This window comes from Streptomyces sp. NPDC094448 (genome assembly GCF_044763775.1).
Lineage (GTDB): Bacteria > Actinomycetota > Actinomycetes > Streptomycetales > Streptomycetaceae > Streptomyces.
The window spans coordinates 59,719-290,404 of the sequence record NZ_JBIWGU010000001.1 but is presented as its reverse complement, the minus strand read 5'-3'; the positions used below and the strand labels follow the sequence as shown (position 1 = coordinate 290,404).

Here is a 230,686-nt window from a genome sequence, read left to right as displayed (position 1 = left end):
AACTGGAGGTCGCCGTTGAGGAAGAGGCGCAGATCGGGCGAGCCGGTGAACGCGGTGGACCGGGTGATGACGATGTCCTGGTACGGGGTGGTCTCGGCGTGCACGATGGGATCGCGGTAGAGCTGCTGCCGGGCGGTGACCTCGATCTCGTCGGCGAGGACGTAGACGGTGCCCAGCACGGCGAGTACGGCCGCCATCCCGGCGATCAGGCCCGCTCTGACGATCCGCCGGGTCTCCCGCCGGAAGATCCACAGGACCACGATCACCCCGGCGACCGCGTTGACGGCCCCCACCACCAGGGCGCCCTTCAGCTGGCCGAAGGCCGGGAGCAGGAGGAGGGGGAAGGCGAGTCCGCCGACCAGGGCGCCGATGTAGTCGACGGCGAACATATCGGCGACCGCGCTGCCGGCTTCCTGGCGGCGGATGCGCTGGAGGAGCGTCATCAGCAGCGGGATCTCGGCACCGATCAGCAGGCCCACCACGAACGACACCACGATCATGGCGGGCATGTAGATGCGCAGCCAGGCGAAGCAGACGTACAGGATCAGTACCGACAGTCCGCCGACGAGCGCCAAGGCGCCCTCGACGAGGGCGAAGCCGCCGACCGCCCGCTTCTGGAGCGGTTTGGCGGCGAGGGAGCCGATGCCCATGGCGAAGACCATGACGGACAGGACCACGGAGGTCTGCATCACGGAGTTGCCGATGAGGTAACTGCCGAGCGCGGTGAGCGCGAGTTCGTAGATCAGTCCGCAGGCCGCGCAGATGAATACGGCGAGCATCAGCAGGAACCGCGCACCCCGGGAGGTGGGGATGCGCATCGGCTCCTCCGTGGCGGTCGGGGCGGCGCGCTCCTCCGTGGTGGTGCTCATCGTGGACCCGGTCCCGGCGTCAGGAGACGGCGGCGCCGACCATGAAGGCCGCGCCGAGGTAGGTGGCAGCCATCACCCAGGCGGCGGGATGGGGGCGGTCGCCGTTGTCCTCCAGGGCGGCGGCGCCGAGCCGGCCGGGCGTCAGCAGGCCGACGATCAGGGAGATCAGGGTCATCACGATCACCCCGGCCAATCCGTACAGCAGGGTGCTGAGCAGGCCGTAGCCCAGGCCCTGCTCGGATTCGCTGGCCCGGATGGACTCCTCGATGACCAGGCCGATCGCCAGGGTCTGACCGGCCAGCAGCACGGCGGCGCCCCGGTTGCGCTCCGACCACACGACGTGGAAGAGCTTGCCGGGGGTGACCAGGTCGAGGGCGATGAAACCGGCCGCCATCACGACGAAGCCGACGAGTCCGTAGAGCAGTGCGGTGCCTGCCGACTCGAAAATCTCTGCCACGGGGGTGCCTTTCGGGTGACGTTTGTTACGGACTCGGGGGGAACGGTCGTGGTGACGGGCTCGGCGGCACGGTCGCGGTCGGTTGCGCGCGGGCGGCTGCGGTCACGCGCGCGTGGGCACGGTCGCGCGGCCGGGGCTCATTTGCCGGAGCCGGGGCCCCCGCCGCGGAAGCTCTGGGCCGCCGGGTCGGGCCAGGAGGAGGTACGGAGGTGGTGCTGCCAGCGGGAGTAGCCGGAGCGGTAGTCCTGGATCTCGATGAGGCTGCCGCGCGGCTGCTTGGTGACGGCGACGATGTCGTCGTCGTAGCGGAGGTAGACCGTGCTCTCGGCGGAGAGGCGGTCGCGCGAAGCGGTGTTGGTGTGGATCTCGTCGGCGACCGTGTTCGGTACGTCGACGGGGTCGACGTAGCCACCGGTGTTCGGGGTGTACTCGCTGCGGATCCAGTGGATCGGTACGTCGTTGACGTGCGTGGCGCTGCCGTTGCTGTCGTCGTCGCTGGAGCAGGCGGTGAGCGCTGCCGCGGAGAGGAGTATCACGCTGATGCGTAGGGCGGTCTTCATCGGGCCTCCAGCCGGGAGTGCGTCGCCACGATCCGGCGGCTCTGCGGGTAGGTGTGCCAAGTACGCCAGTTGAGCCCGCTGCCGCGGAAGACGTCGGCGCGGTCGCCGCCGGGTCCAGGCTCTGAGACGATTGCGGGGCCGGGCCCGGTTTCAGCTCCGGGGCCGGGAGGACCGGAGCCCGTTCCGGCGTCGACGGTCAGGGCCGTGACCGCCTCCGGCTCGCCGGGGAAGACCCCGTACAGGGCATGGGGATGGCCTTCGGCGCGCTGCACGATCCGGGCCACCCGCCGGGTGAACTCCTCGGGCGGGTAGCGGTGCACCTGGGCGCGGAAACGATACTGCCAGCCGTCGGTCTCCCGGGTGGTGTCCGGCAGACCTCCCGCGCCGCCGGGCAGGCATGCCACGGTCTCGGCAACGGGTCCGGCAAAGACCTGGTGCGAGGCGCCCAGCAGTCGGAGCTGGACGGCGAGCCCGCCGACGGTGAGTTCCCGGACGGCGAGGGCCGCCATCGGGGGATGGCCGAGGGCGAAGGAGAGCTGGTCGGCGTCGGTGTCCTGGTACGGGGTGGCGAGGGTGCGTGCGCTCATGCGCTGCCGTCCGTACGGTGGCCCCGGGCCGGGGTGCTGCCGCACGGCGGGGCGTTCCCCTCTGCCGTACCCATGAGAACGGCAGCTCTGTCCCCCATCGTCACGCCCCCCGTGTTCACTACTGCGCAAGCTTGCCGCGGAGCATGCTACAACTCGCCGGCACGGCCTCTTGAGGTCGGGGGCCGACCCCGGCTCCCGACCTGGTCGGGGGGTACGTCACGGGGTCCGGGCCCTGAGATGCCGCGCGTCGGCCGGAGCCTCAGCCCCGGCCGGAGCCGGGATCGGGGCCCGGGTCCGGACCCGGCCCGGAGCCGGGAGCAGGGCCGGAGCCGGGATCGGGCCCGGGATCGGGGGCGGTACCGGGATCCGGGGCGGTACCGGAGCCGGGGCCGCTGCCTTGGAGGCGTTCGAGGTCGGCGGCGCGGATCCGGAGGACGACCAGGGCGATCACCGCGGCGGTCACGGCGAAGACGGTCGCGGTCACGAACGCCATGGCGATCCCGTGGGTGAGGACCTCCGCTCCCCACGGCTGCGGCAGTTGGCCGGTCCGCCGGAAGGCGAGCTGCTCGGCCGGGGTCGCCTGCCGCAGGAAGGCGGGGAGCAGCCTGCGGGCCTCGTCCGCGCCGGCCGTCCCGAAGACGGTGACCAGGATGGAGAGGCCGAGTGAACCGCCGACCTGCTGGGAGGCGTTCAGCAGTCCGGAGGCCGCGCCGGTCTCGCGCCGCGGTACCCCGGAGACCGCGGTCAGGGTGAGGCTGACGAACTGCATGCCCATCCCGGCGCTGAAGACCAGCATCGGCCCGAGCACGCTTCCCGCGTAGGTCGAATCGGTGTCGATCCGGGTCAGCCAGCTCAGCCCGCCCGCGGCCAGCAGCGCGCCGCAGACGATGAACGGTTTCGGGCCGTAGCGGGGCAGCAGCCGCGAGGTGACGGTGGCGCCGACCGCGATCAGGACGCTCACGGGCAGGAACGACAGGCCCGCGGTGAGGGGGCTGAAGCCGAGGACGTCCTGGACGTAGAGCGTGAGGAAGAAGAACATGCCGAAGATCGCGGCGGACAGGCAGAGCATGATGGCGTACGACCCGGCGCGATTGCGCTCGGCGAACATGTGCAGCGGGGTGATCGGCTGCCGGGAGCGCCGCTCCACCAGCAGGAACACCGTGAGCAGTACGACCGCGGCACCGAACGAGGCCAGAGTGAACCGGTCGCTCCAGCCGTGCTGGGAGGCTCTGATGAAGCCGTACACCAGGGCGACCATGCCGAGGGTCGAGGTGAGTGCTCCGGTGATATCGAAATGCCCGGGATGCCGTCCGGACTCGGGGATTTGGCGCCGGGTGGACAGCAGGATCAGTGCGGCGATCGGAACATTGACGAAGAACACCCAGCGCCAGTCGAGCCACTCGACGAGGATGCCGCCCGCCAGCAGCCCGATCGCCCCGCCGCCCGCCGATACGGCGGCGAACACTCCGAACGCCCGGTTCCGCTCGGGCCCCTCGCGGAAGGTGGTGGTGATCAGGGCGAGAGCGGTCGGGGAGGCGATGGCCCCGCCGACACCCTGGAGGGAACGGGCGGCGAGGAGCTGGCCGGAGTGCTGCGCGAGTCCGCCGAGCAGGGAGGCGACGGCGAAGAGCGCGACACCGGCCATGAACATCCGGCGGCGGCCGAGGATATCGCCGGTCCGCCCGCCGAGCAGCAGCAGACCACCGAAGGTGAGCGTATAGGCGCTGACCACCCACGAGAGATTGGTGGTGGAGAAGTGGAGTGCGCTCTGGATATGCGGCAGGGCGATGTTCACGATGGTGATGTCGAGGACCACCATCAACTGACAGGAGGCGATGATGAGCAGGGCGATGCCCTTGCCGTCGCCGCCGGTCCGGCCCGGCGCGGCGGTCGTGGCCCGCGGCGCTCGGGAGTGGGAGCTGCTCATGACGTGCCGTGCCCTCCCCGGAAGGGGTCGGCCGAGGGTACGGCCGGGCGGCCCGCGGCGCGCGCTCGGTGCGCCGTGTCCACCCATTGACCCTAAGCCCGGCCGTGGGGCACCACCAGTCGATCACCTCCCGGCCGACTCGGGGCCGGTTCTCCGCGCTCAGGGGAGGACCGCCGTTCCATCCAGCTCGACGAGGGCCTGTTCGTCCCAGAGGCGTACGACCCCGATCAGCGCCATCGCCGGATAGTCACGGCCCGCCAGCCGTCGCCAGATCCGGCCGAGCTGGGCGGCATGGGACCGGTAGGCGCCGACGTCCGTGGTGTAGACGGTCACCCGGCAGAGATCGGCGGGGCCGCCTCCGGCTGCGGCGAGTGCACCCAGCAGATTCGCCAGGGCGGTCTCGAACTGCTCGGGCAGGGCCGTTCCCACCAGCACGCCCCGGGCGTCGAGCGCGGTCTGCCCGGCGAGGAACACCAGACGGGAGCCGGTGGCGGTGACGGCGTGCGAGAACCCGGAGGCGGGGGCGAGGCCGTCGGGGTTGGTCCGGTGCACGGTCATGTTCCGCTCCCCCGCCGCCGGGCCGCCGAGTGCCGGGCGTACAGCTCCTTGGCGACGAGGGAGCGCTGGATCTCGCTGGCGCCCTCGTAGATCCGCGGGGCGCGCACCTCGCGGTAGAGATGTTCCAGCAGATGCCCCCGCTGCAAGGCCCGTGCACCATGCAACTGGACGGCGATGTCCACCACGTACTGCGCGGTCTCGGTGGCGAACAGTTTGGCCATCGCGGAGCGCCGGGGCACCTCGGGATCCCCCGCGTCATGGGCGGCGGCGGCACTCAGCACCAGCAGCCGGGCGGCCTCGGTGCGGGTGGCCATCTCGGCGACCTGATGGGCAACGGACTGGAGGTCCTTCAACGGGCCGCCGAAGGCGGTACGGGCGGCGGTGTGGGCGAGGGTCGCGTCCAGTGCGGCCTGCGCCATGCCGACGGCGAAGGCACCGACGCTGGGGCGGAAGAGGTTGAGGGTGTCCATCGCGACCCGGAATCCCGCCCCCGGCTGCCCGACCACATCGGCCGGAGTGACCGGGGTGCCGTCGAAGACGAGGCGGCCGACGGGGTGCGGCGACAGCATCTCCAGGGCGCTCCCGGAGAGTCCGGGCCGGTCGGCGGGTACCAGGAAGGCCGTGATCCCCCGAGAGCCGGTGCCCTCGTCCGTCCGGGCGAAGACGGTGTAGAAGTCGGCCTCGGGCGCATTGGAGATCCACTGCTTCTCGCCGGTCAGCAGCCGGACGCCCCGGCCGGTCCGGGCATCCGGAACGGCCCGCAGCGTCAAGGCCGCCGCATCCGATCCGGCCCCGGGCTCGCTGAGCGCGAAGGCCGCCACGGCCCGGCCCGCCACCACCTCCGGCAGCCAGCGGTGCCGTTGGGCCGGGGTACCCGCACGGGCGATCGGCCAGGCCCCCAGGCCCTGGAGCGCGAGCGCGGTCTCCGCCTCGGTACAGCCGTAGGCCAGGGACTCCCGCATCAGACACAGCTCCAGCGCCCGCCCGGTATCCCCCGGGGCCGCGGACCCGGCCCCGGGCACGGAGCCGGCACCCGCTCCGGGGATGCCTCCGGGCGGCGCGCCCGGCGGCCCGGTGAACATCCTGTTCAGCAGTCCCCGTTCGCCGAGGGCGGCCAGCAAGGGGCGGTTGACCCTGCCGGGTTCACCGCGGGCCGCCAGTGGCCGCAGCTTCCCGACGGCCAGCTCCCGCAGTTCGGCACACCAGGCGATCTGTACCGGGTCAAGGGAGAATACGGGCATCCGTCCCCCATACATCTCAGCTATCGCGGACAGTTGACTGTCGTCATCACAACGATACGCTCCCTGCACGACCCCACCACGAGAAGGGGGCGCACCATGGAGCTGACACCCTCGGCCCATCTCGACACCTTCGCGCGCGATCGGCTGCCGCCCGCCGAGCACTGGCCCGACCTCCTCTTCGAGCTGCCCGAGCTGGCCTACCCCGACCGGCTCAACTGCGGCCATGAACTCCTCGACCGCACCATCGAGCGGTTCGGCCCCGACCGCCCGGCCTTCCGCACGGCCACCGGCGAGACCTGGTCGTACGGAGAGCTGCGCGACCGCGTCGACCGGATCGCCCGGGTCCTCGGCAGCCGTCTCGGCGTGGTCCCCGGTCACCGTGTCCTGCTGCGCGGCCCGACCACCCCCTGGCTGGCCGCCTGCTGGCTGGCCGTGATGAAGGCGGGCGCGATCGCGGTGACCGTACTGGCCCAGCACCGGGCCGAGGAGCTTGCCACCATCGGCGAACTGGCCCGTGTCAGCCATGCCCTGTGCGATGTCCGCTCCCTCGCCGAATTGCGCGCCGCACGGCTGCCGGACCTGCGGATCACCCCCTTCGGCGGCGACGACTCCGGCGATCTGCTCGGGCTCGCGGCCCGGTCCCCCGCCGGGCCCGCCCCCGCGGTCCCGACCGCGGCGGACGACGTCGCCCTGATCGCCTTCACCTCGGGCACCACCGGCAGACCCAAGGGCTGTCTGCACTTCCACCGCGATGTGCTGGCCGTCGCGGACACCTTCTCGGCCCGGATACTCCGGCCCTCCCCGGACGACCTCTTCGCCGGCAGCCCTCCGCTCGGCTTCACCTTCGGCCTCGGCGGACTCGTCGTCTTCCCGCTGCGCGCGGGGGCCTGTGCCCTGCTGCTGGAGCGGTCGGGACCCGAGCAGCTGCTGCCCGCGATCGGCGAGCACGGAGTCACCGTGCTGTTCACCGCGCCGACCGCGTACCGCCTGATGCTGGCCGACCCCCGGCGCTGCGACCTCCGCTCCCTGCGTCGCTGCGTCTCCGCCGGCGAGAACCTGCCCGCCGCCACCTGGCAGGCCTGGTACGAGCGGACGGGCCTGCGCATCATCAACGGCATCGGCGCCACCGAACTGCTCCATATCTTCCTGTCGGCGGCCGACGAAGCCGTCCGGCCGGGCACCACTGGCCTCCCCGTCCCAGGCTGGCAGGCTCGTGTGGTCGACACGGCCGGCCGGTCCGTCCCCGACGGCAGCCCCGGGCTGCTCGCCGTCCGCGGTCCCGTCGGCTGCCGCTATCTCGCCGACCCTCGTCAGGAGGAGTACGTCCGGGACGGCTGGAACCTCACCGGCGACACCTACGTTCGGGAGCCCGACGGCTGGTTCCGCTATGTCGCCCGCGCCGACGACATGATCATCTCGGCGGGCTACAACATCGCCGGGCCCGAGGTGGAGGAGGCACTGCTCCACCATCCCGACGTCATGGAAGCGGCCGTCGTCGGCCGGGACGACGAGCTGCGCGGCCAGATCGTGGTCGCCTATGTCGTCCTGCGCGGTGGTGTCCCGCCGGGCGACGCCACCGCCGAGGCGCTCGGCGCCGCCGTCCGCTCCAGGCTCTCCCCGTACAAATGCCCCCGCGCCTTTGTCTTCCTCGATGCGCTCCCCCGCACGCCCACCGGCAAGCTTCAGCGCTTCCGGCTGCGGGCCGGGAACTGAGCCTAGAGTGATCACGTGGCCGACCAGCACACCCCCCGCTCGCTCATCGTCACCCTCTACGGCGCCTACGGGCGCGAACGCCCGGGGCCGCTCCCGGTGGCCGAGCTCATCCGGCTGATGGGTGCGCTCGGTGTCGACGCGCCTTCCGTGCGCTCCTCCGTCTCGCGGCTCAAACGGCGCGGTCTGCTGCTGTCCGCGCGCACTCCCGACGGCTCGGCGGCCTACGCACTGTCGCAGGACGCCCACCAGCTTCTCGACGACGGCGACCGCCGCATCTACGACCATCGCACCCCCCTTCTCTCCGACGGCTGGGTCCTGGCCGTCTTCTCCGTGCCCGAGGCCGAACGCCACAAGCGCCATCTGCTCCGCTCCCGCCTCCACCGGCTCGGCTTCGGCTCGGCGGCACCGGGTGTGTGGGTCGCCCCCGCCCGGCTGTACGAGGAGACCCGGCACACCCTGCGCCGGCTCCAGCTCGACCCGTACGTCGAGCTGTTCCGCGGTACCCACCTCGGCTTCGCCGCGACCTCCGAGGCCGTGGCGAGCTGGTGGGACCTCGGCGCCGTCGCCAAGGCGCACGAGGAGTTCCTCGACTCCCACGAGCCCGTACTCCGCCGGTGGTCGTCGGGGCGGACCGGTTCGGCCGAGGACGCCTACCGGGACTATCTGTTCGCCCTGGACTCCTGGCGGCGACTGCCCTACACCGATCCGGGCCTTCCGATCGAACTCCTGCCGGAAGGCTGGCCCGGCGGCCGCTCCGCCGGGGTGTTCCGTCAGGTGCACGATCTGCTGCGGGAGGCCGGCGCCTCGTTCGTCCACCGGGAGTGACGGAAGCCCCGCCACTCGCTACGGAGAGTGTCCCTCGCTCAGGCGGTCTTCGAACCCTTCTGGCGAGTTGTCGCCAACATGTTCGACCGATGGTTCCCGATCGTTGTCGCCGACAGCGCCGCCCGGGTTCACCGTTCGGCGGAACCGCCCGACCGCGGGCGGGGCACCTCCTTGCGCCCGGTCGGCGGTCTGCGGCTGCCCGCCCGGTACTGCGGGGGCCAGGGCGCTCCCGGGCCGGTGTACCCCTGTTCGGCCGCCGCGTGCAGCGTCCAGTGCGGGTCGTACAGATGGGGCCTGGCCAGTGCGCACAGATCCGCCCGGCCCGCCAGCAGCAGCGAGTTGACGTCGTCCCAGGAGGAGATCGCCCCCACGGCGATCACGGGCACCCCCAGGGCGTTGCGGATCCGGTCCGCGTACGGAGCCTGGTACGACCGCCCGAACTCGGGCCGCTCCTCCGCGACGACCTGTCCGGTGGAGACGTCGATCGCATCGGCGCCGTGAGCGGCGAAGGCCGCGGCGATCGCCACGGCCTCCGTGTCCGACGTGCCTCCGGGCGCCCAGTCGGTCGCCGAGATCCGGACGGTCATGGGCCGCTCCTCGGGCCAGACGTCCCTGACCGCGTCGAAGACCTCCAGCGGAAAGCGGAGCCGCCCGGCGAGATCGCCTCCGTAGCCGTCGGTGCGCCGGTTGGTGAGCGGCGAGAGGAATCCGGAGAGGAGATAGCCGTGCGCGCAGTGCAGTTCGAGCAGGTCGAATCCGGCGTCGGCGGCCCGGCGCGCGGCGGCGGTGAACGCGTCCCGTACGGCGGTCATACCGGACCGGTCCAGCGCCGTGGGCACCCGCCCGTCCGGCCGGTAGGGCAGGGCGGACGCGGCGACCAGGGACCAGTTGCCGTCGGGGAGGGGTTCGTCGGCCCCTTCCCACATCCGCCGGGTGGAGCCTTTCCGTCCGCTGTGGCCGAGCTGGATGCCGATGGCCGTACCGGGAGCCGCGGCATGCACGAAGCCGGTGATCCGCCGCCAGGCCGCCGTCTGCTCTTCGCTGTAGAGCCCGGCGCAGCCGGGGGTGATCCTGCCCCGGGCGGTCACACAGACCATCTCGGTCATCACGAGCCCGGCGCCGCCCAGGGCCCGCGCCCCCAGATGGACCAGGTGGAAGTCGCCGGGGACACCGTCCACCGCCGTATACAGGTCCATCGGCGAGACGACGATCCGGTTGCGCAGGGTGAGTCCGCGCAGCCGGAACGGGGTGAACATCGGGGGTGTGCCCGGAGGGCAGCCGAAGTCGCGGTCGACGGCTGTGGTGAACACCGGGTCCCGGAGTCCCAGGTTGTCGTGGGTGATGCGGCGGCTGCGGGTCAGCAGGTTGAAGGCGAACTGCCGCGGGGGCTGTCCCGTATACATCTCCAGTTGTTCGAACCAGCGCAGGCTGGCCAGCGCGGCGCGCTGCGTCGACTCGACGACCGGGCGGCGCTCCGCCTCGTACCCGGCGAGCGCATCGTCGAGCAGGGGGTGCTCCTCGACGGCGGTGGCCAGCGCGAGGGCGTCTTCGACGGCGAGTTTGGTGCCGGAGCCGATGGAGAAGTGGGCCGTATGGGCCGCGTCGCCGAGGAGGACGGTACGGCCGTGGGTCCAGCGTTCGCTGACGATGGTACGGAAGGCGGTCCAGGTGGAGTCGCCGTGCCGGAGCCCCCGTCCGCCGAGGGTTCCGGCGAAGATCTCGGCACAGCGGTCCACGGTCCAGTCCGGTCCCCGATCCGCCGGTGCGGTGTGGAATCCTGCCGCCCGCCACACCTCTTCCCGCATTTCGACGATCACGGTGGAAGCGTCGGGAGCGTAGGGGTAGCCGTGGAGCTGCATCACTCCGAAATCGGTCTCGGCGATATCGAAGCGGAAGGCGTCGAAGGCGAAGTCGGCGGCCAGCCAGCGGTAGCGGCAGTCATGGGTGGTGACGGTGGGCCGGTACGCCTCAGGGGCAGCCTCCCTGGTGCCGCTGCCCGCTCCGTCGGCCGCGACGACGAGGTCGTGGCCGGCGGCGAGTTCGGCGGCGGGCGGTGCAGGGGTACGGAAGCGGAGCCGTACGCCCAGCTCCGTGCAGCGCCGGTGGAGGAGGGCCAGCAGTCTCTGCCGTCCGAGGGCGGCGAAGGCGTGTCCGCCGGAGGTGAGGGTCCGGCCGCGGTGGACGATGTCGATGGCGTCCCAGCGTACGAACTCCCGGCGGAGGGACCGGTGGACAACGGGGTCGGCGTGTTCGATCGCACCGAGCGTCTCGTCGGAGAGGACGACTCCGAAGCCGAAGGTGTCCCGGGGTGTGCGGCGTTCCCAGACGGTGATGGTCCGGCGCGGGTCGTGGCGTTTCAGCAGGGCGGCGGCGTAGAGCCCGCCGGGGCCGCCACCGATGACGGCGATCCGCAGCGGCCGCATCCGGTGACCGGTCATGGCCGGTGCCCGGTCATCGCCCGTGCCCTTGCGGTGGGCGTTGCGCGGTGAAAGCAGCGTGGAATTCCGCATAGTCGGCGCCGGTCATCAGTAGTGACTGGGTGGCGGCGTCCAACTCCACCGAGGCGGCCAGCGGCATGTCGAGTTCGGCCGTGAGCAGTGCTTTGGTCTGGGCCTGGGCCAGGGCCGGACCGGCGGCCAGGCGGGCCGCCAAGGCGGCGGCGCGCTCTCCGGCGGCGCCTTCGGGGACCAGTTCGCTGATCAGGCCGATCCGTTCCGCTTCGGCTGCGGTCACGGGCTCTCCGAGCATCAGGAGCCTGGTGGCGTGGCCGAGGCCGACGGTCCGGGGCAGCAGATAGGCGGCGCCCATGTCGCCACCGGAGAGGCCCACCCGGGTGAAGAGGAAGGAGAATCGGGCGGTCGGGTCGGCGATCCGGAAGTCCGCGGCGAGCGCGAGGACGGCACCCGCTCCTGCGGCCACTCCGTGCACGGCGGCGATCACCGGGAACGGGCACTCCCGGATGGCCCGTACGGTCGCACCGGTCATCCGATTGAAGTCGAGGAGTTCCGCGGTGTCCAGGGCGAGGGTGGCGCCGATGATCTCGTCGATGTCGCCGCCCGAGCAGAAGCCCCGCCCCTCGCCGGCGATCACCAGTGCCCGCACGGATCGTTCCCGTGTCAACTGGGCGAGGAGATCGCGCAGATCGGCATAGGCGCCGAAAGTGAGGGCGTTGAGCTTCTGCGGGCGGGCCAGGGTCACCGTGGCAACTCCGTCGGCGACCGAAAGCCTCAGATGGCGCCATTCCTCGGTGGGTTGGACGGATCCGGTAAAGGGGCTCATGGAAGGGGCCTCCTCCGGCGGCGGGTACCGCTGCCCCGCGTCTGCCTCCTCCGAAGCTATCACCATGTTCTGACTTCCGTCACGAGTGCGCGATACCCGGCGCCTCCGTCACCTCCCGGCGGGGACCGTCAGCCATAGACACCCGATCCCAGGGTCGCCACCATCACCGCCTTGATGGTGTGCAGCCGGTTCTCCGCCTCGTCGAAGACGACGGAGTGCATGGATTCGAAGACCTCGTCCGTCACTTCCAGCTCCGTCAGACCGTGCGACTCATGGATGTCCCGGGCCACCGCCGTCCCGAGGTCGTGGAACGCAGGCAGGCAGTGCAGGAATTTCACATCCGGATTGCCGGTGGCGCGGAGGACGTCCATGGTGACCGTGTACGGCCCGAGGGCCTTGATCCGCTCGTCCCAGACCTCCTTGGGCTCACCCATCGACACCCAGACGTCGGTGGCGACGAAGTCCGCGCCTCGGACCCCCTCGGCGACCTCCTCGGTGAGGGTGATCCGGGCTCCGCTGTCCGCGGCGATCTCCCGGGCCCGGAGCTGGATCTCCTCGGCGGGCCAGTACGCCCGGGGGCCGACGATCCGGACGTCCATGCCCAGCAGGGCACCGGTGATCAGATAGGAGTTGCCCATATTGAAACGGGCGTCGCCGAGATAGGCGAAGGCGATCTCCTCCAGCGGCTTGTCACTGTGCTCGGTCATGGTGAGCACATCGGCGAGCATCTGGGTGGGGTGCCAGTCGTCGGTGAGGCCGTTGTAGACGGGGACGCCGGAGTGGTCCGCCAGTTCTTCGACGGTCGACTGGGCGTCGCCGCGGAACTCGATGGCATCGAACATGCGACCGAGCACCCGGGCGGTGTCCTTCGCGGTCTCCTTACGCCCGATATGCGATCCGGCCGGGTCGATATAGGTCGTCGCGGCACCCTGGTCTGCGGCGGCGACCTCGAAGGCGCAGCGGGTACGCGTCGAAGGCTTCTCGAAGATCAGGGCGATGTTCTTCCCGCGCAGAAACTGCTGCTCGCTGCCGGACCGCTTGGCCGCCTTCAGCCGTGCCGCCAGGTCGACGAGTCCACGGAACTCCCCGGCGGAGAAGTCCAGCTCCTTGAGGAAGTGGCGGCCTTCGAGGTGTATCGCCATCGCGTGCTCCTGGGTCGGTCGCGGCAGTGGTCATGGAAGTATATGCGATTACCCGCATCACTATACAGAATGTCCGCCGGCTCGCACGGACAAACCCCGGGCACGGATTCCGCCACCGGGCTGACGAGGGGAGGAGGGGAAGGACACGGAGAAGAAAGGGAGAGAAGACAAGGGGGAGGAAGGGGAGGGAAACGGAGGAGGACGGGGTTCCGGGCCCGGCCTCAGACGGCATCGCGTTCGACGGGACAGCTCATGCACCGGGGCCCTCCCCGCCCCCGCCCCAGTTCGCTGCCCGGGATCTCGATCACCTCGATGCCCTGTTTCCGCAGATGTGTGTTGGTGGTCGCGTTGCGTTCGTAGGCGACCACCACCCCGGGTTCGACGGCCAGCACGTTGCATCCGTCGTCCCACTGTTCGCGCGCGGCGGCGTGGACGTCCTGGGTGGGGGTCAGGACCCTGATCTCCTTCAGCCCGAGGGCGGCGGCGATGGCGCTGTGCATCTGCTCGGGCGGATGGTCGCTGACGCGCAGGGCCTGCGGGCCGTCCGCGGGTTCGATCGTGTACGAGCGGAGCATGCCGAGTCCCGCGTACTGGGTGAAGGTGTCGCCGTCGACCATGGTCATGACGGTGTCGAGATGCATGAAGGCCCGGCGTTTCGGCATGTCCAGGGCCACGATGGTCCGCGCCGAGCCGGCCGCGAACAGCCCCTTGGCCAGCATTTCCACCGCCTGAGGGGTGGTCCGCTCACTCATGCCGATGAGGACCGCGCCGTTCCCGATGACGAGGACGTCCCCGCCCTCGATGGTGGAGGGGTAGTCGGCCTGCCCGCGTGACCAGTGGTGGAAGGGCCCGGCCTGCGGCCCGGTGAAGAGCGGATGATGGGTGTAGATCGCCTCGAAGTGGACGGTCTCGCGCTGCCGGGCGGGCCAGCGCATGGCGTTGATGGAGACGCCGTCGTAGATCCAGGCCGAGGTGTCGCGGGTGAAGATGTGGTTGGGCAGCGGGTCCAGCAGGAAGTCGTCCAGTTCCATCGCGTGGAACCTTACGGAGATGGGCTCGGGGTGCCCGGCGAGGAATTCCCGTTTGGTCATCCCGCCGACCAGGGCCGCCACCAGGTCCGTGGTGGTCATCTCGTCGAAGGCGGCGCGCAGATGGCCGGTGGCGAGCGGCCCGTACTCCTTCTCGTCGAAGACCCGGTCGAGGACGAGCGCCCGCGCCTCGGGGATCTCCAGCGACTCGCGCAGCAGATCCCCGAAGAGATGGACTTCGACGCCGCGGTCGCGCAGGACGTCCGCGAAGCCGTCGTGTTCGGCGCGGGCCCGGCGGACCCAGAGCACGTCGTCGAAGAGCAGTGCGTCCTTGTTGCCGGGTGTGAGCCTTTTCAGCTCCAGATCGGGCCGGTGCAGTACGACCCGGCGCAGCCGCCCGGTCTCGGAGTCGACTTGGAATCCCATGCCCCTATCCTCACCGGCCGCGCGGCCGTTCACCCGGTGGACACCGGCACCGTCGTACGGCCGTCCGGGCCCGGCAGCCCGGGGCCCGGGGCGGTGCGCACCTCGCGGCACCGCCCCGGGCTCCGGCGGCGGTGGGATCAGAGCCTCGGGTCGACGGGCTCCGACTCCAGGGCCAGCACGGCGAAGACCGCCTCGTGGATCCGCCACAGCGGCTCCCCCGCGGCGAGCCGGTCCAGCGCCTCCAGGCCGAGGGCGTATTCGCGCAGGGCGAGCGACCGCTTGTGGTTGAGGAAGCGCTTCCGCAACTGTTCGAGGTGGACCGGACGGGTGTACTCCGGTCCATAGATGATCCGGAGGTACTCCCGGCCCCGGACCTTGATCCCGGGCTGGACCAGGGCGCCCTTCGGAGTGCGTGCCAGCGGCCGGAGCGGTTTGACCACCATGCCCTCGCCGCCCTCCTCGGTCATCGCCAGCCACCAGTCGGTTCCGGCGCGGACGGACTCCTCGTCGCCGGTGTCGACGATCAGCCGCCGGGTGGTCCGGACGAGCCCGGTCGGGTCGTGGGCCACCAGCCGGTCGAGCAGGGTGAGCTGTTCGTCGTGGGGTACGTCCGCCAGGGAGCGGCCTTGGACAGCGAGGATCTGGAACGGCGCGAACCGCACCCCTTCCAGACCGTCCGTCGTCCAGCAGTAGCGGCGGTAGGCCTCGGTGAATGCGGCCGCGTCGACGGCTCGTTCCCGCTGGGCCGCGAGCAGCCCGCCCACATCGACGCCCCGGGCCACGGCTGCCTCCAGCGCGGCCGTGGCCTGCGGAAAGACCGCTCCCGCCGCCGCGCCCACGGCCGCGTACTGCCCGCGCAGCAGCCCGGACGCCTTGAGTGACCAGGGCATCAGCTCGGCGTCCAGCAGCAGCCAGTCGGTGTTCAGTTCGTCCCAGAGGCCGGCCGCCGTCGCGGCTTCGCGCAGTCGGCCGATGATCTGCTCGGTGAAGGCTTCGTCGGCGAAGAAGGGCCGTCCGGTACGGGTGTAGAGCGCACCGGTCGGGCCGCCGGTACCGTCCGGGGTGCCGACGCCGAAGCGGTCGTGCGCGGTCGCCGGGTACCGGCAGACCAGGGCGACGGCCCGGGAGCCCATGTGCTTCTCCTCGCAGACGACCCGGGTGACGCCGTCGTCGCGGTACTGGGCGAATGCCTCGGCAGGGTGCTCCAGATAGCCGTCCTCCTTCGAGGTCGCGGTCGGCGCCATGGTCGGCGGGAGATAGGTGAGCAGCCGGGGGTCGACGGCGAACCGGCTCATCACTTCCAGGGCGGCTGCCGCGTTCTCCTCGCGGACGCCGATCCGGGCGAGATGGGTGGTCTCGACGACTCTCCGTCCCTGGACGTCGGCGAGGTCGAGCGGCCGCCCTTCGCGAGCGCCGGGCGCCTCGGTCAGCAGCGGTTTGACCGGTTCGTACCAGATCTGTTCGGCGGGTACGTCGACGAGTTCGCGCTCGGGCCAGCGCAGCGCGGTCATCTTTCCGCCGAAGACCACTCCGGTGTCGAGGCAGATGGTGTTGTTGATCCACGAGGTGTTGGGTACGGGGGTGTGTCCGTAGACGACGGCGGCCCGGCCGCGATAGTCCTCCGCCCAGGGGTAGCGGACGGGCAGGCCGAATTCGTCGGTCTCGCCCGTGGTGTCCCCGTAGAGAGCGTGCGAGCGGACCCGGCCGGAGGTGCGGCCGTGGTACTTCTCCGGCAGTCCGGCGTGGCAGACGACGAGGGCACCGCCGTCGAGTACGTAATGGCTGATCAGCCCTTCGATGAAGACCCGCACCTGCTCGCGGAAGGCGGGGTCCTTCCGGTCCTCCTGTTCCAGCTGGGCAATGGTTTCGGCGAGTCCGTGGGTGTGCTGGACATTCCGTCCCTTGAGGTAACGGCCGAGCTTGTTCTCATGGTTCCCGGGGACGCAGAGCGCGTTGCCGGAGCCGACCATGGACATCACCCGCCGCAGGACGCCGGGGCTGTCCGGTCCGCGGTCGACCAGGTCTCCGACGAAGACGGCGGTCCGGCCGTCCGGGTGGGCGCCGTTCTCGTATCCGAGCTTCGCGAGCAGGGTGTCCAGCTCGGAGCTGCATCCGTGGATGTCACCGATGATGTCGAAGGGACCGGTGAGGTGCCGGAGGTCGTTGAAGCGGCGCTCAATGACGATTTCGGCCGCGTCGGCCTCGGCGGTGCTGCGCAGGATGTGCACCTTGCGGAAGCCTTCGCGTTCCAGACCGCGCAGGGAGCGGCGCAGTTCGGCACGGTGGCGTTTGATGACCCGGCGGGGCATTGCGGCCCGGTCGGGGCGGAGGGCGTTCCGCTCGGCGCAGACTTCCTCGGGCAGGTCGAGCACGATGGCGATGGGCAGCACGTCGTGTTCGCGCGCCAGTCTCACCAGCTGCTTGCGGCTCTCGGTCTGCACGTTGGTGGCGTCGACGACGGTGAGCCGTCCGGCGGCGAGCCGCTTGCCCGCGATGCAGTGGAGGACGTCGAAGGCGTCGCCGCTGGCCGACTGGTCGTTCTCGTCGTCGGCGACAAGGCCCCGGCAGAAGTCCGAGGAGACGATCTCGGTCGGCTTGAAGTGGCGGCGGGCGAAGGTGGACTTGCCGGAGCCGCTGGCGCCGATGAGGACGACGAGGGAGAGGTCGGTGACCGGGAGACGGCGTGTCTGCGGCGCACCGGGCACGGTGTCCCCGGGGGCCGTTCCATCCGTGGTGCTGATGGTGCCGGTGGTACCGGTCTTGTGCGGGGTGGTCATGCGGCCTTCGCCTCCTTCTCGCTGCCGTCGTCTCCGGTGCGGCCGGTGTCGCGGGGGTCGTGGGTGTTTTCGACAGGAGTGTTCCCGGTACGGGTGTTCCCGGTCGGGGCATTCCCGGTGCGGCCGTTGCCGCGGCCAGGGCTGCCGTCTTCGTCGTTACGGGTGAAGACCGCCATCTGGGTCGGCGGGCCCACCTCGGGGTCCTCGGGTCCCACGGGCAGGTACGCCACGGTGTAGCCGTGCCGTACGGCGACCTCGTCCGCCCAGCTCCGGAACTCCTCCCGGGTCCATTCGAAGCGGTGGTCCCCATGGCGTACGTGTCCGGCGGGCAGGGTCTCCCAGCGGACGTTGTACTCGACGTTCGGCGTGGTCACGACGACGGTGGCGGGCCGGGCCGAGCGGAAGACCGCGTACACCAGCGCGGGCAGCCGCGGCAGGTCGAGATGCTCGATGACCTCGCTGAGCACGGCGGCGTCGTAGCCCTTCAGCCGGGTGTCGGTGTAGGTGAGCGCCCCCTGGAGGAGGGTCACCCGGCCGGCCTGCCGTTCTCCCATCCGGTCCAGCTTGAGGCGGCGGGCCGCGACCGTCAGCGCCCGTACGGAGACGTCGACGCCGACGATCTCGGTGAAGCGGACGTCCTTGAGGAGAGTCTGCACCAGCTGGCCCTGTCCGCAGCCCAGGTCGAGGACCCGGCTCGCGCCCGCGGCTCGCAGTGCCCCCATGATCGCCTCCCGCCGCTGCTCGGCGAGCGGAACAGGCCGCTCCGCGGTGTCGGTGGTCTCGTCCACGGCGTTGTCGACGTCCTCGACGTCGAGGTGCTCGGCCTCGGCCAGGCGGACGAGTTCCAGCCGTTCCGCGGCCCGCCGGGTCAGGCTCCAGCGGCGGGAGAGATAGCGGCTGGTGATGAGCCCGCGTTCGGGGTGACCGGCCAGCCAGCCCTCACCGGCCCGGATCAGCTTGTCCACCTCGTCCGGTGCGACCCAGTAGTGCTTGGCGTCGTCGAGGACCGGGAGCAGGACGTACAACTGCCGCAGCGCGTCGGAGAGCCGCAGCTCGCCCTCCAGGACGAGCTGTACGTAGCGCGAGTCGCCCCAGTCGGGGAACTGTTCGTCCAGCGCCACCGGACGGGCCTCGACCCGGTCCCAGCCCAGCGGGCCGAAGAGCTTGGCGACCAGTTCGGGGCCGCCGCGGGCCGGGAGGGCCGGTACCTCGATACGGAGCGGCATCGGGGTCTCGGCCCGCTCCGGGAGGGCGGTGCACTGTCCGCGCAGGGCGCTCTTGAAGACCGTGCTCATCGCCACGGCCAGCAAGGAGGAGGCCGCGTAGGGACGGTCGTTGACGTACTGCGCGAGGGCGGCATCGGGCGTGCCGCCGCGCCCCTTCTCCTTGCCGCGCCGGACCAGTGCCACCGGATCGACTTCCAGGAGCAGTGCGGCCGTGCAGCACTCGGCGGACGCCTCGGGGTAGAAGACGTGTGCCCGCCCGTGCGAGGTGGAGAACGACTGCGCCTTGCCGGGGTGCTTGTGCAGCAGAAAGCCCAGGTCGGTGGCGGGTCGTTCGGTGGTACCGGTCGTTCGGATCGTCAAGAACACCTGACCGATTATGGAGGGTTCGGGAGTACGGATGCCGGGAATATTGGCCCGCTCCGGGGAGGGACGGCGCCTGCCGCCCCTTCCCATCCCCTCCGGCCGCCGGGTGCGGGGACGGAGTTCAGCCCCGGGGGCCGGAGGAGCCCGCTCCCGGCCCGTACGCCGCGACGGCGCCGGCGACATCGGCGATCGCGCCCGGTCCGATCCGGCAGCAGCCGCCGACCAGCCGGGCACCCGCGCCCAGCCAGTCGGCCACCCGATGGGCGTTATAGGTGACGGGGCCGGTCCAGACCCGGCGCCGGGCGTCCCATACCTCACCGCTGTTCGGATAGGCCACGACGGGCTTGCCCGTCAGCCGGGCGGCCCGGGTGACGGCCACCGCGGTGTCCTGCGGTTCGCAGCAGTTGGCCCCGGCAGCGATCACCTGGTCCAGGCCCCGGACCAGTCCGAAGGCCGTGTCCAGGGACTGTCCGGCGCGGGTCCGCGTACCGCTGACGGTATACGAGAGCCAGACGGGCACGCCGCAGCCTTCGACGGCCCGCAGCAGCGCCTCGGCCTCGTCCGTGTCCGGCACGGTCTCCAGCGCCAGGACATCGGGGCCCGCGGCTGCCAGTGCCTCGACCCTCGGCCGGTGGAACCGCTCCAGTTCCCGGACGGTGAGCCCGTAGCGGCCGCGGTACTCGCTGCCGTCCGCGAGCACCGCTCCGTACGGCCCTACGGAAGCGGCGACCCACACCTCGTCGGCGGTCTCCTCGGCCGCGGCCCGGGCGAGCCGCACACTGCGGGCGAACAGCCGCCCGGCCTCCGTCCTCGTCAGTCCCCGGCGAGCAAACCCCTCGTACGAGGCCTGGTAGCTCGCGGTGATCAGCACCCGCGCACCCGCCCGGACATAGGCCCGGTGCGCGGCTTCGATCCGGCCCGGATCGTCTGCCAGGAGGCGGGCCGACCAGAGTTCGCCGGAGAGGTCGCTCCCCTGCTCCTCCAGTCGGCTCGCGAGGCCCCCGTCGAGGACGAGGGCTCCTTCGGCGAGGGCCTCGGCGAGCGGGCGGGCGGGGCGCACGGGCTCAGCCCAGCCGGGACTGGACCTCGGCCGAGATCAGTTCCAGATGGTCGAGGTCGGACAGGTCCAGGATCTGAAGGTAGATCCGGGAGGAGCCGACGGCGGCGTACTGTCCGATCTTGTCGACGACCTCGGCGGGCGAACCGGCCAGCCCGTTGGTCTTCAGCTCGTCCACTTCCCGGCCGATCGCCGCGGCCCGTCGCGCCACCTCGGCATCGTTCCGGCCGACGCAGACCACCAGGGCATTCGAGTACACAAGCTCGTCCGGACCGCGCCCCTGGGTCTCGGCGGCCGCCCTGACCCGCCCGAACTGCCGCTCGGTGTCCTCCACGGAGGCGAAGGGGATATTGAACTCGTCCGCGTACCGCGCGGCCAGGCGGGGGGTGCGGGTGGCCCCGTGACCGCCGATCAGTACCGGCACCCGGCCGTTCACGGGCTTGGGGAGCGCGGGCGAATCCGTGAGCCGGTAATGCGTTCCGTCGTACGAGAAGGTGTCGCCCACCGGCGTGTCCCACAGCCCGGTGACGATGGCCAGCTGCTCCTCCAGCCGGGCGAACTTCTCCTTGGGGAAGGGGATGCCGTACGCCTTGTGCTCCTCCTCGAACCAGCCTGCCCCCAGTCCCAGTTCGACCCGGCCGCCCGACATCCGGTCCACCTGGGCGACCTGGATGGCGAGGACTCCGGGGAGCCGGAACGTCCCGGCCGTCATCAGCGTCCCGAGCCGGATCCTGCTGGTCTCCCGGGCCAGCCCGGCCAGGGTGATCCAGGCGTCGGTCGGACCGGGCAGCCCGTCGGCGGATCCCATCGCGAGGTAGTGGTCCGAGCGGAAGAAGGCGTCGAAGCCGAGGTCCTCGGTGGCCTTGGCGACGGTCAGCAGTGTGTCGTAGCTCGCGCCCTGCTGGGGTTCGGTGAAGATGCGGAGTTCCATACCCTCCATCCTGCACCCCGTCGGGTGCCCGCAGCCCGCCGCCCTCACCCGCGGCCCGCCCGTGCGGCGGGATGAAACCCACCGGTCGGGTGGGCCCCGGCAGCGTTGTCGGTACGTCGGTGCGTTCGGTGCGCCGGTACGGACCGGCCCGGTCGGCGCCGCTCGCACGGCGAGCCTGCGCCCCTCGACGCCCGGAGCCGCGCCCCGGCACGGCGGACCGCACCGCTCCGCGCTCCGCCGTGACCGCCCTGCTCCGTGACCGGCCGCCGGACTCGCACCGGGTCCCACAGCCGGTCAGGAGGAACCCGCCGCCGAGTCGGCCGTATCCGGGACGGCCGGCACGCCACCGTGGTCCGGCACTCCCTCGGACAGCCCGTCCGGATATCCGGCCGTCCTCGGGCGCGGTGCCTGGGACCCGCCACGTCGACCGGCCCGGGGCGGCAACGGAACATGGCACGAAACCGGCCCGTCCGTCCGGGACGGAGCGACGGACGGGGGTACGGGCGCGGGACGGACAGCGGGGCGCAGCACCGGTTCGGCTCCGGGTGCGGACGGGGAAACGGGCGCGGGCGCGGATCGGGCTGGGGTCTGACCGATGGCTCCCGAGGGATGCCCGCAACCGTCCCGCGCAACCGTGCCGTTCAGCCGCTCGGGCTCCCCCGGCGGCGCACCGTTCCTCGGTATCCCTCCGGCTTCCCGCTCGGCGCTCCGCTCCCGGATCCTGCCGTCACCCGACGGTTTCGCGGAGCCATTCGCTCCGGTGAGCGGCCCGCCGCCCCATGGGCCCGCCCTCTCCCCGACCACGCCGGGAGGTCTGCGCAGATCCCGTCCGGCGAGATCCGCTGCCGAGAGTCTGCGCAGCATGGACCGGACCCGGTCACCGGCTTCGTCGGCGGCGTCCATCGCCTCGACGCAGTGCCAGTACAACCCCTCCTCGCCGGTGGCGCAGGCCACGCCGACGAGAGCGATGCCCACATCGGCGAGGAGTGCTCCCAGCGCGATCAGCGCCTCACGGGGGTCGTCGATCCCCGTGAGGCGGGCGGCTCTGCTCCCGGACCTCATCACCTCCGCGCGGCCTGTACCGTCCCGGTCTCCGGGGCCGCAGGTCTCGGCGAGGCCACGTGCATCCCGGCTCAGCTCGGCTGGGCCGAAGGCCACCAACTGTCCACCGACGGCCTGCGCAAGCAGTTGCGCCTGCCCTGCCTCGGCCACCACCTCCGCAAGCGCCCTGCTCCGCGCAAGGGCGTGTCGGCTCAGGTCGATGAGTGGTTCCGCGTCCATGTACGCCGCCCCCGATCGTACGACTGTCTGCTCACTGTTCCATTACCCAGCGTGAAGGTCTTTGAGTCAAAAAGCCAGAGGAAATCGGAAATCTATGGACAGGAAGTCGGATGTTAATAACTCGACAACTCCGGAGAGTGACAAAATCATGATCCAAACGAGTCGGCATCAGGGCCCTCACCACTCTCAACACCCCCCGAAAACTCCCAAAACCCCGGCAATACCGGACAGTCGAGCACCGGAGGAACCGCACCCGGAACGGCGCCCGGGGGGCCTGGGCGCCGGCCCGCCGCACCAGGCCCCAGGCGAGGCCCACCGACTCAACTCCGGGGAAAACGCGACTCGTTGCGGTCGATCTTGTCGGAGAGCGCCGTCAGCGGATCGACGCCGACCACCGCACAGAACTGGAGGAGATACGCCAGCACATCGGCCACCTCGTCCCGCACCCGGTGGGCCGTCCCGTCGTCCTCCATCACCGCCGCCGACTGCTCCGGCGTCAGCCACTGGAAGATCTCGACCAGTTCGGCCGCCTCCACGCTCAGCGCCACGGCGAGGTTCTTCGGCGTGTGGTACGGGCCCCAGTCCCGCGCCTCGGCGAACTCCACCAGACGGCGCTGGAGCCCCGTGACATCGAGCCCACCGGCCCGCTCCCCACCCTCCGTACCCCCGACGCCCTCCGGGCCCCCGCCGCCGCCATCACCGTCATCCGCACCGCTGCTCCATGTCGTCACAGCACCAGATCTACCACCGACACGCCCTCGACCCCACGCGCGAACGAGGCGTCGCCGACCGACCCCACCAGGCGCACATGCCCGCGCGCCGCCGTCACGGCACCCAGCGACACCAGCTCCCGGGCCTGCGCCGCATCCAGCGCACGGTCGAACCCGTCCGCGAGGACCGTCAGGGACTGATACGCGTCGGGAATCTCCGCGGCCCGGTCCACGGCCAGCACCCCGGGCCCCGTGAGCAGCACCAGCGCCAGGGCGATAAAACGCAGTTCACCGTCGCCGAGCCGCTCCACCGGCGTCGCGGCCCGCCCCGGTCCCCGGTCCAGCAGCGCCCGCAGCATCCCGTCGGGCAGATGCTCCACCGTCAGTTCGGCGACGTCCCCCCGGCAGCCGGCCCGTGCCGCGGCGGTCAGCCTGGCGTACCGCCTCGCGCACTGATCACGGGTGCGGTGGAGCACCCCGGCCAGATTCTCGCAGTTCCGCCGGAGCCGGCCGTCGTCAGCGGCCACCGGACGCCGCATTACCCCCGGCCGCGGATCGCAGGCGAAGACCGACCGCAGCGCCACCACGGCCTGCTCCGCCGCGGCGAGCACCAGCAACTGCCCCTCGGTCTTGCCCGCGACCCGCAGCGGCAGCAGCGCGGTGCCCAACCGGTCGTCGGGCAGCGGCGCACGAGTCACGGGCACGGACCCCGCGGTCAGCCACTCGGCCTGGACCGACGACCGCTCGGGATCCCGCAGCGCCGTCCTGAGCAGCACCTTCCCACCGCAGGTCAGCCGTTCACCGACGATCCTCAGCCGGGGTTCGGCCTGGACGGCGAGATCCAGTCGGACGGCACCGGCCGGGCCGTCGACCGTACAGCCGATACGGAAACCGCGGCGGCCTTGCGCATCCGCCTCCGCCGACTCCGGAACACAGGACTCCGGATCGGCGAAGACCTCACCGAGCACGGCGCCACCGGCCAGACCGCCCAGGGCTTCGTACGCCTGTAAGACAGTCGACTTCCCGCTGCCGCTGGCCCCGGCGAACAACGTCAGCGGGGCCAGCCGGAAGACCGCACTGCGATGGGTTCGGAAGGCGGAGAGCCGTACCTCGGTGACGGTCGGGCGGACCGCGGTGGCCACCGGCGGGGACGGGGCCGCCACGGCGGCAGGCGCCGCGTGACCCCCGCCGGGCGCGGATCCGGTACGGGCGGATCGGGTGAGGGCCTTTTCGGGGCCGGAAGCTGAGCGCGGCTCGGTGACGAGCGGACCGTTGTCGTTCATGCGCCGGACGGTACGCAGCATCCCGCGCGCCGAACCGTTCCGCCGCCGTGGCCTTCCTACGAACGGGCGACCCGCGCCCGCCGGCCCCGGCCTCGCAGCCGTCCCGGACACCGAAACGGACCGTCCCAGGACCACCCCGGACCGCCCGCACCGGAAGCCGGTGCCGCACGGGCCCGGGAGGGCCGGAGGGCAGGGCCGGTGGTCAGGCGCGGGGCCGGTTGGTCGTGAACGTACCGGTCGCGGCCTCGGTGATGCCGTCGACCTCGGTACCGGCCGGGGCCAGGAGGAACACATTCCGGTCGACCCGGTGCATCCCGCATTCGAGTCCGAAGACGACACCACTGCTGAAGTCGAGAATCCGCTTCGCCACGTCCGTGTCCGCGCCCGTGAGGTCGAGGAGCACCGGAATCCCCCCGACCAGATACTCCGCGACCTCCCGCGCGTCCGCGAAAATCTGCACCCGCAGCACGATGAACCGGCGCTGCCGCGCGGCCGCATAGTCCTGGGGGACGGTCCGGTGATCGACCCGTGACGGCCATTCGTCACGGCCGCGCAAGGGCACGACCTGCGCGAGGCCCTCCCACTGCTCGTCCGTGACGTCATACCTTTCGTACCTGCTCATGACCCCATCCTCCCGCCCCTCACCCGTTCGGCCCAAACAGCGACACGGATGGGCCACGCACCTTTCACCGTCGGCCGAACGGCTCGGGCTCCGCCGTCCGCCCCCGGCGCAACCCCGCGCCGCCCCACCGGATCCGCCCGGCAACAGAACCGTATCCAACGGCACTGACAACGACACCGTCACCGACACCGGCGTCGGTAGCGGTGCCGGTGCCGGTGCCGGTGCCGACAGCAGCGCCCACGACGGCAGGGACCAGGACACCGCCCGAGAATGCGGCAGCCGCGCCCACCCCGGGCCGCACCGGAACCTCCCGAAGCGCGCGGACCACAAGGGTGGCGCGGTCCGGGCTCGCGCGCTCAGCTCGGCAGGCACAGCTCCGGGAACTCGTCCTCCGAAGGAAGCCCTTCCATCGGGCGCCCGAACGGCGAATGCAGGGGCCGGTAGCCCGTCGCAGCGTAGATGTCCTCGGCCAGCCGACCCGCCCGCGCCGCCGAAACGGGATCCCCGCACGCGGACTGCGAAAGGGCGATCACCGCCTGCGCCTGCCCCTCCTGGAGCCGGAGCTGGGACTCCTTGGCGAGGCTGAGGGCCGACGCCGCGTACCCGAGGGCCTGCAGCGGCCGGTGGATGCGCGCCGCACAAACCCCCAGTCCGAGCAGGGCCATTGTGCGCCCCTTGAGGTAGCCGATGTCCTCGGCGGTCTCCCGGGCGATCCGGAAATGCTCGAAGGCCCGGTCGTACTGTCCGAGCTGGTAACGGGCGTGCCCCATCGCGATCATCGCGTCGAGCCGCAGCCGCGGCCGCCCCGAACGCCTGCTGAGCCGGCACGCCGTCAGCGCGGCCCGCAGCGCGCCCTGTCCGTCGCCCGCCTCCGCACCGATCATCGCGAGCACACTGAGCACCTCGGCCTCGCCCGGGAGGTTCCCGATCGCCTGGAAGCCCCTGCGGGAGGTCATGGCCAGTTCCTGCGCCGTCACCAGCAGCCCCAGGTCGAGGGAGATCGTCGCCAGGGTGCAGCTGATCCGGGAGGGGCTGTCAGGCGCCCCGATCTTGTGGGAGAGCGCCAGGGCGCGGCGGCACAGCCGCTCCGCCTCCCGCAACCGTCCCATGCTGTGGAGTACTTCGCCGAGCCCGAGAAACGGCTGTGAGGGGCTGCGGCGGAGCTTGCGGTCGATCGCGATCGACTGGCCGTAGTACTCGGCGGCCTGACTGAGCAGTCCGAGATCACCGGAGACCCCCGCGAGGTTGGACAGCGCGACGGACTCGGCCACCCCCCAGCCGGCCCGCCGTGCCAACTCGATGGCCTGTTCGAAGTGGTTACGGCTCAGCTCCAGATCCCCGCGGGTGAAGCTGACCAGCCCCAGGCTCTGATGGGCCGCGGCCTGACCGCGGAAGTCTCCTGCCTCGTGCGCGGTCCGCAGGGCGACCGCGGCGACCGCGGCCCAGGAATCCGTGTGCCTGCGGAGCCAGAAGTAGCCGCGGAGGATGTCGGCGATGATCCACACGCTGGAGTCCGGCCCGGAACCGGCAGCACCGCTTCCGCCGCCCCTTGTTGTCGTACCGCCGTCCCCCGGCACGCTCCTTGTTGCCGTACCGCCGTCCCCCGGCGCGCCCCTTGTTGCCGTACCGCCGTCCCCCGGCGCCTCGGCTTCGATCAGCCGCACCAGGTCCGCGTGCTCCGCGTCGAACCAGTCGGCGGCGCGCTGCGGGTCGTCGAAGGTCGCGGTACGGGCGTCCGCCCCCACCGGGGTCACCTCCAGGCGCAGTATCTGCGGATACAGGCAGCGGGCCGCGGAGTCCGCGGACACCGCGTACCAGCGCAGCAGCCGGCGGCGGGCCTCCCGCTGAACAGGAATCGGATCCCCCGCTTCCACCAGGAGCCGTGCGTACCACCAGATCAGATCGTGCAGCCGCAGCCGGTCCCGGCCGATCCGCTCGACCAGATGTTCCGCGAACAGCCGGTCGAGAAGTCCGCTCGCGGCCGGCACGGAGCGGCCGAGGAGCGCCGCGACGGCCGGAACCGTCGTCACCGGCCCCGGCAGGATCCCCAGCAGGCGGAATGCGTCCCGTGCGTCCGGGTCGAGCCGCCGGTACGACAGCTCGAAGGTCCGGCGCACCGCCGCATCCGGATCGCCCGCCACCGCCAGCGTCTCCAGGGGATTGCCGGACCGCAGCTCCCGTACGTGGTGGGCGATCAGACTGTCGGGGTGCAGGGCCAGATTGGCTGCGGCGATCCGCAGTGCGAGGGGACTGCGCCCGCAGATCGCGACCAGGTCGCCGAGTGCCTCGGGCTCCGCCTCGGCCCTGCGCGCCCCGACCACACTGCGCACCAGCGCCTTGGCCTCGTCGGACGCCAGGGGCTGGAGCGGCAGCATCGACGCGCCGTGCGTCACGATCAGCGAACCCAGCCGGTTGCGGCTGGTGACCAGCGCGAGGCATCCGGTGTCGTACGGCAGCAGCTGCCGTACCTGATCCGCCGATTCCGCGTTGTCGAGAACGATCAGAACGCGCCGGTCGGCAAGGGTGCTCTGGTACAGCTCCGCCATCTCGGCGAGTTCGTGTGGAATGTTCTGGTACGGGATGCCCAGGGCGCGGAGCAGGCCGGACAGCGCCTCCTTGGGCCGCATCGGGCTCTCGTCGCTGTGGCCGCGCAGGTCGAGGAAGAGCTGTCCGTCGGGGAAGGTCTCCCGGGAGCTGCGGCACCAGTGGAGCGCGAGCGCGGTTTTGCCACTGCCCGCGGGGCCCACGATCATCAGCACTCCGGAGCCCCCGCTCGCCTCCTCGACCAGCCGTCCCATCTGGGCCAGTTCCTTGGCGCGGCCGATGAACGCCCCGGTCCGGGACTGGCGCTGGACCGATTCGGCCTCGGGGCGTACCCGCCCCGAGGCATAGTCGTCGTGGGAGCGTGCGTGGTCACGGCCATGGTCCGGAGCCGGCCCCTGGCCGGCGGCGAGGCCGTGACCGTGGCCGGACGTACGGAGGGAGGCGTGCCCGTGGTCGGGCCCGGCACCGCTCTCACGGCCGGTGGGACGGCCGCCGGCTCCCTCGGCCTCGGAGCGGGCGCCCTCGTCCGCGCCCTCGCGCCCGCCGGTGTCTCCGCCACCGCCCGTACGCAGTCCGCGCTCCCGCCATGCGCCCGCGGGCAGTTCCGCTTCCCTGCGCGCCCCCGTACCACCGCCGGACCGGGGCTGCGGGCTCCCCGGCCTGTCGCCGGGCACGCTGTCACCGGCGGCACCGGCGCGCGGGGTGGGCACCGCGCCCAGGAACCACCCCGTACGGCCGGAGGCATCACCCCGGGCGCGTTCGGTACGGGGCACGACCGCATCGTCCAGCAGCAGGGGGTCGGCCCGCAGGATCATGTTCTGTACGTGCCGGAGGTCGGCGCCCGGGTCCAGACCGAGGTCCTCCGCGAGCCGGGTGCGGGTCTCGTTGTAGACCTCCAGTGCCTCGCCGCGGTGGTCCGCGCGGTACAGCGCGATCATCCTCAGCATGGCAAGGCGTTCATGGTGCGGATGCTCAGCCGTGGCCCGCGCCAATTCCTCCAGCACCAGTTCCCGGCGGCCCAGCAGCAGCCGGGTCTCCGCACGCTGGGTGACCGCGGAGATGTACGAATCCTCGAATCCGGCGCCCAGTCGGCGCACCAGCCCCTCGGGCGCGGTACCGGCCAGCACCGGCCCGCCCCAGTCGGCCAGGGCCGCGTCCAGCAGTTTCAACCGCTCTTCGAGGTTGTCGGCGCGTTCGGCGCGGAGCAACAAGGAGCGGAAGCGGTGCAGGTCGACGGCGCTGGGATCGCCTTCGATCAGATAGCCGTCGCCCGATTTCACCAGCGCGAAGCCGTAGTGTTCGGCGTCCTCGGCCGTGAACCGGCCGCGGAGGCGTGAGACATGCACCTGAAGGCTGCCGCGGGCGCTCGACGGGGACTGCCCGTCGTCCCAGAGCAGACTGATCAGCCGGTTCGCCGGAACGACGCGTCCGACGTCGAGCAGCAACAGGCCGAGCAGCAGCCGTTCACGGCGCCGCCCGATGCGCAACGATGCGCCGTCGACGGTCCATTCGAGGCCGCCGAGGATCCGGAACCGCATTCCCCCATCGGTCATGTCGTGAATCCTCCGCAATCACCCCGTGCCGTGGCAAGCGTTTGGCAATCAGTTGGCCAAGCTCTGGCCGGTGGGGCCTGGCACATTGGGCGTCTGCTCGGGCTTGAACACGGGGAACCCGGGCGGCACGTAAGAGGAAAGGGCTCACCTGCATGTCTTCCGATATGTTCATCGAGACCGACAGGACGCACCAGACACGATCCCAGAGTGCCACGGACCAGGACATCGAAGACGGGCAGCCGTCGGAGCTGACCCTCGGCTCCATCGGCCGGAATCCCGACAACCCTCGGGAGGCCCTGCGCGACCTCGAACCGCTGACCACCAGCATCCGGGAGATCGGCCTCGTCAACGCCATCACGGTGGCCTCGGTCGAGGCGTACGTCCGCGAGCGGCCGTCCCGTGCCGCCGAACTGGATCCGGGCGCCCGCTACATCGTCGTCGACGGCCACCGCCGGCTGGAGGCCGCGCGCAAGGCGGGACTGGCCAGCGTCCGCGTCAGTGTGGACGATGCCCTCGTCTCGACCGACCGCTCGCTTCTGGAGGCCGCGTTCGTCGCCAACGTCCACCGGGACGATATGAACCCGCTGGAGCAGGCGTACGCCCTGAAGAAGCTGGTGGAGTTCTACGGCTCCCAGAACAAGGCCGCCAAGCGGCTGGGCATCGCCCAGTCGACGATCTCCTCCAAGCTCTCCGTCCTCGAACTCGGCCCGGAACTCCAGGCGGACCTGCTGGCGGGCCGGCGCAAGGTCGTCCATGTGCGCAATCTCTCCCGGCTGAGCCCGCAGCAGCAGAAGCAGCGGGCGGATGCCAGGGCGGCTGCCTCGGCTTCGCGGAACACCGAGACGCGGGGCACGAGGACGTCCGACCACCGGCATCCGGCCCGGGTGCACGCCGCACCGGGGACGATGGCCGGAATTCCGCGCCAGCGCGGGATCGTGACGATGCCCTGGGCCGACGGTGTGGCCTGCGCGGAGATCGCGATCGCCCGGATGCGCCCCTCGGAGCGGCGGCGCATGCTCCAGCGGCTGTGGCAGGAAGCGGAGAAGGAAGCCAGGGCGGCACGGCGGCTGGCCGCGCCCCGTCAGGTCTGACCCTTTTGGAGTACTCGCAGCGACCCCGTACCGACCGCGGTGACGGCACAAGGGACCGTCGAGTCGAACAGAGCCGCACAGCATCGGTCGGACCCGATCGCCCCGGATCCGATTCGATCCGACGACACCCCACTGATGCCCCACTCGTGTGAACTGATTCGATGATCCGAGCAGATGTGAGCCGATCTGCACTCGACTGAACAGACCCGACAGCGTTGTGATGCGCCGACCGGAACCGGCGGACCACGAACCCGCCGCCGTCGGAGGCCGTGCGGAAAGGAGCGTCTCCCGCGCGGCCGCCGACGTCGGTCTCCCGACCGTATGCGTTCCGGTCCGGGCCGGGCCCCTTCCCGCCCACCAGCCCGCCCGGACCCGGCGTGCGGCCTCCGTACGGCCGCCTCCGGCGGTACACAGTGCGGAAGGCAGCGGGACGGCGCTCCGGCCGGGGAGCGCCGTCCGGGCCCCTGTCCGGCCTCACCCGGTACGTACGACACCGCTCCGTACGGCCCGTCTCCGAGCCGGGTGCTCCCCGGCGTCCACATGTCTTCACGTCTTCTCCCCGACCGGCGCCCCGGACCGGCTGCGCACCATCGGCGCGTCCTCTTCAGGTTCCGTACGCCGCGTACTCCCGGTCGCCCACAGCATCTGCCGAACTGCCGTCGGGCACCGGGCACCGGGCACCGCCAGTGGCCTGCCCGGCACTCCGGACTCCACGCTCCGGCGGAACCCGGCCGACCCGGAACGGGTGACTGCCCCTTCCGCGCAGGAGTCCGGAATCATTCCGCCCCCCGGGCGCAACCACGGCCCCCTCAGACCGGTCGTTCACCACAGCCCTTCCCGTCGAGGGCCGGCGCGGTCGTCCGGAGACGGCCCGGCCCCGTACCAACCCCTGGACCCGCCCGTGACCCTGCCCAGACCCCTCATCACCGTCCCCGCCCGCTTCTCCCCGTCGGCTCCGGGCCTTCCGGGCACCGCCGTGGTCAGTTCCCGCCCGCTCGTGGACGCGGTGTGGCGGGCGGGCGGTGAACCTGTCGCCCTTCATCCGTACGCACCGGGCGGAATCGCCTACGCGGACGATGTGGCCGCCCGGCTCGCCCGTTTCGACGGGGTCCTGCTGCCGGGCGGCAGGGACTTCGCATCACACCGGTACGCCGGGAACGGCACGCTCCACGGCGATTCCCAAAGCTGCGAAGCGGCGGATGACACCGGAGACGACGCCGAGCAGGACGGTTTCGATCTCGAACTGGCCCGTCAGGCGCTGCGCACCGGGCTGCCGATCCTGGCGGTCTGCCGGGGGCTCCACATCGTGAACACCGTGCTCGGCGGCACCCTTCAAGAGGACGCGCCCGGTACGGAGACCGGCCACCGGCATCTGCTGCACCCGGTCACCCTGCGCCCCGGTTCCCGGATAGCGCGGATCGCCGGAAACGAAACCGTGCGGGCTTCCTGCCACCATCGGCGGCGGGTCGACCTGCTCGGTGACGGGCTGCGGGTCACGGCCCGGGCCGCGGACGGTACGGCGGAGGCGCTGGAACTCGTCGGCGCGCAGGACTGGCTGACGGCGGTTCAGTGGCATCCGGAGGACACGGCGCACGACGACCCGGCCCAGCAGCGGATCTTCGATGCCTTCGTCCGGGCGGCGGCGGGCGCGCCGGGTTCCTGACCGCCCCGGCGGCGGCCCGGGGAGGGCCGCCGCCGGTCATCAGTCCTGTTTCTTGCGGCGTGTACCGAAGACGATCTCGTCCCAGCTCGGGACGGCGGCGCGCCGTCCCGGACGGACGCCGTCCGCTTCGGCCTGCCGGTCGGTGGTCCCGATCAGCCGGTCCCGGTGGCCGGCGACCGAACGCGACGGCATCAGGACATCGGCGTACGCGGATCCGGCGCCCGCCGAGGCCGCGGGCGCGACGGTCTCCTCCGCCTCGGGCTCCACGGCGCTCTCTTCGGCCTCGGCGGGCACGGACCGCTCCGGAACCACCATGTCGCCCCGGAAGCTCGGCACGGCCTCCAGAAGGCTCGTCAGCGAGTCGCGCTCGCCGTCATCGGCCACCGGGGCGCCACTCCCCGCGGCCCCGCCGGGCCGGTCCGGCGCCCGGTCGAGGTTCCGGTCCAGCGGGCGGTCCCGGGGCAGCCGGGCGATCCTCGGCACGAACGGAACGCTCGCCTCGTGCGCGGTGATGGTGTCGTCCGTCTCGCCGATCAGCGCGCGCGCTTCGTCGTCGACGGCCTGCACCAGCCTGCGCGGCGGGTCGTACGTCCAGATCGCGGAGTGCGGTTCGCCCGCGACCCGGTAGACGAGCAGCACCTCCCAGGTTCCGTCGTCACGCCGCCAGGAGTCCCAGAGGGTGGTCTCCTTCTCCGCACCGCGCAGCACCAGCCGTTCCTGTACGGCCTCGCCGAGCGGGGGCCCGGAGTTCTCACCGGGGCGCCGTACAGGGGTCTTACGGGCACGCTCGGCCATGAAGGCACGCTCGGCGAGCACAGGGCCCTCGAAGCGGCGCACCCGTTCGACCGGGATGCCCGCCATCTGGGCGACTTCCTCCGCCGAGGCTCCCGCGCGTATCCGGGCCTGGATGTCCCGGGGGCGGAGGTGGCTCTCGACCTCGATTTCGATCTGGCCGAGGCGGGCACGGTCGTTGCGTACGGCGGCTCGCAGCCGCTCGTCGATCGGAAGGGTGTACTCCGTGCTGTCCGCAGCCTTGAGCACCAGTCGTGTGCCGTCGTTGGAGACGGCCACGACACGCAGTTCGGGCATGGGGACCTCCCGGGTGGTGCCTGCCGACGTCACCTGTGCGTCGCTGCTTCCGCTAGTCGAGTGTGGCCTGCCCGGGTGCAGCCTGCCACAACCTTGCCGAGTTGCTCCGGCGTGTCGGGCACAGGCCCGTGATCGCCACTGTGGCACGGTTACCTGTTTGCCACTCAGCGTGATCACAGAATCACTCTGCGTGCAGATTTCCGTGCGGTAGTGCGGCGCCGCCGGATCGAGCGCCGCTTTCGGCCCCCATTTCCCGGGATCCGGGCACCCATGAGGGAGTCCGGGCCCAAGGCTGGCCACAGTACTCCATTCGGGCCATCAGGGTGGACTGCCTCGCCACCGAAGTTCACGGCGGACTGCGCGACCGTCCGCCGAACGAGTGGGACAGGTGTCTTGGTTCACAGAATCTCCCCAAAGGGAACTATTCACTTCGCCCCATCTGTCCCTCATGTGTACGGACTCCACAGAAAGGCGAGCAGGGACAGACGATGCATCAGAGGCCGGAAACCGGTGGCAGCCGATTCGATCCGGGCCGTCCGCACCCCTCCCGGGAGCCCCGGGAACGGTCGGAGCGACGGCTCGACCTGAGCGTGCCCCAAGTGGTCGCGAGCGTGCTGGCCGCGGTCGCCGCCGCCGTACTCGCCTCCAGACTCGGGGTGTACGGCACGATCGTCGGCGCGGGCGTGGTCAGCGCCGTGGCCACCTGCGGCGGCCCGCTCATCCAGCACCTCTTCAGCCGTACCGGTGACCAGCTCCGTGACGTACGGACCCCCGTACGGGGGAGGCGGCTTCCCCCGGCGGAGCCCGTACCGCTGTCCCTGCCGCCGTCGGAGGAGCCCGCGGGCGGGTTCGGTGCCGCCACCACCCACGGCACCCGGATGCGGGGGTGGAAGCGCCCCGCCGCCGCGGCAGCCGTGGTCTTCGGCGTCGCCATGGCCGGGATCACCGGATACGAACTGCTCTCCGGCTCCGGGCTGGACGGCGCCCCGGGGACCACGGTCGGTTCGGTCGTCCGGGGCGGCCCGGGAGGAGGCGGCGGCTCCGGTGGCGGCAGCGACACCTCCCCGCGGCCCGGTGCTCCCTCCTCCGGGCCGGAGGACGGAACCGGCGACCGTACGGAGCGGGAGGGCTCCCCCGGTGACGATCCGGCCGCTCCGACGCCGGGCGAGGACGGGAACGGCGGCTCCGGAGAGCCGGATCCGCCCGGCGGAAAGCCCTCTCCCGGCCCGTCCGCCACACCGGACCCGTCGGCACCCGAACCGACTCCTCCGGCCACGGAAGCCCCCGGGACGGCTGCCGGAACCGAAGGCGGTTCCCGGGCCCCGGGAGCGGACTCCGGTTCGCGTACGGGCACAGGCGCCGGTACGGCGGGCAGCACGGCCGGCGGCGGATGAACCGCCCCCGCGGCCCGTTCAGTCGCCCAGCACGCGCCGCAGATGGTCGTTCCCGAACAGCCGCTCCGGGTCGAGCCGGTCCCGGAGCGCCGTGAACTCGCCGAACCGGGGGTAGGCGCCGGCCAGGTACTCCGCGTCACGAGTGTGCAGCTTGCCCCAGTGCGGGCGGCCCCCGTACGCGGTCATGATGCGTTCCACCGCCGTGAAGTAGGCCCGGTGGGGCGTCCCCCGGTACAGATGGACGGCGAGGTAGGCGCTGTCCCGCCCGGATGCGGTGGAGAGGGTGATGTCGTCGGCGGGGGCGGTCCGTACCTCGACCGGGAAGCTGATCTTCAGCGGCGAGCGTTCGATCATCGCCCGGACCTCGCGCAGCGCCGCCGTACAGGCCTCCCGCGGCAGGGCGTACTCCATCTCCACGAAGCGCACCCGGCGCGGCGAGGTGAAGACCTTGTAGGGAATGTCGGTGTAGGTACGGGCGGACAGCGCCCGGCTGGCGAACTTGGCGATCGGCGGTATCGCGGCGGGGACGGCCCGGCCGACCGAGTTCGCCACCTGGAACAGGCCGTTGGAGAGGAGTTCGTCGTCTATCCACCCGAGGAGTGCACCCGGTGAGATCAGGGGACCCGCGCTGCGGTTGTTGCGCTTGGTGTTGCAGTTGTCCGTGTGGGGGAACCAGTAGAACTCGAAGTGTTCGTTCTCCGCGTGCAGTTCGTCGAACTCGGCAACCACCCGGCCGAAGGGCATCGGCTCCTCCCGTGCGGTCAGCAGGAAGAGCGGTTCCACAGCGAGAGTGACCGCCGTGATCACTCCGAGGGCGCCCAGACCGATCCTGGCGGCGGCGAAGACATCCGGACGGGTCTCGGCGTCGCAGGTCAGCAGGGAGCCGTCGGCGGTGACCAGCTCCAGTCCGCGGATCTGGGCGGCCAGCGAACCGGAGTCCCGGCCCGTGCCGTGCGTGCCGGTGCTCACCGCACCGGCGACGGTCTGCGCCATGATGTCGCCCATATTGGCGAGCGACAGGCCCTCGCGTGCGAGGGCCTGGTTGAGCCGCCTCAGCGGGGTGCCGGAGGCCACGGTCACCGTCATCGCCTCGCGGTCGATCCGCCGGATGCCCGTGAGCAGATCGGGACGGATGAGCAGCCCGTCGGTGGCTGCGACGGCCGTGAAGGAATGGCCCGTGCCGACCGTCTTGACCCGGAGGCCGTCCTCGGCGGCCCGCCGTACCGCTTCGGCGACCTCGTCCGCCGACGCGGGGATCGCCTCCCGTACGGGGCGGGCGGTCACGGTCCCCGCCCAGTTACGCCAGGTTCGCGTCCCTCTCTGCGTGCTGATCGTGCTCATCGACCCGCTGCCCCTCCCGCGTCGTCGCCGGCCGGCTCAGCCGGCGGTACCCGACGAACGCCACCACGGCCGCCAGCAGTCCGGCAACCCCCGGGACGCCGTATGCGGTCTGCGCACCCCATTCGTCGACGGCGACGCCCGCCGCGCCGGAGCCCAGCGCCACGCCGACCGCGAGTCCCGTACTGACCCAGGTCATCCCCTCGGTCAGCTTGGCGGACGGCACGTGCGAACCGACCAGCCCCATGGTGGTCACCATCGTCGGGGCGATGGCCAGGCCCGCGACGAACAGCGCCAGGCTCAGGGCGACCAGGTTCCCGACGAACAGCAGGGGGATGGTGCTCACGGCCATCGCGCAGACGCCGATCAGCCACCGGCGCCCGGGGGAACCCTTGAGGCGGAGCAGTCCGAAGACCAGTCCCGCCAGACAGGACCCGGCGGCATAGACCGCCAGCGCGATACTGGAGGCGGCCTTGTTGCCCTGCTCCTCGGCGAAGGCGACGGAGACCACCTCGACCGAGCCGAAGATGGCGCCCGTGGCGACGAAGGTGACCACCAGGACCTGGAGGCCGCGCGAGGCCATCGCCGAGCCGGGCGTGTGGTGCTCCCGGGGGGCCGGGACGGGCTCGGTGGCCTTCTGTGCGGTCAGCCAGAAGACGCCGGCCATCAGGAAGAGACCGGAGAGTAGCGGACCGGCCGCCGGGAACCAGGCGGTGGAGAGACCGATCGCCAGCGGGGGTCCGGCGATGAAGCAGAGTTCGTCGACGATGGACTCCCAGGAGTACGCGGTGTGCAGCTCCCCGCGGCCCCGGTAGATCGCCGCCCAGCGGGCGCGGACCATCGAGCCGACGCTCGGCACGCAACCGACGCCGGCGGCGAAGACGAACAGCGTCCACACCGGAGCGCCCGCGGTGGCGCAGAGGATGAGGCCCGTCCCCGAAGCCACCGACACCAGGGTGGCCGGGCGGAGCACCTTCGTCTGGCCGTGCCGGTCGACCAGGCGGGAAATCTGGGGGCCGAGGGCCGCGGCCGCGAGGGCGATGGTCGCCGCGACCAGACCGGCGAGACGGTAGCGACCGGTCAGCTCGGAGATCATCGCCAGCACTCCGACGCCGGTCATCGCCAGCGGCAGCCGTCCGACGAGTCCGGCGGCGGAGAACGCCTTGGCGCCGGGGGCGGCGAAGATGGCGCGGTAGGGACTGGGCAACACGGGCTCCGGTGGGACAGGTCCGGTAAGGCGTATCAGTGGCGATGACAGATTACGCGCCGGGATCGGCCACGCGCATCGGGGTTTCCCGGAAATCGGTCCGTGAGCTGGAACGACCTCCGCGGATGCGGGCACCCCCGCGGGCAGGGGTGCCTCGAACGGGGGTCGCGGCGGCGGGTGGGTGCGGCGTTGTCGGTGCCGGGTGGGAGGATCGGTTCATGTCCGACCTGCATGACCCCGCCCCGTACGACGCCCTGCTCCTGCTCTCCTTCGGTGGTCCCGAGGGACCGGACGATGTGGTCCCGTTCCTGGAGAACGTGACGCGTGGCCGGGGTATCCCCAGAGAGCGCCTGAAGGAGGTCGGAGAGCACTACTTCCTGTTCGGCGGCGTCAGTCCGATCAACGACCAGAACCGTGCGCTGCTGGACGCGCTCCGCAAGGACTTCGCGGACCACGGCCTGCACCTGCCGGTGTACTGGGGGAACAGAAACTGGGCCCCGTATCTGACTGACACCCTGCGGGACATGGTCCATGACGGCCGCCGCCGGATCGCCGTGCTCGCCACCAGCGCGTACGCCTCGTACTCGGGCTGCCGCCAGTACCGGGAGAACCTCGCGGACGCCCTCGGCGCACTGCGGGCGGAGGGGCTGGAGCCGCCGCGGGTCGACAAGCTCCGGCACTACTTCAACCATCCCGGGTTCGTGCGGCCGATGGTGGACGGGGTGCTGACGGCCATCGCGGACCTGCCCGAGGAGCTGCGCGCGGACGCGCACCTCGTGTTCACGACCCACTCCATCCCCACGGCCTCGGCGGACGCTTCCGGTCCGGTGGAGGAGCACGGCGACGGCGGAGCGTATCTGCGGGAGCACCGGGACGTGGCCCGGGTGATCGCGGAGGCCGTCCGCGAGGAGACCGGTGCGGACCGCCCCTGGGAGCTGGTCTACCAGTCCCGCAGCGGCGCCCCGCACATCCCCTGGCTGGAGCCCGACGTCTGCGACCACTTGGAGCAGTTGCACGGCGCGGGGGCCCCGGCTGCCGTGCTGGTGCCCATCGGGTTCGTCTCGGACCATATGGAGGTGCTGTACGACCTCGATACGGAAGCGGCGGCGAAGGCGGCCGAGCTGGGCCTTCCGGTGCGCCGCTCGGCGACCGTCGGCGCGGACCCGCGGTTCGCGGCGGCCGTGCGGGAACTGGTCCTGGAGCGGGCGGCGACGGAGCGCGGCGAGCCGGTGCGGCCGTGTGCGCTGGGGGCCCTCGGGGCTTCGCACGACATCTGCCCGGTGGGCTGCTGCCCGGCGCGGATCGCACGGCCCGCGGCGGCCGGTGCGGACGATCCGTACGCATAGGGCCGCTCCCCGTGCTGCCCCGTCCCGTCTCCGTCCCGTTTCCTTCCCGTGCCGACCGTGAGGAATGGCCGTGACCACCACGAGTGACCCGCTCCTGTCCGAACTGCTCGCCTTGGCCCTGGAGGCCGCCGACCGGGCGGGCAGGCTGCTGCGCGACGGCCGTCCGGACGATCTGGGAGTGGCGGCGACCAAGTCCAGCCCGATCGACGTGGTCACCGAGATGGACATCGCGGCCGAGAAGCTGATCACCGGTTTCCTGGCGGAGCGCAGGCCCGACGACGGATTCCTGGGCGAGGAGGGTGCCTCCAGCACGGGGACCAGCGGCATCCGCTGGGTGGTGGATCCGCTGGACGGCACGGTGAACTACCTCTACGGACTGCCGACCTGGGCGGTGTCGATCGCGGCACAGCGCGACGGCGAGACGGTCGTCGGGGTGGTGACGGCTCCGATGCGCGGCGAGACGAGCCGCGCCGTGCTGGGCGGGGGTGCCTTTCTGAACGACCGGCCGGTGCGCTGCCGTCCGGCGCCGCCGCTGGACCAGGCGCTGGTCGCGACGGGCTTCAACTACGTCGCAGAGGTCCGCAGCCATCAGGCGGCGGTGGCGGAGAGGCTGATCCCGAAGCTGCGGGACATCCGGCGCGGCGGCTCGGCCGCCGTGGATCTGTGCGATGTGGCGGCGGGCCGGCTGGACGGCTACTACGAGCGGGGGCTCCATCCCTGGGATCTGGCGGCGGGCGATCTGATCGCCAGGGAGGCCGGTGCACAGACCGGCGGCCGCCCGGGGAGTCCTCCCTCGTACGAGCTGGCCGTCGCGGCCGTTCCCGGGGTCTTCGGCCCGCTCCAGGGCCTGTTGGAGGAGTTCGGCGGCTGGCACGACTGATCCGGCCGGGCGCCGTCGGGCGAATCACGGCCATCGGCAGGTGTCCGCGCCGGACGGTGCGGCGCCGTGCCGGGCCGGTGGATCCGGGCGGCGGCGCCCGGCGCGGGCCGGGGAAGCCCCGGAGTTGTCGGTACGCCGGTGGGTCCGGCACCTGTCGGGTGCCGGACCCACCGGCGTCTACGGTTCGCGCACAGTCGGGCGTAGTCGTAGGCGTGAGTGTCGTGGGTACGGGTGCGGTGCGGACGTGCGCCGGGCCGGACGGGTCAGGCCGCTTCGACCCGCACGCCGTGCTCGGCGGCCAGCCGCCGGAGGTCTTCCAGCTCGGCCAGCTCGACGTCCGCGAGGAAGTCGTCGCCGGTCTCGCGAGCCAGGGTGAGGTCGGTTTCCGTGGCCTTTATGCGCTGTAGCAGTCCTGCGGTGAATGCGTCCATATGCGCCCCCTCGTCGTGGGTGGTGGCACGGGGGTGTGCCTGGGTGCCCTCCGCCGCGGGCAGCCGCGGACGGGAGCGGGTCGATCACGGCCGGCGCCGTCCTGCGTCGCTTCCGGCGGCGGACGGGCGCATACGGGGGGTGCGCCCTCCAGGGCGTGATCTCGGGTGTCTTCTCGTCCTCCCCCGGCCTTCCCTCCGAGAAACCTCAACTCCGCCGGAAATCCGTTGATTCCCCTGCCGCCGGGCACGCCGTTCCGGCTCCGAAGGCGGGAGCATCCCGCCTTACAGCCGGTTTACGCGCGTAACGGGCAGGATGGAAGCGCACAGACAGTGCACGGACATGCCCCGATCGGGTCGACGGGGCCAAGGGAAGGATCGCGACGTGCGCGTACTCGTCGTCGAGGACGAGCAGCTGCTCGCCGATGCGGTGGCCACCGGGCTGCGCCGGGAGGCCATGGCGGTCGACGTGGTGTACGACGGCGCCGCCGCGCTGGAGCGGATCGGTGTGAACGACTACGACGTGGTGGTACTCGACCGCGATCTGCCACTGGTCCACGGCGACGACGTGTGCCGCAAGGTCGTGGAGCTGGGCGTGCCGACCCGGGTGCTGATGCTGACCGCATCGGGGGACGTATCGGACCGGGTCGAGGGGCTGGAGCTGGGCGCCGACGACTATCTGCCCAAGCCGTTCGCGTTCACCGAGCTGACCGCCCGGGTGCGGGCGCTGGGGCGGCGGACGACGGTGCCGCTGCCGCCCGTGCTGGAGCGCGCCGGGATCAAGCTGGACCCGAACCGCCGGGAAGTGTTCCGGGACGGCCGGGAGATCCAGCTCGCGCCGAAGGAGTTCGCGGTGCTGGAGGTGCTGATGCGCAGCGAGGGCGCGGTGGTCTCGGCCGAGCAGCTGCTGGAGAAGGCCTGGGACGAGAACACCGACCCGTTCACGAACGTGGTGCGGGTGACCGTGATGACCCTGCGCCGCAAGCTCGGGGAGCCGCCGGTGATCGTCACCGTGCCGGGTTCCGGATACCGGATCTGATCCGTGCCGGCCGCCCCCGCGCCTCCGAAGGTGCCCCCGAAACCGTCCTGGGACCCGCGTACTCCGGTCCGCCCGCTGCTGCGGCCCACGATCCGGATAAGGCTCACCCTGCTGTACGGCGGGATGTTCCTGATCGCGGGCATCCTGCTGCTGTCGATCATCTATCTGCTGGCCGCCCAGGCACTGCACGACGGCAGCAACAGCAATCTGCCGTTCAAGATCATCTCCGGGAAGTTCCAGGAGACCACGAGCGGCTGCAATCTCCCCGCCGACGGCACGAGCGAGGAGTTCACCGCCGCCCTCACGCAGTGCTTCGCGCACCAGCGCGAGGTGGCGCTCAACGACCTGCTGCGCCGCTCCCTCTTCGCCCTGCTGGGGCTGAGCATCATCGCCTTCGCGTTCGGTTACGCCATGGCGGGCCGGGTGCTGTCGCCGCTGGGCCGGATCACCCGTACCGCCCGCCAGGTCGCCGGTTCGGATCTGTCGCGCCGGATCAAGCTCGACGGGCCGGAGGACGAGCTGAAGGAGCTGGCGGACACCTTCGACGAGATGCTGGCCCGGCTGGAGCGCGCCTTCACCTCCCAGCAGCGGTTCGTCGCCAACGCCTCCCACGAGCTGCGGACCCCGCTGGCGATCAACCGCACCCTGCTGGAGGTGCATCTCTCCGATCCCGGCGCCCCGGTGGAGCTCCAGCAGCTCGGCAAGACGCTGCTGGCCACGAACGAGCGGAGCGAGCAGCTCGTGGAGGGACTGCTGCTGCTCGCCCGGAGCGAGAACCAGATCGTCGAGCACAAGCCCGTCGATCTGGCGGAGGTCGCGACCCGGGCGGTCGACCAGACCCGCGGCGAGGCGGCCGAGCGGGGTGTGGAGATCCGCGGGGAGCGTGAGCCCGCGGTCGTCTCGGGCAATGGCGTACTGCTGGAGCGGGTGGCCCTGAACCTGGTCCAGAACGCCGTCCGGTACAACGTGCCGGACGACGGCTGGGTCGAGGTGACCACCCGGACCGGAACGGGCCGTGCGGAGCTGGTGGTGGAGAACACCGGACCCGTGGTCCCGGCGTACGAGACCGACAACATCTTCGAGCCCTTCCGCCGGCTGCGACAGGAGCGGACGGGGAGCGACAAGGGCGTCGGACTCGGCCTGTCGATCGTGCGGTCGGTGGTCCGGGCCCACGGGGGCCGTATCATCGCGGAGCCCCGTGAGGGCGGTGGGCTCGTGATGCGCGTCACCCTGCCGCTCTGAAATCCGGCGGGGACCGGTCCTCGGGACGAGAAAATCCGTTCGCTTTGGGCGGAATTTTCGGGACCTGTTCCAGGGTTGTCCGTGTGTGATCAATCACAAGGGCGATTTTCGGACCATCCACTCTCCGTGATCACGCTCCTTCCGGAAAGCCGGTAAAAGTCCGGGTTTCCGGGGGTCCGGATCACGGGAAGTACACGGGGTGGCGCCCGTGAGCTGCAATCTTCGGATCGTGTACGGTCCCCATCGCCATCCAACCCGATCACTCCCGGGGGATCCGGTTGGGTGTCGATTGAGTAACAGACCTTGATGTGAGGCAAAATCTCCGCCTCAGGTCGGGCACAAGTCCGGCCTCTCACGCGTTACGTGCGCTGGAGACACCGCAATCACACCCAGAGGGGGAGAGCGACACATGGCAACGGACTACGACACCCCACGCAAGACCGACGACGACGTCGATTCGGACAGCCTTGAGGAACTGAAGGCCCGGCGGAACGACAAGTCGACCTCGACCGTCGACGTCGACGAGTTCGAGGCCGCAGAGGGCATGGAGCTGCCCGGCGCGGACCTCTCCAACGAGGAACTGGCCGTCCGGGTGCTGCCCAAGCAGGCCGACGAGTTCACCTGCATGAGCTGCTTCCTGGTCCACCACCGCAGCCAGCTGGCCCGTGAGAAGAACGGTCAGCCGATCTGCCGCGACTGCGAGTAAGGTCCGGTCGGCCGTGGCAGGCGAGACACCGTCGAGGAAGCGGCGCTTCGGGCGGCTGAAGCCGTCGGAGACGCATCAGGGCGGTACGGGACCGTCCGGGGCTCCTGAGCCCCTGGGCGAGCACTCGGCCGCCCTCCTGCCCCATTCCGTGGGAGAGGGCGGGCGAGGTCCCTCGGCCTCGTCCGACGCACTCCCCGTGCCGTCGCAGCCCTCGGCTGCGGACGCGGCGGTGGAGCAGGTTCCGGAGAAGGCCGGCCGACTGGCCGGTATGCGCCGGGGCGTCCGCAGAAGCGGGCAGAGCGCCCGGGCGACCGTCGGCTATCTCGCCGACCGGATCATCGAGAACGCCCCGCGCATCCCGGTGCGCGATCTGGCGACCCTCCGGTCACAGTTCCCGGGCCTGGACCCCGAACAGCTTGCCGACAAGCTGGTCGCGGGCGCGGCCAACGGGACCGCGACCGTAGGCGCGGGCGTGGGAGCCGCGGCGATGCTGCCCGTACCCCCCGCGATGCCCGCGGAGCTGGCCACCGAGATCACCGGTGTGGCCGCGATAGAACTCAAACTGATCGCCGAGCTGTACGAGGTCTACGGCCAGCGTCCGCCGGGCACGCTCAAGGAGCGCAGCGCCGTCTATCTGACCACCTGGTCGGAAGAGCGCGGCATCGACGTGACCAAGCCGTCGACGTACAAGAACGCGGCGTTGGTGAGCAGCGGGCTGAAGCGCGAGCTGCGTCAGCAGATCATGAAGCGGATGATCCGGAATCTGCCGAATCTGCTGCCGTTCATGATCGGTGCGGCCGTGGGCGCCGTGATCAACCGCCGGGACACCCGGCAGCTCGCCGAGCGCATCCGTAAGGACCTGCGGGCCCGTCGGGTGTCGTGGGACGCGCTGGAGCTACCGCCCCTGGAGCAGCCGCAGCAGCCTCTGGAGCTGTCTCCGGAGCCCGGTCACCGGGCCCGTGAGCTGGAGCGCTGAGCCCCTCTTACCGTTTCCCGTCAGAATCTGTGCCGGGGGCCCGCAGCGGCCCCCGCTCCCTCTCGGTGCGCCAGGGGTACCGCTGCCGTGCCCGTGGACCCGATACCCGGCCGGGACGGGCTCCGGCCACTCATCCGTCACTCACGGGCACTCACGGCCGGAACCCGGAGCGCTTCGCGGTCACTCCCCCGCGGACCGTCCGGACAGCGCGGCGGCCAGGGCCTCGGGATCGCGCGTGGACAGATAGACGTACGGAGTGGGGTCGGCCGGGTCGGTGACCATGACCTTCACCGCGGTCGGCACATAGCTGCGCAGCAGCATGAAGGCCCTGGGATCCGCCTTGTACGAGCGCCAGGCACGGGCCTCCTCCGGGTCGAGCACCTCGGGCTCGCCGAGGGCCGTCAGCGGAATCCGGGCGTCCCCCGCGACCAGGGAGCCGGCCACCACCCGGATACGGGCGCTGCCGTACGAACTCACCAGCGCGCCGGAGAGCAGCGTCACCGCGACCACGGCGACGATCGTCGGCAGCAGGCCGACCGGGAAGACCGTGAGCCCGCCCGTGAGGCCCAGCAGGCCGCAGATCACCCACCACAGTGCCGGGGCGGTCAGTCGTTCTTCGTAGCGCGGCGCGGCGGCCGGGGCGGGGGGCTGCATACGGCCAAGCTTGGCACGGCCTGCCGGGCGTTTCTCGTGGGGGTACGGCGGCGCCGTGGCACCGGCGACGGCCCCCGGGGATCCACCGGACCGTGGGCACATGCGTACGAGATGCCACCCCGCTGTCGGCGGTGTGCTGCCGGTGCGAGCCGGGCGTACGCGGGCGGACGACGGTGCTCACGTGAGGCAGGGGGCAGACCGCGGGTAAGGTCTGCGCCTGTGAGCACTGCAAATCCACCGGGGCCGGACCCCGTGCCGGGCCCGGGCCCGGCGGCCGTCCGCCCTTCGGCCGTGACACCTCCGGCCGATGCCGTACCACCGGTACGCCATCCGGACGCCCCCGCGCCCGGCGAGCTGGTCGGTACCCACTACGAACAGTGCTTCGGCTGCGGAGGGGACCAGGAACACGGACTGCACCTGGCGGCGCGGGCCGGGGAGGGCGTGAGCATCACGGCCGAGTTCACGGTGAAGCCGGCCCACCAGGGCGCCCCGGGGCTCGCCCACGGCGGGGTGCTGGCGGGCGCGCTCGACGAAGCGCTGGGCTCCGTGACCTGGCTGCTGCGGACGATCGCGGTCACCGGCCGGCTGGAGACCGATTTCGTCCGCCCCGTGCCCGTCGGGGCCGTGCTGTTCCTCCGGGCCGAGGTGACCGCGGTGGCCGGACGCAAGCTCTACGCTCGTGCCGAGGGCCGGATCGGCGGTCCCGACGGGCCGCTCGCCGCCCGCGCGAACGCCCTTTTCGTCGAGGTCGGAGTCGATCACTTCATCGACAACGGCCGCGCCCAGGAGATCGAGGCCGCCATGGCCGACCCCGACCAGATCCGCCGCGCACGCGCTTTCGAGGTGAACCCCTGATGTCCAGCCCCCTCAGCCCTCTCGATGTGCTGATCCGCCGGGTCGACCCCGAGGTGCCGCTGCCCTCGTACGCGCATCCGGGCGATGCCGGTGCCGACCTGGTGACCTGCGAGGCCGCGGTTCTGGCGCCCGGGGAGCGGACGGTGCTGCCGACCGGGATCTCCGTGGCGCTCCCCGACGGGTACGCCGCCTTCGTCCATCCGCGCTCGGGCCTCGCGGCCCGCTGCGGAGTAGCCTTTGTGAATGCCCCTGGGACGATTGACGCCGGGTACCGTGGGGAAATCAAGGTGATCGTGGTCAATCTCGACCCGCGGGAGAGCGTGCGGTTCGAGCGTTTCGACCGTATCGCCCAGCTTGTCGTCCAGAAGGTCGAGAAGGTGCGCTTCCACGAGGTGGCGGAGCTTCCCGGCTCGGCACGGGCCGAGGGGGGCTTCGGGTCCACCGGCGGCCATGCCGCCGTGGGCGGCACAACGGATGGCTCAACGGGTGGGAACAGATACGCTTCCGTCGTATCCGACCGGGAAGGACAGTGACGTGTTCGGACGTCGCAAGAAGAGTGGTTCCGCGAAGGACGCGGACGCAGCGGGCGAGACCGAGCAGGTCGACGCGGCCCTCGACGGGCCGGACGAAGCCGGCGCTGACGCCGACGACGTCGCACCCCAGCGGGTGAACCTTCCTCCGGCCCCGCGGCCCGACGGCCCCTGGGACCTTTCCGAGGTGTCCAAGCCCGCCGAGGGGCGGGTCGACCTGGGCGGACTGTTCGTGCCCGGGGTCGAGGGCATGGAGCTGCGGGTGGAGGTCGCCGGTGACGCGATCGTCGCCGCGACGGTCGTCCTGCGGGACAGCGCCGTTCAGCTCCAGGCCTTCGCCGCGCCGAAGAAGGAAGGCATCTGGGGAGAGGTCCGCGACGAGATCGCCGGCGGTATCACCCAGCAGGGCGGTGTGATCGACGAGGTCGAGGGTCCGCTCGGCTGGGAGCTGCGGGCCCAGGTGCCGGTGCAGCTTCCGGACGGCACGGGCGGGGTGCAGTTGGTGCGTTTCGTCGGCGTCGACGGGCCGCGCTGGTTCCTGCGCGGGGTGATCTCCGGCCAGGGTGCGGTTCAGCCCGAGGCCGCAGGTCTGCTGGAGCAGATCTTCCGCGACACGGTCGTGGTCCGCGGTGACGGACCGATGGCGCCCCGTGATCCGATCGTCCTCAAGCTTCCCGAGGACGCGCAGATGGTGCCCGAGGGCGTCCAGCAGGAGGAGCAGGCCGGTTCCCGCTTCTCCGGCGGCATGGGACAGCTCCAGCGGGGCCCGGAGATCACCGAAGTCCGCTGACCTGGCCGGACGGCCTCCGTGGCGAAACGTCCGACGGGCCGCACCCCGAGTTATCCACAGGGGGTGCGGCCCGTCGCCGTTTCCCCGTACTGTGCCGAAAACACCGGATGAGCGGTGGGGACGGACAGGCCGGGCGCGGGTGCGGAGCCCGTACGGCCCGTACCCGCGGCGCTCGATCCGGGACGGACGACGGGAACCACCGGGGGGCAAGGATGAGCAGCGACGGGCGGAGCGGTACGGCGGCCGTGGTGGACGGGCCGGGCGGCGCGGCCGCCGAGGGGCCGATGGTGCGAGTGGAGAATCTGCACCGGACGTACGGCTCGGGAGCCGGCGCGGTGCATGCGCTCCGGGGGGTCTCCTTCGAGGTGCCCCGGGGTGAGCTGGTGGCGCTGAAGGGCCGGTCGGGATCGGGGAAGACGACGCTGCTGAATCTCGTCGGCGGTCTCGACGAACCCGACGAGGGGCGCATCTTCCTCGACGGTACGGATCCGGCCGGGCTGGACGAGGACGGTCTGCTGGCGCTGCGGCGCGACCGGATCGGCTTTGTCTTCCAGTCCTTCGGACTGATCCCGATCCTGACGGCCGCGGAGAACGTGGGGGTGCCGCTGCGGCTGCGGAGGGCGCCGGTGAAGGAGCGGGACGAGCGCGTGGAGCTGCTGCTCGCGCTGGTCGGTCTCGCGGATCACGCCGCCCAGCGGCCCACGGAACTCTCCGGCGGCCAGCAGCAGCGGGTGGCCATCGCACGGGCCCTCGCCAACCGTCCCGCCCTGCTGATCGCCGACGAGCCGACGGGCCAGCTCGACGCGGAGACCGGGCTCTCGGTGATGGAGCTGCTCCGGGCGGTCGTCCGGGCCGAAGGGGTCACCGCGCTCGTCGCCACCCACGACAACCAGCTCCTCGGGCTGGCGGACCGGGTGCTGGAGCTGCACGACGGGGAGATAACCGAGCACTGACCACGGGCCGGGCCGGCGGGCTCTGCCGCAGGTGGGCGGAGGGGCCGGCCCCGGGGAGGCGCGCATCAGAATCGCGTCAATACCTTCTCCGGCCCCACCACCCCGCCCGATTTGCCCGCTTCCCGCGCCGTATCGTCATCGCAGCGCACGAGCGTGACGGCCGGAACGCCTGAACGCCTTCCTGAAAGACAATGGGGCCATGGGACGCGGCAAGCTTCGGATCTACCTCGGCGCAGCGCCGGGTGTGGGCAAGACGTACGCGATGCTCTCCGAGGCCCACCGCCGGGTGGAGCGGGGCACCGACTGCGTGGTGGCCTTCGTGGAGCACCATGACCGGCCGCGGACCGAGGTGATGCTCCACGGTCTGGAGCAGATCCACCGCCGCGAGCTGGAGTACCGCGGTGGGGTGTTCACCGAGATGGACGTGGACGCCGTCCTGGAGCGGCGCCCCGCCGTGGCCCTGGTGGACGAGCTGGCGCATACGAACGTGCCCGGCTCGCGCAACGCCAAGCGCTGGCAGGATGTGGAGGAGCTGCTGGCGGCCGGGATCGACGTGATATCGACCGTCAACATCCAGCACTTCGAGTCACTCGGCGACGTCGTGGAGTCGATCACGGGGGTACGGCAGCGGGAGACCGTCCCGGACGAGGTGGTGCGGCGGGCCGACCAGATCGAACTGGTCGACATGGCACCGCAGGCGCTGCGCCGCCGGATGGCCCACGGCAATATCTACAAGTCGGACAAGGTCGACGCGGCCCTGTCGAACTACTTCCGGCCCGGGAATCTGACCGCGCTGCGGGAGCTGGCGCTGCTGTGGGTGGCGGACCGGGTCGACGAGTACCTCCAGCAGTACCGGGGCGAGCACAACATCCGCTCGACCTGGCAGGCCCGTGAGCGGATCGTGGTCGGGCTGACCGGCGGGCCCGAGGGGCGGACCCTCATCCGCCGGGCGGCCCGGATGGCGGCCAAGGGTTCGGGCAGTGAGATCCTCGCGGTCTACATCGCCCGCAGCGACGGTCTGACCTCGGCGTCGCCGAAGGAGCTGGCGGTCCAGCGGACCCTGGTGGAGGATCTCGGGGGGACGTTCCACCATGTCATCGGCGACGACATCCCCTCCTCGCTGCTGGAGTTCGCGCGCGGGGTGAACGCCACCCAGATCGTGCTGGGCTCCAGCCGCCGCAAGACCTGGCAGTACATTTTCGGCCCGGGGGTGGGCGCGACGGTGGCCCGGGATTCCGGGCCCGATCTGGACGTCCATATCGTCACCCACGACGAGGCGGGCAAGGGCCGGGGGCTTCCGGTGGCGCGCGGCGCCCGGCTCGGACGGTCGCGGATCGTCTCGGGCTGGCTGGTCGGCGTCGCCGCCCCGGTCCTGCTGGCGCTGCTGCTGAGGGCCCTCGACGATTCCCTCGGGCTCGCCAACGACGTCCTGCTCTTCCTCTTCGCCACGGTCATGGCGGCGCTGCTGGGCGGGCTGCTGCCGGCCCTGGCGTCCGCGGCCGTGGGGTCCCTGCTGCTGAACTACTACTTCACCCCGCCCGTGCACACCCTCACCGTGTACGACCCGAAGAACATCGTCGCGATCGTGATCTTCTTCGCCGTCGCCGTGGCGGTGGCCTCCGTGGTGGACTTGGCGGCGCGCCGCACCCACCAGGCGGCCCGGCTGCGGGCGGAGTCGGAGATCCTGTCCTTCCTCGCCGGGAGTGTGCTGCGCGGGGAGACCTCGCTGGACGCACTGCTCCAGCGGGTCCGGGAGACCTTCGGCATGGAGTCGGTGGCCCTGCTGGAGCGGAAGAGCGACGTGGACCCGTGGACCACGGCGGGCAGCGTCGGCCCCCGGTCGGTCGTCCGGCCGGAGGACGCCGATGTCGACATGCCCGTCGGGGACCATATGGCGCTGGCACTGTCGGGCCGGGTGCTGCCCGCGGAGGACCGCCGGGTGCTGGCCGCCTTCGCGGCCCAGGCGGCCGTGGTCCTCGACCGTCAGCGGCTGGTCGGGGAGGCGGAGGAGGCCCGCAGGCTCGCGGAGGGCAACCGTATCCGTACCGCGCTGCTGGCCGCCGTCAGCCATGATCTGCGGACTCCTCTCGCGGCGATCAAGGCGGCCGTCACCTCGCTGAGATCGGACGATGTGGCCTGGTCCGACGAGGACGAGGCCGAACTGCTGGAGGGCATCGAGGACGGTGCCGACAGACTTGACCAGCTGGTGGGGAACCTTCTCGACATGTCCCGTCTCCAGACGGGTACGGTCACCCCGTTGATGCGGGTGACCGATCTCGACGAGGTGGTTCCCATGGCCCTGGTCGGAGTGCCGGACGAGAGCGTCGAGCTGGACATTCCCGAGACGCTGCCGATGGTCACCGTCGACCGGGGGCTGCTGGAGCGGGCCGTGGCGAACATCGTGGAGAACGCCGTCAAGTACAGCCCGGACGCGACGCCGGTGGCGGTGGCCGCGAGCACCCTGGGCGAGCGGGTGGAGGTCCGGGTCGCGGACCGGGGTCCGGGGGTGCCGGACGACGAGAAGGAGCGGATCTTCGAGCCGTTCCAGCGGTACGGGGACGCGCCGCGCGGCGCGGGGGTGGGGCTGGGGCTCGCCGTGGCCCGCGGTTTCGTGGAGGCCATGGGCGGCACGCTCACGGCCGAGGACACCCCGGGCGGTGGGATGACCATGGTGCTGACCCTGATGGTGGCGCCGGGGACGGAGCCCGCGGCCCCCGATCTCCCCGCGCAGGTCACCTCGTGATGCGCAGCGCCGGGGGTGCTGCTCCGGTGTCGGCGTCCGGCTCGGGGGCCGGTCCGGACCCGGCTCGCGGATCCCGCCGGGCCCCGGGCGGCGGCGGTGGGCCGTGAGCCCCGCGGCCACAGGGCTCTCCGCGGGCGCCCGGAACGAAGCGAACCACGCGAACAAGGCAACAGCTGAAGGACAGAAAGGCAGGCCGCGCATGACCAGGGTGCTGGTGGTCGACGACGAGCCGCAGATCGTACGCGCCCTCGTGATCAACCTGAAGGCGCGCAAGTACGAGGTGGACGCGGCACCCGACGGGGCGACCGCGCTCCAGCTGGCCGCCGCCCGTCACCCCGATGTCGTCGTACTCGACCTGGGCCTGCCCGATATGGACGGGGTGGAGGTCATCAGGGGTCTGCGCGGCTGGACCCGGGTCCCGATCCTGGTGCTCTCCGCCCGTCAGACCTCGGACGAGAAGGTCGAGGCGCTCGACGCGGGCGCCGACGACTATGTGACCAAGCCCTTCGGGATGGACGAGTTGCTGGCCCGGCTGCGGGCCGCGGTCCGCCGGGCCGAGCCGGTGGGCGGCGGCGAGGACGATGTCGTCGTCGAGACCGACGGCTTCACGGTCGATCTGGCCGCGAAGAAGGTCAACCGTGACGGCCGGGACGTCCGGCTGACCCCGACCGAGTGGCATCTGCTGGAGGTGCTGGTCCGGAACACCGGCCGGCTGGTCAGCCAGAAGCAGCTCCTCCAGGAGGTCTGGGGACCTTCCTACGGGACCGAGACCAACTACCTCCGTGTCTACATGGCCCAGCTGCGGCGGAAGCTGGAGGCCGATCCGTCGCACCCGAGACACTTCGTCACCGAGCCGGGCATGGGCTACCGCTTCGAGCGGTAGTGCGCCGGTAGCCGCCGGTGACGGCCCCGGGCCGGGCTCCCCCGGGCCGTCCCGGGTTGTCCACAGGCGCTTGCCGCACCGGGTGGCGTTCCGGCCGGGGCCGGTACGCTTGCGGCATGAGCGCACCTCCATCCGGGACGTCCGGAAGCGGTTCCGGACCCGGGTCCGGGCCGGTCGGTCCGGACCCGAAACCGGTCGGCCGTCTCCGCCGTATGTTCGACCGCCTGTCCAGTTCGCGGCAGGACCTGGAGTCGGAGGAACTGCGGGTGGACGCACAGGTGTCCGGGTGCACCCGGATCGCCGAATGCACGGATCGCCAGATCGTCCGCGTCACTGGTACGTTGCGGACGGTGACCCTGCGTCCCCGGGCCGGGGTGCCCGCCCTGGAGGCCGAGTTGTTCGACGGCACGGCCCCGCTGGACATCGTGTGGCTCGGCCGCCGCTCCATCGTGGGCATCGAGCCGGGCCGCAGGCTCATAGCTTCGGGCCGGATCTCCATGAGCCACGGCCGTCGTGTGCTGTTCAACCCCAAATACGAACTCCGACCGCTCGGACAGGAGTAGCCGGTGACGTCTTTCGACAAGCCGACCACCACCCCCTCCCCCTCGTCCTCCCCGGCGACCTCTGCACCGGACCTGCCCTCCGCGGGCTCACCGGTGCCGGGCGCGCAGGGGCCGGACGGGGCCCCGGCGGGCGCCGTCGCCCCCGACGAGGCCGATGTCAGGGCGGTCACCGAGGCCGCCCTCTTCGACGCCTTCGGCGGCATCCGCGGCATGGTGGAGACGGTCGTCCCCGGTCTGCTGTTCGTCACCATCTACACGATCAACCAGAACCTCCACGCCTCCGCGATCGCCGCACTGGCGGTCGCGCTGGTGCTGGTCGCCGCCCGGCTGGTGCTCAAGGGCACGGTCAAGCACGCATTCAGCGGGGTCTTCGGCGTCGCCTTCGGCGTGGTCTTCGCGATGATGACCGGCAATGCGAAGGACTTCTATCTGCCGGGCATGCTCTACACCCTGGGGCTCGGCGTGGCGTACGTCGCGACCGCGGTGGCAGGTGTGCCGCTGATCGGGCTGATGCTGGGCCCGGTCTTCAAGGAGAACATGTCCTGGCGGACCCGTAACCCCGGCCGCAAGAAGGCGTATACGAAGGCCAGCTACGCCTGGGGCGCGATCCTGCTCGCCAAGTGCGCGATCCTCTTCCCGCTCTACTGGTGGGCCGATACGACCGAGCTGGGCTGGGTGCTGGTGGCGCTCAAGATCCCGCCGTTCCTGCTGGCCGTCTATCTGACCTGGGTCTTCCTGGCCAAGGCGCCGCCGCCGATCGACGTGTTCGCGGAGATGGAGGCGGAGGAGCGGGCCGAGGCGGAGCGCAAGGCCGCCCGGGCCGCCGAACAGCCCGGGAACTGAGCGGGAAGCGCTTCGCGCCGAACGCTGAAAACGCTTTCCCCCACGGTCACGATCTGATCAACTCCGGGGCCCGAGCGTGCTTCCCCCGGGTGCCCTCTGCAACGATCCCAGCTCGAAAGTTTTTTCGGGGGCGGCTCGTACAGGGCTACAGGGGGATGAACGGTGACGGCGTTTCTGTTCCACCGTGCGCGCGGGCACCGGCTGCTGCTGTCCGCCGCGCTGCTCGCCGTGCTGCTCACCGCTTCGGTGCTGGCCGCTCTCGCCGCCTTCGCCGGTTCCGTCGGGGACGCCGGACTGCGCCATGCGCTGCAGTCCCGGGACGCGGCCGCCGCCTCGCTGATCATCACCTCCGAGGACTCGTCCGCGGACCGGGCCGCCGCCGGACGAGGCGCGCAGCGCGGTGCCGAGCGGGCCTTCGACGGGCTGCCCGTCACCCTGCGGCCGTTCGAGCGTTCGGCGCCCTACTCCCTCCCCCGGGCGCTCCAGCCGCCCGCTGCCCGCCAGGGGGAACCGGATCTGACCATGCTGGCGGTCGTGGACCGCTCCCGGGTCCGGCTGGTGTCGGGGGCCTGGCCCTCGTCCTCGGCGGTGGGCCCGGTGGTAGAGGTCGCACTGCCGGAGGCGGCCGCGCGGGCCCTGAAGCTGACCGCGGGACCGCGGGTGCTGACCCTCGCCAGCCGCCTCGGCGGACCCGCGGTGCAGATCCGGGTGGCCGGCGTCTACCGGGTCCACGACCGTGGTGATCCGTACTGGCAACTGGACGAACTCCGCGGGCGCAGTGTCCGCACGGACGTGTTCACCACCTACGGGCCGCTGCTCACGGACCCCCGTGCCTTCACCTCCGAGCGGATCGCCAAGAGTGGTCCTTCCTGGCTGGCGACCGCGGACTTCTCCGTCCTGGAAGCGGACCGGATCGACACGCTCCGCTCGTCCGTGCGCCAGAGTCAGAAGCAGCTGTCCGCGGAGCCCGCCCTCAAGGGCGGTGTGGTGGCGAAGACGTCCCTGCCGGAGGTCCTCGACCGGATGGAGCGGGCCCTGCTGGTGGCCCGCGCGACGCTGCTGATCGTCTCGTTGCAGCTGGTTCTGCTCGCGGGGTACGCGCTGCTGATGGTGGCCCGGCTGTTGAGTACGGAGCGGGAGGCCGAGACCCGGGTCCTGCTGGCGCGCGGTGCGTCGAGGCGCCGGATCGCCGCCCTGTCGGCGCTGGAGGCCCTGTTCCTGGCGCTCCCTGCCGTCGTCGGTGCGCCGCTGCTCGCCGGTCCGCTGACCGCGCTGCTCGCGGGTCAGGGGCTGCCGGCCAGGATCGGGCTGCGGGTGGACACGGCGCCGACCGCCTCGGTCTGGCTGGTGGGCGCGCTGGTGGCGCTGGCCTGCGCGGCGGCGGTGGTGGCGCCGGCGATCGGTGCGGCCCGCCGGTCCCGGGGGCGGGCCGGTACGCTGCCCGCGCCGGTGCGGGCGGGCGCCGATATCGCGCTGGTCGCGGTCGCCGGGGTGGCGTACTGGCAGCTGGAGCGGCGGACATCGGGCAGCGGGGCGCTGAGCGGTGACCGCGCCGGTGCTCTGGGGATCGACCCGCTGCTGGTGGTGGCCCCGTCGCTGGCGCTGCTGGCCGGGACCGTACTGACGCTGCGGCTGCTGCCGCCCGCGGCCCGGCTCGCCGAGCGGCGGGCGGTGCGTGGCCGGGGTCTGACGTCGGCGCTCGCGGGCTGGCAGCTCAGCCGTCGTCCGGCGCGCGGCGCGGGCCCCGCGCTGCTGCTGGTGCTGGCGGTCGCGCTGGGCATGCTGGCGATCGGTCAGAGTGCTTCGTGGGACCGTTCGCAGGACGATCAGGCGGACTTCCGGGCGGGTGCCCCGGTGCGGGTGCTCGGCGGGAGCACGGTCCAGTTCGGGCAGGGCGGGGTGTTCGACGGGATGCCGGGGCTGCGGATCGCCGCCCCCGCCGCCCGGCAGACGATGCCGCTGACCGGCGGGCGCCAGGCGACCGTGCTGGCCCTGGACACCCGGTCGGCGCTGTCGGCGAGCCGGGCGGCGGTGCGCGACGACGGCGCGGCCGGTGGTGGATTCCGGCTGCGGCGCGATCTCGCGGAGAGCGGGGATCCGCACCGTTCCGTGGCAGCGCTTCAGCCGCGCGACGAACCGCGCGCCGGGGTGGTGCTGCCCGACGGGACCCGGCGGCTGGAGCTGGACATCACCCTGGGCGGTGCCTATGACGGGCCGCACGGCACCGCCGCCCTGGACGCCAACACCTTCGGGGAGCGCGGGCTGTCCGCCACGGTCACCGTGGAGGACCGGTACGGCGTCCCGTACCGCCTCCCCCTGAGCAATCTGCTCCCCGACGGGAAGCGGCACCGGGTGGCGCTGGACCTCGCGAAGGCCGCCGATGCGCCCGTCGGGCGTCCCGCGGGGCCGCTGGCGCTGACCGCGGTCGAGTTCGACGAGGAGGGCTTCCCGGACCGGGTGGCGCCCAAGAGGCTGACCGTCGGCACGATCCGGGCGGCGGGTCCTGACGGGACCGCGCGGCCGGTGGCCGTGCCCGAGGGGCTGTCCTGGCGGGCCACGGCCGCCGCCGCTACGGCCGACGCGGACCCCGCCGCCGTACGGCCCGCCGTCAGCAGGGTGACCGCGTCGCCGGATGCCCCGGTCGACCTCCGCTACCACACGGGTACCGCGGAGTACACGGACGGCTGGGGCCCGGCGCATTCCGTCACGGTCCGGGTCGCGGCGGTACGCCCGCCGGCGCCGGAGCCGCTCGCGCTGGCCACCAAGTCCTTCCTGGCCGCCGGTGACGCGAAGGTCGGTTCGCGGATCCAGGTGCCGATGCAGGGCGGTGACATCACCGTCCGGATCGCGGGGGTGCTGGAGGCCGTACCGACGACCGGGCCCGGCTCGGCCGACCCCGCGGCCGTACGGCCCGAACTCGACGGCGGTGCCCTGCTGCTCGACCTGCGGGCGGTCAATCGGGTCCTCGCCGAGCGGCCCGCCGCGTCCTTCGCTCCCGGTGAGTGGTGGCTGTTCGCCCTGCCGCGGCACGCGGAACAGCTCGCGGCGGCGCTGCGGGAGCGGGCCGAGATCGATCCGTCGCAGATTCTGGTACGGGACGAGATAGCACGTGAGCTGCACGAGGACCCGCTCGGCGCGGGCCCGCAGTCGGCGCTGCTCGCGACGGCGGCGGTGGCCGCGCTGCTGGCCGCGGTCGGTTTCGCGGTGGGCACGGTGGGAGCGCTGCGGGAGCGTACGGCGGAGTTCGCGGTGCTGCGGGCGCTGGGCGCGCCCCGGCGGCTGCCCGCCCGGTTGCTGGCCGTGGAGCAGTCGGTGCTGATCGGTATGGGGCTGCTGATCGGGGCTGCCCTCGGGACGGTGCTCACCCGTGCCGTCGTACCGCTGATCGTCCTGACGGGCGGGGCGACTCGGCCGGTCCCCGAGGTGCTGGTGGAACTTCCCCCGGGCCGGGTGGCCCTGCTGCTGGTGGGTGTCGCGGCGGCCCCCGTGCTGATCGTGGCGGCGCTGATGCTGCGAAGGACCGAACCGGCGGCGGCGCTGCGGGTGCAAGGAGGCGAGTGAGGGTGACTGCGACGGTGACGGAACGGCGGTCCCCGGGCGCGGGCCCGGAACGGAGGAGCGGGCGTACGCCGGCGGGGTCGTGCGGGACCCCGGGCGCCGGGGCGTCCGTGGTGGCGCCCGCGCGCCGGAGCGCCGGGGCGCCCGCGGCGGTGTCCGGTGCGGCCTGCCGGCCGGTACCGGTACCGGTTCCAGTATCGGTATCGGTGCCGGTATCGGGGCGGTGGGTGCGATGAGGGCCGTCGCGCCCTGGGTACGGACCCGGCTGCGGACCGCCCCGCTGCCCGCCGTCGCGCTGTTCGTACTCGTCGGCCTGACCGCTTTCCTCTGTGCTGCCTTCCCCCGCGCGGTCGACGCGTACGAAGGCGAGGGGCTGCGCCACGGTCTGGCCGTGGCCGCCGCGGACCAGAGCACGCTCCAGTTCACAGCCCCGCCGCAGTCCCCGTACGATCCGGCGGACCCGGCGCTGCGGAAGGCCGTAGGCCCGCAGGAGATGTCCGAGCGGCAGCGCCGGATCGCCGGGAACCTTCCCGGGCCCCTGCGCGCGGACGCCGGGGAGTCGGCGCACGGGGTGCGGACCCAGCGCCCGATGCGGGGCCACGCGCCCGGACTCGTCGGACTGGACGGTGGCGTTCCGGCGTTCACCCTCGCCGCGCAGGCCGGACTGGCCGAGCATGCGACCGTACGCTCCGGGCGGCTGCCGGCGCCCCGTACCGCCGGTCCGTTCGACCCGGCCACCGAGGCCGTGGTGACGGCGGCGACCGCGAAGGCGCTCGGCATCCGGGTCGGGACGGTCGTCCGGATACCCCGGGGCAGCGCCGAGCCGCTGGCCGTCGCCGTGACGGGGATTGTGGAACCGGTACGTCCCGCCGGGGCCTACTGGTCGGTCCGACCGGTCCTGCGGACCCCCTCGTACCTCTACACCCCCGACATGCCGCCGCAGCCGTACTGGCACGGGGCGCTGCTGCTGGCGCCCGAATCCGCCGGGGCGCTGCTGGCGCTGGAGGAGGAAGCGGAGCCGTACTGGCAGATCGCCGTGGACCCGGGTGGTCTCGGTGCGCACGATCTCGACGCGGCGCGGGGGGCGGTGGCCGCGGTGGAGAACGGTCCGGTGCTGTCCGAGCTGCGGGCGGCGGTCGGGCCCGAACTCCAGGTGGCGACCGGCCTGTCCGGGATCTTCGAGGAGTACGCGAAGGTACGGGGCGCCATCGGTCCGGTGGTGTCGGTGGCCGCCTTCGGGGTCGGCGGCGTGATCGGTGTGGTGCTGCTGACGGCCGGTGGCCTGGCGGCCTCCCGTCGCCGCTCCGAGCTGGCACTGCTGCGGGCGCGCGGTGGTTCGATGCCGGGGATGGTGGGCCGGCTGCTCGCGGAGGCCGCGGTTCCGGCGGTGCCCGCCGCGGTGGCCGGAGGGGCACTCGCCGTACTGCTGCTTCCCGAGGGGCGGTTGTGGCCCTCGGTGGCCGCCACGGTGCTGGTGGTGGTCGTGGCCTGTGGCGCGCTGCCGCTGCGGGCCGTACTGGCGCACCGCAGACCGCGGCCGTCCGGGGCGCGCGAGGACGTGGTCCGGGCCCGGCCCTCCCGCCGCCGTACGGTCGCCGAACTGACCCTCCTTGCACTGGCCGTCGCCGCGGTGGTGACCCTGCGCAGACGGGGTACCGCCGACGGTGCGGAGCAGGGCGTGGACCCGTTGGTCAGCGCCGCTCCGGTGCTGCTGGGCGTGGTGGCCGCGCTCGTTCTCGTACGGTTGTATCCGCTGCCGCTGCGGCTCGCGGCGCTGCCCGTGGCCCGCCGGCGGGGCGCGATCGGTTTTCTGGCCCTGACCCGGGCCGGGCGGGCCCCGGCGACCACCGTGCTGCCGCTGCTGGCACTGCTCCTGGCACTGGTGACAACGGCGTTCGGCGGTTCGGTGCTCGCGGGGGTCGAGGACGCCCGGGACCGGGCGGCGGTGCTGTCGGTCGGGGCCGATGCCCGGGTGGAGTCCGCGGGTGCGCTGCCGAAGGGAGTCGCGGAGGCGGTACGGAAGGTACCGGGCGTGACGGGTGTGGTGGAGGTGTACCGGGAGACGGATCTGAGCCTGCGGGACGGGGACGATGCCCGGGGCGTGACGCTGCTGGCGGCCGAGCCGGGGGCGTACGCCCGGCTGGCGCGCTCCACGGGGCTCGGCGGCTTCCCGGCCGACGCGCTGCGCAAACCCGAGTCGGGACCGCTGCCCGTGGTCGTGTCGCCCGGTGCGGCGGAGCGGCTCGGCAGCGGACCGAGGACCATCGGCCCGCTGAGCGCCGCGCTCACGGTCCGGGTCGCCGCGGTGCGGGAGCTGACCCCGGGTCTGTCGGACGGTGATTTCGTCCTGGTCGACGCGGCCGCGCTGACCGGCCCGAAGGCGGCGACGACCCTGCTGGTCAGCGGTGGTTCGGTGGCCGGTGGACCACTGCGGGCCGCGGTCTCGGGCGCGGACGGGTCCGGGGAGGCGCGGGTGGCGCTGCGGTCCGAGGAGCGGGCGGCGTTCGCGGAGTCCCCGGTGCAGACCGGGGCCGAGCGGGTCTACGCGGTCGCGGTGGCCGCGGCGGCCGGATACGCGGTACTGGCGCTGCTGCTGTCGCTGCTCCAGGCCGCGCCGGAGCGGATCGCGCTGCTGGCCCGGCTGCGCACGATGGGCCTGACCCGGCGTCAGGGCCGGAGACTGCTGGTGCTGGAGAATCTGCCGGGATCGGTACTGGCGGGCGCCGGGGGCGTCCTGGTGGGGTGGGCTGTGGTGCTGGTGCTCTCCCCCGGAGTGGACCTGCGCAGACTGGCACATGCCTCGGGCGGTACGACGCTGTCCCGGGTGCCGGTGGAGCTGACCGTCGACGCCTGGAGCCTGCTGCTGCCGGGGGCGGGTGTGGTGGTGCTCGCGGCGGGGGTGGCCGCGGTCCAGGCCTGGCTGACCACCCGGCGTAGCTCGACGACCGAACTGAGGGTGGGAGATTCACGATGACGGACCCGACGAGTCCGAGTACGACCACAAGTGCGCGTACGCGTTCGGCCGCGTCCTCCGCGGCCACGCTGGAGCAACTGGAGGAGCGGGTCACGGCCCGGCGGAAGGGCCCCGAGTACGGGCACGGCTCGCTGATCACCTGTGACCGGCTGGTCCGGATCTTCTCCGCCGACGGTGTCGAGGTACAGGCGCTCCAGGGGCTCGACCTGCTCGTCCGCGAGGGCGAACTGATGGCCCTGGTGGGTGCGTCGGGCAGCGGGAAGTCGACCCTGATGAACATTCTGGCGGGCCTCGACGTGCCGACCGCGGGCGCGGCTTCCGTGGCGGGCTACGACCTGCTGACCATGGGCGCGAAGGAGCGGCTGAGCTACCGCCGGGATGTGGTCGGTTTCGTCTGGCAGCAGACGGCGCGGAATCTGCTGCCGTATCTCACGGCGGCGCAGAACGTGGCGCTTCCGCTTCAGTTGCGGGGCCGGGACGGGCCGCGGGAGATGCGCGGCCGGGCGGCGAAGACGGCCCGGGTGGAGCTGCTGCTGGGCCTGATGGGCGTGGCGGAGTGCCGCGACCGGCGGCCGCACCAGATGTCGGGCGGTCAGCAGCAGCGGGTGGCGATCGCGGTGGCGCTGGCGAACGAGCCGTCGGTGCTGCTGGCGGACGAGCCGACCGGGGAGCTGGACTCGCATACGGCGGAGCAGATCTTCGCGGCTTTCCGGCGGGCCAACGAGGAGTTGGGGACCACGGTCGTGATCGTCACCCACGACCAGACGGTGGCGTCGGAGGTCCGCCGTACCGTCGCGATCCGGGACGGCCGTACGTCGACGGAGATCCTGCGGCGGACGGAGGTCGACTCGGCGACCGGTCAGGAGTCGCTGGTCGCACGCGAGTACGCGATGCTCGACCGGGCCGGACGGCTCCAGCTGCCCGCGGAGTACACGGAGGCGCTGGGGATGCGGGACCGGGTGATGCTGGAGCTGGAGCGGGACCATATCGGGGTGTGGCCGGACGACGCGTAGCCCCTCCGGGGAGGACGGGGTGCCGGGCCTCCCGGACCGGTGCCGGGACCCTGTCCGCGGCCCCGCCCGGCGACGTCCGGCCGCGTCCATTCACCGGAACCGGACGCGGAACCGGACCGCGCGGCTGCCGGTGGCCGGGCTTCGGGGGCAACCCGGGGCTGCCGCCGGGCGGCGGGTGTGCCGGGGCGGCGCCGTAAGGACTGCCCGGCGGTCCGGCCCGTACCGGCAACCGGAAGCGCAGAGCACCGTCCGGTGGCCGCAGCCGGACCACCGGCTCGTGGCCCGCGGGGGTACGGCCCCCGGCCCGCGGGATCCGGCGCCTCGGAGCCCGGACGGGCGGGCGCGGGGCAGCCGGTCCCCGTGGGTGGTGCCCCGGCCCGCAGGGACCGGCACCGGATCGCCCGCCCGCCTACGGCGCGTTCGTCAGACCTCGTTGCGCGGGGAGAGCAGATCCTCCAGCTGCTCCTCGCGCGCGGGAGCGGCGACGAAGAGGAGTTCGTCGCCCGCCTCCAGGGTCTCCTCCGGGCTCGGGGTCAGCACCCGCGAACCGCGGATGATGGTGACGAGGGAGGTGTCCTCGGGCCAGGCGACATCGCCGATCCTGGTGCCCGCGAGCGTGGACTCCGGCGGCAGGGTCAGCTCGACCAGGTTGGCGTCGCCGTGGCTGAAGCGGAGCAGCCGGACCAGGTCTCCGACGCTGACCGCCTCCTCCACCAGGGCCGACATCAGCCGCGGGGTGGAGACGGCGACGTCGACGCCCCAGGACTCGTTGAAGAGCCACTCGTTCTTGGGGTTGTTCACCCGGGCGACGACCCGCGGAACCGCGTACTCCGTCTTCGCCAGGAGCGACACCACCAGATTGACCTTGTCGTCTCCGGTGGCCGCGATGACCACATTGCACCGCTGGAGCGCCGCTTCGTCGAGGGAGGTGATCTCGCAGGCGTCGGCCAGCAGCCACTCCGCCTGCGGCACCCGCTCCACGGAGATCGCGGTCGGCGCCTTGTCGACGAGGAGTACCTCGTGTCCGTTCTCCAGCAGCTCACCCGCGATGGAACGGCCCACCGCGCCGGCTCCGGCGATTGCGACCCGCATCAGTGACCGCCCTCCTCGGGGCCTTCGGCGAAGGCCGCCTCGACCTTCTCGATCTCGTCCGTACGCATCATCACGTGGACGAGGTCGCCCTCCTGGAGCACGGTCTGCGAGGTCGGCAGGACCGCCTCGCCCAGCCGGGTGAGGAACGCGACACGCACCCCGGTCTCGTCCTGGAGCCGGCTGATCTTGTGGCCGATCCAGGCGGACGAGGTGTGCACCTCGGCCATCTGCACTCCCCCGCTGGGATCGCGCCACAGCGGTTCGGCGCCGGACGGCAGCAGCCGCCGCAGCATCTGGTCGGCCGTCCAGCGGACGGTGGCGACCGTCGGGATGCCGAGCCGCTGGTAGACCTCGGCGCGCCGGGGGTCGTAGATCCGGGCCGCGACGTTCTCGATGCCGAACATCTCCCGGGCGACCCGGGCGGCGATGATGTTGGAGTTGTCACCGCTGCTGACGGCGGCGAAGGCACCGGCCTCCTCGATGCCCGCCTCGCGCAGGGTGTCCTGGTCGAACCCGACACCGGTGACCCGGCGGCCGCCGAAACCGGAGCCCAGGCGGCGGAAGGCCGTGGGATCCCGGTCGATCACGGCGACCGTGTGCCCCTGATGCTCCAGGGTCTGCGCGAGAGCGGCTCCCACTCGCCCACAACCCATGATGACGATGTGCACGACCGTCCTTCCACCGTCCATATTCTTTACTCGTTTTTTGGACTTTATGTGCTTTCCCGCACATTCACCCGGAGTGCCCTTCCAGTTTTTACCGAGACTTAAAGGTCTCCGGGATTAAAGGGTCTCAGACCGCGGCCAAAGCTACACACGCGCGGTGCCCCAAGGGACCCCCGGCGCCGGAGGAACCACGGATTCCGGCCCACTCCCCGGGCGGCGGGTGGGTCAGGCCCATTCGAACGCTTACGATCCTCTCCGTGTCCAAACTGACCGACCTGCCCAAACGGATCCTCATCGGCAGGGCCCTGCGCAGCGACCGACTGGGAGAAACGCTCCTCCCGAAACGCATCGCGCTGCCCGTCTTCGCCTCCGACCCGTTGTCCTCCGTGGCGTACGCGCCGGGCGAAGTGCTGCTGGTGCTCTCCATCGCGGGCGTTTCGGCCTACAGCTACAGCCCGTGGATCGCGGCGGCGGTCGTGGTGCTGATGTTCACGGTGGTGGCGTCGTACCGGCAGAACGTGCACGCCTATCCGAGCGGTGGCGGCGACTACGAGGTCGCGAACACCAATCTGGGCCCCAAGGCCGGTCTGACCGTCGCCAGCGCGCTGCTGGTGGACTACGTGCTGACCGTGGCGGTGTCGATCTCCTCCGGGGTGGAGAACCTCGGTTCGGCGATCCCGTTCGTCGTGGAGAACAAGGTTCTCTGCGCGGTCACGATCATCGTGCTGCTGACCCTGATGAATCTGCGCGGCGTCCGGGAATCGGGGAAGCTCTTCGCGATCCCGACCTATGTCTTCGTTGTCGGGGTGTTCGGGATGATCGCCTGGGGCGCGTACCGGGGGCTCGTACTCGACGAGACGATGAAGGCGCCGACAGCCGGTCTGGAGCTGAAGGCCGAGGAGGCGGGGCTCGCCGGATTCGCGCTGGTCTTTCTGCTGCTCCGGGCGTTCTCCTCCGGCTGTGCGGCACTGACCGGGGTGGAGGCGATCAGCAATGGCGTACCGGCATTCCGCAAGCCGAAGTCCAAGAACGCGGCGACGACCCTGGCACTGATGGGGGCGCTGGCCGTGACGATGTTCTGCGGGATCATCGGGCTGGCGATGGCCTCCGACGTACGGATGGCGGAGGATCCGGCGCACGAGCTGCTGCGCGACGGGGTCCCGGTCGGCGGCGACTATGTACAGAACCCGGTGATCTCGCAGGTCGCGGCCGCGGTCTTCGGGGACGGGACGTTCTTCTTCGTACTGCTGGCCGCGGCCACCGCGCTGGTGCTCTTCCTGGCCGCGAACACCGCGTACAACGGCTTCCCGCTGCTCGGTTCGATACTGGCCCAGGACCGGTATCTGCCGCGCCAGCTCCACACCCGCGGCGACCGGCTCGCCTTCTCGAACGGCATCGTCGTGCTGGCGGGCGCGGCGGCACTGCTGGTGTGGGCGTACGGGGCGGACTCGACGAAGCTCATCCAGCTCTACATCGTCGGGGTGTTCGTCTCCTTCACCCTCAGCCAGACGGGCATGGTCCGGCACTGGAACCGGCATCTGAGGACGGAGAAGAACCCGGCCCGCCGCCGCCGGATGATCCGCTCGCGGGCGATCAACGCCTTCGGGGCGTTCTTCACCGGACTGGTGCTGGTCGTCGTCCTGGCGACCAAGTTCACGCACGGAGCGTGGGTGGCGCTGCTGGGGATGGTGTTCTTCTACGGGGTGATGAGCGCGATCCGGCGGCACTACGACCGGGTGGCGGCGGAGATCGCGGCGGCCGAGGGGCCGAGCGACGACAGCGTGCGGCCCTCGCGGGTGCACGCCATCGTGCTGGTGTCGAAGGTGCACCGGCCGACGCTGCGGGCCCTGGCGTACGCGAAACTGATGCGGGTCGACAAGCTGGAGGCACTCAGCATCAACGTCGACCCGCCGGACACCAAGGCGCTGCGCGAGGAGTGGGAGCGGCGGAACATCAACGTCCCGCTGAAGATCCTCGACTCCCCGTACCGGGAGATCACCCGGCCCGTCATCGAGTACGTGAAGGGGCTGCGGCGGGAGAGCCCTCGGGATGTGGTCAGTGTGATCATCCCGGAGTACGTGGTGGGGCACTGGTACGAGCATCTGCTGCACAACCAGAGCGCGCTGCGGCTGAAGGGCCGGCTGCTGTTCACCCCGGGGGTCATGGTGACCTCGGTGCCGTACCAGCTCGTATCGTCGGAGGCGGCGAAGGAGCGGGCGCGCAAACGGCAGGACTGGAGCGCGCCGGGTTCGGTACGGCGGGGGCCGGTGGACCGGGAGCCGAGTACGCGCAAGTAGTACGGGCCGGGGGCGCTGTTCTGCCCCTGCCCGGCCGGGCGGGGGCACGGCTCCTCACGGACCGACCGGGCAGGGCCACCGCTGCCCACGGCCGACCGGAACGGGGGCACTGCTGCCGCGGACCGGCCGGGCGGGGGCACTGCTGCCACGGACCGACCGGAACGGGGGTGCGCCGGCCCCTCTCCGCCCGCGTAGACTGGTGGGCTGCCCCGCCGTGAAGCGCGTGAAACCCCTGGAGCCAACCGCATGCCGCACGACACGTCCGACACCCCGTCCGTCTCCCCCGCCTCCCTGGTGGGTGAGGAGTACGAGGTCGAGGTCGGACCCGTCGCCCACGGCGGCCACTGCATCGCCCGCACGGACGAGGGCCGCGTGCTCTTCGTCCGGCACTCGCTGCCCGGCGAGAAGGTGATCGCGAAGGTCACGGAAGGTGACGAGACCTCGCGTTTCCTGCGGGCGGACGCGGTACGGATCCTGGCACCCGCCAAGGACCGGGTCGAGGCGCCGTGCCCGTTCTCCGGCCCCGGCCGGTGCGGTGGCTGCGACTGGCAGCATGTGAAGCCGGGCGCACAGCGGCGGTTCAAGGGCGAGGTGATCGCCGAGCAGCTGGAGCGGCTCGCGGGGCTGACGCCGGAGGAGGCCGGCTGGGACGGCACGGTGATGCCCGCGGAGGGCGACAAGCTCCCGGCCGGGCAGGTGCCCGCCTGGCGTACCCGGGTCCAGTACGCGATCGACGCCGACGGCCGTGCCGGACTGCGCCGCCACCGCTCCCACGAGGTCGAGCGGATCGACCACTGCATGATCGCGGCGCCCGGGGTCGACGAACTGGGCGTGGAGAAGCGGGAGTGGCCGGGAATGGCTTCCGTGGAGGCGATCGCGGCGACCGGCTCCCACGACCGCCAGGTGGTCCTCACGCCCCGCCCGGGCGGCCGGCTGCCGCTGGTGGAGCTGGACCGGCCCGTCTCGGTGCTCCGCGTCGACGAGCGCGACGGGGCTGTCCACCGCGTCCACGGCCGCGCGTTCGTCCGCGAGCGCGCCGACGGCCGGACGTACCGCGTCGGCAACGGCGGCTTCTGGCAGGTCCACCCGCAGGCCGCGGACACCCTGGTGAAGGCGGTCATGCAGGGCCTGATGCCGCGCAAGGGCGAGACGGCGCTCGACCTCTACTGCGGGGTCGGCCTCTTCGCGGGCGCCATCGCCGAACGCGTCGGCGAGCAGGGCGCGGTGCTGGGCGTCGAGTCCTCGAAGCGCGCGGTGGAGGACGCCCGCCACAATCTGGGCGACCTGCCGCGGGTCCGGATCGAACACGGCCGCGTGGACCGGATCCTCCCGCGCACCGGCATCACGGAGACGGACCTGATCGTCCTCGACCCGCCGCGCGCGGGCGCGGGCAAGCAGACGGTCCGCCACCTCGCGTCCCTCGCCCCCCGCCGTATCGCCTACGTCGCCTGCGACCCGGCGGCGCTCGCGCGCGATCTGGCGTACTTCCGCGAGGAGGGCTACCGGACGCGGACGCTGCGCGCCTTCGACCTGTTTCCGATGACGCACCACGTGGAGTGCGTGGCGATCCTGGAGCCGGTGAAGAAGGACGCCTGACCTGCGGTTTTACCGATGCGCATGATGCGCGTTGCGGGCGTTACGGGCGATATCTTGACGCTGAAATGACGCTCGTTGATCATGGTCAGACGCCGCGCTGACCAGCGTATTTCCGCTACTGAGTGTTCATGCTGACGCTCGGATACATGATCTGCGGGCACCCCCGCCGCGGCGGCGGACAGCAAACCGGCCCCTTCTTCCCCTCTTGAACGGAATCCGCGGCGCACGGCAGGACGTCTCACGAGCCCTCGACCGCTGGTGTGCGCCCCCGGTACGCCGTGGACGGTACGTGAGGGCGGGCGGAACGATCAGCCGTACGGCGAGGCAATGCCTATCGCGGCACCGCCTCCGCCCGAAGCCCCCCATCATGTACGCGCCGTTGGAGAACCGGAGTGCCGTGGACCTCGATCTCGCTTCGAAAACTGCGGTAGTCACCGGTGCCGGACGGGGTATCGGGCTCGCCACCGTCCGGGCCCTGACCGCCGAGGGCGTCCGTGTCGTCGGTGCCGCCCGCACCCCCACCGCCGAGCTGAAGGCCACCGGCGCGCACACCGTGGCGGCCGATCTGAGCACGGCCGAAGGCGTCGCCGTCCTGATCGGCGAGGCTCTGGGCACACTGGGCGGCATCGACCTGCTGGTGAACAACGTCGGCGGTGTGGACGACCTGGACCCCTGCGGATTCCTCGACACCGACGACGCGCACTGGTTCCGGGCCTTCGACCTCAACCTCCTCAGCACCGTGCGCGCCACCCGTGCCGCCCTGCCCAGCCTGATCGAGCGGCGTGGGTCGATCGTCAACGTCTCGTCCATCAGCGCCCGGCAGCCCGCCACCGGCCCGGTCGCCTACAGCGCGGCCAAGGCGGCCCTCACCGCGCTGGGCAAGAGCCTGGCGGAGGAGTTCGGGCCGCTGGGTGTGCGGGTGAACACCGTCTCCCCCGGCGCGGTCCGCACCCCCGTCTGGGCGGACCCCGACGACTACGGCGGCAAGGTCGCGGCCGGAGCCGGAATGGACCACGCCACCTTCCTGGAGCAGATGCCACCGGCCTTCGGCATCACCTCGGGCCGCATCACCGAACCGGAAGAAGTCGCGGCCCTGATCACCTTCCTGCTCTCGGACGCCGCCCGCAACATCACCGGCGCCGACCACATCATCGACGGCGGCGCGATCAAGTCCACCTGACCGAAATCCGGTTGCACACCGGACCCAGGACATCCCCTCGGACTCTCCGGGGTCTACCGGTCAGGCGAAAGACCTGGGCCCTGGGAGTCGCCCTCGGCACCATCAGCCTCACACCGGTACAGGCATGGAGAGCAGCGCACTGCCAGAACGCCCGGTGGGAGGCGGGAGCCCCGCCCTTTTCATCCTCGCCCACGTGCCGGCCAGCGGCGGCGCGGAGACCGATGCGGGAACCAGGTGGTCGACCGGCGGATTCCCCGCGCCCCGAGAAGACCGGGACGGCGGTCTCCCCGGCCAGGACCCGGACCCCGGCGGCCGATCAGTGACCGCCGGATACCGGTCCACCGGTGCAGGCCCGGACTCCCCATGCCGACATCGGCCCCGGTACCAGCCCTGCCGGGAGACGAGGCAGCCGCAGCCATCGCGGTGGCCTCTCCCTCCACAAGCCCGTCGGCGCCTTCCGGAAGCATGACGGCCACCATCAGCACCTCGTACCCGGTCCCGAGCGGGTCGGGAGCCGCCGGCATCCCGGCCGACGGGCGGGCGGTGCCGAAGTCCGGCGCGGCCCGGCGGGCCTCCACGCAAGCTGCGGCGCCCGGCGAGATGACGGGGCGGAACCGGGCGGTGTCGTACTGGACGACTGCCCCGCCCTTCCCGGTACGGCATGCCGAGGCAGTCCGGTCGCCCCCGGAAGCCCGGCTCGGACACCGGACAACCCACCGCCCGGCACATGGCTAGACGGTGGTCGGTTCCCAGGCCGGCAGCCAGAGGTCGTTGTTCCAGCCCTGGCTGGAACACGGCCACTGGACCAGCCGGTTACCCTCTCCCACGCCGGACTGCACGTTGAGGCACTTGCCACTGTGCCGGGCCACCAGCTGATAGCCGATGCCCTTGGCGACGAACCGCCACTGCTGGTGCTGGCCGGTGTAGCAGGTCCACTGGTTGACCAGGGCGTCGTCCTCGGTGTTCGCGTCCCTGACCTCCAGACACTTCCCGCTCCTCACATTGGAGAGCCGAACGTAGCCGCCACCGACGTCCTCGGCGGTCCAGCGCGCGCTGCGGCTGAAGGAGACGCCTGTCTGGATGATCTCGGCACCGTTGTCGACGGAGCCCCCCTGCACTTCGGCGAGCTGGCCGGCATTGTGGGCCAGCCGGAGGGTCAGCTGCTGGAGCTGTGGAGGTGCCGCCTGCTCGCCCATCGCGGCCCCGGCCGGTGAGGCGGCCGGAACGGCCACCAGCGCGGCCACCGCCGCGGACATCCCTAAACCGACCAGCCAGGTATTACGAACGGACATGTCTGTCTCCTTTGGAGTGAAGGACCGCGTACGGCGTCGAGTTCTCACCGGCCAGTGGGACGATAGGACGCCCTTACCATCACAGGGATCCCCCGGGCGAGGGACCCGGCGTACGCGCCATTGACGCCTCTGTGGGTCCCAGCGGAGATCGGCTCACCGCATCCCCGGCAGCAGCACCGGCAGTACCGGCAGCCGATGCCACCCCGGTTCGAACCAGCCGTACCTCGCTTCAGCCACCGGGATCGCCGAGGGCCATCGCATCCGCGCAGGAGCGTTTGAGGACGGTGGACGGCGGGTGGCTGGAGGGAGAGCCGGACCCGGGCCGGGTGACCATAACGGACCGCCTGCCCGGTTACCCGGTTTTTCCGATAGTCGGCAACGCCTGGAGGTCGGCCGACTACGCTCGGGCGCTGGATGCCTGGGACGGCCAGGCGGGGACAAGGGAGTTCAGGACATGCACACAGCCACGTCGACCGCCCACTGGCAGGACTTCGTCATGCTTCCGCCCGCGCCCAACGCCGGCGGGCTCGGCACGGGACAGCTGACCTGGGGGTTACCGCCGGAGGGCGGCGCGCTGAACTCCTTCACCTTCCAGGGTGCCACCGGTGAGATCCCCACCGACGGCACGGAGTTCGTCGTGGGAACCCTGACCCACGCGAACCGCCCCACCGGCGCCGGCGCCGGCTTCATCGCGCGGCTGGCGATAACCCTCACATTCCCCGACGGCCGTTCGCTGCACAACGCCTACGCGATCCGCCACCAGGAGACCCCGGACCTGGGCGGTCCCGTCGACGACGTGGTCGACTTCCTCGGCGGCTGGGGCGACGGAATCGACCTGGACGGCACCACCTACGTGGCACACGTCACCAGATTCGCTCCCCCGGGCGGGGAAACCGCGCCGAGCCCGCTGGTGAACCCCTCCTTCGCGAGCCCGGAGAATACGGACACCACGGTCTCGGTGATAGCCGTCATGGTCCGCACCGACGCCCCCGGCCTGCGGATCACCACCGTGCGCCAGGGCAACGTCGCACGCACCCAGTCGGACGAGTACGTGGAGATCCTCAACAGCAGCGTCTACCACGTCAACCTCAACGGCTGGACCGTGGACGCGGGAGACGACGGCCAGAACCTCGCCCTGCCGTCCGCGATCCTCTGGCCCGGCCGGCGCATCCGCATTCACACCAACGAGATCCACCCCGAATGGGGCGGCTTCTCCTTCCACAGCAAGCGCGCGATCTGGAACGACAAGGGCGACACCGCCACCCTGCGCACCCCCGCAGGCACCGTCGCCTCCGAATACCGCTACGGCAAGGCCTGACGGCATGACCGACCACTGACCACCGGCCCCGGGGCCGGGGCCGGGGCCGGTGAAAGCCCTCCGCGGAGGCCCGGCACCGTTGCGATAGGACACGCGCGCAGCAGGATCCGGCAGGCAGGAGCCCGACTCCACTCCGGCGGCTGATGAAGCCGATACGGGCCGAGAGGACGTACAACAGAGGGCAGGGCGCGCCGGGATTTGATCCCGATGGGCCCTGCCCCACAGCCGAACCTGAGGTCACGGTAGGCCCGGTCGCGGCAGGCCTCGGCAGTCTTCTCCGTTACTGTCCGGCTTCTGTCAGGTCTTCCCGGCAGGTGACAACTGAGCGGCCCTCAGCCGGGACAGACCACGACCAGCGTCCCGTCCATTGGCAACCCGCCTCGTACACAGCGACTCCCGCGACCATGGACCGTGACCGCGGGGCTCCACTGTGATTGTCGAGGGAAAGCGCAGGCGCCGTCGTCGCAATCGAGCTCGGCAGTGCCGTGCCGAACACCGCGACCACCTGCTGGGGCGTGTTGTACGCCGCCGAGACCATGCCCGGGTCGGACGGGAGAGGCGGGTTGTGCCAGGACCGATGTGGCACGTGCGGCCGGACCGAGTGCCGACGGGCGGCACGGGCCGCTGGTTCGGGGCACCGCGCACCGTCCCGGCCGGGGCTGCTCAGATCATGGTGACGATCATCTTGCCGATGTTCTCGCCGCGGAACAGCCCGCTGATCGCTCCGGGCAGTGCTTCGAGCCCGTGTCGCTGAGTCTCCAGCGGGATCAGTCTGCCGCTTTCGACCCAGTCGACGAGGTGGTCCAGCGCCGCGGGCAGGGCGTCGGGGAACTGCAGCGGCGTGTAGCCCTGCAGGGTCAGTCCGTTGCTGTAGACGGGCGTGATATCGACCGTCCAGGCCGCGTCGTCGTTGTACGTGGAGATCAGGCCGCACACGACGACCCGGGCCGGGCGGCGCATCGTTGTCATGACGGTCCGGCTGACTTCCCCTCCGACGGAGTCGAAGTACAGGTCCGGCCCTTGCGGCGCCCATGCCCTGATCCGCTGGTCGAGATCGGCGGCGCGGTAGTCGAGCGCGGCGTCGAACCCGAGATCCTCGATGAGGATCCGGCGTTTGCGCTCGGAACCCGCGAGACCGAGCACGCGTGCGCCCCGGATCGTGGCGATCTGTCCGGCCAGTGACCCGACGTTGCCGGCGGCAGCGGAGATCACCACGGCTTCCCCGGCCGAGACCCGGCCGGCCTCGATGACGCCGGTGTGGGCCGTCAGCCCGCCGAGTAGGCCGAACACCCCGAGTGCGTGGGACGGCTTGCGAATACGAGGATCGAGGGGAGCCGGTTCGAGCCGGGTGCCGCGGGGAGGCCAGATGGAGAGGTCGGCCCACTCCGCCTCGCTGACCACCCGGTCTCCCGGCCGGTGGTCGGGGTGGCGTGAAGCGGCCACCTCGGAGACGGCGAGCCCGGTCACCGCCGCGCCGACGGGGATCTGCGGGAGGAAGTAGCCATCGATACCGGTCAGCCGGCCGCGCAGGGTGGCGTCGACGGAGAACGCCAGTGGCCGCAAGAGGAGCTGGCCGTCGCGCAGGCCGGGCAGTTCTTTCGTGGTGAGAGTGAAGAGGTCGGGTTCGATCCGCCCGGTGGGCAGGTGGCGGCTGAGGGAGACGAATCGGGTGCGTGTCACGGGAGCGAGCCTCTCGGGGAGATGCTTCGACGGCCCGCGGGGCGTGCACTTTCGGGGCTGCGCAGGCTGCTGATCGCCGGGGCGGGGCGTGGCGCCGGCTCACCGGCCGGGGCGTCGGTCCAGGTGTGGGGCCGACGGTTCAGCCGGCCTCTGCGAGCAGTTGCTCCGAGAGGGTCCACAGGCGTCGGGCGTTGTCAGGGTCGAGGGCGTACGGGGCCACGCCTTGCAGGGGTGCGCCTCGGCGGTCCAGGACCTCGGTCTCGTTGCAGTCGGTGAAGTAGCGTCCGCCGATGCCTTCCAGCAGGGGTGAGGTGGCGAGGAGGACGGATGTGGCGGCTCCTTGTCCGACCGTCTTGATGAGTTCGCTCGGGACGCTGCCGCTGCCACGGCCGCCTTCGGTGTGGCGCTGGAGGTTGGTGTAGACGGCTCCGGGCATCGCGGCGTTGGCGGTCAGGCCGTCCTGGGTCCAGCGGCGGGTGGCTTCCACGGCGAAGAGGATGTTGGCGGTCTTGGACTGGCCGTAGGCGAGCCAGGGGTCGTAGGGGCGGAAGGCGAAGTGGATGTCGTCCCAGACGACGGGGGACAGTTGGTGCCCGCTGGAGCTGACGGAGACGATGCGGGCGGCGCCGTCAGCGGCGAGCGCATCGTGCAGGCCGGTGGCGAGGGCGAAGTGGCCCAGGTGGTTGGTGGCGAACTGCCGCTCCCAGCCCTGCGGCGTGTACTGCTCGGGGCAGGCCATGACACCGGCGTTGTTCACAAGGAGGTGCAGCGGGCCGGTCCAGGCCGCGGTGAAGGCGGTGACGGACGCCAGGTCGGCGAGGTCGAGACGGGCGACGTGCAGGTCCTGGTTCCCGGTGGTGTCGGCGATGCCCTGGGCGACGCGTTCGCCCGCTGCCGTATCGCGGACGGCCAGCGTGACGGCCGCCCCCGTACCGGCCAGAACACGGGCTGTTTCCGCGCCCAGGCCGGAGGAGGCTCCGGTGACCAGCGCGCGGCGGCCGGTCAGCTCGATGCCCTGGGCGACCTGCGCGGCCGTGCTGGAAAAACCGAAGGGCGTGGTGATGACGCTCATGCCTCAACTCCTGGTGCGGAAGCGGGGTGGGTGACGTCCTGGTGTTCAGGGTCGGACCATGCGGTCCTGTTCCTCAGGGGGCGTACCGCCGTGCCAGTCCAGGGCCTTGCCGGAGCGGATGAGTTCGCCGTACAGCGCAGGGTCGACACGTTCGGTGAACACGAGGTCGAGGATTGGCCGGGCCGCCTCGGAGGGTGACCGGGCCTGGCTGTAGTCGTCGAACCAGGGCCGGGAGGTCGCGGTGTCGACCATGCCGGGGCAGATGGAGGCGATGAGCGTGCCGGTGGCCGGATCGCGGTCGCGGCGTTGGGCGGCAACCGCGCGCACGGCGGCGACCTGGGCGACCTTCGAGGGTACGTTCAGCCACCGCGGCCAGCCCGCTTCGGCGGCGGTGTGCTGGTGGATGGCAGTGCGCCAGGATTCGACCGCGTACTCGACCTGGTCGAGGCTCGCGCCGTCGAACCAGCGGTGCAGTCGCGGGTCGAGGTGGCCGAGGGTGCCGAGACTGCTCGCGATGACCAGCAGCCTGCCGCCGGGGCGCAGGACGGGGCCGAAAGAGCGCAGCACGGCATGGGTGGCAGTGTTGGAGACGGCTATGAACTCGTCGGCGCGCTCGGCCTGTGAATCGTCGGGCAGCAGCCGGGCGACCGCGTTGGAGATGACGACGTCCACACCGCCGTAGCGCCCCTGGAGTTCGTCGGCGAAGCGACCGATCGCGCCGGTGTCGGTGACGTCCAGGAGCCGGCCTTCGACGCGGGTACGCGTACCGGACAGCCGGGCGACGTCGCGGGCGGCTTCGGTGACGCGCCGGTAGTTGCGGCCGGTGAGGAGAACCAGGTCGTCCGGCTTCATGCCGGCGGCCAGTCCTTCGACGAGGGCGCGGCCCAGGCCCTGGTTGGCGCCCGTGACGAGGGCGACGCGAGGGGCATTCACACCTACGACGGTAGGAGCCGGAGTGCTGTGCGTCCAACGAAAGTAAGGCAAGAGTGGTATGCGTATACGTCATGGACTTCACCGATGTGTCGCTGACGGCCCTGCGCGTCTTCCGCGCGGTTGCCGAGCAGGGGACCTTCACCGCCGCCGCGACGGCGCTGGGCTACACCCAGTCGGCAGTGTCGCGGCAGATTGCGGCGATCGAGCGGGCGGCCGGTGCGGAAGTGCTGGAGCGGCGGCGTGACGGTGTGCGGCTCACCTCCGCGGGGCTCGTCGTGATGCGTCGTGCGACGGTCGTCCTCGACGAGATCGACGCGGCCGCCCGCGAGCTGTCCGGCCTGCCTGCGGAGGGCGGCACCGTACGTCTGGGCTGGGTGCCGACCGCAGGGACGACCTTGGTGCCGTATGCCCTGGCCGCGCTGCGGCGCAGGGATCCGGGCGTGCATGTCGTCAGCCGGGAAGGCGGCACCCCGGCGCTGGTCCGTGCGCTGCGGGCGGGCAGCATCGACCTCGCTCTGCTGGCGGCGGCGCCACCGTTTCGCACCCCGGACGCCGAGTCGCCGCCCTTGGTGGTGCAGACGCTCACCGAGCGCGCCCTGTGCCTGGCCGTGCCCGTGGCGCACCCGCTGGCCCGCAGGGACTGGATCGACGTCGCCGATCTGCGCGGGCAACGCTGGATCGCCGGCTCGATCTCCGGCTCGGACCGGCTCCTGGGGGTGTGGCCGGGTCTGGACGAGCGGCCCGAGATCGCGCACACGGCCCGCGACTGGCTGGCGAAACTGCACCTCGTCGCCGCCGGATGCGGAATCACCACCGTGCCTTCGGCACTGGCCCCCGCCGCACCACCCGGCGTGCGCGTCCTGCCGGTGCGCGGCGGCCCGCAGGAGACCCGGCGCCTGCTCCTGGCCCGGCTCCCCGGGCCGCAAACCGAACCGGTCGTCCGTCTCGCCGCCGCCCTGCGGGCCGCGGCCCTCGGAACGGACACCGTCCCGAATCCGTGACGTGCCGCCGGCGACCGGGCTGCGGGTACGGGGGCTGCGTCGGGACCGGCGCGCCGCATGACGTTTCCGCATGGAGCCCATGTCCCATGGTCGTTGGACTCGCACTGGTCCGCTTCGTAAGGTGACAGCCGTCCGGGGCGGCCGCTCACGGCCTTGTCTTCGGTCCGGTACGGGCCTCGGCCACACGCCGTGCCGGGAGCGGGCCCCCGCCGTCCGAACCCCGTGCCCGGCGAGCACCGTGCCGGGCCGTCGTCCCCGACCGCCGGCGAGGGAGCCGTGCCCAGAGGAATCGAGCTCCACATCCCCTTCCCGAGCCGGATCAGCCCTGATGCCGACCGGGCCGGAGAACGGCATCTGATCTGGCCGCGCTCCCACGGTCTGCTGAACGACGAGCAGGCCGTCCGGAAGCACGAGGAAGCGCGGTACGCAGAGTTGGCGGCACGTTTCTACCCCGACGCGACCGGAGCAGACCTCGACCTCGGTGTGGATCTGATGAGCTGGTTCTTTGTCTTCGATGACCTTTTCGACGGTCCCGAGGGCGAGGACCCCGCCGCGGCGCAAGCCCTCGTGGACAGCACCATGGAGGCGTTGCGGCTGCCGGTGAGGTCTTCCGACGCGCCGGTCGTGCGGGCGTTCTCGGACCTGTGGCGGCGCAGCCGTGAGGGAATGTCCGCCCAGTGGCGCCGGCGCGCGGCAGAACACTGGCGCGCCTACCTCCAGGGATACGTCACCGAGGCCGCCCACCGGCAGCGCGGCGTCATGCCCACGGTGGAGGAGCACCTGCGCCTGCGCCGCGAGACCATCGGTGTCCATCCCACGGTGGACCTCGCCGAACGGATCGGCCGTTTCGAGGTGCCCGGCCGCATCCACACCGCTCCGTGGGCCACGGAGATGCGGGCGATCGCGGCAGAGGTGGACACCATCCACAACGACCTCTGTTCCGTGGAGAAGGAGGAGGCCCGCGGAGAGATGCACAATCTGCTGCTGATCCTGGAACGGCGGGGGCACCGTACCCGTGCCGAGGGGGTGGAAGAGATGCGCCGGATGATCCGTTCCCGTACGGAGCGGTTCCTCGTGCTCGAAAGCCGGCTGCCCGGTCTGTGCGACAGCTCCCGCCTCACCGAAGCGGAGCGCGTACCGGTGTTCCGCTTCACGGACGCCCTGCGGGCGGTCATGCGCGGGGACTACGACTGGGCCGAGGGGTCGGGCCGTTACACGAGCGCGGGCCACCCCGGGGAGCCGTACGCAAGCCCAGGCACATCCGATGGCCGGGAGGCGACGCGATGACGTACCCGGCGCACATCCCGGACGAGGCAAGGGAAGCGCCCCGTCCCATTCCCGTGGCGCCGGGAAAGTGGCCGGCTGTGGGGCACTCGTACCAGCTGTGGCGACACACCCTTGCCTTCCTGGACTCCCTTCGCGCGTACGGAGGCGTCGTCCGCGTCGACATCGGGTCGCTGCCCGTGTACGTAGTCACCGACGCCGAGCTGACCCGCCGCCTCCTCACCTCCGAATCCCGGTTCTTCGAGACCGGAGGCCGCATGGGGGAGAACCTCGCGCTCGTCTTCGGCAGTGGTGTCGGCACCATCAACGGCGAACAGCACCGCCGGCAACGGCGCATTCTCCAGCCGCTGTTCAACCGCTCGTACCTTGCGGACCGTACCCACACGCTGTCGGCGGCCGTACAGGAACGTGTCTCGCAGTGGCGGGACGGTGTCCCCTTCGACGCCGTCGCCGAGATGGACCGGATCATGGTGTCGGCCTTCCTCGCCACCCTGTTCGGCCCCGGTCTCCCCGCGCCGAGGGAGGAGGAGTTCTCCCGGCTGCTGCGCACCGTGATGAAAGGGGTCATGCGCAAGACGCTCGCGCCGTCCTGGGCGAACGCGGTCATGGTCACCGCGAACCGCGACTTCGACCGGGCCCTGACCCGGCTGCGGCAGATCGTCGACTGCCTCATCCGCGAAGCACGGAGCCACCCCGAGGCCGCGGGCGGGGTCTTCCGGGCCATGGTCGCGGCACGGGACCCCGACACCGGCGCGGGTATGACCGACCGGCAGATCGTGGACGAGGCGGTCACCATGCTCGGTACGACCGGGGAGGCCCCCGGCACCGCGCTGGCCTGGGCCCTGCACGAGATCAGCCGGGATCCACTCCTCCAGCGGCAAGTCCAGCGCGAGGTGGACGCGGTGTACGGCGGCCGGCCGCCGGAACCGGGCAACCCGGCGTCCCTGAACAGCATCCGCTGCGTCCTGACCGAAACCATGCGGCACCACGGTCCCGGCTATCTCTTCACCCGATGGACCACCGCACCCGTCGACCTCGGCGGATACCGCATCCCCGCGCGGGCCAGCGTCGCCTACAGCCAGTACATCGTCCACCACGACCCGGCCGTCTTCCCGGACCCCCAGCGCTTCGACCCCGGTCGCTGGCTCCCCGGCGCGCCGGCCGTGCCCCGATCGTCCTACCTCCCCTTCGGCCTCGGCAGCCGCCAGTGCCTCGGCGAACACTTCTCCTGGGCGGCGATGACACTCACCCTGGCCGAGGTCGCAGCCCGGTGGGAGCTGCGTCCCCACCGGAACCGGCCCGTCAAGCCCGTCGCCGGAACCACGGTCCGGCCCCGGCGTCTGACGATCACGCCGCACACCCGGACACCCATGCCGTGACCCACCCGGCGGCACCGCCCGGGAACGGCCGCCCTTCACCCCGAGGGACCCCATGGACCCGCGCCACTCCTCACCTCCCACAGCCCCCGGGGCGTGGCCCCTGCTGGGACACATCCCCCGGCTCGCCCCCGATCCACTGGTCTTCTTCCAACGACTCCGGGACCAGGGGCCCGTGGTCCGCATCCGCCTCGGCGGCCGTCCGGCCTACGTGGTCAACAGCCCCGACCTGGTACGCCGGCTGTATTTCACCGATCAGAAGCTCTTCGACAAGGGCGGACCCCTCATCGAGAAATCCCGCCTCTTCCTCGGCAACGGTCTGGCCACCTGCCCGGCCGCCGACCACATCCGCCAACGCCCCCTGATGCAGCCCGCTTTCCATCCCGACCGACTGGCCCACTACACAAGCACCATGCGGCGCTGCGTGGCCGAGGTGGTCGGCTCCTGGCAGCCGGGACAGGTCATCAACCTCAACGAACAGATGCACCGGATCACCGCGGAGGTCACCTCCAGGACTCTCATCTCGGCCGAGCACGCCCGGCCCGCCGCCGCCCGGATCGCCCGTGCCCTCCCGGACATCCTGCGCGGCCTGTACTGGCGCATGGTCGTCCCTGGACGCCTCTTCCCCCGTGTCCCACTGCCCGTCAATCGCCGCTTCGACGATCAGATGCGGCGCACCCGGCACCTGATCGACCAGGTCGTCTCCCACTATCGCGCGACACCAGCCGACTACGGCGACCTGCTCTCGATGGTGATCGCCGCCTGCGAACAGGAGCCCGATCCCCGGCGGGCGGTCTACGACCAGGTCGTCACCATCCTGATGGGCGGCGTCGAAACCACCGCCACCACCCTGGTCTGGCTCCTCCGCCTGCTCGACCGGCATCCCCCGGTCCACGAGAGACTCCTCGCCGAGCTCGCATCGACCCCCGGCACCAACTCCGCCGACCTGCACCACACCCAGCAGGCCATCACCGAGACTCTGCGCCTGTACCCGCCCGGCTGGATCGTCAGCAGATCGACGACCGCCGATGTCGACTGGACGGAGGGCCGCATCCCCGCGGGCGCCGACGTGTTCTACAGCCCCTACGCGCTCCACCGCGACCCGGCCCCGTTCCCCGATCCCGAAGTGTTCGATCCTGACCGGTGGAGCACCGGACGGGTCACACCGGCCCAGCGGCAGGGCTTCTTCGGCTTCGGCCTCGGGCGCCGCAAATGCATCGGCGACACGTTCGGACTCACCGAAGCGGCCATCGCCGTCGCCGCGATCCTCCGCCGATGGCGTCTGGAGCATACGGGCCCCGTGACCGACCGGCCCGTCATCGGCACCCTGCTCATGGCCCCGCCCACCAGCATGCGGATCCGGGCCCGCTGAGGCCGGGCCGTACCCGGACAACGGACCTTCCCAAGAGACCGAGAAAGCCTGGAGTACGCGTGAACGCCATCCCCACAAGCGACGCCGACCTCTTCACGGACGAGAACCTCAGCGACCCCTACCCCCTCTACGAGGAGCTGAGGGAACTCGGCCCCGTGGTCGAACTCACCGCGAACGGCATCTACGCCTTCGCCCGGTACCGCCAGGTGCGCGAGGCATCCGGCAACTGGCAGGTCTTCTCCTCCGCACAGGGCGTGATGATGAACGACCGGATCAATTCCGTACTCCAGGGGGTCACGCTCTGCAGCGACCCACCCGAACACACGCAGATGCGGGAGGTACTGGGCCGACCCCTGCGCCCCGAGAAGCTGCGCAAGCTCGTACCCCTGATCGAGGACGAGGCGGAACGCCACGTCGCCCACCTCGTGGAACAGGGGTCGTTCGACGCGGTGACGGACCTCGCGGAGCACCTTCCGCTCGCCGTCGTCTCCGAACTCGTCGGCCTCGACGAAACCCACCGCACCCGCATGCTGGAATGGGGGGCCGCCACGTTCGACGCGCAAGGGCCGATGAACCAGCGGACCATGGACGCCTTCCCCCAACTCGACGAGATGGTCGCCTTCGCCCTGCACGAGGCGAAGCCCGACACCCTCAAGCCGGACGGCTGGGCCGCCCGGCTGTACGCCGCGGCCGCACAGGGTGACCTCCCCGTGGAGAAGTGCCCGTTCATGGTGATCGACTACATCGCGCCCAGTCTCGGTACGACGATCCACGCCATCTCGAGCGCCGTCCATCTCTTCGCCCGGAATCCGGACCAGTGGGACCTTCTGCGCGCAGACCCCGCACTGGTTCCGCATGCCATCAACGAAGTCCTGCGCCTGGAGTCCCCCGTGCAGCGCTTCACCCGCTGCCTGACCGAGGACTACGACGTCGAGGGCTATGTGCTGCCTGCCGGCTCCCGCGTCATGCTGCTGTACGGGGCGGCCAACCGTGACGGACGCCGATACCCCGACCCCGACCGGTTCGATGTCCGCCGCAGGCCGTCCGACCAGCTGGCCTTCGGACGCGGGGAACATGCCTGTATCGGCATGAACCTGGCCCGGATCGAGATGCGCGCCCTGCTGGAGTCCCTGCTGCCGCGCGTCAGCCGCTTCGAACTGCTGGCATCGGAACTCGAACTCAACAACACCACGCGCGGGCTGCGCCGGTGCAGAGTGCGGGTGAGGTGACTCGTCAAGGACTGTGCCACGACATCCGACGGGCGCAGTCGCCGACCATCCGGCGATCCGCGGTTCGTCGGGCCTGACGAGCAGGCGAAGGCGAATCGGCAGCAAGGGAGCGTGTGTGAAGCCTGCGGCATCCGCCGCGCGATGTCCGGCAGCCGGTTCCGGTACGCGCCCGGCACAGCCCGTCACCATCCTGGTCCTGGCGGACGACCCCATCACCGCCGACGGAGTGACGGCTTATCTGCGCTCCTGCCCCTCCCTTGCGGTCGTGTCACCGGAGGACGTCGGGGAGGCCCGGATGGCCCTCTTCCTCGCCGACCGGGTGACCGGCCGGACGGTCGCCGCCATGGCGGAGCTGGCCGAACGCTCCGGGGAGGGCGAGCTGCCCGTCGTACTGGTCGCCAACACCATCAGCGGGCCGTTGCTCGTGCGGGCCGTCCGCCATGGTCTGGTGTCCTTCCTGCCCCGGGCGCGCACCCCGCTGGACCGGACCGTCGAGACCCTGCTGGAGGTGTACGGGGGGCGCTGCGACCTGCCACCCGCCATGGTCGGGGAATTGATGACGCAGATCAGGGCGCTGCACCGGGCCGGGGCCGCCGGGGCCGAATCAGCCGCCGGCGAGTTGACCAGCCGCGAGGCAGACATCCTCCGGCTGGTCGCGGAAGGTCTCACCACGGTGGAGATCGCGGCCCGTCTCAACTACGCGGAGCGCACCATCAAGAGCGTCCTGCACGGGGCGATCGTACGGCTCGGTCTCAGGAACCGGGCCCACGCGGTGGCCCACGCGATGCGCATCGGGGCCATCTGACCACGCCCGGCGCCGGGACGGGCAGAGCGGTCGCCCGCCCCGCCCGGTCCCGGCGCCGTCATCGGAAGCGGGGACGGACCGTGGACCGTACCTCTCGGCTCGACCGGGAGGGACGGACCGTGGACCGTACCTCTCGGCTCGACCGGGTCGCGGACGCGTTCGGCTCCCGTCCCCGCACATCCCCGGACTCCGCCCGATCGGGCGGGAACCCTGCCCCTTGGGGTATCCGAGCGCCCTCGGAGGGGCGCAGGCACACCGGCAATCCCTACGTTCTGAGGATATGGACAGAAGCATCTCGTATCCGGCGGACGGCGATTCACCGACGCCCGGGCCGGGCCCGGCCGGGCACGCGACAGACCCCGCGCTGCGGCGCACCCGGCAACCGGCACGGGATCCGCGCGACGCGAAGAGCGTCGCCGAGGTCCTCATCCGGGCGGCCCGGGAGCAGCCGGATCAGGAACTCCGGTACTACGATCCCGGCGGCACCGGCGGCTTCACCGTCCGGACTCATGCCGAGCTGCTGCGGAGCGCCTGCGGCGCCCTGGCGGCCCTGCGGACGATGGAGCCCGTGCCCGGCAGCGCCGTCCTGCTGCTGCCGGACTCGGCGGAGGACTTCGTCCGCTGGTTCTGGGCCTGTGTGCTGGGCGGATTCGTGCCGGCCACGGCACCGCCCCCGCACGGCGGTGGCCCCTACCCGGCTGAGCAGTTCACCGGCATCCGCCGGCTCCTGGACGAGCCCCTGGTGGTGGCCGGCGCGGCGGCGGCCCCGGAACTCGCAGCCCTGCCCGGTGTCCGGGTCGTGGCCTGTGAGGAGACGGCCGGAAGCGCGGGCCCGCAGACGCCGTACCGGGCGAACCGGGCCGACACCGCCGCTCTCGTCCTCACCTCCGGTTCCACCGGAACTCCCAAGGCGGTACGTCTCACCCACGGCAATCTGCTCGCCTCCCTGCACGGCAAGAACGGCGTCCACCGGCTGACCGCGGACGACACCAGCCTGAACTGGGTCTCCTTCGACCATGTCGCGGCCCTGCTCGAATGCCATCTCCTGCCGCTGTCCGCCGGAGCGGCCCAGCTCCATGTGCCACCGGCGGCGATCCTCGGAGATCCGCCGCACTTCCTGCGGCTGATCTCCGAACACCGGGTCACCATGGCCTTCGCCCCGAACTTCCTGCTCGGCCGGCTCACCCGGGCCGCGCCCTCCATCAAGGACGGAAGCCTCGACCTGAGCCGGCTGCGGCACATCGTCAGCGGCGGCGAATCCGTCGTCTGCGACACCGGACGAGCCTTCCTGAACGCCTACGCCCGTCACGGTCTGCGTGCCACGGCGCTCTGGCCCGCCTTCGGGATGACCGAGACTTGCGCGGGCAGCGTCTACTCCCGGGACTTCCCCCTCCACGACGGAGCACAGGAGTTCGCCAACCTGGGCCGGCCGGTCGACGGTCTGCGGCTGCGGATCGCCGGGCCGGACGGCGGGCTGCTCCCGGACGGCGCCATCGGCGAGGTCCAGCTGCACGGACCCGTCGTGACCCCCGGATACCACGGGGACGACGATGCGACCGCGGCCGCGTTCACCGCCGACGGCTGGTTCCGCACCGGCGATCTGGGGCGGCTGGACGACGGCCGGCTCACACTGGCCGGACGCAGCAAGGACAGTGTCATCGTCAACGGCGTCAACCACTTCAGCCAGGACATCGAGACCGTTCTGGAACGGCTGGACGGCGTGACGCCTTCGTATGTCGCGGCCTTCCCGACCCGCGGTCCCGGCGGCGACACCGAACAGCTCGCCGTCGCCTTCCTGCCGGAGCGCCCGGGCGACGATGACGCCCTGCACCGAACGCTCACCGCGATCCGCGACGCCGTCGTCCTCCACTGGGGGTTCCGCCCCGCCGTCGTCCTCCCTCTCACGCGCGCCGAACTGCCCAGGACCAGCCTGGGCAAACTCCGGCGCGCCCTGCTGCGCCACCGGCTGGAGGAGGGCAGGTACGAGGCGGTGCTCGCGCGGACGGCAACCCTGTCCCGGGAGCGGCTCGGCGGCTGGAGCCCGCCGGAGGGCGCCGCCGAGGAGGCGATCGCCGGAATCTGCCGGGATGTGTTCGCCGTGGACGAGATGGGCGCGACCACCAACTTCTTCGACCTCGGGGGCACCTCGCTGGACCTGCTGCGGCTGCGCGGCGCGGTCGCCCGGAGGTTCGGCCTGCCCGAGCTGGAGATCGCCACGGTGCTCCAAGCCCCGACCGTACGCCGGCTGGCCCTCCGGGTGACCGGAGCCGGCGCACCGGCGTACGACGGTTACGACCCGGTCGTCGCCCTCCAGGAGAGCGGGGCCGGAACCCCGCTGTTCTGTGTGCATCCGGGCGTCGGCGATGTGCTCGTGTTCGTCGGCCTCGCCCGGTACTTCACCGGAGAGCGCCCGTTCTACGCGCTGCGGGCCCGCGGCTTCGGCCCCGGCGAGGAACCGTTCGGCAGCTTCGCCGAGATGGTCGGGTGCTATGTGGACGCGATCCGCCGTAAACAGCCGCACGGCCCCTACGCCGTCGCCGGATACTCCTACGGGGGCGCGGTCGCCTTCGAGATCACGAAGGCGCTGGAGGCGGCCGGGGAACAGGTCGCCTTCACCGGCAGCTTCAATCTGCCGCCGCACATCAAGTACCGGATGGACGAACTCGACTTCACCGAGACCGCCGTCCATCTGGCGCTCTTCATCTCACTGATCGACGAGGAACAGGCCGTACGGCTCCCCGGCGAACTCCGCGGCGCACCCGAGGACGAACAGATCGAACGGCTCCTCGCGACCGGCACCGAGGACCGGCTCGACGAACTGGACCTCGACCGGGCGAAGTTCGCTGCCTGGGCGCGGCTCGCCCATGGCCTCACCCTGCTCGGATCGACCTATCGGCCCACCGGGAAGGTCCGCTCGATGACCGTCTTCTGCGCCCACCCCCTGCGCGGCACCAAGGAGGAGTGGGTCGCCCGCGAACTGCGCCGCTGGGACGAGCACACGCGGGGCCCCAACCGCTATGCCGACGTACCCGGCGAGCACTACACCCTGATGTCCCCACGGCACGTTGCGGCGTTCCAGGCCGTGCTCCGCCGCGAACTGCGGCTCGCCCTTCCCGGCCACGAGACGGAGCGGCCATGACGACCGGCCCCGACCTGAGCCCCCACGAGCGGATGCTCGGCATCGTCGCCGGGTTCTGGCTGTCCCGCGCCGTCCACGCGGCCGCCCGGCTCCGGCTGGCCGACCACATCGCCGACGGCAAACCGCTCCCCCCGGCCGCACTCGCCGAACGGTCCTCCACCCATGCACCGTCGCTGCACCGGCTGCTGCGCGCCCTCGCGAGCGCCGGTGTCTTCCGCGAGGACGAGGCGGGGCGCTTCCACCAGACCCCGCTCAGCGCCACCCTCCGCTCGGACACCGCCGATACGGTCGAGGCGTTCGTCCTGCTCGAACTGGGCGACGCGCACCACCGCGCCTGGGGCCGGTTCCTGCACTCCCTGCACACCGGAGAGGCCGCCTTCGATACCAGCGAGTCCGTTCCGATCTGGGAGTACTTCCGACGGCACGAGGACGCCCGGCAGCTGCTGGGGCGGTCGATGGCCCAGATGACCGCCGCGCTGATCCCCGGATTCCTGGCGTACCATCCGTTCCCGTCCGGTGCGACCGTCGTCGACGTGGGCGGTGGCGAGGGACGGTTCCTCACGGGGCTGCTGGCCGCGCGGCAGGACATCCGGGGCGTGCTCTTCGAGCTGCCCGATGTGGCCGCCGCCGCGCGTCGCGCCCTGGCCGCGGCGGGGCTGGAGTCCCGTTGCGAGGCCGTCGGCGGCGACTTCTTCCAGGCGGTGCCGGAAGGCGGCGACGTCTACCTCATGAAATGGGTGCTGCACGACTGGGACGACGCGCACTGCCGCCGGATCCTCGCCTCGGTCCGCAGGGCGATGGGGCCCGGAGCCGTACTGCTGGTACTCGACGCCGTGATCACGCCCGGGAACGAGTCGCAGATCGGCAAGCTGGTGGACCTCGACATGCTGGTGCTCGCCGGAGGCCGGGAATGCACCGAGGAAGAGTTCCGGCTGCTGCTCGCCGACGCCGGCTTCGCCGTGCGCCGGGTGGTTCCCGGGCCCGTCGTGGCCGTCGTCGACGCCGTGCCCGCCGCCGGGCACCCCCGGGAGGGCGATCATGGCTGAATCCATGCGCGCTGCGGTGGTGGACGCCTTCGGTGCCCCGCCCCGGTACGGGTCCTTCCCGGCGCCGTGCCCGGGAGAGGGCGGGACGGCCGTGGAGGTGCTCGCGGCCGGGCTGCACCCGCGCGTTCGCTTCGACGCTCTCGGGCCGCCGTACGCACGGTCCACGATCCTGCCGATGGTCCCCGGCATCGACGGTGTCGGTCGCACCGCCGACGGAACGCGGGTGTTCTTCAGCGGGATCACGGCACCCCACGGCAGCCTGGCCGAACGGGCCGTGGTCCCGGCCGGCCGGGCGCTGCCGCTGCCGCCCGGCCTCGCTCCTGAGGAGGTCGCGGCGGCCATGAATCCGGCCGTGTCCGCCTGGACGGCGCTGACCGGGCGGGCCGCCCTGCGCCCGGGCGAGCGCGTCCTGGTGCTCGGCGCGACCGGATGCGCCGGACGGACGGCGGTGCGCCTCGCCCGCCGGCTCGGGGCGGCCGAGGTGGTCGCGGCGGGGCGGAACCCGGCCGCACTGGCCCGGCTCACCGAGTCCGGCGCCACGGCCCTCGTGGATCTGCGCCAGGACGACCGCGCCCTCTCCCGGACACTCGCCGCGACGGCCGGAGACACCGACGTCGTCGTGGACTACCTCTGGGGGCCGGTCTCCGAAATCGCGCTGGCCGCACTCGCCTCGGCGCGCACCGACCCCGCCGAGCCGGTGCGCTGGGTCCACCTGGGCACCATGAGCGGGCCCTCGCTGCGACTGGAAGGAAGCCTCCTGCGCAAAGCGAACATCGTCCTCTGCGGCAGCGGCGAGGGCTCGGTCGCACCGGATGCCCTCGACCAGGCCTACGGAGACCTGCTGGACCAGCTGGAGCCGGGCCGCCCGCTCGTCGACCCGGTCGTCCTGCCCCTGGGCGATATCGCCGGGGCCTGGCACCTCGAGGTCGCCGCCGGTGCCCGCATCGTCCTGACGCCCTGAACCACGCCCCCGAGAGCGGAGGAACGATCGTGCCGGCGGTCACCTGGTCCGACGAAGTCCACGAGGTGCTGGTCGGCGATCCGACCGCGGCGCTCGCCTACACCACCCCCCAGCGCGGGGTCGTCGTCACCCCCGTCAGTCCCCTCGGTCTCGCGGACCGCGAGGCGGGCACCCTCGCCTTCACCAGCGCGCTCGCCTTCGGCCGGAAGCTGAACCGTATCCTCCGCGACCCCCGCGTCGCCCTCTGCTACCACGCCCGGGACTACGGCAGCTCCACCAGCCGGACACTGGTCCTCGCCCAGGGCGACGCCGAGGTCTCCCTGCACCCGCCGGAAGACCGGCTGGCCGCGCTCCACGAGCGCATGGCCGACCGCTTCGGCGGGCGCAAACAGGGCACGCTCTGGGACTGGATCCAGTACGAGGCCGACCACCAGCGGGCCTTCGTCGACATCACCGTCACCCGCTTGGTCACCTGGGGCGAACGCACCCCGCACGACTGGACCTCACTGGACGGATCGCCCTGGCCCGACCCGCCCGGCTCGCAGGACCCGCCCGCGCGCGGCACCCACGCCCGTATCGACCCCGCCGAGGCCGCCCGGCGCCTCGCACCGCTCCCCCACCGGCTGATCGGCTATCTCGGCTCCGACGGCTTCCCCGTCGTCCGGCCGGTGCAGACGGCAGGAATCGACGGCGACCGGATCCGGCTCGAAGCACCCACCGCAGCGCTCCCGCCCGGAGGGCGGCGCGCCGGCCTCCTGGGACACCGCTACACCCCGCACTGTGCTGCACCGGCTGGCTGGAGTCGACCGAAGCAGGCACCTTCTACGCTCCGTTCACCTCTCGCCGCATCTCGGCCCCATCGCTGCGCACCCCCCGCTTGCTGATGAGCGGGCTGCTCACCAAGGCGCGTATGCGGCGGGCCCGGCGCGACGGCACACTCGCTGCACTCGAAGACCTCGCCGGCCGCCCATGACCACGGGCACCGGACCTACCGCCGCACCCGGCGGACCGCCCGGCCGGCTCCCCTCACTCACCGGCCTCCGCGCGGTCTTCGCGTACTGCGTGCTGCTCTGCCATACGAGCTCCAACTCGGGCTTCTTCGAAGGAGGACTCGGACAGCTCCTCTTCTCGACCCAGCTCATCGCCGGACCGGCCGTCGGCGGCTTCTTCGTCCTCTCCGGCTACGTCCTCACCTGGGCCCACACCGCCGGTGACCGGCCCCGGGCCTTCTGGCGGCGGCGGTTCTGGAAGATCTTCCCCAACCATGCGGTCGCCTGGTCCGCGGTGATCGGACTGTTCCTGGTGACCGGCCGCCCCACCCCCGTCGTCGGCGTCCCCGGCGACCAGGACGCCGCCGACGCCCTCCTCGGCCTCTTCCTCCTCCAGAGCTGGGCCCCCGACCCCGAGGTCTACTTCAGCTTCAACGCCCCTGCCTGGTCGATCTCCTGCGAAGCCTTCTTCTATCTGCTGTTCCCGCTGCTGATCACCAGGGCCGTCCGGCTCCCGCGCACAGCACTGCGCGCGGTCTGGCCGGCCCTGGCGATGCTCATCGCCGCACTGCCCACCGTCGCCCTCGTCTTCACCGGCCCCCCGATGGACTGGCTGCCGGTCAGCCCGACGGCCTTCTGGTTCGTCCACGCCTTCCCGGCGGTCCGGATCGCCGAGTTCGCCCTCGGCGCGGTGACCGCCCGGCTGGTGCTGCGGAACGCATTCCCGGCCGTGCCGCGGTGGCTGACCGGGCTGCTCGTCGTGGCCGCCGTCGCCGTCGTTCCGCTGCTTCCCATGACCTATGCGGCCGGATCCCTGTGCGCGGTCCCGCTCGCGCTGCTCATCGGCGCGCTCGCCACAGCCGACGCCGAAGGGCGGTCCACCGTCCTCGCCCGGCCCGTACCGGTCCGCCTCGGCGAGGCGTCCTTCGCCCTCTACCTCGTCCACCTGCCGGTGCTGCTGCTCGTACGGGAACTCATCGGCGCCCACACCGTACTGCCGGTCTGGGGTGCGGCGGTCGCCACGGCCATCTGCACAGCCCTGGCGCAGGGAGTCGCTTTCCTCATGCACCGCGCTGTGGAAGTACCTCTGCAACAACGCTGGGCGCGGCCGCGCAGGGTATCCCTGACCGTGAAACAGCCGAAGAGTCGACAGTGAGGCAGGCATCTCTCCGCCGACGCACCACATAGCCCGCGGCGCCCGTGCTGCAACGGGCGGACAGCGGTCCCTGCCCCGGGGCTGGCCCCGCCCGCACAGTCGGAAGACGGCAGCGCACGGCAGCGCACGGCAGGGCGCCTCGCGAGCCCTCGACCGCTGGCGTGCGCCCCCTGATGCGCCATGGACGGCACGCGCGGCCAACGGGACGATCGGCGCTACGCCGCCGCGGCGCCTGCCGCGGCACCGCCTCGGCCCGCGCACCTCGTCCGAACCCGCCCGTCCGGGCGGAGCCCGAGAACAAGCCATCGGCACACGTCGCCGTAGCCGGCGGGCGGCCGGGCTCCGACGCGCCGGAACAGACGAGGGGGCACGCTCCGAGCATCACGCACCTGCGATCACGAGGACCTGGTTCCCCGACGGCCGACCATGCTCGAAGTGCCCCGCCCAACCGCCTCGGAAGCTGCTCCGCCGTTCGGACTCTGGGGGTCTGCCATGCCATCCGGTTCCCTGCCCGCAGACGGGTTCTCGCACAACAGAGTCCAGTACATCGAGGACCCTTTCCCCTTCTACGCACTGATGCGTGAGCAAAGCCCGGCCCACTGGGCACGGGAGATCTTCGGCGGTGCCTGGCTCATGTTCCGTCATGAGGACTGTGCCCGGCTGATGCAGGACGAGCGGCTGTCCAATGCCCGCGCGGACGTACCGCTGCGCTTCCTCCCGCCGGAACAGCGCGACGAGTTCGCGGACCTGCTCGGCATCTACGGACGGTGGCTGGCATTCCACGACGGCAAGGAGCACACCCGCGGTCGCCGACTGGTCAACAGGGGCTATGCGCCGTTCACCGACGAACACTTCGAACCACGCATCCAGCGCATCGTCGACGAACTGCTCGACCGGGTCGACCCCGCGGGATTCGACCTCATAGCGGATTTCGCCTTTCCCTTACCCGCGATGGTGATCGCCGATGTGCTCGGCGTGCCGGTCGGCGTACACCAGGATCTCAACCGCTGGACCGACGATATAGCACACCTGTTCGGCTCGACGTCGGTTCCGGTCGAGCACCTGTACCGGACCAGGGAGAGCACCCGGCAACTCGCCGCCTTCCTGGCGTCCGAAAGCAGCGCACGGCTCTCCCGCGCCAAAGGCGGTCTGCTGCACCGGCTGCGGCAGATCGAAGTACGCGGAAGCCGCCTCTCCGAACCCGATGTGGTCGCACAGGCGGCGCTGCTGCTGTTCGCGGGCGTGGCGTCCATCCGCTACCTCATCGGCAACAGCGTCCATGCCCTCGACTCCGTCCCCGCCACCGAGCGCGAGCTGCTGCTGAACCCCCCGACAGCGCGCCCCGCCGTCGAAGAACTCCTGCGTGTATGCACACCGGTCTCGTTCGTCGGACGGGTCGCGGGCTCGGACTTCGACTACACCGCGTCCGACGGGACAGTCGTCCCGCTGCGCGAAGGACAGCCCCTGCTGCTGTACATCGCCTCGGCCAACCGCGACCCCGACGTCTTCGACCGTCCCGACGAACTGGTCCTGGACCGGCCGCTGCCCAACCGGCACCTCACCTTCGGCATCGGCAGGCATCTGTGCTTCGGCGACCCCCTGGTGCGCCAGACCACCCGCATCGCGCTGAGCACCCTGTACACCAGATGGCCGGAGCTGACAGTGCCACCGCAGGAGGCCGACTGGAACAACAACCTCGGTTTCCACGGCTTCACTTCCCTCCGTGTCACCGGCGAGGACTGAAACACCGGTGAAGAGCAGCGGCCAACCCCCAGAGCCGACAGGAGAACACCGCGTGACAGCACCCACCATCCGCAACGTCGTCAACGGCAGGCGAGCCGGCACCGCCGCCGGCACCGAGCACATCGAGGTGCTCGACCCGTGCACCGGTGGCCCGCGTCTGTACGCGCCGTGCACCGGGTCCCAGGATGTCGGCCTCGCCATGCGCGCGGCGGCGACCGCCTTCGGCACCTGGTCGCGGACCACACCCGCGGATCGCCAAGCGGCGCTGCTGAAGCTGGCCGATGCCGTCGCCGCCCACGCCGCAGAACTGAGCGAGGCCGAACTCCGCGACACCGGAAGCCGCCACGCCGCGGGCGAGATCGGCGTGATCGTCGACGAACTGCGCTTCTTCGCGGGGGCGGCCCGGCAGCTCGACGGCATCGCGGGCGGCGAGTACACGCCGGACCACACGTCCTACACCAGGCGCGAACCGGTGGGAGTATGCGCCCAGCTCGCCCCGTGGAACTTCCCCCTGCTGATGGCCGTCCTGAAGTCGGCTCCGGCGATCGCCGCCGGGAACACCGTCGTCCTCAAACCCGCGCAGACCACCCCGTCGTCGGCACTCCTGCTGGCCGATCTCGCCGCAGGTGTCCTGCCCCCGGGCACACTCAATGTGATCTGCGGCGGCCCCGCCACAGGGCAGCTCATGGTGGATCACCCGGTGCCCGCGCTCGTCTCGCTGACCGGGTCGGCCGCCACCGGCGTGAAGGTGGCCACCCGCGCGGCCGCCACCCTGAAGCGCACCCACCTCGAACTCGGCGGCAAGACCCCGGTCCTCGTCTGCGCCGACGCCGACATCACCACCGCCGCACGAACCATCGTCACCGGGGCATTCAGCAACGCAGGGCAGGACTGCACGGCCGCCAGCCGGGTCCTGGCGGTCGGGACGGTGCACGACCGGCTGCTGGAGGCACTCGTCACCGAGGCGTCCGCACACCGCCCCGGCCCGCCATCGGATCCCCGCAGCGCGTACGGCCCGCTGAACAACCCCGACCACCTGGCACACGTCCAGCGCTGCATCGACACACTGCCATCGCACGCGGAACTACTGACCGGCGGCCACCAGGTGGGCGACCAGGGGTTCTTCTACGCGCCCACCGTCATCGCCGGCGTACGCGAAGACGACGACATCACCCGTACGGAGATCTTCGGACCTGTGATCACCGTCGAACGCTGCGCCGGCGAGGCGGACGCTGTGCACCGGGCCAACTCCTCGCCCTACGGTCTGGCATCAGCCGTCTGGACCACCGACCACGGCAGGGCGATGCTGCTCACCAAGGAACTGGACTACGGAACCGTATGGGTGAACACCCACCTCCAGTTCCCCTCGGAGCTGCCGCACGGGGGCTTCCGCCGGTCCGGCCACGGCAAAGACCTGTCACGGTATGGATTCGAGATGTACACCCGGATCAAACAGGTGACGCACCGGCTGCCATGACGCGTCGGCGTTGACAGCGCCCTTCCCGGCCGCCGCTGCCAACCGGTCCGGAGTCCAGGGCGCACCGGCCTCGGCGCCCGCCGCCGGGAACGACCTGGCCGAGCCGGCCACGGGGCAACCGGTGGCGCTCCGGCGGTGGACCGGCACACTGCCTCGCCTCACCCTCGCCCTCCGCGGCAAGGCAGGAAACTGCTCGAGTACGCACGGACAACGTCCTGTCGACCGATTCCGCGGGCTTCACCTTCTCTGAGAGAAGTACGGGTCATAGGGTTCATGCGGTACAGGGCGGCGGGCTTCAGCTGGGTGCCGGCGGCCCGGCGGGGAACGCGCGTGCCCGGCCCGCGGGGGATTCGGGCGGGTGCCCGGATTCGGGGGGTGCCGGTCACCGCCACCCCCCGGTCGGGGAGGGGTCAGGCGATGGGGGTGTCGGCGACCTTGGTGAGGATGGGGGGTGTCCAGGTGCCAGGGGGGTCGATCTGGTCGATTTGGGGGGCGTAGAGGCGGAGCATGAGGTTGAAGTCTCCGGTGTTGTCGATGGGGAGCCAGTTGGCGGGGTCGACGGTGTCCCCGGGGGGTTCGTACTGGATGTAGAGGGTGGTGTCGCCGGTGACGGGGTCGGGCACGGGGGTGGGGGTGCGGTGGCCGATGGAGTAGACGCCTTCGTCGTTGGTGATGAGGAAGCCGTCGTTGTCGTAGGCGGTGAGGGACCAGAAGGCGCCCACGGGGGGTGTCTGCCCTTGGGCGAAGGTGAGGGTGTAGCGGGTGCCGGGGGCGGGGTCCTGGGGGGCGGTGGAGGGGTAGATGGCGTCCTGGGGGAGGTTGGCCCCGAGTGCGGTGAGGGCGATGTAGGCGCGCTGGTCGTAGTCGGTGCCGTAGGTGCCGACGCCGGTGGTGGCGAGGCTCCAGCCGTTGACCGTCTGCGCTCCGCCGTGGGACGTGATGCGCTGCTGGCCCGCTTCAACGGCCTGCTGGAGGGTGGCGGCGTCGGGCAGGCGCTGGGTGCTGCCGGGGAGGAGGCCGATGGAGTCGAGGAGGTCTGTCATGTCGGGGTCGTCGGGGTTGAGGGGGGTGGTGGCGAGCAGCGTCTTGAGGGTGGTGAAGAAGGTGGTGCCGTCCATCTCGGCGATCTGGTCGGACGGCGGGTCGGCGGACAGGTTGGGGTCGTAGGTGCCGTCCGGGGGGACGTAGGTGTGGTCGGGGTCGGGCCATACGCTGAGCGGCAGCAGGCTCATCCGGTGCTGGTAGCCGTTGACGGTGTCGAGTTCTTCCTGGGAGTTGTCGCGGATCTCGGTGCGGCCGGCGAGCCAGACGGTGTTCGTGGGGAAGGTGAGCTGGGTTGTTCCGTCGGGGACGGTGCCCTGCCAGCCGGGGCCGGTGAGGACGTAGGTGTAGTTCTGGTCCCCGTTGCCGTCGGTGCGCGGGTCGGTGCCGGGCAGGATGCTGCTCGGGTCCTGGACCGTGTTCGTCCAGTAGTCCATGAGCTGCATGAGCCAGTACCGGGAGTTGTCGGGCTGGTTCTCCATGACGGGCACGGACAGCACCATGGGCTCGGCGGTCAGATCGAGCCAGGCGACCGAGTAGAGGGTGTCGAGGTTGGGGCGGACGACCGCTTTCTCGCTGGGGTCGGGGAGTTCGGTGTGGTGGCAGAACTGGTTGACGGGGGCGAGTACGTCGTCGGTGGCCTTCACGGTGTTCGTCTGGGCCAGCCTGGTCAGGTTCATCAGGACCAGCGGATAGCCGAAGACGTAGGCGTCGGTGGTGGCGTCGACGGTGTCCTCGCCGGGGCCGGAGATTGATGCGGGCATGTCCCTGCCTTCCTTCTCTTCCGGGTTCTCGCGGAGTTCTTCGGGTTCCCTCGCTGCCGACGGCACGACGGCACCGGGGACGGGGCCGCGCAGGCCGGTCAGAGTCGCTGGAGGTCGGGCAGGGTCCAGGTGCCGTCGGTGTACGCCTGCTGGGGCCCGTAGAGGCGGAACATGACCTCGAACCCGGTGCTGTCCAGGGTGGTGATCCAGTTGGATTCCTTCACACCGTCCGGCAGTGCGGGAGCCAGGTACAGATCGACGGTCCCGTCTTCGTTGAGGTCCAGGCTTGTGTCGAGGGAGCAGGAGCTGAGCCGGTCCGTCCGGAGGAAAGTGTGGGTGCCGCGGTCGTAGGCGGTCAGTGACCAGTACTGGCTGACCGGGACGTCCTTGGGGACGGTGAGCCGGTACCTCTGTCCGCCGTCGAGCGGGTCACCGTTCTGGTCTGCGAGCGCCATCAGGTAGGACTGGCCCTTGCCCAGGTGGCGGGGGGAGAAGAAGGCGTAGGTGAAGGCCAGGCCCCGGTCGTCCAGAGGGTAGGAGCTGCGGAGGGTGAAGCCGTTGGTGGTGCTGGTGTTCAGCTCGGGCAGGACGGGAACGGACCAGTGGGTACCGGGCCAGCGCGGGGTCGTGAACAGGTTCTCGTAGCGCGCGTCCAGCCAGGTCTTCGCGTCGCCGATCGCCGTGGTCAGGATGTCCAGGGTGGCCTGGTCGGGCGCGTACGTTTCGCCCTGGGTGATGCCGAGGGAGGAGAGGGTGTCGATGAGGGCGCGGTCCCGTTCCAGCCAGGGTTCGGCCTGTACCAGGGTGTTCAGGGTGGCGAAGTAGGAGTCGTCGTAGGGGATCTCCGCGTCGAAGGACTTACCCAGCACGCTCACCCGGATGGTCTGGCCGGTGGCGCCGTCCGGGGTGTAGGGGTAGAGGGCGACCTGCTCGGCGTAGGCGACGGCCGCGTCGATGGATTCCGGGCTGTGGTCGGTGGGGGTGGAGCGGACCATGGCGTAGCCCTGGACGGTGTCGCTCTGGAGGAGGGTGTAGCCGTCGGGGATGATGCCGGTGTATCCGGGCGGGAGGATGAGGTATTTGGCTCCGGCTCCGTTGTCGAGTCCGGCGGATCCGACGTCCTCGATGGCGGCCTGCCAGTAGTTCATGACGCTGCCGTTGATGGAACAGGTGTCGGTGGCGGCCGGGATCTCCAGCACCACGGGCCCGTTCGTCGTATCGAAGAACGGCATCACGTAGATCACGTCGGGGTTCGGGGTCAGGCTCTGGTTCTGCCAGTCCATGAGCCCCGGCCACCACACGATCTTGTTGCTTCCGGGTGTGCCCGGACGGCTCCCGGCGTCGTACATGAGCCGGTAGTTCACCGCGGGCATCCCCCATACCACCGCCTCGAACGCCCGCCCGTACAGCACCTTGTCGTCCACGCCGCTCATCAGATCCCTCGTCTCTCCCGCCGGACGGCGGCCCCAAGTACCACCGGAACCGGTGCTCCATCGCACCGGCCAGAGCGCAACTACCAATCCCCCGGGCCAGAACAAACCCGAACACTCCCGCGCACAGCACCGGCTGTCCGATACGCACGGGACACACAACTGCACACCGAGGCACACCGGTTCATGCCGATCAGCGCAGACACGGCCTCCCGCCCAGGGCGATATCGCACAGGCAACACAGGATGGTTGGCGTGATCCCGGAACCCGGGCCTGTCCGCGAAAGCGCGTTTACCCGGCAACCGGTGCAAGTCGGGCCGGGATCCGACCGGGCTGCACACCATTCCGATCCGGCTCGGAGCAGCGGAGTTCGACGCTGGTGGTCGTCGCAGGGCTGGTGGCGGTGATGGCGCTGCGAATGCACTCAGCACCTGCGCGGGCCAGGCGCCTGACCCGGAACAAGCCCGCCTCCGGCTGGACCGGGGAGCCCAATCCCACGACCCGAGTCCGTTACCGGAACCGCCCCGAAGTCACCGACCTCCGGTCATCCGTGAATTCGATCGCCGTGGCTTCGCATACACCCGACCGGCCCCTGATCCGTTGCTGTCCTTCGCCACTGTCGATACGAAACCGCTGTCCTCGCTGCTCCATGGCGCCCAGCTCAACACCGCAGTTTGCAGGCCCTTTTTCCGCCGCCGGTCCGCAAAGAGGGGCACACAGGAGTATTCTCAGTTTTTCGGCAACTCCACCGAAGGACAAGGAGCCGGTCATGGCGAACATCAGCAGGGTCGTCCGCGCCGCACGTGTCATCACATCCGACGGAGAGGTTCCTGCCGCCATTGGAATATCGGCAGGCCGAATCATTATGGTGGAGGACATCGAGGCGACCATCCCGGCAGAAGTCGATATCAGATTAGGGGACGATATCGTCGTGCTGCCAGGTCTGGTGGATACTCACGTGCACCTCCAGGACCCCGGTCGCACCGAGTGGGAGAACTTTGAATCCGGCACTCGCGCTGCCGCCGCAGGAGGGATCACCACACTCGTCGACATGCCCCTGGACTGCCTTCCCGTGACTGTTACGGTTCCGGCCCTTGAAGCGAAGAGACAGGCCGCGGCAGGCCGCTGCCATGTGGATGTGGGGTTCTGGGCAGGAGTGACCCCCCACAACATCCACCTGCTGCGCGATCTGCACGACGCGGGGGCACTCGGATTCAAATGTTTTCTGACAGACACCGGGATGGAAGAATTCCCGCCTCTGAATTCGACAGAGACTGCGAATGTGATCGCCGAACTGGGATTGATCGGCGCGACACTGCTGGTCCATGCCGAAGACCCCTACACGTTCCACCCGACCCCCTCTTCTGCGACCGACTACCACGCGTACCTGACCGGGTGCCCGCCGGAGACGGAAACCAAGGCCGTGGAACGTGTTATCGACATCGCTTCCCGGACGGAACACGCCAGGCTGCACATTGTGCATGTGTCATCTGCCGACTCGGCAGCGATGATCGACCGGGCGAGAAGCCGCGGTATCGCCATCTCCGCCAAGACCTGCCCCCACTACCTCACATTCAGCGCGGATGACATCCCCGACGGAGCCACTGCTTTCAAGGTGTGTCCGCCGATACGAGACGCCGAGAACCGCACGCGGCTCTGGGGATGCCTACGGAGAGGGGCGTTGGACATGGTCGTATCGGACCATTCGCCGTTTCCCACAGCGGACAAGCGCGACGAGGGCGGAGACTTCGTCAGCGCTCCGGGGGGCATCAGCTCGCTCCAGGTCAGCCTGGCAGCCACATGGACAGCGGCACGGCAGCGGCAGGTCTCTCTGCCCGAGATCGCGTACTGGATGTCGACACGGCCTGCTCAACTCGCCGGGCTGCCCACCAAAGGACTCATCGCACCCGGCCGTGACGCGGACCTCTGCTTCCTGGCCCCGGACGAAACGTTCACCGTCGATCCGGCGAAGCTCGCTCACCTCCTGCCGGGAACGCCCTATGCCGGCCGCACCTTGTACGGGGTGGTCCGCCGGACTTGGCTGCGCGGACAGCCCGTCGATTTCCGTCATCCTCGCGGCGCCCTGCTGAAGCGTTCCGCACAGAACCGACTTCGCCGGTGATCTCCGCCCTGATCCGGTCCGGCGAACTCCTCGGGGCCTCCGCGGCGGGGATGGGTCCGGAGGTACGCCGCGCCCCCGGCGGCTCTCCCCCGTTCGACCGCCGGAGCTCGGGGCCGACGACGCTCATCGCCACCCGGTTCCGGACGTCTCGCGCGGCCCAACGTCCCTCAGCCGCAAGGGAGTCCCAGCTCCGCCTGTCTGATGACCGTATAGTCTGCACGCATGTTTGAGCACATCCGGAACAAGCCTGCGGTGACGCTTGATCGAGATCGTGAACTCCTTATCGTCTGTGCGCCATTACGCACCCGCGCGAACCTGTCGAGCATCGTTCGCACCGCCGGGTGCAGCGGCATCAAGAAGATAGTCGCCTGCGGAAACGGGCGGGTTGACGAGCGGGTGGCCCGCGACGGCGCACACCATGTCGATATCGAGGTGCGCAGGACTCTCACATCCGTACTCAAGAAGCTCCGCCAGGACGGCTACCGGCTCGTCGCCCTGGAGCAGACCAGCAACTCGCAGAATCTGCACCATTACGCCTTCCCCCGCAAGACGGCACTCGTGGTGGGGAACGAGCGGACGGGCATCACCGACGAGGAACTGCAGTGGGTGGACGACTGCGTCGAGATACCGGTGTGGGGCATGCCGCACAGCTACAACGTGGCGACGGCGACCGGGATGGCGATCTACGAATACTGCCGGCAGTACCCCCAGGGCTGACCCCGCTCGGGCCCGATCGGTGACCGTGCGGCCGTCATGCCCCCGAAGTTACCCCGCTGTCCGGACCGGCCGTCGGATGCGGCCGCGGACGCACCGGGTTCCACGGGACCCGGGACGGTGTGGACGAGGAACACCGTCCCGGGGCCGGGCGATGCGGCGGCCGGGCGGCAGTGGAGCCGCCCCCTGAAGCCCGGGGTCACCGGACCGGTTTCCCGGTCGCACTCCCCGGCGCACGGCAGATCAGCACGATGGCGATGAAGACGTACGGAACGGCCGCCATGGCAAGCAGCCGGCTCGGCCCCCACCAGACCGACCCCAGGGCATAGCCCGCGAAGACCAGGACGGCGACGACCTCCATCCCCAGGCCCGCGAGTGAACTGACCGTCGCCCTGGTGCGGTTGCCGATACGGGACTGGAGCAGAGCGTCGGTACGGACCCGGGCCCACTCGAAGGCTCCGAAGGCCACGGCCACGGGGACGATCCCGACCGGGTGGCCGGAGAGGGCGCCCACCGCCAGCAGCGCCGAGCCGATCAGCAGCACCGGGCCGAGCCAATGGTCCGAACCGTGCTCCGCACAGTACTGGCCCGCGGCCATTCCCCCCATCACGGTGAGCAGCAGCAGGGGCACCATCGTGTCGGCCGCGCCCATGTCCACGACCAGCAAAGGGAGATACTCGTCCATGGCCTCCACACCCGTCGTCACCGAGGCCAGCACCAGTGCGCCCAGCACCTTGCGGGAGGCGCGCACCTCGGCGAAGCCCTGCTTCAGCAGGGCGATCGGATGGGCCTCGTCCTCCGGATCGGGCGACGAGGCACTCGCGCCGGCAGTCTCCGGCAGCGCCTGCCCGGCCACGATGCCGAGCGCGCAGACGACGATGCTCGCCATGCCCACCGCACCGTACCCGCCGAGAGCCAGCACCGGGGAGGCCAGCGCGGTGGCCAGTGCGACGGCTGCCGTACCGAGGCCCCGCGCCCGGCCCATGAGCCGGGTGTAGGAGCGCGCGGCGCCCGCCTTCTCCAACTCCTCGTAGGCCAGGGCCTGAAGGGTCCCCGAGCGGAGGGCGCCACCGGCACCCCAGAGCAGAAAGCCGACGGCGAACGACGGGTACGACGGCAGGACGGTCCACAGGGCGAAGCCGCAACCGACCAGCGCGGAAGCCGTGCTGAGCAGAAACCTCTTGGAGACCATGTCGGCCCAGACTCCAGCAGGTACCTCCAGCAGGAAGCTGGTGACCGACCAGATCACGAACAGCGACGAGATCTCCGCGGCGGTGAGCCCGTGCTCGGTGAACAGGAGGGCGTACACCGGGTACAGCAGGATGAAGTCCTCAAGGAACACATAGGTGTAGAGGGTGCGAGCGAGCCGCTTGGGTACCGGGCCGTTCCCTTCCTCGACCTCGGTGGGCGACGACGTTGTCGGTGTGGACGGCATAGGTGGTACCTCGACTGACTTGCTTCTCCGGCTGCCCCACGTCCCCGCGCCGACGGTTAACGCCGCCCGGGGCCGCGAAGCCACCCGAACGGCACGTCCTGGACAGTCGACGTGTCGCTGTACACATCTGAAACGACCGGATGACTGGGGCGGTCACGTCATCAAAGCGACTCGTTGGGATGATCCGGCCATCCGTCACTATTCGCGGCCGCGAGCAAACCCCGAGGTCCTGGGGATGCGGGTGACGGGGAGGGCAGCGCGCAGGCGGCGTCCGATCCCGCCGGGAGGTCGCACACCGGCGCGGACCGTGACCGCCGCGACCGCGGCCCACCCGCCGATCACGTCTGTGATCAGCACATTTCCTGTCCTCATTCCGGCGCACGAGCGTCGGCCCTACACTTTGTGCCACGCGTGTACAGACGCCAAATGGGTTGGGTGTAGAGATATATGACGTTACGTCGAATAATCGGCAAGCGGGTCGTCGAGGTCAGTGACGCGGAGTTCAACGACCTGTCGGCCCGTCACAGTGGTGGCGTGGTGCTCGACGTCGGCACGGGCGACGGAAAACACGCGCACCATCTGGCACGCGGACGGCCCGACCAGCTGGTCATAGGGCTGGATGCCACCAAGGACAACATGCGCCGGATGGCGACGAAGGCCGCCGCCAACCCGGCCAAGGGCGGGCTGCCGAATCTCCTCTACCTATGGGCGGCCGCCGAGAGGCTGCCCGAGGCGCTGTCCGAGATAAGGGAACTCCACATCCTGATGCCCTGGGGCAGCCTGCTGCGTGGAGTACTCGGCTCCGATCCGGTGATCCTGGAGGGACTGGCGAGGGCCTGCGCGCCGGATGCGTCCTTCCTGATCACCCTGAATCTCCATGCCTGGCGCCCTGCCGTTCCGGAGGTCGGCGACCATCCCGAGCCGACCGGCGAGTCGGCTTTCACGGACCTGGCTCCCGTTCTGGATCGGGCCGGATGGCGGCTCGACGAGGCGAAGTACCTCGACGCCGAGGAGATCGCCGCCCTCTCCACCTCCTGGACACGCCGCCTGAACTCGGCACGCGACCAGTTGGACGTGCTCGCCCTGACCGGTGTGGTGAATGTCAGCTCTCCCGTGCTGCCTCCAGCACGAAGTCATAGGCACGCTTCCGCGTCCAGCTCGGCAGCCGAGCCAAGGCGAGTGCCAGGGTCTTGTGGGACACAGACTGCGCAAGCAGCGCTCTGACCAGGGCTGCTTGATCGAATCCCGGTTCGTGGGAGTCATCCGCCCGCGGGGAAGGATCCACACAGCAGAGGACGTCGCCACCCGCGGACAGCCGGGTTGCCGCCGTAGCCACAGGTCCCCACCAGGGACGTTCGGCCATCGAGACCGCCGCGACAGCGGCGGTCTCGATGCCGAGGGTGCTTCCGGCCTTCTCCAGAATTCTCGGCAGTTCGGCGGCCGGGGTCCTGAAGACCACCCGGGACGAGCGGTGGGCGGCGAGCACCGGGAGAATCCGCCGCTGTCCTTCCGCGGCGGCAAGAAGGACAGGCCCGCCCCGCGGTGAGGCCGCGGCCACCGCCAACTCCTCGGGCAGTCCGATGACTTCGACTGCCGCCCGGTCAGCGGCCAGCAGCCGCCCGATCACCGGATTGTGGCTCTCCATCGTCGACACGGCCAGGAGACGTCCGCCCTCGCCGATCGTTCCCTCGGCCGCCGCCCAGGGGTCGACCGCCACCCCCTGGGCGGAGAGCAGCCGGCCGGCGGGCACATCCAGGGCGATCACCGTGTCGGCGGCGGCGGTCTCCGCGACCAGACGAGCCTCGTCGCCCGTCCCGGTCCGGTAGAGGACAATGCAGCCCTCGGCCGTCTCCCGGTCACGTTCGACCAGGACGTCGATCTCGCCGTCCGGGTCCCTGAGCGCGTACAGCATCTCGCGGGGCAGATCGGCCGCGGCGAGATCCGCGTCCGTGGCCATCGTGTTCGGAAGACGTCTGGAGCTGCGCCGCACCACCGCACTGGAACCGGGCTGCCAGGCGGAATTGCCCAGGGCCCGCAGAGTGACGCGGTGGCCGCCCGCGGTCAGCGTGATCCTCAGGGGACCGGCCAGGCCGGTGGCCGAGGGCCCCCGCACCGTGGCGGCGACACCGACCACGCAGGTCGCCCGGCCCGTGATGTCGGTGCCGGTGGCGAACTCCAGCGTCTTGTCGTGGCTGGCCCGGATCTCCTGATGGCCTCTGCACCGCAATCGCAACAGTTCCCGTGACGACACGATGTCGCTCCCCTCACTCGCGGGCCGCATTCCACCGCAATGATCCCAGCCCCTGGAGCGACGCGGTGAGCCCCTACGCCGAACCACCGCCCACGACCCGTCCCAGGCCCCGGCCGAACCGATCGCGGGCGGCCGGCGTTCCCGCCCACAGTCGCTCGCCCCGCACCCGTGCGGCATGCGCGCGCAGTACCGGAAGGACCTCGTCGGGAAGTTGTGAGGGATAGCACCGGACGCCGTCGTCCCTGTCGGTCTCGTGCGATGCGATGCCGACCACGAGCGGGTGCCCCTCCGGGGCCCCATCGGCCCCGAACGCGTAGGGGAGGTCCTCGTACCAGAGAAGACCGTCCTCCGGCACCGGCAACGGACCGGACACCGCGCGGCGCACTGCGCTGTGGTCGATGTGTCCGCCGACGGCGAGCGGCGCGAGAACCGCGTCCGGCCTCAGCCGCAGGAGCGCCGACGACAGGCGGGCGGCGGCCTCGGCGACGACCTCGGGCTCGGGCTCGGCGCCCATCTCCGTGTCGTCGTCGTAGCCGCGCAGGGACGCGTCCGCCAGCTCGCACCGCTCCAGCCGCACACCGGTGAGGGCCCCCCACCTGTCCTCCTCCGCACGGCGTACGCGGGTCACCGCGTCGCTGTCGCCGTGCGCCGGGCTGCCCGGTGCGTACCGAGTACGGTTGAAGAAGGTCAGACAGACGAGTTCGGTGCCCGTCTCCCGCAGCCGGGCCACGGTGCCACCCAGCGACCAGGCGATGTCATCGGGGTGCGGCGACAGCAGAAGCACCCGGGAAGGGCCGGTCACGGGCGCCGGCCGGGCGGAGCGTCGACCCGGGTCGCGGCGGGGCCCCCGCCGGTGCTCCACAAGCCGTGGACACCCTCCGCCGGGCTCACGCCCGGCGAGCCCGCGACCCTCTCCGGGTCGGCGTTGCGCTGCCGCGCCGCTCCCATGTCCCCGCCTCCTGATGGTGTGTACCTGGTCGTCATGGTCCGTACCTGGTCATCCGGTCAGGTCCCACCCGGTGTGCCCGGGAACGGCTCCCTTCCCCGGATGGGGTCACCCGTCGCGCGGTGCCCGGGGTGGCAGGCTCCGGGCGGACGGCACCGCCCGTGCGCCACGGCCTAAAAAAACTCGTCGAGGAGCCGGTAGTACCGGAACCTGCGCTCATCGACACCGGTCAGGCCGTAACGGCGTACGAACGCGCCGGCGTCCCCACCACCGGGCCTCTCCTCGTCGATGTCCCGGAGCGCGATGGCCAGGTCCACCCACCGGTCGGCCCGCCCGAGCCGGCCGACGTCCAGCACCCCCGAGACGGCCAGCGTGGTGGGGTTGATCAGCACGTTGTCCAGGCACAGATCGCCATGACAGACGACCTGCTCGTCCTCGGGCGGAGGCTCGGCGGCCTCCAGTTCGTCGAGCAGCCGCTGTTCCGACCAACCGCTGTGGTCCTCGTCCAGATCGTCCAGGTCGATCCTGCCCGTACGGGCCGCGGTCCTGGCCCAGCGCAGGGAGATGCCGAGGCCGCGGTCGAAGGGGCACTCCTCGACCGGGAGCGCGTGCAGTGCGCGCGTGAAGTCCGCGACGGCACCGAGCACGGCCGGCCGCTCCGCCGGGTCGGGCCAGTCGGCCGCGGGCCGGCCCTCCACCGCCGTGGTGACCAGCCACATCGTGTCACCGTCGGCACCGACGTCGATCACCTCGGGAACCGGAAACCCCTGCCCGCCCAGCCAGACCAGCCGTTCGGCCTCGCTGGGCGGATGAAACCGCAGGTCGTTCTCGTCGCGCAGGGGTGTGGTCTTGACGAAGTACGAGGCCGCACCCCTGCGATCCACCCGGTGGACGGCGGTGCCGTCGGAGCGGACGGCGACCTCGACGAGGTCGCCGCCCCCTCCCGGCGGGTTGATCACGGTGCGCGGGAGCCCGGCCATATCCGGTCTCAGCCGCAGGCCGGGTCCAGGGCGTTGCCCTGGTCCTTGTCACGCCGGGCAATGCGCTCGACGGTCTCGTCGATGCGCTTGAGCACTCCCTCGCTGTCCTTGAGCGAGCCGCCGAACGCCTCCAGCGGGAAGGCGAGCTTCCGCGCGTCGGGCAGATCGCCGGGCGCCAGGTCCAGCCTGCTCACCACCTGCTCGGCACCCTTCTCGAAGGCGGACAGCGCATGGTCCACCTCGGCATCGCCGTAGGCGGCGGTCACCATGTGGGTGCCGCTGTCCTCGAAGTAGGCACCGAAGTCGTAGGCCGCGCGGTAGAGGTCCCAGGAGAGGCTCTCCGACTCCACGACCACGTCGAACATCATGTTGGGGCCGGTCACGTAGGCGGGGATGCCGACCCTGGCGAGGATGTCACGCATACCCTCCTTGAGCCGCTTGCCCGTCCTCTCGCACCGCTCGTGGACCTCGCCGTCCTCGATCTCGTCGAGCACCGCGAGAGCCGCTGCCATCGGCGGTACCTCACGGGTGTACGTACCCGCGATACCCGCCTTGTCGTAGGCGTCGATGACCTCGCGCCGGCCGAGGACGGCGGAGAGGGCGTGACCGTTGCTCAGGCCCTTGCTGACGGTGATCAGATCGGCCGGGACACCGCCGGTGCCGTTGAGGCCCTTGGCTCCCCAGCGCAGTGCGGTGATGACCTCGTCAATGATGAAGAGAACGTCGTACTCGGCACAGATATCGGAGAGGTTCTTGTAGTAGTCGACGCCGAGCCAGGCGGGTTCGGGTGTGACGATGACCCCCGCGATATCGCTGCCGAACTCCTCCAGGAAGCGCCGCAGCGCCGTCTCGTTGTAGCCGAAGTTCGCCACCCGGGTACGCGGGTCGAAGCCCATGTTCAGGTAGGAGAGCTGCCAGTCGTGCCAGCCGTGGTATCCGGAGGTGAGGATCAGGTCGCGGCCGGTGTAGGCACGGGCGAGCCTGATCGCCGTGGTGGTCGCCTCCGAGCCGGTCTTGCAGAACACGGCCTTCTCACCCGCCGGGTACCGCTCGACCAGCCGCTCGGCAAGCTCAATACGCTGCGGCGAAAGGGTGCTCGCGAACACGGCACCATGATTGCGGACGGCGTTGGTGACCGCCTCCACAACACGCGGGTGCTGATTGCCGAGCAGCAGTGCGCCGCTGGCCGCGGTGACGTCCAGGATGCGCTTCCCCTCGACATCCGTCATCCAGGAGCCCTGCGCGCTCACGAACACGGAAGGGAATCGGGTGCCGATGTCGTAGTCCTCGGCCGCGGTGACCCGGCGGGCGCGCTCGATGGTTTCGAGATTGTTCTGAGTGTTGCTGGTCATCTCATTCCTTCCGTTTCCAAGGCAGGTCTGTGCCCCCCGCCTCGAGGCCATGAGGTGGTCGTGGTGTGCGACTCCGACAACGCAGCGCGGGGTGCCACCCGGGCCGCAGGCCCGGGTGGAGTGCCGTAGCTGCCGTCGCGGGCCCGGCAAGATCGCCCGGACAGGGCCTAAGCGGTACGCGCCGGGTCCATCGCGTCCGGTGCCGTGTTCCGCGCGTCGGGATGGAGCGGGTGGAGCGGGGGAAGGGGCGCCGTGTGCAGTCGGCCGCCGCGGATGAACAGCCGCCGCCAGTCCGAGTAGTCGAGGGTGACCAGCGAGTGGCGGAAGCGGCGGCTGGCGTCGACCATGTTCGCGCGGTCGGTCACGTCGATTCCGCTGGAATCGGCGATCTGCTGGATGCGCTCGGCACCGAAGTTGATCGGCGCGAACTGGCTGAACTCCGACGCGCTCACCGCGAGCCACGCCTCGGTGTCGACCTTGATGGCATCGGCCAGGACCCGGATGGCCTTTTCGGCGGGGACGCCCTCGTCCCGGTCCTGCCAGTAGCGCAGGATCCGTGCGCTGTGGCCGATCACACCGGCGTTGGCGCCACCGCTGGTGAGGAAGTGGCCGTTGCCGAAGGAGTCCCCCGCCACCACGCCGTTGGACGCGAGCAGCGCGTCGTCACCGATGCGCTCGACGAGGCTGAACAGTTTCGGACCGTAGTCCATCTGGACTTCGTTCAGATCCTCTTCCGTCAGTTCGAGCACCGCGGCGGCGTGCTTGATGAAGCAGTTGTAGAGCAGCTGCTGGTAACCGGCGAAGTACTCCGGCGACGCGGGGTCCGTCTCCGGCGGGACGATGCCCTCGGCGATCGGATCGAACTTCTCGAAGTCCGGCACCTGGACGAGAATCCAGCCGACCTCGGGGTCGTTCTCGTGCCCCACCGCGATCTGACGGACCCAGTACTCGTTCCCGTCCTCGTCGAACTCCGTGGAGATCCGCCGCCGCAAGCGGCCGTCGACGAGTACTTCGCAGAATCCGGCGAGGAAGTCGGCCTGGGCCACCACCTCGCCCCGCCCGTCCTGGTGGTCGACCAGGACATCGCGCTGGGCGAACCCGAGCCGCTCCGCGTCACTGCTGTAGAAGCCCTGTGCCACGACGAAGAGTTCGGGGACACCGATCTCGATCGGTACGCTGCCGGGCAGCCTCATACGGACGAATTTGCCCCGGTAGTCCAGCTCCTGGACCTCTTCGATCCGGATGCGCTTGCGGCCGTCGGGCTCGTCGACGAAACCGTCGCCCTCCTCGGTGATCACCCGGTGATTCAGGAAGAGCCGCACCCGGGGGGTCTCCATCCCCTTCGCCAGGTCCATCTCCTCCAGCTTCTCCAGATAGCGCCGCCACAGCCGCAGCAGCTCCGATGCCGCCGTCTGGAAGGTGGACGGACCGTCGAGTACTTCGGCCAGGTCCTCCCGGATCATCGACGGGTCGGGAACGGCGGGGGCCGGCGGCGGCGGAGTCACCGTGATCGTGCGGTGGGGAGCGCCGTTCTTCCACCGGTCGTCGATGAACTCGATGTGGTGAATCGTTCCGCCCACATGCATGCGCGTTTCGAACGAGGTCACCACCTCGTCGGCGGAGATCTGGCCCGCGATGGTGTCCGGGCCGTAGAAGCATTCGGCGAGCCTGAAGAGCCTGCCGTCGCCGAGGCGGGGAACACCGTCCTCGCCGTACCGCTCCAGCATCAGCTGATCGATCAGTCCGAGCTGGTGGAACATGTCCTCGCGGATGTTCCAGTGCACTCCGAGAGAGGGCTCACCACGCATCTCCACGCCGACGGCCCGACGCCCCATGGCGACGCTCCAGAGCATGCCCATCATATTGGTGCCGCCGAGCCCCAGGGCCAGATAATCCGGGTCGAGGACGCCCTGCAGACCAGGCTCTTCTGCTAATGGGGATTGATTGCCCTGTTGGGTGGTCACACCATCACTCCTCACTTCTCTCCAGGGGGCAGACGCATCCGTATCCGAGAGAACGATCCTACGGTTGCGCCGGCTTCTCGTAGACCGATATATGCGTGGAACTCTCGGAGGTCATTTCCGCCCTCTGCCAATTGCTCCAGCGGTATGCGAGCCTCAGCCCGGCCATACGGGCCATGAGGTCGATTTCCGCCGGGCTCACATAGCGCATCGGGACCGGCTGCAGCCGTACCGAGCCGTCCTTCAGAAGGATTTGCTGCGTGAAGAGTGTTTGATCCAGCGGGTTGTAGTCCACCGCCCAGAGCCCCACGCTGGTGGACGTAATGGACTCGATCAGCAGATGCTCATTGCCATGGGGTCCCTGATGGTCCGGGAGCGGGACTCTGGTGGGCATCTCGATGACGAGGTAGCCGCCGTCCTCCAAATGGTCCGCGGAATTCTGGACACAGCGGATCTGCTCCTCCTGGGAGTGCAGGAGGAACGGCCCCCAGTCGATCCAGGGAATCAGTCGGTACTTTCCTTCGACATTCACGTCGACATAGTTCTCCTGGATGACCTTGATCTGGTCCCCTCCAGGTTTTTCGCGCAATTTCTCGATCATCTCGGTGGATGTCTCGAAACCATGGACGGTCAGTCCGGACAGCGCCAGGGGTATGGCTACCCGGCCCGTACCGATGCCCAGTTCGAGGACCGGTCCGCCATTCGCCAGGTCCTTCAGCGTCAGGAGGCAGTCCTGGTCGATCGAGGCGCCCATCCACTCATCGTGGACATCCGCCCAGTAGCTTCCCCACGCCGTCCGGTCCGGATCGTCAAAACCCTGGTTCACTTCGCCCACCTGCTCACACTCGTTCGTCGGTTCCGCGCGGTGCGGGCGGGGTTCAGGAACGCTCGCCGTACGCCCGGTAGTACGTGTGCAGCGCCTCGTTGATCTCCGGAGAAGCCGAGGCGAGCAGCTCGGGCGGCGGTGTGAACGCGGGATCGAACTCGTCGAGGGCCTCGGTGTAGAGCCGGCGCAGCTGGTCCTCGATCACCGGCGGCCAGTCGACCGGGATGCCCCAGTCGTGCTCGTATCCGAGGGCGAGTGTGTGCTGGACCGCGGCTTCCAGGCACTCTTCCCGGGTCATCGCCTGAATGGGCGCCCGCAGCGGCGTGAAGATGTCCAGCTCGGCATCGTGGGGCTTGCCGGTCAGGCGGGCCGCGAAGTCCTTCGCGAGCAGCGGCGACTGGTGGAGTCCGTCACGGTAGGTGCCGGTCATCAGCCACAGGCCCTCCACACCGGCCTGGCCGAGCAGCGGGAAGCCGTCGAGCGGGACCGGCCGGTTGCCGACGTAGATCTTGTCGACACGCGCGTCCACCAGATCCTTGCGCAGCTGGCGAGTGCAGCCGAGCAGCAGGTTGAGGTCGTCGATCGCGGGGGTGTCGCGCAGCTCGGGGGAGATGTTGTTGGTGGCGCCGAGGTAGATGCGCCCGTTCTCCCGGGGCACCGCGTGCAGTCCGCAGGCGAAGGCCCGGTTGGGGGTGCGGATGACGCTGTCCGGCACCTTGTGGTCGACGGTCTCGATCAGCAGGGCGACGCCGTATCCGGAGACCATGCCCGGGATCCGCTCACGGATGTCCTGCGGAAGGGAGCCGAGCAGATCGTGCGAGGCGGCTCCGGCGGCGAGTACCACCGAGGGAGTGTGCAGAATCTCGCCCGTCGAGAGCACGACGCCCTCGGCGCGGTCCCCCTTGATACGGACGTCGGTGACCCGCGCGTCGATCAGAGTGCCGTGGGCGCGGGTGAACGCCGTGGTCAGTCCGCGCAGCAGGGCCTGGGTGTTCATGGCATGTTCGTTGGGGATGAACATGGCCTTCAGCGGGCGGGACACCGGGTCCGGGTCCAGCCAGTCGAGCTCCTCGGGATCGAGATCCTCGTAGGGCTCGTGGTATTCGTCCAGTGCCGCGCGGATGGAGGCGTATCCGGCACTGTCGATCTCCGGTACACCGATCGTGTTCAGGATGACGACGGTGCCATTGGCGCTACGGAGGGACGTTTCGTCGGATTCCTCGACGATTCCCTGTTCCCACTCGGTCCACAGATTGGTGGCTCGTACGTCCATGGCGAGCTTCGCCCGGCCGTAGCGGCTCTGCAAGAGCCCCGGTGTGGCTTCGCCGAAGCACCCGTTCATCGCGCCTGCCGCGGCTGATGCCGCGAAGGGGCGGGCGGCTTCTCCGACTACTGCCGTTTTCACTCCCTGGCGCGCGAGGGCTAAGCCGAGCGAGAGGCCCAGTGCACCATTTCCCACGATGACAGCGTCGTAGGCGGCAGCATTCTCAATGGGTAATCCTGACATGCGCATCCCCCATGGAAAAGTATCCGAACCTCGGGATCAATAGCCGGCAGACAAGTCCTACACGTTGACAACGCACACCATGGAGCGGATCGCCATATGTGTGCGGGCAGCGGACTGGCTCCCCCCGGGGCTCGATTGATCCTGACATAGGTGGCTGGTGAGCGGAAGTGGTTGGATCCAAGGAGATCGAACACGCCGGAACAGATGGAGCGTACTCCGGAATCCAGCACTCCGTCCTATCGGATCGCCCCCGGACCGGTCGCGGAGCCGCCGCGGGCCTTCCTTCCCCGGTGCGGGGTGTTCCACACGTACCGAACGGACCAGGTGTTCCCCGCGGTTCGTCTCCGTGGACGCGGCACTTCGGGCGGGAAACATCCGAGTCGGTCATCCGGTGGTCAAGGGCGGGTACGGTCGGCAATGATGCCTCGGTGGGCATCCTCTTCCCAGCAGATCGTGGGACATGGGAAACTCCATGATCGTGGAGAGTGGGGCCGTTCCGTCGCTGCGGCACCCACCGTCCGGCCGGATCGCCGTGGGGCCGGACACCGGCAACCACATCGAAACCCCCTGCGAGATGCCGACGCGCCGGTGGCGGGGAACCGTCCGCCTCGCCCGTCGAAGCCGGCAGTCCACCGCCGCCCCGTCCGTATGAGGGTGCCGCGCGGCTCGTCCGGCGCACTGCCGGGCGGGGGCAGGCCGCGAGGCCACGGCTCCCGACAACCTCATCCCCGGTCCCGACCGCGCACCGACCCCGACCGTGCTCGTCCTCTCAGCAAGGAGAACCACACGATGGGCAATGACAAGGCTTTACCCAAGGCTCTGGATCCGGATTTCCTGGCGCTGGGTCTCGGCGGCACCAACATGATGGCCATGCTCTGGAGCGTCGCCATGGGCCGCAGCGCGGTGGGCGTCGAGATGCGCGGCGACCCGTCCCCCGGAGCCGGTTGGAACGTGGCCGCGGACACCTACCACCAACTCGCGCTCATCGACTCGATGATGATCGAACGTTACGGGGAGGAGAGCCTGCCCCGGCGCGGTGACGGACGGCTGCTGCGGCTCGCGGAGTGCTTCCACAGCCCGGGTGCGGTGACCGGCACCATCGCGGTGGAGGAGGTGATCGACTGCTTCGTCGACTTCGAGGACGAGGAGCTCAAGGTTGCGGGCAACCTGGAGTACAACGAGTTCGTCGATGACCGGTGGAAGGACGGGAAGCCCGCGCGCACGGTCACGGTGCTGCCGGCCGCCGAGATACCCGACGTCCCGGATCCGGGTCTGATCCGCACCGATGTCGCCGAGATCCTCCAGGACACCTTCCCCTTCCAGGTGTCGGCCGCCGAGCTGCTGACCCTGATGCGGCGGTATCTCGAGGCACTGGTCAAGATCGACGCCGCGGCGGGCCGCACGGAGCCCCGGGTACGCCTGTTCTCCACCCACCGGGCCATCACCGCCGCTGACGGCGGCGGGTTCGCGGATGCTCCCGACGGCCGCAAGCGCATCCGTGTCGAGGCCCTTCAGGAGCTGGACTTCCGCGGGTACTTCGTCCATGTCCGCCGACCGGGCACCGAGATCATCGACATCGGCGTGCCGGAGCTGTTCATGGTGGCCCAGGGCCCCGAGAGCACGGACGCCGAGCAACTGGGCTACCAGGCCCGGCCGGTCGTGCTCGACCACGGCGACGGCCGCGGCCCGGTGCCGGCCACGGCGGACTTCGTGGCCACGCTCTTCAGCATGTACGCCCAGGGCCGGTTCCGGTACCGCATCTCCACCGAGCGGGACGAGGACAACGACGAGTACTGGGCGCGCCAGATGCTCATCGGCCACGAGAACGACCCCGAGGTCGGCTGGATCATGGTCCAGGTGCCCGAGTTCATGACCTTCGACCCGGTGGCGAAGGGCATGGTCTCCAGCGATACGTCCGACTCCTCGCCCCGCTACTTCGCCGCCTACCAGCAGCTCCTGAAGGAGTTCTTCCTGGAGCGGGCCGAGGAGCTGCTGGAGCTGCCCAAGAAGGTACTCAAGCGGATCAACACCTTCTACGGTCCCAAGCTGGTGACCATCACCATGCGGGTGGGGGACGACGCCCGGGTGGCCCCCAACGGTGTCGTCGCGGGCGAGACCTTCGGGAACGGCCACTTCATCAACGGCGGCAACTCGGTCACCGGGATGGTCGGCCACAGCTCCCGGGTACTGCGGTACTGGCAGCAGCGGGATGCCGGGAAGACGCCCGAGGAGGCGATCCGGGTACTGGCCGACGGCATCAAGGAGGACACCGAGAGCTGGATCCGGGTCAGCGAGAAGGAGTTCGCCGAGGCTCCCCAGCACCATTTCACCGAGGACTGCTTCCGCGAGATCGACGCCGCCAGGAAGCACCGGCGCCATCTCGTCACCCTCGATCTGTCCGACTGGAACCGTCTGCTGGTGCATGCCGGACGGCTGCACACCGCCCCGTTGCCGCCCCCGGCGGACGAGCACCCCGCCACCCGTGGGCTGGGCTGGACGCGCGCCCAGGAGCAGACCGACGGTGTGCTGATCCCGGAGTCGGTGAACGTTGGCTGACCGGACGGCCGCGCGGGTGGGTCACGGTCACGCGTGCGCCGCCCCCGAGGGGACGACCACGGTGACACCGCCTCCCGGCGATTTCCTCAAGCGCTGGGTGCACGACAATGCGTGGCTCACCCCCGCACGGCGGGAACTCCTCGGGCGCTGGGTGGACGATCCGACGCCGCGGGAGGAGGTCGCGGAGCAGATCGGTGTCCCGCTCGGCGAGCTGCTGCGCGCCTTCAACCACACCGGCCCGATCTCTCCGCCGGTCGGCTTCCGCTATCGGAGCGCCGGTTTCGCCGTGACGGCCATGGAAGGCACCTGCGACGACATCGCGGACGGCAGATATCCGCAGTTCGGCTCACCGGTCACGCTGCGGTGCTATCTGGCGGACGCCGCGCTGCTGCCTCAGGGCATGCTGGAGGCGGCCGACTGGAACTTCATGGACGCGGGACGCCCCGGCTTCCTCGGCTACGCCTATGGCGTCCGGTCCGGGGAGACGCTCTATCTGGCCGGAGTGCAGAGCGATATAGCCGTTCGCTACAGCTATCTCTTCCAGGGCCGCGGCGGTGAGACCGAGCGACGCGTGGGCGATGACGTCCGGCTGGGTGGCGCCGACGATCCGGCGGCCGACTACGCCGACTACGTTCCGGTGCTGCGCCGGACGTTCCAGCGGTACTGGATCCAGGTGATGCTGGGCGCCGTGGCGGCCTGGGCCGGTACCGAGCCGGATCTCACCGAACTCGGCCTGCTGGACTTCCCGCTGACGAGCGAGGAGGACACCCGGGGCCACGTGGTCCAGCGGGTCTACCGGGAACTGCCGGACCGGATGACGACCACGGGCCGGTGTGTACGGGTGGCCGACAGCTGCCACCCGTACACAGTCGCCCACTTCGACGACGTGGCCCGGTACCTCGGCGACCGGTGGAAGCCGGACGTCCGGCCGGCCGCCTGAGCTTCCGGTCAGCCGTCGAGCAGTTGCGCCATCGACGGTGCGCCGACCGCGAAGCGGTCCTCCAGCAGTTTCCTCGCGGTGCGCAGCGCCACCGCCTGGATGGTGAGCGTCGGGTTGGTCCCGGCGGGATACGGCAGCACGGCACCGTCGCCGATATAGACGTTGTCGGCGTCGTGCAGCCGCCCGTCGGGATCGGTCACGCTGCTGCGTGGATCGGTGCCCATCCGGCAGGTGCCGTGGAGATGGCTGCTTCCCATGGCCCAGCCGGACGGCTCCCTGAGGACGAGTTCGCAGCCGGTCGCGCGGATCAGCTCCGAACCGCGCTCCGCCATGTACTCCAGACGGGCCAGATCCCGTGGATGTGCCTGGTAGTCCATCATCACGTCCGGCACCCCGTGTGCGTCGGTGCCCGTGCCCAGACGTACCCGGTTGCCGAGCTGGGGCTCGTCGGGGACCAGGGCCTCGATACGCAGCAGCTGCTCGTTCCGGCGGAGCCGGTAGGTCCGTTCGGGGCGGGCCTCGTAGAGCAGGCCGCCGAGACCACCGGGTGCGGCCGGATCCTCGTAGAAGTCGGCCACCGCGAAGGTGGAGAAGGGGCCGTTGCCCATCACCTGGCTGCCCGCCGGCCCGCCTTCGGCACCCTGGTAGCCGTACCCCAGCACGTACTCGCTCAGTTTGAAGCACAGCCCGCGACCCACCAGGTCATGGGTGTTGCCGAGGCCCTGCGGGTACCGGTCGCCGACCGAGCGCAGCAGCAGTGCCGCCGTCTGTACGGCGTTGGCGCAGAGCACGAACTGCCGGGCCCGCACGAGATGGCGCCTGCCGGTGTCCATGCGTACGCACTCGACTGCCTGGGCCGTGCGGGTTCCGTCTGTGGTCAGCCGTACCGCCTTGAGGCCGGCGAAGAGCCGGGCGCCGCTCGCCATGGCGGGTTCCAGAAAGCGGGTCACCGCGTCGCCCTTGGCGCCGATCGGGCACTTGCGGCAGATGCAGGGGGCATCGGCGAGACAGCCGGGCCGCTCCCGGAAGTCCTTGCTGACCACGGCCAGCGGAGTGCTGAACGGGCGCAGGCCCAAGCGGGTGGCCGCGGTGGTGAGCCGGACCCCCTCGGGGGATGTGGGTACCGGTGGCAGGGGGTAGTCCGAGCCGCGCGGCGGCAGGGTCGGATCCGAGTCGGCTGTGCCGGAGACCCCGACCAGTTCCTCGACCGCCGTGTAGTAGGGGTCCAGCTCGGCCGCCTCCCAGGGCCAGCGCAGGGGCAGCTCCCCCGGCCCCAGGGCTTGCTCCGGGTCGAAGTCGACGGGCCGGTTGCGGAAGTAGGCTCCCCCGTAGAAGACGGTGCCGCCGCCCACGTTGCAGGTGGTCCAGGGATAGCCGACCTTGCCCCAGGTTCCGTTCTCCTGGCGTACCCACGCCGCTTCGGAGGCAGCGAGCACATCGTCGTAGGAGACGTCGTCCGAGACGAACCCGCCCTGCTCCACGACGACCACCGACAGCCCACGGGTCGCAAGCAACCAGGCCACCAGGGCGCCGGACGCGCCGCTGCCCACCACGCAGACGTCGTAGTCCGCCGCGAGGTCTTCAGCGGTGGGGGCCGGGCCGTAGGCTCGCGTCATGCACTCGCCCCGGTGCCGTCGCGGCCGAGGCTCTCCAGCGCGGCCCGGATCTCCGCCAGCCGCACGGGGACCAGGGGCAGGTCCGTGGATCCCGCGGGTTCGCCGAGATCCTTCAGCAGGACGTAGGGCACGGTGTCCGGCTCGGCCGGCAGATAGCCGCGTTTGTTGTCGTCCCGGACCACGTTCATGACGTCGTCGACCGTCATCCTCCCGGGCAGCGCCAGGGGCGCGCCGAGAGCGGAGACGATCTCCTCGTGCTCATCGACGCATTTGCGGGACAGCCAGCCGCGCGCAGAGGAGATCCTGGCCGCGACGATCATCCCCAGCGCGATCGACTCCCCGTGCGAGAGTCCCGCGGAGCCGCGGAGCCTGTGGTCCGCCAGCTCCACCGCGTGACCGGCGGTGTGTCCGTATTCGAGCACCAGGGCGGCCCGTTGTTCGTGCGTGTCCCGGGCCGTCACCTCGGTCTTCGCACGGATGCTCTCGTCGAGCAGCCACAGCAGCGAATCCGGGCTGTTCAGACCGCCTTCGGCCAGAACCTTGCGCAGCCCCGGGAGGGCGTCGGGGGCGATGGCCAGACAGTTTTTCGCGGCTTCGCACAGCCCTGAGCGGAGTTCCCGCTCCGGCAGCGTGGCGAGCATGCGGATATCGGTGTAGACAGCCAGGGGGGAGTAGTAGGTTCCTATGTGGTTCTTGCCGAGCGAGCTGTTGATGGCCTGCTTGAGCGAGAGCACCGAGTCCATCGCGGAGACCGTGGTGGTCGGTATGTGGACCAGACGCACACCACGGAAGATCAGAGCGGACAACAGGCCCGCGAGGTTTCCCGGTACTCCCCCGCCGAACGCGATGACGACGGTGCGCCGGGTGGCATGCGCGCCCAGGGTCCGCTCGGCGTAATCGGCCAGCTGGGCAAGGGACTTCATATGTTCACCGGGCTGTTGGCTCAGTACCTCGACGGGTACGATCGCGCGCAGTCCGGGAAGTAACCTGTCGCCGTGCAGCTTGAGCACGGTGTCGTCCGTGACCACGATGAACCGGTCGGCGCCGAGGCCCGCCAGCTCCTGCAGGATCCGGTCCGCACAGTCGACCCCGTAGTGGTAAGGGAACTCGACTTCCCCGATCCGGACTGTTCTTACGTGCCAGTTGCCGCCGTCCGTACCGGTAGCGGCTTCACTCACACTGACCATCCATCATCTCCCGTCTCGAAACAGGTCGATGCCCGCCCCTGTGGGTCCGGAGCAGGGCATGGGTGCAGAGTTCATCAACGGCACGGGTACCGGAGGGGGTGGGTCCGGTCGCGCTCTCGACACGTCGGTGCGTACCCAGCACCGGACGTCGGCATCCCCGTGTCGCCGAAGGGACAGAAAACCCCTGCGATGTCGGCGGTCTCCCGGGCCGACTCGAGTCAGTCTGGCAGATGTAGTCAAACAACGTACCCATTTGATGTTCTGTTGTGGGCAGAACGATCCAGAAAGCCGAGATTCCGCAACTACATGCAGTAGTTCCGTCACGCTGCGCGATCGCCCGGTGGGTTGCCGTCACCGCGGCCGCACACCCGCGCCGGTGTGCGGTGGGGCGCGGGAGGCGTCCCCGGACGCCTCGGGGCAGGGGCCGACGGGTGTGCGCAGGTGTGGGCCGGCTCGCGAGGGCGCAAGCCGGTGGCGGTGGGCCGCCCCGATCCCGCAGGCCGGCTGTGCGGTGGGTCCGGCGCGGCCGGTGCCGGCCGCCCGGAAGCCGCCGCCGGCCCCGCCGCGGAACATTCCGGCCCGTGGTTCCCCGGCTGTTTCCGGATGGCGTTCGGCCCGTACGGGCGGCCCCGGCCACCCGCCGCCACCCGTCCGTCTCACTGTCGGCAACCAGGCCCTGAACTGCGCGGAAACCCGTGAAACACGAACGGTCCGGACGCCGTCTCGGCCTGCTGCGCATAGGCGACCCGGCAAGAAGTGCCGCGACTCCCATGGCTAAAGTGCGCACTTCGTAGCATACTCAGTGGCGCCCCGAATCGTGCGGCCTGGTCAGCCAGTTGTGCGGACGATTGTTCCGGGGACGGGGGCAACGTCGCGGCCGAATCCGCGTGACATGGGGGATGCGTCACGGCATCATGACTTCAGGGTGATCCGGGCTGGTTTCACCTGGCCACGCCGGTGGCAGATACATCCCTGGGAATCGACTCACCGTTCCCATTCCCCGGCATCCTTCGCGATGCCTCCGGTCTTCTGCTGTAGTGCTTGCCCATTGCGATGACGCGCGCCGATTCAGAAAGCCGCCCGACAGTACCTGCGGCCCAGTCGGTGTCATCGCCGAGAGCTCGAAGGAGCCCAGTGGTCAACTTACCTTTACTCCCGACAGTTCCACGCCATGTCACCGTCTTTGTGAACTGGGTATGCAATCTGACGTGCCGTGAGTGCTGGATGTACGGCGACTCCGCCGCCGAGAGCGTGTGGATGGAGGAAGTCAAGCGCGATCAGATATCCGTTGAGATGTGGAACGGTCTGGTCGACGAACTCGCCGTCGGCTCGGGCCAGAAGACATATTTGACCATCATGGGCGGCGAGCCCCTGATGCACCCGAAGATCATCGAGCTGGTCCGTGAGGCGAAGACCCGGATTCCGGACTGCAATCTCGATATGAGCACGAACGCGACCCTGCTGCCGCGATTCGCCGAGGGACTCGTCGAGGCGGGCATCGACGACGTCTACGTCTCGATCGACGGTCCGACCGCGGAGATCAACAACCCCATTCGCGGGCGGAAATCGTTCGAACGCGCCATCGCCGGACTCCAGGCCCTCCAGGAAGCCAGCCGCAAGGCGGGCCGGGGCCCGAACATCGCGATGAACTTCACCGTGACCGGCATGAACTACGAATCCCTGCCGGACATGGTCACTCTTGCCGAATCGCTTGGCGTCCCGACCGTCAGCGTCGACCTCGCCAGCTATTTCACCAGGGAAGAGGGCAAGGCCTCGCGGCCCGCCTTCGAAGCCGTCACCGGTCAGCCTTTCATGTCCTGGGCCGGCTTCTGCAACGAGCACCAGCACAAGGACATCGTCCCCGCCAGGCTCGAAGAGCTGATGGACGAGATGATGGTCCGCTCGGACGCGGTCGAGGTCCTCATCGCCCCCACGCGCTACAAGAATTCCGACAAGAGCAAGTTCTTCACGCCGGAATGGCGCAAGATCGTGCGTGACACCACCTGCAAGAAGCTGTGGGCGCAGACGTCCGTCCTCCCCAACGGCCAGGTGATCAGCTGCACGACCTTCCCGGACACCGTGATGGGTTCCCTCCGTGACTCCTCGCTGGGCGAGGTGTTCCAGGGAGACACGTACACCAAGATGCGCGAAACCATCAAGAATGGACTCCAGCCGGTCTGTCACCGCTGCTGTGAGCTGATCATGGACATCGACGTGGACCCTGCCCTGTACGAGATCGGGCCCGCGACCGTGGTGGGAGCAGAATGACAACCAGCTCGGTGCAAGTTTCCAACGCCACTTACCAGGACCTCAGCCGGGCGAACAAGGTATATGGCGAAGCATTCCGTTTCACCTTCGAGTACGTCTACGGAAGTCATATTCCGGGCGCCGTCGCTGAATTCGGATGCTACGAGGGCTTCAGCGCTCTCATGCTTGCCGACCTCATCAAGGAGTTCGACGCCCAGGATGATTTCTACACCGAGATCTTCCCGCGGCATCTCTATGTCTACGACTCCTTCAGCGGGTTCCCCAAGAGTGTGAATGCCGTGGATGCAATCTCCTACGAGGTCGCCCACAGCGGCTACTGGCGGGAGAACGAGGACGCCTCGCCGCCCGGTACGGAGGACATGCTGCGCCGGGAGTTCACCCGGCGCTTCGGTGACACGGGCTGGTCGGTCGTCCCCGGCATGTTCGAGGACTCCCTCGTCCACCATCCGGTCGGACACGAGGTCGCGATAGCCAACCTCGACTGCGACCTGTACTCGTCCTCCGTCGAGGTTCTCGACCACCTGCTGGGCAACAAGCTCATGCCGGACGGCGCCGTGCTGCTCCTCGACGACTACAACTGCAATCGGGCCAACCCCCGCTTCGGCATGCGCCGCGCCATGCGGGAGTGCTTCCAGCGTACCGACGGGTTCTACGAGTACAGCGAGTTCCTGCGCTACGGATGGCACGGGCGGGCGTTCTTCGTCCACCGCACCGGTGACAGCATCAACCCGGACGCGTGAGGCCGGTGACGGTGAGCGAACCGGACATGCTGGCCCTGGTGGTCCGCGGACCGCTGGCACACGGGCTCGAACGGATCCCCAGGCCCGTTCCCGGGCCGGGGGAAGCTCTCGTCGCGGTCACACATGTGGCAGTGTGCGGCACCGATCTGCGGCTCTTGCGCGGCACTCTGCACGACGCGGACTATCCGGTGATCCCCGGCCATGAATGGGCCGGACGGGTTCTCTCGGCCCCGGACCGGCCCGAGCTGGTGGGCAGAGCCGTGGTCGGCGACGGCATCACCCCGTGCCGGAAGTGCGAGCGGTGCGCCGAGGGAGCGTTCAACCTCTGCCAGGATCTCGACGAGGTCGGCTTCACCAGGCCAGGGGCCTTCGCCGAGGCGTTCACGATCCCGGCCGCCAACCTCCGGTTGCTGCCCGACGCCCTCTCCGGCGCCGAGGGCTGTCTGCTGGAGCCGCTCTGCGTCGCCCTGCATGCCGTCGAGCGGGGGCCCGGTCTCTCCGGCCGCTCGGTCGGTGTGATCGGTGCGGGCACCATCGGCCTGCTCATCGGCCAGCTCGCCCGGGCGGCCGGCGCCCGGTCGGTGACCGTGGCGGAGCCGGAGGTGCGCCGGCGTCGTCTGGCGGCCGAGCTGGGGCTTGAGCCGGTCCCCTCACTGGCCGAGCTGGAGAGTGCTCTCCCGGAGGTCGTCTTCGACGCGACGGGTGTGGCCTCGGTGTTCCCGGACGGTCTCCGGGCAACGCGTCCCGGTGGGGACTATGTGCTGGTCGGTTACTCCGGCGAGGAGGCGACCCGTTTCGAGCCGAGCACGGTCATGCTCCGCGAGGTGACCGTCCACGGGGTGCTGTCGGGATACGACCAGCTCGACAAGGCCCTGGAGCTGGTCCTCGACGGCACGGTGCGGTTGGGTCCGCTGCTCGACGAGAATCTGCCGATGTCCGAGTACCGGTCGGTGCTCAAGGACCGCGGGGGCGACGCTCCCCTGCGGACCGTCTTCACCACCGAGGCCGCGCAGACGGTGTGACGGAGGACGCCGGCGCCGACTCCGCTCCCTTCCTCGTGGCAGCAGATCAGCCGGGGTTCGCGGTCTCCACCGCGAACCCCGGCTGATTGCCGTCACCGGACCTCTTCAGCCGCCGTCCCCCGGGACGACGGCCCGGTACAGCTCCGCCGTCCTCGATGCGACCGTGTCGAGGTCGTAGTGCGCCCGGACCGCCTTGACGGCCCGTTCCGCGGCGGTGGTCCGCCACTCCGCATCGGACATCGCCTTCCGGATGCCCTCGGCAAACGCCTCGGGAGTGCGTTCCGGCACGAGCCAGCCGAGAGCGCCGTTCTCCAGTACGTTCGCCACACCGCCCACGCCCACCGCGATGATCGGCAGTTTGACAGCCATGGCCTCCAGCATGACGCTGCCGAACTCCTCGTGAATCGGGGCCACCAGCAGCAGGTCCATGGCCTTCATCACCGCCGGTATGTCCTCGTTGGGGACATAGCCGGTGACGGTCACCCGGTCGGTCAGGCCCCGCCGGGCGATGTCCTGTTCGAACAGATCGCGCTCGTTGCCGTCTCCGCAGATCAGCCAGTGGAGGGGCTCGTCTCGTAGCTCCTCCGCGATGTCGAGAATGATCGGCCAGCCCTTCTCCCGTGCCAGGCGTCCGACATAGCCGATCGTGGCCCTGCCCGGGGGGAGATCCCAGCGGCGCCGGACCGCCTCGACGGCCTCCGGTGTGGCCCGCGCGGCAAAGCCGTCGGCATCAATGACGTCCGGCAGCACCGCGAAGGCGTCTTCGGTCCGCCCGCTGCGCTTCATCAGCAGCGGAATGGTACGAGGCGTCAGGGTGATGGTACGCGCGGCTGCGCGCATGGCCCGCTCCTCGACCCAGCGGGCGAACGGCTGCAGAAGGCGGTCCAGGGTGTTCATCGGGTGGTAGGTCACGATGATCGAGCAGTGCACGGTGAGGACCAGTGGCACTCTCAGCAGACGGCAGAGGAACCAGCCAAGCAGTGGCGGGATGATCACGCCACTGCAGTGGACGTGCAGCAGGTCCGGTCGGCGGCGGGTGCGCAGCAGATGGTGCAGCACCCCCAGCGCCCAGGAGAGATTGAGATCGACCATTCCGCGGATGCGTGAGCGCAGCGGGAGTACCGGTACCCGCACTCCGAGGATCTCGGTGCGATCCGATATCCGCCAGCGCCGGGGAGCACCGGGGAGCCGGAGCGTCAGGACCGTCTGCTCGACGTCCTCGGCATCCAGCGCCTGGGTCAGCCGGGTGATCTGCGACTGCATTCCGCCTATGGCGTCGAACTTGACGGGCCAGGATGTTTTCGCGAGCTGTGGCCAGTAGTAGTGCGGAGTGAGTCTGAGCACTCGGAGCGGGCGGTTCCCCCCGTTCGAATTGGTCATGGTGTGGCCGACCTTTCCTTCACCGTCTCGCGCAGGGATTCGATACGCTTCGGATCACCGAGCGCTTTCATGCAGAAGTCGCAAATACTCTGGTACCGATCGGCGGACAATTCCGTGAACAACGGATTGACCTCGATCATCTTCCGGAAGTAGATGGCGGAGTCCGGGTTGTAGAACTCCTTCACGAGGTCTTCCCGCTCCCGCTGTTCGGCCGTGCCCTCGGGTGTCGAGTCGATGGGACCGAGGAATACGGGTGTGCGCTTCATTGCGTCCGTACTGATGTCGAGTTCGCAACAGGCATAGACGTCGCCGGTGGCATGCACGGTGGTGGTGAGGCTGTCGCACTCCGGCAGCTCGGCGACCGGGCGCCCCTCATCCAGCTGGAGAAGGTCCTTGCCGCGCCCGCGGATCAGCAGTTCGTTGTGGATGAACGGTTCGCCTGCCGCGTTCAGCTCGGCGATGATCTGCGCATCCGTCTCCTGCTCCTGGGACGGGCAGAAGTTGATCTCGGTGAGCAGACCGTACGAACGCCCGGCCCGTACCGCGTCGATGGCACGCCGCACGGGGAAGTACCGCACGTGGTAGGCGTCGGCACTCACCGACAGACCGGATATGCCGGCTCGGACGAACGGGGCGAGGCGGTCTCGTGCCATGGATTCGTTCCGCGCCCAGAAACCATTGGTCTCGACATCCACGACGAATCCGAGGCTCCGCGCAAAGGTGATGACCTCGATCATCTCCTTGCGGAAGAGGAACACCTCGCCTCCACTGAAGGTGACGTGCTTCTTACCGCCGCGTTCCGCGGTGGTGAGTGCGGACTTGACATCGTCGGGAGTCAGGCGTTCGGTGCGCTGCGGGCTGGATTCCACGATGCAGTGGGCGCAGGCCAGATTGCATGTGAGGGTGAAGTTGATTGCTAATCGCTGATGGCTGGGAAATCGATCCCAAATGGCGGTTGCGGCGGTTGCGGAATCATTCGTATCCATCATTTACCTGTTTCGGATGAATGAGAGCGATAGCGGACGACGCACACGACCCATGGCTGAGCACACGCACCCGGCGCGAGACCTTGAACCCACATGATGCAGTGGGGGGAAGGTCATCCGTTGCGCGCGGCAGTGAGGTGAGGAGGTGGTGGGTATGGAAAGCCCGGAGCAGATACCGGGACGGCGGCGATAGGCATCGTCCATACCCCTTCCGTTGCCGTATTGAATCCTGGCACGAGAGCGCGAAACCTGCTGCACCGACCGCCATCACCGTCGGGATCCTCGCCAGGGTCCGACTCGTTCAGGCCAGCGTGGAGAAAGCTCGTCATTAAGAACTCGAAGTGATGCACTCAGGATCACGAGCCGCTAGACTCACTATAGCCCTCAACTCCCTTACATGCAGCTGCATTTGGAGGTTTTCCGCGTGACCGACTCCGCGCCGGCGGGGACCAACTCCCGTTGGCTTAGTTTTGGCGTGCTCTGCACGGGCATGTTTATGATCATTACCGACGGAACCGTGGTCAATGTCGCCCTTCCCACGCTCCAGCAGGAACTCGATTTCACTCAGGACAACTTGTCCTGGGTGGTGAACGCCTTCGTTATCCCCTTCGGCAGCCTTCTGTTACTTTCGGGACGGCTGGGCGACCTCGTCGGGCGTAAGCGCATGTTCCTGATCGGTCTGGTGCTGTTCACCGTCGCATCGGCGCTCTGTGGACTGTCCAACGATCAGACGGCGCTCATTGTCTCCCGTTTCATTCAGGGAGTCGGCGGAGCCCTGGCAACCGGAGTGATCCTGGGGAAGATGGTCACGCTGTTCTCCGATCCGCGTGAACTCGGAAAGGCCTTCGGCATCTTCGGATTCGTGCTCACCGGAGCCGGATCAATCGGTCTGGTGCTCGGCGGTGTTCTGGCCGATGCCCTGAGCTGGCGCTGGATCTTCTTCATCAACCTTCCCGTCGGCGCGGCCGCCGTGGTGGTCGCCCTGTTGGTCCTGGAGGACGACCGGGGACCGGGCATCGACCGGCGGACCGACTTCCTCGGTGCTCTCCTGGTGGCATCGGGTCTGATGCTCGGCATCTACACCATCGTCAAGGTCGCGGAGCACGGTTGGATCTCCGCCCACACGCTCGGCCTCGGCACTGTCGCGCTGCTCCTGCTGACCGCGTTCGTCATACGCGAGGCGAAGGCCGCCCAGCCCCTGCTGCGGCTGGGTCTCTTCAAGTCCTCTCAGCTGTCCGCCGCGAACGCCGTTCAGGGGCTGTACGTGGCGGCCGCCTTCAGCATGTTCTTCATCGGCGCCCTCTACCTCCAGCTGGTACTCGGCTACGACGCCCTGAAGATCGGTCTGGTCTTCCTCCCCATGTCCCTGGTGACGGCGGTCATCTCGCTCGGCTTCTCGGCGAAGCTCAACGCGCGCTTCGGCAACCGCATGATGCTGGTGGTCGGCCTGATCCCCGTCGTCGCCGGCCTGGCACTGCTGACCCGTCTCCCCGTGGACGGCTCCTTCCTGGTGGACTTCCTCCCCGCGATGCTTCTCCTCGGAGCCGGCGGCGGTCTGGTCATGCCGGCACTTACGGCGCTGGCCATGGAGGACGCCCCGCCCGAGGACGCGGGTCTGGCCGGCGGGCTGGTCAGCACCATGCAGCAGTTCGGTGGCGCGCTGGGGGTCGCCGTCCTGGCCGCCTCCTCCACCTCCCGAACCGCTGATCTGCTGGCCGAGGGCAAGAACCAGCAGGAAGCCCTGACCGGTGGATACCAGCTCGCGTTCGGCATCACCGTCGGCTTCGTCCTGGGCTGCCTGGCCATCGCCCTCACCGTGCTGCGGCCACGCCGTCCCGCTGCGGCCCGGCCCTCGGCGCCCGAGCCCGGGGAATCCGCGACCGCGGCTGCCGAACAGAGTCGGTGATCCAGCAGCGGGATTCCGGATCCGAGCCGACGGGGGTGGTCCTCCGCTCCGGAGTTCCGCCGCTGCCGACGCCCGGGAGTTCCCCGGGCGTCGGCGGGCGGTCGACGGCTCGGCCGTTCGGCGGCGGCACCGCGAACGGCACGCCCCGGTAGCCGGGCACGGGGTTCGGCGCGGTGCCGGTCGCAGCACCGCGCCGTTCACGGACCCCGGATCCCGGACCCACTGAGCGCGGTCCGGCGTTCACCGGCAGGACCCGGGACGTCGCCGATAGCGGTCCGGATCCGCCCGAAGGGGCCTGGTCCTTCATCCGCACCTGAGGTCCCGGTGTCATGGGCGGTCGACGGCACCGGGTGCGCCGGAGGTTCAGAGGTGCCGGCTCAGAGCCCGTACCTTCTCCAGCGCACGGACCATGTCCTGGGCCTCCTCGACACCGCCGAGCAGCGCCTGGTGGTGGAAGACCAGGGTGGTGTCGCGGTACCGCTCCGCTCCCTCGTAGGTGCGGCCGAGTGCCCGCCGGCGCCCTTCCTCGGTCCAGACGGGGGCGAACCGCCGTTTGGTGTGCGGGTGCAGCATGACGCTGCGGTGCAGCGGCAGATCCGGCGGCCACCAGGCCATGTGCAGCTCCGCGCTGACCGCGTCGGCGACGCGCTGCGCCGGTACGTCCCCGAAGGTTCCCGGGCGGAACCGGACGCCGTACTCGTAGATGGAGCGCCGGTCGACCTGCTCCGGAACCGGGATGGGTCCGAAGTCCCCCAGCGCGGCGAGTCCGGTCTCCAGCACGGCCGCCACCTTCTCGCGGTGCTCGTGCTGGCCATCGAGTCGGGGCAGCTGATCGAGCAGGACGCCGGCGGACAGCTCCGACATGCAGTAGTTGCCGCCCATCACCTCGCCGACCTCTTCGAGCTCATGGCCTCCGGCCACGACCTCGGCGTCCGGGTACCTCCGGGAGTCGGCCCGCAGCTGCTGGACCCGGTGGTAGAGGCGCTCGTCGGAGGTGATCACCGCGCCGCCCTCGCCGCCGGTGAGCACCTTGCCGTTCTGGAAGCTGAACGCTCCCAGGGCTCCGAAGGTACCGACGGACCGGCCGCGCCACTTGGCACCGTGCGCCTGCGCACAGTCCTCGATGAGGGAGATCCCGGCCTCTTCGACGACCCGGGTGATCCCGTCGAGGTCCGCGACCGTGGCCGCGAGATGCACCACGACCACGGCCTTCGTCTTCTCCGAGAGCGCGGCCTTGATCGCTTCGGGGGTGATGCATCCCGTCTCCGGGTCGACATCGACGACCACCGGCAGCGCCCCGACCCGCAGGACGGTGGAGACCGGGGCCACCCAGGTCATCACGGGCACGATGACCTCGTCGCCGGGACCGATGTCCAGCGCCTCCAGCGCGACCAGGAGGGCGCTGGAACCGTGGTCGACACTCACGCAGTAGGGGACGCCGTTGTACTGTGCGAAGGCCGCCGCGAGGCGGCGCTCGCGCGCCTGGGTCCCGTCACTGGGCCAGCTCAGACCCCAGCGGCGGGACCGGAGAGCGGCTATCAGCTCCCGCTCGGTGTCCTCGTCGTACTGGGGCCAGGCCGGCCAGGCGGACTGCCGGGAACGGACCGGGTCACCGCCGTGCAGGGCAAGCTTGGACATGGGACTCCTCATACGTCGGGATCAGCAGCCGGAGCGGTGTCTTTCTGCAGGATCATCAGTACGTCGCGCGCGCCGATCTGGGTGGGACGCCCACGGCGCTCGGAGACGGCGGCGGCCACATCCGCCCGGGTCACCTCGCGCAGGAGAGCCGGATCGAAGCGGGGCGGCACGATCTCGTAGTCCAGGTGGGCCGATGCGGCCACCGTGTCCCAGCGCAGGCCGCTGTCGAGTGCAGCGGCCACATAGTCCTCCAGGAACATACGGTTGACGGTGTCGCTCTCGTGCACATGCCACACCAGCAGATCGGCCAGGTCCTCTGGCAGTCCGCTGCGCAGCAGCGCCCGCAGCTCCTCCGGCGGGTAGCTCAGATGGGACCACGGCGGCAGCAGGGTGTCCCGCCAGAAGGCCAGATCCCGGTCCCCGTACCGTACGTACTCCAGCTGATGGCCGTCTGCGGCGCTCCAGATGGGCCCGAAATGCGTGTAGAGCAGGCCGCCCGGCCTCAGCACCCGGCGGATCTCCGCGAGGGCCTCGGGCACATTGATGAACTGAAAGGCATTGCAGGAGAAGACCGCGTCGACACTCTCATCCGGCAGCGGAATGTCCTCCGCGCGGGCAGCGAGCACCTCGCGAATACCCGACTCACTGATTCCGGCTTCCCTGTTGGGGTCGATCGAATACCACTTGGCAAGGCCGTTCTCCGCCAGCAGGGAGGCCGGGAACGAGCCGCCGATCTCGGCGACGACGGCGCCTGAGAGGTTCACACGGGAGACGAAGTCCGCGAATACTGATTCCTCGGATTCGGCAAGGCCGTGACCGGGATTCTCATTCGCTTCGATGGAGGGTATGGAGTCTAATCGCGAAGTCATATGTGTGACGCGTCCTTTCTTCCACGGTCCTCTGCGGGGCGCGGCCCGTGCTGTCTCAGCCGAGAGGCCAGGGCCGGGCGGTGGCGACAACGCGATTCCAGGTGTTGATGATCGCGACCGTCCAGATGATCTCGCTCAGTTCCAGTTCGCTGAACTCGGCGGCAGCGGCGGCGAGAATGTCATCGCCGACCGGACCTTCGCTCAACCGCGTCATGGCCTCGGTCAGATCGAGTGCGGCTCGTTCGCGAGCGGTGAAGAACGGCGCCTCCCGCCAGACGGGAAGGGCGAAGAGCCTCCGGTCGCTCTCGCCCTTGTCCTGCGCGTCTTTGCTGTGTACGTCGACGCAGTAGGCGCAACCGTTGATCTGGGAGGCGCGAGTGCGGATCAATTCCAGCAGGGAGAGTTCCAGACTCACCTCTTCGCCTGCCACGTCGAGGGCGTCCATTGCCTTGTTGATATGCGGAGCCAACTTGTCGACCTTTAACCGCACCCCGGGGACGATTTTTGATTGCGCGTGTGGATGAGTCACATCGCTCCCAGCTCTAGTGATCGTCGATCAAGGCACGATAGCCCATGTTCCGTTCGAACTGGAGAGGAGTTATCTGTTCCGTTTCTGTTCCGAGGAGTGGAAGTCGACGGCGACGCCCCGCCGACGAGGTGTCGGAACCTGTGTCCGATCCTGCCGATTCGCAGGTCGGAGCAGGTGTCCGCGGGTGTGGGCGAACCGCTTGGGCCTGATTCCCGAGGACGGACGGGTACGGTTCCGTACGATCGCGGGGCGCCCGGACGCCGTGCCGAGCAGCGGTATCCCGGTACACGGCGAATGGTGCGGCCGGTGTGTTTACCCACGATTCAGATTCACCAATCCGATTTCGCTGCGCTCTTCGACGGCGCCGCGGCGGGGCACCGGAGCGACCGCCCCCGGTGCTCCAGCGCCCCCGACAACAGGATCACGGCCTTCTACAGCGGTCCGCGGGAGCCGTCTCTGACCGGAGCGGGTTCGGACTCGGCACCGGCCGCGGTGGCGACATAGGTCTCGCCGGTTCCCTCCTCCTCGTCCGCCTTCGGCCCGATGAGCGACAGCAGCGGGCCCGTCATCACGGTGGTGACCACGGCCATGACCACGAACAGCGAGTACAGGGAGCCGTCCAGCAGACCCAGCTCGACCCCCACGCCCAGGACGACCAGCTCGGTCAGACCACGGGTGTTCATCAGGGCCCCGAGGGTCGCGGCGGAGCGCCGGGGCAGCTTGAGCAGCCGGCAGGCGAGATAGGTCCCCCCGAACTTGCCGAGTACGGCGACGAGCAGAATCAGTCCGAGTTCCAGCAGGCCGGACATGCCGATGCCGCCCAGGTCCACCTTGAGTCCGGCGACGACGAAGTAGATGGGGAGCAGCAGTGAGGTCAGATGCCCGGTGCGGTCGTGGATGTCGGCGCGCAGCGCCGCCGCTCCCTCGCGCGGTACGACCAGTCCGAAGAGAAAGGCGCCGAAGATGTGGTGCAGTCCCATCGCCTCGGTCGCCGCGGCCGACAGCAGGGCGCCGATCACCACGACGGCGAACTTGAGCGGGGTGGCCGGTGCCGGTCTACCGCCCGGCGCGAGGAAGTGGGCCAGGAGCGGCCGTACGACGAACAGCAGGACCGCCAGATACGGCAGGGCGAGGGTGATCAGCCAGAAGTTCTCCTCCGTGCCGACGGACGCGCTGACCCCGGCGAGCACGGTCCAGGCGACCACATCGACGAACGCGGCCGTGGCCAGGGCGATACCGCCGATGGCCGTACGGCTCAGCCCCCGGTCGGTGAGGATGCGGGCCAGCACGGGGAAGGCCGTCACCGACACGGCCAGACCGATGAAGACCACGAACGCTCCCGTGTTCGGGGCGTCGTGCCGGATCAGCAGGACGAAGGCGAGTCCGATGCCAAGGACGAACGGCAGCAGGGTCGAGCCGAGCGCCGACACCACGGTGACCCGCCCGTAGCCCCTGAGCGTCTTGCTCTCGATCTCCAGTCCGACGGCGAACATGAACAGGGCGACACCGAGGTTGGCCATGCCGGCGAGGATCGGGCGTACGTCCTCGGGGAAGAGCGCCTCGCTGATCGCTCCGTTGAACAGAGTGGGGCCGAGGAGCACGCCCGCGAGGATCTCGCCGACGACCGGCGGCTGTTTGACTCTGGTCGCGAGATAGCCGAGTCCTCTGGCCAGGACGAGGATCAGCGCGATGTCGAGGAAGAGAATCTGTAATTGGTGGCTGGTCATGTACTCGTGTCTTTCCTCGTTCGACGCTGCTTGAACATGCGAGCGAAACACGCGGGCGGGTGTGCGGCGGCGGCGCGGCCCCGGCCCGGGGGCCGCCGTCGTGGCGGCCCCTCCTGTGGTGTGTCACGGCACGCGGCGTGGGCGGCGGATCGACGCCGTCCGTATCGGGAGGGGCGGTCCGTGTTCACCGGGACGGCCGGTGCTCACCGGGACGGCCGGTTCACCGCGCCGCGCGGCCCTGCGGGCGCAGGAGAACGGGCAGGGCGATGACGTCACTGCCGATGAACGACGGCTGCGGGTCCGGGGCGTTCTCCTCGTCCGCCGGCACGACAGTGCGCCCGCAGATCGACTGCCGCGCCGTCCGCACGGTCGTCCAGCGCCTCCAGACCGTCCAGGAGGTCGGTGACGACGGCCTCGATCGCGGGCCGCAGCGACTCCATGCGCCGCGGTGTGAAAGCCGGCCCGATCAGCCAGATGCCCGCCCCCGACTCCGAGCACCCGTTGGCCACGGCTCTCCTGCTCCGCACCCTCCGGGCGATGGACGCTGCCTCCCACGCGCGAGGCAGCAACGTGGTGCAAGACGCCCCGGACACCTTTCGTGTACGGGGCGCCTTTGTGGCTTCTGGTCAGTCTACCGGGCTGCAAAGCCCACAAATATGCCCCAGGCGGACGCGCTAACCCTCAGGCTCGCGCGAGCCGTATCCTTGGAGTCACGCACGTGAATAGCGTGTGAGTCTGTGGCTACCTCGATGCATTCGCCGCCCTCGCCGCTGCTGTAGCTACTCTTGAACCAGGCAAGTCCGGCAAAACCACACACGGACTGATTGGTATTCATCTGTCTCCCAGTAGCTTCTCGATCAACGCCAGCGAATCGTGCGGAGTGAGCGCTTGCGCGCGGAGAAGCCCATACTGCTCCTCCAACTCTCGAACGTGCTCGCGCTCCGTATGGAGGCGACTGTGCCTATGAACCTCCACGTAGGCGATCCTGCGCTCTTGGGTGGTCTCGATCAAGGTGAACGGTCCGCTCAGCGCAGCATGGTCGTTGCGCTCCGTCGGCATGATCTGCACGGCCACGTTGCGCCGCAGCCCGATCAACATGATCTGTTCCAACTGTGCTCGCATCACCGATACCCCGCCAAGTGGTCGACGCATCACCGCCTCTTCGATGACGAAGCTGACAGTGGGCAGGGGAGGACGGTTGACGATCTCCTGCCTGACCATTCGAGCAGCCACCCGAGCGGCGATGGTCTCCTCATCCAGCAGCGGACGTCGCATCCCGAACACCGCATGCGCGTACTCCGCCGTCTGCAACAGCCCCGGCACCGCCTGGTTCGCGTACACATGCAGCTCGACCGCCTCCGCCTCCAACCGCGCCGCATCGCGGAAGAACGCCGGATACTGCGACCGCGCCACCTCCTCCTTCATCTCCACCAGCACACCGCCCGCGTCCAGCAACTCGTCGACCCGGTCGATGAACTTCGGCGGGGGCACCCGGCGGCCCTGTTCATAGGCGGCGATCGTGGAGGCCGAGTAGCCCAGCCGGTCCCCGACATCGGTCCGTTCCAGGCCCGCCCGGAGTCTGAAGCGCTTCAACTGGCGGCCGAAGACACGCAGGATGCCCGAGCCGCCGGGGTCGGGCTCCGGGCTCTGACCGGCATCGTTGTCCTGAGTCGGGTCGTTCATGCCGTATCACCTCCACCGGCCAACGCCCGTCCGCGTCAGCCGTCACGCTCCGTACCGCGTACACGAGCAGACCGGTCGCCTACCGCTACCGCTCGTACACGCGCCGTGCCTTAAGTACCGTAGGCGGACGCCGGGACCCCCGTAGTCCGATTCGCGTCATCGACCGGGAGGTTTCGGATACCGAAGCCTCGACGGTACGAGGCGGTCGATAGCCTGGGCGGTCCGTGTGCGCACTCCACGGGGACTCAAGGGGGACAACGAACGTGAGCACCACCTACACCGATCCGGCCGCCGACCGGGCCCGCATCCATCTCGTCGACGACGATCCGCTGCGCGCCCGCAAGGACGCCCGTGAGCTTCTCGCGGCCCTCTCCGGCGCCGATCCGCAGGCCGCGCTCCACGTCCCGCGCCGGGAGACGGGCCACGACCGGGACAAGGGCTCGGTCACCGAGGTGATCAGCCTGGTCTTCGGCGGCGGCTCCTTCGTCGCCGCCGGCATCCAGATCTGGCTGGTCCGCGTACCGCAGCGCACCATCATCGTCACCCGGGCCGACGGCGCCACCCTCCGCGTCACCGGCCGGCAGGCACGCGACGACGACCAGCTCGTACAGCGCTTCCTCGACGGCGCAGAGGACACGACCGGTGGTGCCGGGTGAGTGAGAACGACCGGTACGCCCTGCTGATCGGCGTATCCACCTACGACAGCGACCGGTACCACGACCTCCCGCCCGTCCGGGCCGATCTGCACTATATGCAGGCGGTCCTGGAGGCCACCGAGATCGGTATGTACAACGACTGCGCGATGGTCCCCGAGCCGACCCGCGCCGAGATGCTGCACGCCATCGAGGAGTTCCTGGAGGCCCGCAGCGCCAGCGAGACCGCGCTGCTCTACTTCAGCGGGCACGGGGAGTACTGCGAGGCCGACGGCCAGCTCTACTTCCTCACCCGGGACGCCGACCCCGACGACCTGCCGGGAACAGCCGTACCCGCCGAGTTCCTGGAGCGCATGCTCCAGTCCTGCCGGGCCTCCTCAAAGGTCGTCCTCCTGGACTGCTGCTCCAGCGGCTCCGTCGTCCAGGGCTGGACCGCCAAGGGTTCGGGCGACGACCGCCCGGCGCCCAGCACCCTGCTGCGGCCGACCGGCGTCTACTTCATCACCGCCTCCGACGCCCTCCAGACGGCGTCGGCGATGTCTCCCGAGGGCTCCTCACTCGGCACCTCCCGCTTCACCGGCGAAATCGTGGAAGGGCTGCGCAGCGGGCGGATCAAGGAGAGCGGCTGGATCACACCGGACGACCTGTTCGAGTACCTGACGGCGCAGATGGTCCGCAAGGGGGTACCGGAGGAGCAGCGTCCGACCAAGTCCACGATCCGGGCCACGCACACGCTACCGCTGGCGCGCTCGGTGGCCCGGTCGGTGACCCTCCCCTCGCCGCCCCGCGAGGCCGCCGCGGGGACTCCGCTGCCGTCCCCGGCCCTGCTGAAGGCACGGGAACTCGCCCAGCAGGACGCCACGGACGGAGTCGACCCGGAACGGCTTCTGCGCTACTACGCCTACTGTCTCGGCGCCCAGGCGGCGGCAGGCATGATGCCCGACCGGGACAAGGGCCAGGGTTCCGCGTACTTCCTGTGGGCCCGTGACGCGGAAACGATCCAGTCCGGCCTCGGATCCGGGCTGCCCGCCCCGAGAGAGCTGCCCCAGCCGAAGACCGGGGGCGCACCGGCCGACGGGCCCGGTACCCAGGAGTACTGGTACGGGTATCCGGCGATCACGCTTCCCGAGCAGGGCGACGGGCGACGCCGCTCGCCCGTACGGATCGCCCCCCTGCTGATCCAGCCGATGGAACTCGCCCCCGACGAGAACGGTCATGGCCTGCTCCGCCCCACCGGAGTGCCGTCCCTGCACACCGGTGTGGTCACCGAGATACTCGCCGACGACGCCGCGGCGGACCTGATCGCCCGCTGGCAGCCGAACTGGCAGGAGGGCAACGGCGCCCAGATGCTCAGGGCCGTCCGGGAACTCCTCACGGAGCTGGGGCTTTCCGAGCTGGAGCCCCTCGACCTGTCCGCGCTCAGCAACCGCTCCGTCATGGATTCGCTGAGGCCCGGTGCGCACAACGCCGCCGTACTCCTGACACCCAGTGGGGCGGAACGCCTCGCGACCGCGCCCCTGGTCGACAACCTGCTCCAGATCTCCGGCCGGACCGGGCAGATCCCGGGTACGGCGCTGGGCGCGCTGCTCACCGGCGGAGAAGACGCCGCCGCCGAAGACGGCGTGCCCGTCGTCGTGGCGCCGGGGCCGTGCAACGAGAGCCAGGAGCAGGTGGTGATCTCGGCGATGACCCGGCCGCTGACGGTGGCGACCGGTCCGCCCGGGACCGGCAAGAGCGAGGTCGTCACCGCCGTCGTCACCACGGCCGTCACCGCCGGTCAGTCCGTGCTCGTCGCCTCCACCAACAACGAGGCCGTGAACGTGGTCGCCGAACGCTGCGACGCGATCTCCCCGGGGCTGCTGATGCGCACCGGGAACGCCGAAGCGCTGCAACGCGAGGCCGAGAAGCTCCGCAAGCTGCTGGACGGCCCGGTCCCGGCCCCGGCCCGGGGCTCGGCGACCGTCGCCGGTGAACTGCGGAGCCTCCGGGCCCTGATAGCCGCACAGCGGGAGGAAGCGGCCCGGCTGATCGGCGAGGAGAAACAGCTGCTGGAACTGGTCCGGGAACGGGCCCGGCGGGCGGAGCAGCTGGAGCTTCCCGTGGATCTGCTCCGAGCAGCGTGGGCCGACGAAGGTGCCGCGCTCTCCCGCTGGGAGGAGCGGACCCGCAGGGCCGCCACCGCACCGTGGTTCGCGTTCGGACCGTGGCGCAGGGGGCGGGCGCTGGCCGCCTTCGCCGCCGCGGTGGGGGAGACCCCGGCCGCACCCCGGCCGGCCTGGGCCACCGACCGCCCCGCTCCGCCCGGCCTCCTGCTGTCGCTCGCGGACGCGGCGGCCGTGGAGGCGCAGATCCGGGAGCTGACGGCCGGGCATCTCGAACGGGACGAGGAGGCGCTGAAGCAGGCGCGGCTGGAGAGCGGCGCCGCCCTGCCGAAGATCTCCGGCGAACTGGCCGCGGCCGTGGCCGCCGAAGCGATGATCCGCGGACGCTCCCTGATGAGCCAGCGGCACCAAGCGCTGCTCCGGCGCTCCGGGTTCCAGAAGAGCCAGCGCAATCTGATGGCGCATCTGAAGGGCTGGGCCGTCAGCACGCATTCGGTGCGTCAGCTCGACCTCGTACCGAAACTCTTCGACCTCGTCGTGATCGACGAGGCGAGCCAGTGTTCGATCCCCTCGGTGCTGCCGCTGCTCTTCAGGGCGGAACGCGCGCTGATCATCGGGGATCCCATGCAGCTCGGGCATATCCCGGGGGTCACCCCCGAGCAGGAGAGGCAGGCAAGGACCCGGGCCGGGCTGAGCGCGGCACAACTGGAGGACCACCGGCTGGCGTACACCACATACGCCTCGTACCACGCGGCCGCTCAGCACGGTGACGCGGCCCTGCTCCTGGACGAGCACTACCGCTGTCACCCGCAGATCGCGGATATCGTCAACGGGTACTGCTACGCGGGACAGTTGCAGGTCCTCACCGATGTCCGGCGCCAGGTCCCGGCGGCGGACCCGGCGGGGGCGGTGGACCCGGCACCGGTGCTGGGGTGGGTGGACGTACCCCATGGCGAGTCCGCCCAGGGTGCGGGCGGGCAGTCCTGGCGCAATGCGGCGGAGGCCGGGCGGATCCGGGAGACCGTCGACGAACTCCTCCTCCGGCTGCCCGAGGACGCGACGATCGGCGTCGTGACGCCCTTCAGGGCGCAGAAGGACGCCCTGGCACGGATCTGGGCGGACGACGACCGGGTACGGGTCGGTACCGTGCACGCCTTCCAGGGCGGACAGCGCGATGTTATGGTGCTCAGCCCGGTGGCCACCGGCAACACCCCGCCGCGGACGACGCACTGGGTGTCGAGTCAGGTCAACCTCTGGAACGTCGCGATCACCCGCGCCAAATCGCAGCTGATCACGGTCGGCAGCCATGGCTTCTGGCTGGGTCAGGCAGGGCTCCCGGCGCTGCTGGCCGAACGCTCGGAGCTGCTGGGCGCCGGGATGTCACCCGGTTCCGGCGCGGCCGCGGCGGCGAAGCCGGCGGCCGGACTCCGGGAGGAACTGGCGGACCGGCTCCAGCAGTACCTCGGCGAGCGCGGACACACCGCACTCGAACGCGCTGCCGTGGTCGGCGGACAGACCGTGGATCTGCTGTTCACCACCGACGAGGGGAACACCGCGGTGCTCATCGACACCGGCCCCGGCCACGCGATCGACCCGGCCCGTCATCTGCGGCTGGCCCATGCGCGCGGGGATCTGCTGACGGGGCTGCCGTCCGGTGGCTTCGGAGCGAAACCCGGGCCGGTCACCCGGACGGTCCGGATCCCGGCCTGGCGGATCCTGGCGGGTGACTCGATGGTGGAACCTCTTCTCTCCTGAGCCGGTGGAGTACGGCGCTGCGGGCTCGGGCCCGCAGCGCCCGGACGGCGTACGCGATATGCCGCCGGCCGGGAGCCGGATCTCGGCACGGCCCGTTCCGTCCGGGCCCCGGCCCGGCGGGGTGCGGCCGGGAGGGCGTCAGGTAGGCAGGTCCATCAGAAGCAGCGGAGATGTGGTGGGGCGGGGTGAGCCTCCGGACGGTTCGACGGTGAGTCCGAGGGCGGTGGCCCCGGAGGGGCGGGACGCGAGGAGGACCGTGCCGTTCCCGTGGATGAAACCGGCCGGGCGCATGGTGCCTTGGTGGTTCAGCCACAGTTGGTAGGTCGTGCCCGGGGCGGGGGTGGGCAGGGCGGCGGCGGTGAAGACGGCCCTGTTCTCCCTCGCGGAGGCGGTGACCGTGGTGAGGGCTCCGTTCGCGGTTCTGCCGTGGACGGTACGGGCGTCGGGCGCCGCCAGTACGGTGCTGATGCCGTCGAGGCGCTGCTGGTTCCGGTCCGCCCGCTGCCGGTGCTCCTCTCCCGTCTGGTGCTGCCGGACGGCGAGCCCGGCGAACGAAGCGGCCGCGGCGAGGCTCGCCGCCAGGGCGAGGGGCATGCCGGTGCGCCGCCAGTAGCCGGGGCCCGTCTTCGGGGCCTTCAGATGCGGGGGGTGCTGGCGGACTCCGTCGACGGCCGCGAGGGTTCGTTCCTTCATGGCCGGGGGCGGCGGCTGGGCGGCGGCGGCCGCCAGGCGTGCGGCGGTGGCCTCGAACTCCATGACGTCCTGGCGGCACGGTTCGCACTGGCGCAGATGGTGGGCGAAGGCCTCGCGGTCGGCGCCTTCGATGGCGTTGAGGGCGTAGGCGGCGGCGAGGGTGTGGATATCGGAAGCGGGCTGTTTCATGAGTTCACCCCCATGCAGTCGCGGAGCCGGATGAGGCCGTCGCGCATGCGTGTCTTGATGGTGGGCAGCGGTGTGCGGAGCGTTTCGGCGACTTCCCGGTAGGTCAGTCCCCGGTAGTAGGCGAGAGTGACGGCCTGGTTCTGGAGTTCGGTCAGGCCGCGCAGACAGCGGCGCACCTGTTCGCTCTCCAGGCGGATCTCGACCTGCTCGGCCACCTCGTCGAACGCGGTCCGGTGCTCACGGGCCGCCTGGGCCTGTTCGCGGTCGGCGGCCGCCTGCGCGGAACGGACCCGGTCCACCGCGCGGCGGTGCGCGATGGTCGCCGCCCAGGTGGTGACGGCGCCCGCCTCCGGCCGGTAGCGGGCCGCCCGCCGCCAGAGGTCGATCATGACTTCCTGGGCGACTTCCTCGGACTGGGCCCGGTCGCGCAGAACCTTGACGACGATCCCGAAGACCAGCGGTGCGAGGGCGTCGTAGAGGGAGGAGAAGGCCTCCTTGTCGCCTTGGGCGACCTGCTGCATGAGAGCGGGGAGGTCGCTGCGGCCGGGTGCCCCCGTGGCCCCGCAGGGGAGCGGGCGGTTCACCGGGCGGGCTCCGGCAGCACCGTACGGGCCGAGGGGAGGCCCGGGTCGGCCGTCCTGGAGCGGGTTGTCCATCGCATGGGTTTCCTTGTCGCCGGGTGGCAGGGGCGTGGCCGGCCACCGCGGTGCGGTCGCCTCCTCCGTACGTCTTCGTAGCGGACCGGGCCGCGGATGGGCGGACGGACCAGGCCACCGGCCACTGACGCTGCCGCTGCCGCGTCAGGCGTACGGCCGTGATTCACCGGAAGGGATGACCGACCCATCCGGCGGGCGGGTGCCTGCGAATACGGGGCATGGAGCGCCCCCGGTCCGTACCGCCTCCCCGGGCGGGCCGGGCCGGCCGCCGTACGTCCACCGATTCCCCGTCCACCGGGTCCCCGTCCGGGGGCTCCCCGCTCAACAGGAGATCCTGATCATGAACCGTATGCGTGCCGCCCGTACCGCGACGGCCGTGGCTGCCGCCGTCCTGCTCCCCCTGGTGCTGGTCGGGTGTTCCGACTCCGGCTCGGGCACCAAGGCCGCTTCCTCCCCCGCGTCCGAGAAGGCGGCCGAGGCCGGCAAGGCACCGGCGGCTGATGCGATGACACCCGGTCAGCCGTTCGGCCCGGCCTGTGCCGGTGTCCCGAAGGAGGGCGCGGGCTCCTTCGACGGGATGGCCAAGGACCCGGTCGCCACCGCGGCCTCCAACAATCCCGCCCTGTCGACACTGGTCAGCGCGGTCAAGCAGGCCGGGCTGGTGGACACCCTGAACAACGCGCGGGGCATTACGGTGTTCGCTCCGACGAACGACGCCTTCGCGAAGATCCCGAAGGCCGACCTCGACAAGGTGCTCGCCGACAAGAAGCTGCTCACGGACATCCTCACCTACCACGTCGTCGGCCGGAACCTGACGCCTGGGCAGCTCGCGAACGGCTCCTTCGAGACGCTGCAGAAGGGCACGGTCACCACCAGCGGATCCGGCGAGTCGTACCGGGTCAACGACTCCGCCTCCGTCGTCTGCGGCAATGTCGGCACCTCCAACGCCACCGTGTACATCGTCGACACCGTGCTGATGCCCCAGTAGCCCCCCGCTCCACATCTTTCCTGCGACCCTGCGACCCCCTGCGTCCCTGCGACCCCGCGCCGGCCGGTGCCCCCTTCTCCCCGGGGGTACCGGCCTTCTGCCGTCCCGCGGCGCGGCAGGAGCGGCGGTCCCGTGCCGCAGGCGGTGCGGTGCCGTCCGGGCGGGGTGCGATGCCATCCGGGCGGGGTACGGGTCCGAATGACTGTCACCAGGGGACGCCATCGGGCTCTCCCCCAGCCAAGGCGGTCACCATGCTCACCCTCGCCCTGATCGGTCTGCTCGGCGGTTTCATCACCGCCGTCTCACCGTGCATCCTCCCCGTACTCCCGGTCGTGTTCCTCGCCGGCGGTACGGCCGGGGAGTCCGCGCCGGCGGGAGGCGCGGGGAGAAGGGCCACCGGTACGGGCCCGGCAGGCTCCGCCCTCCTCGAAGCAGCGCCCGAAACAACGCCCGAAGCAACACCCGAAGCAGCAACCTCAGCACCACCCGGGGCGACGCCGCGCAACCGCCGCCCCTACGCCGTGGTCGCCGGACTCGTCCTGAGCTTCAGCTTCTTCACCCTGCTCGGTGTCACCATCATCTCCGCCCTCGGACTGCCCGAGGACATCCTGCGCCTCACCGGCCTGGCCCTGCTGGTCCTGATCGGCCTCGGGCTGGTCTTCCCTCCCGTGGAGCGGCTGCTGGAGAGGCCGTTCGCCCGGATCCCGCAGCGCCAGGTGAACAAGGAGGGCAGCGCCCTCGTCCTCGGGCTCGGCCTCGGAGTGCTCTACGTCCCCTGCGCCGGTCCGGTCCTCGCCGCGATCACCGTCGCCGGTGCCCGCGGCGAGATCAGCGCGGACATCGTCGCCCTCACCCTCTCCTTCGCCGTCGGCACCGCGATCCCGCTGCTCGCCTTCGCCCTCGCCGGACGCCGGGTCGCCGCCCGGGTCGCCGCCTTCCGCACCCGCGCCCGCGGCCTGCGGATCACCGCCGGACTGCTGATGATCGCGCTGGCCGCGGCGCTCGCCCTCGACCTCACCACCGCCCTCCAGCGGGCCCTGCCCGACTACACGGCCGCCGCCCAGCGGAAGGTCGAGGACAGCGGCTTCGCCCGGCAGAAGCTGTCCGGCCTCTACGACGACTCCAACAAGGAACTCTCCCGCTGCGAGGACGGCGCCGACGAACTCCGCTCCTGCGGTCAGGCCCCGCCCGTCGAAGGCATCGACTCCTGGCTGAACACCCCCGGCAACCGGCCCGTCGACCTCAAGAGCCTGCGCGGCAAGGTCGTCCTGGTCGACTTCTGGACCTACTCCTGTATCAACTGCCAGCGGGCCGCCCCGTATCTGCGCGACTGGGACCGCGCCTACCGGGACGCGGGCCTGCGGATCATCGGCGTCCACTCCCCCGAGTTCGCCTTCGAGAAGAAACGCGGCAACGTCGCCGAAGGTGCCCGGAGGCTCGGGGTCACCTGGCCGGTGGCCCTCGACAACGACCTCACCACCTGGAGCAACTACCGCAACCGCTTCTGGCCCGCCAAATACCTCATCGACGCCGAAGGCACCGTCCGCTACTTCAAGTTCGGCGAAGGCCAGTACGACCGGACCGAAACCATGATCCGGGACCTGCTCCGGCTGGCCGACCCCACCGTCGCCCTCCCCGAACCCACCGGCCGCGCCGGGGACGACCTCACGGAGAACCGGACCCCGGAAACGTACCTCAGCACCCAGCGCATCCGCGGCTACACCGGCACTCCCCTGGTCGACAGCAAGGCCACCGCCTACCGCTTCCCGGGACGCCCCCTCCCCCTGAACCGCATCTCCCTCGACGGCACCTGGACCGCCGGATACGAACACTTCACCGCCGGGCCCGGCGCCCGCCTCGCCCTCCGCTACCGGGCCCGCAACGCCAACATCGTCCTCGCCGGTACCGGCACGGTCACCGTCCTCCTCGACGGCAAACCCGTCCGCACCCTCACCGTCTCCGGAGCACCGGCCCTCCACCGGCTCACCGACCACGAGCAGGCCCGCACGGCACACCTCGAAGTCCGCTTCGGAGAAGAGCTCCAGGCCTACGCGCTGACCTTCGGCTGAACCGGCCCGGCCGTGCCTGCCGCCGAGTGGTGCGGCGCAGCGGCCGGCTCACGGTGCCGGGCTCGGAGCACGGCGCGTGGTCGTCCATGACGCGGTGGTGTTGACCTGGGCCACCGTGGCCCGAGCCAGCTCCCGGTAGCGGTTCGCGATCGCTTCGGACCGGCGGGCCGGGAGAGGTCCGCCGGACAACTCGGCCCGCGCGATGATCTCCTCCGGTCCCAGCTCCCGGTTGGCGAGCACGACGGCGTTGACGGTGGGCCGACGGATGTGGTCGTAACGGCGGAGCGCGGTCACGGGATCCTTCTCCCGGGCCAGACACCAGGCCAGTACGCGAGTGTCCACGATCGACTGCGATCCGCCGTTCATGCCCATGGGGAACATCGGGTGGGCCGCGTCACCGAGCAGGGTGACCCGTCCGAAGCTCCAGCGGGGCAGCGGGTCGCGGTCGAGCATCGGATACTCGGCGATCACCGGGGAGCGTTCGGCCAGCACGGCCGGGTCGGTCAACGGCGGGCCCCAGGAGGTCAGTCCGGCCCGGGCCTCCTCCAGGGTGATACGGCGGGGGGTGCCGCCCGGAGGCCGGGCGGACGGTCCGTGCCGTACCTCCAGTACCCAGTTCACCAGGGCGTCGCCGGCCTCGGCCGCCGGGTCGCCGATCGGGTACGCGATGAACTTGTCGCCCGGAGTGCCCCCGGCGACCACGATCGTACGGCCGTCGAGGAAATGCAGGTGCGGAGCGACCCCGCGCCACATCTGAACGCCGTTCCCGCGCGCGGGGCCTTCGTCCGGGTAGAGCCGGGCGCGGACCACCGAGTCGATGCCGTCGGCGCCGACCAGCACCTCGGCGTCTTCGGTCACCGTCCGGCCGCTCGTCCGGTCCAGGAAGTGAGCCCGAACGCCGTTCGGGTTCTCCTCGAAGCGCTGGAAGCGCAGACCGGTACGGACCGCGTCCGGTCCCAGACGGTCGCGTACCGCCGCCAGCAGCAGTGTCTGGAGGCGTCCCCGGTGCACGGAGTACTGCGGCCAGTGGTAGCCGGCGGCCAGCCCCAGGGGTTCCTCCCACACCACCTTGCCCGCACGGTCACGGTAACTCAGCCGATCCGGGGGCAGCGCGACGGCCGCCAGTTCATCGGCCAGGCCGAGTTCGGCCAGCTCGCGGACGGCGTGCGGCAGCAGGTTGATCCCCACTCCGACCGCTTCGACGGACCGTGCGGCCTCGTACACCCGGGGATTCCCACCGACAGCATGCAGGCTGAGGGCACAGGTCAACCCCGCGATCCCCCCGCCCACCACGGTCACTCGCACCGCTCTGCCCCTGCCTCTCGCCGGGCCGTGCGGGCCTTCGCCCCACTCGTCGGCCGTGATGGAGATCGGGTTCCCGGGGAACCCGACCGTGGGGCCCGTGCCCCTTCACCAGCCTGGCCCCGTCCGGCCCCGGAGATCCAATACACAACCGTGATGGCAGCGGTCACCCGCCCTGATCGTGCCGCCGGCGGCTTCGGTCAGGGCGGCTTCGGGCCCGGCGCGGGTGGCCGCCGAACCGCGGGCGGCGGCGCGGCCCGCCGCGCTCTGCGACGTCCTCCCGCTCGCGTTCCGCGTCGCCGCCTGCGCGGGTCGACGGGGCCCGCTCAGGCTCGGGCGGACTTGCGTGCGTGGAGCACATGGCCTTCCAGCGGGAGCGGGGTGCGGGAGAGCAGGGCGAGGTCCGCGGCGGCGAGCAGGCGGGCGTAGTGGGACGCGGTGCGCTCCCTGCCGCCGACGTTGCACATCATGTGGAGGTCCCAGGAGACGGCGAGAGACGGGGAGCCGTCGGTGGGGAGGAGGCGTTCGACGATCAGCAGATCGGCGTGGGCGGGCATGGCGCGGGCGCAGTGCCGGAGGATCTCGGTGCAGCGGTCGTCGTCCCAGTCGTGGAGGACGCGGGACAGGACGTAGACCTCACCGTCCGGGGGTACGTCGGCGAAGTCGCCGGTCAGAAAGGTGCACCGGTCGGCGCAGCCCGCGTCGGCGAGGGTGCGGCGGGCCGCTTCGACGGCGTGGGGGCGTTCGAGGAGGGTGCCGTGGAGGCGGGGGTGCGCGGTCAGGAGGCGGGCGAGCAGTTCGCCGTTGCCGCCCGCGATGTCGACGACCGTTGCGGGGCGTTCCGCCATACCCGCCGCGGTGATGACGGGGTGGCCGGTGAGGGGTTCGAACATCCGGGTGCTCGCGGCCATGGACCGGTCGAAGAGTCCGGCGAGTTCGGGGTGGCGGGCGAAGTGGTCGAAGTGGTGGGCGCCGAAGACGTGGTCGAAGGCGGTCCGTCCGGTGCGGAGGGTGTGGCCGAGGGCGGCGAAGGACTCGTAGAACGGGCCGCCGTACAGCAGGGCGAGGGGCCGCAGGGAGCCCGGGGCGTCGGCGCGGAGCAGGGCGCCGGCGGGGGTGAGCCGGAAGCCGTTCTCCTCGTCGCCGGTGACCACGTCCAGCATCCCGAGGTAGCGCAGCAGCCGGGCCAGGCTCTCGGGGTCGGTGGCGGTCCGGTCGGCGAGGGGCCCGCCGGTGAGGGCGGTGTCCGTGGACATGGCGTCGGGGATGCGGAGTGCGGCGAAGCAGGCCAGGGCCTGGGTGGTCCAGGCGCCGGTCAGCAGGCGCAGGAGCGTTTCGGCGGGCTGGGCGGACCGGGTGGACCGGGCCGGGTGCGCGGGCCCGGGGGTCCGGGGGTGCGCGGCGGGTGCCTGCCCCGGGGTGCCGAGGTGGGCCGCGAGCACCGCGCGGTGGTCGCCGGGCGCGTACAGCTCCACCCTCCCGTATCCGGCTTTCGTATCGCCGGGCGCGGTGAAGTAGAAGACCGTGCCGTCCTCGTGCGGGTTGTAGCCTCCGCCGTCGGGTACGGCTCCGTGGCCCGTGAGGATCGCGCACATACCGCGCAGCACCAGCGGGTCCGGGTGCTCGACCTCGAAGGCGAGATGGGCCTCGTGTTCGCGGGCCCGCTCGTACGCGGCGACGGCGGCGAGCCCGGAGCCGGGCGGCACGGTGAGCGCGAAGACTTCGACCGTACGGTGCTCGGCGCCCGGCCCGGGAACGGACGGGCGCAGGATGCGGACGTCCAGCCCGGCCGGATCGTGCCGGTGCCGGGCGGCGAGCCGGTCCCGTACCACCACACTCGGTGCGGGTTCGGCGTCCGGGTCCACGGCCAGTCCGCAGGAGGCCAGTTCGGCCCGGAGGGTCGCCGGGTCGGGCGGGAAGACCAGCAGCGCGGCGTGCGAGAAATGGCAGCGGTCCTCCAGGGCCCGCGATTCCAGGGCGTCGAGGCCGGGGAGCAGTAGCGACAGCAGGGCAGCGGTGTCGTGCTCCCTGACGAAGTCGGCCGCGGCACTCAGGCGGGCCGCGTCGCTCGGGATCTGCGGCGTCTGGGGCTTCATCGGAGGGGTGTCCTCAGGTTTCGGTGGTTCGGTGGTTCGGTGGTTCGGGGCACGGGGGTGGGAGGTCGCGGCGGGGGCGCGAGGGTCGGAGGCGCGAGGGTCGGAGGCGGGGGTGAGGCGCAAGGGTCGGAGGCGGGGGTTCAGACGCCGACGTACTGCTCGGCGAACCAGTCCTGTTCGGCGCGCGAGGTACGCAGCGTTTCGAGGCAGGGCCGCCTGATGAGGCCGTCGTCGTGCGGTACGGCGACGGCGTTGTCGGGAAGGTCGTGCAGCAGGCGGATCATCCACTGCGAGAACCGCTGGGCCCGCCGGATGTGGTCCAGGCACCGTGCCGAGTAGGTGCCGAGGCCCTCGGATTCGCCGTGCAGAAGGTCGTCGGTGAGGGCGCGGGCCAGCAGCTCCGCCTCCAGCACCGCCAGGTTGGCGCCCTTGGCCGCGGACGGGCTGAGCAGGCTCGCGGCGTCACCGGCCAGGAGGAGACGGCCGTGGCGCAGTGGTTCGAGTACGTCGGACTCCAGGTCGACCACGGTGCGCTGGATCAGTGCGCCCCGGTGCAAGGGGCCCCGCATCCGCAGCTCCAGCTCGGCCCAGATCCGGTCCTCGGACCAGTCGTCGGGCGCCGTCCCGCGGGGGCACTGGAGGTAGTAGCGGGTGATGTCGGCCGTACGGGCCATATGACCGGCGAACCCGGCGGGGTGCACCGCGTATCCCACGGCATCGAGGCTCGGCGGCGCCTCCGCGAGCAGACCGAGCCAGGAGATCCCGTGGTCGCGGTGGTACCGCCGGACCGCTCCGGGCGGGAGGGAGCGGCGGGCCGCGCCGTGGCGGCCGTCGCAGCCCGCGACGTACCGGCCCCGCCAGCGTCCCGGACGGCCGTCGGGGCCGCGGACGGTGACGGAGGGGTGTGGGCCGTCGGCGTCCCGTACGGCGAGCGCCTCGGTCCCGAAGCGGATCCGCCCGCCCCGGTCGGCGTACCGTGTCAGCAGATCCCCCACCAGCTCCTGCTGGGGGTAGACGGTGTGCGGCTCGCCGCGGCCGAGGCTGCCGTAGTCCAGCCGGAACCGGCCGTCTTCGGTGCGGAATTCGCAGGTCGAGTGGGTCCGGCCGGTCCGGTGCAGCCCGTCGGCGAGACCGTGGCGGTCCAGGATCCGTACGGTGTTCGCGGCGAGGAACCCGGCGCGCGCCCGGGTCCGTACCTCCGTCTCGGCGGACCGTTCCAGGACGACGCAGTCGACCCCGGCGGCCAGCAGGAGGTTGCCGAGGAGCAGTCCGGCCGGGCCTGCGCCCAGGATGATCACATCGGCCGTGTCACGCAGAGTACCTGCGCTCTGACTTTCCATCACAGAAGCGGATCATAAGCAGTCGTAAATCCCTCGATGCGCGGCATTCACCCGTTTGGGCGCAATGACGGGACAAGGGATGATCACGTCGGTCGATGCGTGTACCGCCGGGCCGGGTGGCGGCCCGGTTCGCGGCCATGTCCGCCGCGGCGGCGAACAGTTGTCCACCGTCAACGTGCGGGGGGGGCGTCTCGGCGGGTGCGAACGCACGGCCGCCCCGCCGGACGCCGGGGGCGCCGTACCCCCGGCTCACCTGGACGACCGCGCGCCGCCGCGTCCGATCGGGGGTGAAACCGCGGAACCGGTGTCCGGGGGCGGCGGGCCGGGGATCGCTGGGGGGCGGTGCCGCAGTCCGCGGCACCGAGCCCCGCCGAAGGACGTGACCATGCGTATCCGTACCGCCCTCGCCGCCCTGGCCCTGGCCGCCGCCTCCGTGGCCGGCACCGCGACCACCGCCGCTGCCTCGAACGAGTTCGGTGACATCATCATCACCACGGAAGAGCACACCGACATCGTTTCGGCGTGCAACGACGCCCTGCTGCTGCTCTCCCCGTCGGTCCAGTGCGGGGTCTTCAACATCACCCCGCAGTAGCCCCTTTCCGGGCGGGGTCGCCCAGTCCGGCCGCCAGCTCCTCCAGGAAGGCCAGGAGGTACGGCGACTTGGGGCCGGGCCGGGTCGCGAGATACCAGGTGCGGGTCAGGGGCCGGACGCCGACGGGGACCAGCGCCAGGCCGTGCGATGCGGTGTACGGGGCCGCGACCCAGTTCGGCAGGACGGTCACTCCCTGGCCCCCGGCGACCATCTCGACGACCAGATCGGTGATGACCGGCATGGTGGTGATCCGGCCGGGCCGGGCGCCCGGGGGCAGCGGCAGCGGGACCGACGGGATCCGGCTCTGGTCGTACACGTCGTAGAGGACCAGATGGACACCGTCGAAATCGCGGGCGGTGAGCCGGGACCGCCCGGCCCAGGGGTGGCCGTCCGGGACGACGGCCACCATCTCGTCGTCGAAGACCCGCCGCAGCTCCACCCGGTCCTGCTCCCGGTCGGGTTTGGTCAGCAGCGCGATATCGACCCGGTCGGCCAGCAGCGCGGGCACGGGGGCGTCGTCGGGGACGGTTTCGATCCTGATCTCCGCGTCCGGGTGGCGCTCCCGGAAGGCCCGGATCACCGGCGGCAGCCACTGGAAGGTGGTGCTGCACTGGGCCGTGAAGCGCACCCGCCGGTCCCTGCCTTCCTTCAGGTCCCGGAGGTCGCGGTCGGCGGACTGCAGCTCCGTCAGTACGTGGTGGGCCGCGGCGAGCACCCGCTGTCCGGCCGCGTTGGGGACCAGCCGGCGCCCCCGGCGGTCGAAGAGCCGCAGCGCCAGCCGGTCCTCCAGTCTGGTGAGCCGCTGGCTCAGCGCGGGCTGGCTGACATGGAGCCGAGCGGCGGCGGCCGTGAGGGAGCCCGTCTCGGCGGTGACACGGAGCAGTTCGAGGTCACGCAGATCCCAATCCATAAGCTGAGCTTATTCAACGCTCCAATATTCGTCGTGGTGTTATCGGTTCCGGGCTTCTAGCTTCGGAGGTGCGGGGCCTGTCTGCCCGCACGGTACGGACAAGAGGAGTACGACCATGACGGATGACGGCGGGACCAATCCCCCCGACCGCACGGTGATCGTCACCGGCTCGTCCAGCGGGATCGGGCTGGACATCGCCCGCGCCTTCCTGGGCCGGGGCGCCCGGGTGGTGATCAACGGCCGGGACGCGGGGCGGCTCGCCGCGGCCGCGAAGGAACTCGGGCACCCCGAGCGGGTAGCCGCGGTGGCGGGCGGTATCGGCGAGGCCGCGACCGGGGCGGCGCTGGTCGCGGCGGCGGTGGAGCGCTTCGGCGGCGTGGACGTCCTGGTGAACAACGCCGGGACCTTCGCACCCGGCCCCTTCACCGAGGTCGGCGAGGAGGAGTTGGACGGCTATCTCACGGGCAATCTGCGCGGCACCTATCTCACCACCCAGGCCGTGGTGCGGCGGATGCGGCGGCAGGGCCGCGGCGGAAGCATCGTGAACATCGGTACGGTGCTGGTCGATCACGCGCTCGCCGGATTCCCGGCCTCCGCGCCGGTCGTCAGCAAGGCCGGCGTCCACGCGCTCACCACCAGCCTGGCGGCGGAGCTGGCCGACGACGGCATCCGGGTCAACCTCGTGGCCCCGGGCGTGATCCGCACCCCGCTGCACGCGGCGGCCGATGTCGACGGATACGGGCCGGTGGCCCTGCTCAACCGGGTGGGGGAGGTCGCGGAGATCTCCGAAGCGGTGCTCTATCTCGCGGAGGCGGCCTTTGTCACCGGCCACGCCCTGCGGGTGGACGGCGGACATGTGACGGGGCGCCGCTGATGCCGTATGTGAGCGTGCGGATCACCCGTGAGGGCGCGACCGCGGAACAGAAGGCGCGGATCATCGCCGGGGTGACGGAGCTGCTGGTGGACGTGCTGGACAAGGATCCGGCGACGACGTTCGTGGTGATCGACGAGGTCGAGTTGGCGGACTGGGGGGTGGGGGGACTGCCGGTGGACGAGTACCGGAGGCGGGCCCGGGAGGCGGGCTGACCGGTCGGGTACGTACGGGAGCCCTGCCACCGGGACGCGGTGGCAGGGCTCCGGCGTACGTACTGCCGTCAGATGCGCTGCTCCGAGGAGGCAAGCCCGACGAACCCCGCCCAGGCCTCGGGCGACATCCGTATCACCGGCCCGGCCGCCACCTTGGAGTCCTGGACGTGCACCGTGCCCGTGCCGGACACCGCGACCTCCAAGCAGTCACCGCCTTCGGCTCCGCTGTAGCTGCTCTTGAACCAGGTCAGGGGCTCAGCGTTGTTCATAGCTCTCCCAGCAACCTCTCGATGAACTCCAGTGACTCTCGCGGAGTGAGAGCCTGTGAGCGGATAATCCCATAGCGGGCGGCGGCCAGGGCCGCCTGCTTCGGGTCCGTCTCCAAGGCACTGGTGCCCTGCGCTTCGGCGTAGACGAACTTCTTTCCGTCGTTCCGGGTGACGACGGTGAACGGCCCGTCGATCCCCGCATTGTCATCGGAGTCGAGTGGCATGACCTGGAGTTCTACATTCCGTCGCCGGCCAGTCAGTAGAAGCTGCTCCAACTGCCCCCGCAGGACCCCATTTCCACCGTACTTGCGTCGCAGAACCGACTCGTCCAGGACGAAGCTCAGGAGAGGTGCCGGGCGTCGGTCAAAGATCTCCTGTCGGGCCAGTCGGGCCGTCACTCGCTGCTCGATGACCTCCGGGTCGAGTGCGGGGCGCCTCATGGCAAGAACCGCCCGCATGTACTCCTCGGTCTGGAGCAGCCCCTTGATGGCCAGGGTGTCGTACGAAAGCAGTTCCATCGCCTCCTTCTCCAACTGCGCCATCCCCTGGAAGAACAGCGGGTACTGCGCCCGCTCCACCTCCTCCTTCCAGAGCATCAGCAGCCCGTCCGCATCCAGCTCCCCGTCCGCACGGTCGATCGCCCTCGGCGGCGGGATGCGCCGACCCTGTTCGAAGGAGGCGATGGTGGACGCCGAGTAGCCCAGGCGTTTGCCCAGCTCCTCGCGTTCCAGACCGGCCCGGATCCGCAGGGTCTTCATGCTCCGGCCGAAGGCCGTGACCACACCCTGGGCCGACTTGTCCGCCGTCCGGCCGTCGTCGCTGTCGGCGTCTTCGACGCCACCCGAAGTTGTCCTGTTCTCTGCCATGAAGCACCGCCTCCTCGGCTCAACGCCCCCGCATGGGCGCGGTCACGCCGTGCCCTGCGTACGGGCGCCGACAAGGCACGTACAAGCGGCTCGCGTCGGTGCGTCACCACTGGTCACGCTACGCCACCGCAAGCACCGTGGTGGCCATGATGAACAACCCCCACAGCCCCGCCCGTACCGCCTATCCCCACGGCACCGGCGGGCACTTGAGCACCGACTCCGGGCCGTACGGGCCTGAATTCGCCATGCCGTTCACCTCTACGCCCCGGGGGGCTTCCCTGGCCCGGCGGCTGGTCGCCGTGCGGCTGCACGAGTGGGGGATCCCGTACGGCACCACTCCGCACGAGGCGATCGTCCTCATCTCGGCCGAGCTGATCGCGAACGCGGTCCGGCACGGCCATGTCCCCGGGCGGGACTTCCACCTCCGGCTCCGTCCGACCTCCCTGCCCGATCCGGTCGCCCGGGTCGAGGTCACCGACACCCGGGGCGAACGGCTGCCGCCGCAGCCCGACGCCCTGGTGGACCCGGGCCTCGAAGAGGGCGGGCGGGGGCTGCTCCTGGTGTCGGAGCTGGCCCATCGCTGGGGCTGGCACCCGCGCCCCGAAGGACCGGGGAAGACGGTCTGGGCGGAGTACCTGGTCAGCGGGCAGTCCGGTACACGGACCGGGGGCCGTTCCTGAGTACGGGTACTCATGTACCGCCGGGCCCGGCGTTGACAGGATCCGCGTTATGACACGTGACAAGTGGGCTGGGGTGGCGCTGCATCTCCTGCTGGTGTGGGCCGCGATGGCGACGGCGGTGCCGATGCTCGGTATCGCGCTGCTGATGGCGGGCTGGGGCGGCGGATTCGGTACGGCGGCGGTCGCCCTCGCCCTGGGGCTGCCGTTGGCGGTGGGCCTGCTGGCCGCGGCGGGCTCCGCCGCCCGGACCATGGTGCCGATCTGCGGCTCCGGAGGAGGACGGCTGGCCTGGGCGGTTCTGGTGTTCATGCTCGGCACGCTCGGCGTGCTGGGAGGTCTGGCGGCCTACGGGGAAGGGGTCGATCTGGGGAGCGCCGGTGCCCGGTTCGCCCTGACAGGAGTGCCCTACGCCGTGGCCGCGGCGCTCTTCGTACCGGACTGGCGCGTCCGGCTGGCCGCGGTGGCCGCGGTCGCAGCCGGGATCGGCTACGGCGTTCAGTGAGCCCCGCGGAACCCGGCCGGTCTACTCATCGAAACGCCCGGCGGTGCCGCCTCGTTCCCGGTTTCGCTATGACATTCCCCCCGGCGTCCGCCCCTTCCACCGGGCGCCGCCGCGCGGGCATAGTCCGTGACCGCACCGACCCGAGAACGACGGCGACCGGCTGAAAGGGCTCTGCATCCATGACATCCGAGGCGGTATCGGCAGCTTCCGCGGGCACCTGGCTGCTCGGCGACACCCAGGTCAACCGGATCGGCTTCGGCGCCATGCGGCTGACCGGCAGCGCGGCCTTTCACCTCGGCGCGCCCGGCCCCCGGGACCGGGCGCTCGAAGTGCTGCGCCGGGCGGTCGAGCTGGGCGTCAACCACATCGATACGGCGGCCTTCTACTTCTCACAGCTCCGCTCCGCCAACGAACTGATCAACTCGGCACTGTCGCCCTACCCGGACGGTCTCGTCATCGCCACCAAAGTGGGTCCGGCCCGGGACAGCTCGGGCGAGTGGAGCGACTCCGCCCGGCCCGACCAGCTGCGCGGCCAAGTGGAGGAGAACCTGCGGCAGCTCGGCCGCGACCATCTCGACCTGGTCTATCTGCGGCTCATGGGCCAGGACTCTCTCGCGGAACACTTCGGCGCGCTGGCCGAGCTGCGCGACGCCGGGCTGATCCGGCACCTGGGCGTCTCCGCCATTCGACCGCACCATTTGGCCGAGGCCCTGGCGATCGCGCCGGTGGTCTCGGTGCAGAACCGCTACGGGATCGACGCCCGCGAGGACGGCGACCTGCTGCGCGAGTGCGGCGCACAAGGCATCGCGTTCGTACCGTTCTTCTCCATCGCCGGCAAGGGGGGCGATGTCGGAGCCACCGGTGCGGAGGACCGGACGGTCCTCCGCATCGCCCGGGCGCACGGAGCGTCCCCGGCCCAGGTCCGGCTCGCCTGGACGCTCCGGCAGGGCCCGCATGTGCTGCCCATCCCGGGGACCGGCAACCCGGACCATCTGGAGCAGAACCTGGCGGCGGGCGCACTGCGGCTCACCGACGAGGAGTCGGCACTCCTCTCCGGCGGCCGCACGGAGTGAACGGCGGCCCCGGGCCGCGCCGGGTCAGCTTCCCAGGCCCATGATCGCCACGGAGAGCGGGACCGCGGGCTCCTCGGGCAGGGGCGGGGGGTTCTCGGCGCTGGTGGTGTGGGTGGGCTCGACGGGGCGCAGGGCCGCGACGCCGCCCTCCGCCCACGGGGCGTCCGTGGGACCGAGGGAGAGCGTGACCTTCCGGCCGTCGCTCAGGGTGGTCTCCAGCGCGCCCTTGTCGTTCGTCTCCATGAGAGTCGCCTCCTCGGGAAGGGCACGGAGCCGGATACCCGGCTCCGTGTCCCACACGACGAGCACCCGCCGCGGAAGGTTCCCCACCGCTTGGCGGCGCCGTCAGATGCCCAGGCCGGCCAGCCAGGCTCCGGTGGTCCGCGGGACGAGGCCCAGCAGGGTCTCCGCCGAGCGGGCCGGGGTGATCGCATGGTCCGGGAGGGTGGCGATCGTCCGGTAGAGGGCTGCCACTCCGGCCGCCGTGGGCTCGCCCAGCAGCGGGGCGATCAGGGCGCCGAACTCGTCGGGCGTGATGGGCTCGTACGTCACTCCGCGGCCGAACCGGGCGCCGAACGCCTCGGCGAGCTGCGGGCCGGTGACGGGCGGGTACTGGCCGACCGGAACCGTGCCGGTGAGGTCCGGTCGCTCCAGCAGGGCGGCCGCCGCGTCGGCGACGTCGAGATGGGACACCCAGGACACGGGGAAGCCGGTGCCGATGGGGTAGCGCAGAACGCCTTCCTCCCGGGCCGCGCCGACGACCGGCGGCAGCAGCAGGTTCTCCAGGAACAGCTTGGGGGCCAGGACGGCGTACGAGACACCGCTCGCGGCCACCCCTTCGACCAGCCGCGCGACCGCGGGGTCCGCCGGGACCGGGGACGTCCCGCCCGCGACGTCCGGGGCGTCCGCGAAGGCCCCGCTGGTGGAGATCACCACCCGGGCCGGGCGGGCCGTAGCGACCGCGGCGGCGACATTCGCGGCATAGGCGAGGCGGTCGTCCGGCGCGGCCAGCGGCAGATGGGCGAAAACGCCGTCGGCGCCCTCGTAGGCGCGCGCCAGTTCTTCGGCGGAGGCGTAGTCGGCGGCGACCGCGGGGGTGCCGCCGGGCAGCTTCCCGGGGTCGCGGGTGACGGCCGTCACCGGCTTGCCCGCGGCCCGGAGGGCGGCGAGTACGGGGGCTCCCTGGGCGCCGGTCGCGCCGTGGATCACATAGCTCATGGACCTATGGTGCAGATGATGCACCGGTTACATCAACTGCACTAATGGCATACGATCACATCATGACCACTCCCCTGCCCGACTGCGGAGTCGCCCGCTTCCTCGTTCTGCTGGACGGCCCCTGGGCCACCCTGATCGTCCGCGAGCTGCTGCGGGGCCCCCACCGCTTCACCGAGCTGCGCGCCGCCCTGCCCGGCATCAGCCCGCACACGCTGACCAGCCGGCTGCGCCAGTTCGAGACCCACGGCATCGTCACCCGTACCGCCCATGCCGAGATCCCGCCGCGCGTCGTCTACGAGCTGACGCCCCTCGGCCGGGAGCTGCGCCCCGTCCTCGACGCGATGGCCGCCTGGGCGGACGCTGTCCCCGCCGCCGGGATCCCGGTGGACTGAACCGCCCGCGCACCAGCCGACCCGCCCGCCGGACCACTGTCCGGCGGGCGGGTTTCGTTATGCCGCCGGAAACCTCATCTGTTCATGATCTGCCCTTGACACCGGGGATGATGGACGTAAAAGTGAATCAGCGATAACCAACTTCCAGGGAGGGTCGATGGCGCGCAGAGTGCTCGTGGCGGGCGTCGGGATGGTGCCGTTCCGCAAGCCCAGTGCCGGGGCGGCGTACGACGAACTCGGCCGCGGCGCGGTCCGGGCCGTACTCGACGACGCGGGCCTTCCGTACGAGCGGATCCAGCAGGTGTACGCGGGCTATGTGTACGGCGACTCGACCTGCGGCCAGCGGGTGGTCTACGGGTTCGGGCGTACCTCGGTGCCGGTGCTGAACGTCAACAACAACTGCGCGTCCGGCTCCTCCGCGCTCTGGCTGGCCCATCAGGCCGTCGGCAGCGGGTCGGTCGAGTGTGCCCTCGCCCTCGGCTTCGAGCAGATGCCGCCCGGTGCCCTGAGCGCCAAATGGGACGACCGGCCCCATCCGCTGGGCGGTTTCCGGGAGGCCCTGGAGGCCGTGTATCCGATCGACCCCGCCCTCCCCGGCACCCCCCAGTACTTCGACGCCGCGGGCCGGGAGTACCTGGAGAAGTACGGCGCGGACCCGGAGACCTTCGCCCGGGTCGCCGTCAAGGCCCGTACCCACGCCGCGAACAATCCGTACGCCGTCTTCCGCGATCCGATCGGCCTGGACGAGGTGCTGGGCTCCCCGGTGGTCGCGGGCCGTCTGACCCGGCTCCAGTGCTGCCCGCCGACCTGCGGGGCGGCCGCCGCGATCGTCTGCTCCGAGGAGTTCGCCCGAGCCAACGGCCTCTCCCCCAAGGTCGCCGTCGCCGCCCAGGCCCTGCACTCGGACAGCGATGACGTCTTCACCAAGAAGAGCGCGATGTCGCTGGTCGGCACCGATGTCACCCGGGCCGCCGCAGCGGAGGTCTACGAGCGGGCCGGGGTCGACCCCCGGGACATCCGGGTCGTCGAACTCCACGACTGCTTCACCGTCAACGAGGTCCTCACCTACGAGGGTCTGGGCCTCTGCGAGGAAGGCGGTGCCGAGAAGTTCGTCCGCGACGGCGACAACACCTACGGCGGACGGGTCGTCACCAACCCCTCCGGCGGACTGCTCTCCAAGGGCCATCCGCTGGGCGCCACCGGTCTCGCCCAGACCGCGGAGATCACTTGGCAGCTCCGCGGCGACGCGGGCGCCCGGCAGGTCGACGGCGTCACCCTGGGCCTCCAGCACAATCTGGGCCTCGGCACCGCCGGAGTCGTCACCCTCTTCGAGAAGGTCTCCTGACGATGCCCCTCTCCCCCTCCCTCATCGGCACCCGGTACCCGGAGTTCCGGACCTCGGCGGAGCGCGGCAGGCTCCGCTTCTTCGCCGAGGCGACCGGACAGCACGACCCGGTGTACACGGACACCGGCGCGGCGAAGGCGGCCGGATACCGCGATCTGCCGGTACCGCCGACGTTCCTGTTCTGTCTGGAGATGGACAACCCCGACCGCGGGAAGTTCCTCCGCGACCTGGGAATCGACGTCCGGACGATCCTCCACGGCGGCCAGGAGTTCGCGTACCACTCCCCCGTCTGCGCGGGCGACGAGCTGACCTTCGCCACCGAGGTGTCCGACGTCTACAGCAAGAAGGGCGGGGCGCTGGAGTTCATCGTCCGCACCACCCGGGTCACCCGTGACGGCGCACCGGTCGCCACCCTCACCAGCACCACCGTCGTACGCGATCCGAAGGCGGCCCGATGAACAGCCCCGCACCGCAGCCCGCGCCGAAGCCCCTCCTGAAGCCGGTCCTGAAGCCCGTCCTGAAGCCCGGGGACACCTTCACCCTCGAAGCGCCGAAGGTGACCCGCACCGCGCTGGCCCTCTACGCGGGCGCGTCCGGGGACCACAACCCCGTACACATCGACATCGACGCCTGCCGAGCGGTCGGCATCGACGACGTCTTCGCCCACGGCATGCTCTCCATGGCCTATCTCGGCAGGCTGCTGACCGACTGGGTGCCGCAGGACCGGATCAGGGAGTACGGGGTGCGCTTCTCCGCGATCACCCCGGTCAACACCGCCCCCGTCTGCCGGGGCACCGTCACCTCCGTCGAGGACGGGCTGGCCCGTCTCGACCTCACCGTCAGCCTGCCCGACGGCACCGTGACCCTCCAGGGCCGCGCCACCGTCACCACCGACTGAATCTCACAGAAGGACGGACGCACATCATGGGAACCCTGGACGGCAAGGTCGCGATCGTCTCCGGATCCGGTCGCGGCATCGGCCGTGAAGTGGCGCTCAAGCTGGCCTCGGAAGGCGCAAGCGTCGTCGTCAACGACCTCGACAAGGAGCCCGCCGACGAGACCGTCGCCGATATCACCGCGGCCGGCGGCAAGGCGGTGGCCTGCACCGGCTCGGTCACCGAAGAGGGCTTCGCCGAGCGGTTCGTCCAGACCGCGGTCGACGCCTTCGGCGGACTCGACATCATCGTCAACAACGCGGGCTACACCTGGGACACCGTCATCCAGAAGATGACCGACGAGCAGTGGGACGCCATCATCGACGTCCACCTCAAGGCGCCGTTCCGGATCCTGCGCGCCGCCCAGCCCTTCATCCGGGCCAACCCGACCGCGTACCACCGCAAGGTCGTCAACGTCTCCTCGGTCTCCGGTGTCTTCGGCAATCCGGGCCAGGCCAACTACTCCTCCGCCAAGGCCGGTGTCATCGGTCTCACCAAGACGATGGCGAAGGAGTGGGGCCGCTACCGGGTCAACGTCAACGGCGTCGCCTTCGGCTTCATCCTCACCCGGATGACCGAGGCCACCGCCGCCGACGAGACCTTCGTCGAGATCGAAGGCCGCCGGATCAAGGTCGGTGTCTCGCCGCAGATCATGGAGGCCGTCAAGCGCACCCATCCGCTCGGCCGCCCCGGCACCCCCGCCGAGGCCGCGGGCGCGATCTATCTGCTCTGCACCCCCGACGCCGACTACATCTCCGGACAGGTCGTCAACGTCGACGGCGCCTCCCGCTGAACCCCGCCCGGCCCCCGTACCCCCTCACCCGTCAGGAATGGTCATGAAGCGCAGCATCTACACCGAGGAACACGAGGCGTTCCGGGCGATGATCCGGGACTTCATCGCCAAGGAGGTGGAGCCCCACTTCGCGCAGTGGGAGCAGGACAATCTCGTCGACCGCGACGTCTTCCGCAAACTCGCCGCACTCGGCGTGCTGGGCTTCGACATCCCCGAGGAGTTCGGAGGCAGCGGAGACACCAGCTTTAAGTACCAGGCGATCGTCACGGAGGAGTGCGCCCGCGCCGCGGTCACACTCGGCCACTTCGGCGTCTCCACCGGCATCGTCCTGCCGTACCTGCTCAACCTGGCGAACGGCGAGCAGAGGAAGCGGTGGCTGCCGGGCATCGCCGCCGGCGACACCATGCTGTGCATCGCCATGACCGAGCCCGGCACCGGCTCGGACCTGGCGGGCATCCGTACCTCCGCGAAGCTCTCCGAGGACGGCACCCACTACGTCCTCGACGGCTCCAAGACCTTCATCACGGGGGCCCGGGTGTCGGAGCTGTGCATCGTCGCCGCCCGTACCTCCCCGGCCACTCCCGAGAACCGCAGGCACGGGCTGAGCCTGTTCGTCGTGCCGACCGACAGCGAGGGCTTCGCGTACGGCCGCAAGCTGGAGAAGGTCGGCCTCCGCTCGTCCGACACCTCCGAACTGGCCTTCAACGATGTGAAGGTGCCGGTGGAGAACCTCCTCGGCAAGCAGGACGACGGCTTCTCCTACCTCGGCCGGAACCTGCCCCGCGAACGGCTCCAGATCGCCGTGGGCGCGACGGCCTCCGCGACCGCCGCCATCCGGTTCGCGAAGGAGTACGTCACCGAGCGCCAGGTCTTCGGCAAGCCGGTCGCGGCCTTCCAGAACACCAAGTTCGTCCTGGCGGAGTGCGCGACGGAGGTCGCGGCGCTCCAGGCCATGGTCGACCAGGGCATCGAGTTCGACGATGCGGGCGAGCTGACCCCCGCCGACGCAGCCAAGATCAAACTGTTTGCCACCGAGACCGCGGGCCGGGTCATCGACAAGTGCGTCCAGCTCCACGGCGGTTACGGCTACATGCTGGAGTACCCGATCGCCCGGCTCTACGCCGACACCCGGGTCAACCGGATCTACGGCGGCACGAGCGAGGTCATGAAGACCATCATCGCCAAGGACCTCGGTCTGTGACCCCCACCGCCGGGGCGGCCCCCGCCGGACGGCCCGTCACCGGGCCGTCCGGCGGGGGCCGCGGTCCGCTCGCGGGCGTCCGGGTCGTCGAACTCGGCGGGATCGGACCCGGGCCGTTCGCCGGGATGATCCTCGCGGACCTCGGCGCCGACGTCGTCCGCGTCGACCGGCCGGCCGAGCACGGCAGCCCGTCGCCCCATCCGATCCTGCACCGCGGCCGCCGCTCCGTCACCGCCGACCTCAAGGACCCCCGGGGCGCCGGCCTGGTCGGAAGGCTGATCGACGGCGCGGACGCCCTGATCGAAGGCTTCCGCCCGGGCGTCACCGAACGCCTCGGTCTCGGCCCCGGGCCCTGTTTGGAGCGCAACCCCCGGCTCGTGTACGGGCGGATGACCGGCTGGGGGCAGGACGGGCCGCTCGCCCAGGCCCCCGGCCACGACATCAACTACATCGCCGTCGCGGGGGCACTGGCCCAGATCGGCCCCGCCGACGGCGACCCGGTCGTCCCGCTCAACCTCTTCGGCGATATGGGCGGCGGCGGTCTGCTGCTGGCCCTCGGCATCAGCGCCGCCCTGTACTCGGCCCGGACCACCGGCCGGGGCCAGGTGGTGGACGCGGCGATGACCGACGGCACCGCCATCCAGCTCGCGCTGCTCCAGGGGCTGCTCCGCACCGGCCGGTGGACCGAGGGCCGCGGCTCCAACCTCTTCGACGGCGCCGCCCCCTTCTACCGCACCTACCGCTGCGCGGACGGCCTGCACATGGCGGTCGGCTGTGTGGAACCGCAGTTCTACGCGGAGACCCTGCGGGTGCTGGGGCTGACCGGCGATCCGCTGTTCGCGCGGCAGCACGACCGCGGGGCGTGGCCGGCGATGGCGGCGAAGCTGGCCGAGGTGTTCGGGGACCGTACCCGCGACGACTGGGCGGCCCGCTTCGACGGTACGGAGACGTGCGTGACGCCCGTACTCGACTGGACGGAGGCCGCCCGCCATCCGCACAACGCGGGCCGCGGCACCTACCGGATCACCCCCGACGGCTTCCCCGAACCGGGAACCGCGCCGCGTTTCCTCGGCACCCCCTCCCCCGAACCCCGCCCGGCGGCGGTGACCGGGAGCGATACCGACGAGGTACTGCGGGAGGCCGGGATCGGCGCCGGAGAACTGGCCGCGCTGCGCAGTGCGGGCGTCATCGGCTGACGCGGGCAGGGGTACGAGGCCGGGGGCCGGGACACGGTGCGTGTCCCGGCCCCCGGCCGTCGTACCGCCCATCGGCTCATGGGCTGCGGCGGGGACGCAGCACCGTCTCCTGGACCACCGACGCCACCAGCCGCCCGTCGCGGGACCAGAACCCGGCGTGCACCAGGCCCCGGCCGTCGCCCGCCGTCGGGCCGCGCTGGACCACCAGCAGCCAGTCGTCGGCGCGGAACGGGCGGTGGAACCAGACGGCGTGGTCGAGGGAGGCCATGAAGTGGTGCGAGGAGTCCGGGCCCGAGCGCAGCACCCCGGGTGCTTCGACGTCGAGGGCCGCGACCGGGGCGAGCATCAGGTCGGAGGCGTAGGTGAGGGCGCACATATGGACCAGGGGCGCGTCCGGGAGCGGGGCCGCGGAGCGGATCCACAGCCGCTGTTCGGTGCGTCCGTCGCGCTCCGGCCTGCTCGTGGGGGCCCGGCGGACGTCGAGGACCCGGCCGATCTCGAACCGCTCGAAGCCTTCGGGGTCGCGGGCGGCCCAGTCGCTGAAGGCGTTGGGCAGCTCCTCGGGCGGTGTGGTCGGCGGCATGGCGAGATGCCGTCCGGGGATGTCCTCGGGGCGGGTGAAGGACGCGGAGAGGGTGAAGATCACCTCGTCGCCCTGGCGGGCCGTGACGCGCCGGGACGTGTATCCGCGGCCGTCCTTCAGCCGTTCGACCCGGTAGGCGATGGGCCGGGCCGGGTTTCCGCCGCGCAGGAAGTAGCCGTGCAGGGAGTGCACGCGCCAGGTGTCGTCCACGGTGCCGCCCGCCGCGGTCAATGCCTGGGCCGCGACCTGTCCGCCGAAGGCCCGCCGGGGCAGGGCGGCATGGCACCAGCCGTGGAAGAGGTCGCGCTCGGTGCGCTCCAGGGTGAGGAAGCCGAGCAGGTCGGTGCCGGGCCCGCCGGGGGCGGCCACGGTTTCCGTACCAGGGGCGGTCTCCGGGCCGGGGGGCGGGGGGCTGTGGTGCGGTGTGGTCGTCATGGGGTGCGCTCCTCTTCCGGGGTCAGAGGAGTTCGAGGATGGTGGCGTTGGCCATACCGCCGCCCTCGCACATGGACTGGAGGCCGTAGCGGATTCCGTTGTCGCGCATATGGTGGACCAGGGTGGTCATCAGCCGGGCGCCGGAGCCGCCGATGGGATGGCCGATCGCCATCGCCCCGCCGAGGGGGTTCATCCGGGCGTAGTCCGCGCCGGTCTCCCGCAGCCACGCCAGCGTGACCGAGGCGAAGGCCTCGTTGATCTCGAAGGCCCCGATATCGCCGATCGACAGACCGGACTTCTTCAGTGCCTTGGCGGTGGCGGGGATGGGGCCCTTGAGCATGGTGACGGGATCGGTGCCGGCGAGGACCGCCGTATGGATCCGGGCCATCGGCCGCCAGCCGTGGGCGCGGGCGGTCTCGCTGGTGGTGACCAGCAGGGCGGCGGTGCCGTCGGAGACCTGCGAGGCGTTGCCCGCGGTGATCGAACCGGTGTCCCCGAAGGCGGGCTTCAGGGCGGCGAGGGCTTCGGGCGTGGAGTTCCGGCGCACTCCCTCGTCGGTGTCGAAGACACGTTCCGTGCCATCGGGGCCGGTGACGGTGATCGGGACGATCTGGCCGGTGAAGCGGCCCTCGTCGATCGCGCGGGCGGCGCGGGCGTGGGAGTCCAGTGCGTGGCGGTCCAGCTCGGCGCGGGTGATGCCGTACTCGTCGGCGATCAGCTGCGCGCCCCGGCCCTGGTGGAAGCGGACGCCGCCGTAACGCTTCCAGACGTCGGGGCCGAAGGGTTCGCCGAAGCTGCCGTCGAGGCGGGTGGTGCCGAGGGGGATCCGGCTCATGATCTCCACACCGCCCGCCACGGCCAGGTCGTACTGCCCCGAGACAACACCGGCCGCGGCCTGGTGCACGGCCTGCTGCGAGGAGCCGCACTGGCGGTCGACGGTCACGCCCGGCACCGATTCGGGCCAGCCCGCGGCGAGCACCGCGGCCCGTGCGACACAGCCGGTCTGCATGCCCACCGCGCCCGCACAGCCCCAGATCACATCGTCGACGAGGGCCGGGTCGAGTCCGGTCCGCCGCGCGAGCGCGGTCAGGGCGTGCGCCGAGAGGGAGGCCGAGTGCTGCTGCGCGAGCGAACCGTTCCGTTTGCCGACCGCGGTTCGCACCGCGTCGACGATGACTGCGTCACGCATGGGGTCTCTCCTTGCCGTTCGACGGCCGTGGGCCAATACACCGATGGCGAATCTTTACGAACCCAAGCTAGCCCCTTAGAACCCTTGACACTAGGGATGTTCGCGGAAAAAGTGAATCTTCGATAACCGCAGTGCAGATATCTTACGGAGTGGAAGGGCGGGGTTCACCATGGGAACCACGGACGGCAGGGTCGCGATCGTCTCGGGCTCGGGGCGGGGCATCGGACGGGCGATCGCCCTCAAACTGGCCGCCGAGGGGGCCGCGGTCGTCGTCAACGACCTGGACGCCGAACCCGCCGCGGAGACGGTCGCGGCGATCGCCGCCGCCGGCGGGCGGGCCGTGGCCTGTGTCGGCTCGGTCACCGACGAAGGCTTCGCGGAGCGGTTCACCCAAGCCGCCGTCGAACACTTCGGCGGGCTCGACATCATCGTCAACAACGCGGGCTACACCTGGGACACCGTCATCCAGAAGATGACCGACGAGCAGTGGCACACGATCCTCGACGTGCATCTGACGGCCTCGTTCAGGATCCTGCGCGCGGCCCTGCCGTACTTCCGGGCCAACCCGGTCCCCTACCACCGGAAGGTCGTGAACATCTCCTCGACCAGCGGCTACTACGGCAATCTCGGGCAGGTCAACTACGCCGCGGCCAAGGCGGGCCTGATCGGTCTGACCAAGACCCTGGCCAAGGAGTGGGGCCGCTACCGGGTCAATGTCAACGCCGTGGCCTTCGGCTACGTCCTGACCCGGATGACCGAGGCCACCGCCGCCGACCACGCCACCCTGTCGATCGACGGCCGGGACATCAAGGTCGGCCTCAACCCGGAGAAGGCCGCCATGGCCTCGAAGATCATCCCGCTGGGGCGGCCGGGGACCCCGGAGGAGGCCGCGGGGGCCGTCTACGTGCTCTGCCTCCCGGAGACGGACTACGTCTCCGGGCAGTGCCTCGTCGTCGACGGCGCCCGGGTGTAGATCGTCTCCTCCGGATCCCGCCGGGCCGGGGGGTGCCGCCGGCGGCGCCCCCGGGCTCCTTCGGTGCCGGATTTACCGTCGGAGCAGTTCGACGACGGTGGCGTTGGCCATACCGCCCGCCTCGCACATGGACTGGAGCCCGTACCGGATGCCGTGGTCCCGCATATGGTGGACCAGGGTGGTCATCAGCCGGGCGCCCGAGGCGCCGAGGGGATGGCCGATCGCCATTGCGCCGCCGTTCGGGTTGAGCCTCGCCGGATCCGCTCCGGTCTCCTGGAGCCAGGCGGCCGTGACGGGGGCGAAGGCCTCGTTGATCTCGAAGGCCCCGATATCGCCGATCGACAGTCCGGCGCGCTTCAGGGCCTTGGCGGTGGCCGGGGCGGGGCCGAGGGCCATCGTGACCGGATCGGCTCCGGCGAGTACCGCGGTGTGCACCCGGGCGATCGGCCGCCAGCCCCGGCGCTCGGCGATCTCGCCCGTGGTGATCAGCAGGGCCGCGGCGCCGTCCGAGATCTGCGAGGAGTTGGCCGCGCTGATCACGCCGTCCTCCTTGAACGGGGTGGCGAGGGCGGCGAGCTTCTCCGGGGTGGATCCGGTACGGATGCCCTCGTCGGCGGCGAACGTGCGCGCGGAGCCGTCGGCGGCGGTGGTGACCACCGGAGCCAACTGGGCCTCGAAACGGCCTTCCGCGGTGGCCCGAGCCGCCTTGGCGTGCGATTCCAGGGCGAGTTCGTCGAGCCGGGTACGGCTGAATCCGTACCGCTCGGCGATCAGCTCGGCGCCCAGCCCCTGGCTGAACTCGTCGACGCCGTACCGCGCGCGGACCGCGGGACCGAAGGGCCGGCCGTACTCGACGGCGTCGCGCGCGGCGCCGATCGGGACCCGGCTCATCGACTCGACGCCCCCGGCGATCACGAGGTCGTACTGGCCGGCGACCACCAGACCGGCCGCGAAGTGCACGGCCTGCTGCGAGGAGCCGCAGGCGCGGTCGACGGTCACCCCGGGCACCTCCTCGGGCCAGCCGGCCGCCAGCACCGCGTACCGGCCGATATTCGAGGCCTGTTCACCGATCTGGCTGACACAGCCCCAGACCACGTCGTCCAGGTCCGCCGGGTCGAGGGCGGTCCGCCCGGCCAGGGCGGTCAGGACATGGGCCGACAGATCCACGGGATGGATACCGGACAGGGCCCCGGCCCGTTTGCCGACCGGGGTCCGGACGGCGTCGACAATGACTGCGTCACGCATGGGCGCTCCCACTCCTACGAGAGGATGTACTTACCTGTTGAAAACTCTCAATCTCCCGAAAGAGTAGGGAAGACACGATAACAAGTGAAGTGACGCTAACTTTGATAAGGAACACGTTCGAACGGGCTCCGGGAGCGCGCCCGCTCGGCGGCCCTCAGGTTCCCGACCGTTCCTGCTCGGCGGCGGCGAAGGCGGCCAGCCGGGCCGCGTCCCGTTCGGGGTTGATGAGCAGCAGCCCGACGAGTCCGCCGACCACCAGCAGGGCGCCCACCAGGGTGAATCCGGTGGTGTACCCCGCGGCCTTGCTGGCCGCGCCCTCCACGATGCCGCCGAGGGCCAGCGGCGCCAGCATCCCGCCCAGCCCGTAGAAGGCCGTGACGGCGGAGAGCACGACACCGCGCTGTTCCACCGGGGCGACATCGCTGATCGCGGCGAACGCCGCGCCGTACCCCGCCGAACCCAGCGAGGCGCTGAGCACCAGCAGCACCATGTGCAGCGGTCCCGCGCTCAGCGGCGCCCAGACGAGGTGGAGGACGCCGGAGCCGATGAGCAGCGAGGCGCCGAGAACGCCCCGGGAGGCCCGGTTGCTCACACCGCGCCGGGTCAGGGCCGCGGAGACGAAGCCGATGGCGATGACGGCGATGGTGCCGCCGAGATAGGGCAGGGCGGTCAGATTGCCCGCGGCCCGCTCGCCGTAGCCCAGCCCCTGTTCCAGATAGGGCTTGAGCCAGGTCATCTTGAGGGCGGTCGAGGCATAGGCGGCGAAGAACATCAGGGAGATGCCGATCACCGAACCGGTGGTGAGCGCGATGCGCAGGGGAACCCGCGGCGGCAGTACGCTCCCGGCGGCGCGGGCGGCGGCGCCCCCCTGGTCCCCCTCGCGCCCGACGGCCAGCCAGATGCCGGCCACCACTGCTCCGGCGACGGCCAGGACGACGAAGGCGGTCCGCCATGAGTAGTCCGTGACGATCCACGTCAGGGCGGGAGCGCCGATCACCGCGCCCAGGGTGGCGCCCGCGATGATCACGGAGCTGGGGAGCGCCCGCTTCTCGGGCGGGAACCAGGAGTGCGCGATGTACATCGCGAGGGCCGTCGTCGGCCCCTCCGCGAACCCCAGGACGATCCGCATCGCCACCATGGTGCCGAAGCCGACCTGCCAGCCCATCGGAAGCAGGCTGACGGACCAGACGACCATGGTGATCAGCAGCAGGATCCACGGCCGGATCCTGGTCATCAGCCAGCCGCCGAGGATCCCGCCGACGGCGAACAGGGCGAAGAAGCTCGCCTGGAGCACCCCGAACCTGGCCTCGCCGATCCCGAGATCCCGCATGATCGCGGGTCCGGCGATATTGGTGACGATCTTGTCCGCGTAGTTCATGACGAGCACCAGGAGCAGGACCCAGACCACCAGCCAGGCGCGGCGCCCGCCCGGGCTCGCGGGCGGTTCGGCAGGGGGCCCGGAGGCGGGGTCGGCAGTGCGGTCCACATCGACGGTCATGGGTCTCCCTCGGAGCGGTCGGAAGGGGACGGCAGGCACGACGCGATCGGTTCGGATACCGCCCGATCCGGGGCCAGGCCTCTCACCGAAAGAAAGAGAAGCATCACAAACAAGCCACGACAAGCCCTCTCACAAGGCTTTCTCTGACGGTCGCAAGATTGGCAGCGGTTAGCAACTATTCACCTAATGGCCATGGTGGCTCGATGGCGGGTGCGGTGGGGGTGCCTTTCGGCGGAGGTACGCCGATGGGCCGCGCCGTTCGGCGCGGCCCATCGGCCGGAGGTGGTGGCGGGCGGGGTCAGCGGTAGTAGACGGCCGTCCGTACGCCGTCGACCTCGTGGATCCGTACAGGGGTGTCGAAAACGTCGCTGAGCACCTCGGCCCGCATCATCGCGTCGACCGTGTCGGAGGCGGCGATCCGGCCGTCGCGCAGGGCGATGATCCGGTCCGAGTAGGTGGCGGCGAAGTTGATGTCGTGGACGATCAGGACCACGGTCTTGCCGAGTTCGTCGGCGGCGCGGCGCAGTTGGCTCATCATCCGGACCGAGTGCTTCATGTCCAGGTTGTTGAGGGGCTCGTCGAGCAGGACGTACCGGGTGTCCTGGGCGAGGACCATCGCCACATAGGCGCGCTGGCGCTGACCGCCGGAGAGCTGGTCGAGATAGCGGTGCTGGAGGTCGCCGAGGTGGAGGAAGTCGAGGGCGTCGTCGACATGGGTCCGGTCCTCCTGGGTGAGCCGGCCGCGGCTGTGCGGGAAGCGGCCGAAGGAGACCAGTTCCCGTACGGTCACCCGGGCGGTGAAGTGGTTCTCCTGGCGCAGGATCGACAGGGTCCTCGCCACCTCCCGCGACGGGGCCCGGTGGACGTCGATCCCGTCGACGGTCACGCTGCCGGACGTGGGTTCGGCGAGCCGCCCCATGATGGTGAGGAGCGTGGACTTCCCGGCGCCGTTGGGGCCGACCAGGGAGGTGACACCGCCCGCCGGTATCCGGCCCGACACCGGGCCGAGGACGACGGTGTCTCCGTACGCCTTGCGGACGTCGGTGAACTCGATCACAGGGTGCCCTTCCGGAGGAGATGGAGGAGGAAGACCGCCCCGCCGAGGAACTCGATGACGACGGTGAGCATGCCGGAGGCGTAGAAGACGTGTTCCAGGACGAACTGCCCGCCGACCAGGGTGATCACCCCGATGAAGAAGGCCATCGGGAGGACGGCGGCATGCCGGTGGGTGCCCGTCATCTGGTAAGCGAGCATCGCGGTGACGAAGCCGAAGAAGGTCATGGGGCCCGCGAGCGCGGTGGACATCGCGATCAGCAGGGAGACCACCAGCAGCATCACGGTCAGTTCGCGCTTGTGGTCGATGCCGAGGTTGGTGGCCGCGTCCCGGCCGAGGAGCAGGGCGTCGAGCCGGTGGCAGCGGTACCAGACGACGGCTCCGGCGATCAGGCAGACAGCCGCCGCCAGCGGCAGATAGGACGCCTCGGCGCTGGTGAGCCGCCCGAAGAGCCGGGTGGAGAGCACGTCGTACTCACTGGGCGAGAGCATCCGCTGGAGGAAGTCCGACACGCTGCGGAAGGCGAGCCCGAGGACCACACCGACCAGCAGCATCACATGGATGCTGCCGCCGCGGCCGGAGAACAGCCAGCGGAACAGCAGCATTGTGAAGCAGACCATCAGCAGGGTCTGGGTGAGGAGTTTGGGCATCCCGTCGGTCGCGGCGAGCACGCTGCCGCCGAAGAAGGCGACGAGCAGGGTCTGCATCAGGATGTAGACCGCGTCGAAGCCCATGATGGACGGCGTGAGGATGCGGTTGTGGGTGATGGTCTGGAAGACCACCGTCCCCACGGCATGGGCGAAGGCGACCACGACCATGGTGCCGATGACGGTCAGCCGCCGTTCGAAGGCGAAGTCGAAGGAGCCCTGGATGAAGAGGAAGAGGTAGCAGACGACCGCGGTGGCGGCGATTGTTCCGGCGACGGCCAGCCGGGCGGCCACGGGCAGGGAGCGCCGGGCGGGCGCGGCCGGCGGGGCGGCGATTCGGGTCTCAGACATGGGCCTTCTTCCGCTGACGCAGGATCATCGCGACGAACACCACGGCTCCGACGGCGCCGAGGACCACGGTCGCCGGGATCTCCAGCGGGGCGACGAGGGTCCGTCCGACGAGATCGCAGGCGATCATCAGCGCGACGCTGCTGAGGACCACCCAGGGCAGATTGCTGCGGATGTCGTCACCGCGGGCCATGGAGACCAGATTGGGGATGATCAGCCCCAGGAAGGGGAGGAAGCCGACGACGACGGTGGTCACACCGGTCGCCAGGGCCACCATGGTGAGCCCGATGAACATGATGCGCCGGTAGGGCAGTCCCAGGCTGGTGGCGGTATCGCGGCCGAGTCCGGCGATGGTGAACCGGTCGGCGGCCAGATAGAGCCCGATGACGATGATCCCCACCACCCAGAGGGGTTCGTACGTCCCGCGGACCACGGAGCTGAATCCGCCCGAGCGCCAGGTGGCAAGCGTCTGGAGCAGTTGGTACGTGGAGGCGAGATACAGCGTCAGCGAACTGATCAGGGCGCCCAGCATGATGCCCACGATCGGCACGATGACCTGGGACTTGAGCGCGATCCGCTGGAGGACGAAGAGAAAGACCATCGCGCCGAGGAAGGCGAAGGCGCTGGCGGCGCCCATCTTCAGCAGCGGGGAGGCCGCCGGGGCGAGCAGGGTGAGCAGCAGAACGCCCAGGGCGGCCCATTCGCTGGTGCCGGTGGTCGTCGGTTCGACGAAACGGTTCTGTACGAGCATCTGCATGATCACGCCGGAGACGGCCATCGCGGCGGCGGCGAGCACCAGCGCGAGGGTCCGGGGGACACGGGAGATGAAGAACATCCTCCGCGCCTCGGGGTCGGTGAACAGCGACCGCAGGTCGATGTCGTAGCTCCCGACGAAGAGGGAGACGACGATCAGGGCCAGCACTCCGAGCGTGGCCAGGAGGATCGGGAGTCGGCGCATCGGGCTTCCGGGACGGGTGTGGGTGCGGCCCCGGGCGGGTGCCCGGGGCCGCGGCGGCGCGTGGAGGGTGTCAGCCGGTCTTGCCGAACGCGGTCGCCACCTGGTCGAAGGCCTCGGTGTAGGCCTGGATGCCCTCGGTCAGATAGAAGTTGTTGTCCAGGTAGATGACCTGGTCCTTGGTGCGGAAGGTGGTCTTGTCCCAGGCCTCCATGCCCTCCACGACCTTCTTCGCGGGGACGGCGACGGTGCCCTCCTCGGCGCCGACGGCAGCGTCGCGGTCCAGCAGGATCACCCAGTCGGGGTTGAGCTTGGCGATGGTCTCCGGGGCCAGTCCGGAGTTGTCGTGCACGGAGGTGCTCTTCTTGCCCCCGGCGTCGAGCACGTTCTTCAGGTTGAGCGGCTGGGTGAGGCGGCCGATCCGGCTGGCACCGTTGTCGATCTTTCCGGCGCTGGCGACGCCGAGGAAGACCTTCTCGCCCTGGGTGGCGGCGGTGGCCGACTGCTGGGCCTTGTCCAGGGCGGCGACGATCTCCTTGGCCTTGTCCTCCTGGCCGAAGATCTTGCCGAGGGTCTCGGTCTGCGCCTTCAGCGCGTTGACGTAACCCTCCTTGGACTCGTCGGAGGGGGCGATGTCGATCGTCTTCGCGATCTTGGAGAGCTTGTCGTGGTGCTCGGTGAAGCGGTAGCCGCCGATGATCAGGTCCGGCTCGGTGGCGTTGATCGCCTCGAACTTGGGCTCGTGGTGGATGCCCGCGTCCTTGATGGACGAGTCCTTCTGCCAGTCCTCGAAGCCCTCGTTGGGCAGCAGCCCCTTGGGAGCGGCGACGGGCTTGATACCGAAGGCCTTCAGGGTCAGGAAGGAGGTGTTGTCGAGGGCGACGACCTTGGCCGGCTTCAGCGGCACCTCGACCTCGCCCTTGGCGGTCGTCACGGTGACATTGCCCTGGCTCTTGCCGGAGTCCGAACCGCTGTCGGACTTGCCACAGGCGCTGAGCACCACTCCGGCGCACAGGACCGTACTGGTCACGACGATGCTCTTGCGAAAACGGACGGAACGCACGGCGGGGTCTCCCGGAACGGACAGGCAGCCCCGCCGTAGGACGACGAGGCCGCGAAGAGCTTCAGGCTTTGCTTAGCCTAACCTAACTCTTCACGCGTTCATTGCATAGGGCACCTAGCCGGGACATTCTCCGCGACCCGAACTCCGCCCCGGCCGCCGGGGATCGCCGGACAGCTCGGGGCCTCCCCGCCGACCCCTTCCTCAGCAGTTGGTGCTGCGCACTCCGTCCCGGTATGCAACCCTTTGGATATTCCGGTCATCGTCACACTGCGGGCCGAGCCCGGCCTGCTGCCGGTCCCCGGCGGACCGGGCGGGCCCGGGGGCTCGGCGGACGCGGCGGACGCGGCCGAGGCATCGGGAGACGACCCGGGAATCGGCCGGGAACCAGGGACCAGGAACCAGGCGGGGAATCAGCCGGGGGACCAGGAATCGGGCCGGGGCACGACGACCGGGGAATCAGGAGGACGTACACCATGACCGAAGCCGCCGACACCACGGACCCGTCCCTGCTGCGCGTGGAGAAGGGCGCGTGCGCGCCGGAGGAGCTGGCCGCCGTCACCGCACTGCTGCTGGCCCGTGCCGCCACCGCGCCTCCGGCCGGATCGGGGGGCCTCCGCTGCTCCAGTGCCCGCTGGCACCGCCCGGGACCCGCATCGGGCTTCCGCGCCCCGCACAGCTGGCGGCACCGCTGAGAGCGGAGGGAGTGGCAGTCCGGGCGCTTGCGGGCCCCACCGCTTAGCGTTCCTCCGGTAACCCTGCGACCCGTTCCCGGAGCTGACGATGGCCGATCCCGCAACGACCGCCGCCCGTCCCCCGTCCGCCGGCGGGCCCGCGGCACGGCTCGCCCTGCGCCCGCCGAACCATGCGGTGGACCGGCGGTCGGTCGCCTGGTGGACCGTGCGCGCCCTGGTGGGTGTGCTGCCGCCGGTACTGGTCCTGGCCCTGCTGGGACTGCTGATCGCCCCGGCCCGCCGCTGGCTGCTGCTCTCGGCCGCCGTGATCGCGGTACCCGGTCTGCTCTATACGGCCGTGATGCCGTCCTGGCGGTACCGGGTGCACCGCTGGGAGACCACCGGCGACGCGGTGTTCACCCGGGCGGGCTGGGTGTGGCAGGAGTGGCGGATCGCACCGCTGTCGCGTATCCAGACCGTCGACACCGTACGCGGGCCGCTCCAGCGGGCGTTCGGGCTGTCGACCCTCATCGTCACCACCGCTTCGGCCGCGGGCTCGGTGCGTATCGAAGGACTGGCCCACGGGCTCGCCCGCGATCTCGCCGAGGAGCTGACCCTGATCACGCAGGCCACACCCGGTGACGCGACCTGAACACCCCCGGCCGGACGCGCTGCTGGGGACGGCAGGGGGTTGTCCGGGCGCCTTCGTTCCTGGCAGCTTGGAGAGGGGAGGTCGCGGGAAGTCTCCCTCGCACGGACGGCACCGTCCACGGCGCACACCCGCCGCCGGGCCGACGCAGAGCGAAAGGACACCCTCCGACCATGCCCTCCCCCTCCACCAACGACCTGTGGATACGGCGCTACCACCCCGCGCCGGACGCCCGGACCCGTCTGGTCTGCCTGCCGCACGCAGGTGGTTCGGCCAGCTACTTCGTCCCCGTGTCCCGGGCGCTGGCACCGCAGGTCGAAGTCCTCGCGGTCCAGTACCCGGGCCGTCAGGACCGGATGTCCGAGCCGGGCATCCCCACGATCGAAGAACTGGCCGACGCGGTGACGCGGGAGGTGCTGCCGTGGGCGGACCGGCCGCTCGCCCTCTTCGGCCACAGCATGGGCGCATCCCTGGCCTACGAGGTCGGACTCCGTCTCGAAGCCGCCGGGGTGGCGCCGACCGGAGTGTTCGTATCCGGCCGGCGGGCACCGTCCCGATTCCGCGCGGAGACCGTCCACGAGCGGGGCGACGACGCTCTGGTGGCCGAGATCAAAGCCCTGGCCGGCACCAACTCCTCGCTGCTGGGCGACGAGGACGTCCTCCGGATGATCCTGCCCGCGATCCGCAACGACTACAAGGCGGCGGAGGTCTACAACCCCGGCCCGGGACGGGAGCTGACCTGCCCGGTGACCGCGCTGATCGGCGACAGCGACCCCAAGGCGACCGTGGCGGACGCGCGGGCCTGGGAGACACACACCACAGGCGCGTTCGACTACCGCGTCTTCCCCGGGGGCCACTTCTATCTGAACGACTGCGTACCGCAGATCCTCGCCATGATCACCGAGCATCTGGACGGGCACCGGGCGGGTTCCGCCCACTGACCCCGCCGTACGGCGGCGGCCCGCAGCCCCCGGGTTTCCGGCCGCCGCCGTCCCGTTCCCCTGCGCCGGGGGTGCGCGGCGCCCCCGGCGCCGTACCGTCGGCGGTACGGCGCCGGGGCGGCGGTCACTCGGCGGGCTGGGTGCTCCCGATCCAGCGGAAGACCTGGAGCGGGACGCCCTGGTGGAGTTCGCTCTCGCCGGTGGGCTCGAAGTGTTCGTAGCGGTTGCCCAGCAGCAGCTTCAGGGTGCCGTCCGTGTCGGACACGCGGCGGATGCGCTGGACTTCGGGCAGATAGGGCGAGGTTCCGCCCCGTAGAACCGCATTCGGCTCGGTCGGGCTCACGGCGGTGCTCCTTCCTGGGCTGTACATCGAGGGGTTCCGGCGCCGTCCGCCGCGGACCGACGGTCAGGCTCCGGTTCGGTGCCCGGCGGGCCGGACGATCGCGGCGAGGACCAGCCCGGCACCGGCCGTCCAGCGGCCGCCGAACTCCCGGGGCGCGCCCGGGACGCCACGGACGCTGCGGTCCGCCAGTCGTGCGGTGAACCCGCCTGCGACGGGGTCGAAGTCGACGGTCGCCTCCTCGAACCCCAGGGGGCGGCCGGTGATCGGATACCAGGTCTTGTAGATGCACTCCTTGGCGCTGAACAGCAGCCGGTCCCAGCGCACATCGGGGCGGCCGCGGAGCAGCTCCTCGATCCGGACCTGCTCCTCCGGCAGCGCCACCGCCTCCAGGACACCGGCGGGCAGGGGCTGATTGGGTTCGGCGTCGATACCGAGGGAGACGACGTCCTCGGTCAGGGCGACGGCCGCCGCACGGTATCCGTCGCAGTGTGTAATGCTCCCGGCTACCGCCTCGGGCCACAAGGGGGCCCCCTTGGCCCCGCGGAGCAGCGGCCGCTCCGCGAAGCCGAGTTCCGCCAGGGCCCGGCGGGCGCAGTGGCGGCCGGTTCTGAATTCGTCGCGCCGTTTGGGCACGGCTCCCCGGACGAAGGCCTCCTCCTCGGGGAGGAGCACCGCGTCCGGCGGGTCCGTCAGCGCCTCGTGGACGACCACGCAGTCGGGCAGTATCCGTTCGATCATCAGCAGCTCCCCCGATGGTCCGGTGCCCGGCCGGTCGTCCGCCACGGCCGGTTTCCAGCACGGTAAGCAGCAGCGCGGCAGGTACGACACCCCTAGCCGCCCCCTAGGCCCTGTCCGGGCGGTCTCGGCAGAGTCCCGGCCGTCCCCGGGACCTGCACCGTGGCAGTCGGGCGGCGAGCACGGTAGCGTCGGACGGAAAGGTCCCCGCGGTGCCGAACAGGCCCTGGAGGAGGGGCCGTTGACCGAGGGGACGGGGGGCGTTCATGCGTCGTCGGCGGCTGCGCCTGATCGCGCTGGTGGCGGTGGCCGGGGTGGTGGCGACCGGGCTCTCGGGGTGCGGGATGACCCGGGGCGACAGCTTCGACGACGACACGACCCTCTCCGGGAAGATCGACTCGGTGCTGCTGGACGGCTCGGGCGATGTCACCGTGCGGGGCCGCAAGGGCGGCGCCCCGCTCACCCTGGAGCGCCGCGTGGAGTACCGGGGCGACCGCCCGAAGAAGCCGACGTACCGCGTCGAGAACGGCGTTCTGGTCCTCGGCGGCTGCGGAAAGGACTGCACGGCCGAGTACGAGGTGGAGGTGCCCGACGGCACCCCCGTCCGCGGCAAGGTCTCCGGCGGTACGGTCAAGCTCTCGCAGGTCGGCGCGGTCCGGGTGACCACGGGCTCGGGCCGGATCGAGATGAACGGCGTCACCGGGGCGGTCGAGGTGGTGACCGGCAAGGGCCGGATCACCGGGCGGAACATCAAGGGCGGTCCGGTCCGGGCCCAGGCCACGGACGGCACGGTCCATCTGACCGCCCGCACCCCGGTCTCCGCGACGGTCCGCACGGACGGCGGCCGGATCAACCTGCGCGTCCCCAAGGGGCGCTACAAGGTGTCGGTGGCATCCGAAGGCGGCGATACGGATGTCGACCTGGCCCATGACCCGGCCGGCCGCCACGGGATCACGCTCCGCTCCAAGGACGGCGACATCCTGCTCCAGGGTTCCTGACAGCCGCAGGAGTGCCCCGGCGCCGTGCGCGTCGCCGGCGCGGATGCGGCCCGCCATTATCTGCGTACAGTGTATCCAATGAAGGTAGAGTAGAGGTTTCCGAGCGCCGCGGCCCGGCCCCGCCGCCGCTCCGCGCGCTCCCCTGCCCAGCCCGAGGAGAGTCCAGCCATGCCCGCCGACGGCACGTTCCACCAGCCCAGCAGCAGCCCCGACGGGACCGGCCCCGGCAATGTCCCGCTCGCCGACAGCCATGACGTCATCGAGGTGCGCGGGGCCCGGGAGAACAATCTGCGCGACGTCTCCGTGGACATCCCGAAGCGGCGTCTCACGGTCTTCACCGGCGTCTCGGGTTCCGGGAAGTCCTCCCTGGTCTTCGGCACGATCGCGGCCGAGTCCCAGCGCCTGATCAACGAGACGTACACCAGCTTCGTCCAGTCCTTCATGCCGTCGGTGGGCCGCCCCGAGGTGGACGCGCTGCGGAACCTCAGCGCCGCGATCGTCGTCGACCAGGAGCGCATGGGCGCCAACTCCCGTTCCACGGTGGGCACCGCGACCGACGCGTACACCATGCTCCGGATCGTCTTCAGCCGCCTCGGGGAACCGTATGTCGGCCCCTCCCACCACTTCGGCTTCAACAACGCCGAAGGCATGTGCCCGGGGTGCGAGGGCATCGGCCGGGTCTCCGACGTCGACGTCGACGAGGTCGTGGACCGGTCGAAGTCCCTCAACGAGGGCGCGATCGTCGTGCCCGGCTTCACCGTCGACTCCTGGCAGTGGAAGGTGATGGCGGGCTCCGGCTTCTACGATCCGGACAAGAAGGTCGGCGACTTCGACGAGACCGAGCTGTCCGACCTTCTCCACCGGCCGCTCACCAAGGTCAAGGTCGACACCAGCACCCTGACGTACGAGGGCCTGATCAGCCGCATCAAGCGGACGTACCTCGCCAAGGACCGGGCAGCGATGCAGTCCCATATCCGGGCCTTCGTGGACCGGGCCGTCGTCTTCCGCACCTGCCCGGACTGCGGCGGCGCCCGGCTCAACGAGGCCGCGCTCGCCTCCCGGATCGGCGGTCTGAACATCGCCGAATGCTCGGCGCTCCAGATCAGCGACCTCGCGGAGTGGGTGCGGAAGCTGGACGCCCCGGCCGTGGCCCCGCTCCTCGGCAGTCTGCACGGACTCCTCGACTCCCTGGTCGAGATCGGCCTCGGCTATCTCAGCCTCGACCGCACCTCCTCCAGCCTCTCCGGCGGCGAGGCCCAGCGGGTGAAGATGGTCCGGCATCTGGGCTCCCCGCTCAGCGATGTCACCTATGTCTTCGACGAGCCCACGACCGGTCTCCACCCCCATGACATCCAGCGGATGAACGGGCTGCTCGTCCGGCTGCGGGACAAGGGCAACACGGTCCTCGTCGTCGAGCACAAGCCCGAGGTCATCGCGATCGCCGACCATGTGGTCGACCTCGGGCCCGGCGCGGGCACCGAAGGCGGGCTGATCGGGTACGCGGGCGATGTCGCCGGGCTGCGTACGTCCGGCACCCTCACCGGCCGCCATCTGGGCCACCGCGCGGCCCTGCGGGAGGCCGTCCGGGCGCCGAAAGGCAAGCTCTCCATCGAGAACGCCACCCTCCACAACCTCAAGAACGTCTCCGTCGATGTGCCGCTGGGGGTCCTCACGGTGGTCACGGGCGTCGCGGGCTCCGGCAAAAGCTCCCTGATCCACGGCCACCTCTCCCGCCGGGAGGGCGTGGTCGTCGCCGACCAGTCCCCGATCCGGGGCTCGCGCCGCTCCAATCCGGCGACCTATACGGGGCTGCTCGCCCCGATCCGGAACGCTTTCGCCAAGGCGAACGGTGTCAAGGCCGCACTGTTCAGCGCCAATTCGGAGGGCGCCTGCGCGGGCTGCAACGGGGTCGGCCTGATCTACACGGACCTGGCGATGATGGCCGGGGTCGCCTCGGTCTGCGAACAGTGCGAGGGCAAGCGGTACACCCCGGAGGTCCTCACCTACACCCTGCGCGGCAAGAACATCAGCGAGGTGCTGGAGATGCCGATCGCGGAGGCGCACGGCTTCTTCCTCTCCGGCCAGGCCCGTACCGTCCTCGGCCGGCTCCATGACGTCGGGCTCGGCTACGTCCGGCTCGGCCAGCCGCTGAACACCCTCTCCGGCGGTGAGCGCCAGCGGCTGAAGCTGGCCATTCATATGGCCGAGAAGTCGTCCACGTACATCCTCGACGAGCCCACGACCGGTCTCCACATGGCGGATGTCGACAAACTGCTGGCACTGCTGGACCGGCTGGTGGACACCGGGAACTCGGTCATCGTGATCGAACACCATCTCGCCGTCATGGCCCATGCCGACTGGGTCATCGACATCGGCCCCGGCGGCGGCCACGACGGCGGCCAGGTCGTCTTCACCGGCACCCCCCGCGAACTGGTCGATGCCGGGGAGACCCTGACGGCCCGCCATCTCGGGTCGTACGTCAACGGCGGCTGACCCCGCCGGACGATCCGCGCCGGGGAGGGCGCGCGCCAAGCCCTCGCCCGGCCCCGGCAGGCTTCTCCGCCCGGGTCTTCCCGCCGGGCCCTTCGGTACGGCATCGGGGCGGGTACGGAAGCGGGACAGCCGCCCGGAACAGCGACTGCCCCCGCTTGCCGGGCGGTACGGCACCAGGCGTGCGGGGCGGCGGGGCCGGTCCGGGCAGGGGCGGAACGGCCCCGCCCCGCCTTCGCACGCCGGACTCCCCCCGCGCTCCCGGCCCCTGACGCCCCGCCATCAGCGGCCCTCCGAAGGCCCGTTCCCGGAGCCGGCCCGGCCACCGCTCACCGGCCGCCACCCACCCAAAAACCACTAATCTTCTACGCAGTGTAGAAATACATGTTCGTGGATAACCGACCGGCGCGCAGCCATCACCCCGGCCCCGCCCACCACGGCGCCCCGGGGAGCCGCCCGCCGATTCCCGGCACGCGGGGCGCGACCCCCGGCGGCCGTCCGCTCACGGCGTACCGGCCCCTCCCGGTCCGGCCCGGGGAAACCGGAGCCCGTCACCGGCGACGACCCCGCCCACCGGGGGGCAAGAGCGGAAAGGTAGGATTATTTACCGTTCGCTTACCCAGGCATCGGTAACGTCCTTAACAGTCGTCACCCCTGGCCGGGCCCTGCCCGGCCGGATGCATTCCGCTCACCCCGGGGGGTCCCCTTTGCGCCGCCGAATACATCCCGCTGCCGCCGTGGGCGGGGCCGCCGTGCTCGGAGCAGGCGCCCTGTACGTCGCGGGACTGGTGCTCACCGGGGACGAGGTGCCCTCGGGAACCACCGTGCGGGGCATCGACGTCGGCGGGCTCAGCGAGTCGGAGGCCCGGACCAAGCTGGAGAAGGAGCTGGCCGCGGCGGCCACCACCCCTCTCACCGTCACCATCGGTGACAAGAAGGACACGATCGACCCCGCCGCGGCCGGGCTCTCCTTCGACGCGGCGAAGACCGCTGCCGAGGCAACCCGCTCGGACAAGGACCCCTTCACGGTCATCGGCAATCTCTTCTCGTCCGACGGCGGCCCCGTGGAGCCGGCGGTCGGAGTGGACGAGGACAAGGCCCGGACCGCCCTCACCGCCCTGGCGAAGAAGCACGACCGTACGGTCCGTGACGGCTCCATCACCTTCTCCCAGGGTGAGGCCGAGGAAGTCCGCCCGGTCACCGGCCAGGCACTGGACGTGGACGATGCCGTCGGAACCCTGCGCACCGCCTTCACCGAGGCCGCGCCGGGCACCCCGGCGGCTCTCCCGGTCAAGAAGACCGAGCCGAAGACGGGCGCCGAGGAAATCGACCGCGCGATGCGCGAGATCGCCCGGCCCGCGGTGTCCGGCCCCGTGACGCTGACCACCGGCGGCAAGCAGTTCACGGTCACGACGGGCGCGATCGGCCGCCATCTGACCCTCCGCCCCGACGGCGACGGCAAGCTGGTCCCGAAGCTGGACGGCGCGAAGCTGCTCAAGGACCGCGTGATCGCCCCCAATATCGCGGCCGCCACCCAAGAGCCCAAGGACGCCGTGCTGCGGCTGAACGGCGCGAAGGTGGAGGTGGTGTCGGACGGCACCCCCGGCCAGGAGATCACCGCGAAGGCCCTGACGGACGCCGTCCTGCCCCTGCTGACCAAGGAGGGCACCGCCGCCCGTACGGGCCCGGTCGCCACCGTCACCGCGCAGCCCGAGCTGACCCGGGCCAGCGCTGCCCAGCTCGGCCTGGTGGAGAAGGTGTCGTCCTTCACCGCCACCTTCGAGAAGGCCGCGTACCGCACCATCAACATCGGCCGGGCCGCCGAGCTGATCAACGGCTCCACGGTGATGCCGGGCGAGACCTGGAGCTTCAACGACACCGTCGGCGAACGGACCAAGGAGAACGGGTTCACCGACGGCATCATCATCCTCAACGACAAGTACACGAAGGCGGCCGGCGGCGGGGTGTCGACCGTGGCCACCGCCGTCTTCAACGCCATGTTCTTCGCCGGGGTCAAGCCCGTCGAGTACGGCGCCCACTCCTTCTACATCGAGCGCTACCCCGAGGGCCGCGAGGCGACCGTCGCCTGGGGCAGCCTGGACCTGCGGTTCAAGAACGACACCGGCAAGGCCGTCCAGATCCTGACCAGTGCCGACGACACCTCGGTCACGGTCACCTTCGTCGGCACCAAGAAGTACGACGAGATCAAGGCCGAGAAGGGCCCCCGGACCAATGTGAAGCAGCCGGGCACCCGGCCGGGAGCGGAGAAGGACTGCCAGCCGCAGACTCCGCTGGAGGGTTTCGACGTCACGGTCCAGCGGATCTTCATGGACAACGGCCAGGAAGTGAAGCGGGAGCCCTTCAAGACCCGCTACACGCCGCGCGACGAGGTCACCTGCGACTGACCTCCACCGCGCCGAGCAGCCCCGACGGCCGCCCCCGCCCGCCGAATCCGGCGGACAGGGGCGGCCGTTCGCGCCGGGGAACGCCCCGGCTGCGCGGTCGCTACGCCTGCCCCGCGCGCTTCAGCGCGTCCCGCAGGACCGCGGCCTCCGCCGCGTCCAGCCGGTCCACGAACCGCAGCAGCGCGCCCGTCCGGTCCACCGAGGTGTCCAGGGCCTGCTCCATCAGCTCCACCGTGTAGTCCTCCGCCGAACGCACCGCGCTGTAGCGGTAGGAACGGCCGTCCTTCGCCCGGGTGAGCCACCCCTTGGCCCGCAGCCGCTCGGCGACGGTCATCACCGTCGTACCGGCCCGCGGGCGGCGGGTGTTCAGCGCGTCCGTCAGGTCCCGCACACCGAGCGGCTCGCCGCTCTGCCACACCAGGCCCATGATCTCGGCCTCCAACTCACCCAGCACGCCCATCCCGGTACTCCCTCTCCGCCCTCACCGGGCCGGCTGCCACCGTCCGGCACCCCCCGCCCCGCTCCCGATCCACTAACTTTCTACGCGACGTAGTCGTTTGGCTCCCGGGTGGCTCCCGGTGGCCGGGAGGGGGCTCAGCCCGGCTCGGCGCCCGTCGCCACCGGCCGCGCCGGATCGCGGGACCACTCCGACCAGGAGCCCGCGTACAGCGCCGGTACGAATCCCGCGAGTTCGAGCGCCAGCGCCTGCTGCGCTCCGGACACCCCGGAGCCGCAGTAGACGCCGATCCGCGCTCCCGGCTCCACCCCGCCCAGCGCGGCGAACCGGGCCGTGAGCGCAGCGGGCGCCAGAAAACGCCCCTCGCCGTCGACGTTCTCACCGGTCGGCGCGGAGACCGCGCCGGGGATATGCCCGGCGACCGCGTCGATCGGCTCGACCTCGCCCCGGTACCGCTCGCCGGCCCGGGCGTCCAGCAGCAGCCCCGTCCGGGCCAGTTCGGCGGCGGTGTCGGCGGTGAGCAGCGGCAGCCCGCCGGGGCGGGGCTCGAAATCGCCTTCCGCCGGTGCCGGGGCGTCCTGCTCCAGCGGCCCGCGCCAGGCGGCGAGCCCGCCGTCCAGCACCCGTACGTCCGCATGCCCGGTCCACCGCAGCAGCCACCAGAGCCGCGCCGCGCCCCACCCCGCATCTCCGTCGTACGCCACCACCGGCGTCCCCGCCGACACCCCGGCCCGCCGCATGACCGCGCCGAAGTCCGCCGGATCGGGCAGCGGATGGCGCCCCCGCTCCCCCGGCGCCCCCGCCAGCTCCGCGTCGAGGTCGACGAAGACGGCACCGGGGATATGGCCGGCGTCGTAGTCGGGCCGGCCGTGCGGACCGCCCAGCCGGTAGCGGACATCGAGAACCACGGGCGGCCGGGGTCCGGCGAGCGCCTCGGCGAGTCCGGCGGCGGAGATGATCGGACTCGGCGGGGGTACGGAGGTCGGTGTCTCAGTCATACGGCCATCCTGGCCCACCGCCGCCCCCGCGGTCTCCCGGGGCGCCCCGGGAGTGCGTACCACGCAGAAACCGGCGCCCACCGCAAGCCCTAAAACTCACCAAAGTGGGCAACCTCCGGCAGGAACCCGCCAAAAGCGGCGCGGCCGGGGCGTGGTCCTTGCCGGGGAGTGGAAGCATGCGCACGGGACGTGCGGCCAGAAACCCACCGGACGAAAGCTGCGCACGCCCACGGGCCTGATCCACGAGGCCCCGTCCCCCGCACGGACACCACGATGGTCCGAGGAGAGAGTGACAATGACCGAGGCGACTCGGCATGCCCCCGGCACACCCTGCTGGGTGAGTCTGATGGTGCACGACCCCGACGCGACGACGGATTTCTACGGAAGGCTCTTCGGCTGGGAGTTCCACCCCGGCCCACAACAGCTCGGCCCCTACGTCCGCGCACTGCTCGACGGCAAGGAGGTGGCGGGCATCGGGCGGCTGCCCGCCGATCAGCGGCTGCCCGTCGCCTGGACGCCCTATCTGGCGGCCCCGGACGTGAACCGGACGGCGGAGGAACTGCGCTCCTGCGGCGGCACGGTCGGCGTGGGCCCGCTGGACGCCGAGGACGCGGGACGGCTGGCGATCGTCACGGACACCGCGGGCGCGGTGTTCGGACTCTGGCAGGCCGCCGGTCATCTCGGTATCGCGGCGCACGGCACCCACGGCACCCCGGTCTGGAACGAACTGGTGACCGCCGACACCTCCGCGGTCGTCAAGTTCTACCGGACGGTCTTCGGCTACGAGGAGCAGCGTGATCCGGCGGCGGACACCGACCGGACGACACTGATCGCGGACGGACGTCCGGTGGCCGCGGTGCGCGGCGTCGGCAGGGCCCTGCCGCGCGACCGCGGCTCCCACTGGGTGACCTGGTTCGAGGTCGACGACGTCGACACGGCCGTCGGACGGGTGGTGGAACTGGGCGGCCGGGTGGTCGAAGCACCGGCCGACGGGGTCCGGGGGCGCGCGGCGACCGTGGCCGATCCGGAGGGCGCGGTGTTCACCGTCGTCCGTACGGCAGGCTGATCCGGCAGTACGTCCGCCGGCCCCGGGCAGACCCGGGGCCGGCGGAGGTCAGCGTACGGGCGTGACCGGCTGATCCACCGGCAGCACGTCCGGGGAGAGCGCGGCGGCCCGCGCGCTCGCCGCCGTCATCCGGCGCCGGTGGTGGCGGCGGCACAGTACCTCGTATCCGACGACGTCCTCGTCGTATCCATTGACATCACCGACCACCACCTGCGCGCCTTCGACGACCATCCGGCCGCCGACGGTCCGGGCGTTGTGGGTGGCCCGCGCACCGCACCAGCACAGGGCCTCGACCTGGAGCACCTCCACCCGGTCCGCCAGCTCCACCAGCCGCTGCGAGCCGGGGAAGAGCTTGGAGCGGAAGTCGGTGGTGATACCGAAGGCGAAGACGTCCAGGTCCAGATCGTCCACGACCCGGGCCAGCTGGTCGATCTGGGCGGGCGTGAAGAACTGCGCCTCGTCGGCGATGACGTAGTCGCAGCGCAGCCCCGAGGAGAGCCGGTCGACGAGATAGGCGTAGAAGTCGAAGGCGTCCGGCGCCTCGACGGCATCGGTGACCAGACCGAGCCGGGAGGACAGCTTGCCCTGGCCTGCGCGGTCGTTGCGGGTGAAGATCATGCCCTGGAGGCCCCGGGCCGACCGGTTGTGCTCGATCTGGAGGGCGAGGGTGGATTTGCCGCAGTCCATGGTTCCGGAGAAGAACACCAGCTCGGACATGGGTGACTGAGGACCTTTCGGCAGTCGTGGAACAGGAGGGGAAGGCGGAACGGCGGCGGACCGGGGGGCGGGGCCGGGCGCGCCCGGCCGCAACGCGGCGTCCCGCACCGGAGCCGGATCCCGGGACCGGATCCCGGAGCCGGGCCTCGGCTCAGGATCGGATTTCGATCAGCGGTACGAGTTGCTCGGCGGGCGTCATCGAACCGTGCATCCCGGCCAGCGCGGACTCCAGGGGCTCCTGGACCGACGCGGTGATGGCGAGGTCCTCGCAGGCGGCGGCGACCACATCGCCGATCCGGCCCAGGACCCGCTCGTCGACGACCGGACCGAACCAGCCCGCCGCGATCGCCTCCTCCCGGCTCGCCACCCAGAACCGGTCGCCGAGGACCTCGCGCCAGACCGTCAGCACATCCGCCTCGGCACCGGGAACGGCGTAGACATGACGGGCCCGGCCCTCGCCGCCCAGCAGGGCGACCCCGGCGCGCAGCTCCCAGTCCTCGTCGAAGTCGATCCTCGACTCCTCGTCGAACGGCACGTCGATCATGCCGTGGTCGGCGGTGACATAGAGCGCGGTACGGCGCGGCAACTGCTCGGCGAGCCGCTGGACCAGCCGGTCCGCATGGGCGAGCTGTCCGCGCCAGGCGTCGGAGTCGACTCCGTAGCGGTGGCCCATTCCGTCGACGTCGCTGTAGTACGTGTAGACGAGGGAGCGGTCGCCGGCGGCGAGCTGCCCGGCCGCGAGATCCATCCGCTCCTCGCCGCTGAGCCTGCCGTGAAACGTTCCGCCGCTGAGCGCGATCCGGGTCAGCGGGGTGGTCTCGAAGAGGGGGGACGACACCTGGGCCGTATGGACCCCGGCCTCGTGGGCGCGTTCGAAGACGGTGGGGTGGGGCTGCCAGGCGTGCGGATCGGTGTACGGCTTCCAGCGGAGCTGGTTCATCAGGGCGCCGGTGGCGGGGTTGCGGACCGCATACCCCGGCAGTCCGTGCAGGCCCGGGGGGAGCCCGGTGCCGACGGAGGCCAGTGAGGTGGCCGTGGTCGCCGGGAATCCGGCGGTGATCGGCCGGCCCGTACCGCCGCGGGAGCTGTGCAGCAGGGAGTGGAGGTACGGGGCGTGCTCCGGGTGGCTGCGGATCTGCTCCCAGCCGAGGCCGTCGATCAGGAAGACGCAGACGCGGTCGGCCGGGACCAGTTCGGATATGGCCGCGGTGAAACCGGGCACGCCGAGCCCGGCGGCGAGCGTCGGCAGCAGATCGGCGAGGGACCCGGAGCCGTACTCGGGCACCGGCGCGCTGTTGACCGCCAGCGGCATCGGGTCGTCCGGCCAGAAGGCCGCCGTATCGGGCTGGACCATCAGCGGGAGGCCGCCGTCGGCGTGGCGGCGGTGGCCTCCGAGAGCGACTGGGCGAAGGCCAGCGTCTGGCGGACCGTGTCCGGGCCGTCGCCCGCCTCGCTGACCCGGAGGCTGAGGTCGTCGGCCGTGGAGTTGCCGGTGTAGCCGTGGTCGGCGTCGCAGTTCGGGTCGCCGCAGGCGGCGGGCTCCAGGTCGAGCCGGGAGACGGCGCCCCAGCCGATGGTGAGGACGACCTCGCGGGGCAGGGTGCCCGGGGTGTACGACTCGGGGTTGGCGACGACACGGCTGACCACGACGGAGGAGATCCGGTCCAGTTTGACCGACTCGGTGGACGTGGTGGCGTACGGCGTCGGGGAGCTGGAGTCGGCGGCCTGCTCATCGGTGTGGCTGACGATGAAGCGGTTGCACGTGAGGACCAGGACGGTCACATGGCGGCGGACCTCGTTGGCGTCGAACGTCGTCTCCTGGTGGACCAGGTACGAGACGATCCGCTCGCCGCCGACGGCCGCCTCCACCGCCTCTGCCACGAGAGCCGGGTAGTAGCCGCTGCGCTCGATCGCCGCGCGCAGCCCCTGGGTCGTCGTACCGGTCTTCGCCATGTGGTCCATCCTACGGGCCCCGGGGGGCGGCGGACGATCGTGGTGCCGAGCGGATGCTCAGTAGCTCGGAAGTCGGCGCGGGCCGAGATCGGTGGGTACCGGGGTGGACGCGAGCCGTACCGAGGCGCCGAGCACGGAGAGCCCCGCCGGGGACACGACCACCGGCTCCAGACCGACGCCGACGACCTCCGGATGGTCGTCCACCAGCCGTGACACGCGCAACAGCAGATGTTCGAGTGCGGTGGTGTCGACGGGGGCGGAGCCGCGCCAGCCGAAGAGGAGGGGGGCGGTACGGATGCTCCGGATCTGCCCGGCGGCATCCCGGTCGGTGACCGGAATCAGCCGGTGCGCGGTATCGCCGAGGAGTTCGGAGGCGACGCCCGCGAGCCCGAAGGAGAGATAGGGGCCGACGGCCGGGTCGACGACGGCGCGGACGACGGTGTCGACGCCGCGGGGGGCCATGGCCTGGACGACCGGCTGGAGCTCGACGGGCCGGCCGAGGAGTCGGGTCAGCTCCCGGTAGGCCCGGCGCAGCTGTGCCTCGCCGCCGAGGTCGAGCCGTACGCCCCCGAGGTCGGCGCGGTGCCGCAGGTGGGGGGCGGTGGTCTTGAGCGCCACGGGGTAGCCGAGCCGTTCGGCGGCGCGTACGGCTTCGTCGGGACCGGGCGCGGGGAGGGCGGGCTCGACCCGGATCCCGTAGGCGGCGAGCAGGGCGTGGGCGTCCCCGGGCGCGAGGGTGATGCCGCGCGCGTCGGCCTCACCGGCGAGCAGCCCTTCGATGAGTTCGGCGGCCCCGGATTCGTCGATGTCCTCGTATTCGGGGACCTTCCCGCCGGTGGCGGCCTCGCGCCGCCACTGCCCGTACTTGACGGCTTCGGCGAGCGCCCGCACGGCCCGCTCGGCGGCGGGATAGGCGGGGATTCCCGGCGCTCCGGCCACCGGCCCGGTTTCACCGGCGGAAACACCCGCCGGGCTCCCGGACCCGCCGCCGACCCGGCCGGCACCGGCGGAAGCGCTCGCCCCGGACCCGCCGCCGACCCGGCTTGCCCCGGGGGAAGGCGCCGGGGCACCGCCGTGCGCGGGCGGCCCGAAGGCCCCGGCACCCCGGCCATCCGCAGAGGGCCCGCCGCCCGAGGCGAACGCGCCCGTCAGGCCGCCCAGTTCGACCTGGACGACCACGACCGGCTTCCCGGGCGCGGCCGCGGCCGCCGCCCGCAGCGCACCGGCGAGTTCCTCGCCGTCGCCGGACTCGTCCGTACCGCTCTCGCGCACCCGGGGAATCGCGGTGACCACCACCGCGTCGCAGTCGTCGGCGGCGAGGGCCCGGACCAGAGCCGCCCGGAAGTGGGCGGGGGTGGCCGCCGTCGTCAGGTCGAGCGGCGGCAGCGGGCGCAGGCCCTCCGTCAGACAGGCGTCGTACGTGAGGAGGCCGAGGGACTCGGAGTTCCCGAGAATCGCCACGCGCGGCCCGCGGGGCAGCGGCCCGCCCGCCAGCAGAAGGCCGACGTCGACCAGCTCGGTCACCGTGTCGACCCGGATGACACCGGCCTGCCGGAGCAGCGCGTCGACGGCCGCGTCCGGGATCCTGGCGACCGGCACCGCGTGCCCCGGCGGTTCGCTGCCGCTGTGGCGGGCGCCCTTGACCACGACGACCGGCTTCACCGCGGCCGTGCGCCGGGCCAGCCGGGTGAACTTGCGCGGGTTGCCGATGGACTCCAGATAGAGCAGGGCGACATCGGTGTCCGGGTCCTCGTACCAGTACTGGAGGATGTCGTTGCCGGAGACGTCCGCCCGGTTGCCCGACGACACAAACGTTGACAGACCAGCGGGACCGGCCGGACCGGTGAGCCCGGCGGGAACCGCCCCGCCGGGGGCTCCCGTGCCGCGCCGGTGCAGCGCCGCCAGCAGCGCGATACCGATCGCCCCTGACTGGGTGAAGAGGCCGATCCGGCCGGGCGCCGGGGCGTACGGCGCCAGGGAGGCGTTGAGGCGTACCCCCTCCGCGTTGTTGATGACCCCGAACGAGTTCGGGCCGATGATCCGCATCCCGTACGAACGGGCCCGGCGCACCAGCTCGCGCTGGCGCGCCCGTCCGGCCGCCCCGCTCTCCGCGTACCCGGCGCTGAGCACGACCAGTCCGCGTACCCCGGCCTCGCCGCAGTCGGTGACGACGTCCGGCACCCGCTCGGCGGGCACCGCGACGACCGCGAGGTCCACCGGCGCCCCGGACTCCGTACCCTCCCGGCCCGCGATCTCGCGGACCGAGCGGTACGCGGGCACGCCGTCGATCTCCCGCCGGTCCGCGGGGAACGCCCGGTTCACCGCGTAGGTACGGCCCGTGTACCCCGCGGCGATCAGATCGTGCAGCACCGTCCGCCCCAGTCCCCCGGGCGCCCGGCCCACGCCGACGACCGCGACGCCGCGCGGTGCGAGGAGGCGCTGTACGGACCGGGCCTCGGCCCGGTGCTCACGGGCGCGCTGGACCGCGACGGACTCCGCGGTGGGTTCGAGGTCGAGGGTGAGATGGACCGTGCCGTCCTCGAAGCTGCGCCGCTGCGTGTATCCGGCGTCCCGGAAGACCTTGATCATCTTGTTGTTGGCGGGGAGCACCTCCGCGGCGAACCGGCGGATGCCGCGCTCCCGGGCGACGGCCGCGATGTGCTCCAGCATCGTCGAGGCGATCCCCCGCCCCTGGTGTGCGTCCTGGACCAGGAACGCCACCTCCGCGCCGTCGGCGGGCGCACTCGCGGGCCGTCCGGTGCGGTCGATCCGGTCGTAGCGGACGGTCGCGATGAACTCGCCCCCGACGGTGACGGCGAGCCCCACCCGGTCGACGAAGTCGTGGTGGGTGAAGCGGTGGACGTCCTTGGCCGAGAGCTGGGGGTAGGGCGCGAAGAAGCGGTAGTACTTCGACTCGTCCGACACCTGTCCGTAGAAGCTGACGAGCCGGTCGCCGTCCGCGGCGGTGATGGGCCGGATCCGGGCGGTCGCCCCGTCGCGCAGGACGACGTCGGCCTCCCAGTGGTCGGGGTAGGCATGCCCGGCCGGGGCCTGCCGGCCGGGCCCGGCCGGGCCTGGCTCCGGCAGCCCGGGGCCCGCCCCCGCCCCCGGTCCGTCGTCCCGGCCCTCGTCCCGCTCGGTCTGCATGGCAGAAAGCGTACGGCGGACCCGTGGAGCCCGGCGGGCTCGTCCCGGCGTTCGCCGGACGCAGCCGTCCGGTCACGGCTCGCGACGGGCGGCGGACCGGGGCAGTCTAGGGGTGCACGGGCCGGTCTCCGAGGCGGCACGAGCACCGGGGGTGCCGTGAGACACTGACCGGGAACTGGTCTAGACAACCACTGAATGTGAAGGGCAACACCATGGCTGAGCGCCGCGTCAACGTCGGCTGGGCCGAGGGCCTGCACGCCCGCCCCGCTTCCATCTTCGTCCGGGCCGCCACGGCTTCCGGTGTCCCGGTGACGATCGCCAAGGCCGACGGCTCCCCGGTCAACGCGGCCTCCATGCTCGCCGTGCTGGGCCTGGGTGCCCAGGGTGGCGAGGAGATCGTCCTCGCCTCCGACGCCGAGGGTGCGGACGCCGCCCTGGACAAGCTGGCGAAGCTCGTCGCCGAAGGGCTTGAGGAGCTTCCGGAGACGGTCTGAGGCGACTCCGCCGCACCGCCCGGCCGCGCCTCGCCGCGGTCCCGGGACTCGGGCGCCGATCCCCCGGCCGGGATCGGCGCCCGCTTCTTTTCCTGATGTACGCCGGACAGCACCGGGGAGCACCCTGTTCGCCGTAGCCGTCCGGGAAGCCCGAATACTTCCACGGGAATCCTGCTCGGGAATCTGCTCGGGAGTCCCGATGGAATCCCGACGGAATAATCCCGGGAAACACCACCGGCGCATCAACGGAATCCCGCCGGGACAGCGCCGGGACACCGTGTGATTCCCGGCGGGGAATAGCTCCCTGCTCTTTTCTACCGTGCCCGTGTTAAATGCGATCGCATCTTGTGTTGACGGAATGTTGCCGGGCTCCGGTTCAGCGGCGGACCGCGGCGCCCGCCCCGGCGGCCGACCCGGTCCCCGGTCCACCCGCCGGTCCGGTGTCCGGGCGCCCCGCTTCCCGCGCCGCGCAGCGCAGCCGGTAGGCGTCCGCCGCCCGCTCCATGTGCAGCGCCGCCAGCGCCCGCGCCCGCTCCGGGTCCCGCCGCCCCACGGCGTCCACGATCGCCCCGTGCTCGGCCCATGACTCCACGGGCCGCCGGGCCGCCGGCTCCACCGCGTACATCCAGGCGATCTTCCGGCGCAGCGGCAGCAGCAGCGCGATCAGCCCGGAGCCCGCGGACGCCTGGGCGAGCGTCTCGTGGAACCAGCCGTCCAGCGACCGCAACTCCCCCACCTGGCCACGGGCCGCCCGCTCCTGTCCGAGCCGGACCAGACCGCGCAGCACCTTCAGATGCCCCTCCGTACGGTGCCGGGCGGCCCGGGCCGCCGCCAGCGGCTCCAGCAGCGCCCGGATCTCCAGCAGATCGGCCGCCTCCTGCTCGGTCGGTTCGGCGACACAGGCACCCGCATGGCGCCGGGTGGTCACGAAGCCCTCCGACTCCAGGGTCCGCAGCGCTTCCCGCACCGGCACCCGGGAGACCCCGTACCGCCGGGCGAGCTGCTCCTCCGCCAGCCGGCCGCCGCGCGGGAAGACCCCGGAGACGATGTCGTCGCGAATCGCCCTGCAGACCGATTGCGCGGGAACCCGCATACCCGTACCTCCGCTGTGATCCGGACGAAGCGACGGAATGCAGCCGCTCGTATTTACCGGAAGACTCTATGCCAGGCGCACGGATATTCCGACAGCCTCCGATAAACCGCCGATATCTTCCGGCCACGGGAATCACGGGACGGCGGCTCCGGAACGCGCAGTGCCCCGGCGCCGGGCGCCGGGGCACTGCGAAAACCAGCAAAAGCAGACGGGAAAGCCGAGAAGCGGCTGCACCCGATCCGAGGGGCCCGGGGCGGGCCCGGGAGGTCAGACCCGGACGCCCTTGCCGCGCAGATACGCGACCGGGTCGACGTCCGAGCCGTATTCCGCGCCGGTGCGGACCTCGAAGTGGAGGTGCGCGCCGGTGGAGTTCCCGGTGGAGCCCGCGCGGCCGATCTGCTGGCCGGGCATCACGGTCTGCCCGGCAGTGACGGAGAGCGACGACAGATGCGCGTACTGGGTGTACGAACCGTCGCGCATCTCGATGACGACGTTGTAGCCGTAGGCCCCGCCCCAGCCCGCCTCTACGACGGTGCCCGCGCCCACGGACACGATCTTCGTCCCGGTCGAGGCGTGGAAGTCGATACCGGTGTGCGTACCGGAGGACCAGAGCGCGCTGTTGGCCCGGTAGGAGGTGGTGACGCCCGAACCCTCGACGGGCGCCGTCCAGGTGTTGAGCAGCCGCTTGCGCTCGGCGTCCCGGGCGGCGCGCTCACGGGCCTCGCGTTCGGCCTCGGCCCGCGCCTCGGCCTCGCGCTTGGCCTCCGCCTCCGCCTGGGCGCGGGCCACGGCCTGCTGCTTCTGGGCGTGGGCCTGGTCGGCGACCTGGCCGGAGAGCGAATCGGACGCGGAGAGCGGCTGGAGGGTGCCGGGCTGCTCGGCGGCGAGGATCTGAAGGGTGCCCGTGTCCTCGGCGCTCAGGGTGCCCGGGTCGCCGTTCTGCTCCCGGCCGTCGCCGTCGGAGGCGAACGCGGGGGCGGCGAGGGTGCCGATGACGCCGGTGGTGGCGAGGGTGGCGGCTCCGGCGATGCTCGCGCTGCGGCGCGTCATCCGGCTCGGGCCACGGTGCTTCCCACTGGTTCGGGCAAACGCCATGGAGAGGCTGGTCCTTTCCTTCCTTCTCGCCTACCGGGTTAGCTGACGGGTTCGGAGAGAGGAAGGTCTCCTACGGCTCCTCCACGGGCTGCGGAGGGTCCGATTCACCCCGGTGGGGACATGGGTCCCCGGCTCCCCAGGGCTCGCGCCCGGCGGGGACTCGGCGATGGCTGTCCGTGCCGCGGTTTGCGGCGCCTGCAGGCGAACAGCCGGATCGACGCTAGGCGGACGGCATGTCGATCACCAAACAAACGGGCTTCTTTGTTGCTCATGCCACAGCCCATGCCGGTCAACTTCCCACCAAAACGGACAGCTGACGGAGCGGAGCCCCGGGCGCGGCGCACCAACGCGCAACGCCCGGGGCTCCGCCCGTACCACCGGCACCGCCGGACCACGCGCCGCGGGGGCCGGACCGACCGGCCCGGCCCACCTGCGCGGCTGCCGGTCCGTCAGCCCTTCACCACCGTCACTTCCCCGATGCCCAGCGCCCGGACGGGCCCGGCGATCTCGGAGGCATCACCGACGAGTACGGTCACCAGCCGGTCCACCGGGAACGCGCTGACGACCGCCGCGGTCGCCTCGACCGTCCCGGTCTGGGCCAGACGGGCGTACAACTGCCCCTGGAAGTCGTCGGGAAGGTGCTGCTCCACCTGGTCCGCGAGGGTGCCCGCGACGGATGCCGCCGTCTCGTACCGCAGCGGGGCGACTCCGACGAGGTTCTGTACGGCGACATCGCGCTCGGCGTCCGTCAGTCCCCCTTCGGCGAGGGTGCGCAGAACCTGCCAGAGGTCCTCCAGCGCCGGGCCGGTGTTGGGCGTGTCGACCGAGCCGCTGATGCCCAGCAGCGCGGCGCCCGAACCGTCCGGGGCGGAGCACAGCACCTGTGCGAAGGCCCGGACCCCGTAGGTGTACCCCTTCTCCTCGCGGAGCACCCGGTCGAGCCGGGAGGTGAGGGTGCCGCCGAGGCAGTACGTGCCGAGCACCTGGGCCGGCCAGACCCGGTCGTGCCGGTCGGCGCCGATCCGGCCGATGAGCAGTTGGGTCTGGACCGCGCCCGGCCGGTCCACGATGATCACGCGGCCGCTGTCGTCGGCGGTGATCTCCGGCTGCGGGCGGGCCGCCACCGTATCGCCCTGCCAGGTGCCGAGGGTCTCCGCGAGCAGCGCGTCGAGGTCCGTGCCGGTCAGATCGCCGACGACGACCGCCGTGGCGGTCGCGGGCCGCACATGGGCCTCGTAGAACGCCCGGACCCCGGCGGAGTCGATCCGGGCCACGGTCTCCTCGGTCCCCTGCCGGGGGCGGGACATCCGCAGCGACGCCGGGAAGAGGCTGCGGTACAGCTCCTTGGCGGCGCGGCGGCCCGGGTTGGCCGTCTCGTGCGGGATCTCGTCCAGCCGGTTCCGGACCAGCCGCTTGATCTCGCCGTCGTCGAACGCGGGCGCGCGCAGCGCCTCGGCGAGCAGCCCGAGGGCCTTGGGCAGCCGGGAGACCGGCACCTCCAGGGAGACCCGGACCCCGGGGTGGTCGGCGTGGGCGTCGAGGGTGGCGCCGCAGCGCTCCAGTTCGGCGGCGAACTCCTCGGCGGACCGTTTGTCGGTGCCCTCGGACAGGGCCCTCGCCATGATCGTGGCGATGCCGTCCAGACCGTCGGGCTCGGCGCCGAGGGGCGCGTCGAGGTTGATCTCCACCGCCACGACCTGCTGGCCGGGGCGGTGACAGCGCAGCACGGTCAGGCCGTTGGGCAGCGTCCCGCGGTCGGGGGCCGGGAAGGCCCACGGGGTGGGCTCCCCGGAGGCGGGCCGGGGGTGGAAGTCCATCGTGATCAGCGGCTCGGTGGCGTCGGTCACTGGTCCGCCCCCTCTTCTGCGTCGTTGTCGTTGCGGTCGGCGGCGACGGCGTCCGTCCCGGCCTCGGTGCCGGGCACCGGTTCGTACACCAGCACCGCCCGGTTGTCGGGGCGCAGCCGCGCCGCGGCGATCTCGCGCACCTCGTCGGCGGTGACGGAGAGCACCCGCTGGACGGCCGTGAGGGCGAGCTGCGGGTCGCCGAAGAGGACCGCGTAGCGGCAGAGTTCGTCGGCGCGGCCCGCGACCGTGCCCAGCCGGTCCAGCCACTCGCGCTCCAGCTGGGCCTGGGCCCGCTCCATCTCCTCGTCCGTCGGCCCCTCGGCGGCGAACCGCGCCAGCTCCTCGTCGACGGCGGCTTCGATCTGCGCCACCTCGACCCCGCCGGACGTCTTCACGTCCAGCCAGCCCAGCGACGGCGCCCCGGCCAGCCGCAGCAGTCCGAAACCGGCCGCGACGGCGGTCTGGTCCCGGCGCACCAGCCGGTTGTGGAGCCGGGAGGACTCCCCGCCGCCGAGGACGGTCAGGGCGACGTCGACGGCGTCGCATGCGCGGCTGCCGTCGTGCGGGAGGCGGTAGGCGGCCATCAGCGCGCGGGCGGGCACGTCCTCCTCGACGACCTCGCGCAGCTGCCGCCCCATGACGTCGGGCAGGGCGCCGTCGCGCGGCGGCTGCTTGCCGTCGTGGGAGGGGATGGAGCCGAAGTACTTCTCGACCCAGGCGAGGGTCTGCTCCGGGTCGATGTCGCCGACGACCGACAGCACCGCGTTGTTCGGCGCGTAGTAGGTGCGGAAGAAGGCGCGGGCGTCCTCCAGGGTCGCCGCGTCGAGATCCGCCATGGAGCCGATGGGCGTGTGGTGGTACGGGTGGCCCTCCGGGTAGGCGAGGGCGGTCAGCTTCTCGAACGCGGTGCCGTACGGAACGTTGTCGTACCGCTGGCGGCGCTCGTTCTTCACGACGTCCCGCTGGTTCTCCATCGACTCGTCGTCGAGGGCGGCCAGCAGGGAGCCCATGCGGTCCGCCTCCAGCCAGAGCGCCAGCTCCAGCTCATGGGTGGGCATGGTCTCGAAGTAGTTGGTGCGCTCGAAGCTGGTGGTGCCGTTGAGCGAGCCGCCGGCGCCCTGGACCAGTTCGAAGTGGCCGTTCCCCTGCACCTGCTTCGACCCCTGGAACATCAGGTGCTCGAAGAGGTGGGCCAGACCGGTGCGGCCCTTCACCTCGTGGCGCGAGCCCACGTCGTACCAGAGGCAGACCGCGGCGACCGGGGTCAGGTGGTCCTCGGAGAGCACCACGCGCAGGCCGTTGGCCAGGCGGTGCTCCGTAGCTGTCAGGCCGCCAGAACCGGCCTGCGCTGTGGCCGTGTGACCCATGGGCATGTACGTCCCTTCGATCGCGATGCTGTAGCTGGTCCCCCCAGGACTGCCACTGTATGCAAGCGCGCTGACAGGTGGCGAAGTTCCCGCCCGTCCGCTAGTTCGCGCTGGGCGAAGTCACGGCGCGCGGGCCCGCCGCGGAGCGCGCCGCCGTGCGCCCGCGCGGGGGCGTGTTCGCGGGGGGTGGTCGGGGTTGTCGGTGCCACGGTCCACAATGGTCGGCATCAGAACCCGACCGGTCGTGAAGGAGCAGGAGCCGCGATGGCCCGCCGCAGCACCAAAACCCCGCCGCCCGATGATTTCGAGGAGCGGATCCTCGACATCGACGTCGTCGACGAGATGCAGGGCTCCTTCCTCGAGTACGCGTACTCGGTCATCTACTCCCGGGCCCTGCCGGACGCCCGCGACGGAATGAAGCCGGTGCAGCGCCGGATCGTCTACCAGATGAACGAGATGGGGCTGCGCCCGGACCGCGGCTATGTGAAGTGCGCCCGGGTCGTCGGTGAGGTCATGGGCCGCCTCCACCCCCACGGCGACCAGTCGATCTACGATGCGCTGGTGCGGATGGCGCAGCCCTTCTCCATGCGCCTCCCCCTGGTCGACGGCCACGGGAACTTCGGCTCTCTCGGCAATGACGACCCCCCGGCCGCCATGCGGTACACCGAATGCCGGATGGCCGACGCGACGTCCCTGATGACCGAGTCCATCGACGAGGACACGGTCGACTTCGCGCCGAACTACGACGGCCAGGAGCAGGAGCCGGTGGCGCTCCCCGCCGCGTATCCGAACCTCCTGGTCAACGGCGCTTCCGGGATCGCGGTCGGAATGGCGACGAATATGCCGCCGCACAATCTGGGCGAGGTCGTCGCGGCCGCGCGCCATCTGATCCGCCACCCGGGCGCCGATCTGGAAACCCTCATGCGGTATGTGCCGGGGCCCGATCTGCCGACCGGCGGCCGGATCGTGGGCCTGGCGGGCATCCGCGACGCGTACGAGACCGGCCGGGGCACGTTCAAGATCCGGGCCACTGTGACCGTGGAGGACGTCACTCCCCGCCGCAAGGGCCTGGTCGTCACCGAACTGCCGTTCACCGTCGGCCCCGAGAAGGTCATCGCCAAGATCAAGGACCTGGTGGGCGCCAAGCGGCTCCAGGGCATCGCGGACGTCAAGGACCTGACCGACCGGGCCCATGGGCTCCGCCTCGTCATCGAGGTCAAGAACGGCTTTGTGCCCGAGGCCGTGCTGGAGCAGCTCTACAAGCTGACGCCGATGGAGGAGTCCTTCGGCATCAACAACGTCGCACTGGTCGACGGCCAGCCGCTGACGCTGGGGCTGAAGGAGCTGCTGGAGGTCTATCTCGACCACCGTTTCACCGTGGTGCGGCGGCGCAGCGAGTTCCGCCGGAGCAAGCGGCGCGACCGGCTGCATCTGGTGGAGGGCCTGCTGACCGCCCTCGTCGATATCGACGAGGTGATCCGGCTCATCCGCTCCAGCGAGAACTCGGCGCAGGCCAAGGAGCGCCTGATGGCGCGGTTCTCGCTCTCCGAGATCCAGACGCAGTACATCCTGGACACCCCGCTGCGCCGGCTCACCAAGTTCGACCGGATCGAGCTGGAGAGCGAGCGGGACCGGCTCACCGCCGAGATCGACGAGCTGACCGCGATCCTGGAGTCGGACGCGGAGCTGCGGAAGCTGGTCTCCGCCGAACTGGCCGCGGTGGGCAAGAAGTACGCCACGGAGCGGCGGACGGTGCTGCTGGAGTCGGCGGCCGTCCAGGTCGCCGCGGTGCCGCTGGAGGTCGCGGACGACCCCTGCCGGGTGCTTCTGTCGTCGACGGGCCTGCTGGCCAGGACGGCGAGCGGCGATCCGCTGCCGGAGCCGGCCGAGAAGCGGGCCAGGCACGATCTGATCGTCTCGTCGGTCGCGGCGACCGCGCGCGGCGATATCGGTGTGGTGACCTCCGCCGGTCGGCTGCTGCGGCTGGCGGTCATCGACCTGCCGCAGCTGCCGCAGACCGCTTCGGCGCCGAACCTCTCCGGCGGCGCGCAGCTCTCCGAGTTCCTGTCGCTGGAGACGGACGAGACCGTGGTCTGTCTGACGACCCTCGCGGAGGACTCCCCCGGACTGGCCCTCGGCACCGTCCAGGGCGTGGTCAAGCGCGTGGTGCCGGACTATCCGGCGAACAAGGACGAGCTGGAGGTGATGACCCTCAAGGACGGCGACCGGATCGTCGGCGGCGCCGAACTCCGCAGCGGCGAGGAGGATCTGGTCTTCATCACCTCCGACGCCCAGTTGCTGCGCTTCCAGGCCTCGCAGGTCCGTCCGCAGGGCCGGGCCGCGGGCGGTATGGCCGGCATCAAGCTGGGGCAGGGCGCCGTGGTGCTGTCGTTCGCCGCGGTCGATCCGGCGGCGGACGCGGTGGTGTTCACGGCGGCCGGTTCGACCGGTGCCCTGGACGATTCGGTGACCACGGTGAAGCTGACCCCGTTCGACCAGTACCCCCGCAAGGGACGGGCCACCGGCGGGGTGCGCTGCCAGCGGTTCCTGAAGGGCGAGGACGTGCTGCTGCTGGCCTGGGCCGGCGGGGCCCCGGCCCGCGCGGCCCAGCAGAACGGCACACCCGCCGCGCTGCCCGACCCGGACCCGCGCCGGGACGGATCGGGGACCCCGCCGGTGTCGTCCGTCGCGGTGCTGGCGGGCCCGCCGCGCTGATCCCCCGGCAGTGCGCCGGGGGTACGGGCCGGGGCCGGCCCGTACCCCCCGCCGCCCTGGCTGGCGCTGTGACGGGCCGGACGGGATCTGTCGGACACGGCCTAGCGGTAGCCCGCGTACGACTCGTCGGGCTCCTGATACTCCTCGGTGGTGTGGGCGGCGGCGCCGGTGCCGTCGGAGGGGTCCGCGGGCTCCGGGACGTACCGCAGCACACCCCACATGCTCCGTTCGTCGGGTGCCGCGTCCGTTCCGGTGCGCCGGGCCGTCTCCAGCCCGCCGAGCAGGGCGGGGCCGTCGATCCCGGCGCCGATGAGCACGAGATCGGTGCGGCGCGGGGCGCCTTTGGGCCAGGGCTCGGGGGTGAAGCGCAGAAAGCGGCCGACGGCGTGGATCGTGTACCGGTGGTCCGGGTCGGCGGGCCCGAAGTCCACGTACCCCTTGATCCGGTAGAGGCCGCCGGGGCGGGAGTCGAGCAGGTCGAGCAGGCGCCGGGGGTGCATCGGCCGGTGCGCGGTGAAGGCGACGGACTCGTAGGCGGCGTGCAGATGGGTACCGTGATCAGCCCCGTCGCCCTGTTCGTGCTCGTCGTGGAGGAGATCGTCGAAGGCGAGCTGTCCGACGCGTTCCGAGGCGGGCCGGGGTTCGAAGAACAGCTCGGGGTCGACCCGCCCGTACACCGATTCGACGACGGCCGCGCCCGGCCCGAGCCGGGTCCCGATCGCCGCCCGCAGCTTCTCCCGCTCGCCGCCGTCGATACGGTCGGTCTTGTTGAGCACCACCAGATCGGCGATCCCGAGATGGCGGTCCAGCTCCGGATGCCGCTCGCGGGTGGCACCGTACTCGGCCGCGTCGACGACCTCGACCAGCCCGCCGTAGACGATCCGCTCGTTCTCGCTGGCCAGCAGCATCCGGACGAGTTCCTGCGGTTCGGCGAGGCCGCTGGCCTCGATGACGATCACATCGAGGCGGGCGGCGGGCCGGGTGAGCCGTTCCAGGAAGACGTCCAGTTCGCTCGCGTCGACGGCGCAGCAGAGGCAGCCGTTGCCCAGGGAGACCGTGGAGTCCCCGAGCTGCCCGGCCACCGTCATGGCGTCGATCTCGATGGACCCGAAGTCGTTGACGATCGCCCCGATCCGGGTGCCGCGGGAGCTGCGCAGCAGATGGTTGAGGAGGGTCGTCTTCCCGGAGCCGAGGAATCCGGCGAGGACCAGGACGGGGATCCGCCCGGCGGCCGGGCCTTCCTGAGGACTCGGTTCGGTCGGGCTCACGCGTAGGTCACCTGGGCTCTCCATCCGCCCCTGACGGATAGCGGAGTCTGGTTCGGGGGCGTGCGGGCCGGTACGGCGTCCCGCGCCCATGGCCGCGGGGCGTCGCGGGCCCGCCGGGCCCCAAGAATAGGCCCGCCGCCGGGGCCCGGCCGGGGCGGTCCCGGAGAACAGAGCCTTATTTCCACATATACAGACTTCTGGTCGGATGTGTCCTGAGTCCCATCATGGGAACGTTTCCCGAATGCCCTGGTGCCCCGTACCGTTTCTTTCCATGAGCAACGACCGCTACACCCCCCATCGCCGGCGCCGCCTCGGCTGGCCCCAGCGGGTGTTTTCGCAGGTCCTGCTAATGCAGCTGCTGATCGCCACCGGGGTCACCGTGCTGGCGACCGGGCTCTTCCTGGCGCCGCTCAGTGCCCAGCTCGACGACCAGGCCATGCGCCGGGCCCTGGCGATCGCCCAGACCACGGCCTCCCCGGAGATCGCCGACAAGCTCCTCGGCAGCCGCCCGACCCCCGACGGGCCGGTCCAGGCCGAAGCGGAGCGGATCCGCCGGGCGACCGATGCCGAATACATCGTGATCATGGGATTGACCGGGGTGCGCTGGTCGCACACCTCCACCGGGGAGATCGGCCGGGTCGTCTCGACCGACCCCAGCCGCGCGCTCGCGGGCGACGAGGTGATGGAGATCGACAGCGGTACCCTCGGCCGCTCGGCCCGGGGCAAGGTGCCGCTGCGCGACAGCCACGGCGATATCGTCGGCGCGGTCTCGGTCGGTATCGAGTACGACAGCGTCCGCGACCGGCTGTTCTCGGCGATCCCCGGTCTGGTGGCCTATGCGGGCGGAGCGCTCGCCGCGGGCGCCATCGCGGCCTATCTGATCTCCCGCAGGCTCCAGAAGCAGACGCACGATCTGGCCTTCTCCGATATCTCGGCCCTGCTCGCCGAGCGGGAGGCCATGCTCCACGGCATCCGTGAAGGGGTGGTGGCGCTGGACGCCTCGGGCCGGGTGCGGCTGATGAACGACGAGGCCCAGCGGCTCCTCGGCCTGGCGTCCGACGGCAGGGGGCTCCCGCTGGAGCAGGTGCTGGGCGAGGGCCGGACGGCCGATGTGCTGACCGGCCGGGCCACCGGCGTCGATCTGGTGACCGTCCGCGGCCATCGGGTGCTGATCGCCAACCGGATGCCCACCGACGACGGCGGTGCGGTCGCCACCCTGCGCGACCGCACCGAGTTGGAGCGGCTCGGCCGTGAGCTGGACTCGACCCGCGGTCTCATCGACGCCATGCGTGCGCAGGACCATGAGCACGCCAATCGGATGCACACCCTGCTGGGTCTGCTGGAGCTGGAGATGCACGACGAGGCGGTGGAGTTCGTGAACGAGGTGGTCGGCGTGCACCGGGCCACCGCGGAGCAGGTCACCGAGAAGGTGCACGATCCGCTGCTGGCATCCCTCCTGGTCGGCAAGGCGGCGGTGGCCGCGGAGCGGGGCGTCTCCCTGACCATCGCGCCGGAGACCCTGCTGCCCGACCGGGTGGTGGAGCCGCGCGAGCTGGTCACGGTGGTCGGCAATCTGGTCGACAACGCGATGGACGCGGCCGCCGGGTCCGAGGACGCATGGGTCGAAGTGGAGCTGTACGCGGAGGGCAGCACGACCGTGCTGCGGATCACCGACAGCGGGCCGGGCGTCCCTCCCGAGCACCGGGAGCAGATCTTCACCGAGGGCTGGTCCACCAAGGAGCTGCCCGCCCATGGAAAGCGCGGACTGGGCCTGGCGATGGTGCGCCGGCTCGCGGAGCGACAGGGTGGCCATATCGAGGTACGCGAGGCACCCGGCGGCGGCGCCGAGTTCATCGTCGTCCTCCCCGAGGCGCTGTCCGAACTGGCCGAACCCGGCGAGAACCCACCCGTCGCCGCCGGGGAGCTGCGATGACCGGCGCCACCACGGCGGAGACCGCTCCGGCCGGCCCCGAGATCACGATCGACGTCCTCGTCGTGGACGACGACGTCCGGGTCGCCGGAATCAATGCTGCCTATGTCGCCAAGGTGCCCGGTTTCCGGGTCGCGGCCACCGCCCACTCCGCCGCCGAAGCCGTCGCCCGGATCACCGAATCCCCGGTGGACCTGGTGCTGATGGACCACTATCTGCCCGACGGCAACGGCCTCGCGGTCGTCCGCGAACTGCGCCGGCTCGGCCGCCAGACGGACGTGATCATGGTGACGGCGGCCCGTGACGTGGCCACCGTACAGGCGGCGATGCGCCACGGCGCGCTCCAGTATCTGGTGAAGCCGTTCAACTTCGCCGGTCTGCGCACCAAACTGGAGGCGTACGCCGGACTCCGCCGCGCCCTGCGCCGGGGCGGCGAGGCGGAACAGGCCGAGGTGGACCGGATCTTCGGCGCGCTGTCGGCCGGCGCGATCGCCCCCGACCTGCCCAAGGGCCACTCCCGTACCACCGCCGAGGTGGTCCGGCAGGTGCTGCTCGCCGCCGACGGACAGCTCTCCACCCAGGACATCGCCGACCGGGCGGGCATCAGCCGCCAGACCGCACAGCGCTATCTGAAGCTGCTGGAGCGCACCGACCGCGTACGGCTGAGCCTGAAGTACGGCGAGACCGGCCGCCCGGAACACCTCTACGAATGGTCCCCCGGCACCTGACCACCCACCGCCCCGCCCCCGGTAGCGGCCCCGTCCCGCCGCGGCTCCGAGCGGCCCGGCCCCGGACAGCGCCCGAGGCCCCTGGCCGTCCGATCCCGTTGCGATCCCGTTCCCGGGAATGCGCCAGGGGGCCCGGAGGGGGCGGAATCCTCGACTCCGCCCCCCGGAACCCCCGGGCCGGTGCACCGCTCAGGCGTCGATACGCGAACGGTCCAGCGTAGCCGCGGAGCTGGTGATGAACTCCTTGCGCGGCGCGACCTCGTTGCCCATCAGCAGGTCGAAGACCTGCTCGGCGGCGTCCAGATCGCCGATGTTGATCCGGCGCAGCGTGCGGTGCCGCGGGTCCATCGTGGTCTCGGCCAACTGGTCGGCGTCCATCTCGCCCAGACCCTTGTAGCGCTGCACGGAGTCCTTGAAGCGGATGTTCTTGCGCTGGAACTCCAGCAGCGTCTGCCGCAGCTCGTTGTCCGAGTAGGTGTAAACGTACTTGTCCTGGCCCTTCTTGGGCTGGACCAGCTCGATCCGGTGGAGCGGCGGCACCGCGGCGAAGACCCGCCCCGCCTCCACCATCGGCCGCATATAACGCTGGAAGAGCGTGAGCAGCAGACACCGGATATGGGCGCCGTCGACATCGGCGTCCACCAGCAGCACGATCTTGCCGTACCGGGCGGCGTCGAGATCGAAGGTCCGGCCCGACCCGGCTCCTATGACCTGGATGATCGCACCGCACTCGGCGTTCTTGAGCATGTCGGAGACCGACGACTTCTGTACGTTGAGGATCTTGCCCCGGATCGGCAGCAGCGCCTGGAACTCACTGTTCCGCGCGAGCTTGGCCGTACCGAGCGCGGAGTCGCCCTCGACGATGAAGAGTTCGCTGCGCTCCACGTCGTCGCTGCGGCAGTCGGCGAGCTTCGCGGGCAGCGACGAAGTCTCCAGTGCCGTCTTCCGGCGCTGCGCCTCCTTGTGCTGACGGGCCGCGATCCGGGTCCGCGCGGCGGCCACGGCCTTCTCCAGCACGGCCCTGGCCTGCGCCTTCGCATCGCGCTTGGTGGAGGTCAGAAAGGCCTTCAGCTCCTTGGCCACCACATTGGCCACGATCCGGTTGGCCGCCGACGTCCCCAGGACCTCCTTGGTCTGCCCTTCGAACTGCGGTTCGGCCAGCCGGACCGTGACGACCGCGGTGAGGCCTTCGAGGGCGTCGTCCTTGACGATGTCGTCCTCGGCGACCCTCAGCAGCTTGGCCGAGCGGAGCACCTCGTTCACCGTCTTGGTCACGGACCGTTCGAACCCGGTGACGTGCGTACCGCCCTTGGGCGTGGCGATGATGTTCACAAAGGACCGGACCGTGCTGTCGTAGCCCGTGCCCCAGCGCAGGGCGATATCGACGCCGAGTTCCCGGGTGACCTCGGTGGGAGTCATATGTCCGCGCTCGTCGAGCACGGGCACGGTCTCCTTGAAGGTGCCCTGCCCGGTCAGCCTCAGCACGTCGCATACGGCCTTGTCCTGCGCGAGGTACTCGCAGAATTCGCTGATGCCCCCGTCGAAGCGGAAGATCTCCTGGCTCTTCCCCTGGCCCTCCAGGTCCCGCTCGTCGCGGACGACGATCGTCAGCCCGGGTACCAGGAACGCGGTCTGCCGGGCGCGCTGGTGCAGCGTCTCCAGCGAGAGCTTCGCCTCCTTGAGGAAGATCTGCCGGTCGGCCCAGTACCGCACCCGGGTGCCGGTACGGGTCCTGGGGACGCGCTTGCCCTTGCGCAGCCCGTTCCCCGGGTCGAAGGGCGCCTCGGGTCCCTGTTCGGTGAAGATTCCGGGCACTCCGCGGCGGAAGCTGATGGAGTGCGTGGCGCTGTTGCGGTCGACCTCGACGTCCAGCCGTGCGGACAGCGCGTTGACCACGGAGGCGCCGACACCGTGCAGACCGCCGGACGCCGCGTAGGAACCGCCGCCGAACTTTCCGCCGGCGTGCAGTTTGGTCATGACGACCTCGACCCCGGACAGACCCGTCTTGGGCTCGACGTCGACCGGGATGCCCCGGCCGTTGTCGTGGACCTCGACCGAGCCGTCGTCGTGGAGGATGACCTCGATATGGTCGCAGTAGCCGCCGAGAGCCTCGTCGACCGAATTGTCGATGATCTCCCAGAGGCAGTGCATCAGACCGCGGCTGTCGGTCGATCCGATGTACATGCCGGGGCGCTTGCGGACCGCTTCGAGACCCTCCAGGACGAGGAGATGCCGCGCTGTGTAGTTGGAGCCGTCACGCTCCGCTGTCAGCAAAGCTGTGGACGGCCCGGACTTTTCGGCGGTCACGCGGTTCGCTCCTCGCTGAATTTCAGATGTGGCCCAGTGGGGTAAGGGCCCGGCGTCGGTCGCCGGTCAGAGGGTACCGAGCCCTGATAGAGCCGTTGTAACGCCACCCTCGGGTTTTCCCGCCCCCGCCCATTATCGCACGGGTGTTCGATAGCCCGATGAGGTGACGTGAACATCACGTTCCCTTCCAGGCATGAACCATTTAGGCTCCGGGCACGTCCTCATGAACACCGGCAACCCAGCCGGGAGGGCCGGACCGAGACAAGCAACGCGAAACCCGTAGAGCACAGCAATACGGCTCATTCGCCGCCACCTGGTAGCAGACAGCCACCTCGGAAGGAACTTTCGAGGAAAAGCCCCGAGCGGGAACGTTTTCGGCCTGGTTGGATGTTGACCCTGGTACGACAGCTCGTCGAGCTAGAGAAGAGGCGACGTGACTACTGTTCTGACACCCGCGAGCCCGCTGACGGCCGCTGACCGCTGCGACCGCTGCGGCGCCCAGGCATACCTGCGCGTCGTACTGACCAGCGGCGGTGAACTGCTCTTCTGCGCCCACCACGGACGCAAGTTCGAGCCGGAACTCAAGAAGATCGCCGCGGAAATACAGGATGAGACCGACCGACTCACGGCCGTGCCGGCCGGTGCCGGGCAAGAGGATCACTGACACCTCGCATCCACGACGAGCCAAGGCCGGTCCAGGACCGACCGACGGGCGGTCACCCCTCATCGGCAGGGGTGACCGCCCGCTCGTGTTCCCTGACCCCCTCCCCCCGTGAACACGCCGCACGTCCCGTCGCCGGGACGGATTTCCCGCGCTCCCGGCGGCCCTGCGGCGGCCGAGGACAACGCAGCACGGGAACGCCCTCCCCGGGCTCCGCCCGGAGGTGCCCCCACCCGGGGCCTCAAGGCCCCGGGGAAGCACGGCGGCCGGGTACACCCCCAGCGGCAGCCGGAGGAGGCATGCGCCTTGCGACGGCCCGCCCCCGGGGTACCGCCGACCGCAGGGCCGGGGGAGCCGCAGGCACGGCTGCTTTGCGGATACGGCCTACGGCAGGCGGACGGCCGAGACCCGGGTGTAGACCCCCGGGCTGTCCGCCCTCCCGCAGCCGCTCCCCCAGGACACCAGCCCGATCAGCTTCCCCCGGGCCACCAGCGGCCCTCCGCTGTCCCCCTGGCAGGCGTCGTGGCCGCCCCGGGGGTCTCCGGCGCAGAGCATCGTGGCGGCGTCGTAGCGGCCGCTCAGCCCTCCTGGATAGGCCGTCCGGCAGTTCCGGTCCGCCAGGACCGTGACATCGGCCGCGCGCAGCGCGGTGGCATAGCTGCCGTCGCCCTTGGTATCGCCCCAGCCGAAGACCGTGGCCGCCGTCCCCGGTACGTACGCCTCGTCCCCCTCGGCCGCGACCGGAATCACCCGGGAATCCGGCAGCGCCTCCGCCAGGGTCAGCAGGGCCAGGTCCGAACCGTTGGTCCGGGGGTTGTACGCGGGAGAGACCCAGCTCCCGCTGACCGCGACCTCCTGCCCGTCCGACGCGGTCAGCTCCGTCCGCCCGACGATCACCCGCAGATCCCGCACCTGGCTCACCTCGCCGCCGAGCACCGTCCGGCTCAGACAGTGCGCCGCGGTCATGACCTTGGTCGGCGCGATCACCACGCCCCCGCAGAACTGGCCCGAGCGCGTTCCACCGAACCGGTCACGGCTGGCGAGCGCCACGACCCACGGCGTATCCGACACCCGTACCGGAAAACCGCCCACGACGACGCTGTCGGCCACCGCGGGGACCGGCTCCGCCAGGGGCGCCATGCCTCCGGCAGCGGCGAGGGCAAGCGTTCCGGTCAGGGCTCGGACGAGAAGAGGGCGCATACGGTCTCCTGACTCTGCGTGAGTGACGTCCACTCAGCGTCAGTCAGCGAGCCGTCCGGCGCACCCTCGCGCCACACCCTGTTGACGCACAGATGTCCGTTCGAACGGAATATGCCGCCTTCCAGCAGTGGAAGCGGACCTCCCGCCCGGGGTACGGCGAAGGGCCCGGCCCCCCGGAAGGGGGCACGGGCCCTGGTGACGCCGTCGGACCGGAACCAGCCGGTTCCGCTCCGCTCCGGTCCGCTCTAGTCGAGGTAGTCGCGGAGCACCTGCGAGCGCGACGGGTGGCGCAGCTTCGACATCGTCTTGGACTCGATCTGCCGGATCCGCTCCCGGGTGACCCCGTAGACCTTGCCGATCTCGTCGAGCGTCTTCGGCTGGCCGTCGGTGAGGCCGAAGCGCATCGAGACCACACCGGCCTCACGCTCGGAGAGGGTGTCGAGCACGGAGTGCAGCTGCTCCTGAAGGAGCGTGAAGCTGACCGCGTCCGCGGGCACGACGGCCTCGGAGTCCTCGATCAGATCACCGAACTCGCTGTCGCCGTCCTCGCCCAGCGGAGTGTGCAGGGAGATCGGCTCGCGGCCGTACTTCTGGACCTCGATGACCTTCTCGGGGGTCATGTCGAGTTCCTTGGCCAGCTCCTCCGGGGTGGGCTCGCGGCCCAGGTCCTGGAGCATCTGGCGCTGTACCCGGGCCAGCTTGTTGATGACCTCGACCATATGCACCGGGATGCGGATCGTGCGCGCCTGGTCGGCCATGGCGCGGGTGATCGCCTGCCGGATCCACCAGGTGGCGTACGTCGAGAACTTGTAGCCCTTGGTGTAGTCGAACTTCTCCACGGCGCGGATCAGGCCCAGGTTGCCCTCCTGGATCAGGTCCAGGAAGAGCATGCCGCGGCCGGTGTAGCGCTTGGCGAGCGACACCACCAGCCGGAGGTTGGCCTCCAGGAGGTGGTTCTTGGCCCGGCGGCCGTCCTCGGCGATGATCTCCAGCTCGCGCTTGAGCTTGGGCGCCAGCTTGTCGGAGTTGGCGAGCTTGTCCTCGGCGAAGAGACCGGCCTCGATGCGCTTGGCCAGCTCCACCTCCTGCTCGGCGTTGAGGAGGGGGACCTTGCCGATCTGCTTCAGATAGTCCTTCACCGGGTCGGCCGTGGCACCGGCGACCGCGACCTGCTGCGCGGGCGCGTCGTCCTCGTCCTCGTCCGACAGGACGAAGCCCTTGCTCTCGCCCTCGGCCTCTTCGTCGTCCTTGCCGCCGGGCTGGACGTCGTCGAGCAGCTCTTCGCCGTCGACCGGCTCGTCGGCGTCCTTCTTGGCCGCGGTCTTCTTGGCCGCGGTCTTCTTCGCGGCAGTCTTCTTCGCCACCGTCTTCTTCGCGGCGGCCTTCTTGGCCGCCGCCTTCTTGGCAGGCGCCGTCGCGGCCTCGTCGCCGGTCTGCGCGTCCACGGTCTCGGCCGCCGCGGCCGCGGCGACGGTCTTCGTCGTGACGGTCTTGGCGGCGACGGTCCTGGTGGCGGTGCGCTTCGCCGGGCTCTTCGCAGCGACGCTCTTGCGCGAGCGTTTGGGCGACTCCGCGGCACTGACCATCAGCGTCACACCCTCTTCCTCGAGGATCTGGTTGAGGCTGCGCAGAACGTTCTTCCACTGGGTTGGCGGAATCTGGTCGGCCTCGAAGGCCCGCCGCACGTCATCGCCGGCGATCTGCCCATCAGCCTTTCCCCGCTCGATGAGCGCCATCACGGATTCGGACTCGGCGATCTCCGGCGGGAGCGTACGGGATGTGCTGGCCGACACGAACAACCTCTCGGAACGATGGAAACGGCTTCCGGCTCAGCCCATGATCGGGCCGGAGCCGACGACCACCGGGCTGCGGATGTGCCGGTGGCGCGGGCGGAACACACCTCGGAACAGAACAGCGCCGCCAACGGCTGCCGTATTCCCTCCTCGGCTGTCACCTCTTAGGTCATCGCACGGTTTCAAGGAGCGTTACGCCCAATCCACGTGGCCCGAGTCACACCCCAAGAAGGATGAACCGGATAGATCGGATGTTCTACGCACAACCGTGCCGCCGGACTCCCGTGGAATCCGGCGGCACGTGCACATCCGGGCACGGCGTGCGTACGCCTCCGTGCGCCCGGCCCTGCGGCCGGGCGTTCAGTGCTCACGCGGCGCGGGCACCACGCGTTCCACCTCCGGGTGGACGGTGAGCAGTTGCCTCATGGCCGATTCGGCGGCGGCTGCGTCGCCGGCGGCGAGGGCGTCGACGATCCGGGCGTGGTGGGCGAGGGAGACCTCATTGGGGCGGTCACAGCCGGTGACGGGGCCGCCCGACACCTGGAGCGCGGCGGAGACGATCCCGGAGAGGTGCTCCAGCATGCGGTTACCGGCGAGCTGGATGAGCAGGGTGTGGAACTCGGCGTCGGCCCGGGAGAAGGTGATCCCGTCGCCCTGGGCAAGGGCGTGTCCCATGATTTCCACCATGTCGCCGAGCCGCTGCTGGACGTCCTCGCGTCCGTGTCCCGCGGCCAGACGGGCGGCGAGGGGCTCGATGGTCCACCGCAGTTCGCACAGCTCCCGGCGCTGGTCGTCGCGCTGGGGGCCGAAGGCACGCCACTCGATGATGTCGGGGTCGAGCAGATTCCAGTCGCTGACCGGCCGGACCCGGGTGCCGACGTTGGGCCGGGCACTGACCAGCCCCTTGGCCTCCAGGACCCGCAGCGACTCGCGGACGACGGTCCGGGAGACCTCGAACCGCTGGCCGATCTCCTCCGGGACGAGCGGCCGGTCCGCCCCCAGATCGCCGGAGACGATCATCTGGCCGAGCTGCTGAACGAGTTGGCCGTGCAGTCCACGGCCCCGGCTGCCTGCCGCACGGCGCCCGGCCCGGCCCAGCTCGGTGTCCGGGCCGTCCCACGCGGGAGGCGCGACGCGCTCGGCGGCGTGCGGCTCCGGGTAGGAGTATCGGTCGAGTTCGCCCGGACCGGCGAGGCCGGAGTCGGCGGGGCGGGCGGTCATCATGGTCTGCGCAAGGGTACTCACGCATCCTTTGTCGGCGCGGCTTTCGCGGGCCTTGAGGTCTTTGGTGAAAAGCACACGAAAGGGTGATCGGCGCTTCCCCCACAATTGACGACTTATCGGATAGAAGTGGCTATTTCTCCGAGTGCTGTCGATCCGATCAGCGGATCATCGCAAGGATGGTCGGATCGCCTCCGGCCGCGGCAGTCACCACCGCACCCGGCGGCGGAGCCCGATGGCGGCGTACGCGCAGACGAGCCCCGCCAGCGACAGCGCGAGTGCCACGCCGACGGGCCGGGAGAGCAGCCGGGCACCCGCCACCAGCCATACGTCCGCCTGGTGCGGCAGCTGCACCCAGGTCAGTTCGCGGAGCCGGCCGGGGAGTCCGGCGAAAGACCGTACCGGCGAAGCGGCCAGCGCCTTCTGGACCAGAGGGGTGACGAGGACCGGGACGGCCAGTACGGCGGCGGCCCCGGCCGCCGTCGACCGGAACGTCCCGGCGGCGAGGAGCCCGGCCCAGGCGCAGCCGATCGCGAGCCCGCCCCAGCCGGCGGCGAGCGCGGGCCAGTTCTCCGGCAGCACGGTCGCCTCGGGGCCGTACACCAGTCCGAGCGCCTGGAAACCCGCGACGGCGACGAGCAGCGCGAGCACCAGCGCATAGGCGGCGGTCACCACCAGTTTGGCGAGGAGCAGTCCGACACGGCGCGGTACGGTGCCGCGCGCGGCCGCGAGCGCCGGATAGCGGAACTCGTCGCCGAAGGAGAGCGCGCCGACCAGCCCGGCCGCGAAGGCGGCGGGGGGCAGCGGGAGGAAACCGGGCCAGGCGGCGACGGCAGCCTGGACCGGGGTGTCCCGGGACCGGGCGAGCAGCAGCCCGACGGCGACCGAGACGAGAACGGCGGCAGCGGCGATCCACCAGGCGGTGCGCACTCCCAGCAGACGGTGGAGTTCGTAGCGCAGGGGGCGGGCGGGGCTGGTCACCGGCCGGGGCACCGGGAGTGTGCCGGGAAGCCCTTCGGTGGTTCCCCGGCGAAGCCGGGAGAACCGGGCGGGCTCAGGGGCCTCGGCGGCGGGGCCGGGCCCGGACCGCGCCTCGGCCGGAGCGGGCGGGCAGTCGCCGGTCTCGTCGGCGAGACGGTGGACGAGGACACCGTGCCGGAACGCGGTCTCGCCCACCTCTGCGCTGGTGCTCCCGTACACCGAGAGCAGCCCGCCGCGCTCCGTGACGACCTCGACGGAGCGCCGGGCGGCGCGTGCCTCGCGGTGGACGACGTCGGCGAGGCGTGCCGCGTGCGGGGTCCGGACGGAGACCCGGGGGCGCAGCCGGGTACGGGCGAATTCGGCACCGTCCTGGTCGGCGACGAGGCGCCCCGCGTCGAGGGTGACGACCCGGTCCGCGATCCGGGCCGCCTCCTTGGGGTCGGCGACGGTGCACAGTACGGCTCCACCGCGTTCGGCATGGCCGCGCAGCGCGCCGTACAGCCATGCCTGGTCGCGGGGCGAGAGCCCCTTCGCGGGCTCGTCGAGGAGGAGTGTGGCGGGGTCGCCCAGAAGGGCGGAGGCGAGCCCGAGCCGCCGGTCCATGGCGAGCGGCAGCGTGCCGAGGTGCTCGTCGGCGACGCCTTCGAGCCCCATGGTCTCCAGGAGCTGCCCGGCTCTGGCCATCGGGACCCCGGCGGCCGCGCAGAGCATCCGCAGCTGCCCCCGGGCGGTCCGGGCCGGATGCCCGGGTACGTCGCCGAACAGGGCGCCCACTTCGCGCGCGGGGTGTGCGAGGTCGGCCAGCCTGTTCCCTCGGTAGTACGTGACCCCCTGGCCGGGGTCGAGTTCCAGCATCAGGCGCAGTGCGGTCGTCTTACCCGCCCCTGCGGCCCCGAGCAGAACCGTGACCAGGCCGGGGGCGGCGTCGAAGGAGAGGTCGTCGACGGCAGGAGGAAGCTCCCGCCGGGGGGCGCTGGTCAGTCCGATGGCCTGGAGCATCGCGTCTCCCACGGAGGGGCGGCCCCGAGGACCGCCCGGTGGTATGCGGGCACCGAGCACGATAACTCGACATTTCGGACTTTCTGCGCATTACCCTCGCCCGGGTGTTCCGGGCGCCGCATCCGGCTCGGCTGCCCGCGCCCGGGGCACGCGCCTCCGCGGTCGCGCGGCCGGACCATCCCGACCGCCGGCGGACGGCCCACGGCGGCTCCGGCCCGACCGGTCAGACCTCGGGGCGCAGCATCGGCGGATTGAGCAGCGTCGCCCCACCCGCCCGGAACAACTGGGCCGGCCGCCCGCCCTGCCGGGTCGTCGTCCCGCCCGCCGGAACCAGGAACCCCGGCGTACCCGTCACCTTCCGGTGGAAGTTCCTGGGGTCCAGGACCACCCCCCACACCGCCTCGTACACCCGCCGCAGCTCGCCCACGGTGAACTCCGGCGTACAGAAGGCCGTGGCCAGCGAGGAGTATTCGATCTTGGATCGGGCCCGCTCCACCCCGTCCGCCAGAATCCGCGCATGGTCGAAGGCGAGTGGTCCGGTCTGCCCGTCGCCGTCCTGGACGGGCTCCGCCTCTTGGGCGAGCAGATCCTCCACAGCTGCCCAGCGTGCGCCGTGTGCGTCCCCACCGGCCCGGGGCGCGGGCAGATCGGGCGCCAGCACCAGATGGGCGACGCTCACCACCCGCATCCGGGGATCGCGGTCGGGGGCGCCGTAGGTGGCGAGCTGCTCCAAATGGGCACCGCCGCCCAGCTCCGGCGTCGCCGGGTCATGGGCGCAGAGCCCGGTCTCCTCGGCCAGCTCCCGGGCGGCGGCCCCCACCAGGTCCTCATCCGCCCGCACGAACCCGCCCGGCAGCGCCCACCGCCCCTGGAAAGGCGCTTCCCCGCGCCGCACCACCAGCGCACAGAGTTCATGGCGGCGCACCGTGAGCACGACCAGATCGACAGTGACAGCAAAAGGGGGAAAGGCCGACGGGTCGTAGGGAGGCATGGCCGTGATCATAGTCGTCTGCCTGACGATAAACACTCCTTTCGGCTTCTCCCCCGCTTCTCCGATCCCCCTCCGCCCGCGGCCCGGTCGGCCCTCGCCACCGGCTGCCCACCCGCCGGGCACCGGGCCGGTCGTGGCGGCCCGACGCCTGCCGTGACACCTCCTTCAGGCTTCGCCCAGGGCATCCTCCGTCCGGCCGCCGCCACGGGCGGTTCCACCCGCCGTCCGTCCGCGGGTGCCCGCCGCACGTCGCTGCCTGCCCGGACGTACCGCCGTCTCCCGGCCGGCCGGCCCGCCCCCGGGCGGGCGCACCGTCCGGACCCGGGGCCGTACCGGACCGCCCGTGCCCCCTGCGGGGTCCGGCGCCCCGGCGTCCGGGGCCTCGTCGGCCGCCCCGGCGTCTGCGGCCGTCCGGTCGCGCGCTTCCGCCCCGGTCCGGCGGAGCCACTTCCGGACGGCCTCCGGGTCCACGCCCTCGTTGCACGCCTGGTGGAGCAGGAGGGCGAAGACGTACTCGGCGTCGCTGCGCAAAGCCGCGGCAAGGGCGATCCGCGCGGCCGGTTCGTCGCCGGTCGACCAGGCGACCCAGCCCGCGAGGGTGAGGGGTGCGGCCGCATGCTCGACATAGGGCCCGACGCAGCGCCTGGCCAGGGCCCGCCACAGCCGCAGGGCGGGTTCGGCGTCCGGCCCCTCCATCCAGGCGGCGGCCCGGTCGCGGGTCTCCCGGTCCTGGAGCCCGAGAATGACGAACGCCGCCTCGTCGTCGGCGATGAGCCGGTCGTCGGCCGCGTCGGCGAGCGGCCGGCTCGTGATCCGCTCCGCCGCGGCCAGCCGGTCCATCAGCAGCTTCGCCAGGGCGATCGTGTCGTCACCGATCTCCCTGCGCTCCTTCCCGCCGATGAGCATGCCCCGGACCAGGTCCACGCCCGCATCGTCGAGAGCGCGCCGCTGTCCGCCCGAAACCGGCTCGGGAATCGGTTCGAGCCGCGCTTCCAACTGCTTCTGGGACCCCCTCAGCCCGACCCCCGCATAGGTCGCGGCGGCGGCCAGGACCGAGGTGCCGGGGGCGACCAGCGCTGCCCCCTCCGCCGGGCAGCACCGCTCGTCCGGGCAGCAGTAGGACCAGAACCGGCCGTCGGAGATGCACAGCGCCTCGAACACGGGAACGTCGAGGGTGCCGCAGGCGGTGCGCAACCGCTGGGCAAAGGGGCGCAGCCACTCCATCACCTCGCGTCCGGTCCGGCCGGCGGCCGGTTCCCTGCAGAGGAAGAGCACGATGCCGTCGGGGCGCCCGTCCCGCCGTCGGCTCGTTTCGACCAGGCACTCCGCGAGCTGCCGGGCGGTCGGCTCCCAGTCCCCGGGCGACCCGGGGATGCCCAGCTTCACCCGGCCGCCGAACCGTCCGCGCTCCCCGTGCAGGGCCACCAGGACCACCGCGTCGGAGGGGTGGTAGCCCAGCAGATAGGGCAGGCAGTCGGCCAGTTCGGCCGGTCCGCGCAGGGTGATCTGCTCGTCCGGGCCTCCGGCCCGCCCCGCGTCGCCGAGCGGGCTCCGGCCGCCCGCCGCTTCGATGCCGTGCGCGCGGTGCGCGCCGTTCTGAGAATCTCGCTGCTCGTTCATGCCCCTGACGGTCGCAGGACGGCGACAATCCCCGCGACCCCTGTGGATAACGTTATCCACAGGCCGGGGCCGCGTTCGCTTCCTGTCGGTGCCATCGGGTTCCATGGAGCCATGACCCACGCAGACCTCGCGGATCCCGCGGACCTCCGAGTCTCGGCCGATGCCGTGCTCGCCCGTCTCGTCTCCGACCCGAGCGGTGCCGCCAGGCTGCGGGAGGACCAGTGGCTGGCCATCGAGGCGCTGGTCGCGCATCGCCGCAGAGCCTTGGTCGTCCAGCGCACGGGCTGGGGCAAGTCCGCGGTGTACTTCGTCGCCACATCCCTGCTGCGGCAGCGCGGCGCGGGTCCGACGGTGATCGTCTCCCCGCTCCTCGCTCTCATGCGCAACCAGGTGGACGCCGCGGCGCGGGCCGGTATTCGCGCCCGTACGATCAACTCGTCCAATCCGGAGGAGTGGGACGGGGTCAAGGCCGAGGTCGCCTCGGGCGACGTGGACGTCCTGCTGGTCAGCCCAGAGCGGCTGAACAACCCGGACTTCCGCGACCATGTGCTTCCCGAGCTGTCCGCCGCGACCGGACTGCTCGTGGTGGACGAGGCCCACTGCATCTCCGACTGGGGCCACGACTTCCGCCCGGACTACCGCAGGCTGCGCACGATGCTGGCGGAACTGCCCGCCGATGTCCCCGTCCTCGCGACCACCGCGACGGCCAACACCCGGGTCACGGCCGATGTCGCCGAGCAGTTGGGGACCGGTGCGGGGAGCGACGCCCTGGTGCTGCGCGGTCCGCTCGACCGGGAGAGCCTGAGCCTCGGAGTGCTGAGACTGCCCGATGCCGCGTCCCGGCTCGCCTGGCTCGCCGATCATCTCGGTGAGCTGCCGGGCTCCGGAATCGTCTACACCCTCACGGTGGCCGCCGCCGAGGAGGTCACCGCCTATCTGCGCCAGTGCGGCCACACCGTCTCCTCGTACACCGGCCGCACGGAGAACGCCGAACGGCAGCAGGCCGAGGACGATCTGCTCGCCAACCGCGTCAAGGCACTGGTCGCCACGTCCGCACTCGGCATGGGCTTCGACAAGCCCGACCTCGGTTTCGTGGTGCACCTCGGCTCGCCGTCCTCACCCATCGCGTACTACCAGCAGGTGGGCCGGGCCGGCCGCGGCGTGGAACACGCGGAGGTGCTGCTGCTGCCCGGCCGGGAGGACGAGGCCATCTGGCAGTACTTCGCCTCGGTCGGCTTCCCCTCGGAGGACCTCGTACGCCGCACGCTCGACGTGCTGGCCGGGGCCGGCCGGCCGCTCTCCCTGCCCGCCCTGGAGCCCCTCGTCGACCTGCGGCGCACCAGGCTGGAGAGCATGCTCAAGGTCCTCGACGTGGACGGGGCGGTGCGCCGGGTCAAGGGCGGCTGGACCGCCACCGGCCGGCCCTGGGTGTACGACGCGGAGCGGTATGCCCGGGTCGCCCGGCAGCGCGAGGTCGAGCAGCAGGCCATGCGGGAGTACGCGCTGTCGACGGGCTGCCGGATGGAGTTTCTGCGCCGGCAGTTGGACGACGCGGAGGCGGCTCCCTGCGGCCGCTGCGACAACTGCGCGGGCAGCCGGTTCAGCGACAAGGTCTCCGACTCCGCGCTGGACGCCGCACGCGGCGAGCTGGGGCGGCCCGGAGTCGAGGTGGAGCCGCGCCGGATGTGGCCCACCGGTCTCGCGGCGGTGGGCGTACCGCTCAAGGGCCGGATCCCCGAAGGCGAACAGACCTTCCCCGGCCGCGCGCTCGGACGCCTCTCCGATATCGGCTGGGGCAACCGTCTCCGCCCGATGCTGACACCGCAGGCGCCCGACGTCCCGGTGCCCGACGATATCGCGGAAGCCGTGGTGACGGTGCTCGCCGACTGGGCCAGGGGGCCCGGTGGCTGGGCCTCCGGGGCGCCGGACGCCCCCGCCCGGCCGGTCGGCGTGGTCACCGTCGCCTCCCGCACCAGACCGCAGCTGGTCGGGTCGCTCGGTGCCCGGATCGCCGGCATCGGCCGGATGCCGCTGCTGGGCTCCGTCGAGTACACGCCGGACGGCGAGGGCGTCCGGCCCTCCCGTTCCAACAGCGCCCAGCGGGTGCGGGCACTGCACGAGGCGTTCACCGTTCCGGACCCCCTCGCCGCGGCTCTGGCGGCGGCCGACGGCCCGGTGCTGCTCGTCGACGACCTTTCGGACACCGGCTGGACCCTTGCTGTCGCGGCCCGACTCCTTCGGAAAACCGGCGCGAAGGGGGTGTTTCCGCTGGTCCTCGCGGTTCAAGGGTGACGCCGATGGGCACGATAGAGGTCACCGGGAACTCTGGGGGCAGGGATATCCACGGCATACCCGCCCATTCCTGCCAGTGCATTCGAATTGCTCGTTGCCGCATCCGGACGAGCCAGGAAGAATTGAAATGCTCCCCGCGCGGTCCCTCGGTGGTCTGAAGGGCTGTGCCGCGGTGCGCCCTCACCCGACCCTGCCCGCACTGTGGGCGCGTATGCGAAGGGAGGATCGTGACCTTCGGATTCGCTTCGTCCGCAGCCACTTCGACGAGCGGCTCCGCCAGCCGTCTCGCCCGGATGCTCCAGCCCTCCGAGTGGACGGCGGCAGGGATCCCGCTGCTCCGCAACCCCCGAGAAGTGGTCAGCGGACTGCACACCCGCCACCGGCCCACCCCCTCCACTGCCGTTGTCGCCGTACTCGACCCCGAGGAACGGCTGGCCGCGAGTGCCTCGTTCGCCCGGCGCTCGGCACCGGCAGACGGCTGGGAGTTCCGTAACGCCCTGCTGGCCCATCTCCGCCGGGTCATCCCGCACGACCTCCGCCGACGGGCTCCGGTGCGCACCGCGGTCCTGCTCTACTGCCGCGACGGCGACGAGCGGTGGACCGAGGAGGACGGCGCGTGGATGTGGGGACTGCGTGACGCCTGCACGCTGCACGGCCTGCGCTGCGGCGCCTACATCACGCTGACCCGGGGCGGCTGGCAGGTGTTCGGCGAAGGCCGGGGCGGCCGACGGCCGAACTCCACCTCCGTACCGGGTGATCTCGCCGACGCGCTGGCGTCCGAACCCTATGAGCTGCGCACGGCAGGCGGCTCTCCGGAGGTCCTGCGGCGCACGGCGGCCCGCTGACCGGCGGCACACAGCGCCGCCCCCGGGCGAAACATCCGCGTGTCCGGCCGCCCCGGACACGGCGCCGGGCGGAGCCGTCGCTCCGGAGCATCCGCGGCTCCGGCCGGCCACCGGGGTACGAGTTCACGACGGCTCCGGTCCGGTCTCCGGCTGTCCCCGCCGGGGACAGCCGGAGACCGGATCCGGGCGCTCTGCGACCCGCCACGGCCCGGAAGGCCGTCACGGGCCCGAGGTCAGACCGTCACACCGAGCACGGTGTTGATCCGCTGGGGATCTCCGCACACGATCAGCAGGGCCGTCGCCTTCTTCATCGCCTCGGGGAGGACCCGGGCGGCGGAGTCTTCCGCGCCTCCGTTGAGCGCGACCACGACCACCGGCCGGTTCGCGGCCCGGTCCACGGCGCCCGCGTCGGCGTGGAAGACGTCGTCACCGGCATCGTGCTGAGCCCAGTAGGCGGCCTCACCGAACGTCAGCTCGTGGGTCGCCCACGGGTGGCGTTCACCGGTGGTCAGCACCAGCACGTCTCCGGGCGCCCGCCCGGAGTCGAGCAGCAGATCGACCGCTTCCTCAGCCGCGTCCAGCGCACCGTCCGCCGGAGCGGGGATCGACTGAATCTGCGGCTGGGAACGATTCTGCGGCGCGGAAGGCTTTATGGCAGGGGCGTTCGTAGGGGCCGGAGGCACCGGCCTCGCCGGGCCGGGGCTCCCCGGGCGGGGAGTTGCCGTGGAACGCGGACCGGGTACGGGACGAGGGGTCGGCGCGGTGCGGCCGGCGGCCGGAGTGGCGCGGGGACCCTGGGCACTCTCGTGAATCTGAGGCTCCTCGGGAGGGAGAGGCATGAGTGGATGTCTATCAAATGCCGGTTCGACCGGCATCAGCGGGTGGGCACGTACGTGCGATTTCCCTGGTGGCGGTGGGGTTCAGAAGTCGAAGCCGAGTTGGCCCCCGCTCTCCGGTGTCGTCGGCTCCGGCACGGTCCGGACCTTCTTCAGATGCCGCCACCGGGGCAGCGCATCGAGATAAGCCCAGGACAGCCGGTGGTAGGGGGTGGGCCCCAGCTCGGCAAGGGCGGCCTTATGAGCCGGTGAGGGGTATCCGGCATTGGCGGCGAAGGCGAAGCCGGCGAATTCCTCCGGCAGTTCCGCCATGCGTGCGTCGCGGTACACCTTGGCGATCACCGAGGCCGCCGCGACCGCCACACACGACTGATCCCCCTTGATCACGGTGCGCACCTGCCAGGGGGCACCGAGGTAGTCGTGCTTCCCGTCCAGGATCACGGCGTCCGGGCGGTCCGGCAGGGCTTCCAGCGCCCGGCACGCGGCCAGCCTGAGGGCAGCGGTCATACCCAGCTCGTCGATCTCCTCCGGAGAAGCATGGCCGAGCGCATGGGCGGTCACCCAGGTCTCCAGCTCGGCGGCGAGCTGCTCACGGCGCTTCGGTGAAAGGAGTTTGGAATCGGTGAGACCGGCGGGCGGGCGGCGCAGTCCGGTGACAGCGGCACACACGGTCACGGGACCGGCCCAGGCTCCGCGCCCGACCTCGTCGACACCGGCGACGATCCTGGCTCCGGTGGTCGCCCGGATGGAGCGCTCGACTCTGTGAGTGGGTGGTTCGTACGGCATGGCGCCAGCAAGGGTACGCCGCCCGCCCCCACCGGGGACAACCGGATTCCGATCACGGTTCCGCACCACCTGTCGCGCGATCACCACCGGCCACAGCACCAAGCTCTCCGCACGGCCTCGGCAAGGGCTTCACACCCCGCCGGCCATCCCGGCGATCTCCCGATCCCCCATTCGCTCCCGCACACTGTGGAGCGGTACATCACCGATCCGGGGATCATCTCGAAGACCATGCGGTCCCTCGCGTCTCCCCGGGCCTCCCCAGCGGCAACACCCCGGCCCACCAGCCGGATCAGCCGGACGGACGGCTCGACGGCCCGCCCGTGATCACCGCCTGGAACCTCTCCCCGGCGGCCGCATCGCATTCGTGAAGGACGGACCGGAAGACCGGAGATCTGCCGGCGCCTTCCGGATGGACATCGGTCCGGTCGCCCTGGCCGTACGGACGGCGATACTCGTCCTCCGGGTCCGCAGGAGCGACCTTCAGGCCCTCGGCGGTGGAACCGGCCCCGGCACCCGCATCGGGCCGGCAGGGAAGGCCGCAACCCGCCCCGCGGAGGGACCGGTACGTGCTCCGCCCGGCCACCCCGCCACCGAACACCACCGCCGGGCATCTGCCCGCATACCGGTACGGGCGGGCGCTCAGGGCCCGGGTACCCAGTCCGGCAGCGCCTCCGCCAACTCCAGCCACGGCTCGGGCGGCCGCCCGGCCCGGCCGGCCGCAACCACACCGCAGACGATCGCGCAGGTGGTGTCGACATCCCCGCCCACCTGCGCGGTCGTCCAGAACGCCTGCTCGAAGTCGCCCAGCGACCGGGCGGCCGACCAGAGGGCAAACGGAACCGTGTCATGGGCACTGGTCCGCCGCCCGCAGCCGAGCACCGCAGCGACGGTCGCCGCGTCGCCGTAGTCGAGCATGTCGCGGGCACGGCGCAACCCCTGCCCCACCGCGCTGCGCGGTACCAGCGCGATGACACCGTCCAGCAGTTCGCCGGGCAGCGGGGCACCCGCCGGATTCGCCGCCAGCGCCGCGGCCGCCGCCACGGCCATCGCCCCGACCACGGCCTCCCGATGCTGATGGGTGGTGTACGAGGAGATCTCGGCCTGATGGGTCGCCTGCTCGGGGTCGTCCGCGTACCACGCTCCGAGGGGCGCGATCCGCATCGCAGAACCATTGCCCCACGAACCCTGGCCGTTGAAAAGGCCTGTGGCGAGTTCTCGCCAGTCGCCCCCTTCACGGACCAGCCGGAGCATACGGTTGACGGCGGGGCCGTAGCCGCGGTCGAAATCGTGGCGTTCGGCGAAGGCGTGCGCCAGTGCGTCCTGGTCCACCCGGCCGTGCTCGGCCAGCACGGTCACCACCGAGCAAGCCATCTCGGTGTCGTCGGTCCACTGCCAGGGACCGGGCGGCAGGGCGCGCCGTTTCAGGAAGGGGGAATTGGCCGGTACGAAGAACTGGGAGCCCAAGGCGTCTCCCACGGACAGTCCGCGCAGGCTGTCCAGGGCGCGGTCGAGGCGCCGGTCGCGAGGGGAGTCAGCGGTCATCTTCCCGCCACTCTAACCGGTGATGCCGTACGGCTCGGGCGTACGCCACTGTGCGAACGGCCGGTCCAGTGTGTAGCGGCCGTCCTCACCAAGCCGGAGTACCCGGGTCTCGCCGTTGCCGGGATTGGACAGCGACTCGAAATCGGCCACGGTCCAGTGGAACCAGCGCATGCAGAAGAGCCGCATCGTCAGCCCGTGGGTCACCAGGAGTACGTTCTGCGGATGGTCGGGGGCCTCGAAACTCCGGTGGAGGGACTCCAGGAAGGCTCCGACGCGGTCGTAGACGTCCGCTCCCGACTCGCCCTGGGCGAAGCGGTAGAAGAAGTGCCCGTAAGCGTCCCGGTACGCCTTCTGGAGGCGTACGTCGTCCCGGTCCTGCCAGTTGCCCCAGTCCTGCTCCCGCAGCCGGGGCTCCTCTCTGACCCGGACCCGGGCGGGGTCGAGACCGAAGGAGCGAAACGTTTCATGGGTCCGTCGGTACGGTGAGACGTACACGCTGACCTGCTCCCGGCCGAACAGCTCACGCAGCTCGGCGCCCGCCGCCTCGGCCTGGGCGTATCCGGTGGCGGTGAGCCTCAGGGCATGGTCGGGCTCGCGTTCGTAGACGGTGTCGTCGACGTTCCCCTCCGACTCTCCGTGCCGTACGAGAACGATGCGTCGCGGTCGTGCCATGTCACGACCCTAGATCGGACCCGGCGCCCCCGGTCGTCCGGGACGGCCCATCCGGCGTACGCCCCTGGGGGCCGCCCGGACCGCCGCGGCACGGCGGATCCGGCGGTCAGACCGTCCAGGAGGGTTCGAGCTGGACGACGTCTCCGCTGAGCGCCACGACGTCCGCCTCCGTCTGAGCCCGTGACAGCAGCCGCTCCACCCGGTCGCTGCGGTACTTGCCGTGTTCGGCCTCTGACTGCCACATCGACATCACGAGGAACTCGTTCCCCGGCGCCTCGCCGAACAGCCCGCGGACCATCCCGGGTGATCCGGCCATCGCGGGGTTCCACACCTTCTCCTGCATGAGTGCATAGTGCGCGACCCGTTCCTCGCGCACCTTGCAGTGGGCGACCCGGACCACATCGGCGCCCGTGAACAGCGGTTCGAAGCCCGTCTTCACATCGAAGAGGTGGTCGAACAACCTGACCTGGGCATCGCGGTACGTCCCCGCCTGCCCGGACGCCAGCCGGTCGTGCGCACGGGCCATGAAGGAGTCGTAGAACGCCCGGCTCTCCCAGAAGGCGAAGACATGCGCGACCCGGGGCCGGCCCCTGCTCCAGCCCCCGCCCTGGCCCCGGAATCCCGGCTCACCCAGCAGCCCCGCCCATTTCCGCTGCCCCCGGTCGAAGCCATGACGGTCGACCACGGTGCAGCGAATCCACTTGACCAGCACCGCGCCATCGTACGGCCCGGTCCATGGCGTACACCCGCCATTCCCTCGCCCCGCGGCCCCACGAGCGGATACGGTCAAGGGACGCAGAGTAACCGGCAGTTGTTGGGGAAGGGATATGTGGTGAGCAGCCCGAACAAAGGTGTCCGCACGGTCGAGGTGGCCCTGCGCTGGGATCCGAGCCCACTGGGACGGTCACCGCACGATCTGGACATCGTCGCCGCTACCTATCGCAAGGACGCGCCGTCCGGGGACCCGGCGTACGTCGTGCACTTCGACAGCCGCTCGCCCGACGGCACCATCAGCCTGACCCGGGACAGCCGCACCGGTCAGGGCTTCGGTTCGGACGAGGTGATGAAGCTGGAGCTGGAGCGGCTCGCCCCCGCGTACGGGCGGGTCCTCGTGGGAGTGGTCATCCAGCAGGCCCATGGCCGACTGGCCTTCGCGGACGTGGCGAACACCCGGGTCACGATGGCCGAGGGCTATACCGAGCTGGACAGTGTCGACTTCTCGTCGGTGCCGGGTGCGACGGCGGCGGTCATAGCCGAGTTCGTCCGCAGCGATACGGGAAGCTGGGTCTTCCACGACGGGGTACGGGGTTTCGACACCGATCCCCAGGGTTTCGTCGGCCTGATGGGCCGCGGCTGATCCGCCGTCGGCGGCCGGTGCCCGGTAGCTCCCGGGTGTACGGCCAGGGGCGCCGACCGGAGAACCGGTCGGCGCCCCTGGCACCGGATCAGCTGCAGCCGCTCGTGGAGCCACAGCCCTCGCAGATGTAGCAGGACCCGGCCCGCTGCATCTTGGTGCCGCAGGAGAAGCAGAGCGGGGCATCGGCGCTGATGCCCAACTGCATCTCGACCAGTTCGGCCGAGGTGTGCGGCGCCTGCTGGGGTGCCGGGATCGCCGCATTCGGGGCCGGAACGGGCGCCGGTGCGACGTCCTGCTGACGCGGCGCGGACTGGGCGAGCCCCTCCACGTCGACCTCGTCGTCCTCGATGGACGGCTCGTAGGAGCCGGTCTCCAGGTGGCGCTGACGCTCCTCGGCGGAGTGGATTCCCAGCGCCGAGCGGGTCTCGAACGGCAGGAAGTCGAGCGCCAGGCGGCGGAAGATGTAGTCGACGATCGACTGCGCCATCCGCACGTCCGGGTCGTCCGTCATTCCGGCCGGCTCGAAGCGCATGTTGGTGAACTTGGAGACGTAGGTCTCCAGCGGCACGCCGTATTGCAGACCGACCGAGACCGCGATGGAGAAGGCGTCCATCATGCCCGCGAGGGTGGACCCCTGCTTGGACATCTTCAGGAAGACCTCGCCGAGACCGTCGTCCGGGTAGGAGTTGGCGGTCATATAGCCCTCGGCGCCGCCCACGGTAAAGGAGGTGGTGATGCCGGGACGGCCCTTCGGCAGCCGCTTGCGCACCGGACGGTACTCGACGACCTTCTCGACCGCGGACCGGATGGTCTCTTCGGCCTTCTCGGTGATCTCCGCCTTCTCCTTCTCCTTGGTCTTGGCGGAGAGGGGCTGGCCCACCTTGCAGTTGTCGCGGTAGATCGCGAGCGCCTTGACGCCCATCTTCCACGCCTCGAAGTAGATCTCCTCGACCTCTTCGACGGTCGCCGACTCCGGCATGTTCACCGTCTTGGAGAGGGCACCGGAAATCCAGGGCTGGATCGCGGCCATCATCCGGACATGGCCCATGGCGGAGATGGACCGCTCGCCCATGGCACAGTCGAAGACCTCGTAGTGCCCGGTCTTCAGGCCGGGGGCGTCGACGACGTTGCCGTTCTCGGCGATGTGGGCGACGATCGCTTCGATCTGCTCGGGCTGGTAGCCGAGACGGCGCAGCGCCTGCGGCACGGTGCCGTTCACGATCTGCATCGAGCCGCCGCCGACGAGCTTCTTGAACTTCACCAGGGCGAGGTCGGGCTCCAGGCCGGTGGTGTCGCACGACATGGCCAGACCGATGGTGCCGGTCGGCGCGATGACGGAGGCCTGGGCGTTGCGGAAGCCGTTCTTCTCGCCCAGGCGGATCACGTCCTGCCAGGCCTCGGTGGCAGCGGCCCAGATGGGGGTGTCCAGGTCGTCCACCCGGACGGCCTTGGTGTTGGCGTCGGCGTGCTGCTGCATGACGCGGTTGTGGGGCTTCGCGTTCCGGGCATAGCCGTCGTAGGCGCCGACCACGGCGGCCAGCTCCGCGGAGCGTCGGTACGACGCGCCCGTCATCAGCGAGGTGATGGCACCCGCCAGGGCCCGGCCACCGTCGCTGTCGTAGGCGTGGCCCGTGGCCATGAGCAGGGCGCCGAGGTTGGCGTAGCCGATGCCGAGCTGACGGAAGGCGCGGGTGTTCTCGCCGATCTTCTGCGTCGGGAAGTCGGCGAAGCAGATGGAGATGTCCATCGCCGTGATGACCAGCTCGACGACCTTGGAGAAGCGCTCGACGTCGAAGGACTGGTGGCCCTCGCCGTCGTCCTTGAGGAACTTCATCAGGTTCAGCGAGGCGAGATTGCAGGACGTGTTGTCCAGGTGCATGTACTCGCTGCACGGGTTCGAGCCGTTGATCCGGCCGGACTCGGGGCAGGTGTGCCAGTGGTTGATGGTGTCGTCGTACTGGATACCGGGGTCCGCGCAGGCCCAGGCGGCCTCGGCCATCTTGCGGAAGAGCGCCTTGGCGTCGACCTCCTCGATGATCTCGCCGGTCATCCGCGCGCGCAGCCCGAAGCGACCGCCCGACTCCACGGCCTTCATGAACTCGTCGTTGACCCGGACGGAGTTATTGGCGTTCTGGTACTGGACGGACGTGATGTCGTCACCGCCCAGGTCCATGTCGAAGCCCGCGTCCCGCAGGGCGCGGATCTTCTCCTCTTCCTTGACCTTGGTCTCGATGAAGCTCTCGATATCGGGGTGGTCGACATCGAGGATGACCATCTTCGCCGCGCGGCGGGTGGCGCCACCGGACTTGATCGTTCCGGCGGAGGCGTCGGCTCCGCGCATAAAGGAGACCGGACCGGAGGCGTTGCCGCCGGAGGAGAGCAGTTCCTTGGAGGAACGGATCCGGGAGAGGTTCAGACCGGCGCCCGAACCTCCCTTGAAGATCATTCCCTCTTCCTTGTACCACTCCAGGATCGACTCCATGGAGTCGTCCACGGCCAGGATGAAGCAGGCGGACACCTGCTGCGGCTGGGGCGTGCCGACGTTGAACCACACCGGGGAGTTGAAGCTGAAGATCTGGTGGAGCAGGGCGTAGGCCAGCTCGTGCTCGAAGATCTCGGCGTCGGCGGGCGAGGCGAAGTAGCTGTGGTCCTCGCCGGCCTTCCGGTACGTCTTCACGATCCGGTCGATCAGCTGCTTCAGACCGGTCTCGCGCTGAGGGGTGCCGACAGCGCCGCGGAAGTACTTACTGGTGACGATGTTGACCGCGTTCACCGACCAGAAGTCGGGGAACTCGACGCCACGCTGCTCGAAGTTGATCGAGCCGTCGCGCCAGTTGGTCATGACGACGTCACGGCGCTCCCAGACCACCTCGTCGTACGGGTGCACGCCGGGGGTGGTGTGGACACGCTCGATGCGCAGGCCCTTGTTCGCCTTGGCTCCCTTGGCTCGGGACCCTCGTGCGGGACCGCTCGTCGTCTCTGTCATGCCGCCTCCCATTTACGGGCAAAAACGCCCTGAAGTGCCCAGATCTTCCCGTGGCACTGCCTGTCTTGGATACCGTGCGCGCCGAGCGCTCACGGTCGGTGTTGTTCGCCGGACTGCCGCCGCTCCAGGCCGGCCGGGTACCCGGAAGACCGGGCCCGGACCGCCGTGCGGCCGTGTCAGTCGGTGGCGCGGGCGGGAACGGGCACCCCGGGGGCCCCGTCGTTCCCGTCCTCCGCGGCCGGTGGCCGCCGCACCCGGAGCTCCGCGATGGCGGCCTCGAAATCTTCGAGCGAATCGAACGCCCGGTAGACGGATGCAAAGCGCAGGTACGCGACGAGGTCGAGTTCCTGCAGGGGGCCGAGTATGGCCAGGCCCACGTCGTGGGTGGTCAGCTCGGCGCTTCCGGTGGCGCGCACCGCCTCCTCGACCCGCTGGCCGAGCTTGGCGAGGGCGTCCTCGGTGACCGGTCGCCCCTGGCACGCCTTGCGCACCCCGGAGATGACCTTGGTACGACTGAAGGGCTCCGTGACTCCGCTCCGCTTGATCACCATGAGTGAGGCGGTCTCGACCGTCGTGAAGCGGCGGGAGCAGTCGGGGCACTGCCGACGGCGTCGGATCGACGTTCCGTCGTCGGTCGTGCGGCTGTCGACCACACGGCTGTCGGGGTGCCTGCAGAAGGGGCAGTGCATGATTCCCAAACCCTCCCTCACGGCACGACTGAACAGCCCCGGCACACACGGCCGCAGCCCTTCGGAGCAAGCCCAAGCATAGGCGATGGCCTGAACCTTGGAGCACCGGGGACCACAACTTGTGGGCGGCACCCCCAATCCAACCACTAGATATGGGGTTTGCCCGGGATACCTCTCACGACGCGTGTCGCGCGGGGCGGATCGGTCGCGGACGGCGTACGCCCGGTGACCCCACGAGACCGCCGCGCGACGACTCTCCGGAGACGCGTTTCCTGGCATGGTCCGCGCCGGGACCGGTATACGGCACGGCGGGAGTCCGCGGGGGCCGCCACGCGGTACGGCGCGGGCCCGCATCGACACCCGGCGCACGGCGGGCAGCGGAATGGCGGGGTCGGCGCGGACGAGACCGGACGCGCGGGACTCCACAGCCGGGACGGGCCCGGTCACGAGAGTACGGGACACGCGACGGATCCGCCGATTCCGGGGTGGCGGATGCAAGACTGGACTCCGAGGACACGGCCCGTCCGGTTTCCGGTTCCGGCCCACCGGGCACCACCGCCCCCGTCGCCGGTCCGGGCCGCCGTACGGCAGCCCAGGACGACGCCCCGGAGCCACCCTCGACACATACACCCAAACGCATGTCCACGTAAGGCAATCAGCGTTTTTTCACTCGAACGTGTGTTTGGCGCAACCTTTCGAAACCAACTACCGTTGTTCAGCCAGGGAGACCATTCGAGAGGGGCCGACATGACCACCACCGCAGACAGTGCCATCTTTACCACCCATGACCGCCCCCAGAGCCGATTCGAACCGGTGCGCGCCCTGAGCGATGCCGCCACGGCCGCAGAGGGTTCGGAGCCCTCCCGGCCCACGCGCGCACTGCCCGGCCGACCTCCAGGAATCAGGGCGGACAGCACGGGTCTCACCGATCGGCAGCGGCGGGTCATCGAGGTCATCCGCGACTCCGTGCAGCGGCGCGGCTACCCGCCGTCGATGCGGGAGATCGGCCAGGCGGTGGGGCTCTCCAGCACCTCGTCCGTCGCCCATCAGCTGATGGCGCTGGAGCGCAAGGGCTTCCTCCGCCGCGACCCGCACCGCCCCCGGGCGTACGAGGTCCGCGGCTCGGACCAGCCCAACACCCAGCCCACGGACACCACCGGCAAGCCCGCCGCGTCCTATGTTCCGCTCGTGGGCCGGATCGCGGCCGGTGGCCCGATCCTCGCCGAGGAGTCGGTCGAGGACGTGTTCCCTCTGCCGCGCCAGCTCGTCGGCGACGGTGAGCTGTTCGTACTGAAGGTCGTCGGCGACTCCATGATCGAGGCCGCGATCTGCGACGGCGACTGGGTGACCGTCCGCCGTCAGCCCGTCGCGGAGAACGGCGACATCGTCGCCGCCATGCTGGACGGCGAGGCCACGGTCAAGCGCTTCAAGCGGGAGAACGGCCATGTGTGGCTGCTCCCCCACAATGCCGCCTACCAGCCCATCCCCGGCGACGAGGCGACCATTCTCGGCAAGGTCGTCGCCGTGTTGCGGCGGGTGTGACACCCGTCCACCCAGACCGGCCCCGGGACCCACTGCGCCGGTCCCGGGGCCCTGATCCATCCGGCCCCTTCCCTGCCGCCTACCGGGCCGTCGCACGACGGCCCGGCGGGCGGGGCCCGGCGGACTAGACCTGGTCCGCCTTCGCCGCAGCGTCGATCGACGCCAGCGAGCGCCGCACCTGATTGCGGTCCGTGGTGTACCAGAAGTCCGGCAGCGAGGCCCGCAGAAATCCGCCGTAGCGCGCATTGGCCAGTCGGGGGTCGAGTACGGCGACGACGCCCCGGTCCCCGGTCGCCCGCACCAGACGCCCCGCTCCCTGGGCCATCAGCAAGGCCGCATGAGTGGCCGCCACGGCCATAAAGCCATTGCCGCCGTCCTCCTCGACCGCTTTCTGGCGCGCACTCATCAAGGGGTCGTCGGGCCGTGGGAACGGAATCCGGTCCATGATCACCAGCTGACAGCTCGGTCCGGGGACGTCCACGCCCTGCCAGAGCGAAAGCGTGCCGAAGAGACACGTGCCGGGATCGGCCGCGAAGTTCTTGATCAGCTCGCCGAGGGTCTCCTCTCCCTGGAGGAGAATCGGATGGTCGAGCCGGGAACGCAGCTCCTCGGCGGCGGCCTGAGCGGCCCGCATCGAGGAGAACAGCCCCAGGGTCCGGCCGCCGGCCGCCTCCACCAGCTCCGCCAGCTCGTCCATCATGTCCGTACGCGAACCCTCCCGGCCCGGCGTCGCCAGATGGCGGGCCACATAGAGGATGCCCTGCTTGCGGTAGTCGAACGGCGAGCCGACGTCCAGGCCCTTCCACTGCGGGACATCATCGCCCTCGGTGCCTTCGGGAGGCAGCCCCAGCGATGCTCCGACCCCGTTGAAATCGCCACCGAGCTGGAGCGTCGCGGAGGTCAGCACCACCGAACGGTCCGTGAACAGCTTCTCCCGCAGCAACCCGGACACCTTCAGCGGAGCCACCCGCAGGGAGGCGCCGAAGCGGTCATGACGCTCGTACCAGACGACGTCGTACTCGGACCCCTGGGTGATGCGCTCGGCCACATCGTGGACGTTCTCCACCGAGGCGAGGGCCTGCTTGCGTACCGCGTCCTCGTCCTGGACGGACTTGTCGCGGGTGGATCCCAGCGCGGAGATCACATTGCGCGCGGCGTCCCTCAGCGCCAGCAGGGCATAGCCCAGATCCTCCGGGATCTCTTCGAGCCGTCCCGGCAGCGCCAGCTCCATCACCCGTTCAAAGGTCTCGGCCGCCGTCTGCAGGGAGTCGGCCGTCTTCTCGTTCACCAGCTTGGCGGCCCGGCGGACGGCACGGTTGACCTGGCCGGGCGTGAGCTCGCCGGTGGCGGCGCCGGTGACCCTCGAGACCAGCTCGTGCGCCTCGTCGATGATCAGCACTTCGTGCGGAGGGAGCACCGGCGCACCCTCGATGGCGTCGATGGCGAGCAGGGCGTGATTGGTGACGACGACCTCCGCGAGCTTGGCACGCTCCCGGGCCATCTCGGCGAAGCACTCCGCCCCGTACGCGCATTTGCTCGCGCCGAGGCACTCCCGGGAGGAGACCGACACCTGCCCCCACGCCCGGTCGGAGACACCAGGAGTCAGCGCGTCCCGGTCGCCGGTCTCGGTCTCGTCGGCCCAGTCCCTCAGCCGCAGGAGGTCCTGCCCGAGCTTGCTGGTGGGGACCGCGGCCTCGAAGGGGTCGAACAGACCCTCCTCGTCGTCCTGCGGCACACCCTCGTGCAGCCGGTGCAGACAGAGGTAGTTCGACCTCCCCTTCAGCATGGCGAACTCCGGCCGCCGGCGCAGAAGAGGGTGGAGCGCCTCCACCGTGCGCGGCAGATCGCGCTCGACGAGCTGCCGCTGGAGTGCCAGCGTCGCAGTGGCGATGACGACCCGCTCCCCGTGGGCCAGGGACGGCACCAGATAGCCGAGAGACTTTCCGGTACCGGTTCCCGCCTGGACAAGCAGGTGGGAGCCGTCCTCGACGGCTTCGGCAACGGCCTCGGCCATGCTGACCTGGCCAGGGCGTTCCACCCCGCCGACGGAGGCTACGGCGGCATGGAGGAGTTCGGGGAGGGATGGCTTCGTCATAGGCCGACCACCATACGTGCCACGACTGACAGCGCGTCCCGATCCCGGCGGATCCACTCCCACGGGTGCGGTGGGGCCGGCGCCGAGGTCCGGGTCCCCTCCGCGGCGGCCCCTGAGCGCCGGACGGTACGGAAGAAGCAGGCGCCGGCTGTTGCGCTGTAACAGCTCCGTCGCACATCGGGTACGGCTCCCCCACGGCGGCCACCCGGGCTGAACACTGTCGCTGCGGCACCCGTACCCCGTACGTACCGACAGCGGCGGATCGGGATCGACGGCGTTCCGGAAGTTCCTTGTGCGGCCCCGCCGTTCCCGGCGCCCGATGACCTTGTAAGGTTCCCGGCGGTTCCGTCGGGCCGTCACGGCAGGTCGCCGGGCGGACCGGCCGCACACCGGACCGGCAACCACCGAAGCACCGAAGCTCACCAGGGGGATCAGACATGCGACCCATTCGCCCGACGCTGGCGGCGGCCTCCATCGCCGTGGCTCTCGCGCTGACGGCCACCGGCTGCGGCGGCAGTGAGAACTCCGCAGGCGGCGGGGCGGAGCTGCCCACCGGGCTGCCCACCGATGCCGCCGGAATCCCCATACCCGACGATCTGAAGAACCGGCTCAAGGAGCACGGGCTCGATATCGACGCCTGGCGCAACGGCGAGTGGAAGAACTGGGACCGGGACACCTGGCTCCGCGAGGCCAGGGACTACATCAACCCCATCATCGAAGGCCTGTGGGACCCCGACCGCATGCGGGACGCCGAGAAGCCGGAGCAGCCCACGGACAACGACATCTCCGGCGACCAGGGAGTCACCGACCCCACGCCGCGCCGGATCGAAGCCCGCCCCGTGAAGGCCCCGTACCGTACCAGCGCGCCCACGGCGGGGAAGATCTTCTTCGACGGTCCCAAGGGCTCGATGGTCTGCTCCGCCACGGTGGTGAAGGATCCGGCCAACCCCGGCAGGTCCAATCTGGTGTGGACCGCCGGACACTGCGTCCACGCCGGCAGCAAGGGCGGCTGGTACCGCAATATCGCCTTCGTCCCCTCGTACAACGACCAGGCGAAGCCCACCGCCCGGTTGGAGAGCACCCCGAAGGCCGAGGTCGCTCCCCACGGCGTGTGGTGGGGTGACTGGGCCCAGACCTCGGACCAGTGGATCAAGGAAGGCGCCACTTCCGGCGGCCGCGGCGCGCCCTACGACTTCGCCGTCATCCATGTCACACCCGAGAAGGGCGGCACGGGCAAGTCCCTTGAGGAGACGGTCGGTTCGGCGGTCGACGTGGACTTCGACGCCCCGGCCACCCCGGAGATCGCCCGGATGGAGGCGACCGGCTATCCGGCGGGACCGCCCTTCGACGGCCAGCGGCTGTTCCAGTGCGCCGACCGTCCCGGCCGGCTCTCCGTTAAGGCCGACCAGCCGACCATGCACCGTATCGGCTGCACCATGACCGCCGGTTCGTCCGGTGGCGGCTGGCTGACCGAGGGCGCCGGCGGAAAGCGCGTGCTGGTGTCCAACACCTCCATCGGCCCGGTGTCGGGCGGCTGGCTCGCCGGTCCGCGCCTGGGCAAGGAGGCCAAGGGCGTCTACCAGGCGGTCAGCAAGAAGTTCGCCGGCCGCTAGAACCAGGACCGTCTCTTCCGGATCCTGCCGGGCTCTCCCCGGACCGTCCCCCGGCCCGCTCCGTCGGCCCTCGGCCGCAGCGGGTGCCCCGAGGAGCCCCGGTCGGCCTCCGTTCCACCGGGTCCCGTGCCCCCCGGCACGGGACCCGTCCCCATCACCGTCCCCGTTTCCGCGGATGTCCGTCCCGTACCACCCAGGAGTCCCGTCCCCCATGCGATCCATACGCCCGCTGCTGGCCGGTGTCGGTCTGGTCGCCGCACTGACACTCACCACGGCCTGCGGGCTGAACGAGAACCGGTCGTCCGGCGAGCCGGAAACCGCCTCGTCCCCGTCCGCCGGACCCGGCAGTGCCGCCCCTCCGTCACCCGCCGCCGTACCGTCCCCGTCCGCCGAACCACCCGCCACCGCCTCCCCGAACCCCTCCCCCACCAGGTCCGGGGACTCGCGCCGGAGCGGGACGGCCGACCCGAAGTGGCGTGCGGGCGGCTGGAAGGACTGGGACCGGGGCAGCTGGCGCCGTGAATCGGACGATTTCGACAACCCGGTGATCGACGATCTGTGGAAGCCCGACCGGATGGTCACGGCCGAGCCGCCGGACCGGACCGTCGAGCCCGACACCGTACCCGTGGTGGAGGACGGCTCGGACCCGGAGCCCGCCGCCGTCGAGGCCGAGCCGGAGCGGACCCCCTACCGGCAGCGTGCGGCGACCTCCGGCAAGGTCTTCTTCGATGCGCCCGAGGGCACCATGGTCTGCTCCGCCACGGTGGTGAAGGACCCGGCCAACCCCGGCAGGTCCAATCTGGTGTGGACCGCCGGACACTGCGTCCACGCCGGCAGCAAGGGCGGCTGGTACCGCAACATCGCCTTCGTCCCCGCCTACAACTCCGGTGGTCTGCCGGCCCGGGAACTGGCCGCCGCGGCCCCGGAGGACGTGGCCCCCTACGGCACGTTCTGGGCGGACTGGGTGGCAACGTCCGACCAGTGGATCGCCACCGGCAACCCCGCGGACGGTACCGGCGCCTCCTACGACTACGCGGTGCTGCAGGTGAAGCCCGAGGACGGTACGGCTTCGCTCGAGGAGACCGTCGGATCCGCCCTGGACGTCGACTTCGCGGCCCCCGAGGCGCACCGGGTCACCTCCCTCGGTATCCGGGGCTACCCGGCGGCGGCACCGTACGACGGGGCCCTTATGCACTCCTGTACGGACCGGCCCGGACGGTTCGCCTTCGAGACCGGCGCCCCGGTGATGTGGCGTATGGGATGCACCATGACCGGCGGCTCGTCGGGCGGGGGCTGGGTCGTCGACCGCGCGGGGACACCGGTCCTGGTCTCCAACACCTCCATCGGCCCGGCCGACCCCGTGTGGCTGGCGGGACCGCGGCTCGGCAAGGACGCCGAGCGCGTCTACACCTCGGTGAGCGCGAAGTACGCAGCACAGCCCTGAGACCGGTCGCATCGGCGGATCGCCCGCCGATGCCCGGGAGCGCCGTACCAACGGCTCCAACGCCTGAACGACTGCGCCCGACCCTTCGTACGAGAGGGTCGGGCGCGCGGTCTTCTGCTCCTGAGCGGCGGTTCGGCTCAGCTGCCGACGAGGGCGTACGGGGCCAGAGCCGAGGCCAACTCCTCGTGGACCCGGGCCTTGAGCAGCGTGCCTTCCGAGGTGTGCTCCTCGGAGAGGATCTCGCCGTCCGCATGGACGCGGGAGACCAGGCCTCCCTCGGTGTACGGCACGAGGGCTTCGACCTGGACCTCAGGCCTCGGAAGTTCGAGGTCGATCAGGCCCAGCAGTTCGTCGATGCCCGCGCCGCTGCGCGCGGATACGGCGATCGCCCGCCGCTCGATGCGCAGCAGTCTCTGGAGCACCACCGGGTCGGCGGCGTCCGCCTTGTTGATCACCACGATCTCGGGGACGCCGACCGCGCCGACGTCGCGGATGACCTCGCGCACGGCGGCGAGCTGCTCCTCCGGGACGGGGTGGGATCCGTCGACGACGTGGAGGATCAGATCCGCGTCGGCGACCTCCTCCATCGTGGAGCGGAAGGCCTCGACGAGATGATGCGGAAGATGCCGGACGAATCCGACCGTATCGGCCAGGGTGTAGACCCGGCCGCCCGGCGTCTCGGCCCGGCGGACCGTCGGGTCCAGGGTGGCGAACAGGGCGTTCTCCACCAGGACACCGGCGCCCGTGAGCCGGTTGAGCAGGGAGGACTTTCCGGCGTTGGTGTAACCGGCGATGGCGACCGACGGAACCTTGTTGCGCCGCCGCTCCTGCCGCTTGATCTCGCGGCCGGTCTTCATCTCCGCGATCTCCCGGCGCATCTTCGCCATCTTCTCGCGGATCCGCCGCCGGTCCGTTTCGATCTTGGTCTCACCGGGGCCTCGGGTGGCCATACCCCCACCGCCGCCGCCACCCATCTGCCGGGACAGCGACTGCCCCCAGCCGCGCAGCCTGGGCAGCATGTACTGCATCTGGGCGAGTGCGACCTGCGCCTTGCCCTCCCGGGACTTGGCGTGCTGGGCGAAGATATCGAGGATGAGGGCCGTCCGGTCGACGACCTTGACCTTGACGACGTCCTCCAGATGGATGAGCTGGCCGGGGGAGAGTTCACCATCGCAGACGACGGTGTCCGCGCCGGACTCCAGGACGATGTCCCGCAGCTCCATGGCCTTGCCCGAGCCGATGTAGGTGGCCGGGTCGGGTTTGTCGCGGCGCTGGATGACGCCGTCGAGCACCAGGGCGCCCGCGGTCTCCGCGAGGGCGGCAAGCTCCGCCAGGGAGTTCTCGGCGTCCTGCACCGTCCCGGAGGTCCAGACACCGACCAGGACCACGCGCTCCAGACGCAGCTGGCGGTACTCGACCTCGGTGACGTCTTCGAGTTCGGTGGAAAGGCCCGCCACACGGCGGAGTGCCGCGCGGTCGGAGCGGTCGAACTGCGCGCCGTCCCGCTCTCCGTCGATCCCGTGGCTCCAGGCGACGTCCTCTTCCATCAGGGCATCGGCCCGAAGGCTGTCGGTGCGCGTCTGAGCGGAGTTCCGCTGGTCCTCGGAAGGGGAAGAAGAGGAGGTCATTTGATCCTTACGTCGGTGGGAGAAAACATGGGCTCGGGAGACCGAGCGGGTCGTGCCGGAAGGGGCCCGTCACAACCTCTTCCGGTACGGCCTTCGTCAGTCACAACGCGTAACGGTCCCGGTTGATTCCCGCCCGGCCGGATCGGTGGATCCGCCGGGAGGGCCGGGCCTGCCCGCGGCGCCGACCCCTCGATGGTCGCACGCCGTACTCCGGCCCGTCACCCCGGTTTCTCCGCGGACCACGGGCCGGAACCCGGCTCGGTCCCGGGCCCGGCCGGCCGCACCGCTCCGGGGGCCGTCCGGGTGTCGGTCCGCGGCGCCGCGCTCGCCCAGTCCGGGTGGCCCGGCATGGGCGGCGTCCGCTCCCCGTACAGCCAGTCCTGGAAGAAGGGACCGAGATCGCGTCCGGCGATCCGGGACGCCAGCCGGGCGAAGTCGGTGCTGTCCGCCGTACCGTCGCGGTACTCGCGCACCCAGGCCCGTTCCACGCGGTCGAAGGCATCCGTCCCGATCGTCTGCCGCAGGGCGTACAGGACGAGTGCCCCGCCGTCGTACACGATCGGCCGGAAGAGGCTGATCTTGCGGCCGGGCTCCGGTGGCAGGGGCGCCGCCGGAGGGCCGCCGTCCGCCCGCCATTGGTCGGAGCGCTGGTACGCCTCGCGCATCCGCCGCTCCAGGGTGTAGCCGCCGCGCTCGTCCGCGTAGAGGCTCTCGTACCAGGTGGCGTGTCCCTCGTTGAGCCAGAGATCGGACCAGGTGCGCGGGGTGACGCTGTCGCCGAACCACTGGTGGGCCAGTTCGTGCACCATGATCGAATCGACGTACCACTCGGGGTATCCGGCGGTGAACAGCGACCTCTCGAAGAGGGAGAGGGTCTGTGTCTCCAGTTCGAAGCCGGTGTTGGCGTCGGCGATCAGCACCCCGTACGTCTCGAAGGGATACCGGCCGACCCTGCTCTCCAGCCACTCCAGCTGGGCGGGGGTCTTGCGGAGCCAGGGCTCCAGCGTCTCCAGGTCGGCCAGGGGCACGACATCGCGGAGCGGCAGCCCGCGCGGCCCTTCCCGGGTGGGCACGGCGGACTTCCCGATGGACACCTGTGCCAGTTCGGTGGCCATGGGGTGGCGGGTGCGGTACACCGACGTGGTGGTGGCGCCGTTGCCGGTGATCCGTTTCCGCACCCCGTTGGCCACCGCCGTGAGCCCGTCGGGGACGGTGATCCGGAACGTGAAGTACGCCTTGTCGGCGGGGTGGTCGTTGGAGGGAAAGACCCGGTGGCCGGCGTCGGCCTGGTTGGCCATGGCCAGACCGTCGGCGGTACGGACCCAGCCGCCGGCGTTCCGGGGGCCGGTCGGGTCGCTGGTGTGCCGGACCGTGATCCGGGCGCGCGAGCCGCGGTCAAGGGGGCGGACGGGCTGGACGACGAGGTCCTCTTCGACGCCCGCGAAGTCCGCCGGTACCCCGTTCACCTCGACGGAGCGGACCGTTCCGTGGGTGAAGTCGAGGTTGAGACGCTCCAGCCGCTGGGTGATCCGGGTGTCGAGGACGGTGACAGCGTCCAGCGGTTCGGTATTGCTGCCCCGGTACTTCAGGGCGATGTCGTAGGCGACGACGTCGTAGCCGGGGTTGCCGAGATAGGGGAAGAGGCGGTCCCCGATGCCCAGGGGGACCGGGGCGGGCGGCGGCAGGGCGGCGGCGACCAGTGCGGCGGAAGCGGCTCCGAAGACGGTGGCCCGCAGCAGTCCGCGGCGTACCCGCGGCCGGGGGGACCGGGCGGACCGGGTGATCCCGAGGAGCCGGCGGAACGGCCGGGCAGTCGTGGTGGACAGCATGTGCTACGGCTACCAGCGCATCGCGGCCCGCGGGCGGCGGCGCGCTCCATATCGCCCGAACGGGTCAGCCGGTGACCGCCGGATGCTGGGTGCGGCTGACGTCGTACACCCCTGGGACGCCCCGCATCGCCCGCATCAGCGACGGCAACTGGGCGGCGTCCGGCAGGTGCAGGGTGTAGGTGTGCCGGACGCGCTGTTCGCTGGGCGGCTCCACGGTCGCGGAGACGATGGCGGCGCCCTCGGTGGCGATGGCGTCCGTGAGATCGGCGAGCAGCCGGGAGCGGCCGAACGACTCGGCAACAAGGGTGACCCGGCATCCCGTGGCATCGCCCCAGCGCACCGGGACGGGTTTCCGGTCGAGCGAACGCATCCGGCCGACGGCGGGACATTCCTGGCGGTGTACGGTCACCACGCCTCCGCGTACGGGGAAGCCGGTGACGGCGTCGGGGGGAACGGGCGTACAGCATCCGGCGAGGCGTACGACGGCATCGCTGTCGGTGTCCTCGCCCACCAGGTCGACCAGCGCGTTCCCGCCGGTCGGCGGGGAGTCGGCGACGGGGACGGGCCCGCGGGGCGCGGCGGCGGGCAGGTCGGAGCCCTCCGGGTGGGCCTCCAGCCAGGCTGTGATGGCGATCCGGGCGGCGGGGGTCCTGGCGTGGTCCAGCCAGTCGGGCGAGGGGCCCGAGGCCGTTTCCCTTTCCCTGGACAGTTCACGGGCATCGTCGTCACGGGCACCGTCGTCGGCGCGCAGCAGTTGGACCGTGTCACCGTCCTTGAGGACCGTGCCCAGTGCGGCCAGACGGCCGTTGACGCGGGCGCCGATACAGGCGTGGGCCCGTTCGCCGTACTGGGCGTAGGCGGCGTCCACGCAGGTCGCCCCGGCGGGCAGGCCGAACATCCCGCCGTCGGCCCGGAAGACCGCGATCTCGCGGTCCTGTGCGAGATCGGCGCGGAGGGAGCTCC

Annotated in this window: 183 protein-coding genes, 2 pseudogenes and 1 riboswitch (2 of these 186 running past the window's edge); of the genes and pseudogenes, 84 read left to right on the top strand and 101 right to left on the bottom strand. The window is 71.0% G+C overall.

Going from position 1 to position 230,686, the window contains the following annotated elements:
• From ACIQ9E_RS01145 to ACIQ9E_RS01115, 7 genes are all read right to left on the bottom strand, one after another.
• Positions 1-818, bottom strand: the 5' portion of a protein-coding gene (locus tag ACIQ9E_RS01145; protein WP_403701264.1) for a polyamine aminopropyltransferase. It extends 736 nt beyond the left edge of the window; only the first 818 of its 1,554 coding nucleotides appear in the window; it begins with the start codon at positions 816-818; the stop codon falls past the left edge of the window.
• A 70-nt stretch (positions 819-888) separates the two neighbouring features.
• Positions 889-1,326: a DUF350 domain-containing protein gene (locus tag ACIQ9E_RS01140; RefSeq protein WP_403700015.1), complete on the bottom strand. Its 438-nt coding sequence runs from the start codon at positions 1,324-1,326 to the stop codon at positions 889-891.
• A 137-nt stretch (positions 1,327-1,463) separates the two neighbouring features.
• A complete protein-coding gene (locus ACIQ9E_RS01135; RefSeq protein WP_403700012.1) occupies positions 1,464-1,886 on the bottom strand; it encodes a DUF4247 domain-containing protein in 423 nt (140 codons plus the stop codon).
• A complete protein-coding gene (locus ACIQ9E_RS01130) occupies positions 1,883-2,473 on the bottom strand; it encodes a DUF2617 family protein (RefSeq protein WP_403700009.1) in 591 nt (196 codons plus the stop codon). The genes ACIQ9E_RS01135 and ACIQ9E_RS01130 overlap by 4 nt, the downstream gene beginning before the upstream one ends.
• A gap of 259 nt (positions 2,474-2,732) precedes the next feature.
• A complete protein-coding gene (locus ACIQ9E_RS01125; RefSeq protein ID WP_403700005.1) occupies positions 2,733-4,400 on the bottom strand; it encodes an MFS transporter in 1,668 nt (555 codons plus the stop codon).
• 159 nt (positions 4,401-4,559) lie between these two features.
• Entirely contained in the window at positions 4,560-4,958 is a 399-nt protein-coding gene (locus ACIQ9E_RS01120; RefSeq protein ID WP_403700002.1) for a RidA family protein, read from the bottom strand.
• Positions 4,955-6,199, bottom strand: coding sequence for an acyl-CoA dehydrogenase family protein (locus ACIQ9E_RS01115; protein WP_403700000.1), 1,245 nt, complete (start codon positions 6,197-6,199; stop codon positions 4,955-4,957). The genes ACIQ9E_RS01120 and ACIQ9E_RS01115 overlap by 4 nt, the downstream gene beginning before the upstream one ends.
• Positions 6,200-6,295: 96 nt before the next feature.
• Between ACIQ9E_RS01115 and ACIQ9E_RS01110 the strand changes: the two genes are divergently transcribed.
• On the top strand, positions 6,296-7,912 hold the full coding sequence (locus tag ACIQ9E_RS01110; RefSeq protein ID WP_403699997.1) for an AMP-binding protein: 1,617 nt from the start codon (positions 6,296-6,298) through the stop codon (positions 7,910-7,912).
• A gap of 15 nt (positions 7,913-7,927) precedes the next feature.
• On the top strand, positions 7,928-8,737 hold the full coding sequence (locus tag ACIQ9E_RS01105) for a PaaX family transcriptional regulator C-terminal domain-containing protein (RefSeq protein ID WP_403699994.1): 810 nt from the start codon (positions 7,928-7,930) through the stop codon (positions 8,735-8,737).
• A 128-nt stretch (positions 8,738-8,865) separates the two neighbouring features.
• Here the strand turns inward: ACIQ9E_RS01105 and ACIQ9E_RS01100 are convergent, their stop codons facing one another.
• The 13 genes and pseudogenes from ACIQ9E_RS01100 to ACIQ9E_RS01040 all read right to left on the bottom strand — a co-directional run bounded on the left by ACIQ9E_RS01100 (position 8,866) and on the right by ACIQ9E_RS01040 (position 28,959).
• Entirely contained in the window at positions 8,866-11,175 is a 2,310-nt protein-coding gene (locus ACIQ9E_RS01100) for a bifunctional salicylyl-CoA 5-hydroxylase/oxidoreductase (RefSeq protein WP_403699991.1), read from the bottom strand.
• 13 nt (positions 11,176-11,188) lie between these two features.
• Positions 11,189-12,016, bottom strand: coding sequence for an enoyl-CoA hydratase family protein (locus tag ACIQ9E_RS01095; RefSeq protein WP_403699988.1), 828 nt, complete (start codon positions 12,014-12,016; stop codon positions 11,189-11,191).
• A gap of 128 nt (positions 12,017-12,144) precedes the next feature.
• Entirely contained in the window at positions 12,145-13,158 is a 1,014-nt protein-coding gene (gene argF / locus ACIQ9E_RS01090; protein WP_403699985.1) for an ornithine carbamoyltransferase, read from the bottom strand.
• Positions 13,159-13,379: 221 nt separating this feature from the next.
• Entirely contained in the window at positions 13,380-14,612 is a 1,233-nt protein-coding gene (locus ACIQ9E_RS01085; protein ID WP_403699982.1) for an arginine deiminase, read from the bottom strand.
• Between the two features lie 137 nt (positions 14,613-14,749).
• Positions 14,750-17,389, bottom strand: a complete 2,640-nt coding sequence (locus ACIQ9E_RS01080) for a polynucleotide kinase-phosphatase (protein ID WP_403699979.1) — start codon at positions 17,387-17,389, stop codon at positions 14,750-14,752.
• A complete protein-coding gene (locus tag ACIQ9E_RS01075; protein WP_403699976.1) occupies positions 17,386-18,981 on the bottom strand; it encodes a 3' terminal RNA ribose 2'-O-methyltransferase Hen1 in 1,596 nt (531 codons plus the stop codon). Before ACIQ9E_RS01075 ends, ACIQ9E_RS01080 begins: the two co-directional genes overlap by 4 nt.
• Positions 18,982-19,099: 118 nt before the next feature.
• Positions 19,100-20,038, bottom strand: a complete 939-nt coding sequence (gene mmuM, locus ACIQ9E_RS01070; RefSeq protein ID WP_403699973.1) for a homocysteine S-methyltransferase — start codon at positions 20,036-20,038, stop codon at positions 19,100-19,102.
• Between the two features lie 4 nt (positions 20,039-20,042).
• Positions 20,043-20,966, bottom strand: coding sequence for an LLM class F420-dependent oxidoreductase (locus tag ACIQ9E_RS01065; protein ID WP_403699970.1), 924 nt, complete (start codon positions 20,964-20,966; stop codon positions 20,043-20,045).
• Between the two features lie 747 nt (positions 20,967-21,713).
• A pseudogene (locus ACIQ9E_RS01060) lies at positions 21,714-22,247 on the bottom strand (DUF6099 family protein); the annotation flags it as partial.
• A gap of 320 nt (positions 22,248-22,567) precedes the next feature.
• On the bottom strand, positions 22,568-22,855 hold the full coding sequence (locus ACIQ9E_RS01055; protein ID WP_403701261.1) for a nucleotide pyrophosphohydrolase: 288 nt from the start codon (positions 22,853-22,855) through the stop codon (positions 22,568-22,570).
• Between the two features lie 119 nt (positions 22,856-22,974).
• Positions 22,975-24,240 carry an AAA family ATPase gene (locus ACIQ9E_RS01050; RefSeq protein ID WP_403699967.1) on the bottom strand — a complete coding sequence of 422 codons (1,266 nt, stop codon included), beginning with the start codon at positions 24,238-24,240 and terminating at the stop codon, positions 22,975-22,977.
• A 202-nt stretch (positions 24,241-24,442) separates the two neighbouring features.
• Positions 24,443-24,862, bottom strand: a complete 420-nt coding sequence (locus ACIQ9E_RS01045) for a cell division protein SepF (protein WP_403699964.1) — start codon at positions 24,860-24,862, stop codon at positions 24,443-24,445.
• 356 nt (positions 24,863-25,218) lie between these two features.
• A complete protein-coding gene (locus tag ACIQ9E_RS01040) occupies positions 25,219-28,959 on the bottom strand; it encodes an AfsR/SARP family transcriptional regulator (protein ID WP_403699961.1) in 3,741 nt (1,246 codons plus the stop codon).
• Between the two features lie 152 nt (positions 28,960-29,111).
• On the opposite strand from ACIQ9E_RS01040, the gene ACIQ9E_RS01035 reads away from it, so the two are divergent.
• Positions 29,112-30,050 (top strand): ParB/RepB/Spo0J family partition protein, encoded by a 939-nt coding sequence (locus tag ACIQ9E_RS01035; protein WP_403699958.1) that lies wholly within the window; start codon positions 29,112-29,114, stop codon positions 30,048-30,050.
• 907 nt (positions 30,051-30,957) lie between these two features.
• A complete protein-coding gene (locus tag ACIQ9E_RS01030) occupies positions 30,958-31,713 on the top strand; it encodes a gamma-glutamyl-gamma-aminobutyrate hydrolase family protein (protein ID WP_403701258.1) in 756 nt (251 codons plus the stop codon).
• A 39-nt stretch (positions 31,714-31,752) separates the two neighbouring features.
• Here the strand turns inward: ACIQ9E_RS01030 and sepH are convergent, their stop codons facing one another.
• Positions 31,753-32,835, bottom strand: a complete 1,083-nt coding sequence (sepH, locus tag ACIQ9E_RS01025) for a septation protein SepH (RefSeq protein WP_403699955.1) — start codon at positions 32,833-32,835, stop codon at positions 31,753-31,755.
• Positions 32,836-33,290: 455 nt separating this feature from the next.
• Between sepH and ACIQ9E_RS01020 the strand changes: the two genes are divergently transcribed.
• Positions 33,291-34,196, top strand: a complete 906-nt coding sequence (locus tag ACIQ9E_RS01020) for a hypothetical protein (protein ID WP_403699952.1) — start codon at positions 33,291-33,293, stop codon at positions 34,194-34,196.
• A gap of 18 nt (positions 34,197-34,214) precedes the next feature.
• On the opposite strand, the gene ACIQ9E_RS01015 is transcribed toward ACIQ9E_RS01020, so the two are convergent.
• Entirely contained in the window at positions 34,215-35,537 is a 1,323-nt protein-coding gene (locus tag ACIQ9E_RS01015; RefSeq protein WP_403699949.1) for a D-arabinono-1,4-lactone oxidase, read from the bottom strand.
• Positions 35,494-36,741: an MFS transporter gene (locus tag ACIQ9E_RS01010; RefSeq protein WP_403699946.1), complete on the bottom strand. Its 1,248-nt coding sequence runs from the start codon at positions 36,739-36,741 to the stop codon at positions 35,494-35,496. Before ACIQ9E_RS01010 ends, ACIQ9E_RS01015 begins: the two co-directional genes overlap by 44 nt.
• Before the next feature lie 218 nt (positions 36,742-36,959).
• Here ACIQ9E_RS01010 and ACIQ9E_RS01005 point away from each other — a divergent pair, with 218 nt between their 5' ends.
• Positions 36,960-38,087 (top strand): ferrochelatase, encoded by a 1,128-nt coding sequence (locus ACIQ9E_RS01005; protein ID WP_403699943.1) that lies wholly within the window; start codon positions 36,960-36,962, stop codon positions 38,085-38,087.
• Between the two features lie 70 nt (positions 38,088-38,157).
• The gene (locus ACIQ9E_RS01000) at positions 38,158-38,967 is read left to right on the top strand and encodes an inositol monophosphatase family protein (protein ID WP_403699940.1); all 810 of its coding nucleotides are present in this window, start codon (positions 38,158-38,160) and stop codon (positions 38,965-38,967) included.
• Between the two features lie 263 nt (positions 38,968-39,230).
• Here ACIQ9E_RS01000 and ACIQ9E_RS00995 read toward each other — a convergent pair whose 3' ends face one another.
• Complete coding sequence (locus ACIQ9E_RS00995) at positions 39,231-39,398, bottom strand: hypothetical protein (RefSeq protein WP_006345895.1); 168 nt, start codon at positions 39,396-39,398, stop codon at positions 39,231-39,233.
• Positions 39,399-39,780: 382 nt separating this feature from the next.
• Between ACIQ9E_RS00995 and ACIQ9E_RS00990 the strand changes: the two genes are divergently transcribed.
• The 4 genes from ACIQ9E_RS00990 (at position 39,781) to ACIQ9E_RS00975 (ending at position 43,358) form a co-directional block, all read left to right on the top strand.
• Entirely contained in the window at positions 39,781-40,434 is a 654-nt protein-coding gene (locus ACIQ9E_RS00990; RefSeq protein ID WP_006345896.1) for a response regulator transcription factor, read from the top strand.
• Positions 40,435-40,437: 3 nt separating this feature from the next.
• Positions 40,438-41,676, top strand: a complete 1,239-nt coding sequence (locus tag ACIQ9E_RS00985) for a sensor histidine kinase (RefSeq protein WP_403699937.1) — start codon at positions 40,438-40,440, stop codon at positions 41,674-41,676.
• 409 nt (positions 41,677-42,085) lie between these two features.
• A complete protein-coding gene (locus ACIQ9E_RS00980; protein ID WP_006345898.1) occupies positions 42,086-42,382 on the top strand; it encodes a DUF4193 domain-containing protein in 297 nt (98 codons plus the stop codon).
• A 13-nt stretch (positions 42,383-42,395) separates the two neighbouring features.
• Entirely contained in the window at positions 42,396-43,358 is a 963-nt protein-coding gene (locus ACIQ9E_RS00975; RefSeq protein ID WP_403699933.1) for a hypothetical protein, read from the top strand.
• Between the two features lie 180 nt (positions 43,359-43,538).
• Here ACIQ9E_RS00975 and ACIQ9E_RS00970 read toward each other — a convergent pair whose 3' ends face one another.
• Positions 43,539-44,012: a DUF3093 domain-containing protein gene (locus ACIQ9E_RS00970; RefSeq protein WP_403699930.1), complete on the bottom strand. Its 474-nt coding sequence runs from the start codon at positions 44,010-44,012 to the stop codon at positions 43,539-43,541.
• 252 nt (positions 44,013-44,264) lie between these two features.
• On the opposite strand from ACIQ9E_RS00970, the gene ACIQ9E_RS00965 reads away from it, so the two are divergent.
• The 11 genes from ACIQ9E_RS00965 (at position 44,265) to ACIQ9E_RS00915 (ending at position 59,717) form a co-directional block, all read left to right on the top strand.
• Positions 44,265-44,867: a PaaI family thioesterase gene (locus ACIQ9E_RS00965; protein ID WP_403701255.1), complete on the top strand. Its 603-nt coding sequence runs from the start codon at positions 44,265-44,267 to the stop codon at positions 44,865-44,867.
• Positions 44,867-45,400, top strand: a complete 534-nt coding sequence (gene dut, locus ACIQ9E_RS00960) for a dUTP diphosphatase (protein WP_006345902.1) — start codon at positions 44,867-44,869, stop codon at positions 45,398-45,400. The genes ACIQ9E_RS00965 and dut overlap by 1 nt, the downstream gene beginning before the upstream one ends.
• A 1-nt stretch (position 45,401) precedes the next feature.
• On the top strand, positions 45,402-46,187 hold the full coding sequence (locus ACIQ9E_RS00955; RefSeq protein WP_403699927.1) for a DUF3710 domain-containing protein: 786 nt from the start codon (positions 45,402-45,404) through the stop codon (positions 46,185-46,187).
• Between the two features lie 212 nt (positions 46,188-46,399).
• Positions 46,400-47,140: an ABC transporter ATP-binding protein gene (locus ACIQ9E_RS00950; RefSeq protein WP_403699924.1), complete on the top strand. Its 741-nt coding sequence runs from the start codon at positions 46,400-46,402 to the stop codon at positions 47,138-47,140.
• A 199-nt stretch (positions 47,141-47,339) separates the two neighbouring features.
• Positions 47,340-49,883, top strand: a complete 2,544-nt coding sequence (locus ACIQ9E_RS00945; protein ID WP_403699921.1) for an ATP-binding protein — start codon at positions 47,340-47,342, stop codon at positions 49,881-49,883.
• Between the two features lie 199 nt (positions 49,884-50,082).
• Positions 50,083-50,766, top strand: a complete 684-nt coding sequence (locus tag ACIQ9E_RS00940) for a response regulator (RefSeq protein WP_403699918.1) — start codon at positions 50,083-50,085, stop codon at positions 50,764-50,766.
• 212 nt (positions 50,767-50,978) lie between these two features.
• Complete coding sequence (locus tag ACIQ9E_RS00935; RefSeq protein ID WP_403699915.1) at positions 50,979-51,329, top strand: OB-fold nucleic acid binding domain-containing protein; 351 nt, start codon at positions 50,979-50,981, stop codon at positions 51,327-51,329.
• A 3-nt stretch (positions 51,330-51,332) separates the two neighbouring features.
• Positions 51,333-52,172 carry a DUF3159 domain-containing protein gene (locus ACIQ9E_RS00930; protein ID WP_403699912.1) on the top strand — a complete coding sequence of 280 codons (840 nt, stop codon included), beginning with the start codon at positions 51,333-51,335 and terminating at the stop codon, positions 52,170-52,172.
• A gap of 162 nt (positions 52,173-52,334) precedes the next feature.
• Positions 52,335-55,733 carry an FtsX-like permease family protein gene (locus ACIQ9E_RS00925; protein WP_403699909.1) on the top strand — a complete coding sequence of 1,133 codons (3,399 nt, stop codon included), beginning with the start codon at positions 52,335-52,337 and terminating at the stop codon, positions 55,731-55,733.
• A gap of 229 nt (positions 55,734-55,962) precedes the next feature.
• Positions 55,963-58,704, top strand: a complete 2,742-nt coding sequence (locus ACIQ9E_RS00920) for an FtsX-like permease family protein (RefSeq protein ID WP_403699906.1) — start codon at positions 55,963-55,965, stop codon at positions 58,702-58,704.
• Positions 58,701-59,717 carry an ABC transporter ATP-binding protein gene (locus tag ACIQ9E_RS00915; RefSeq protein WP_403699904.1) on the top strand — a complete coding sequence of 339 codons (1,017 nt, stop codon included), beginning with the start codon at positions 58,701-58,703 and terminating at the stop codon, positions 59,715-59,717. The genes ACIQ9E_RS00920 and ACIQ9E_RS00915 overlap by 4 nt, the downstream gene beginning before the upstream one ends.
• A 423-nt stretch (positions 59,718-60,140) precedes the next feature.
• On the opposite strand, the gene ACIQ9E_RS00910 is transcribed toward ACIQ9E_RS00915, so the two are convergent.
• Together ACIQ9E_RS00910 and ACIQ9E_RS00905 are read right to left on the bottom strand one after the other, a co-directional pair.
• Positions 60,141-60,809 carry a TrkA family potassium uptake protein gene (locus ACIQ9E_RS00910; protein ID WP_366264459.1) on the bottom strand — a complete coding sequence of 223 codons (669 nt, stop codon included), beginning with the start codon at positions 60,807-60,809 and terminating at the stop codon, positions 60,141-60,143.
• On the bottom strand, positions 60,809-61,477 hold the full coding sequence (locus ACIQ9E_RS00905; protein WP_006345915.1) for a TrkA family potassium uptake protein: 669 nt from the start codon (positions 61,475-61,477) through the stop codon (positions 60,809-60,811). Before ACIQ9E_RS00905 ends, ACIQ9E_RS00910 begins: the two co-directional genes overlap by 1 nt.
• Positions 61,478-61,731: 254 nt before the next feature.
• Between ACIQ9E_RS00905 and ACIQ9E_RS00900 the strand changes: the two genes are divergently transcribed.
• The 3 genes from ACIQ9E_RS00900 (at position 61,732) to ACIQ9E_RS00890 (ending at position 66,547) form a co-directional block, all read left to right on the top strand.
• A complete protein-coding gene (locus ACIQ9E_RS00900; RefSeq protein ID WP_403699901.1) occupies positions 61,732-63,771 on the top strand; it encodes an APC family permease in 2,040 nt (679 codons plus the stop codon).
• Between the two features lie 246 nt (positions 63,772-64,017).
• Complete coding sequence (locus ACIQ9E_RS00895) at positions 64,018-65,367, top strand: class I SAM-dependent RNA methyltransferase (RefSeq protein WP_403699898.1); 1,350 nt, start codon at positions 64,018-64,020, stop codon at positions 65,365-65,367.
• 397 nt (positions 65,368-65,764) lie between these two features.
• Positions 65,765-66,547, top strand: a complete 783-nt coding sequence (locus tag ACIQ9E_RS00890) for an oxidoreductase (protein WP_403699895.1) — start codon at positions 65,765-65,767, stop codon at positions 66,545-66,547.
• 731 nt (positions 66,548-67,278) lie between these two features.
• Here ACIQ9E_RS00890 and ACIQ9E_RS00885 read toward each other — a convergent pair.
• The gene (locus tag ACIQ9E_RS00885) at positions 67,279-67,839 is read right to left on the bottom strand and encodes an RICIN domain-containing protein (RefSeq protein ID WP_403699892.1); all 561 of its coding nucleotides are present in this window, start codon (positions 67,837-67,839) and stop codon (positions 67,279-67,281) included.
• A 454-nt stretch (positions 67,840-68,293) separates the two neighbouring features.
• On the opposite strand from ACIQ9E_RS00885, the gene ACIQ9E_RS00880 reads away from it, so the two are divergent.
• Complete coding sequence (locus ACIQ9E_RS00880) at positions 68,294-69,157, top strand: choice-of-anchor K domain-containing protein (RefSeq protein WP_403699889.1); 864 nt, start codon at positions 68,294-68,296, stop codon at positions 69,155-69,157.
• 663 nt (positions 69,158-69,820) lie between these two features.
• Here ACIQ9E_RS00880 and ACIQ9E_RS00875 read toward each other — a convergent pair.
• The 3 genes from ACIQ9E_RS00875 to ACIQ9E_RS00865 all read right to left on the bottom strand — a co-directional run bounded on the left by ACIQ9E_RS00875 (position 69,821) and on the right by ACIQ9E_RS00865 (position 72,842).
• The gene (locus ACIQ9E_RS00875; protein WP_403699886.1) at positions 69,821-70,837 is read right to left on the bottom strand and encodes a zinc-binding dehydrogenase; all 1,017 of its coding nucleotides are present in this window, start codon (positions 70,835-70,837) and stop codon (positions 69,821-69,823) included.
• A 139-nt stretch (positions 70,838-70,976) separates the two neighbouring features.
• Entirely contained in the window at positions 70,977-71,909 is a 933-nt protein-coding gene (locus ACIQ9E_RS00870; protein ID WP_403699882.1) for an SDR family NAD(P)-dependent oxidoreductase, read from the bottom strand.
• Between the two features lie 45 nt (positions 71,910-71,954).
• A complete protein-coding gene (locus ACIQ9E_RS00865) occupies positions 71,955-72,842 on the bottom strand; it encodes an SDR family NAD(P)-dependent oxidoreductase (RefSeq protein ID WP_403699879.1) in 888 nt (295 codons plus the stop codon).
• Positions 72,843-72,913: 71 nt separating this feature from the next.
• Here ACIQ9E_RS00865 and ACIQ9E_RS00860 point away from each other — a divergent pair, with 71 nt between their 5' ends.
• The 13 genes from ACIQ9E_RS00860 (at position 72,914) to ACIQ9E_RS00800 (ending at position 90,420) form a co-directional block, all read left to right on the top strand.
• Positions 72,914-73,843, top strand: a complete 930-nt coding sequence (locus ACIQ9E_RS00860) for a LysR family transcriptional regulator (protein WP_403699876.1) — start codon at positions 72,914-72,916, stop codon at positions 73,841-73,843.
• Positions 73,844-74,119: 276 nt separating this feature from the next.
• Positions 74,120-75,130 (top strand): pentalenene synthase, encoded by a 1,011-nt coding sequence (locus ACIQ9E_RS00855; RefSeq protein ID WP_403699873.1) that lies wholly within the window; start codon positions 74,120-74,122, stop codon positions 75,128-75,130.
• Positions 75,127-76,506, top strand: a complete 1,380-nt coding sequence (locus ACIQ9E_RS00850) for a cytochrome P450 (RefSeq protein ID WP_403699869.1) — start codon at positions 75,127-75,129, stop codon at positions 76,504-76,506. The genes ACIQ9E_RS00855 and ACIQ9E_RS00850 overlap by 4 nt, the downstream gene beginning before the upstream one ends.
• A 52-nt stretch (positions 76,507-76,558) precedes the next feature.
• Positions 76,559-77,875: a cytochrome P450 gene (locus ACIQ9E_RS00845; RefSeq protein ID WP_403699867.1), complete on the top strand. Its 1,317-nt coding sequence runs from the start codon at positions 76,559-76,561 to the stop codon at positions 77,873-77,875.
• Positions 77,876-77,934: 59 nt separating this feature from the next.
• Positions 77,935-79,104, top strand: coding sequence for a cytochrome P450 (locus ACIQ9E_RS00840; RefSeq protein WP_403699864.1), 1,170 nt, complete (start codon positions 77,935-77,937; stop codon positions 79,102-79,104).
• Between the two features lie 115 nt (positions 79,105-79,219).
• Entirely contained in the window at positions 79,220-79,909 is a 690-nt protein-coding gene (locus tag ACIQ9E_RS00835; protein ID WP_403699861.1) for a LuxR C-terminal-related transcriptional regulator, read from the top strand.
• Between the two features lie 280 nt (positions 79,910-80,189).
• Positions 80,190-83,048 (top strand): alpha/beta fold hydrolase, encoded by a 2,859-nt coding sequence (locus ACIQ9E_RS00830; protein ID WP_403699857.1) that lies wholly within the window; start codon positions 80,190-80,192, stop codon positions 83,046-83,048.
• Entirely contained in the window at positions 83,045-84,094 is a 1,050-nt protein-coding gene (locus tag ACIQ9E_RS00825; protein ID WP_403699854.1) for a methyltransferase, read from the top strand. Before ACIQ9E_RS00830 ends, ACIQ9E_RS00825 begins: the two co-directional genes overlap by 4 nt.
• Positions 84,087-85,055 (top strand): zinc-binding alcohol dehydrogenase family protein, encoded by a 969-nt coding sequence (locus ACIQ9E_RS00820; RefSeq protein ID WP_403699851.1) that lies wholly within the window; start codon positions 84,087-84,089, stop codon positions 85,053-85,055. Before ACIQ9E_RS00825 ends, ACIQ9E_RS00820 begins: the two co-directional genes overlap by 8 nt.
• Before the next feature lie 29 nt (positions 85,056-85,084).
• Positions 85,085-85,939 carry a hypothetical protein gene (locus ACIQ9E_RS00815; RefSeq protein WP_403699848.1) on the top strand — a complete coding sequence of 285 codons (855 nt, stop codon included), beginning with the start codon at positions 85,085-85,087 and terminating at the stop codon, positions 85,937-85,939.
• Positions 85,940-86,024: 85 nt separating this feature from the next.
• Positions 86,025-87,200 (top strand): acyltransferase family protein, encoded by a 1,176-nt coding sequence (locus tag ACIQ9E_RS00810; protein ID WP_403699845.1) that lies wholly within the window; start codon positions 86,025-86,027, stop codon positions 87,198-87,200.
• A gap of 492 nt (positions 87,201-87,692) precedes the next feature.
• Positions 87,693-88,943 (top strand): cytochrome P450, encoded by a 1,251-nt coding sequence (locus tag ACIQ9E_RS00805; protein ID WP_403699842.1) that lies wholly within the window; start codon positions 87,693-87,695, stop codon positions 88,941-88,943.
• A gap of 52 nt (positions 88,944-88,995) precedes the next feature.
• On the top strand, positions 88,996-90,420 hold the full coding sequence (locus ACIQ9E_RS00800; RefSeq protein WP_403699839.1) for an aldehyde dehydrogenase family protein: 1,425 nt from the start codon (positions 88,996-88,998) through the stop codon (positions 90,418-90,420).
• Between the two features lie 410 nt (positions 90,421-90,830).
• Here ACIQ9E_RS00800 and ACIQ9E_RS00795 read toward each other — a convergent pair whose 3' ends face one another.
• On the bottom strand, positions 90,831-92,225 hold the full coding sequence (locus tag ACIQ9E_RS00795) for a DUF1254 domain-containing protein (protein ID WP_403699836.1): 1,395 nt from the start codon (positions 92,223-92,225) through the stop codon (positions 90,831-90,833).
• Between the two features lie 98 nt (positions 92,226-92,323).
• Positions 92,324-93,658, bottom strand: a complete 1,335-nt coding sequence (locus tag ACIQ9E_RS00790) for a DUF1214 domain-containing protein (RefSeq protein WP_403699833.1) — start codon at positions 93,656-93,658, stop codon at positions 92,324-92,326.
• A 766-nt stretch (positions 93,659-94,424) separates the two neighbouring features.
• Between ACIQ9E_RS00790 and allB the strand changes: the two genes are divergently transcribed.
• Both allB and ACIQ9E_RS00780 read left to right on the top strand, forming a co-directional pair.
• A complete protein-coding gene (allB, locus tag ACIQ9E_RS00785) occupies positions 94,425-95,777 on the top strand; it encodes an allantoinase AllB (protein ID WP_403699830.1) in 1,353 nt (450 codons plus the stop codon).
• Positions 95,778-96,029: 252 nt separating this feature from the next.
• Positions 96,030-96,494 (top strand): TrmH family RNA methyltransferase, encoded by a 465-nt coding sequence (locus ACIQ9E_RS00780; protein ID WP_403699827.1) that lies wholly within the window; start codon positions 96,030-96,032, stop codon positions 96,492-96,494.
• Between the two features lie 196 nt (positions 96,495-96,690).
• Here ACIQ9E_RS00780 and ACIQ9E_RS00775 read toward each other — a convergent pair whose 3' ends face one another.
• The gene (locus ACIQ9E_RS00775) at positions 96,691-97,926 is read right to left on the bottom strand and encodes an MFS transporter (RefSeq protein WP_403699824.1); all 1,236 of its coding nucleotides are present in this window, start codon (positions 97,924-97,926) and stop codon (positions 96,691-96,693) included.
• 447 nt (positions 97,927-98,373) lie between these two features.
• On the opposite strand from ACIQ9E_RS00775, the gene kamB reads away from it, so the two are divergent.
• Positions 98,374-99,150, top strand: coding sequence for a 16S rRNA (adenine(1408)-N(1))-methyltransferase KamB (gene kamB / locus ACIQ9E_RS00770; protein WP_403699821.1), 777 nt, complete (start codon positions 98,374-98,376; stop codon positions 99,148-99,150).
• Positions 99,151-99,802: 652 nt separating this feature from the next.
• On the opposite strand, the pseudogene ACIQ9E_RS00765 reads toward kamB, so the two are convergent.
• The 7 genes and pseudogenes from ACIQ9E_RS00765 to ACIQ9E_RS00735 form a co-directional block, all read right to left on the bottom strand.
• Positions 99,803-100,207: pseudogene (locus tag ACIQ9E_RS00765) on the bottom strand (DUF371 domain-containing protein); the annotation flags it as partial.
• A gap of 43 nt (positions 100,208-100,250) precedes the next feature.
• Positions 100,251-100,961, bottom strand: a complete 711-nt coding sequence (locus tag ACIQ9E_RS00760) for a PIG-L family deacetylase (protein WP_403699818.1) — start codon at positions 100,959-100,961, stop codon at positions 100,251-100,253.
• A 335-nt stretch (positions 100,962-101,296) separates the two neighbouring features.
• Positions 101,297-102,103, bottom strand: a complete 807-nt coding sequence (locus ACIQ9E_RS00755) for an APH(3') family aminoglycoside O-phosphotransferase (RefSeq protein ID WP_403699815.1) — start codon at positions 102,101-102,103, stop codon at positions 101,297-101,299.
• Positions 102,104-102,111: 8 nt separating this feature from the next.
• Positions 102,112-103,455, bottom strand: a complete 1,344-nt coding sequence (locus ACIQ9E_RS00750; RefSeq protein WP_403699812.1) for an aminotransferase class III-fold pyridoxal phosphate-dependent enzyme — start codon at positions 103,453-103,455, stop codon at positions 102,112-102,114.
• Positions 103,456-103,622: 167 nt separating this feature from the next.
• Positions 103,623-105,419 (bottom strand): hypothetical protein, encoded by a 1,797-nt coding sequence (locus ACIQ9E_RS00745; protein WP_403699809.1) that lies wholly within the window; start codon positions 105,417-105,419, stop codon positions 103,623-103,625.
• A gap of 58 nt (positions 105,420-105,477) precedes the next feature.
• On the bottom strand, positions 105,478-106,251 hold the full coding sequence (locus ACIQ9E_RS00740; protein WP_403699806.1) for a class I SAM-dependent DNA methyltransferase: 774 nt from the start codon (positions 106,249-106,251) through the stop codon (positions 105,478-105,480).
• Positions 106,252-106,294: 43 nt separating this feature from the next.
• Positions 106,295-107,749 (bottom strand): NAD(P)/FAD-dependent oxidoreductase, encoded by a 1,455-nt coding sequence (locus ACIQ9E_RS00735; RefSeq protein WP_403699803.1) that lies wholly within the window; start codon positions 107,747-107,749, stop codon positions 106,295-106,297.
• A gap of 789 nt (positions 107,750-108,538) precedes the next feature.
• Between ACIQ9E_RS00735 and ACIQ9E_RS00730 the strand changes: the two genes are divergently transcribed.
• Together ACIQ9E_RS00730 and ACIQ9E_RS00725 are read left to right on the top strand one after the other, a co-directional pair.
• Positions 108,539-110,305 (top strand): hypothetical protein, encoded by a 1,767-nt coding sequence (locus tag ACIQ9E_RS00730; protein ID WP_403699800.1) that lies wholly within the window; start codon positions 108,539-108,541, stop codon positions 110,303-110,305.
• A 61-nt stretch (positions 110,306-110,366) separates the two neighbouring features.
• Entirely contained in the window at positions 110,367-111,245 is an 879-nt protein-coding gene (locus ACIQ9E_RS00725) for a hypothetical protein (protein ID WP_403699797.1), read from the top strand.
• 8 nt (positions 111,246-111,253) lie between these two features.
• On the opposite strand, the gene ACIQ9E_RS00720 is transcribed toward ACIQ9E_RS00725, so the two are convergent.
• Both ACIQ9E_RS00720 and ACIQ9E_RS00715 read right to left on the bottom strand, forming a co-directional pair.
• Positions 111,254-112,861, bottom strand: a complete 1,608-nt coding sequence (locus tag ACIQ9E_RS00720; RefSeq protein ID WP_403699794.1) for an FAD-dependent oxidoreductase — start codon at positions 112,859-112,861, stop codon at positions 111,254-111,256.
• Positions 112,858-114,039 carry a 2-deoxy-scyllo-inosose synthase gene (locus ACIQ9E_RS00715; RefSeq protein ID WP_403699791.1) on the bottom strand — a complete coding sequence of 394 codons (1,182 nt, stop codon included), beginning with the start codon at positions 114,037-114,039 and terminating at the stop codon, positions 112,858-112,860. The genes ACIQ9E_RS00720 and ACIQ9E_RS00715 overlap by 4 nt, the downstream gene beginning before the upstream one ends.
• Before the next feature lie 1,062 nt (positions 114,040-115,101).
• Between ACIQ9E_RS00715 and ACIQ9E_RS00710 the strand changes: the two genes are divergently transcribed.
• From ACIQ9E_RS00710 to ACIQ9E_RS00700, 3 genes are read left to right on the top strand one after another with little or no spacing between them, the layout of a single operon-like run.
• Positions 115,102-116,316: a radical SAM protein gene (locus tag ACIQ9E_RS00710; RefSeq protein WP_403701252.1), complete on the top strand. Its 1,215-nt coding sequence runs from the start codon at positions 115,102-115,104 to the stop codon at positions 116,314-116,316.
• Positions 116,313-117,056: a TylF/MycF/NovP-related O-methyltransferase gene (locus ACIQ9E_RS00705; protein ID WP_403699788.1), complete on the top strand. Its 744-nt coding sequence runs from the start codon at positions 116,313-116,315 to the stop codon at positions 117,054-117,056. The genes ACIQ9E_RS00710 and ACIQ9E_RS00705 overlap by 4 nt, the downstream gene beginning before the upstream one ends.
• An 11-nt stretch (positions 117,057-117,067) precedes the next feature.
• The gene (locus ACIQ9E_RS00700) at positions 117,068-118,078 is read left to right on the top strand and encodes a zinc-binding dehydrogenase (protein WP_403699785.1); all 1,011 of its coding nucleotides are present in this window, start codon (positions 117,068-117,070) and stop codon (positions 118,076-118,078) included.
• A gap of 105 nt (positions 118,079-118,183) precedes the next feature.
• On the opposite strand, the gene ACIQ9E_RS00695 is transcribed toward ACIQ9E_RS00700, so the two are convergent.
• Together ACIQ9E_RS00695 and ACIQ9E_RS00690 are read right to left on the bottom strand one after the other, a co-directional pair.
• Positions 118,184-119,458: a glycosyltransferase family 4 protein gene (locus tag ACIQ9E_RS00695; protein ID WP_403699782.1), complete on the bottom strand. Its 1,275-nt coding sequence runs from the start codon at positions 119,456-119,458 to the stop codon at positions 118,184-118,186.
• Positions 119,455-120,447, bottom strand: coding sequence for a radical SAM protein (locus tag ACIQ9E_RS00690; RefSeq protein ID WP_403699779.1), 993 nt, complete (start codon positions 120,445-120,447; stop codon positions 119,455-119,457). Before ACIQ9E_RS00690 ends, ACIQ9E_RS00695 begins: the two co-directional genes overlap by 4 nt.
• Positions 120,448-120,940: 493 nt before the next feature.
• Here ACIQ9E_RS00690 and ACIQ9E_RS00685 point away from each other — a divergent pair, with 493 nt between their 5' ends.
• Positions 120,941-122,350, top strand: a complete 1,410-nt coding sequence (locus tag ACIQ9E_RS00685) for an MFS transporter (protein ID WP_403699776.1) — start codon at positions 120,941-120,943, stop codon at positions 122,348-122,350.
• Between the two features lie 363 nt (positions 122,351-122,713).
• Here ACIQ9E_RS00685 and ACIQ9E_RS00680 read toward each other — a convergent pair whose 3' ends face one another.
• From ACIQ9E_RS00680 to ACIQ9E_RS00650, 7 genes are all read right to left on the bottom strand, one after another.
• On the bottom strand, positions 122,714-123,988 hold the full coding sequence (locus ACIQ9E_RS00680; RefSeq protein WP_403699774.1) for a DegT/DnrJ/EryC1/StrS family aminotransferase: 1,275 nt from the start codon (positions 123,986-123,988) through the stop codon (positions 122,714-122,716).
• 8 nt (positions 123,989-123,996) lie between these two features.
• Positions 123,997-124,752 carry a class I SAM-dependent methyltransferase gene (locus ACIQ9E_RS00675; protein WP_403699771.1) on the bottom strand — a complete coding sequence of 252 codons (756 nt, stop codon included), beginning with the start codon at positions 124,750-124,752 and terminating at the stop codon, positions 123,997-123,999.
• Between the two features lie 160 nt (positions 124,753-124,912).
• Positions 124,913-125,302 carry a carboxymuconolactone decarboxylase family protein gene (locus ACIQ9E_RS00670; RefSeq protein WP_403699767.1) on the bottom strand — a complete coding sequence of 130 codons (390 nt, stop codon included), beginning with the start codon at positions 125,300-125,302 and terminating at the stop codon, positions 124,913-124,915.
• 515 nt (positions 125,303-125,817) lie between these two features.
• Positions 125,818-127,113, bottom strand: a complete 1,296-nt coding sequence (locus ACIQ9E_RS00665) for a cation:proton antiporter (protein WP_403699764.1) — start codon at positions 127,111-127,113, stop codon at positions 125,818-125,820.
• 272 nt (positions 127,114-127,385) lie between these two features.
• Positions 127,386-127,622 carry a hypothetical protein gene (locus tag ACIQ9E_RS00660; RefSeq protein WP_403699761.1) on the bottom strand — a complete coding sequence of 79 codons (237 nt, stop codon included), beginning with the start codon at positions 127,620-127,622 and terminating at the stop codon, positions 127,386-127,388.
• A 122-nt stretch (positions 127,623-127,744) separates the two neighbouring features.
• Entirely contained in the window at positions 127,745-127,948 is a 204-nt protein-coding gene (locus tag ACIQ9E_RS00655; protein WP_403699757.1) for a DUF397 domain-containing protein, read from the bottom strand.
• On the bottom strand, positions 127,945-128,796 hold the full coding sequence (locus tag ACIQ9E_RS00650) for a helix-turn-helix domain-containing protein (RefSeq protein ID WP_403699754.1): 852 nt from the start codon (positions 128,794-128,796) through the stop codon (positions 127,945-127,947). The genes ACIQ9E_RS00655 and ACIQ9E_RS00650 overlap by 4 nt, the downstream gene beginning before the upstream one ends.
• Positions 128,797-129,059: 263 nt before the next feature.
• Here ACIQ9E_RS00650 and ACIQ9E_RS00645 point away from each other — a divergent pair, with 263 nt between their 5' ends.
• Together ACIQ9E_RS00645 and ACIQ9E_RS00640 are read left to right on the top strand one after the other, a co-directional pair.
• Positions 129,060-129,452 (top strand): hypothetical protein, encoded by a 393-nt coding sequence (locus tag ACIQ9E_RS00645; protein ID WP_403699751.1) that lies wholly within the window; start codon positions 129,060-129,062, stop codon positions 129,450-129,452.
• The gene (locus tag ACIQ9E_RS00640) at positions 129,449-133,306 is read left to right on the top strand and encodes an AAA domain-containing protein (protein ID WP_403699748.1); all 3,858 of its coding nucleotides are present in this window, start codon (positions 129,449-129,451) and stop codon (positions 133,304-133,306) included. The genes ACIQ9E_RS00645 and ACIQ9E_RS00640 overlap by 4 nt, the downstream gene beginning before the upstream one ends.
• A 138-nt stretch (positions 133,307-133,444) precedes the next feature.
• On the opposite strand, the gene ACIQ9E_RS00635 is transcribed toward ACIQ9E_RS00640, so the two are convergent.
• Positions 133,445-134,188: an anti-sigma factor domain-containing protein gene (locus ACIQ9E_RS00635; RefSeq protein ID WP_403699745.1), complete on the bottom strand. Its 744-nt coding sequence runs from the start codon at positions 134,186-134,188 to the stop codon at positions 133,445-133,447.
• Entirely contained in the window at positions 134,185-134,772 is a 588-nt protein-coding gene (gene sigK, locus ACIQ9E_RS00630; protein ID WP_403701249.1) for an ECF RNA polymerase sigma factor SigK, read from the bottom strand. The genes ACIQ9E_RS00635 and sigK overlap by 4 nt, the downstream gene beginning before the upstream one ends.
• Positions 134,773-135,184: 412 nt before the next feature.
• On the opposite strand from sigK, the gene ACIQ9E_RS00625 reads away from it, so the two are divergent.
• Together ACIQ9E_RS00625 and ACIQ9E_RS00620 are read left to right on the top strand one after the other, a co-directional pair.
• Positions 135,185-135,832: a fasciclin domain-containing protein gene (locus ACIQ9E_RS00625; protein ID WP_403699742.1), complete on the top strand. Its 648-nt coding sequence runs from the start codon at positions 135,185-135,187 to the stop codon at positions 135,830-135,832.
• 251 nt (positions 135,833-136,083) lie between these two features.
• Positions 136,084-137,901 carry a cytochrome c biogenesis protein DipZ gene (locus ACIQ9E_RS00620; RefSeq protein WP_403699739.1) on the top strand — a complete coding sequence of 606 codons (1,818 nt, stop codon included), beginning with the start codon at positions 136,084-136,086 and terminating at the stop codon, positions 137,899-137,901.
• A 48-nt stretch (positions 137,902-137,949) separates the two neighbouring features.
• Here ACIQ9E_RS00620 and ACIQ9E_RS00615 read toward each other — a convergent pair whose 3' ends face one another.
• The 3 genes from ACIQ9E_RS00615 to ACIQ9E_RS00605 all read right to left on the bottom strand — a co-directional run bounded on the left by ACIQ9E_RS00615 (position 137,950) and on the right by ACIQ9E_RS00605 (position 142,639).
• Complete coding sequence (locus tag ACIQ9E_RS00615) at positions 137,950-139,206, bottom strand: FAD-dependent monooxygenase (RefSeq protein WP_403699736.1); 1,257 nt, start codon at positions 139,204-139,206, stop codon at positions 137,950-137,952.
• 323 nt (positions 139,207-139,529) lie between these two features.
• Positions 139,530-141,299: a methyltransferase gene (locus tag ACIQ9E_RS00610; protein WP_403699734.1), complete on the bottom strand. Its 1,770-nt coding sequence runs from the start codon at positions 141,297-141,299 to the stop codon at positions 139,530-139,532.
• A 140-nt stretch (positions 141,300-141,439) separates the two neighbouring features.
• Positions 141,440-142,639, bottom strand: coding sequence for a 4-hydroxybenzoate 3-monooxygenase (locus tag ACIQ9E_RS00605; RefSeq protein WP_403699731.1), 1,200 nt, complete (start codon positions 142,637-142,639; stop codon positions 141,440-141,442).
• Positions 142,640-143,024: 385 nt separating this feature from the next.
• Between ACIQ9E_RS00605 and ACIQ9E_RS00600 the strand changes: the two genes are divergently transcribed.
• Complete coding sequence (locus ACIQ9E_RS00600; protein ID WP_366263287.1) at positions 143,025-143,231, top strand: hypothetical protein; 207 nt, start codon at positions 143,025-143,027, stop codon at positions 143,229-143,231.
• Here the strand turns inward: ACIQ9E_RS00600 and ACIQ9E_RS00595 are convergent.
• Positions 143,218-144,141 (bottom strand): LysR family transcriptional regulator, encoded by a 924-nt coding sequence (locus ACIQ9E_RS00595; RefSeq protein ID WP_403699728.1) that lies wholly within the window; start codon positions 144,139-144,141, stop codon positions 143,218-143,220. The two genes, ACIQ9E_RS00600 and ACIQ9E_RS00595, sit on opposite strands and share 14 nt — an antisense overlap.
• Positions 144,142-144,256: 115 nt before the next feature.
• Between ACIQ9E_RS00595 and ACIQ9E_RS00590 the strand changes: the two genes are divergently transcribed.
• Together ACIQ9E_RS00590 and ACIQ9E_RS00585 are read left to right on the top strand one after the other, a co-directional pair.
• A complete protein-coding gene (locus ACIQ9E_RS00590) occupies positions 144,257-145,015 on the top strand; it encodes an SDR family NAD(P)-dependent oxidoreductase (protein WP_403699725.1) in 759 nt (252 codons plus the stop codon).
• Positions 145,015-145,227 carry a 4-oxalocrotonate tautomerase family protein gene (locus ACIQ9E_RS00585; RefSeq protein ID WP_366263302.1) on the top strand — a complete coding sequence of 71 codons (213 nt, stop codon included), beginning with the start codon at positions 145,015-145,017 and terminating at the stop codon, positions 145,225-145,227. The genes ACIQ9E_RS00590 and ACIQ9E_RS00585 overlap by 1 nt, the downstream gene beginning before the upstream one ends.
• A gap of 68 nt (positions 145,228-145,295) precedes the next feature.
• On the opposite strand, the gene ACIQ9E_RS00580 is transcribed toward ACIQ9E_RS00585, so the two are convergent.
• On the bottom strand, positions 145,296-145,496 hold the full coding sequence (locus ACIQ9E_RS00580) for a DUF397 domain-containing protein (RefSeq protein ID WP_403699721.1): 201 nt from the start codon (positions 145,494-145,496) through the stop codon (positions 145,296-145,298).
• Entirely contained in the window at positions 145,493-146,362 is an 870-nt protein-coding gene (locus tag ACIQ9E_RS00575) for a Scr1 family TA system antitoxin-like transcriptional regulator (RefSeq protein ID WP_403699718.1), read from the bottom strand. The genes ACIQ9E_RS00580 and ACIQ9E_RS00575 overlap by 4 nt, the downstream gene beginning before the upstream one ends.
• A gap of 146 nt (positions 146,363-146,508) precedes the next feature.
• On the opposite strand from ACIQ9E_RS00575, the gene ACIQ9E_RS00570 reads away from it, so the two are divergent.
• The 3 genes from ACIQ9E_RS00570 to ACIQ9E_RS00560 all read left to right on the top strand — a co-directional run bounded on the left by ACIQ9E_RS00570 (position 146,509) and on the right by ACIQ9E_RS00560 (position 148,617).
• The gene (locus tag ACIQ9E_RS00570; protein ID WP_403699715.1) at positions 146,509-147,042 is read left to right on the top strand and encodes an ATP-binding protein; all 534 of its coding nucleotides are present in this window, start codon (positions 146,509-146,511) and stop codon (positions 147,040-147,042) included.
• 49 nt (positions 147,043-147,091) lie between these two features.
• Positions 147,092-147,544: a hypothetical protein gene (locus ACIQ9E_RS00565; RefSeq protein WP_403699712.1), complete on the top strand. Its 453-nt coding sequence runs from the start codon at positions 147,092-147,094 to the stop codon at positions 147,542-147,544.
• Positions 147,545-147,723: 179 nt separating this feature from the next.
• Positions 147,724-148,617, top strand: a complete 894-nt coding sequence (locus ACIQ9E_RS00560; protein ID WP_403699709.1) for an aldo/keto reductase — start codon at positions 147,724-147,726, stop codon at positions 148,615-148,617.
• A gap of 24 nt (positions 148,618-148,641) precedes the next feature.
• On the opposite strand, the gene ACIQ9E_RS00555 is transcribed toward ACIQ9E_RS00560, so the two are convergent.
• Entirely contained in the window at positions 148,642-148,860 is a 219-nt protein-coding gene (locus tag ACIQ9E_RS00555; RefSeq protein ID WP_366264295.1) for a hypothetical protein, read from the bottom strand.
• Between the two features lie 102 nt (positions 148,861-148,962).
• Complete coding sequence (locus ACIQ9E_RS00550; RefSeq protein ID WP_403699706.1) at positions 148,963-149,835, bottom strand: NAD(P)H-binding protein; 873 nt, start codon at positions 149,833-149,835, stop codon at positions 148,963-148,965.
• Positions 149,836-149,897: 62 nt separating this feature from the next.
• On the opposite strand from ACIQ9E_RS00550, the gene ACIQ9E_RS00545 reads away from it, so the two are divergent.
• From ACIQ9E_RS00545 to ACIQ9E_RS00515, 7 genes are all read left to right on the top strand, one after another.
• Entirely contained in the window at positions 149,898-150,227 is a 330-nt protein-coding gene (locus ACIQ9E_RS00545; protein ID WP_403699702.1) for a winged helix-turn-helix transcriptional regulator, read from the top strand.
• A 157-nt stretch (positions 150,228-150,384) separates the two neighbouring features.
• Positions 150,385-151,572 (top strand): lipid-transfer protein, encoded by a 1,188-nt coding sequence (locus ACIQ9E_RS00540; protein WP_403699699.1) that lies wholly within the window; start codon positions 150,385-150,387, stop codon positions 151,570-151,572.
• A 2-nt stretch (positions 151,573-151,574) separates the two neighbouring features.
• Entirely contained in the window at positions 151,575-152,030 is a 456-nt protein-coding gene (locus ACIQ9E_RS00535) for a MaoC family dehydratase N-terminal domain-containing protein (RefSeq protein WP_403699696.1), read from the top strand.
• Positions 152,027-152,470 carry a MaoC/PaaZ C-terminal domain-containing protein gene (locus ACIQ9E_RS00530; RefSeq protein WP_403699693.1) on the top strand — a complete coding sequence of 148 codons (444 nt, stop codon included), beginning with the start codon at positions 152,027-152,029 and terminating at the stop codon, positions 152,468-152,470. Before ACIQ9E_RS00535 ends, ACIQ9E_RS00530 begins: the two co-directional genes overlap by 4 nt.
• Before the next feature lie 26 nt (positions 152,471-152,496).
• On the top strand, positions 152,497-153,300 hold the full coding sequence (locus tag ACIQ9E_RS00525; protein WP_403699690.1) for an SDR family NAD(P)-dependent oxidoreductase: 804 nt from the start codon (positions 152,497-152,499) through the stop codon (positions 153,298-153,300).
• Between the two features lie 43 nt (positions 153,301-153,343).
• On the top strand, positions 153,344-154,501 hold the full coding sequence (locus tag ACIQ9E_RS00520) for an acyl-CoA dehydrogenase family protein (RefSeq protein ID WP_403699687.1): 1,158 nt from the start codon (positions 153,344-153,346) through the stop codon (positions 154,499-154,501).
• Positions 154,498-155,697, top strand: a complete 1,200-nt coding sequence (locus ACIQ9E_RS00515) for a CaiB/BaiF CoA transferase family protein (protein WP_403699684.1) — start codon at positions 154,498-154,500, stop codon at positions 155,695-155,697. The genes ACIQ9E_RS00520 and ACIQ9E_RS00515 overlap by 4 nt, the downstream gene beginning before the upstream one ends.
• 76 nt (positions 155,698-155,773) lie before the next feature.
• Here the strand turns inward: ACIQ9E_RS00515 and ACIQ9E_RS00510 are convergent, their stop codons facing one another.
• Both ACIQ9E_RS00510 and ACIQ9E_RS00505 read right to left on the bottom strand, forming a co-directional pair.
• Positions 155,774-156,715 (bottom strand): acyl-CoA thioesterase, encoded by a 942-nt coding sequence (locus ACIQ9E_RS00510; RefSeq protein WP_403699681.1) that lies wholly within the window; start codon positions 156,713-156,715, stop codon positions 155,774-155,776.
• A gap of 22 nt (positions 156,716-156,737) precedes the next feature.
• Positions 156,738-157,904, bottom strand: a complete 1,167-nt coding sequence (locus ACIQ9E_RS00505; RefSeq protein ID WP_403699678.1) for a thiolase family protein — start codon at positions 157,902-157,904, stop codon at positions 156,738-156,740.
• 169 nt (positions 157,905-158,073) lie between these two features.
• Here ACIQ9E_RS00505 and ACIQ9E_RS00500 point away from each other — a divergent pair, with 169 nt between their 5' ends.
• Positions 158,074-158,877 (top strand): SDR family NAD(P)-dependent oxidoreductase, encoded by an 804-nt coding sequence (locus ACIQ9E_RS00500; protein WP_403699675.1) that lies wholly within the window; start codon positions 158,074-158,076, stop codon positions 158,875-158,877.
• A gap of 72 nt (positions 158,878-158,949) precedes the next feature.
• Here ACIQ9E_RS00500 and ACIQ9E_RS00495 read toward each other — a convergent pair whose 3' ends face one another.
• The 6 genes from ACIQ9E_RS00495 to ACIQ9E_RS00470 form a co-directional block, all read right to left on the bottom strand.
• Entirely contained in the window at positions 158,950-160,122 is a 1,173-nt protein-coding gene (locus ACIQ9E_RS00495; protein ID WP_403699672.1) for a thiolase family protein, read from the bottom strand.
• Between the two features lie 154 nt (positions 160,123-160,276).
• Positions 160,277-161,620 (bottom strand): MFS transporter, encoded by a 1,344-nt coding sequence (locus tag ACIQ9E_RS00490; protein WP_403699670.1) that lies wholly within the window; start codon positions 161,618-161,620, stop codon positions 160,277-160,279.
• Positions 161,621-161,918: 298 nt separating this feature from the next.
• Complete coding sequence (locus tag ACIQ9E_RS00485; RefSeq protein WP_403699667.1) at positions 161,919-162,677, bottom strand: ABC transporter ATP-binding protein; 759 nt, start codon at positions 162,675-162,677, stop codon at positions 161,919-161,921.
• A complete protein-coding gene (locus ACIQ9E_RS00480; protein ID WP_403699665.1) occupies positions 162,674-163,672 on the bottom strand; it encodes an iron chelate uptake ABC transporter family permease subunit in 999 nt (332 codons plus the stop codon). Before ACIQ9E_RS00480 ends, ACIQ9E_RS00485 begins: the two co-directional genes overlap by 4 nt.
• The gene (locus tag ACIQ9E_RS00475; RefSeq protein WP_006346089.1) at positions 163,665-164,627 is read right to left on the bottom strand and encodes an ABC transporter permease; all 963 of its coding nucleotides are present in this window, start codon (positions 164,625-164,627) and stop codon (positions 163,665-163,667) included. Before ACIQ9E_RS00475 ends, ACIQ9E_RS00480 begins: the two co-directional genes overlap by 8 nt.
• Positions 164,628-164,697: 70 nt before the next feature.
• Positions 164,698-165,654, bottom strand: a complete 957-nt coding sequence (locus tag ACIQ9E_RS00470; RefSeq protein ID WP_403699661.1) for a siderophore ABC transporter substrate-binding protein — start codon at positions 165,652-165,654, stop codon at positions 164,698-164,700.
• Between the two features lie 506 nt (positions 165,655-166,160).
• Between ACIQ9E_RS00470 and ACIQ9E_RS00465 the strand changes: the two genes are divergently transcribed.
• The 3 genes from ACIQ9E_RS00465 to ACIQ9E_RS00455 all read left to right on the top strand — a co-directional run bounded on the left by ACIQ9E_RS00465 (position 166,161) and on the right by ACIQ9E_RS00455 (position 167,948).
• Positions 166,161-166,379, top strand: coding sequence for an acyl-CoA carboxylase epsilon subunit (locus ACIQ9E_RS00465; RefSeq protein WP_403699658.1), 219 nt, complete (start codon positions 166,161-166,163; stop codon positions 166,377-166,379).
• Between the two features lie 88 nt (positions 166,380-166,467).
• Positions 166,468-167,010, top strand: a complete 543-nt coding sequence (locus ACIQ9E_RS00460; RefSeq protein ID WP_403699656.1) for a PH domain-containing protein — start codon at positions 166,468-166,470, stop codon at positions 167,008-167,010.
• A gap of 170 nt (positions 167,011-167,180) precedes the next feature.
• Entirely contained in the window at positions 167,181-167,948 is a 768-nt protein-coding gene (locus tag ACIQ9E_RS00455; protein ID WP_403699653.1) for a thioesterase II family protein, read from the top strand.
• A 124-nt stretch (positions 167,949-168,072) separates the two neighbouring features.
• Here ACIQ9E_RS00455 and ACIQ9E_RS00450 read toward each other — a convergent pair whose 3' ends face one another.
• Together ACIQ9E_RS00450 and ACIQ9E_RS00445 are read right to left on the bottom strand one after the other, a co-directional pair.
• Entirely contained in the window at positions 168,073-168,291 is a 219-nt protein-coding gene (locus ACIQ9E_RS00450; protein WP_403699650.1) for a DUF5988 family protein, read from the bottom strand.
• A gap of 63 nt (positions 168,292-168,354) precedes the next feature.
• On the bottom strand, positions 168,355-169,029 hold the full coding sequence (locus ACIQ9E_RS00445) for a 4'-phosphopantetheinyl transferase (protein WP_403699648.1): 675 nt from the start codon (positions 169,027-169,029) through the stop codon (positions 168,355-168,357).
• A 263-nt stretch (positions 169,030-169,292) separates the two neighbouring features.
• Here ACIQ9E_RS00445 and ACIQ9E_RS00440 point away from each other — a divergent pair, with 263 nt between their 5' ends.
• The 3 genes from ACIQ9E_RS00440 to ACIQ9E_RS00430 all read left to right on the top strand — a co-directional run bounded on the left by ACIQ9E_RS00440 (position 169,293) and on the right by ACIQ9E_RS00430 (position 174,919).
• Entirely contained in the window at positions 169,293-170,024 is a 732-nt protein-coding gene (locus ACIQ9E_RS00440) for a DUF4097 family beta strand repeat-containing protein (RefSeq protein WP_403699645.1), read from the top strand.
• A gap of 168 nt (positions 170,025-170,192) precedes the next feature.
• Complete coding sequence (locus tag ACIQ9E_RS00435; RefSeq protein WP_403699642.1) at positions 170,193-172,517, top strand: ATP-binding cassette domain-containing protein; 2,325 nt, start codon at positions 170,193-170,195, stop codon at positions 172,515-172,517.
• A 674-nt stretch (positions 172,518-173,191) separates the two neighbouring features.
• Positions 173,192-174,919 (top strand): VanW family protein, encoded by a 1,728-nt coding sequence (locus tag ACIQ9E_RS00430; RefSeq protein WP_403699639.1) that lies wholly within the window; start codon positions 173,192-173,194, stop codon positions 174,917-174,919.
• A gap of 100 nt (positions 174,920-175,019) precedes the next feature.
• On the opposite strand, the gene ACIQ9E_RS00425 is transcribed toward ACIQ9E_RS00430, so the two are convergent.
• Both ACIQ9E_RS00425 and ACIQ9E_RS00420 read right to left on the bottom strand, forming a co-directional pair.
• On the bottom strand, positions 175,020-175,379 hold the full coding sequence (locus ACIQ9E_RS00425) for a BlaI/MecI/CopY family transcriptional regulator (protein WP_403699636.1): 360 nt from the start codon (positions 175,377-175,379) through the stop codon (positions 175,020-175,022).
• A gap of 134 nt (positions 175,380-175,513) precedes the next feature.
• Positions 175,514-176,374: a sulfurtransferase gene (locus ACIQ9E_RS00420; RefSeq protein ID WP_403699634.1), complete on the bottom strand. Its 861-nt coding sequence runs from the start codon at positions 176,372-176,374 to the stop codon at positions 175,514-175,516.
• A 295-nt stretch (positions 176,375-176,669) separates the two neighbouring features.
• Between ACIQ9E_RS00420 and ACIQ9E_RS00415 the strand changes: the two genes are divergently transcribed.
• Positions 176,670-177,440, top strand: a complete 771-nt coding sequence (locus ACIQ9E_RS00415; protein WP_403699631.1) for a VOC family protein — start codon at positions 176,670-176,672, stop codon at positions 177,438-177,440.
• A 48-nt stretch (positions 177,441-177,488) separates the two neighbouring features.
• Here the strand turns inward: ACIQ9E_RS00415 and ACIQ9E_RS00410 are convergent, their stop codons facing one another.
• From ACIQ9E_RS00410 to ACIQ9E_RS00395, 4 genes are all read right to left on the bottom strand, one after another.
• The gene (locus ACIQ9E_RS00410) at positions 177,489-178,157 is read right to left on the bottom strand and encodes a thymidine kinase (protein WP_403699628.1); all 669 of its coding nucleotides are present in this window, start codon (positions 178,155-178,157) and stop codon (positions 177,489-177,491) included.
• 151 nt (positions 178,158-178,308) lie between these two features.
• A complete protein-coding gene (locus ACIQ9E_RS00405; protein WP_403699625.1) occupies positions 178,309-179,511 on the bottom strand; it encodes an alkaline phosphatase family protein in 1,203 nt (400 codons plus the stop codon).
• Entirely contained in the window at positions 179,511-180,110 is a 600-nt protein-coding gene (locus tag ACIQ9E_RS00400) for a DUF5998 family protein (RefSeq protein ID WP_403699622.1), read from the bottom strand. Before ACIQ9E_RS00400 ends, ACIQ9E_RS00405 begins: the two co-directional genes overlap by 1 nt.
• 57 nt (positions 180,111-180,167) lie before the next feature.
• Positions 180,168-183,257, bottom strand: coding sequence for a GNAT family N-acetyltransferase (locus ACIQ9E_RS00395; RefSeq protein WP_403699619.1), 3,090 nt, complete (start codon positions 183,255-183,257; stop codon positions 180,168-180,170).
• 212 nt (positions 183,258-183,469) lie between these two features.
• Here ACIQ9E_RS00395 and ACIQ9E_RS00390 point away from each other — a divergent pair, with 212 nt between their 5' ends.
• Positions 183,470-183,751, top strand: coding sequence for an HPr family phosphocarrier protein (locus tag ACIQ9E_RS00390; protein WP_040913891.1), 282 nt, complete (start codon positions 183,470-183,472; stop codon positions 183,749-183,751).
• A 376-nt stretch (positions 183,752-184,127) separates the two neighbouring features.
• On the opposite strand, the gene ACIQ9E_RS00385 is transcribed toward ACIQ9E_RS00390, so the two are convergent.
• From ACIQ9E_RS00385 to ACIQ9E_RS00370, 4 genes are all read right to left on the bottom strand, one after another.
• On the bottom strand, positions 184,128-184,844 hold the full coding sequence (locus tag ACIQ9E_RS00385) for a GntR family transcriptional regulator (protein ID WP_403699616.1): 717 nt from the start codon (positions 184,842-184,844) through the stop codon (positions 184,128-184,130).
• A 267-nt stretch (positions 184,845-185,111) separates the two neighbouring features.
• Entirely contained in the window at positions 185,112-185,939 is an 828-nt protein-coding gene (locus tag ACIQ9E_RS00380) for a M23 family metallopeptidase (RefSeq protein WP_403699613.1), read from the bottom strand.
• Positions 185,940-185,951: 12 nt separating this feature from the next.
• Positions 185,952-186,115, bottom strand: a riboswitch (cyclic di-AMP (ydaO/yuaA leader).
• Between the two features lie 273 nt (positions 186,116-186,388).
• Entirely contained in the window at positions 186,389-187,756 is a 1,368-nt protein-coding gene (locus tag ACIQ9E_RS00375; RefSeq protein ID WP_403701245.1) for a M16 family metallopeptidase, read from the bottom strand.
• A gap of 26 nt (positions 187,757-187,782) precedes the next feature.
• Positions 187,783-189,153, bottom strand: a complete 1,371-nt coding sequence (locus ACIQ9E_RS00370; RefSeq protein WP_403699611.1) for a M16 family metallopeptidase — start codon at positions 189,151-189,153, stop codon at positions 187,783-187,785.
• 264 nt (positions 189,154-189,417) lie between these two features.
• On the opposite strand from ACIQ9E_RS00370, the gene ACIQ9E_RS00365 reads away from it, so the two are divergent.
• A complete protein-coding gene (locus ACIQ9E_RS00365; RefSeq protein ID WP_403699608.1) occupies positions 189,418-191,868 on the top strand; it encodes a DNA topoisomerase (ATP-hydrolyzing) subunit A in 2,451 nt (816 codons plus the stop codon).
• Between the two features lie 101 nt (positions 191,869-191,969).
• Here the strand turns inward: ACIQ9E_RS00365 and ACIQ9E_RS00360 are convergent, their stop codons facing one another.
• Complete coding sequence (locus tag ACIQ9E_RS00360; RefSeq protein ID WP_403699605.1) at positions 191,970-193,160, bottom strand: CobW family GTP-binding protein; 1,191 nt, start codon at positions 193,158-193,160, stop codon at positions 191,970-191,972.
• 247 nt (positions 193,161-193,407) lie between these two features.
• Here ACIQ9E_RS00360 and ACIQ9E_RS00355 point away from each other — a divergent pair, with 247 nt between their 5' ends.
• Together ACIQ9E_RS00355 and ACIQ9E_RS00350 are read left to right on the top strand one after the other, a co-directional pair.
• Positions 193,408-195,069, top strand: a complete 1,662-nt coding sequence (locus ACIQ9E_RS00355; protein WP_403699602.1) for an ATP-binding protein — start codon at positions 193,408-193,410, stop codon at positions 195,067-195,069.
• Positions 195,066-195,794 carry a response regulator gene (locus ACIQ9E_RS00350; RefSeq protein WP_403699599.1) on the top strand — a complete coding sequence of 243 codons (729 nt, stop codon included), beginning with the start codon at positions 195,066-195,068 and terminating at the stop codon, positions 195,792-195,794. The genes ACIQ9E_RS00355 and ACIQ9E_RS00350 overlap by 4 nt, the downstream gene beginning before the upstream one ends.
• Before the next feature lie 189 nt (positions 195,795-195,983).
• Here ACIQ9E_RS00350 and ACIQ9E_RS00345 read toward each other — a convergent pair whose 3' ends face one another.
• A complete protein-coding gene (locus ACIQ9E_RS00345; RefSeq protein ID WP_403699596.1) occupies positions 195,984-198,101 on the bottom strand; it encodes a type IIA DNA topoisomerase subunit B in 2,118 nt (705 codons plus the stop codon).
• A gap of 433 nt (positions 198,102-198,534) precedes the next feature.
• Between ACIQ9E_RS00345 and ACIQ9E_RS00340 the strand changes: the two genes are divergently transcribed.
• Positions 198,535-198,765, top strand: a complete 231-nt coding sequence (locus tag ACIQ9E_RS00340; protein ID WP_006346139.1) for a hypothetical protein — start codon at positions 198,535-198,537, stop codon at positions 198,763-198,765.
• Positions 198,766-199,146: 381 nt separating this feature from the next.
• Here the strand turns inward: ACIQ9E_RS00340 and ACIQ9E_RS00335 are convergent, their stop codons facing one another.
• The 6 genes from ACIQ9E_RS00335 to ACIQ9E_RS00310 form a co-directional block, all read right to left on the bottom strand.
• Complete coding sequence (locus ACIQ9E_RS00335) at positions 199,147-199,962, bottom strand: S1 family peptidase (RefSeq protein ID WP_403699593.1); 816 nt, start codon at positions 199,960-199,962, stop codon at positions 199,147-199,149.
• Between the two features lie 245 nt (positions 199,963-200,207).
• Positions 200,208-201,755 carry an RNA polymerase sigma factor gene (locus ACIQ9E_RS00330; RefSeq protein WP_403699590.1) on the bottom strand — a complete coding sequence of 516 codons (1,548 nt, stop codon included), beginning with the start codon at positions 201,753-201,755 and terminating at the stop codon, positions 200,208-200,210.
• 360 nt (positions 201,756-202,115) lie between these two features.
• The gene (locus tag ACIQ9E_RS00325) at positions 202,116-203,000 is read right to left on the bottom strand and encodes a FadR/GntR family transcriptional regulator (protein WP_403699587.1); all 885 of its coding nucleotides are present in this window, start codon (positions 202,998-203,000) and stop codon (positions 202,116-202,118) included.
• Between the two features lie 183 nt (positions 203,001-203,183).
• Positions 203,184-204,956, bottom strand: a complete 1,773-nt coding sequence (locus ACIQ9E_RS00320; RefSeq protein ID WP_403699584.1) for an ATP-binding cassette domain-containing protein — start codon at positions 204,954-204,956, stop codon at positions 203,184-203,186.
• Positions 204,957-205,179: 223 nt separating this feature from the next.
• Positions 205,180-205,947, bottom strand: coding sequence for an NUDIX domain-containing protein (locus ACIQ9E_RS00315; RefSeq protein WP_403699581.1), 768 nt, complete (start codon positions 205,945-205,947; stop codon positions 205,180-205,182).
• 165 nt (positions 205,948-206,112) lie between these two features.
• The gene (locus tag ACIQ9E_RS00310) at positions 206,113-207,567 is read right to left on the bottom strand and encodes a DUF4192 domain-containing protein (RefSeq protein ID WP_403699578.1); all 1,455 of its coding nucleotides are present in this window, start codon (positions 207,565-207,567) and stop codon (positions 206,113-206,115) included.
• A 111-nt stretch (positions 207,568-207,678) separates the two neighbouring features.
• Here ACIQ9E_RS00310 and ACIQ9E_RS00305 point away from each other — a divergent pair, with 111 nt between their 5' ends.
• Together ACIQ9E_RS00305 and ACIQ9E_RS00300 are read left to right on the top strand one after the other, a co-directional pair.
• On the top strand, positions 207,679-209,859 hold the full coding sequence (locus ACIQ9E_RS00305; RefSeq protein ID WP_403699575.1) for a DEAD/DEAH box helicase: 2,181 nt from the start codon (positions 207,679-207,681) through the stop codon (positions 209,857-209,859).
• A gap of 227 nt (positions 209,860-210,086) precedes the next feature.
• Positions 210,087-210,704 (top strand): hypothetical protein, encoded by a 618-nt coding sequence (locus ACIQ9E_RS00300; protein WP_403699573.1) that lies wholly within the window; start codon positions 210,087-210,089, stop codon positions 210,702-210,704.
• A gap of 233 nt (positions 210,705-210,937) precedes the next feature.
• Here ACIQ9E_RS00300 and ACIQ9E_RS00295 read toward each other — a convergent pair whose 3' ends face one another.
• The 5 genes from ACIQ9E_RS00295 to ACIQ9E_RS00275 all read right to left on the bottom strand — a co-directional run bounded on the left by ACIQ9E_RS00295 (position 210,938) and on the right by ACIQ9E_RS00275 (position 215,252).
• Entirely contained in the window at positions 210,938-211,543 is a 606-nt protein-coding gene (locus ACIQ9E_RS00295) for a hypothetical protein (protein ID WP_403699570.1), read from the bottom strand.
• Between the two features lie 81 nt (positions 211,544-211,624).
• A complete protein-coding gene (locus ACIQ9E_RS00290) occupies positions 211,625-212,326 on the bottom strand; it encodes a ribonuclease HII (protein WP_403699567.1) in 702 nt (233 codons plus the stop codon).
• A 639-nt stretch (positions 212,327-212,965) separates the two neighbouring features.
• Positions 212,966-213,868: an ADP-ribosylglycohydrolase family protein gene (locus ACIQ9E_RS00285; RefSeq protein ID WP_403699564.1), complete on the bottom strand. Its 903-nt coding sequence runs from the start codon at positions 213,866-213,868 to the stop codon at positions 212,966-212,968.
• A 12-nt stretch (positions 213,869-213,880) separates the two neighbouring features.
• Complete coding sequence (locus ACIQ9E_RS00280; protein WP_403699561.1) at positions 213,881-214,540, bottom strand: histidine phosphatase family protein; 660 nt, start codon at positions 214,538-214,540, stop codon at positions 213,881-213,883.
• A gap of 106 nt (positions 214,541-214,646) precedes the next feature.
• A complete protein-coding gene (locus ACIQ9E_RS00275; protein ID WP_403699558.1) occupies positions 214,647-215,252 on the bottom strand; it encodes a YdbC family protein in 606 nt (201 codons plus the stop codon).
• Positions 215,253-215,372: 120 nt separating this feature from the next.
• Here ACIQ9E_RS00275 and ACIQ9E_RS00270 point away from each other — a divergent pair, with 120 nt between their 5' ends.
• On the top strand, positions 215,373-215,897 hold the full coding sequence (locus tag ACIQ9E_RS00270; RefSeq protein WP_403699555.1) for a TerD family protein: 525 nt from the start codon (positions 215,373-215,375) through the stop codon (positions 215,895-215,897).
• 88 nt (positions 215,898-215,985) lie between these two features.
• Here the strand turns inward: ACIQ9E_RS00270 and ACIQ9E_RS00265 are convergent, their stop codons facing one another.
• Both ACIQ9E_RS00265 and nrdR read right to left on the bottom strand, forming a co-directional pair.
• On the bottom strand, positions 215,986-218,883 hold the full coding sequence (locus ACIQ9E_RS00265) for a vitamin B12-dependent ribonucleotide reductase (protein ID WP_403699552.1): 2,898 nt from the start codon (positions 218,881-218,883) through the stop codon (positions 215,986-215,988).
• 176 nt (positions 218,884-219,059) lie between these two features.
• Positions 219,060-219,572 carry a transcriptional regulator NrdR gene (gene nrdR / locus ACIQ9E_RS00260; protein WP_389887132.1) on the bottom strand — a complete coding sequence of 171 codons (513 nt, stop codon included), beginning with the start codon at positions 219,570-219,572 and terminating at the stop codon, positions 219,060-219,062.
• 747 nt (positions 219,573-220,319) lie between these two features.
• Here nrdR and lexA point away from each other — a divergent pair.
• On the top strand, positions 220,320-221,114 hold the full coding sequence (lexA, locus tag ACIQ9E_RS00255; RefSeq protein ID WP_403699548.1) for a transcriptional repressor LexA: 795 nt from the start codon (positions 220,320-220,322) through the stop codon (positions 221,112-221,114).
• Positions 221,115-221,238: 124 nt separating this feature from the next.
• Here lexA and ACIQ9E_RS00250 read toward each other — a convergent pair whose 3' ends face one another.
• A complete protein-coding gene (locus ACIQ9E_RS00250; RefSeq protein WP_403699546.1) occupies positions 221,239-223,209 on the bottom strand; it encodes an ATP-dependent DNA helicase in 1,971 nt (656 codons plus the stop codon).
• A 437-nt stretch (positions 223,210-223,646) separates the two neighbouring features.
• Between ACIQ9E_RS00250 and ACIQ9E_RS00245 the strand changes: the two genes are divergently transcribed.
• Together ACIQ9E_RS00245 and ACIQ9E_RS00240 are read left to right on the top strand one after the other, a co-directional pair.
• Positions 223,647-224,822: a trypsin-like serine peptidase gene (locus ACIQ9E_RS00245; protein ID WP_403699543.1), complete on the top strand. Its 1,176-nt coding sequence runs from the start codon at positions 223,647-223,649 to the stop codon at positions 224,820-224,822.
• Positions 224,823-225,033: 211 nt separating this feature from the next.
• On the top strand, positions 225,034-226,266 hold the full coding sequence (locus ACIQ9E_RS00240) for a trypsin-like serine peptidase (protein WP_403699541.1): 1,233 nt from the start codon (positions 225,034-225,036) through the stop codon (positions 226,264-226,266).
• Positions 226,267-226,403: 137 nt separating this feature from the next.
• On the opposite strand, the gene hflX is transcribed toward ACIQ9E_RS00240, so the two are convergent.
• The 3 genes from hflX to ACIQ9E_RS00225 form a co-directional block, all read right to left on the bottom strand.
• A complete protein-coding gene (gene hflX / locus ACIQ9E_RS00235; RefSeq protein WP_403699538.1) occupies positions 226,404-227,894 on the bottom strand; it encodes a GTPase HflX in 1,491 nt (496 codons plus the stop codon).
• 218 nt (positions 227,895-228,112) lie between these two features.
• Positions 228,113-229,723, bottom strand: a complete 1,611-nt coding sequence (locus ACIQ9E_RS00230) for a M1 family metallopeptidase (RefSeq protein WP_403699536.1) — start codon at positions 229,721-229,723, stop codon at positions 228,113-228,115.
• Between the two features lie 64 nt (positions 229,724-229,787).
• Positions 229,788-230,686, bottom strand: the end of a protein-coding gene (locus tag ACIQ9E_RS00225) for a RelA/SpoT family protein (RefSeq protein ID WP_403699534.1). 1,255 nt of this gene lie beyond the right edge of the window; only the last 899 of its 2,154 coding nucleotides appear in the window; its start codon lies beyond the right edge, outside the window — the gene reads right to left on this strand; the stop codon is at positions 229,788-229,790.

Coding starts and splice junctions, on each gene's coding strand:
- ACIQ9E_RS00620 (WP_403699739.1), top strand. CDS start 136,084: ATGCTCACCCTCGCCCTGATCGGTCTGCTCGGCGGTTTCATCACCGCC.
- ACIQ9E_RS00920 (WP_403699906.1), top strand. CDS start 55,963: ATGAGGGCCGTCGCGCCCTGGGTACGGACCCGGCTGCGGACCGCCCCG.
- ACIQ9E_RS00390 (WP_040913891.1), top strand. CDS start 183,470: ATGGCTGAGCGCCGCGTCAACGTCGGCTGGGCCGAGGGCCTGCACGCC.
- ACIQ9E_RS00265 (WP_403699552.1), bottom strand. CDS start 218,883: ATGACAGAGACGACGAGCGGTCCCGCACGAGGGTCCCGAGCCAAGGGA.
- ACIQ9E_RS00510 (WP_403699681.1), bottom strand. CDS start 156,715: ATGACGACCACACCGCACCACAGCCCCCCGCCCCCCGGCCCGGAGACC.
- ACIQ9E_RS00670 (WP_403699767.1), bottom strand. CDS start 125,302: ATGGACGCCCTCGACGTGGCAGGCGAAGAGGTGAGTCTGGAACTCTCC.
- ACIQ9E_RS00375 (WP_403701245.1), bottom strand. CDS start 187,756: ATGGACTTCCACCCCCGGCCCGCCTCCGGGGAGCCCACCCCGTGGGCC.
- ACIQ9E_RS00250 (WP_403699546.1), bottom strand. CDS start 223,209: ATGACGAAGCCATCCCTCCCCGAACTCCTCCATGCCGCCGTAGCCTCC.
- ACIQ9E_RS00970 (WP_403699930.1), bottom strand. CDS start 44,012: ATGCAGCCCCCCGCCCCGGCCGCCGCGCCGCGCTACGAAGAACGACTG.
- ACIQ9E_RS00395 (WP_403699619.1), bottom strand. CDS start 183,257: ATGCAGACCGAGCGGGACGAGGGCCGGGACGACGGACCGGGGGCGGGG.
- ACIQ9E_RS01005 (WP_403699943.1), top strand. CDS start 36,960: ATGTCCGACCTGCATGACCCCGCCCCGTACGACGCCCTGCTCCTGCTC.
- ACIQ9E_RS00575 (WP_403699718.1), bottom strand. CDS start 146,362: ATGGCAGAGAACAGGACAACTTCGGGTGGCGTCGAAGACGCCGACAGC.
- ACIQ9E_RS00825 (WP_403699854.1), top strand. CDS start 83,045: ATGACGACCGGCCCCGACCTGAGCCCCCACGAGCGGATGCTCGGCATC.
- ACIQ9E_RS00910 (WP_366264459.1), bottom strand. CDS start 60,809: ATGCGGGTCGCAATCGCCGGAGCCGGCGCGGTGGGCCGTTCCATCGCG.
- ACIQ9E_RS00240 (WP_403699541.1), top strand. CDS start 225,034: ATGCGATCCATACGCCCGCTGCTGGCCGGTGTCGGTCTGGTCGCCGCA.
- ACIQ9E_RS01085 (WP_403699982.1), bottom strand. CDS start 14,612: ATGGGATTCCAAGTCGACTCCGAGACCGGGCGGCTGCGCCGGGTCGTA.
- ACIQ9E_RS01080 (WP_403699979.1), bottom strand. CDS start 17,389: ATGACCACCCCGCACAAGACCGGTACCACCGGCACCATCAGCACCACG.
- ACIQ9E_RS00285 (WP_403699564.1), bottom strand. CDS start 213,868: ATGACCGCTGACTCCCCTCGCGACCGGCGCCTCGACCGCGCCCTGGAC.
- ACIQ9E_RS00790 (WP_403699833.1), bottom strand. CDS start 93,658: ATGAGCGGCGTGGACGACAAGGTGCTGTACGGGCGGGCGTTCGAGGCG.
- ACIQ9E_RS00385 (WP_403699616.1), bottom strand. CDS start 184,844: ATGCGGGTTCCCGCGCAATCGGTCTGCAGGGCGATTCGCGACGACATC.
- ACIQ9E_RS00490 (WP_403699670.1), bottom strand. CDS start 161,620: ATGACCGTCGATGTGGACCGCACTGCCGACCCCGCCTCCGGGCCCCCT.
- ACIQ9E_RS00230 (WP_403699536.1), bottom strand. CDS start 229,723: ATGCTGTCCACCACGACTGCCCGGCCGTTCCGCCGGCTCCTCGGGATC.
- ACIQ9E_RS00530 (WP_403699693.1), top strand. CDS start 152,027: ATGAACAGCCCCGCACCGCAGCCCGCGCCGAAGCCCCTCCTGAAGCCG.
- ACIQ9E_RS00655 (WP_403699757.1), bottom strand. CDS start 127,948: ATGAATACCAATCAGTCCGTGTGTGGTTTTGCCGGACTTGCCTGGTTC.
- ACIQ9E_RS00335 (WP_403699593.1), bottom strand. CDS start 199,962: ATGCGCCCTCTTCTCGTCCGAGCCCTGACCGGAACGCTTGCCCTCGCC.
- ACIQ9E_RS00680 (WP_403699774.1), bottom strand. CDS start 123,988: ATGTCCAAGCTTGCCCTGCACGGCGGTGACCCGGTCCGTTCCCGGCAG.
- ACIQ9E_RS00400 (WP_403699622.1), bottom strand. CDS start 180,110: ATGGCGAAGACCGGTACGACGACCCAGGGGCTGCGCGCGGCGATCGAG.
- ACIQ9E_RS01135 (WP_403700012.1), bottom strand. CDS start 1,886: ATGAAGACCGCCCTACGCATCAGCGTGATACTCCTCTCCGCGGCAGCG.
- nrdR (WP_389887132.1), bottom strand. CDS start 219,572: ATGCACTGCCCCTTCTGCAGGCACCCCGACAGCCGTGTGGTCGACAGC.
- ACIQ9E_RS00555 (WP_366264295.1), bottom strand. CDS start 148,860: ATGGAGACGAACGACAAGGGCGCGCTGGAGACCACCCTGAGCGACGGC.
- ACIQ9E_RS00860 (WP_403699876.1), top strand. CDS start 72,914: ATGGACTTCACCGATGTGTCGCTGACGGCCCTGCGCGTCTTCCGCGCG.
- ACIQ9E_RS00245 (WP_403699543.1), top strand. CDS start 223,647: ATGCGACCCATTCGCCCGACGCTGGCGGCGGCCTCCATCGCCGTGGCT.
- ACIQ9E_RS00885 (WP_403699892.1), bottom strand. CDS start 67,839: ATGTCCGTTCGTAATACCTGGCTGGTCGGTTTAGGGATGTCCGCGGCG.
- ACIQ9E_RS01115 (WP_403700000.1), bottom strand. CDS start 6,199: ATGCCCGTATTCTCCCTTGACCCGGTACAGATCGCCTGGTGTGCCGAA.
- ACIQ9E_RS00465 (WP_403699658.1), top strand. CDS start 166,161: ATGACCGAAGCCGCCGACACCACGGACCCGTCCCTGCTGCGCGTGGAG.
- ACIQ9E_RS00690 (WP_403699779.1), bottom strand. CDS start 120,447: ATGATGGATACGAATGATTCCGCAACCGCCGCAACCGCCATTTGGGAT.
- ACIQ9E_RS00320 (WP_403699584.1), bottom strand. CDS start 204,956: ATGCTCCAGGCCATCGGACTGACCAGCGCCCCCCGGCGGGAGCTTCCT.
- lexA (WP_403699548.1), top strand. CDS start 220,320: ATGACCACCACCGCAGACAGTGCCATCTTTACCACCCATGACCGCCCC.
- ACIQ9E_RS00305 (WP_403699575.1), top strand. CDS start 207,679: ATGACCCACGCAGACCTCGCGGATCCCGCGGACCTCCGAGTCTCGGCC.
- ACIQ9E_RS00405 (WP_403699625.1), bottom strand. CDS start 179,511: ATGGTCCAGCCCGATACGGCGGCCTTCTGGCCGGACGACCCGATGCCG.
- ACIQ9E_RS00550 (WP_403699706.1), bottom strand. CDS start 149,835: ATGAGCTATGTGATCCACGGCGCGACCGGCGCCCAGGGAGCCCCCGTA.
- ACIQ9E_RS01120 (WP_403700002.1), bottom strand. CDS start 4,958: ATGACCGTGCACCGGACCAACCCCGACGGCCTCGCCCCCGCCTCCGGG.
- ACIQ9E_RS00755 (WP_403699815.1), bottom strand. CDS start 102,103: ATGGCCGGGCTCCCGCGCACCGTGATCAACCCGCCGGGAGGGGGCGGC.
- ACIQ9E_RS00565 (WP_403699712.1), top strand. CDS start 147,092: ATGACACGTGACAAGTGGGCTGGGGTGGCGCTGCATCTCCTGCTGGTG.
- ACIQ9E_RS01100 (WP_403699991.1), bottom strand. CDS start 11,175: ATGACCGGTCACCGGATGCGGCCGCTGCGGATCGCCGTCATCGGTGGC.
- ACIQ9E_RS00445 (WP_403699648.1), bottom strand. CDS start 169,029: ATGATCGAACGGATACTGCCCGACTGCGTGGTCGTCCACGAGGCGCTG.
- ACIQ9E_RS01130 (WP_403700009.1), bottom strand. CDS start 2,473: ATGAGCGCACGCACCCTCGCCACCCCGTACCAGGACACCGACGCCGAC.
- ACIQ9E_RS00805 (WP_403699842.1), top strand. CDS start 87,693: ATGCCATCCGGTTCCCTGCCCGCAGACGGGTTCTCGCACAACAGAGTC.
- ACIQ9E_RS01040 (WP_403699961.1), bottom strand. CDS start 28,959: ATGACCGATGGGGGAATGCGGTTCCGGATCCTCGGCGGCCTCGAATGG.
- ACIQ9E_RS00290 (WP_403699567.1), bottom strand. CDS start 212,326: ATGCCGTACGAACCACCCACTCACAGAGTCGAGCGCTCCATCCGGGCG.
- ACIQ9E_RS00380 (WP_403699613.1), bottom strand. CDS start 185,939: ATGGCGTTTGCCCGAACCAGTGGGAAGCACCGTGGCCCGAGCCGGATG.
- allB (WP_403699830.1), top strand. CDS start 94,425: ATGGCGAACATCAGCAGGGTCGTCCGCGCCGCACGTGTCATCACATCC.
- ACIQ9E_RS00880 (WP_403699889.1), top strand. CDS start 68,294: ATGCACACAGCCACGTCGACCGCCCACTGGCAGGACTTCGTCATGCTT.
- ACIQ9E_RS00525 (WP_403699690.1), top strand. CDS start 152,497: ATGGGAACCCTGGACGGCAAGGTCGCGATCGTCTCCGGATCCGGTCGC.
- ACIQ9E_RS00570 (WP_403699715.1), top strand. CDS start 146,509: ATGATGAACAACCCCCACAGCCCCGCCCGTACCGCCTATCCCCACGGC.
- ACIQ9E_RS00915 (WP_403699904.1), top strand. CDS start 58,701: ATGACGGACCCGACGAGTCCGAGTACGACCACAAGTGCGCGTACGCGT.
- ACIQ9E_RS00415 (WP_403699631.1), top strand. CDS start 176,670: ATGACCGAGGCGACTCGGCATGCCCCCGGCACACCCTGCTGGGTGAGT.
- ACIQ9E_RS00830 (WP_403699857.1), top strand. CDS start 80,190: ATGGACAGAAGCATCTCGTATCCGGCGGACGGCGATTCACCGACGCCC.
- ACIQ9E_RS00475 (WP_006346089.1), bottom strand. CDS start 164,627: ATGCGCCGACTCCCGATCCTCCTGGCCACGCTCGGAGTGCTGGCCCTG.
- ACIQ9E_RS00665 (WP_403699764.1), bottom strand. CDS start 127,113: ATGACCAGCCACCAATTACAGATTCTCTTCCTCGACATCGCGCTGATC.
- ACIQ9E_RS00850 (WP_403699869.1), top strand. CDS start 75,127: ATGACGTACCCGGCGCACATCCCGGACGAGGCAAGGGAAGCGCCCCGT.
- ACIQ9E_RS00935 (WP_403699915.1), top strand. CDS start 50,979: ATGTTCGACCGCCTGTCCAGTTCGCGGCAGGACCTGGAGTCGGAGGAA.
- ACIQ9E_RS00625 (WP_403699742.1), top strand. CDS start 135,185: ATGAACCGTATGCGTGCCGCCCGTACCGCGACGGCCGTGGCTGCCGCC.
- ACIQ9E_RS00845 (WP_403699867.1), top strand. CDS start 76,559: ATGGACCCGCGCCACTCCTCACCTCCCACAGCCCCCGGGGCGTGGCCC.
- ACIQ9E_RS00705 (WP_403699788.1), top strand. CDS start 116,313: ATGACAACCAGCTCGGTGCAAGTTTCCAACGCCACTTACCAGGACCTC.
- ACIQ9E_RS00480 (WP_403699665.1), bottom strand. CDS start 163,672: ATGTCTGAGACCCGAATCGCCGCCCCGCCGGCCGCGCCCGCCCGGCGC.
- ACIQ9E_RS00870 (WP_403699882.1), bottom strand. CDS start 71,909: ATGAGCGTCATCACCACGCCCTTCGGTTTTTCCAGCACGGCCGCGCAG.
- ACIQ9E_RS01050 (WP_403699967.1), bottom strand. CDS start 24,240: ATGAACGACAACGGTCCGCTCGTCACCGAGCCGCGCTCAGCTTCCGGC.
- ACIQ9E_RS00410 (WP_403699628.1), bottom strand. CDS start 178,157: ATGTCCGAGCTGGTGTTCTTCTCCGGAACCATGGACTGCGGCAAATCC.
- ACIQ9E_RS00980 (WP_006345898.1), top strand. CDS start 42,086: ATGGCAACGGACTACGACACCCCACGCAAGACCGACGACGACGTCGAT.
- ACIQ9E_RS00590 (WP_403699725.1), top strand. CDS start 144,257: ATGACGGATGACGGCGGGACCAATCCCCCCGACCGCACGGTGATCGTC.
- ACIQ9E_RS00500 (WP_403699675.1), top strand. CDS start 158,074: ATGGGAACCACGGACGGCAGGGTCGCGATCGTCTCGGGCTCGGGGCGG.
- ACIQ9E_RS01020 (WP_403699952.1), top strand. CDS start 33,291: ATGCATCAGAGGCCGGAAACCGGTGGCAGCCGATTCGATCCGGGCCGT.
- ACIQ9E_RS00635 (WP_403699745.1), bottom strand. CDS start 134,188: ATGAAACAGCCCGCTTCCGATATCCACACCCTCGCCGCCGCCTACGCC.
- ACIQ9E_RS00605 (WP_403699731.1), bottom strand. CDS start 142,639: ATGGAAAGTCAGAGCGCAGGTACTCTGCGTGACACGGCCGATGTGATC.
- ACIQ9E_RS00995 (WP_006345895.1), bottom strand. CDS start 39,398: ATGGACGCATTCACCGCAGGACTGCTACAGCGCATAAAGGCCACGGAA.
- ACIQ9E_RS00810 (WP_403699845.1), top strand. CDS start 86,025: ATGACCACGGGCACCGGACCTACCGCCGCACCCGGCGGACCGCCCGGC.
- ACIQ9E_RS00310 (WP_403699578.1), bottom strand. CDS start 207,567: ATGAACGAGCAGCGAGATTCTCAGAACGGCGCGCACCGCGCGCACGGC.
- ACIQ9E_RS00350 (WP_403699599.1), top strand. CDS start 195,066: ATGACCGGCGCCACCACGGCGGAGACCGCTCCGGCCGGCCCCGAGATC.
- ACIQ9E_RS00750 (WP_403699812.1), bottom strand. CDS start 103,455: ATGACCAGCAACACTCAGAACAATCTCGAAACCATCGAGCGCGCCCGC.
- ACIQ9E_RS00495 (WP_403699672.1), bottom strand. CDS start 160,122: ATGCGTGACGCAGTCATTGTCGACGCCGTCCGGACCCCGGTCGGCAAA.
- ACIQ9E_RS00440 (WP_403699645.1), top strand. CDS start 169,293: ATGCGTCGTCGGCGGCTGCGCCTGATCGCGCTGGTGGCGGTGGCCGGG.
- ACIQ9E_RS00540 (WP_403699699.1), top strand. CDS start 150,385: ATGGCGCGCAGAGTGCTCGTGGCGGGCGTCGGGATGGTGCCGTTCCGC.
- ACIQ9E_RS00600 (WP_366263287.1), top strand. CDS start 143,025: ATGCGTATCCGTACCGCCCTCGCCGCCCTGGCCCTGGCCGCCGCCTCC.
- ACIQ9E_RS00295 (WP_403699570.1), bottom strand. CDS start 211,543: ATGCCTCTCCCTCCCGAGGAGCCTCAGATTCACGAGAGTGCCCAGGGT.
- ACIQ9E_RS00795 (WP_403699836.1), bottom strand. CDS start 92,225: ATGCCCGCATCAATCTCCGGCCCCGGCGAGGACACCGTCGACGCCACC.
- ACIQ9E_RS00695 (WP_403699782.1), bottom strand. CDS start 119,458: ATGACCAATTCGAACGGGGGGAACCGCCCGCTCCGAGTGCTCAGACTC.
- ACIQ9E_RS00505 (WP_403699678.1), bottom strand. CDS start 157,904: ATGCGTGACGCAGTCATCGTCGACGCGGTGCGAACCGCGGTCGGCAAA.
- ACIQ9E_RS00430 (WP_403699639.1), top strand. CDS start 173,192: ATGCATTCCGCTCACCCCGGGGGGTCCCCTTTGCGCCGCCGAATACAT.
- ACIQ9E_RS00560 (WP_403699709.1), top strand. CDS start 147,724: ATGACATCCGAGGCGGTATCGGCAGCTTCCGCGGGCACCTGGCTGCTC.
- ACIQ9E_RS00585 (WP_366263302.1), top strand. CDS start 145,015: ATGCCGTATGTGAGCGTGCGGATCACCCGTGAGGGCGCGACCGCGGAA.
- ACIQ9E_RS00580 (WP_403699721.1), bottom strand. CDS start 145,496: ATGAACAACGCTGAGCCCCTGACCTGGTTCAAGAGCAGCTACAGCGGA.
- ACIQ9E_RS01110 (WP_403699997.1), top strand. CDS start 6,296: ATGGAGCTGACACCCTCGGCCCATCTCGACACCTTCGCGCGCGATCGG.
- ACIQ9E_RS00425 (WP_403699636.1), bottom strand. CDS start 175,379: ATGGGCGTGCTGGGTGAGTTGGAGGCCGAGATCATGGGCCTGGTGTGG.
- ACIQ9E_RS00945 (WP_403699921.1), top strand. CDS start 47,340: ATGGGACGCGGCAAGCTTCGGATCTACCTCGGCGCAGCGCCGGGTGTG.
- ACIQ9E_RS00685 (WP_403699776.1), top strand. CDS start 120,941: ATGATCATTACCGACGGAACCGTGGTCAATGTCGCCCTTCCCACGCTC.
- ACIQ9E_RS00730 (WP_403699800.1), top strand. CDS start 108,539: ATGGGCAATGACAAGGCTTTACCCAAGGCTCTGGATCCGGATTTCCTG.
- ACIQ9E_RS00595 (WP_403699728.1), bottom strand. CDS start 144,141: ATGGATTGGGATCTGCGTGACCTCGAACTGCTCCGTGTCACCGCCGAG.
- ACIQ9E_RS00280 (WP_403699561.1), bottom strand. CDS start 214,540: ATGGCACGACCGCGACGCATCGTTCTCGTACGGCACGGAGAGTCGGAG.
- kamB (WP_403699821.1), top strand. CDS start 98,374: ATGACGTTACGTCGAATAATCGGCAAGCGGGTCGTCGAGGTCAGTGAC.
- ACIQ9E_RS00775 (WP_403699824.1), bottom strand. CDS start 97,926: ATGCCGTCCACACCGACAACGTCGTCGCCCACCGAGGTCGAGGAAGGG.
- argF (WP_403699985.1), bottom strand. CDS start 13,158: ATGGCGATACACCTCGAAGGCCGCCACTTCCTCAAGGAGCTGGACTTC.
- ACIQ9E_RS00735 (WP_403699803.1), bottom strand. CDS start 107,749: ATGTCAGGATTACCCATTGAGAATGCTGCCGCCTACGACGCTGTCATC.
- dut (WP_006345902.1), top strand. CDS start 44,867: ATGTCCAGCCCCCTCAGCCCTCTCGATGTGCTGATCCGCCGGGTCGAC.
- ACIQ9E_RS00710 (WP_403701252.1), top strand. CDS start 115,102: ATGACGCGCGCCGATTCAGAAAGCCGCCCGACAGTACCTGCGGCCCAG.
- hflX (WP_403699538.1), bottom strand. CDS start 227,894: ATGACCTCCTCTTCTTCCCCTTCCGAGGACCAGCGGAACTCCGCTCAG.
- ACIQ9E_RS00650 (WP_403699754.1), bottom strand. CDS start 128,796: ATGAACGACCCGACTCAGGACAACGATGCCGGTCAGAGCCCGGAGCCC.
- ACIQ9E_RS00460 (WP_403699656.1), top strand. CDS start 166,468: ATGGCCGATCCCGCAACGACCGCCGCCCGTCCCCCGTCCGCCGGCGGG.
- ACIQ9E_RS01125 (WP_403700005.1), bottom strand. CDS start 4,400: ATGAGCAGCTCCCACTCCCGAGCGCCGCGGGCCACGACCGCCGCGCCG.
- ACIQ9E_RS00365 (WP_403699608.1), top strand. CDS start 189,418: ATGGCCCGCCGCAGCACCAAAACCCCGCCGCCCGATGATTTCGAGGAG.
- ACIQ9E_RS01015 (WP_403699949.1), bottom strand. CDS start 35,537: ATGAGCACGATCAGCACGCAGAGAGGGACGCGAACCTGGCGTAACTGG.
- ACIQ9E_RS01065 (WP_403699970.1), bottom strand. CDS start 20,966: ATGGAACTCCGCATCTTCACCGAACCCCAGCAGGGCGCGAGCTACGAC.
- ACIQ9E_RS01045 (WP_403699964.1), bottom strand. CDS start 24,862: ATGAGCAGGTACGAAAGGTATGACGTCACGGACGAGCAGTGGGAGGGC.
- ACIQ9E_RS00545 (WP_403699702.1), top strand. CDS start 149,898: ATGACCACTCCCCTGCCCGACTGCGGAGTCGCCCGCTTCCTCGTTCTG.
- ACIQ9E_RS00535 (WP_403699696.1), top strand. CDS start 151,575: ATGCCCCTCTCCCCCTCCCTCATCGGCACCCGGTACCCGGAGTTCCGG.
- ACIQ9E_RS00950 (WP_403699924.1), top strand. CDS start 46,400: ATGAGCAGCGACGGGCGGAGCGGTACGGCGGCCGTGGTGGACGGGCCG.
- ACIQ9E_RS00895 (WP_403699898.1), top strand. CDS start 64,018: ATGCCGCACGACACGTCCGACACCCCGTCCGTCTCCCCCGCCTCCCTG.
- ACIQ9E_RS00520 (WP_403699687.1), top strand. CDS start 153,344: ATGAAGCGCAGCATCTACACCGAGGAACACGAGGCGTTCCGGGCGATG.
- ACIQ9E_RS00610 (WP_403699734.1), bottom strand. CDS start 141,299: ATGAAGCCCCAGACGCCGCAGATCCCGAGCGACGCGGCCCGCCTGAGT.
- ACIQ9E_RS00315 (WP_403699581.1), bottom strand. CDS start 205,947: ATGCCTCCCTACGACCCGTCGGCCTTTCCCCCTTTTGCTGTCACTGTC.
- ACIQ9E_RS01035 (WP_403699958.1), top strand. CDS start 29,112: ATGTCTTCCGATATGTTCATCGAGACCGACAGGACGCACCAGACACGA.
- ACIQ9E_RS00455 (WP_403699653.1), top strand. CDS start 167,181: ATGCCCTCCCCCTCCACCAACGACCTGTGGATACGGCGCTACCACCCC.
- ACIQ9E_RS00370 (WP_403699611.1), bottom strand. CDS start 189,153: ATGGGTCACACGGCCACAGCGCAGGCCGGTTCTGGCGGCCTGACAGCT.
- ACIQ9E_RS00435 (WP_403699642.1), top strand. CDS start 170,193: ATGCCCGCCGACGGCACGTTCCACCAGCCCAGCAGCAGCCCCGACGGG.
- ACIQ9E_RS00820 (WP_403699851.1), top strand. CDS start 84,087: ATGGCTGAATCCATGCGCGCTGCGGTGGTGGACGCCTTCGGTGCCCCG.
- ACIQ9E_RS00720 (WP_403699794.1), bottom strand. CDS start 112,861: ATGACGCGAGCCTACGGCCCGGCCCCCACCGCTGAAGACCTCGCGGCG.
- ACIQ9E_RS00420 (WP_403699634.1), bottom strand. CDS start 176,374: ATGACTGAGACACCGACCTCCGTACCCCCGCCGAGTCCGATCATCTCC.
- ACIQ9E_RS00940 (WP_403699918.1), top strand. CDS start 50,083: ATGACCAGGGTGCTGGTGGTCGACGACGAGCCGCAGATCGTACGCGCC.
- ACIQ9E_RS00355 (WP_403699602.1), top strand. CDS start 193,408: ATGAGCAACGACCGCTACACCCCCCATCGCCGGCGCCGCCTCGGCTGG.
- ACIQ9E_RS01095 (WP_403699988.1), bottom strand. CDS start 12,016: ATGAGCCCCTTTACCGGATCCGTCCAACCCACCGAGGAATGGCGCCAT.
- ACIQ9E_RS00360 (WP_403699605.1), bottom strand. CDS start 193,160: ATGGAGAGCCCAGGTGACCTACGCGTGAGCCCGACCGAACCGAGTCCT.